Annotated in this window: 210 protein-coding genes, 4 tRNA genes and 1 pseudogene (1 of these 215 running past the window's edge); 126 read left to right on the top strand and 89 right to left on the bottom strand. The window is 67.9% G+C overall.

Going from position 1 to position 226,967, the window contains the following annotated elements; translation table 11 throughout:
- The 5 genes from AC1DF4_RS04935 to AC1DF4_RS04915 form a co-directional block, all read right to left on the bottom strand.
- Positions 1-1,451, bottom strand: the 5' portion of a protein-coding gene (locus AC1DF4_RS04935; RefSeq protein WP_476911826.1) for a heavy metal translocating P-type ATPase. It extends 700 nt beyond the left edge of the window; 1,451 of the gene's 2,151 nt are visible here — the first part of the coding sequence; the start codon lies at positions 1,449-1,451; its stop codon lies beyond the left edge, outside the window.
- A gap of 83 nt (positions 1,452-1,534) precedes the next feature.
- Positions 1,535-3,013, bottom strand: a complete 1,479-nt coding sequence (locus AC1DF4_RS04930; RefSeq protein ID WP_476911825.1) for a multicopper oxidase domain-containing protein — start codon at positions 3,011-3,013, stop codon at positions 1,535-1,537.
- Complete coding sequence (locus tag AC1DF4_RS04925) at positions 3,013-3,330, bottom strand: SHOCT domain-containing protein (protein ID WP_476911824.1); 318 nt, start codon at positions 3,328-3,330, stop codon at positions 3,013-3,015. The genes AC1DF4_RS04930 and AC1DF4_RS04925 overlap by 1 nt, the downstream gene beginning before the upstream one ends.
- A 240-nt stretch (positions 3,331-3,570) precedes the next feature.
- The gene (gene radA / locus AC1DF4_RS04920; RefSeq protein ID WP_476911823.1) at positions 3,571-4,944 is read right to left on the bottom strand and encodes a DNA repair protein RadA; all 1,374 of its coding nucleotides are present in this window, start codon (positions 4,942-4,944) and stop codon (positions 3,571-3,573) included.
- 73 nt (positions 4,945-5,017) lie between these two features.
- Positions 5,018-6,145, bottom strand: a complete 1,128-nt coding sequence (locus AC1DF4_RS04915) for an FUSC family protein (RefSeq protein ID WP_476911822.1) — start codon at positions 6,143-6,145, stop codon at positions 5,018-5,020.
- Between the two features lie 253 nt (positions 6,146-6,398).
- On the opposite strand from AC1DF4_RS04915, the gene pstS reads away from it, so the two are divergent.
- The 4 genes from pstS (at position 6,399) to pstB (ending at position 10,542) form a co-directional block, all read left to right on the top strand.
- A complete protein-coding gene (pstS, locus tag AC1DF4_RS04910; protein ID WP_476911821.1) occupies positions 6,399-7,517 on the top strand; it encodes a phosphate ABC transporter substrate-binding protein PstS in 1,119 nt (372 codons plus the stop codon).
- A gap of 147 nt (positions 7,518-7,664) precedes the next feature.
- Entirely contained in the window at positions 7,665-8,597 is a 933-nt protein-coding gene (gene pstC, locus AC1DF4_RS04905) for a phosphate ABC transporter permease subunit PstC (protein WP_476911820.1), read from the top strand.
- Complete coding sequence (gene pstA, locus AC1DF4_RS04900; RefSeq protein WP_476911819.1) at positions 8,598-9,707, top strand: phosphate ABC transporter permease PstA; 1,110 nt, start codon at positions 8,598-8,600, stop codon at positions 9,705-9,707. It abuts the gene before it with no gap.
- 55 nt (positions 9,708-9,762) lie between these two features.
- A complete protein-coding gene (gene pstB / locus AC1DF4_RS04895) occupies positions 9,763-10,542 on the top strand; it encodes a phosphate ABC transporter ATP-binding protein PstB (RefSeq protein ID WP_476911818.1) in 780 nt (259 codons plus the stop codon).
- A gap of 30 nt (positions 10,543-10,572) precedes the next feature.
- On the opposite strand, the gene AC1DF4_RS04890 is transcribed toward pstB, so the two are convergent.
- Complete coding sequence (locus tag AC1DF4_RS04890) at positions 10,573-11,589, bottom strand: inorganic phosphate transporter (protein ID WP_476911817.1); 1,017 nt, start codon at positions 11,587-11,589, stop codon at positions 10,573-10,575.
- A gap of 1 nt (position 11,590) precedes the next feature.
- Positions 11,591-12,208 (bottom strand): DUF47 domain-containing protein, encoded by a 618-nt coding sequence (locus tag AC1DF4_RS04885; protein WP_476911816.1) that lies wholly within the window; start codon positions 12,206-12,208, stop codon positions 11,591-11,593.
- A 188-nt stretch (positions 12,209-12,396) separates the two neighbouring features.
- Between AC1DF4_RS04885 and arsA the strand changes: the two genes are divergently transcribed.
- Entirely contained in the window at positions 12,397-14,160 is a 1,764-nt protein-coding gene (arsA, locus tag AC1DF4_RS04880) for an arsenical pump-driving ATPase (protein WP_476911815.1), read from the top strand.
- A 78-nt stretch (positions 14,161-14,238) separates the two neighbouring features.
- Here arsA and AC1DF4_RS04875 read toward each other — a convergent pair whose 3' ends face one another.
- The 3 genes from AC1DF4_RS04875 to AC1DF4_RS04865 form a co-directional block, all read right to left on the bottom strand.
- Positions 14,239-14,760 carry an N-acetyltransferase family protein gene (locus AC1DF4_RS04875; RefSeq protein ID WP_476911814.1) on the bottom strand — a complete coding sequence of 174 codons (522 nt, stop codon included), beginning with the start codon at positions 14,758-14,760 and terminating at the stop codon, positions 14,239-14,241.
- Complete coding sequence (locus AC1DF4_RS04870) at positions 14,757-15,107, bottom strand: ArsR/SmtB family transcription factor (RefSeq protein WP_476911813.1); 351 nt, start codon at positions 15,105-15,107, stop codon at positions 14,757-14,759. Before AC1DF4_RS04870 ends, AC1DF4_RS04875 begins: the two co-directional genes overlap by 4 nt.
- Positions 15,108-15,185: 78 nt before the next feature.
- Positions 15,186-15,926: an aquaporin gene (locus tag AC1DF4_RS04865; protein ID WP_476911812.1), complete on the bottom strand. Its 741-nt coding sequence runs from the start codon at positions 15,924-15,926 to the stop codon at positions 15,186-15,188.
- 45 nt (positions 15,927-15,971) lie between these two features.
- Between AC1DF4_RS04865 and AC1DF4_RS04860 the strand changes: the two genes are divergently transcribed.
- The 7 genes from AC1DF4_RS04860 (at position 15,972) to AC1DF4_RS04830 (ending at position 22,187) form a co-directional block, all read left to right on the top strand.
- Positions 15,972-16,646 (top strand): arsenate reductase/protein-tyrosine-phosphatase family protein, encoded by a 675-nt coding sequence (locus AC1DF4_RS04860; protein WP_476911811.1) that lies wholly within the window; start codon positions 15,972-15,974, stop codon positions 16,644-16,646.
- Between the two features lie 184 nt (positions 16,647-16,830).
- Entirely contained in the window at positions 16,831-17,253 is a 423-nt protein-coding gene (locus AC1DF4_RS04855; RefSeq protein ID WP_476911810.1) for an arsenate reductase ArsC, read from the top strand.
- A 10-nt stretch (positions 17,254-17,263) separates the two neighbouring features.
- Positions 17,264-18,238 (top strand): thioredoxin-disulfide reductase, encoded by a 975-nt coding sequence (gene trxB / locus AC1DF4_RS04850; RefSeq protein ID WP_476911809.1) that lies wholly within the window; start codon positions 17,264-17,266, stop codon positions 18,236-18,238.
- Positions 18,239-18,434: 196 nt separating this feature from the next.
- Positions 18,435-19,820: an NAD(P)-binding domain-containing protein gene (locus tag AC1DF4_RS04845; protein ID WP_476911808.1), complete on the top strand. Its 1,386-nt coding sequence runs from the start codon at positions 18,435-18,437 to the stop codon at positions 19,818-19,820.
- 46 nt (positions 19,821-19,866) lie between these two features.
- On the top strand, positions 19,867-20,544 hold the full coding sequence (locus AC1DF4_RS04840) for an arsenate reductase ArsC (protein ID WP_476911807.1): 678 nt from the start codon (positions 19,867-19,869) through the stop codon (positions 20,542-20,544).
- Complete coding sequence (locus tag AC1DF4_RS04835) at positions 20,541-20,963, top strand: arsenate-mycothiol transferase ArsC (RefSeq protein ID WP_476911806.1); 423 nt, start codon at positions 20,541-20,543, stop codon at positions 20,961-20,963. Before AC1DF4_RS04840 ends, AC1DF4_RS04835 begins: the two co-directional genes overlap by 4 nt.
- A gap of 3 nt (positions 20,964-20,966) precedes the next feature.
- Positions 20,967-22,187 (top strand): MFS transporter, encoded by a 1,221-nt coding sequence (locus AC1DF4_RS04830; RefSeq protein ID WP_476911805.1) that lies wholly within the window; start codon positions 20,967-20,969, stop codon positions 22,185-22,187.
- Between the two features lie 233 nt (positions 22,188-22,420).
- Here AC1DF4_RS04830 and AC1DF4_RS04825 read toward each other — a convergent pair whose 3' ends face one another.
- On the bottom strand, positions 22,421-23,077 hold the full coding sequence (locus AC1DF4_RS04825; protein ID WP_476911804.1) for a hypothetical protein: 657 nt from the start codon (positions 23,075-23,077) through the stop codon (positions 22,421-22,423).
- 236 nt (positions 23,078-23,313) lie between these two features.
- On the opposite strand from AC1DF4_RS04825, the gene AC1DF4_RS04820 reads away from it, so the two are divergent.
- From AC1DF4_RS04820 to AC1DF4_RS04805, 4 genes are all read left to right on the top strand, one after another.
- Positions 23,314-23,386, top strand: a tRNA-Lys gene (locus AC1DF4_RS04820).
- A gap of 388 nt (positions 23,387-23,774) precedes the next feature.
- The gene (locus AC1DF4_RS04815) at positions 23,775-24,284 is read left to right on the top strand and encodes a MarR family winged helix-turn-helix transcriptional regulator (protein WP_476911803.1); all 510 of its coding nucleotides are present in this window, start codon (positions 23,775-23,777) and stop codon (positions 24,282-24,284) included.
- A gap of 48 nt (positions 24,285-24,332) precedes the next feature.
- Positions 24,333-24,593 (top strand): hypothetical protein, encoded by a 261-nt coding sequence (locus tag AC1DF4_RS04810; RefSeq protein ID WP_476911802.1) that lies wholly within the window; start codon positions 24,333-24,335, stop codon positions 24,591-24,593.
- A 20-nt stretch (positions 24,594-24,613) separates the two neighbouring features.
- On the top strand, positions 24,614-25,489 hold the full coding sequence (locus AC1DF4_RS04805) for a serine/threonine-protein kinase (RefSeq protein ID WP_476911801.1): 876 nt from the start codon (positions 24,614-24,616) through the stop codon (positions 25,487-25,489).
- A gap of 42 nt (positions 25,490-25,531) precedes the next feature.
- Here AC1DF4_RS04805 and AC1DF4_RS04800 read toward each other — a convergent pair whose 3' ends face one another.
- Complete coding sequence (locus AC1DF4_RS04800) at positions 25,532-26,704, bottom strand: GGDEF domain-containing protein (protein WP_476911800.1); 1,173 nt, start codon at positions 26,702-26,704, stop codon at positions 25,532-25,534.
- 181 nt (positions 26,705-26,885) lie between these two features.
- Here AC1DF4_RS04800 and AC1DF4_RS04795 point away from each other — a divergent pair, with 181 nt between their 5' ends.
- Together AC1DF4_RS04795 and AC1DF4_RS04790 are read left to right on the top strand one after the other, a co-directional pair.
- Positions 26,886-27,905 carry a PHP domain-containing protein gene (locus AC1DF4_RS04795; protein WP_476911799.1) on the top strand — a complete coding sequence of 340 codons (1,020 nt, stop codon included), beginning with the start codon at positions 26,886-26,888 and terminating at the stop codon, positions 27,903-27,905.
- Between the two features lie 295 nt (positions 27,906-28,200).
- Positions 28,201-29,034, top strand: coding sequence for a putative protein N(5)-glutamine methyltransferase (locus AC1DF4_RS04790; protein ID WP_476911798.1), 834 nt, complete (start codon positions 28,201-28,203; stop codon positions 29,032-29,034).
- Between the two features lie 23 nt (positions 29,035-29,057).
- Here AC1DF4_RS04790 and AC1DF4_RS04785 read toward each other — a convergent pair whose 3' ends face one another.
- The 5 genes from AC1DF4_RS04785 to AC1DF4_RS04765 all read right to left on the bottom strand — a co-directional run bounded on the left by AC1DF4_RS04785 (position 29,058) and on the right by AC1DF4_RS04765 (position 32,214).
- Positions 29,058-29,537 carry a hypothetical protein gene (locus tag AC1DF4_RS04785; RefSeq protein ID WP_476911797.1) on the bottom strand — a complete coding sequence of 160 codons (480 nt, stop codon included), beginning with the start codon at positions 29,535-29,537 and terminating at the stop codon, positions 29,058-29,060.
- A 109-nt stretch (positions 29,538-29,646) separates the two neighbouring features.
- Positions 29,647-29,910 (bottom strand): GlsB/YeaQ/YmgE family stress response membrane protein, encoded by a 264-nt coding sequence (locus AC1DF4_RS04780; protein WP_476864283.1) that lies wholly within the window; start codon positions 29,908-29,910, stop codon positions 29,647-29,649.
- 223 nt (positions 29,911-30,133) lie between these two features.
- Positions 30,134-31,105 (bottom strand): aldo/keto reductase, encoded by a 972-nt coding sequence (locus AC1DF4_RS04775; RefSeq protein WP_476911796.1) that lies wholly within the window; start codon positions 31,103-31,105, stop codon positions 30,134-30,136.
- 44 nt (positions 31,106-31,149) lie between these two features.
- Positions 31,150-31,359 (bottom strand): dodecin, encoded by a 210-nt coding sequence (locus tag AC1DF4_RS04770; RefSeq protein WP_476911795.1) that lies wholly within the window; start codon positions 31,357-31,359, stop codon positions 31,150-31,152.
- A gap of 111 nt (positions 31,360-31,470) precedes the next feature.
- Positions 31,471-32,214 (bottom strand): SGNH/GDSL hydrolase family protein, encoded by a 744-nt coding sequence (locus tag AC1DF4_RS04765; RefSeq protein WP_476911794.1) that lies wholly within the window; start codon positions 32,212-32,214, stop codon positions 31,471-31,473.
- A 377-nt stretch (positions 32,215-32,591) separates the two neighbouring features.
- On the opposite strand from AC1DF4_RS04765, the gene AC1DF4_RS04760 reads away from it, so the two are divergent.
- Both AC1DF4_RS04760 and AC1DF4_RS04755 read left to right on the top strand, forming a co-directional pair.
- Complete coding sequence (locus tag AC1DF4_RS04760; protein ID WP_476911793.1) at positions 32,592-33,311, top strand: SDR family NAD(P)-dependent oxidoreductase; 720 nt, start codon at positions 32,592-32,594, stop codon at positions 33,309-33,311.
- Between the two features lie 153 nt (positions 33,312-33,464).
- A complete protein-coding gene (locus tag AC1DF4_RS04755) occupies positions 33,465-33,722 on the top strand; it encodes a metal-sensitive transcriptional regulator (protein ID WP_028270603.1) in 258 nt (85 codons plus the stop codon).
- A 94-nt stretch (positions 33,723-33,816) separates the two neighbouring features.
- Here AC1DF4_RS04755 and AC1DF4_RS04750 read toward each other — a convergent pair whose 3' ends face one another.
- Complete coding sequence (locus AC1DF4_RS04750; RefSeq protein ID WP_476911792.1) at positions 33,817-34,527, bottom strand: FadR/GntR family transcriptional regulator; 711 nt, start codon at positions 34,525-34,527, stop codon at positions 33,817-33,819.
- Between the two features lie 149 nt (positions 34,528-34,676).
- On the opposite strand from AC1DF4_RS04750, the gene AC1DF4_RS04745 reads away from it, so the two are divergent.
- The 9 genes from AC1DF4_RS04745 to AC1DF4_RS04705 all read left to right on the top strand — a co-directional run bounded on the left by AC1DF4_RS04745 (position 34,677) and on the right by AC1DF4_RS04705 (position 43,539).
- Positions 34,677-36,209 carry a four-carbon acid sugar kinase family protein gene (locus tag AC1DF4_RS04745; protein WP_476911791.1) on the top strand — a complete coding sequence of 511 codons (1,533 nt, stop codon included), beginning with the start codon at positions 34,677-34,679 and terminating at the stop codon, positions 36,207-36,209.
- A 37-nt stretch (positions 36,210-36,246) separates the two neighbouring features.
- Complete coding sequence (locus tag AC1DF4_RS04740) at positions 36,247-37,140, top strand: NAD(P)-dependent oxidoreductase (RefSeq protein WP_476911790.1); 894 nt, start codon at positions 36,247-36,249, stop codon at positions 37,138-37,140.
- A 113-nt stretch (positions 37,141-37,253) separates the two neighbouring features.
- Positions 37,254-38,720, top strand: a complete 1,467-nt coding sequence (locus AC1DF4_RS04735) for a GntP family transporter (RefSeq protein ID WP_476911789.1) — start codon at positions 37,254-37,256, stop codon at positions 38,718-38,720.
- Positions 38,720-39,595, top strand: a complete 876-nt coding sequence (locus tag AC1DF4_RS04730; protein ID WP_476911788.1) for a class II fructose-bisphosphate aldolase — start codon at positions 38,720-38,722, stop codon at positions 39,593-39,595. Before AC1DF4_RS04735 ends, AC1DF4_RS04730 begins: the two co-directional genes overlap by 1 nt.
- A 45-nt stretch (positions 39,596-39,640) precedes the next feature.
- A complete protein-coding gene (locus tag AC1DF4_RS04725) occupies positions 39,641-40,033 on the top strand; it encodes a DUF1304 domain-containing protein (RefSeq protein WP_476911787.1) in 393 nt (130 codons plus the stop codon).
- 127 nt (positions 40,034-40,160) lie between these two features.
- Positions 40,161-41,498: an acyltransferase family protein gene (locus AC1DF4_RS04720; RefSeq protein WP_476911786.1), complete on the top strand. Its 1,338-nt coding sequence runs from the start codon at positions 40,161-40,163 to the stop codon at positions 41,496-41,498.
- Positions 41,495-41,839, top strand: a complete 345-nt coding sequence (locus tag AC1DF4_RS04715) for a GNAT family N-acetyltransferase (RefSeq protein ID WP_476911785.1) — start codon at positions 41,495-41,497, stop codon at positions 41,837-41,839. Before AC1DF4_RS04720 ends, AC1DF4_RS04715 begins: the two co-directional genes overlap by 4 nt.
- Positions 41,840-41,966: 127 nt before the next feature.
- Positions 41,967-42,734, top strand: a complete 768-nt coding sequence (locus tag AC1DF4_RS04710; RefSeq protein ID WP_476911784.1) for a hypothetical protein — start codon at positions 41,967-41,969, stop codon at positions 42,732-42,734.
- 22 nt (positions 42,735-42,756) lie between these two features.
- The gene (locus tag AC1DF4_RS04705; RefSeq protein ID WP_476911783.1) at positions 42,757-43,539 is read left to right on the top strand and encodes an SDR family NAD(P)-dependent oxidoreductase; all 783 of its coding nucleotides are present in this window, start codon (positions 42,757-42,759) and stop codon (positions 43,537-43,539) included.
- A 56-nt stretch (positions 43,540-43,595) separates the two neighbouring features.
- Here AC1DF4_RS04705 and AC1DF4_RS04700 read toward each other — a convergent pair whose 3' ends face one another.
- Positions 43,596-45,083 (bottom strand): helix-turn-helix domain-containing protein, encoded by a 1,488-nt coding sequence (locus tag AC1DF4_RS04700; RefSeq protein ID WP_476911782.1) that lies wholly within the window; start codon positions 45,081-45,083, stop codon positions 43,596-43,598.
- A 120-nt stretch (positions 45,084-45,203) separates the two neighbouring features.
- Here AC1DF4_RS04700 and pxpA point away from each other — a divergent pair, with 120 nt between their 5' ends.
- The 6 genes from pxpA to AC1DF4_RS04670 all read left to right on the top strand — a co-directional run bounded on the left by pxpA (position 45,204) and on the right by AC1DF4_RS04670 (position 50,912).
- Positions 45,204-45,983 (top strand): 5-oxoprolinase subunit PxpA, encoded by a 780-nt coding sequence (gene pxpA / locus AC1DF4_RS04695; protein WP_476911781.1) that lies wholly within the window; start codon positions 45,204-45,206, stop codon positions 45,981-45,983.
- Between the two features lie 51 nt (positions 45,984-46,034).
- Positions 46,035-46,280 carry an acetyl-CoA carboxylase gene (locus AC1DF4_RS04690; protein WP_018774875.1) on the top strand — a complete coding sequence of 82 codons (246 nt, stop codon included), beginning with the start codon at positions 46,035-46,037 and terminating at the stop codon, positions 46,278-46,280.
- The gene (locus AC1DF4_RS04685) at positions 46,277-47,632 is read left to right on the top strand and encodes an acetyl-CoA carboxylase biotin carboxylase subunit (protein WP_476911780.1); all 1,356 of its coding nucleotides are present in this window, start codon (positions 46,277-46,279) and stop codon (positions 47,630-47,632) included. The genes AC1DF4_RS04690 and AC1DF4_RS04685 overlap by 4 nt, the downstream gene beginning before the upstream one ends.
- Complete coding sequence (locus AC1DF4_RS04680) at positions 47,629-48,540, top strand: 5-oxoprolinase subunit B family protein (RefSeq protein ID WP_476911779.1); 912 nt, start codon at positions 47,629-47,631, stop codon at positions 48,538-48,540. The genes AC1DF4_RS04685 and AC1DF4_RS04680 overlap by 4 nt, the downstream gene beginning before the upstream one ends.
- Complete coding sequence (locus AC1DF4_RS04675; RefSeq protein WP_476911778.1) at positions 48,530-49,489, top strand: 5-oxoprolinase subunit C family protein; 960 nt, start codon at positions 48,530-48,532, stop codon at positions 49,487-49,489. The genes AC1DF4_RS04680 and AC1DF4_RS04675 overlap by 11 nt, the downstream gene beginning before the upstream one ends.
- 91 nt (positions 49,490-49,580) lie before the next feature.
- Positions 49,581-50,912, top strand: a complete 1,332-nt coding sequence (locus tag AC1DF4_RS04670; RefSeq protein WP_476911777.1) for a purine-cytosine permease family protein — start codon at positions 49,581-49,583, stop codon at positions 50,910-50,912.
- An 87-nt stretch (positions 50,913-50,999) separates the two neighbouring features.
- Here the strand turns inward: AC1DF4_RS04670 and AC1DF4_RS04665 are convergent, their stop codons facing one another.
- Positions 51,000-52,043 carry an FUSC family protein gene (locus AC1DF4_RS04665; protein ID WP_476911776.1) on the bottom strand — a complete coding sequence of 348 codons (1,044 nt, stop codon included), beginning with the start codon at positions 52,041-52,043 and terminating at the stop codon, positions 51,000-51,002.
- 206 nt (positions 52,044-52,249) lie between these two features.
- Entirely contained in the window at positions 52,250-53,854 is a 1,605-nt protein-coding gene (locus AC1DF4_RS04660; protein ID WP_476911775.1) for an MFS transporter, read from the bottom strand.
- Between the two features lie 376 nt (positions 53,855-54,230).
- Between AC1DF4_RS04660 and AC1DF4_RS04655 the strand changes: the two genes are divergently transcribed.
- Both AC1DF4_RS04655 and AC1DF4_RS04650 read left to right on the top strand, forming a co-directional pair.
- Positions 54,231-54,464, top strand: coding sequence for a hypothetical protein (locus AC1DF4_RS04655; protein ID WP_476911774.1), 234 nt, complete (start codon positions 54,231-54,233; stop codon positions 54,462-54,464).
- 109 nt (positions 54,465-54,573) lie between these two features.
- The gene (locus AC1DF4_RS04650; RefSeq protein ID WP_476911773.1) at positions 54,574-54,831 is read left to right on the top strand and encodes a hypothetical protein; all 258 of its coding nucleotides are present in this window, start codon (positions 54,574-54,576) and stop codon (positions 54,829-54,831) included.
- Positions 54,832-54,920: 89 nt separating this feature from the next.
- Here AC1DF4_RS04650 and AC1DF4_RS04645 read toward each other — a convergent pair whose 3' ends face one another.
- Positions 54,921-57,449, bottom strand: a complete 2,529-nt coding sequence (locus AC1DF4_RS04645) for an ATP-dependent DNA ligase (protein ID WP_476911772.1) — start codon at positions 57,447-57,449, stop codon at positions 54,921-54,923.
- Between the two features lie 40 nt (positions 57,450-57,489).
- Between AC1DF4_RS04645 and ku the strand changes: the two genes are divergently transcribed.
- The gene (gene ku / locus AC1DF4_RS04640; RefSeq protein WP_476911771.1) at positions 57,490-58,482 is read left to right on the top strand and encodes a non-homologous end joining protein Ku; all 993 of its coding nucleotides are present in this window, start codon (positions 57,490-57,492) and stop codon (positions 58,480-58,482) included.
- A 32-nt stretch (positions 58,483-58,514) separates the two neighbouring features.
- Here ku and AC1DF4_RS04635 read toward each other — a convergent pair whose 3' ends face one another.
- Both AC1DF4_RS04635 and AC1DF4_RS04630 read right to left on the bottom strand, forming a co-directional pair.
- Complete coding sequence (locus tag AC1DF4_RS04635) at positions 58,515-58,802, bottom strand: DUF7218 family protein (RefSeq protein WP_476911770.1); 288 nt, start codon at positions 58,800-58,802, stop codon at positions 58,515-58,517.
- A 2-nt stretch (positions 58,803-58,804) separates the two neighbouring features.
- Positions 58,805-59,305, bottom strand: a complete 501-nt coding sequence (locus tag AC1DF4_RS04630; RefSeq protein WP_476911769.1) for an SRPBCC family protein — start codon at positions 59,303-59,305, stop codon at positions 58,805-58,807.
- A gap of 222 nt (positions 59,306-59,527) precedes the next feature.
- On the opposite strand from AC1DF4_RS04630, the gene AC1DF4_RS04625 reads away from it, so the two are divergent.
- Positions 59,528-59,959 carry an SRPBCC domain-containing protein gene (locus AC1DF4_RS04625; protein ID WP_476911768.1) on the top strand — a complete coding sequence of 144 codons (432 nt, stop codon included), beginning with the start codon at positions 59,528-59,530 and terminating at the stop codon, positions 59,957-59,959.
- 45 nt (positions 59,960-60,004) lie between these two features.
- Here AC1DF4_RS04625 and AC1DF4_RS04620 read toward each other — a convergent pair whose 3' ends face one another.
- The 5 genes from AC1DF4_RS04620 to AC1DF4_RS04600 form a co-directional block, all read right to left on the bottom strand.
- Positions 60,005-60,283: an HPr family phosphocarrier protein gene (locus tag AC1DF4_RS04620; RefSeq protein ID WP_441407307.1), complete on the bottom strand. Its 279-nt coding sequence runs from the start codon at positions 60,281-60,283 to the stop codon at positions 60,005-60,007.
- A gap of 86 nt (positions 60,284-60,369) precedes the next feature.
- Positions 60,370-62,451, bottom strand: coding sequence for a PTS fructose transporter subunit IIABC (locus AC1DF4_RS04615; RefSeq protein WP_476911767.1), 2,082 nt, complete (start codon positions 62,449-62,451; stop codon positions 60,370-60,372).
- A 2-nt stretch (positions 62,452-62,453) separates the two neighbouring features.
- Positions 62,454-63,440: a 1-phosphofructokinase family hexose kinase gene (locus AC1DF4_RS04610; RefSeq protein WP_476911766.1), complete on the bottom strand. Its 987-nt coding sequence runs from the start codon at positions 63,438-63,440 to the stop codon at positions 62,454-62,456.
- The gene (locus AC1DF4_RS04605; RefSeq protein ID WP_476911765.1) at positions 63,437-64,240 is read right to left on the bottom strand and encodes a DeoR/GlpR family DNA-binding transcription regulator; all 804 of its coding nucleotides are present in this window, start codon (positions 64,238-64,240) and stop codon (positions 63,437-63,439) included. Before AC1DF4_RS04605 ends, AC1DF4_RS04610 begins: the two co-directional genes overlap by 4 nt.
- Before the next feature lie 460 nt (positions 64,241-64,700).
- Complete coding sequence (locus AC1DF4_RS04600; protein ID WP_066433102.1) at positions 64,701-64,964, bottom strand: DUF6458 family protein; 264 nt, start codon at positions 64,962-64,964, stop codon at positions 64,701-64,703.
- 476 nt (positions 64,965-65,440) lie between these two features.
- Here AC1DF4_RS04600 and AC1DF4_RS04595 point away from each other — a divergent pair, with 476 nt between their 5' ends.
- From AC1DF4_RS04595 to AC1DF4_RS04575, 5 genes are all read left to right on the top strand, one after another.
- Complete coding sequence (locus AC1DF4_RS04595; protein WP_476911764.1) at positions 65,441-66,658, top strand: beta-ketoacyl-[acyl-carrier-protein] synthase family protein; 1,218 nt, start codon at positions 65,441-65,443, stop codon at positions 66,656-66,658.
- Between the two features lie 9 nt (positions 66,659-66,667).
- Positions 66,668-67,303 (top strand): alpha/beta hydrolase, encoded by a 636-nt coding sequence (locus AC1DF4_RS04590; RefSeq protein WP_476911763.1) that lies wholly within the window; start codon positions 66,668-66,670, stop codon positions 67,301-67,303.
- A gap of 138 nt (positions 67,304-67,441) precedes the next feature.
- On the top strand, positions 67,442-68,476 hold the full coding sequence (locus tag AC1DF4_RS04585; RefSeq protein WP_476911762.1) for a LacI family DNA-binding transcriptional regulator: 1,035 nt from the start codon (positions 67,442-67,444) through the stop codon (positions 68,474-68,476).
- Positions 68,477-68,650: 174 nt separating this feature from the next.
- Positions 68,651-69,388, top strand: coding sequence for an HAD family hydrolase (locus AC1DF4_RS04580; RefSeq protein WP_476911761.1), 738 nt, complete (start codon positions 68,651-68,653; stop codon positions 69,386-69,388).
- Between the two features lie 93 nt (positions 69,389-69,481).
- Positions 69,482-71,812, top strand: a complete 2,331-nt coding sequence (locus AC1DF4_RS04575; protein WP_476911760.1) for a glycoside hydrolase family 65 protein — start codon at positions 69,482-69,484, stop codon at positions 71,810-71,812.
- 121 nt (positions 71,813-71,933) lie between these two features.
- On the opposite strand, the gene AC1DF4_RS04570 is transcribed toward AC1DF4_RS04575, so the two are convergent.
- The gene (locus tag AC1DF4_RS04570) at positions 71,934-73,304 is read right to left on the bottom strand and encodes an MFS transporter (RefSeq protein ID WP_476911759.1); all 1,371 of its coding nucleotides are present in this window, start codon (positions 73,302-73,304) and stop codon (positions 71,934-71,936) included.
- Between the two features lie 83 nt (positions 73,305-73,387).
- Between AC1DF4_RS04570 and AC1DF4_RS04565 the strand changes: the two genes are divergently transcribed.
- The 8 genes from AC1DF4_RS04565 to AC1DF4_RS04530 all read left to right on the top strand — a co-directional run bounded on the left by AC1DF4_RS04565 (position 73,388) and on the right by AC1DF4_RS04530 (position 83,954).
- Complete coding sequence (locus AC1DF4_RS04565; protein ID WP_476911758.1) at positions 73,388-73,987, top strand: hypothetical protein; 600 nt, start codon at positions 73,388-73,390, stop codon at positions 73,985-73,987.
- Between the two features lie 111 nt (positions 73,988-74,098).
- Positions 74,099-74,968: a hypothetical protein gene (locus AC1DF4_RS04560; protein WP_476912184.1), complete on the top strand. Its 870-nt coding sequence runs from the start codon at positions 74,099-74,101 to the stop codon at positions 74,966-74,968.
- A complete protein-coding gene (locus AC1DF4_RS04555; protein WP_476911757.1) occupies positions 74,959-75,708 on the top strand; it encodes a LamB/YcsF family protein in 750 nt (249 codons plus the stop codon). Before AC1DF4_RS04560 ends, AC1DF4_RS04555 begins: the two co-directional genes overlap by 10 nt.
- 86 nt (positions 75,709-75,794) lie before the next feature.
- A complete protein-coding gene (locus tag AC1DF4_RS04550) occupies positions 75,795-79,505 on the top strand; it encodes a nitrate reductase subunit alpha (RefSeq protein WP_476911756.1) in 3,711 nt (1,236 codons plus the stop codon).
- On the top strand, positions 79,505-81,223 hold the full coding sequence (gene narH, locus AC1DF4_RS04545) for a nitrate reductase subunit beta (RefSeq protein ID WP_476911755.1): 1,719 nt from the start codon (positions 79,505-79,507) through the stop codon (positions 81,221-81,223). Before AC1DF4_RS04550 ends, narH begins: the two co-directional genes overlap by 1 nt.
- Complete coding sequence (gene narJ, locus AC1DF4_RS04540; protein ID WP_476911754.1) at positions 81,220-81,840, top strand: nitrate reductase molybdenum cofactor assembly chaperone; 621 nt, start codon at positions 81,220-81,222, stop codon at positions 81,838-81,840. Before narH ends, narJ begins: the two co-directional genes overlap by 4 nt.
- A 2-nt stretch (positions 81,841-81,842) precedes the next feature.
- A complete protein-coding gene (gene narI / locus AC1DF4_RS04535; RefSeq protein ID WP_476911753.1) occupies positions 81,843-82,673 on the top strand; it encodes a respiratory nitrate reductase subunit gamma in 831 nt (276 codons plus the stop codon).
- Between the two features lie 51 nt (positions 82,674-82,724).
- Positions 82,725-83,954, top strand: coding sequence for an MFS transporter (locus AC1DF4_RS04530; RefSeq protein WP_476911752.1), 1,230 nt, complete (start codon positions 82,725-82,727; stop codon positions 83,952-83,954).
- A gap of 16 nt (positions 83,955-83,970) precedes the next feature.
- On the opposite strand, the gene AC1DF4_RS04525 is transcribed toward AC1DF4_RS04530, so the two are convergent.
- A complete protein-coding gene (locus tag AC1DF4_RS04525; RefSeq protein ID WP_476911751.1) occupies positions 83,971-85,308 on the bottom strand; it encodes a DUF445 domain-containing protein in 1,338 nt (445 codons plus the stop codon).
- A 50-nt stretch (positions 85,309-85,358) separates the two neighbouring features.
- On the opposite strand from AC1DF4_RS04525, the gene AC1DF4_RS04520 reads away from it, so the two are divergent.
- The gene (locus tag AC1DF4_RS04520) at positions 85,359-86,255 is read left to right on the top strand and encodes a glycerophosphodiester phosphodiesterase (protein ID WP_476911750.1); all 897 of its coding nucleotides are present in this window, start codon (positions 85,359-85,361) and stop codon (positions 86,253-86,255) included.
- A 116-nt stretch (positions 86,256-86,371) separates the two neighbouring features.
- On the top strand, positions 86,372-86,824 hold the full coding sequence (locus AC1DF4_RS04515; protein WP_476911749.1) for a hypothetical protein: 453 nt from the start codon (positions 86,372-86,374) through the stop codon (positions 86,822-86,824).
- Between the two features lie 60 nt (positions 86,825-86,884).
- On the opposite strand, the gene AC1DF4_RS04510 is transcribed toward AC1DF4_RS04515, so the two are convergent.
- Together AC1DF4_RS04510 and AC1DF4_RS04505 are read right to left on the bottom strand one after the other, a co-directional pair.
- On the bottom strand, positions 86,885-88,477 hold the full coding sequence (locus AC1DF4_RS04510) for an ABC transporter permease (protein WP_476911748.1): 1,593 nt from the start codon (positions 88,475-88,477) through the stop codon (positions 86,885-86,887).
- Positions 88,470-89,417: an ABC transporter ATP-binding protein gene (locus AC1DF4_RS04505; protein ID WP_476911747.1), complete on the bottom strand. Its 948-nt coding sequence runs from the start codon at positions 89,415-89,417 to the stop codon at positions 88,470-88,472. Before AC1DF4_RS04505 ends, AC1DF4_RS04510 begins: the two co-directional genes overlap by 8 nt.
- A gap of 110 nt (positions 89,418-89,527) precedes the next feature.
- Here AC1DF4_RS04505 and AC1DF4_RS04500 point away from each other — a divergent pair, with 110 nt between their 5' ends.
- Genes AC1DF4_RS04500 through AC1DF4_RS04480 form a run of 5 tightly spaced genes read left to right on the top strand, consistent with a single transcriptional unit; the run spans position 89,528 to position 92,008 of the window.
- Positions 89,528-89,986, top strand: a complete 459-nt coding sequence (locus AC1DF4_RS04500) for a DoxX family protein (RefSeq protein ID WP_476911746.1) — start codon at positions 89,528-89,530, stop codon at positions 89,984-89,986.
- Entirely contained in the window at positions 89,983-90,723 is a 741-nt protein-coding gene (locus tag AC1DF4_RS04495) for an AzlC family ABC transporter permease (protein ID WP_476911745.1), read from the top strand. The genes AC1DF4_RS04500 and AC1DF4_RS04495 overlap by 4 nt, the downstream gene beginning before the upstream one ends.
- Positions 90,720-91,031, top strand: a complete 312-nt coding sequence (locus AC1DF4_RS04490) for an AzlD domain-containing protein (protein WP_476911744.1) — start codon at positions 90,720-90,722, stop codon at positions 91,029-91,031. Before AC1DF4_RS04495 ends, AC1DF4_RS04490 begins: the two co-directional genes overlap by 4 nt.
- 60 nt (positions 91,032-91,091) lie before the next feature.
- Positions 91,092-91,283 (top strand): hypothetical protein, encoded by a 192-nt coding sequence (locus tag AC1DF4_RS04485; protein ID WP_441405122.1) that lies wholly within the window; start codon positions 91,092-91,094, stop codon positions 91,281-91,283.
- Positions 91,283-92,008, top strand: a complete 726-nt coding sequence (locus AC1DF4_RS04480) for a GAF and ANTAR domain-containing protein (RefSeq protein ID WP_476911743.1) — start codon at positions 91,283-91,285, stop codon at positions 92,006-92,008. The genes AC1DF4_RS04485 and AC1DF4_RS04480 overlap by 1 nt, the downstream gene beginning before the upstream one ends.
- Positions 92,009-92,034: 26 nt before the next feature.
- Here AC1DF4_RS04480 and AC1DF4_RS04475 read toward each other — a convergent pair whose 3' ends face one another.
- Positions 92,035-92,667 carry a TetR/AcrR family transcriptional regulator gene (locus AC1DF4_RS04475; RefSeq protein WP_441405119.1) on the bottom strand — a complete coding sequence of 211 codons (633 nt, stop codon included), beginning with the start codon at positions 92,665-92,667 and terminating at the stop codon, positions 92,035-92,037.
- A 100-nt stretch (positions 92,668-92,767) separates the two neighbouring features.
- Between AC1DF4_RS04475 and AC1DF4_RS04470 the strand changes: the two genes are divergently transcribed.
- From AC1DF4_RS04470 to AC1DF4_RS04450, 5 genes are all read left to right on the top strand, one after another.
- Positions 92,768-93,115 (top strand): thiamine-binding protein, encoded by a 348-nt coding sequence (locus tag AC1DF4_RS04470; RefSeq protein WP_476911742.1) that lies wholly within the window; start codon positions 92,768-92,770, stop codon positions 93,113-93,115.
- An 88-nt stretch (positions 93,116-93,203) separates the two neighbouring features.
- Positions 93,204-93,881 carry an O-methyltransferase gene (locus AC1DF4_RS04465; RefSeq protein ID WP_476911741.1) on the top strand — a complete coding sequence of 226 codons (678 nt, stop codon included), beginning with the start codon at positions 93,204-93,206 and terminating at the stop codon, positions 93,879-93,881.
- A gap of 160 nt (positions 93,882-94,041) precedes the next feature.
- Complete coding sequence (locus AC1DF4_RS04460; protein WP_476911740.1) at positions 94,042-95,148, top strand: acyl-CoA dehydrogenase family protein; 1,107 nt, start codon at positions 94,042-94,044, stop codon at positions 95,146-95,148.
- Positions 95,142-96,569 carry a PIG-L family deacetylase gene (locus AC1DF4_RS04455; RefSeq protein ID WP_476911739.1) on the top strand — a complete coding sequence of 476 codons (1,428 nt, stop codon included), beginning with the start codon at positions 95,142-95,144 and terminating at the stop codon, positions 96,567-96,569. The genes AC1DF4_RS04460 and AC1DF4_RS04455 overlap by 7 nt, the downstream gene beginning before the upstream one ends.
- A complete protein-coding gene (locus tag AC1DF4_RS04450; protein WP_476911738.1) occupies positions 96,570-97,364 on the top strand; it encodes a glycosyltransferase family 2 protein in 795 nt (264 codons plus the stop codon).
- A 60-nt stretch (positions 97,365-97,424) separates the two neighbouring features.
- Here AC1DF4_RS04450 and AC1DF4_RS04445 read toward each other — a convergent pair whose 3' ends face one another.
- From AC1DF4_RS04445 to AC1DF4_RS04430, 4 genes are all read right to left on the bottom strand, one after another.
- Positions 97,425-97,826, bottom strand: coding sequence for a cupin domain-containing protein (locus AC1DF4_RS04445; RefSeq protein ID WP_476911737.1), 402 nt, complete (start codon positions 97,824-97,826; stop codon positions 97,425-97,427).
- A 9-nt stretch (positions 97,827-97,835) separates the two neighbouring features.
- Positions 97,836-98,168 (bottom strand): carboxymuconolactone decarboxylase family protein, encoded by a 333-nt coding sequence (locus tag AC1DF4_RS04440; protein ID WP_476911736.1) that lies wholly within the window; start codon positions 98,166-98,168, stop codon positions 97,836-97,838.
- Positions 98,169-98,223: 55 nt separating this feature from the next.
- Positions 98,224-98,682, bottom strand: a complete 459-nt coding sequence (locus tag AC1DF4_RS04435; protein ID WP_476911735.1) for a cyclophilin-like fold protein — start codon at positions 98,680-98,682, stop codon at positions 98,224-98,226.
- A 146-nt stretch (positions 98,683-98,828) separates the two neighbouring features.
- Positions 98,829-100,031: an MFS transporter gene (locus AC1DF4_RS04430; RefSeq protein WP_476911734.1), complete on the bottom strand. Its 1,203-nt coding sequence runs from the start codon at positions 100,029-100,031 to the stop codon at positions 98,829-98,831.
- A 150-nt stretch (positions 100,032-100,181) separates the two neighbouring features.
- Between AC1DF4_RS04430 and AC1DF4_RS04425 the strand changes: the two genes are divergently transcribed.
- Both AC1DF4_RS04425 and AC1DF4_RS04420 read left to right on the top strand, forming a co-directional pair.
- Positions 100,182-101,081, top strand: a complete 900-nt coding sequence (locus AC1DF4_RS04425) for a helix-turn-helix transcriptional regulator (RefSeq protein ID WP_476911733.1) — start codon at positions 100,182-100,184, stop codon at positions 101,079-101,081.
- Positions 101,082-101,147: 66 nt separating this feature from the next.
- Positions 101,148-101,717: a sugar O-acetyltransferase gene (locus AC1DF4_RS04420; protein WP_476911732.1), complete on the top strand. Its 570-nt coding sequence runs from the start codon at positions 101,148-101,150 to the stop codon at positions 101,715-101,717.
- On the opposite strand, the gene AC1DF4_RS04415 is transcribed toward AC1DF4_RS04420, so the two are convergent.
- Entirely contained in the window at positions 101,703-102,596 is an 894-nt protein-coding gene (locus AC1DF4_RS04415; RefSeq protein WP_476912183.1) for a methyltransferase family protein, read from the bottom strand. The two genes, AC1DF4_RS04420 and AC1DF4_RS04415, sit on opposite strands and share 15 nt — an antisense overlap.
- Before the next feature lie 242 nt (positions 102,597-102,838).
- Positions 102,839-103,423: a helix-turn-helix domain-containing protein gene (locus AC1DF4_RS04410; RefSeq protein ID WP_476911731.1), complete on the bottom strand. Its 585-nt coding sequence runs from the start codon at positions 103,421-103,423 to the stop codon at positions 102,839-102,841.
- A 120-nt stretch (positions 103,424-103,543) separates the two neighbouring features.
- On the opposite strand from AC1DF4_RS04410, the gene AC1DF4_RS04405 reads away from it, so the two are divergent.
- The 3 genes from AC1DF4_RS04405 (at position 103,544) to AC1DF4_RS04395 (ending at position 106,345) form a co-directional block, all read left to right on the top strand.
- The gene (locus AC1DF4_RS04405) at positions 103,544-104,605 is read left to right on the top strand and encodes an NAD(P)/FAD-dependent oxidoreductase (RefSeq protein ID WP_476911730.1); all 1,062 of its coding nucleotides are present in this window, start codon (positions 103,544-103,546) and stop codon (positions 104,603-104,605) included.
- 5 nt (positions 104,606-104,610) lie between these two features.
- Complete coding sequence (locus AC1DF4_RS04400; RefSeq protein ID WP_476911729.1) at positions 104,611-105,414, top strand: class I SAM-dependent methyltransferase; 804 nt, start codon at positions 104,611-104,613, stop codon at positions 105,412-105,414.
- Between the two features lie 448 nt (positions 105,415-105,862).
- Positions 105,863-106,345 (top strand): amidohydrolase family protein, encoded by a 483-nt coding sequence (locus AC1DF4_RS04395; protein ID WP_476911728.1) that lies wholly within the window; start codon positions 105,863-105,865, stop codon positions 106,343-106,345.
- On the opposite strand, the gene AC1DF4_RS04390 is transcribed toward AC1DF4_RS04395, so the two are convergent.
- Positions 106,323-106,979, bottom strand: coding sequence for a hypothetical protein (locus tag AC1DF4_RS04390; protein ID WP_476911727.1), 657 nt, complete (start codon positions 106,977-106,979; stop codon positions 106,323-106,325). The genes AC1DF4_RS04395 and AC1DF4_RS04390 overlap by 23 nt on opposite strands.
- A gap of 359 nt (positions 106,980-107,338) precedes the next feature.
- Here AC1DF4_RS04390 and AC1DF4_RS04385 point away from each other — a divergent pair, with 359 nt between their 5' ends.
- Both AC1DF4_RS04385 and ppsA read left to right on the top strand, forming a co-directional pair.
- Positions 107,339-109,966: a cation-translocating P-type ATPase gene (locus AC1DF4_RS04385; RefSeq protein WP_476911726.1), complete on the top strand. Its 2,628-nt coding sequence runs from the start codon at positions 107,339-107,341 to the stop codon at positions 109,964-109,966.
- Positions 109,967-109,998: 32 nt separating this feature from the next.
- A complete protein-coding gene (gene ppsA, locus AC1DF4_RS04380) occupies positions 109,999-112,395 on the top strand; it encodes a phosphoenolpyruvate synthase (protein WP_476911725.1) in 2,397 nt (798 codons plus the stop codon).
- Here ppsA and AC1DF4_RS04375 read toward each other — a convergent pair.
- On the bottom strand, positions 112,343-114,337 hold the full coding sequence (locus tag AC1DF4_RS04375; protein WP_476911724.1) for a heavy metal translocating P-type ATPase: 1,995 nt from the start codon (positions 114,335-114,337) through the stop codon (positions 112,343-112,345). The two genes, ppsA and AC1DF4_RS04375, sit on opposite strands and share 53 nt — an antisense overlap.
- 246 nt (positions 114,338-114,583) lie before the next feature.
- Between AC1DF4_RS04375 and AC1DF4_RS04370 the strand changes: the two genes are divergently transcribed.
- From AC1DF4_RS04370 to AC1DF4_RS04360, 3 genes are all read left to right on the top strand, one after another.
- Entirely contained in the window at positions 114,584-115,699 is a 1,116-nt protein-coding gene (locus tag AC1DF4_RS04370) for an SDR family oxidoreductase (RefSeq protein ID WP_476911723.1), read from the top strand.
- A gap of 32 nt (positions 115,700-115,731) precedes the next feature.
- A complete protein-coding gene (locus tag AC1DF4_RS04365) occupies positions 115,732-116,703 on the top strand; it encodes a polysaccharide deacetylase family protein (protein ID WP_476911722.1) in 972 nt (323 codons plus the stop codon).
- Between the two features lie 85 nt (positions 116,704-116,788).
- On the top strand, positions 116,789-119,962 hold the full coding sequence (locus tag AC1DF4_RS04360) for an HAD-IA family hydrolase (protein ID WP_476911721.1): 3,174 nt from the start codon (positions 116,789-116,791) through the stop codon (positions 119,960-119,962).
- A gap of 23 nt (positions 119,963-119,985) precedes the next feature.
- Here the strand turns inward: AC1DF4_RS04360 and AC1DF4_RS04355 are convergent, their stop codons facing one another.
- The 6 genes from AC1DF4_RS04355 to AC1DF4_RS04330 form a co-directional block, all read right to left on the bottom strand.
- Positions 119,986-120,993, bottom strand: a complete 1,008-nt coding sequence (locus AC1DF4_RS04355) for a zinc-dependent alcohol dehydrogenase family protein (protein ID WP_476911720.1) — start codon at positions 120,991-120,993, stop codon at positions 119,986-119,988.
- Between the two features lie 62 nt (positions 120,994-121,055).
- A complete protein-coding gene (locus tag AC1DF4_RS04350; protein WP_476911719.1) occupies positions 121,056-121,964 on the bottom strand; it encodes a universal stress protein in 909 nt (302 codons plus the stop codon).
- Positions 121,965-122,037: 73 nt separating this feature from the next.
- Entirely contained in the window at positions 122,038-123,204 is a 1,167-nt protein-coding gene (locus AC1DF4_RS04345) for a YihY/virulence factor BrkB family protein (protein WP_476911718.1), read from the bottom strand.
- Between the two features lie 84 nt (positions 123,205-123,288).
- Positions 123,289-123,885, bottom strand: a complete 597-nt coding sequence (locus AC1DF4_RS04340; RefSeq protein WP_476911717.1) for a DUF3618 domain-containing protein — start codon at positions 123,883-123,885, stop codon at positions 123,289-123,291.
- Between the two features lie 18 nt (positions 123,886-123,903).
- Positions 123,904-124,317, bottom strand: a complete 414-nt coding sequence (locus tag AC1DF4_RS04335; RefSeq protein WP_476911716.1) for a phage holin family protein — start codon at positions 124,315-124,317, stop codon at positions 123,904-123,906.
- Positions 124,314-125,171 (bottom strand): hypothetical protein, encoded by an 858-nt coding sequence (locus AC1DF4_RS04330; RefSeq protein ID WP_476911715.1) that lies wholly within the window; start codon positions 125,169-125,171, stop codon positions 124,314-124,316. The genes AC1DF4_RS04335 and AC1DF4_RS04330 overlap by 4 nt, the downstream gene beginning before the upstream one ends.
- A 220-nt stretch (positions 125,172-125,391) precedes the next feature.
- On the opposite strand from AC1DF4_RS04330, the gene AC1DF4_RS04325 reads away from it, so the two are divergent.
- Complete coding sequence (locus AC1DF4_RS04325; protein ID WP_476911714.1) at positions 125,392-126,327, top strand: spermidine synthase; 936 nt, start codon at positions 125,392-125,394, stop codon at positions 126,325-126,327.
- A gap of 28 nt (positions 126,328-126,355) precedes the next feature.
- Here AC1DF4_RS04325 and AC1DF4_RS04320 read toward each other — a convergent pair whose 3' ends face one another.
- Positions 126,356-127,273, bottom strand: a complete 918-nt coding sequence (locus AC1DF4_RS04320; protein WP_476911713.1) for a LysR family transcriptional regulator — start codon at positions 127,271-127,273, stop codon at positions 126,356-126,358.
- 140 nt (positions 127,274-127,413) lie between these two features.
- Between AC1DF4_RS04320 and AC1DF4_RS04315 the strand changes: the two genes are divergently transcribed.
- Complete coding sequence (locus AC1DF4_RS04315) at positions 127,414-128,163, top strand: 3-hydroxybutyrate dehydrogenase (protein WP_476911712.1); 750 nt, start codon at positions 127,414-127,416, stop codon at positions 128,161-128,163.
- Positions 128,164-128,184: 21 nt separating this feature from the next.
- Here the strand turns inward: AC1DF4_RS04315 and AC1DF4_RS04310 are convergent, their stop codons facing one another.
- From AC1DF4_RS04310 to AC1DF4_RS04290, 5 genes are all read right to left on the bottom strand, one after another.
- Positions 128,185-128,424 (bottom strand): helix-turn-helix domain-containing protein, encoded by a 240-nt coding sequence (locus AC1DF4_RS04310; RefSeq protein WP_476911711.1) that lies wholly within the window; start codon positions 128,422-128,424, stop codon positions 128,185-128,187.
- A gap of 17 nt (positions 128,425-128,441) precedes the next feature.
- Complete coding sequence (locus tag AC1DF4_RS04305; RefSeq protein ID WP_476911710.1) at positions 128,442-128,702, bottom strand: hypothetical protein; 261 nt, start codon at positions 128,700-128,702, stop codon at positions 128,442-128,444.
- Between the two features lie 189 nt (positions 128,703-128,891).
- The gene (locus tag AC1DF4_RS04300) at positions 128,892-129,545 is read right to left on the bottom strand and encodes a LysE family translocator (protein ID WP_476911709.1); all 654 of its coding nucleotides are present in this window, start codon (positions 129,543-129,545) and stop codon (positions 128,892-128,894) included.
- 61 nt (positions 129,546-129,606) lie between these two features.
- Positions 129,607-131,112 (bottom strand): amino acid permease, encoded by a 1,506-nt coding sequence (locus AC1DF4_RS04295; RefSeq protein WP_476911708.1) that lies wholly within the window; start codon positions 131,110-131,112, stop codon positions 129,607-129,609.
- A 146-nt stretch (positions 131,113-131,258) separates the two neighbouring features.
- A complete protein-coding gene (locus AC1DF4_RS04290; RefSeq protein WP_476911707.1) occupies positions 131,259-132,176 on the bottom strand; it encodes an SDR family oxidoreductase in 918 nt (305 codons plus the stop codon).
- A 219-nt stretch (positions 132,177-132,395) separates the two neighbouring features.
- On the opposite strand from AC1DF4_RS04290, the gene AC1DF4_RS04285 reads away from it, so the two are divergent.
- From AC1DF4_RS04285 to AC1DF4_RS04270, 4 genes are all read left to right on the top strand, one after another.
- A complete protein-coding gene (locus AC1DF4_RS04285) occupies positions 132,396-133,235 on the top strand; it encodes an IclR family transcriptional regulator (protein WP_476911706.1) in 840 nt (279 codons plus the stop codon).
- 220 nt (positions 133,236-133,455) lie between these two features.
- Positions 133,456-135,267, top strand: a complete 1,812-nt coding sequence (locus AC1DF4_RS04280; protein ID WP_476911705.1) for a urocanate hydratase — start codon at positions 133,456-133,458, stop codon at positions 135,265-135,267.
- A gap of 48 nt (positions 135,268-135,315) precedes the next feature.
- Positions 135,316-136,908 carry a histidine ammonia-lyase gene (gene hutH / locus AC1DF4_RS04275; protein WP_476911704.1) on the top strand — a complete coding sequence of 531 codons (1,593 nt, stop codon included), beginning with the start codon at positions 135,316-135,318 and terminating at the stop codon, positions 136,906-136,908.
- 150 nt (positions 136,909-137,058) lie between these two features.
- Entirely contained in the window at positions 137,059-137,295 is a 237-nt protein-coding gene (locus AC1DF4_RS04270; protein WP_476911703.1) for a hypothetical protein, read from the top strand.
- 202 nt (positions 137,296-137,497) lie between these two features.
- Here the strand turns inward: AC1DF4_RS04270 and hutG are convergent, their stop codons facing one another.
- Together hutG and AC1DF4_RS04260 are read right to left on the bottom strand one after the other, a co-directional pair.
- Positions 137,498-138,463, bottom strand: a complete 966-nt coding sequence (gene hutG / locus AC1DF4_RS04265; RefSeq protein WP_476911702.1) for a formimidoylglutamase — start codon at positions 138,461-138,463, stop codon at positions 137,498-137,500.
- Positions 138,464-138,626: 163 nt separating this feature from the next.
- Entirely contained in the window at positions 138,627-140,069 is a 1,443-nt protein-coding gene (locus AC1DF4_RS04260) for an NCS2 family permease (RefSeq protein ID WP_476912182.1), read from the bottom strand.
- A 122-nt stretch (positions 140,070-140,191) separates the two neighbouring features.
- Between AC1DF4_RS04260 and AC1DF4_RS04255 the strand changes: the two genes are divergently transcribed.
- The gene (locus AC1DF4_RS04255) at positions 140,192-140,815 is read left to right on the top strand and encodes a copper resistance CopC family protein (protein WP_476911701.1); all 624 of its coding nucleotides are present in this window, start codon (positions 140,192-140,194) and stop codon (positions 140,813-140,815) included.
- A gap of 107 nt (positions 140,816-140,922) precedes the next feature.
- Here AC1DF4_RS04255 and AC1DF4_RS04250 read toward each other — a convergent pair whose 3' ends face one another.
- Positions 140,923-141,549, bottom strand: coding sequence for an FAD-binding protein (locus AC1DF4_RS04250; RefSeq protein ID WP_476912181.1), 627 nt, complete (start codon positions 141,547-141,549; stop codon positions 140,923-140,925).
- 483 nt (positions 141,550-142,032) lie between these two features.
- Between AC1DF4_RS04250 and AC1DF4_RS04245 the strand changes: the two genes are divergently transcribed.
- The 6 genes from AC1DF4_RS04245 (at position 142,033) to AC1DF4_RS04220 (ending at position 149,950) form a co-directional block, all read left to right on the top strand.
- Complete coding sequence (locus AC1DF4_RS04245) at positions 142,033-143,070, top strand: universal stress protein (RefSeq protein ID WP_476911700.1); 1,038 nt, start codon at positions 142,033-142,035, stop codon at positions 143,068-143,070.
- A 43-nt stretch (positions 143,071-143,113) separates the two neighbouring features.
- Complete coding sequence (locus tag AC1DF4_RS04240; protein WP_476911699.1) at positions 143,114-145,927, top strand: PEP/pyruvate-binding domain-containing protein; 2,814 nt, start codon at positions 143,114-143,116, stop codon at positions 145,925-145,927.
- Complete coding sequence (locus tag AC1DF4_RS04235) at positions 145,920-146,696, top strand: hypothetical protein (protein WP_476911698.1); 777 nt, start codon at positions 145,920-145,922, stop codon at positions 146,694-146,696. Before AC1DF4_RS04240 ends, AC1DF4_RS04235 begins: the two co-directional genes overlap by 8 nt.
- 126 nt (positions 146,697-146,822) lie before the next feature.
- Entirely contained in the window at positions 146,823-147,986 is a 1,164-nt protein-coding gene (locus AC1DF4_RS04230; RefSeq protein WP_476911697.1) for a LolA family protein, read from the top strand.
- A 19-nt stretch (positions 147,987-148,005) separates the two neighbouring features.
- On the top strand, positions 148,006-149,064 hold the full coding sequence (locus AC1DF4_RS04225) for an ABC transporter ATP-binding protein (RefSeq protein ID WP_476911696.1): 1,059 nt from the start codon (positions 148,006-148,008) through the stop codon (positions 149,062-149,064).
- Between the two features lie 43 nt (positions 149,065-149,107).
- Positions 149,108-149,950, top strand: a complete 843-nt coding sequence (locus AC1DF4_RS04220) for an ABC transporter permease (protein WP_476911695.1) — start codon at positions 149,108-149,110, stop codon at positions 149,948-149,950.
- 38 nt (positions 149,951-149,988) lie between these two features.
- Here AC1DF4_RS04220 and AC1DF4_RS04215 read toward each other — a convergent pair whose 3' ends face one another.
- From AC1DF4_RS04215 to AC1DF4_RS04195, 5 genes are all read right to left on the bottom strand, one after another.
- Positions 149,989-151,389, bottom strand: coding sequence for a C40 family peptidase (locus AC1DF4_RS04215; RefSeq protein ID WP_476911694.1), 1,401 nt, complete (start codon positions 151,387-151,389; stop codon positions 149,989-149,991).
- 216 nt (positions 151,390-151,605) lie between these two features.
- Positions 151,606-152,526 carry a cation diffusion facilitator family transporter gene (locus tag AC1DF4_RS04210; protein ID WP_476911693.1) on the bottom strand — a complete coding sequence of 307 codons (921 nt, stop codon included), beginning with the start codon at positions 152,524-152,526 and terminating at the stop codon, positions 151,606-151,608.
- 10 nt (positions 152,527-152,536) lie between these two features.
- Positions 152,537-153,007, bottom strand: a complete 471-nt coding sequence (locus AC1DF4_RS04205) for a metallopeptidase family protein (protein WP_476911692.1) — start codon at positions 153,005-153,007, stop codon at positions 152,537-152,539.
- A 21-nt stretch (positions 153,008-153,028) separates the two neighbouring features.
- The gene (locus AC1DF4_RS04200) at positions 153,029-154,048 is read right to left on the bottom strand and encodes a DMT family transporter (protein WP_476911691.1); all 1,020 of its coding nucleotides are present in this window, start codon (positions 154,046-154,048) and stop codon (positions 153,029-153,031) included.
- A gap of 98 nt (positions 154,049-154,146) precedes the next feature.
- Positions 154,147-155,028 (bottom strand): ArgP/LysG family DNA-binding transcriptional regulator, encoded by an 882-nt coding sequence (locus AC1DF4_RS04195; protein WP_476911690.1) that lies wholly within the window; start codon positions 155,026-155,028, stop codon positions 154,147-154,149.
- A gap of 69 nt (positions 155,029-155,097) precedes the next feature.
- Between AC1DF4_RS04195 and AC1DF4_RS04190 the strand changes: the two genes are divergently transcribed.
- The 16 genes from AC1DF4_RS04190 (at position 155,098) to AC1DF4_RS04115 (ending at position 165,000) form a co-directional block, all read left to right on the top strand.
- Positions 155,098-155,706, top strand: coding sequence for a LysE/ArgO family amino acid transporter (locus AC1DF4_RS04190; RefSeq protein ID WP_476911689.1), 609 nt, complete (start codon positions 155,098-155,100; stop codon positions 155,704-155,706).
- A gap of 49 nt (positions 155,707-155,755) precedes the next feature.
- Positions 155,756-156,394, top strand: a complete 639-nt coding sequence (locus tag AC1DF4_RS04185) for an FMN-binding negative transcriptional regulator (protein ID WP_476911688.1) — start codon at positions 155,756-155,758, stop codon at positions 156,392-156,394.
- A 149-nt stretch (positions 156,395-156,543) separates the two neighbouring features.
- Positions 156,544-156,616 (top strand) — tRNA-Glu (locus AC1DF4_RS04180).
- A gap of 95 nt (positions 156,617-156,711) precedes the next feature.
- A tRNA-Asp gene (locus AC1DF4_RS04175) sits at positions 156,712-156,785 on the top strand.
- 48 nt (positions 156,786-156,833) lie between these two features.
- Positions 156,834-156,909, top strand: a tRNA-Phe gene (locus AC1DF4_RS04170).
- Positions 156,910-157,159: 250 nt separating this feature from the next.
- Positions 157,160-157,615, top strand: coding sequence for a hypothetical protein (locus tag AC1DF4_RS04165; protein WP_476911687.1), 456 nt, complete (start codon positions 157,160-157,162; stop codon positions 157,613-157,615).
- 152 nt (positions 157,616-157,767) lie between these two features.
- Positions 157,768-158,232 carry an Asp23/Gls24 family envelope stress response protein gene (locus AC1DF4_RS04160; RefSeq protein ID WP_476911686.1) on the top strand — a complete coding sequence of 155 codons (465 nt, stop codon included), beginning with the start codon at positions 157,768-157,770 and terminating at the stop codon, positions 158,230-158,232.
- Positions 158,229-158,420 (top strand): hypothetical protein, encoded by a 192-nt coding sequence (locus AC1DF4_RS04155; RefSeq protein ID WP_069950472.1) that lies wholly within the window; start codon positions 158,229-158,231, stop codon positions 158,418-158,420. The genes AC1DF4_RS04160 and AC1DF4_RS04155 overlap by 4 nt, the downstream gene beginning before the upstream one ends.
- Positions 158,417-158,797, top strand: coding sequence for a hypothetical protein (locus tag AC1DF4_RS04150; protein WP_476911685.1), 381 nt, complete (start codon positions 158,417-158,419; stop codon positions 158,795-158,797). Before AC1DF4_RS04155 ends, AC1DF4_RS04150 begins: the two co-directional genes overlap by 4 nt.
- Before the next feature lie 68 nt (positions 158,798-158,865).
- A complete protein-coding gene (locus tag AC1DF4_RS04145) occupies positions 158,866-159,468 on the top strand; it encodes a DUF6286 domain-containing protein (RefSeq protein ID WP_476912180.1) in 603 nt (200 codons plus the stop codon).
- Positions 159,465-160,076 carry a hypothetical protein gene (locus AC1DF4_RS04140; RefSeq protein ID WP_476911684.1) on the top strand — a complete coding sequence of 204 codons (612 nt, stop codon included), beginning with the start codon at positions 159,465-159,467 and terminating at the stop codon, positions 160,074-160,076. The genes AC1DF4_RS04145 and AC1DF4_RS04140 overlap by 4 nt, the downstream gene beginning before the upstream one ends.
- A gap of 238 nt (positions 160,077-160,314) precedes the next feature.
- Positions 160,315-161,592 (top strand): ABC transporter substrate-binding protein, encoded by a 1,278-nt coding sequence (locus tag AC1DF4_RS04135; protein ID WP_476911683.1) that lies wholly within the window; start codon positions 160,315-160,317, stop codon positions 161,590-161,592.
- 7 nt (positions 161,593-161,599) lie between these two features.
- Entirely contained in the window at positions 161,600-162,637 is a 1,038-nt protein-coding gene (locus tag AC1DF4_RS04130; RefSeq protein ID WP_476911682.1) for a carbohydrate ABC transporter permease, read from the top strand.
- The gene (locus tag AC1DF4_RS04125) at positions 162,634-163,521 is read left to right on the top strand and encodes a carbohydrate ABC transporter permease (protein ID WP_476911681.1); all 888 of its coding nucleotides are present in this window, start codon (positions 162,634-162,636) and stop codon (positions 163,519-163,521) included. Before AC1DF4_RS04130 ends, AC1DF4_RS04125 begins: the two co-directional genes overlap by 4 nt.
- Positions 163,522-163,531: 10 nt before the next feature.
- Entirely contained in the window at positions 163,532-163,786 is a 255-nt protein-coding gene (locus AC1DF4_RS04120) for a hypothetical protein (RefSeq protein ID WP_441405061.1), read from the top strand.
- 92 nt (positions 163,787-163,878) lie between these two features.
- Positions 163,879-165,000 (top strand): LacI family DNA-binding transcriptional regulator, encoded by a 1,122-nt coding sequence (locus AC1DF4_RS04115; RefSeq protein ID WP_476911680.1) that lies wholly within the window; start codon positions 163,879-163,881, stop codon positions 164,998-165,000.
- Between the two features lie 19 nt (positions 165,001-165,019).
- Here AC1DF4_RS04115 and AC1DF4_RS04110 read toward each other — a convergent pair whose 3' ends face one another.
- Both AC1DF4_RS04110 and AC1DF4_RS04105 read right to left on the bottom strand, forming a co-directional pair.
- Positions 165,020-165,943, bottom strand: coding sequence for a DUF8083 family protein (locus AC1DF4_RS04110; RefSeq protein WP_476911679.1), 924 nt, complete (start codon positions 165,941-165,943; stop codon positions 165,020-165,022).
- A 28-nt stretch (positions 165,944-165,971) separates the two neighbouring features.
- The gene (locus AC1DF4_RS04105; protein ID WP_476911678.1) at positions 165,972-166,778 is read right to left on the bottom strand and encodes an exodeoxyribonuclease III; all 807 of its coding nucleotides are present in this window, start codon (positions 166,776-166,778) and stop codon (positions 165,972-165,974) included.
- Between the two features lie 167 nt (positions 166,779-166,945).
- Between AC1DF4_RS04105 and AC1DF4_RS04100 the strand changes: the two genes are divergently transcribed.
- From AC1DF4_RS04100 to AC1DF4_RS04085, 4 genes are read left to right on the top strand one after another with little or no spacing between them, the layout of a single operon-like run.
- Positions 166,946-168,445 (top strand): CoA-acylating methylmalonate-semialdehyde dehydrogenase, encoded by a 1,500-nt coding sequence (locus AC1DF4_RS04100; RefSeq protein WP_441405057.1) that lies wholly within the window; start codon positions 166,946-166,948, stop codon positions 168,443-168,445.
- On the top strand, positions 168,445-169,530 hold the full coding sequence (locus AC1DF4_RS04095; protein WP_476911677.1) for an enoyl-CoA hydratase/isomerase family protein: 1,086 nt from the start codon (positions 168,445-168,447) through the stop codon (positions 169,528-169,530). The genes AC1DF4_RS04100 and AC1DF4_RS04095 overlap by 1 nt, the downstream gene beginning before the upstream one ends.
- Positions 169,523-170,494: a 3-hydroxyisobutyrate dehydrogenase gene (gene mmsB, locus AC1DF4_RS04090; protein WP_476911676.1), complete on the top strand. Its 972-nt coding sequence runs from the start codon at positions 169,523-169,525 to the stop codon at positions 170,492-170,494. The genes AC1DF4_RS04095 and mmsB overlap by 8 nt, the downstream gene beginning before the upstream one ends.
- A 38-nt stretch (positions 170,495-170,532) precedes the next feature.
- Positions 170,533-171,312: an enoyl-CoA hydratase gene (locus AC1DF4_RS04085; protein WP_476911675.1), complete on the top strand. Its 780-nt coding sequence runs from the start codon at positions 170,533-170,535 to the stop codon at positions 171,310-171,312.
- Between the two features lie 14 nt (positions 171,313-171,326).
- Here the strand turns inward: AC1DF4_RS04085 and AC1DF4_RS04080 are convergent, their stop codons facing one another.
- Together AC1DF4_RS04080 and AC1DF4_RS04075 are read right to left on the bottom strand one after the other, a co-directional pair.
- Positions 171,327-174,503 (bottom strand): bifunctional cytochrome P450/NADPH--P450 reductase, encoded by a 3,177-nt coding sequence (locus AC1DF4_RS04080; protein WP_476911674.1) that lies wholly within the window; start codon positions 174,501-174,503, stop codon positions 171,327-171,329.
- 161 nt (positions 174,504-174,664) lie between these two features.
- Complete coding sequence (locus AC1DF4_RS04075) at positions 174,665-175,093, bottom strand: DUF1761 domain-containing protein (RefSeq protein ID WP_476911673.1); 429 nt, start codon at positions 175,091-175,093, stop codon at positions 174,665-174,667.
- A 170-nt stretch (positions 175,094-175,263) separates the two neighbouring features.
- On the opposite strand from AC1DF4_RS04075, the gene AC1DF4_RS04070 reads away from it, so the two are divergent.
- The gene (locus AC1DF4_RS04070) at positions 175,264-176,661 is read left to right on the top strand and encodes an MFS transporter (protein ID WP_476911672.1); all 1,398 of its coding nucleotides are present in this window, start codon (positions 175,264-175,266) and stop codon (positions 176,659-176,661) included.
- A gap of 84 nt (positions 176,662-176,745) precedes the next feature.
- Here the strand turns inward: AC1DF4_RS04070 and AC1DF4_RS04065 are convergent, their stop codons facing one another.
- The 3 genes from AC1DF4_RS04065 to AC1DF4_RS04055 all read right to left on the bottom strand — a co-directional run bounded on the left by AC1DF4_RS04065 (position 176,746) and on the right by AC1DF4_RS04055 (position 179,964).
- The gene (locus AC1DF4_RS04065) at positions 176,746-177,600 is read right to left on the bottom strand and encodes a helix-turn-helix transcriptional regulator (RefSeq protein WP_476911671.1); all 855 of its coding nucleotides are present in this window, start codon (positions 177,598-177,600) and stop codon (positions 176,746-176,748) included.
- Between the two features lie 78 nt (positions 177,601-177,678).
- On the bottom strand, positions 177,679-178,185 hold the full coding sequence (locus AC1DF4_RS04060; protein WP_476911670.1) for a MarR family winged helix-turn-helix transcriptional regulator: 507 nt from the start codon (positions 178,183-178,185) through the stop codon (positions 177,679-177,681).
- Positions 178,186-178,221: 36 nt separating this feature from the next.
- On the bottom strand, positions 178,222-179,964 hold the full coding sequence (locus AC1DF4_RS04055) for an AMP-binding protein (protein ID WP_476911669.1): 1,743 nt from the start codon (positions 179,962-179,964) through the stop codon (positions 178,222-178,224).
- A gap of 285 nt (positions 179,965-180,249) precedes the next feature.
- On the opposite strand from AC1DF4_RS04055, the gene AC1DF4_RS04050 reads away from it, so the two are divergent.
- The gene (locus tag AC1DF4_RS04050) at positions 180,250-181,383 is read left to right on the top strand and encodes an acyl-CoA dehydrogenase family protein (protein ID WP_476912179.1); all 1,134 of its coding nucleotides are present in this window, start codon (positions 180,250-180,252) and stop codon (positions 181,381-181,383) included.
- 39 nt (positions 181,384-181,422) lie between these two features.
- Here the strand turns inward: AC1DF4_RS04050 and AC1DF4_RS04045 are convergent, their stop codons facing one another.
- The 8 genes from AC1DF4_RS04045 to AC1DF4_RS04010 form a co-directional block, all read right to left on the bottom strand.
- The gene (locus AC1DF4_RS04045; RefSeq protein ID WP_476911668.1) at positions 181,423-182,097 is read right to left on the bottom strand and encodes a response regulator; all 675 of its coding nucleotides are present in this window, start codon (positions 182,095-182,097) and stop codon (positions 181,423-181,425) included.
- Complete coding sequence (locus AC1DF4_RS04040) at positions 182,094-184,766, bottom strand: DUF4118 domain-containing protein (RefSeq protein WP_476911667.1); 2,673 nt, start codon at positions 184,764-184,766, stop codon at positions 182,094-182,096. The genes AC1DF4_RS04045 and AC1DF4_RS04040 overlap by 4 nt, the downstream gene beginning before the upstream one ends.
- 12 nt (positions 184,767-184,778) lie before the next feature.
- Positions 184,779-185,408 (bottom strand): K(+)-transporting ATPase subunit C, encoded by a 630-nt coding sequence (kdpC, locus tag AC1DF4_RS04035; RefSeq protein WP_476911666.1) that lies wholly within the window; start codon positions 185,406-185,408, stop codon positions 184,779-184,781.
- A 10-nt stretch (positions 185,409-185,418) separates the two neighbouring features.
- The gene (kdpB, locus tag AC1DF4_RS04030; protein WP_476911665.1) at positions 185,419-187,557 is read right to left on the bottom strand and encodes a potassium-transporting ATPase subunit KdpB; all 2,139 of its coding nucleotides are present in this window, start codon (positions 187,555-187,557) and stop codon (positions 185,419-185,421) included.
- Complete coding sequence (kdpA, locus tag AC1DF4_RS04025) at positions 187,554-189,221, bottom strand: potassium-transporting ATPase subunit KdpA (RefSeq protein ID WP_476911664.1); 1,668 nt, start codon at positions 189,219-189,221, stop codon at positions 187,554-187,556. The genes kdpB and kdpA overlap by 4 nt, the downstream gene beginning before the upstream one ends.
- 7 nt (positions 189,222-189,228) lie before the next feature.
- A complete protein-coding gene (locus AC1DF4_RS04020) occupies positions 189,229-189,327 on the bottom strand; it encodes a potassium-transporting ATPase subunit F (protein ID WP_353917568.1) in 99 nt (32 codons plus the stop codon).
- A gap of 272 nt (positions 189,328-189,599) precedes the next feature.
- Entirely contained in the window at positions 189,600-191,576 is a 1,977-nt protein-coding gene (locus tag AC1DF4_RS04015) for an APC family permease (RefSeq protein WP_476911663.1), read from the bottom strand.
- A gap of 98 nt (positions 191,577-191,674) precedes the next feature.
- A complete protein-coding gene (locus AC1DF4_RS04010) occupies positions 191,675-192,304 on the bottom strand; it encodes a hypothetical protein (protein WP_476911662.1) in 630 nt (209 codons plus the stop codon).
- Positions 192,305-192,666: 362 nt separating this feature from the next.
- Here AC1DF4_RS04010 and AC1DF4_RS04005 point away from each other — a divergent pair, with 362 nt between their 5' ends.
- Complete coding sequence (locus tag AC1DF4_RS04005; RefSeq protein ID WP_476911661.1) at positions 192,667-194,643, top strand: APC family permease; 1,977 nt, start codon at positions 192,667-192,669, stop codon at positions 194,641-194,643.
- Positions 194,644-194,754: 111 nt separating this feature from the next.
- Here the strand turns inward: AC1DF4_RS04005 and AC1DF4_RS04000 are convergent, their stop codons facing one another.
- The 7 genes from AC1DF4_RS04000 to AC1DF4_RS03970 form a co-directional block, all read right to left on the bottom strand.
- Positions 194,755-194,958, bottom strand: a complete 204-nt coding sequence (locus AC1DF4_RS04000; protein WP_013599688.1) for a cold-shock protein — start codon at positions 194,956-194,958, stop codon at positions 194,755-194,757.
- Positions 194,959-195,178: 220 nt separating this feature from the next.
- Positions 195,179-196,117 (bottom strand): alpha/beta fold hydrolase, encoded by a 939-nt coding sequence (locus AC1DF4_RS03995; RefSeq protein WP_476911660.1) that lies wholly within the window; start codon positions 196,115-196,117, stop codon positions 195,179-195,181.
- A gap of 50 nt (positions 196,118-196,167) precedes the next feature.
- Complete coding sequence (locus AC1DF4_RS03990; RefSeq protein ID WP_476911659.1) at positions 196,168-197,343, bottom strand: alpha/beta hydrolase; 1,176 nt, start codon at positions 197,341-197,343, stop codon at positions 196,168-196,170.
- A gap of 96 nt (positions 197,344-197,439) precedes the next feature.
- Positions 197,440-200,154, bottom strand: coding sequence for a PEP/pyruvate-binding domain-containing protein (locus AC1DF4_RS03985; protein WP_476911658.1), 2,715 nt, complete (start codon positions 200,152-200,154; stop codon positions 197,440-197,442).
- Between the two features lie 8 nt (positions 200,155-200,162).
- A complete protein-coding gene (locus tag AC1DF4_RS03980; RefSeq protein ID WP_476911657.1) occupies positions 200,163-200,519 on the bottom strand; it encodes a hypothetical protein in 357 nt (118 codons plus the stop codon).
- Between the two features lie 116 nt (positions 200,520-200,635).
- Positions 200,636-201,691: a zinc-dependent alcohol dehydrogenase family protein gene (locus AC1DF4_RS03975; protein ID WP_476911656.1), complete on the bottom strand. Its 1,056-nt coding sequence runs from the start codon at positions 201,689-201,691 to the stop codon at positions 200,636-200,638.
- A gap of 39 nt (positions 201,692-201,730) precedes the next feature.
- Complete coding sequence (locus AC1DF4_RS03970; RefSeq protein WP_476911655.1) at positions 201,731-202,072, bottom strand: iron chaperone; 342 nt, start codon at positions 202,070-202,072, stop codon at positions 201,731-201,733.
- A gap of 203 nt (positions 202,073-202,275) precedes the next feature.
- Between AC1DF4_RS03970 and AC1DF4_RS03965 the strand changes: the two genes are divergently transcribed.
- Positions 202,276-203,067, top strand: coding sequence for an ankyrin repeat domain-containing protein (locus tag AC1DF4_RS03965; RefSeq protein ID WP_476911654.1), 792 nt, complete (start codon positions 202,276-202,278; stop codon positions 203,065-203,067).
- A 103-nt stretch (positions 203,068-203,170) separates the two neighbouring features.
- On the opposite strand, the gene AC1DF4_RS03960 is transcribed toward AC1DF4_RS03965, so the two are convergent.
- From AC1DF4_RS03960 to AC1DF4_RS03950, 3 genes are read right to left on the bottom strand one after another with little or no spacing between them, the layout of a single operon-like run.
- Complete coding sequence (locus AC1DF4_RS03960; RefSeq protein WP_476911653.1) at positions 203,171-204,367, bottom strand: acetyl-CoA acetyltransferase; 1,197 nt, start codon at positions 204,365-204,367, stop codon at positions 203,171-203,173.
- Positions 204,364-205,050 (bottom strand): CoA transferase subunit B, encoded by a 687-nt coding sequence (locus tag AC1DF4_RS03955; RefSeq protein WP_441405039.1) that lies wholly within the window; start codon positions 205,048-205,050, stop codon positions 204,364-204,366. Before AC1DF4_RS03955 ends, AC1DF4_RS03960 begins: the two co-directional genes overlap by 4 nt.
- Positions 205,051-205,092: 42 nt before the next feature.
- Entirely contained in the window at positions 205,093-205,827 is a 735-nt protein-coding gene (locus AC1DF4_RS03950) for a CoA transferase subunit A (protein ID WP_441405038.1), read from the bottom strand.
- A gap of 200 nt (positions 205,828-206,027) precedes the next feature.
- Here AC1DF4_RS03950 and AC1DF4_RS03945 point away from each other — a divergent pair, with 200 nt between their 5' ends.
- Entirely contained in the window at positions 206,028-206,801 is a 774-nt protein-coding gene (locus tag AC1DF4_RS03945; protein ID WP_476911652.1) for an IclR family transcriptional regulator, read from the top strand.
- 171 nt (positions 206,802-206,972) lie between these two features.
- Here the strand turns inward: AC1DF4_RS03945 and nadE are convergent, their stop codons facing one another.
- On the bottom strand, positions 206,973-207,794 hold the full coding sequence (gene nadE / locus AC1DF4_RS03940) for an ammonia-dependent NAD(+) synthetase (protein ID WP_476911651.1): 822 nt from the start codon (positions 207,792-207,794) through the stop codon (positions 206,973-206,975).
- A gap of 240 nt (positions 207,795-208,034) precedes the next feature.
- Positions 208,035-209,093, bottom strand: coding sequence for a LacI family DNA-binding transcriptional regulator (locus AC1DF4_RS03935; protein ID WP_476911650.1), 1,059 nt, complete (start codon positions 209,091-209,093; stop codon positions 208,035-208,037).
- 208 nt (positions 209,094-209,301) lie between these two features.
- Here AC1DF4_RS03935 and AC1DF4_RS03930 point away from each other — a divergent pair, with 208 nt between their 5' ends.
- From AC1DF4_RS03930 to AC1DF4_RS03865, 14 genes and pseudogenes are all read left to right on the top strand, one after another.
- On the top strand, positions 209,302-210,150 hold the full coding sequence (locus AC1DF4_RS03930) for a sugar phosphate isomerase/epimerase family protein (protein WP_476911649.1): 849 nt from the start codon (positions 209,302-209,304) through the stop codon (positions 210,148-210,150).
- On the top strand, positions 210,147-211,160 hold the full coding sequence (locus tag AC1DF4_RS03925) for a Gfo/Idh/MocA family protein (protein WP_476911648.1): 1,014 nt from the start codon (positions 210,147-210,149) through the stop codon (positions 211,158-211,160). The genes AC1DF4_RS03930 and AC1DF4_RS03925 overlap by 4 nt, the downstream gene beginning before the upstream one ends.
- Before the next feature lie 305 nt (positions 211,161-211,465).
- Positions 211,466-213,004, top strand: a complete 1,539-nt coding sequence (locus AC1DF4_RS03920; protein WP_476911647.1) for an ABC transporter substrate-binding protein — start codon at positions 211,466-211,468, stop codon at positions 213,002-213,004.
- 107 nt (positions 213,005-213,111) lie between these two features.
- Positions 213,112-214,053 (top strand): ABC transporter permease, encoded by a 942-nt coding sequence (locus tag AC1DF4_RS03915; protein ID WP_476911646.1) that lies wholly within the window; start codon positions 213,112-213,114, stop codon positions 214,051-214,053.
- On the top strand, positions 214,050-215,906 hold the full coding sequence (locus tag AC1DF4_RS03910) for a dipeptide/oligopeptide/nickel ABC transporter permease/ATP-binding protein (RefSeq protein WP_476911645.1): 1,857 nt from the start codon (positions 214,050-214,052) through the stop codon (positions 215,904-215,906). Before AC1DF4_RS03915 ends, AC1DF4_RS03910 begins: the two co-directional genes overlap by 4 nt.
- Positions 215,903-216,778, top strand: coding sequence for an ATP-binding cassette domain-containing protein (locus AC1DF4_RS03905; protein WP_476911644.1), 876 nt, complete (start codon positions 215,903-215,905; stop codon positions 216,776-216,778). The genes AC1DF4_RS03910 and AC1DF4_RS03905 overlap by 4 nt, the downstream gene beginning before the upstream one ends.
- A gap of 84 nt (positions 216,779-216,862) precedes the next feature.
- Positions 216,863-217,723 (top strand): sugar phosphate isomerase/epimerase family protein, encoded by an 861-nt coding sequence (locus AC1DF4_RS03900; RefSeq protein WP_476911643.1) that lies wholly within the window; start codon positions 216,863-216,865, stop codon positions 217,721-217,723.
- A gap of 17 nt (positions 217,724-217,740) precedes the next feature.
- Positions 217,741-218,907 (top strand): Gfo/Idh/MocA family protein, encoded by a 1,167-nt coding sequence (locus AC1DF4_RS03895; protein ID WP_476911642.1) that lies wholly within the window; start codon positions 217,741-217,743, stop codon positions 218,905-218,907.
- Between the two features lie 100 nt (positions 218,908-219,007).
- Positions 219,008-220,087: a LacI family DNA-binding transcriptional regulator gene (locus AC1DF4_RS03890; RefSeq protein ID WP_476911641.1), complete on the top strand. Its 1,080-nt coding sequence runs from the start codon at positions 219,008-219,010 to the stop codon at positions 220,085-220,087.
- A 156-nt stretch (positions 220,088-220,243) separates the two neighbouring features.
- Positions 220,244-221,650 (top strand): glucuronate isomerase, encoded by a 1,407-nt coding sequence (gene uxaC, locus AC1DF4_RS03885; RefSeq protein WP_476911640.1) that lies wholly within the window; start codon positions 220,244-220,246, stop codon positions 221,648-221,650.
- The gene (locus AC1DF4_RS03880) at positions 221,647-223,077 is read left to right on the top strand and encodes a mannitol dehydrogenase family protein (RefSeq protein WP_476911639.1); all 1,431 of its coding nucleotides are present in this window, start codon (positions 221,647-221,649) and stop codon (positions 223,075-223,077) included. The genes uxaC and AC1DF4_RS03880 overlap by 4 nt, the downstream gene beginning before the upstream one ends.
- A gap of 211 nt (positions 223,078-223,288) precedes the next feature.
- On the top strand, positions 223,289-225,109 hold the full coding sequence (gene uidA / locus AC1DF4_RS03875) for a beta-glucuronidase (protein WP_476911638.1): 1,821 nt from the start codon (positions 223,289-223,291) through the stop codon (positions 225,107-225,109).
- A gap of 56 nt (positions 225,110-225,165) precedes the next feature.
- Positions 225,166-226,629, top strand: a complete 1,464-nt coding sequence (uidB, locus tag AC1DF4_RS03870) for a glucuronide transporter (RefSeq protein ID WP_476911637.1) — start codon at positions 225,166-225,168, stop codon at positions 226,627-226,629.
- A gap of 36 nt (positions 226,630-226,665) precedes the next feature.
- A pseudogene (locus AC1DF4_RS03865) lies at positions 226,666-226,967 on the top strand (bifunctional D-altronate/D-mannonate dehydratase); the annotation flags it as partial.

Genomic DNA, 226,967 nt, shown 5'->3' with positions numbered 1-226,967 from the left:
GCCGGACCGCCCACCCCGACCGTCCGGCCGCCGACCGTGGCACGGACGCCGCGGCCGGTCAGGGAGGTGAAACCGCTCGCTTCCGGGACCGACAGGCCGCGCTCGCGGGCGGCGGCCACGATAGCGCGGGCCACCGGGTGCTCGCTGTCCGACTCCGCCGCAGCGGCCAGCGCGAGCAGCCCGTCGCCGTCGGTCCCTTCGGCGACGGCAACGCCTTTAAGTTCCGGCTGGCCCTTGGTCAGGGTCCCCGTCTTGTCGAACAGCACGACGTCGACCGTCCGCATCCGCTCGAGCGCCATCCGGTCCTTGATCAGGACACCGGCCCGGGCCGCCCGCTCCGTGGAAATCGCGATGACCAGCGGGATGGCCAGGCCCAGGGCGTGCGGGCAGGCGATCACCAGAACCGTCACGGTGCGCTCCACGGCGTCGGGCACACTGCCCAGCAGCGTCCAGGCGATAAACGTGAGGACGCCGGCGCCGGCGGCGAAGTAGAACAGGAAGGCGGCGGCACGGTCGGCGAGGGCCTGGGCCCGCGAGGAGGAGGCCTGCGCTTCGGCCACGAGCCGCTGGATCCCGGCGAGGGCGGTGTCCTCGCCTGTGGCTGTTACTTGGACCCGCAGGCTGTTGTCCGTGGCGATGGTCCCCGCCACCACCGGATCGCCGGGGGTGCGCAGGACGGTCTTGGACTCGCCCGTGATCATGGATTCGTCGAATTCGGCCTGCCCCTCGGTCACGGTTCCGTCCGCCGGCATCCGGCCTCCGGAGCGGACCAGGATGGTGTCGCCGCTCCGGAGTTCGGACACGCGGACGGTCTCCGTTCCGGAACCGGTGATGCGCTCGGCCTCGTCCGGCAGCAGCGCCGCGAGGGCATCCAGGGCGCCCCGGGCCGAGCCAAGGGCGCGCATTTCGAGCCAGTGCCCCAGGAGCATGATGTCGACCAGCAGTGCCAGTTCCCACCAGAAGTCGAGATCGAAGCCGCCGATCCCCAGTGTGGTCGCCCATGAGGCGGTGAACGCCACCGTGATGGCCATGGCGATCAGCAGCATCATTCCCGGTTTCCGGGTCTTCAGCTCATTGAGGCCGCCCCTGAGGAACGGCTGGCCGCCGTAGAAGAAGATGACGGTTCCCAGCACGGGAGGAATCCAGGCTGAGCCGGGGAACGAGGGAGGTTCGTAGCCGAGCAGGTCCCCGAACATGGGGCTGAAGAAGACCACCGGGACGGCCAGTGCCAGGGTCAGCCAGAACCTGTGCTTGAACATTGCCACACTGTGCCCGGCATGCTGGCCGTGGCTGTGAACGACGTGCTCGTCGTCCATCTGGCGGCCCGGGCCGGCGTAGGGCATGCCGTGGGGCTGGTGCCCGCTGTGTTCCGCGTTCGGTCCGGTGTGTTCTGCGTTCGGGTGGTTCAGCTGCTGGCCGCCGACGGGGTGGCTGCTGTGCCGGTGTTCCATGACGCGCTCCCAGGGAGATTCATCGTTTGTTCGGATCAGCTCACCATACCCCTGGGGGGTATGTCTGGCAAGGGGTTTCGGTGTCAGCGGACCTCGATCACGCCCATCATTCCCTGGTCCTCGTGATCCAGGATGTGGCAGTGGTAGACCGAGCGGCCGCTGAAGTCGCGGAACGCGATCCTGACCGTGGCGCGGCCGTTCGCCCGCACGTTCACGACGTCACGCATCACCACGGCGCCGACGCCCTGACCGTTGTCCTCGATGAGCTGCATCGGCCACACGTGCAGATGGAAAGGGTGGTCCATCGGGCTGGTGTTGAGCAGCGTCCATTCCTCGACCGACCCGGCCGCTACCACCGTGTCCGTGCGGGCCTCGCTGTACTCGCGGCCGTTGATGCTGAACCGCATGCCGCCCATACCCCCGCCCATTCCTCCCGGTCCTGCGCCCATGGCCAGGATCAGCTGCCGGCGCGCGGCCACGGGTGCCGAGCGCAGGTCCTCCAGGGCTGGCCGGGCGGTGACGGCGCCGGGCGGGGCTCCGGATTCACCCTCGACCCGAAAGACCGCCAGGGCGGCATCCCCGCTGGCCGGGGTCCGCCGCTGCCCCATCATCCCCGGCATGCCGCCGCGGTTGTAGGGGAGGGCCTGCAGGACGGATTGGCCGGCCGCGGCGGTCACGAGCAGGTCTGCCCGGTTGCCCGGCGCGAGCAGGAGTTCGTCCACGGGTTCGGGCTCGGCGGACCGGCCCGAGTCCATGCCGATCAGCTCCAGCTGCTGGCCGTCCAGCCTGAGGCGGAGGTAGCGGGCCACGCAGGCGTTGATGATCCGCCACCGTTCCCGTTCGCCAGGGCGGGCGGTGAGGAGCGGGCGGCTCTGCCCGTTAAGCAGGAGCAGTTCACCCTCCCGGCCCGCCATACGTTCCATCGGTGACACAGCGGCGATGTTCCCGGCACTGTCCAATGTGGTGTCCGAGACGATCAGAATCCGTTCGCCATTTACCGGGATGGATTCGGGCTCTTCGACGATGATCGCCCCGAAGAGCCCCGCGAAGATCTGCCCTGCGACCAGGCCGTGGTGATGCGGGTGGTACCAGTACACGCCGGGCGGGTGGTCCGGAGGCAGCCGGTAGCTGTAATCGAAGCTTGCCCCGGGCATGACCTCTACGAAGACGTTGTCGCTGCTGGCCTGCGGGGACACATGCAGGCCGTGGACGTGCAGGTTGGTTGGTTCATCGAGGCCGTTCACCAGTCTGATGCCGAGCTCATCACCGGGCCGCAGGCGAAGGGCGGGGCCCGGGACGGTGCCGTTGTAACAGAGGGCGCCGGCGGACCGGCCCCCGAGTCGCACCTGCCCGGCGGCGGCGTCGAGGGTGAGCTGCAGCCTGCCGTTCTCGCTGCGAAGTTCCGGGGGGCCGAGCAGCCCGGAGCCTTCAGCGGGAAGCGTGCCGCCGATCGGCTGCTGCGTGGAAGCCAGCGACCACCACAGCCCCGCGCCGCCTGCCACAGTGGCCGCCGTTCCCAGGCCGCCCAGGAGCAGGGCGTCCCGGCGGCTGATCGGCCGCACTACGGCTCCTCGCCGAGGACTTTCAAATTCTCGCGGTATTGTTCCGCAGTGAGCTCGCCCCTCGCGAAGCGCTCGTCGAGGATCAGGCGCGCCTGGCTCTTGCCGCCCGGAACGCCAGGGCCGGCCGGGGGAGTCCCCGGCGCGCCATAGGGCGGGGCGCTGTAGGGCCCGGCCCCTCCTGATTGGGCGGGACCCCCGCGGCTGGTTCCGCTGGTGAAGAGCCGGACCGCAAGCAGCACCAGCACCGCGATCCCGACCAGCATGAGCAGACCCCAGAGCCACATCAGGCCGAAGCCGTCCCAATTGCGTCCCATCATGGCCAGTTCCCTTCGCCGTGACCGTTCCGACCCTCTACCTAATGGTCTTCCGGATACCCGGCGGGGGATAGGGTAATAAGTCGCCATTCGGGATGTCCGGCCCACGTTCCTTCCCGGCTACCCGGCGAGTTTCCGGGCTCTGCGCACCGAGGCGCGCGGAAAGCCGCGGTTTTCCGCCGTGGGCAGGGACCGGCCGGCGAAGTAACTGGGAAGGAACGGAACCGGGAAACACGAAACGCCTCAGCTGATCAGCAGTCCCAGCGCCTCGGCCAGGTGCCCAACCTCGCGCACAGAGAAGCCCGCAGGCACCGGGCCGGGGCCATTCGGGCTCGCGGGGACGACGGCGTGGGTGAACCCCAGCCGGTGGGCCTCCTGGATGCGCTGGTTGATGCCGGGCACCGGGCGGACTTCCCCGGCCAGACCCACTTCACCGAACGCGATGAGCCGCTGCGGCAGGGGCTTCTTGGACTTGGCAGATGCCACGGCCAGAGCGACGGCCAGGTCCGTCGCCGGCTCGCTGAGCTTTACGCCGCCCACGGTCGCCACGTAGGAATCGTCCTTGCTCAGGAGGCACCCGGCCCGCTGCTGGAGGACGGCCAGCAGCATGGCCACCCGGGAACTGTCCAGCCCGCTGGTTGCCCGGCGCGGCTGGGAGCTGGCGCTTTCGGCCAGCAGCGACTGCACCTCCGCGAGCAGGGGCCGGCGTCCCTCGAGGGTCACCGTGATGCAGGTGCCGGACACGGGCTCCTTGGTCCGGGAGACGAACAGCCCGCTCGGATCGGCCAGGCCCACGATGCCGTCCTCGTTCAGGTCGAAGCAGCCGACGTCGTCGGTGGGGCCGTACCGGTTCTTGACCGCCCGCAGCAGCCTCAGGCGGGAGTGGCGCTCGCCCTCGAACTGGCAGACCACGTCCACGAGGTGCTCGAGCAGCCGGGGTCCGGCGATCGAGCCGTCCTTGGTCACATGGCCCACCAGCAACGTGGTCATGTTGCGGCGTTTGGCCGCGGCAATCAGGGAGGCCGTCACCTCACGGACCTGCGAAACTCCGCCGGCGCTGCCTTCGACGTCGGCGCTGCTCAGCGTCTGCACGGAGTCCACGATCAGCAGGCGCGGCTCGAGATTCTCCACCTGGCCCAGGGCCTGGCCGAGGTCCGTTTCGGCGGAGAGGTACAGGGATTCGGCGACGGCGTCGATCCGCTCCGCGCGGAGCTTGACCTGAGCGGCGGATTCCTCGCCGGTGATATAGAGGACGTCCTGCGCGGTGCGGGCAAACTTGGCCGCGACGTCGAGCAGCAGGGTCGACTTGCCGACGCCGGGTTCGCCCGCCAGCAGGATCACGGCGCCGGGAACCAGCCCGCCGCCGAGGACGCGGTCCAGTTCGTCCACGCCGGTGGGCAGGAAAGCCGCGGTGGTGGCGTCGACCTCGGAGATCCGGCGGGCCGGCTCCAGCACGGTGGTGGCCGCCGTCGTGCGTGCCACGGCGCCGCCGGTTTCCTCAACGCTGCCCCAGGCCTGGCACTCGCCGCAGCGGCCCACCCACTTGGCCGTGGTCCAGCCGCACTCGGCGCATTTATAGCCCGGCGCCTTGGTTGCCCGGGAAGTCTTGGTAGCCATTGCTCCACCCTATCCGCGCCCAGCGACAACCTTGCGCCAGCCGGGCGCCGGCGCGGACGCGGCGCAGCGGAAGCTACAGCGGCGGCAGGATGTCGCGGGCCTCCGAGGAGTCCACCCCGGCTGCCTCCAGCAGGTCCACCATCAGCGGGCGGAACAGCATGACCACCGTTTCGCCCTCCAGCCGCTGCACGTCCAGGAGCCGCGGATGCAGCCGGCCGGCGATTTCCCGCAGCTCTGTCCGGGCCGTCCGCAGGTGCGCGCGGCGGACGCCGTCGTGCACTTCCGCCAGGCCCAGGGAGAGCTCGTCGACGGCGTCGGCCGTGTCCTGCAGGACGTCGGCGATGTTCTGGGTGGCATCGTCGGACAGCGCCGCATGGTTGATGGCGCTGGTCAGGCGCCGGGCAAAGACCCGGCTGTTGCGCAGGGCGAGGTCGATGTAGTCCAGCGACTGCTCCATCTGGTCCAGTTCCTCCCGGTGCCGCCGGTAGGCCGGTGCCAGCGTGGCCACCTCACCGGAGGCCCGCAGGGACTGCCGCATGGCATCGACCAGCGGCTGGCAGTTCCGCCCCCGGATGAGCGCGTGCCAGGCCTGCGTGGAATCGCTGTAGCTCAGCGCGGAGGCGCACTCGCGCAGCACTTCGGCGAGCTCGTGCAGGAGCTTCTTCACGTCGTTGCGGGGTTCACGCCGAGGGTCTTTCGGGACCAGGATCGTCACCAGCAGGGCGAACACGCCGCCCACGATCGCATCGATGCTGCGGGTGAACGGCCCCCCGGCCGGCGCCGGCAGGAGCACCACCAGCACCGACTGCAGCCCCAGCTGGGTGGTGAAGATCGTGCCGCTGTCCAGGAAGCGCGCCAGCAGGATGGAGAACAGGAGAACGACGGCGGCCTGCCAGATTCCGGAGCCCAGCCAGTGCAGCAGCAGGTCGCCGACCACGATGCCGATCGTGCAGCCCAGGCCAACCTCGATCACGCGGCGCAGCCGGGGGTCGCGGGAAAAGCCCAGGGCGATCAGGGAGGACGTGGCGGCGAACAGCGGGCCGCTGTGGCCCAGGACGTACTCGGCAAACGCGTAGGCGCCGACGGCGCAGGCGGTCATCTGGATGGCCGGCCCCAGGGAGTTCCGGCTACGGACCAAGCCGGTGCGGACCCGACCGCGCAGGAATCGGGCACTTGCTGAGAGTCCGGGGGCGGGGGCCATGCGCTCCAGTCTATTTGTTTGTTCATCGTGCGCAGGCCGCGCCACAATCCCTACGGACGTGACGCAGGTAACGCAAGAGGAACCCGGCGGATGTAAGCCAATGTCCCGTCGTCGTTAACCCTTCGTTTACCTTGGACCGGCATTCTCTTCATCTGGGGCACCTACCTTCAGTAAAGGTACAAACCGTACGCATCCCCTGCCCGGCCTTCTCCGGCCCGGCACGCATAGAAAATCCCTGGAAGGGGTACATCTAGTGAAGGCACTCCGCTTCGGCCGCCACGCGGCAATCGCTGTCATCGCAGCCGGCGCTCTCGCGCTGACCGCCTGTGGTTCTGACAACGCAACGGGCACCGCCCCGGCGACCCCCGCCGCATCGGGACCCAAGGTCACTGGCACGCTGACCGGCATCGGCTCCTCCGCACAGGGTGCGGCCATGGACGCGTGGAAGACCAACTTCGCCTCGGCGAACCAGGGCGCATCGGTTCAGTACTCCCCGGACGGCTCCGGCGCAGGGCGCAAGGCCCTCCTGGACGGCTCCGCCCAGTTCGGCGGCTCCGACGCCTACCTCAAGGACGAGGAGTACGCCAGCTCCACCACCCAGTGTGGCCCCGACGGCGCCCTCAACATTCCGGTTTACATCTCCCCGATCGCCGTGGCCTTCAACCTGCCCGACATCAAGGAACTGAACCTCGATGCCGCCACCGTCGCCAAGATCTTCCGCGGCGAAATCGCCACGTGGAACGATCCGGCCATCGCCGCCCTGAACCCGGACGCCAAACTGCCTGACCTCAAGGTCACCCCGGTGAACCGCTCGGACGACTCCGGCACCACCTCCAACTTCACGGACTACCTGGCCGCCGCAGCACCCGAGGTCTGGACTGACAAGCCCGCCGGCATCTGGCCTGCAACCCTCCAGGGCGAGAACGCCAAGGGCACCTCCGGTGTGGTCAAGACCGTTACCGACACCCCGGGCGCCGTGACCTACGCCGACGACTCCGCCGTCAGCGGCAAGCTCGGCGTTGCGCAGATCAAGGTGGGCGAGACCTTCACCAAGATCTCCGCCGAGGCGGCCGCCAAGGCAGTCGACGCCGGCAAGCCGGTTGAGGGCCGCAACGCCAACGACCTCTCCATCAAGCTCGACCGCACCACCACCATCGAGGGCGCGTACCCCATCGTGCTCGTGTCCTTCCACATCCTCTGCTCCAGCTACGACAAGCAGGAAACTGTCGACCTGGTCAAGGCATTCGATAGCTACGTAGTGTCCGACGCCGGCCAGCAGGCAGCCGCTGACGCCGCCAAGTCCGCCCCGCTGTCCAAGACCCTGCAGGACAAGGCTCTGAAGTCCATCGAGTCCATCAAGGTCAAGTCCTAGGGATACATTGCGCCGCAAGGCATAGTGGAAACACCAGCCTGACTCAGGTTCCCTGTTCCGATCCGACGGTCACCGACCGTCAGCCCGGGGCAGGGAACTTGGGCGTTGTCCGAAGTACCAAGAGATTCGAAGCTGAAGGATCGTGAAGTGACCACCACCTCCCTGACCTCGTCCCGGGGCGCAGGCCGCGCCGGAGACAAAGTCTTTTCCGGAGCCACCTTGGCCGCAGGGTGCCTCATCCTGGCTGTGCTCTTCGGAGTGGCGCTCTTCCTGGTTGTCCAGGCGTTCCCAGCCCTCACGGCCTCGCCGGACCTGATCAAGGGCGGCGAGGGTTTCTTCGCCTACATCTGGCCGATCGTGATCGGCACACTCATCGCGGCCACGATCGCCCTCGTGATCGCGACGCCGATTGCGATCGGCGTCGCGCTGTTCATCTCGCACTTCGCCCCCCGGCGGCTCGCCTCGGGCCTCGGCTACGTGGTGGACCTCCTCGCCGCCATCCCCTCCGTGGTCTATGGCGCCTGGGGTGCGGCGTTCCTCGCCAAGGAAATCTCCCCGGCCTACAACTGGCTGGCCAGCAACATGGGCTGGCTGCCGATTTTCCAGGGCCCGGCCTCCGCCACCGGCAAGACCATCCTCACCGCGGGAATTGTGCTGGCCGTCATGATCCTGCCCATCATCACCTCCCTGACCCGCGAAATTTTCCTGCAGACCCCCAAGCTGCACGAGGAAGCCTCCCTGGCGCTCGGCGCCACGCGGTGGGAAATGATCAAGATGGCTGTCCTGCCGTTCGGCCGCCCCGGAATCATCAGCGCCGTCATGCTGGGCCTGGGCCGCGCACTGGGAGAGACCATGGCTGTCGCGCTGGTGCTGTCCTCCGGCGCCCTCACCGCCAGCCTGATCCAGACCGGCAACCAGACCATCGCCGCCGAAATTGCGCTGAACTTCCCGGAGGCCAGCGGGCTCCAGGTCAGCACCCTGATCGCAGCAGGCCTGGTCCTGTTTGTCATCACCCTCGGCGTGAACATGATTGCCCGGTGGATCATCACCCGGCACAAAGAATTCTCGGGAGCCAACTAAATGACCGCCACCCTGACCCCCGTCAAGAAGCGCTCGGCCCTCACCAAGGGCCAGTTGCCCAAGTGGGCCCCCTACCTGGTCCTGGGCCTGGCCCTCGTCCTCGGGGCCGCCATCATGGCCCTGATCGGCTTCAACGCCTTCGGCTGGGGCATCGTCTCTGCCATTATTTTCACGGCCGGCCTTGTCGGCTGGAGCGCCGCCGCCGAAGGCAGCCGCAAGGCCAAGGACAAGCTGGCCACATGCCTCGTCGTCGGTTCATTCCTGGTTGCCCTGCTGCCGTTGATTTCCGTGATCTGGACGGTGCTGGTGAACGGCCTTCCCGGGCTCATGGACCCGGGCTTCCTGACCACGTCGATGAACGGCGTCACCGGAGCCTTCGACAACAAGACTGTTGAGGAAGGCGCGCCGGTGGTCGGCGGCATCTTCCACGCGCTGATCGGCACCCTGCTGATCACCGCGGTCGCGACGGTCATTTCGGTTCCCGTCGGCCTGCTGACCGCCATCTACCTGGTGGAGTACGGCAACGACCGCCCGCTGGCCCGCGCCATCACCTTCTTCGTGGACGTCATGACCGGCATCCCCTCGATCGTGGCCGGCCTGTTCGCGGCGGCCTTCTTCTTCGCCGTCGTGGGGCCGGGCACCAAAACCGGTGCCGTCGCCGCCGTCGCGCTGTCCGTGCTGATGATTCCGGTGGTGGTCCGCTCCAGCGAGGAAATGCTGAAGATCGTCCCCAACGAACTGCGCGAGGCCGCCTACGCCCTCGGTGTCCGCAAGTGGCGGACCGTCCTCAAGGTGGTCATCCCGACGGCGATCTCCGGCATCGCCTCGGGCGTCACCCTGGCGATCGCCCGCGTGATCGGTGAAACGGCGCCGATCCTCGTCACCGCCGGCTTCGCGACGTCGATCAACTACAACGTGTTCAGCGGCTGGATGGCCTCGCTGCCTACGTTCATCTACACGCAGATCCTCAACCCGACGTCGCCGTCCAACCCGGATCCGTCCTCCATGCGTGCCTGGGGCGCGGCCCTGGTCCTCATCATCCTGGTGATGCTGCTGAACCTGATTGCCCGCCTCATCGCCCGCGCGTTCGCCCCCAAGACCGGCCGCTAGCCCGGCGCCGGCACCCGACTCTTCAGCCCGTATCTCCAGCAAGTGAAGGAACAGCATGTCTAAGCGCATCGACGTCAAGGACCTGAACGTCTACTACGGCAAATTCCTGGCCGTCGAAGACGTCAACATCAACATCGACGCCAAGTCTGTCACCGCGTTCATCGGGCCGTCCGGCTGTGGCAAGTCCACGTTCCTGCGGACCCTGAACCGCATGCACGAGGTCATCCCCGGCGCCCGCGTCGAAGGCGAGGTGCTGCTCGACGGCGACAACCTGTACGGCCCCGGCGTGGACCCGGTGACCGTCCGCTCACAGATCGGCATGGTGTTCCAACGGCCCAACCCGTTCCCCACCATGTCCATCCGGGACAACGTGCTTGCCGGCGTGAAGCTCAACAACCAGAAGATGTCCAAGGGCGAAGCCGATGCCCTCGTGGAGCGCTCACTGCGGGGAGCCAACCTGTGGAATGAGGTCAAGGACCGTCTCGCGAAGCCGGGCTCCGGCCTGTCCGGTGGCCAGCAGCAGCGTCTCTGCATCGCCCGGGCCATTGCCGTGGAACCCCAGGTCATCCTGATGGACGAGCCCTGCTCGGCCCTGGACCCCATTTCCACACTCGCCATCGAGGACCTCATCAACGAGCTCAAGGATCAGTACACCGTAGTGATCGTGACCCACAATATGCAGCAGGCCGCCCGGGTTTCGGAGAAGACCGCGTTCTTCAACATCGCCGGCACCGGCAAGCCGGGCAAGTTGATCGAGTACGGCGACACCCACACCATGTTCAGCAACCCGACCGAAAAGGCCACCGAGGACTACGTCTCCGGCCGCTTCGGGTAGGCGCTCCTGCCCATCGGTTGGACGTGTCCTTTAGAGCTCCCCGAGCGTTGACAGGGCCAGTGCCAGCACGAACGCCGCCGCCGCGGTGACTATCGGCGTGAGGACCCAGAACAAAAGCACTCCGATCACCACTTTCCGGTTGGTGTCGGGGAAACGCTGGTTGGAGCCGGACCCCAGCACGGCCGAGGTGACCGTGTGTGTGGTGGAGATGGGCAGGTGCAGCCCGATCGCGCCCACCAGCAGCATGGCGGAGCTGAGCAGCTGGGCGAGGGAGCCGCGCAACGGATCCATCCGGATCAGGCGGTAGCCGATGGTGTACGAAATGCGCCAGCCTCCCGCCAGGGTCCCGGCGGTCAGCAGGACCGCGGTGAACACGGCCACCCAGACGGGCGTTTCGCCGCCGTCGGACAGCCCGGACGCCAGCAGGGCCAGGATCAGGACGGCGCTGGTCCGCTGGCCGTCCTGCAGGCCGTGGGCGAAGGCCACGGCTCCCGCCGCGATGCTTTGGCCACGCCGCGACCGGTTGTTGACGACATTCGGCGGCGTGTACCGCGCCGCCCAGGTTGCGGGCCAAACCAGCAGATAGGCGCCGGCGAAGGCAAGCGCCGGTGAGAGCAGCAGCGGAAGCACCACCTGGAAAAGCAGGGACGTGTCAACGCCGCCAACGGCATTTCCGCCGACGGCGACGCTGGCGACGCCCGCGCCGGCCAGCCCGCCGACCAGCGCGTGGGTCGACGACGACGGGATGCCCCGCCACCACGTGTAGATGCCCCAGAGCACGGCACTGACAAGGCCCGCTATCAGGATGGCCAGCCCGTTTTCGCCGGCGGGGAGCTGCACCCACGCCCGGCTCACGGCGAGGGCCAGGGCGGCGCTGAGCCCGGCGCCAACAAAGTTGAAGAACCCCGCAAGCAGCACCGCAACTGTGGGGGTGAGGGCACGGTTCCGCACCGCCAGCGCCACCGACGCCGAGGCATCCCTGAAACCGTTCAGGAAGGCGAATGCCCCGGCGAGGATGACCACCAGGGCAAACAGGAAGATGGTCACGTCAGGATTCCTTGACGATGATGCTGCCCACCTGGGTCGCGATCCGGCGCATGTCCCTGGTGACGCCCACCAGTTCGTCGGCGATGTCCCTGGTACGGGCGTACCGCGCCGCCTTCATTTCATTGAGCATGTCCGCCACCCAGACCCGGTGCGACCGTTCTGCCCGCTTGGCGAGGCGGAGGATCTCGATCCAGTAGTCCTCAAGATCGTCCAGGTTGTCCAGATTCCGCATGGCGTCCACGGTGAGCTCCGCCTGCCGGCTGATGATTTCCAGCTGGTCCGCGGCGCGTTTGGGCAGACGGTCCAGCTTGTAGAGCGACACCAGCTCGGCGGCGGCATCGAGTTTCTCCATTGCCTCGTTGAGGTACCGGGACAGGGCATACATGTCCTCGCGGGGGAGCGGGCTCACGAATGTGGTCCGCATATGCGTCAGCAGGGCAAAATGCAACTCCGCGCACTTCGCCTCGTGGTTGTGCATGTCCTCCACCAGCCGCTCGTTCTCACTGGCGGGCGCGCCAAGGATCTCCGACAGGGTGCCCGTGGCGAGCACAATCTGGCGTGCCAACTGGGCAAGGAGGTTCAGCCCGGCGGGCTCCTGGGGAAAGAGGCGCAGCTTCACGTGTGATTACCGGTCTTCGGGAGGGAGGTGCACGGGTGTTGTGTGCCGGGCGTGTGAGGTGATGATGACCCGCGCATGGGGCTTACTTTACCGTCCGGACTGAGAGCGCCGGGCAGGCGCCCGGGCGGCCTCCGGAATATGACAGGGGCACCCTGTTGGGTATCGACAAGGATCGATATACTGGCGGCGTGAAATTCCTCGAGAACACTCCACGGTTCGTTTTCTTCACAGGCAAGGGCGGCGTTGGCAAGACCTCTGTGGCCTGCGCGACCGCCCTGACCCTGGCAAAGGCCGGCAAGCAGGTGCTGCTGGTCAGCACCGACCCCGCGTCCAATGTCGGGCAGGTCTTCGGCGTGACCATCGGCAACACCGTGACTGCCATTCAGGACGTGCCGGGCCTCTCCGCCCTGGAAATTGACCCGGAGCAGGCAGTCGAAGCCTACCGTGAACGGATCATCGCGCCCGTCCGCGGACTCCTGCCCGAGAGTGAAGTGGCCGGCATCGCCGAGAGCCTCTCGGGTTCCTGCACCACGGAGATCGCTTCCTTCGACGAGTTCACCAATTTGCTCGCCGACGGCGGCTCTTACGGCGAATATGATCACATCGTTTTCGATACCGCCCCCACGGGCCACACGATCCGGCTGTTGCAGCTGCCGGGATCCTGGACCGATTTTCTCGAAGCCGGCAAGGGGGACCCATCCTGCCTGGGCCCCCTCTCGGGACTTGAGAAGCACAAGCAGGTGTATGCCCAGGCGGTCCGGGCCCTCGCGGACCCGGCGAGGACCCGCCTTGTGCTGGTCAGCCGGGCGCAGACTTCTTCACTGGGCGAAATCGAGCGTACCTACCTCGAACTCAACCAGATCGGGATCGGAGGAGGACACGTCGTCGTCAACGGCGTCCTGCCGGAAGCCGCCGGCGAGGAGGGCCTGGCGCAGGCCCTGCGGGCTCGGGAAGCTGCGGCCATGGCGGCCATGCCCGAGGTCATCGCTTCTTTGCCCCGTGATGTTCTGGATCTGAAGCCGGGCAATATGGTTGGCATTCCGGCGCTTGAATCACTGTTCGCGGCCACTTCCGGCACCGATATCACTGCTCATGCCGCGCCGGTCGCTGGGATTGAGGACGCCCCGCTGGCTGCCCTGGTGGACGAAATGGAGCTCGACGGCCATGGTCTGGTGATGTGCATGGGCAAGGGTGGCGTCGGGAAGACCACCGTCGCTGCCGCCATTGCGGTCGCCTTGGCCAGACGCGGGCATCCTGTCCACCTCACCACGACCGATCCCGCAGCCCACCTCACCGAAACACTCCATGGTTCCATCCCGGGCCTGACGGTATCGCGCATCGATCCGGCGGCAGCCATTCAGGAGTATCGAAGCCATGTGATGGAGACGAAGGGCCGGAGCCTGGACGATGACGGACGGGCCGCCCTCGCTGAGGACCTGATGTCCCCGTGCACCGACGAGGTGGCTGTATTCCGGCAGTTCTCCAAGGTGGTCCAGGAATCCCGGCGGCACTTCGTGGTGATCGACACCGCACCAACCGGCCACACCCTGCTGCTCCTTGACGCCACCGGTTCGTACCACCGCGAGATCGCCCGGCAGGTCGGCGACACCATGGGATTCGTGACGCCGCTCATGCGGCTACAGGATCCGGCGCAGACCAGGGTTGTTCTCGTCACGCTGGCCGAAACAACACCGGTGCTGGAAGCCCAAGAGTTGAAGAGTGACCTAGAAAGGGCCGGGATTCACCCGTGGGCTTGGGTGATCAACAACTCGATCGCCGCCGCGCACCCGCAGACGCCGTTCCTGCGGGCGCGCGCCGCGAACGAAATGGAACAGATTACGAAGGTACGCACGTTGACGGACCGGGTCGCTCTCATCCCGCTGCTGCCCGAGGAGCCCATCGGCGAAGAGAGGTTGTCGGCCCTGACTGCACTGAGTTCCCTGCCTGCCTGACGTGGATCCAGCTGCGGCCGACCCGTGGGGCAGGCAGCATTTGCCGATCGCTTGAGGTGCGGCCGGACGCGTGGCTGGTCAGATGGCGGGGGAGCGGCGCTCGATGAGTACTGTGTCGCGCCACTGCCCGGTGAGCGGGCCGTGCGTCATCCTGGCAATACGGTGCCTGCGCCCGACGACGGCGTAGCCGTTGGCAAGATGGAGCCTGAGGCTGGCTTCGTTTTCGGGAAAGACGCTGGCCTGGATGGTCCAGATCCCGTCACGCTCTGTGGATTCCGCCAAGGCCTGCAACAGTGCAGCACCCAAACCCTTCCCGCGCGCTTCGGTTGCGATGTAGACGGAGTGTTCGACCACGCCGGAGTAGACGGGGCGGGCAGAGACCGGGGAGACGGCAGCCCAACCAAGGATGCCATCTGAGGCTTCGGCGACGAGCCGGTGGCGGGCCAGTCTCGAGGTGTTGAACCGCTCCCAGTCGGGCGCCTCTGATTCGAAGGTGGCGTGGCCCGTGGCGATTCCTGCACAGTAGATCCGTCGGACGGCCGGCCAGTCGTCGTCGAGCATGGGACGGATCGTGACCGCGGACTGTGCTTGCGCGGTCACAGGCCCGCCAGGAGTCCGGCCGCTTGTTCCAGGGCGCCCGGAACCAGGGAGTAATAGGCCCACGTGCCACGCTTCTCGCGGTGCAGCAGGCCGGCATCGACCAGGATCTTCAGGTGGTGGGAGACTGTAGGCTGGCCCAGGTCCAGTGGTTCGGTCAGGTCGCACACGCAGGATTCGCCTGAAGCTTCGGCCTTGACGATGGAGAGCAACCGCAGCCGGTTGGGATCGGCCAACGCCTTGAAGACCAAGGCCTTCTGCTTCGCCTCCTCAGCGCCCAGGGCAGGCGCGCCTGCCGGGGCGCAGCAGGCTTCATCCGTGGCCGGCTCGAGTGTGGGCAGTGAGTTCATCTACCCATTATGCCCTGATATTGACAATCATCAATGTGTGAGCCATGGGGGACTGGGTAGGGAACCGCCCGGCGAAAGCTACGAGCGGGCCGTGGCGGGACTGTGCGGGAGAACGGCGTCGTCCGCGGTGCGGGCCGCGGAGGGGAACAGGATGAGGAGGAGGCCAAGGCCTACTGCCGCGCCGATCAGCTGGGCAACGACGAATCCCGGAACGGACGCCGGGGCGATGCCCGCGAAGGTGTCACTGAAGATGCGGCCCACCGTCACGGCCGGGTTCGCGAACGACGTCGAGGAGGTGAACCAGTACGCGGCTCCGATATAAGCGCCCACCGCCGGCGCAGCGAGGGCGCCGCGGGAGGTGGCGGCCAGGGCGAAGATGAGCAGGATGAGCCCCGCGGTAGCGATGACCTCGCCGAGCAGATGACCCGTGGTTGCACGCTCCTTCGTGGAAATAGAGGTGCCCACGTCGAACATGGCGTTCGCGACCACGCTGCCGCTGACCGCGCCCACGGTCTGGGCGACCACATACGTGCCCAGCTCCGGCAGCGTCAGTCCGGTGCCACTGCGTCGACCCAGGATCCAGTCGGCGAGGGAGACCGCGGGATTGAAGTGTGCGCCGCTGACTGGCCCGAGCATCAGAATCAGGACCGTCAGGCCTAACACCGTGGCGGTGCTGTTCTGGAGCAGTTGCAGGCCAACGTCGTTGGGGGAGAGTTGCTGTGCGGCGATCCCGGAACCGACGACAATCATCACGAGCAGGCTGGTGCCGAGCAGTTCAGCGACGGCGCGGCGCCACAGCGGCAGCTGGTTGGAAGTCATGGAAACAGCTTGACCGAAACAATTGACTCAGTCAAAATTGAATCAATGAATATTGAGACAGTGGACGCTTTTAGGGTGCGGGTGGCCAGGCACGCGGCCCTGGCCGATCCTGCGCGGCTGCGCATCGTTGATCTGCTGACGCTGGGGGACTTCTCTCCGACGGAGCTGCAGGCCGAGTTGGGGATGCCGTCGAATCTGCTGTCCCATCATCTGCGCGCGTTGGAAGAGTCCGGGCTGGCAACCCGTCACCGCTCCGAGGCCGACAGGCGCCGCAGCTATATCCGGCTTGCTCCCGGCGCCCTGGAGGGCCTGGTGCCCGGGGCGGAGCACGGGGCCCGCCGCGTATTGTTCGTCTGCACGCGAAACAGTGCCCGGTCCCAGCTGGCCGCGGCGCTCTGGCGGCAGGTCAGTGACATTCCATCGACGTCGGCGGGAACGCACCCCGCGGACCGCATTGCCCAGGGCGCCATCGACGTTGCCCGCCGCCACGGCGTGGACCTTGGCGACCTTCCTCCGCGCAAGCTGGACCAGGTGGCGGGGGATGCGGACCTCATGGTGACCGTGTGCGATAGCGCCCATGAGGAGTTGGTGGGACTGGGTGGCGTCCACTGGTCAGTGTCGGATCCGCTGCGCCTGGGCACCGAGGAAGCCTTCGAGGAGGCCTTCAGGGACATTGCTGGCCGAATCAATGACCTCGCGCCCCGCGTGCTCACTGCCTGACTCCCGACGATGCCCGGCAGGGCGGTGAAAGCGCCATCATCTAAATATTGACAATCATCAATCAATCGTCCAATACTTTGTACATCGAACTTCATCAATGTTCCGTTGAGTGCTGCACGTGGCGGAGCGCCGGACCCAGCCGATCCGCGTTGCACCCGTCATCTAACTGATTCCAGGAGACCCCATGACCGCCGAAACCGCCAAGAAGCCCTCCGTCCTGTTCGTCTGCGTCCACAACGCAGGCCGATCCCAGATGGCCGCTGCGTTCCTCACCACCCTGGGCGAGGGGCGGATTGAGGTCCGCTCCGCAGGCTCCGCACCTGCCGACAAGGTCAACCCGGCCGCCGTCGAGGCCATGGCCGAACTCGGGATTGACATGTCCGCCGAGATCCCCAAGATCCTCACCACAGAGGCAGTCAAGGAATCCGACGTCGTCATCACCATGGGCTGCGGCGACACCTGCCCGATCTTCCCGGGCAAGCGCTACGAGGACTGGGAACTCGAGGACCCGGCCGGCCAGGGCGTCGAGTCCGTCCGCCCCATCCGCGACGACATCAAGGCCCGCATCGAGGACCTGATCGCGTCCCTCACTCCCGCCGCCAAATAGGAGCACGGCCATGACTGAACAGCTGATCATCATCGGGTCCGGCCCCGCCGGCTACACCGCCGCGATCTACGCCGCGCGTGCCGGGCTCAAGCCGCTCGTCATCGCCGGAGCGGTCACAGCCGGGGGTGCCCTGATGAACACCACCGAGGTGGAAAACTTTCCCGGCTTCCCCGGCGGCATCCAGGGCCCCGAGCTCATGGACGGGCTCCAGCAGCAGGCCGAGAAGTTCGGCGCGCAGGTGGTGTTCGACGACGTCACCGAAGTGACCCTCGCCGGGCACCTCAAGCGTGTGGTCACCGGCGCCGGCGAGACGCACGAGGCGCCCGCCGTCATCCTCGCCACCGGCTCCGCCTACAAGGAACTCGGCCTCCCCGAGGAGAAGAAGTTCAGCGGCCACGGACTTTCCTGGTGCGCCACCTGCGACGGGTTCTTCTTCCGCGACCAGGACATCATCGTCGTCGGCGGCGGGGACTCGGCCATGGAGGAAGCAACCTTCCTGACCCGTTTCGGAAAGACCGTCACCGTGGTGGTCCGCAAGGGCGAGCTGCGGGCTTCGCGGATCATGGCCCAGCGCGCTAAGGACAATCCCAAGATCAGCTTCGCCTGGAACTCCGCGGTCACGGCAATCCACGGCGACGCCAAAGTCACCGGCGTCACCCTGACCGACACCCGCACCGGCGAAACCCGGGAACACGCCGCCACCGGCATCTTCGTCGCGATCGGCCACGTCCCGCGCACCGAACTGCTCACCGGCCAGGTGGACCTCGACGCCGAGGGCTACATCAAGGTGGACTCACCCACCACCGTCACCAACCTCTCCGGAGTCTTCGCCTGCGGGGACGCCGTGGACCACCGCTACCGCCAAGCCATCACCGCCGCCGGCACCGGCTGCGCCGCCGCCCTGGACGCCGAACGATACCTCGCCGCACTCGACGACGCCGACAGCATCGCCACCGCCCTCGTCGAGGAACCCACCCACGCCTGACCCACGCGGAAGAGAGGGGGTGAGCGGAATGAATGCCGACTGCTGCACCGATTCGACCTGCACCGACACCAGCCAGGACTGCTGCGACAACGACCTGGACTGCTGCTAAGTAAGACCTCCGCGGCCTGCCGGTCCCACGAGGACCGGCAGGCACCCCAACAACGAACCGCCACCACCGGATGAAACAGAGGAAACCATGGCTGTGCACACCAACCTTCCCGTAGCTGTCATCGGAGCCGGGCCCATCGGCCTCGCCGCGGCAGCACACCTGCTCGAACGCGGCCTGGCGCCGCTCATCTTCGAGGCCGGACCTGCCCCCGCCGCGGCCATCGAACAGTGGCGCCACATCCGGCTGTTCTCCCCGTGGCAGTACAACACCGACGCCGCCGCCGTCCGCCTGCTCGCCGCGGCCGGCTGGGAATCACCCGAGCCGACAGCGCTGCCCACCGGCGGCGAACTCATCGACCAGTACCTCACCCCGCTCGCCGTAATGCCGGCGATCGCGTCCCGCCTGCACACCGGCGCCCGCGTCGTCGCCGTGACCCGGCAGGGGATGGACAAGACCCACAGCCGGAACCGGGACACCACACCTTTTGTGGTCCGGGTCGAACACGCCGACGGCGAAGTCCGCGACTACCAGGCCGCCGCCGTCGTCGACGCCTCCGGCACCTGGTCCGCCCGCAATCCCCTCGGCACCTCCGGCCTGCCCGCCGTTGGCGAAACGGCCGCCGCTGCCCACATTTCTTCTCCGCTGCCGGACGTCCTGGGCCGTGACCGGAAAACGTTTGCGGGGCGCACCGCCGTCGTGATCGGCGCGGGCCATTCAGCCGCCAACACCCTGATCAACCTCTCCGAGCTCGCGGACCAGGTGCCCGGGACGAAGATCGTCTGGGCGATCCGCGGCGCTTCGGCGGCCAAGGTCTACGGCGGCGGCGACGCCGACGGCCTCGCCGCGCGCGGCCAACTCGGCAGCCGCCTCCGCGCACTGGTCGAATCCGGCACCGTGGAACTGCACACCGGCTTCGGGATCGCAGGCCTCACCGCGGCCGACGGCGCCGTCAAGCTGACCGCCGTCGACGGCCGGACCTTGGGGGCCGACGTCGTGGTCCCGGCCACCGGCTTCCGCCCGAACCTTGACATGCTCCGGGAACTCCGGCTGGAACTGGACCCCGGCGTCGAAGCGCCGCGGGAACTGGGTCCGCTGATCGACCCCGAATTCCATTCCTGCGGCACGGTGGAGCCGCATGGCGCCAGGATGCTGGCTCACCCGGAGCAGGACTTCTACATTGTCGGCATGAAGTCCTACGGCCGGGCCCCCACTTTCCTGCTGGCCACCGGCTACGAACAGGTCCGCTCCGTCGCGGCCGCGTTGGCCGGAGACCGCGAGGCGGCGGACACCGTTCAGCTCGAACTGCCGGAGACCGGCGTCTGCTCCTCGGACATCGGCACCAGCTGCGATGTCCCCGCCGCGGCACCGGCAGGGTTTGTCGCCGAAACCTCCGGCGGCTGCTGCGGAACGCCCGAGCCGGTGCTCGTCGGGTTCCCCACCGGGCTGGCCCACGGCCGCTCCACCGAAAACTGATCACCTTCCCCCGGTTTTCGTCCACCGAACACACTGGAGTGCTGACATGACTGACCACCCTGAACACGGCTTGGGCTTGGAGGACAACACCGAGCTCCTGCACCGGATCAGCGCGCGCCTGGCGGACCGGTTTGCCGGCGTGTTCGCTGCCGAGACGGTGGAACGCTACGTCTTTGAGTCCTACACGGCCCTGGCCCGGACCGCGAAGATCAAAACGTATCTGCCATCCACCACCGAGCACTTCGCCACCGACCGGCTCAACGCCCTCGCCAAATCCAAAGGCGCCGTCACCAGCGCCGTCCCGGAGGTGCTGTTCGTCTGCGTGCAGAACGCCGGCCGCTCCCAGATGGCGGCTGCCCTGCTCACCGTCGAGGCCAAGGGCCGGATCCGCGTCCGGTCCGCCGGCTCCCTGCCCGCCGCCGAACTGGACCCCGCCGTCGTCGCGGCGATGTCCGAAATGGGACTGGACCTCACCAAGGTTTATGCCAAACCCCTCACCGACGACGTGGTGCGCGCCTCCGACGTCGTGATCACGATGGGCTGCGGCGACTCCTGCCCGATCTACCCCGGCAAACGCTACGAGGACTGGGAGCTTGCAGACCCGGACGGCTTGCCCGTTGCGGCCGTTCGGATCATCCGCGACGAGATTCACGACAGGGTCAAGGCCCTGGCAGCCTCACTGCTCACCACCTCCGCTTCAGGCAAGGAAGAATCAAACGCATGACCCAGACCACGAAAAAGCCCAGCGTCCTGTTCGTCTGCAGCAAGAACGGCGGAAAGTCCCAGCTCGCCGCCGGACTCATGAACCAGCTCGCAAAAGGGACGGTCGCGGTGCACTCCGCCGGGACCAAACCCGGCACGTCGCTGAACCCCCAGTCCGTGGACTCGCTGGCAGAACTCGGCATCGATATCACCGGCGAACACCCCAAACCCATCACCGGCGCAGTCCTGGACGCGGTCGACGTCGTGATCGTCCTGGGCAATGAGGCAAAAGTGGAAGCTCCCGAGGGCAAGCGGCTCGAGGTCTGGGATACGGATGAGCCCTCTGAGCGGGGCATCGAAGGCATGGAACGCATGCGCCTGGTCCGGGACGACATCAAGGCCCGGGTCCAGAAGCTGTACGCGGAGCTCTCCGGGAACTGACCCGTGCCCGCGCCCGCTCCCACCCGGATCCTCGCCGCGGAGGGGGCACCGCGCGGTGGCCTCGCCGCGCTGTGCATCACCCAGACCACCGGGTGGGGAGCGCTCTACTACGCCTTGATCGCGGCGGTCCGGCCCATAAGCGAGGACACCGGCTGGGACCCGGCACTGGTGACGGGGGCGTTTTCCACCGGCCTGCTGGTCTCGGCGGTGGCAGGCATTTTCGTGGGCAGGATCCTGGACAGGACCGGGCCGCGCGCACTGATGATCGGCGGATCCCTTGTGGGGGTGCTGGCCCTGGCCGTGGTCGCATTGGCACCAAACCTGCCCGTATTCTTTGCGGCCTGGGTGCTGGCCGGCACCGCGCAGGCAGCGGTCCTCTACCAACCTGCATTCACCGTTGTCAGCCGCTGGTACGGACCCGCCCGCCTCCGGCCGCTGACCGTCCTGACCCTCGTCGCCGGATTCGCGTCCACCATCTTCGCCCCCGCCACTGCCGCCCTCAGCGGCTGGCTCGGCTGGCGGGTCACGTTCCTGGTCCTCGCCGGACTGTTGGGCCTGGTCACCGTGCCGTTGCACGCCCGCTACCTCAACAGGTCCTGGCTCCGGACCCCGCACAAGGAACCGGCCGCCCCGGCGCGGAGACGTGTCCGCGCCACCCGACGCAGCCCTGAATTCCTCGGCCTGCAGGCCCTTATGGTCCTGCTGTGCCTCGGTCTCTACACCGTGACGCTGAACATCATCCCCCTGCTGACCGAAAAAGGCGCCGATTACGCCACGGCCGCGCTGGGGCTGGGTCTGGTGGGCGCAGGCCAGGTCGGCGGCAGGCTGCTGTTCGGCTCCATCCCTGCCGGCGTCCGGCTGCAGGTTATCACCGGGGCCGGTGCCACCGCCGTCCTTTTGTTGGCTGCCCTGCCCGGCCCGGCGCCGGTACTGATCGCCGCGGGAATGCTGGCCGGCGCAGTCCGAGGATGCCAGACCCTGCTGCAGGCCACGGTCGTGGGGGATCGGTGGGGAAGCCAGGACCTCGGCGCCCTGCAGGGGGTCTTCGCGGCCCCACTCACGGCTGTTACTGCTATCGCCCCGGCCGCAGGTCCGCTGCTGGCTGGGTGGTTCGGCACGTACACCGCCATGGCGTATGCCATGGCCGCTGCCGCCGGGGCCGCGGCAGTCACCGCCGCTGCCACTTCACGACGCGACCGGAAGTTCCAGGCTGATGTTCGCTGAGGACGAGCATGACGGCCCGATCGTGCCAGTGGCAGCCGGGCAAAGAGGGCATGAAAATGGTGCCGAACCGGATACGCCTCTCGGCGGTAGGCCGCTCTAGGCGGCTAAATGTTGAAGCCCGGGGGTTTCGCGGTTCGGCACCGCTTTTAGTTTTCTACGTGGTTGGGGACAAGTCAACATTGACAGTCCGCAGGCGGCATGCGTACCGGGGGTCCGGCGGCATGCCACGGGGCTCAGTCCAGTTCGCCCAACCGCCACGCGTTGGCGGCGTGCTCGAGGTCCTCGGCGGTCTTCACGAGGAGATGCGAATTGCGCGTGAGCTTGCTCGCGTGATTCTCGTTGCCGTGTTCGGCGCCGTCGGCGAGGGTGGCCTGGCCCAACGCCACTACACGGCAGAACGCGGCGGAACGTTCCAGCGCGACGTCGAAATCGCCGTCGAACGCGCCCGAGAGGATGGCGTCCGCCATCGACTTCATCTCGTCCGCTCCGGGAGGTTCGGCGGCGCCGGCCACCACATGCGAGACCTGGGCGGTGTCCTTGCCGGCCCTGAAGTACACGGAGATCCGCTCGGGGTCCTGGATGGTGGCGGCCCGGAGGGCGTACAGGCGCCAGAGGGCTCCCGGGAGGGAGCGTGCGGGGCTTTCGGCCCACATTTCGGCGATGGCCTCCAGACCCTGTTCGTCGGCGAGCTTCACGAGCCGTTTGGTCACAACGGGGTCATCGCTGTCGCGTCCGCGGCGCACGAGTGCCTGCGCGGCGAGATGGGCGGCCTCGGAGATGCGGGCAGGGTCGGCTCCGCCCGCGAAGGGCTCAAAGTCGATGGGGGCGAAGGCCTTCGGCTTGTGGTGCCGGTGCGGTCCGGGGGCGCTGGATCCTGCTTGCTCGCTCATGCCACCACGCTACTCCAGTGCCGTCGGGGAATCGAGCATACGGCCCGCAGGACGGAGACGGCGCGGAGCCGACGGACGGGCCGGCGCCGGACACCCGCCCGGCGCGCACGACGGCGGCGTCCCCGCCCGTGCGAAAAACCAGCCGCGGTCTGGGGTACAGTATTAACGTCCAGAAATGGACTGGGCTGATCGGCCCTAAAACAGCGGATTCATCCGCGGTTTCAGGGCATCGGCTGGGGCCTTTAGCTCAGTTGGTAGAGCATCGGACTTTTAATCCGTGGGTCGTGGGTTCGATCCCCACAGGGCCCACTCTTTTAGCGAAGAGTGGATACCCCCGGTTCCTTGCAATTGCAGGGAACCGGGGGTCTTTTGCGTCCGGCTTCAGTTGATCGGCAGATCCACGGGCGGAGGCCTCTATATCCTGGTCGATGACGTTGATGACTTCTACCGGAAAGCCTTGTCGGGTGGGGGAGTGCCGTGATCACGCCGGAAGAGACTGAGTGGGGCACGCGCAGGGCAAGAGTGCTTGACCCCGAAGGTCAGGAGTGGAGCGCCGGGACTTACGAGCCCGGTGCCAGCTGGTAGAGGCCGGGGCTCAGCTCACCGCGGGCAACTCCGCTTTACCAGGACCTGGCGGTACCTCGCCGCCCTCGCGATAGCAAGATTAACTAGTAATCAGTTGGGCTAGGATTGCCGGATGAACGCGAACAGCCCCTCCGGTTCCGGGTATTGGTATGGGCCCGACGACGGCCTTGACCCGCCCGGCGCCGTCCTCCAGGCCCTGCGTGAGTACCGCATCGTGGAAGTCGCCCGGCGGCGCTCCACCAGGGACAACATGGGAATGGGCGAGACGGACCTTCTGGCGTTGAGGTACCTGCTGCGCGCCCAGGCCGCGGGCGAGCAGGCGGGACCCAAAGACCTTAGCCGCGTGCTGGGAATTACCACGGCCTCCACCACCTCGTTGATCGACCGGCTGGTGAGCAGTGGACATGTCCGCCGCGAGCCGCACCCCACGGACCGGCGCTCGCTGGTGATCGTCCCCACGGCGGCTGCGGATGCAGAGGTCCGCGCCACCCTGGGGGAGATGCACCGCAGAATGATGACTGTCGCGGAGAGTCTCAGCAACGAGGAAGCGAGGACCATAGTCAGGTTCCTGAGGCGTATGAGTGAAGCCATCGCGGAGCCGCCAGCCCATGGCGGAGATTAACCGGCGTCAACTAGCTAGCCTGACTAGTTATATGTATGCTTACCAACTATGTCTGATATTAGCTTTTCCGGCGGCGCCGTGGCTCAGATGGCACCCGCCGTTCTTCCGCCCGCGCAGGCCCAGGCCACACCGAGCCACTGCGGGGTGCCAATGGAGTGGAAAGCCCCGGCCGCGGCCACCATTTCCGTGTACTCCTTCGCGCCGGTCGATGCCGCGGCAGAGTTGCCGCCGGTCTGGCGCTGCGGTTGCGGCTTCCAGCTGGACGGCATAGTGCATACGTCCGGCATCCTGTCCGAGCTCAGCCGGTGACCCCGCCCTCAACTGTGGTCTTGGCGGAACGGCCCGCGGTCACCGCCCCTGCGGTCATTTCTGCCGGACTCGATGCCAGAGTGCTGGCGCTTCCGGACGCCCCCTCGGGGCGTTTCGTCGTCCATGAGCTCTTGGGGCGGGGTGCAACCGCGACGGTGTTCCGCGGGACGGACCTGCACGACGGAAGGCCCGTTGCGATTAAAGTCGCCGAAGGCCCTGACCCGCGGCAGGCGGAACGGATCCACGCCGAGGCGCGCATCCTGGCTTCGCTGGACCACCCCGCTGTCGTCACCTTCATCGCCGAGGGCATCGTCCCGGCAGATGACCAGTGGGCGGGCCGCCCGTTCCTCGTTGAGGAGTATGCCTACGGCGGAAGCCTCGCCGAGCGGATCCGCAACGGCGCTGCAGCCGCCGGCGACGTGGCCCGCTGGGCTGAGGCGGCGCTGTCCGGGTTGGCACACGTCCATGTGCGGGGCCTGGTCCACCGGGACATCAAACCCGCGAACATCCTGCTGAGTGAACTGCGGCGTTCCGCGGTCCGGATCGCCGATTTCGGCATCGCCACCCCGGCCGGCACCGAGCTGGAGCCGGGGGATTCCTCCGGCACCGTGCACTACATGAGCCCTGAGCAGGCCGCAGGCCGGCATCCCGGCGCGCCCGGCGACATCTACTCCCTGGGACTAGTGCTGCTGGAGTGCCTCACCGGGGCCAAGGCGTTCCCGGGAACCCCGGTGGAATCCCTGGTGGCGCGGACCCTTCGCGATCCCGCGATTCCGGCCGGCCTCGGTGCGGCCTGGGTATCGCTGCTGGCCGCCATGACCGCCATGGATCCCGCGGCTCGGCCTTCGGCTGCCGCGGCCGGCAGGCTCGCAGCAAAGCTTCCGCGCGCATCCTGAGCTGCCGGGCGGCTCAGGCTCAAGGCTGCTCAAGCTTCGGGCTCAGCCTGTCTGGGTGCCCGCCCCGGTGAATCCGATGACCGCCCGGTTGCGGCCTGCCGCCTTGGCCTCATACAGGGCCCGGTCCGCTTCCCGGAGGAGGCGCTGCAGCCCCGCGTTCCGGTCGCGCGAGTCAACCACGCCAAAGCTCGCCGTCGGCGCGTCCATGCCGTCGGGCAGGGAGCTGTTTTCGGCCAGCGAGGCGTTGATCCGGTCGGCGATCCGGACGCCCTCCTCGGCGTCGGCGCCGTCGAGCAGCAGTGCGAATTCTTCGCCACCGTAACGGCCCACCAGGTCAGCGTCCCGCACGGCCGAGCGGCAGGCATCGGCGAAAGCCCGGATGACGCCGTCGCCCGCGTCATGTCCGAAACGGTCGTTGACTGCCTTGAACCGGTCCAGGTCCGCCATCACAACCGCCGTGTCGACGCCGGCCGCGAGGTTGGCCCGGAGCCGGCGGTTGGCTTGGTGCATGAATTCCCCGCGGTTCAGCAGCCCGGTCAGCCCGTCGCGGTAGGCCAGCTCCTGCAGGTCCTCGGTGCGGCGGGCGTAGTTCAGCGATGTGATGCTGGAGGAGACCACCACCAACAGGATCATGGCCATCAGCAGGGTCACGCCGGTGCCGAAGAGCACTTGGAACAGCGGATCCGCCGGGCCAAGCACGGCCAGCCCGACTGTCCGGCTCAGGTAATACGCGGCACAGCCGGCCGTCGCGACGGCGAGGGACCGGACAAGGTGCCAGGACTCTTCCCGCTCGCGCCACAGTTCCATGGACGCCAGACCGATCGCGGTGCCCATCAGCGCCAGGAGCACAACGCTGCCGATCCGGGCGTTTTCTGAATAACGGACGACGGCGTCAACGGCGACAGCCGCCGTTGCCGGGAACCCGAAAAGCCCGGGCCGGACCCGCCGGCCGGCCAGCGACCGGGTGCCGGCCCAGACGCAGCCCGAGCCAAGCACCATCACACCGTTGCCAAGGCTCGTGGCCCAGCCGACTGCCTGTACCTCGCCCAGGAAGTACAGGACGGCGGCCACGAAAAAGGAAGCGACAGCCCAGCACCACCACCCGGCGAAGGGAGCCCGGCTCTTGCGGTAGGTGTCGAAGTAGAACAGGACCAGCATGGTCAGCGTCATCACGGCGAAGACCACCATGAGCGTAGACCGGTCGAGCAGCACCATAATTCTGAAGATTCCCAGCTGCCAGGCTAGCCCTCCCCGTGGACCGCCGGCGTAGTTCCCCACCGGATCAGGCCCCGGCCGGGACAAGTCTCTCAGAACGAAGGCACCGCTGCCCAAAACGCCGCGACATTCCGACGCCCCGGGGGTCCCCGGCACCCCGGCCGGGGTGCAAGATGGTGCCATGGATGCCGTCGACGCGCTCAATGAGATTGCCTTCTGGCTCGAACGCGAGCTCGCGCCGACGTTCAAGATCCAGGCGTTCCGGAAAGCCGCCGGGATCATCGCCGGCCTCGAGGCCGAAGAACTGGCCGCCCGGGCCCGCGATGGCCGGCTGAAGCGGACCAAAGGGATCGGCGACCGGACCTTCCAGGTCATCAGTCAGGCGCTCGACGGCGAAGTTCCGGAGTACCTGGGCGGACTGCGAAGCCGGGGAGCCCGGCCGCTGGTGCCGGGCGGGCACGAGCTGCTGGCCGCGCTTCGCGGTGACCTGCACAGCCACAGCGACTGGTCCGACGGCGGATCCCCGATTGAGGCGATGCTGGACGCCGCCAGGATCCTGGGCCGGGAGTACCTTGCCCTGACGGACCATTCGCCCAATCTCAAGATCGCCAACGGATTGAGTGCCGGGCGCCTCGCGGAGCAGCTCGCCATTGTCGAAGAGATCAACGCCGACGGCGGCGGCGTCCGCCTCCTGCGGGGCATCGAGGTCGACATCCTTGAGGACGGTACCCTGGACCAGACCCCGGAGATGCTGGACCGGCTGGATATCGTCGTCGCCAGCGTGCATTCGAAGCTTCGCTCAGACAAGCGCACCATGACCCGCCGGATGCTCGGCGCCATCACGGACCCGCACACCAACGTGCTCGGCCACTGCACCGGCCGCCTGGTTCAAGGCGGCAGGGGCACACGCCCGGCGTCGGAGTTCGACGCCGAAGCGGTCTTCGCTGCCTGTGCGGAGCACAACGTAGCCGTTGAAATTAATTCACGGCCCGAACGCCAGGACCCGCCCGGCGCCCTGATTGAGGTGGCCCTCGACGCCGGCTGCCTGTTCAGCGTCAACAGCGACGCTCACGCCCCGGGGCAGCTCGATTTCCTGCAGTACGGTGCCGAACGGGCCGAACGCAGCGGCGTGCCGGCGGAGCGGATCGTCAGCACGTGGCCTCTGGACCGCCTGCTGGACTGGGCCGGCTCGGGGCGCTGAGGGCCGTGGCGAATCCGCCGCCCGGGACATGCCCTCCTGCCGCTTCGAGGGTTGGACATAGTGGTGCTATGTCCAGTTCTGGGTGCGGCGGATGGGCATGTCCCGCGGTCAGTGGTTCGCGGCATGTCCATCGGCCGGCGCCCCCGAAGGACATGCCCTCCTGCCGCTTCGAGGGTTGGACATAGTGGTGCTATGTCCAGTTCTGGGTGCGGCGAATGGGCATGTCCTGAGGTGCCGTCCTGCCACTTCGGTAGCATGAGATTTCCGGCACCGCTAACGGAAGGGGATCCTCGGCATGACGGCCCCTCCCGCGCCCCGGCCCACCGTCATTAAGCGGCGCAATATCGTCAAGAGGCTCCGTGCGGCCGGCTGCGTCTTCGCCGAGGAGGAGGCCCGGCTGCTGGCCGAGGCCGCAGCCACGCCGGATCACCTCGACGCGCTCGTGGAGCAGCGGGTTACCGGCCTGCCCCTCGAGCACCTCCTCGGCTGGGCGGAGTTTTGCGGACTCCGGATCCAAGTGGACACTGGAGTCTTTGTGCCCCGCCGCCGCACCGAGTTCCTGGTCCGTGAGGCCGCGCGGCTCCTGGGCACATCCGGCGGCGCCGGACGGGCGCCGGTCGTCGTCGACCTCTGCTGCGGCTCCGGGGCGGTGGGGACCGCGCTCGCGGCGCTGGCCGGTCCCGTGCAGCTTCACGCCTCCGACGTCGACGAGGCCGCCGTGCAGTGCGCGGTCCGCAACATCGTGCCGCGCGGCGGTGAGGTCCACCAAGGGAATCTTTACGGGCCCCTCCCGGAGCGGCTGCGCGGACGGGTCGATGTCCTCGCCGTCAACGCCCCGTATGTTCCCTCCGCCGAAATCGGCACCATGCCGCAGGAAGCCCGCCTCCACGAGCCGAGGGTTTCCCTCGACGGCGGTGAAGACGGGCTTCAGGTGCAACGGCTGGTGGCGGCCGGGGCGCCGGAATGGCTGGCCCCCGGCGGCCACCTGCTGATCGAAACAAGCCGGCGGCAGGCGCCGCAGACCATGGATCTTTTCATCCGCAGCGGCCTGACGGCCCGGGTGGCCAGCTCCGAGGAGCTGGACGCCACGGTCGTCATCGGCACACCCGTGCCGGGTGTGCCCTCGTAGCCGGAACGGCTTGGGCAGTACAGCTAGGGCAGCTTGTCGGGGTCGACGTTGGTAGCGGCTCCGGCGCTGGTGGCTCCGCCTTCATCCGACCAGTCCTGGCCATGCTGGTCGTTCAGTGCCGGGTCCGACTCGACGTCGGACGCGGTGGAGGTCCCGAGGTTGACGGTCTCCGGATGGGTGCTGTGCGCGGGGATGCCGCCGCCGGGAGCCGTGGTGCCGCCGTCGTTCGCCTTGCCCGCCGGCCCTGTGGAGGACGTGTCATGGCGGACCGCGGAACCGATGACCGTCCCGGCCCGCCGGGCGGCTTCGCCCAGCTGTTCGGACACCTCGGGGGCCTTTTCCTTCACAGTCTGGGTGGCCGCGGCCACCTTGTCCTGGACCGGCTGGCTTTCCCAGAGGGCTGCCGCCCGTGCCTTGAGCTTCTCGTAGGCAGCCCGTCCGGACCGCGACCCGAGAACGTAGCCTGCCGCGATTCCTGCTCCGAAAAGAAGTTTGCCTTTCATGCCGTACTCCTGTTCCTCGATGGTGCTGGGTAATAAAAGTGGTGGGGGCCGTGTGCCAAAAAACCGGCCCCGGGATAAATCCCGGGACCGGTTTCCGGTCGCGTTGGCTTTAGCGGGCCGAACGCTTGGTGATCATGCCGTAAACGAGCAGGACGATGATCGCACCGCCGATGGCCAGGAGCCAGGTCGACAGCGAGAAGAACTCGTTGATGCCCGTGTTGAAGAGCAGTCCGCCAATCCAGCCGCCAAGAATGGCGCCGACGACGCCGAGCAGCAGCGTGATGAGAATGCCACCGCCCTGCTTGCCCGGGAGGATCGCCTTAGCGATTGCGCCGGCGATGAGGCCCAGAATCAGAAATGCGAAAAAACCCATTTTTATCGTTCCTTCTTCTTCATTGAGGAGGCACCCGGGTTGCCGGGTGCGCTACATCCTTCTTCCCCCAATACTAATCATGCTTAGTATCAAAGAGCCATTCGGGAGGAATGGAATTCTCCTCGCCGCGGCTGCCGCGGGGTCTTAAGCCCCTATTTGTGGCTGGTTGCAGCTCTCCTCCCTCCGTGGCTGGCCATCCGCCGATCTCGATATTTTCGGGGGGTCACCACGCGTAGTCCTCCGGTGCTGTCCGGTATCCAGGGAAAATGTCATCGAGCCGCTGCAACGCGCCGGGCTCGAGCGCCAGGTCAAGGGCGCGCAGGGCTGAGTCGAGCTGGTCCTGGGTTCGGGGGCCAACCACCGGGGCGGTCACGGCCGGCTGGTGCAGCAGCCACGCCAGGGCGACGTCCCCCGGTTCCCGTGCCACTTCCCGGGTGAAATCCTCGTATTGGCGGATCTGGTCCTGGTGCTTCTTGAGGGTTTCGAGGGACCGGCCCTCGGTGCGGCGCACGCCGTCGCGCCCTGGCTTCAGCACGCCGCCCAGCAGCCCGCCCTGCAACGGCGACCAGGGCATCAGCCCGAGCCCGTACTGCTGCGCGGCCGGGATGACCTCCAGCTCGACGTTGCGGGTCAGCAGGTTGTAGATGGACTGCTCGCTGACCAGGCCGTAGGTGTGGCGGCGCGAGGCAGCCTCCTGCGCCTGCGCGATCTGCCAGCCGGCAAAGTTGCTGCTGCCCGAATAAAGAATCTTTCCCTGCTGGACCGCGACGTCGATCGCCTGCCAGATTTCGTCCCACGGCGTGGCCCGGTCCACGTGGTGGAACTGGTAGAGGTCGATGTAGTCCGTCTGCAACCGCCTCAGGCTCGCGTCGAGGGCGCGCCGGATGTTCAATGCGGAAAGCCGCGACTCGTTGGGCCGGTCCGTCATGGTGCCGTAGAGCTTGGTCGCCAGCACGGTCCGTTCACGCCGCTGGCCGCCGGTGGCGAACCATCGTCCAAGGATTTCCTCCGTACGGCCCCGGTGGCCGCTACCGCCGTAGACGTTGGCGGTGTCGAAGAAGTTGATGCCCGCACTCAGTGCCGAGTCCATGATGGCATGGGCATCCGCCTCTTCGGTCTTTGGGCCGAAGTTCATGGTTCCGAGGCAAATCCTGGAGACTTTCAGGCCCGAGCGGCCGAGTTGCGTGTACTGCACGCGATGGTCCTGCGAAGGCTGGGCGTGCGGGGCGGCGTCGGAGGCTACCGTTCCAGCCGGAACCCGAGCTTGATGGTCACTTGCCAGTCGGCCACCTCGCCGTTTTCGAGGTGTCCGCGGATTTCCTTGACTTCAAACCAGTCCAGGTTCCGCAGGGTCTTGGCGGCCTCGGCGATGCCGTTGCGGACGGCGGCGTCAACGCCGTCGTTCGACGTTCCGACAATTTCAGAAATGCTGTAAGTGTGATTAGACAACTTCGCTCCTCGTGATCGCCATCGAGACCCGGCGGTGGGCCGTTCCTGCAGATTAGCCGACAGATCGCGACGGGACTAGGGGCCGGAGGCAGCGCCTCAGAATGCAGGGCTTCAGGATCCGTAGACCGGGCCCGGCTCGGGACGCTTAGCCGTCCGCGGCGGGGCGTCGGACCGTTTCCGGACGCGGCTGACCATCCAGGGAAGCAGGTAGTTGGTGAACCAGGCGAGGTCTCCGGCTTTGCTGTCCCGCCAGCTCGCTGCGGGCATGGGCTTGGGTTCCAGCGGCCTCAGGGTGTGGGGGACGTCCAGGGACTCCAGCACCATGGCAGCGATGGTGTGGTGCCCGATTGGCGAAAAGTGCAGGCGGTCGGGATCCCACATCCGCGGGTCCGAAAGCTGCCGCAAGGCCCAAAGATCGGCGATCACGCCGTGGTGGCGTGCGGCGATGGTCCGGATGTTCTCGTTGAACACGGCGACCCGGCCCCGGTTATGGCCCAGCAGCGGTGTGTCGCCCCAGTCCGGACCGGTGAACAGCACGATGGTGGCGCCGGTGGCGCTGAGCATGCCCACGGCTGCGTCGAGGGTGGCCGCCAGCCGGTCAGGGTCGCTCCGGTGGAAGACAAGGTCGTTTCCGCCGGCGGAGAGGGTGACCAGGTCCGGCTTCAGCGCGATCGCTGGCCCGAGCTGCTGGTCAAGGACCTGCCGCAGGACGAGGCCATTGACGGCGAGGTTGGCGTAGCGGAAGTCCGCCCTGCCTTCGCTGAGCTCCTCGGCGATGCGGTCGGCCCAACCCCTCATGCCGCCCGGACTGAGCGGTTCCGGGTCACCGAGGCCCGCCGTGAAGGAATCCCCCATGGCGACATATCGGCTCCACAGCCCCGCGGTTCTGTTCCATGGAGCGGCCTGCCTCCGGCCCTGCCCCGGCGCGGGGCCCCGTCCGCCGGCCCAGCCGGCGCCAGGATCCAGGAAACCGGCGGCGTTCACACTCCCAGCAATACGCCGAAAATTCTAGTTTCACTAGGTCCTAAGGTCCCTAGCGGGAGGCGTGGTATCCGACGCCGCCGCGGGGCCGGCGTGCGCGGCCAGCGCCCCGAGGGCGAAGCCTGTGAGTCGGCGCACATTGGTTGACTTTTCAAGTATTGGTGCCAAGCTATATGCATACGCATATAGATGCGCATCGCGGAACACCGAGAGGACGGTGACCGCAAATCGCTCATAGATAGGACTGACTCATGCAGCTCGAGAACAAGGTCGCATTCATCACCGGCGGCGGATCGGGTCTCGGTCTCGCTACCGCAAAGACCTTCATCGCCGAAGGTGCGAAGGTCATGATCTTCGACTTCAACCCCAAGACGCAGGAAGTGGCCGACGAGATCGGTGCGAAGTTCTTCCAGGGCGACGTCTCGAAGGCCGGGAGCGTTGAAGCCGCCGTCGCGAAGACGGTGGAGGAATTCGGCAGCGTGGATATTGCTGTCGCCTCGGCGGGTGTCGGCGGCGAGGGCGACGTCGTCACATCGACTGTCGAAAACTGGGAGCGCACCAATGGCATCGACTACTCGGGCGTGTTCTACACCAACAAGTACGTCATCGAGCAGTTCCTCAAACAGGGCAACGGCGGCGTCGTTGTCAACCTCGCTTCGATGTTCGGCCTCGTAGCCGTCTCGAACAACATCGCCTACTCGGCCTCGAAGGGCGGCGTCGTGAACATGACCCGCGCCGCCGGGACGATGTACGCCAAGGAGGGCATCCGTGTGAACGCGGTGGCCCCGGGCGTCATCCGGACCCCTCTCATCGACGAGCCGACCCTCGAGCAGTACGCAAATCTGCACCCGGCCGGTCGCGTAGGGGAGGCCCAGGAAGTGGCCGACCTCATCACCTTCCTCGCGAGCGACAAAGCGAAGTTCATCACCGGCGCGACCATCCCGATCGACGGCGGCTATACGGCTGTCTAGTCCGGAACCGCGGCATCCAATTGCGCCCCCTCCGCCCGAGGGGGCGCATGGCTATTGGAGCCTGGGGCGGAGGTGACATCATACCCCGCGGGGTATTGAAAATACGTCGGGGGGTATATCATGAATAGAACCCTGATGATCCCGGAGGAACAAATGGAACTCGATCCCGCCGACATGAAGCCTGTTATCAACCGGCTTCGCCGCGCCCAGGGGCAGCTCGCCGCCGTCACCCGCATGATCGAAGAGGGCCGCGACTGCAAGAGCGTCGTCACCCAGCTGGCTGCTGTTTCAAGCGCCCTGGACCGGGCCGGATTCTCGATCATCGCCACGGGCCTGCAGCAGTGCATGCAGCAGGAGGACCCCAGCCTGGACCGGGCCGAACTTGAGAAGCTCTTCCTCTCGCTCGCCTGAGCTCCGGCTGAGCCCTGACCTGGCGCGGCATCGGCGGAGCCGGCCGGGCGCTGTCCGGCGCCGGCCAGTCAGCCGGCCCAATCGGGCCGCCCAGTCAGGCCTGTCGGTCCGCCAGGACAAAGGTCTTGAGGTCGTCCAGCGTCTGTTGCATATGGGCGTCCATCGCATCCCGCGCCTGGCGCGGATCACGCGTCGCCAGCGCATCCACAATTTTCTGGTGATGGCCGATCGCGTGCGCCTGGATTTCGCGCACCTCTGACGTCTGGGTCCGCCGCTTCTCCAGCACCCGGTGCAGCGGGGCGAACAGGACGGCCACAAAAACATTTTCCGCGGCGCGCAGGATGAGGTCGTGGAACGCCAGGTCCGCGGCCACGAACGCGGCCACATCGTGCTTTTCATGTGCCGCGCGCATTGATTCCAGCTGCCCGGAAAGGGTCTTGAGGTCGGCATCACTGATCCGGCCGGCGGCCAGCTCGCAGGCGCCCGACTCCAGCATCCGGCGCAGCTCGATCAGTTGAACGGCGGCCGCCGCGTCATTCTTTCCCTCCGAGGCCGCCCTGAGTACCGCCTCCAGGGAGGCCCAGCGGCTCAGCGGGTTGACGAACGTCCCCCGGCCGCGCTCCACGCTGAGGATCTGCTGGGCTTCGAGGGTCTTCATCGCCTCGCGGACCGTCATGCGGCTCACCTCATGGCGGGCGCTCAGCTCCAGCTCGCCGGGGACGGACGCGCCGGGCGGGAATTCGCCGGCAATAATGCGGTCCAGCAGTTCGTCAGCGACGACGCCGACCAGCGATTTCCTAGCCAATTTTCCCCATTCGCCGTCACCGAGTTGCCTGATGGACAAGTCTACTTGCGCGTCTTTGTGCCGTATGCCACACTAGCATTCAAATGTTAGATGTCAGACATCTTACAAATAATCCCAAACGCAGCAGACTTTCCCACAATGGAGTGCAAGTGCCCTTTGAACCAGAGCTTTTCGAATCAGATGTGCTGGCCGCCTTCCCGGCAGAGGTCCAAATCCCCGCACGGACGGTGGCTGGTGCCCTCGAAGCCTCGTCCGAGTCGTCCCCCCGCATCCTGGTTGTGCTCGACGACGACCCGACCGGCACGCAGTCCGTCGCCGACCTGCCGGTCCTCACCCGCTGGGACGTAGCCGACTTCACGTGGGCCTTCAACCACCGCATCGACGGCCGCCGCCAGGACGCCGTCTACGTCTTGACCAACACCCGGAGCCTGGACCCCGCCGAAGCGGCCGCCCGGAACGAGGAAGTGGTCCGGAACGCCCTTGCGGCGGCCGCCCTCGAATCCGAAGGTGCCGGTTCCAATAGTTCCCGGCTTCGACTCGCGTTCGTCAGCCGCAGCGACTCCACCCTCCGCGGCCACTACCCGCTGGAACCGGACACCATCGCGGCGACCATCGCCGCCGTCAGCGGCGAAGCGACGGACGGCGTCGTGATCGTCCCCGCCTTCCCCGACGCCGGACGCGTGACGATCGGCGGCGTGCACTACATGCGCGGCACCGGCGAGGATGCCGGAAAACTCACCCCGGTGGCCGAGACCGAATTCGCCCGGGATGCGAGCTTCGGCTTCGCCAACTCCGAACTGGCGAAGTACGTGGAAGAGAAGTCCGGGGGCCGGTTCCCGGCGGATTCGGTGATCGTGCTTGACCTGAACATCATCCGCGCCGCCGGCCCGGACGGCGATCCCCAGATCTCTGCCAAGGCGATCGCCGACGCCATCGACTCCGCTGCCGACTCCACGCCGATCGTGGCCGACATCGTGACCGAAAACGATCTCCGCGCCCTCGCCCTGGGCCTCGAGGAAGCCGAACGCCGCGGCAAGAAGCTGCTCTACCGGGTGGGCCCGCCGTTCGTCCGTGGCCGTATCGGCCAGGAGATCCGACCCGCGCTCAGCGGCGAGGAGGCCTACGCGGGCAACACGCCCTCCGGCGCCGGCGGCCTGATCGTCGTCGGCTCGCACGTCGGTGTCACCACCCGCCAGCTCAAGGCCCTCGTCGAACAGCACAGCGCCGCCCGCATCGTGGAGATCGACGTCGAACAGCTGCTCGGCGGAGACTCCGAGGGCTACCTGGCCGGGATCGTCGGGGAGGTTGTGGAGTCCCTCCACAGCGCCGACGTCATCCTCCACACCAGCAGGCTGCTCATCAAAACGGACGACACCGCCGAAAGCCTGCGGATTGCCCGCACGGTGTCCGCCGCCGTCGTCGCAGTGGTGAACCGGACCCTGAAGACGTTCCCGCCGCGCTTTGTCATCGCCAAGGGAGGCATCACTTCCTCGGACGTGGCCGCCCACGGCCTGGAAATCCGCCACGCGATCGTTCGCGGCCCCATGCTGCCGGGCATCGTCAGCCTGTGGGAGCCGGTGGACGGACCCGCCAAGGGCATCCCGTACATCGTTTTCGCCGGCAACGTGGGCGACGACGAATCCCTGGCCCAGGTCACCCGCAAACTCAGCAACACTTTCTAGCCTGCCCCCCGAAATCCAGATTTCAACGGAGAAAACCATGAATTACAAAGTCACCGTCCTCGGCCTGGGCGCCATGGGTCTGCCCATGGCTGCCCGGCTGGCAACCCAGCTGACCGTCCACGGCTTCGACATCGCCGAGCCGCGCCTGAAACTCGCCGAAGAAGCCGGCATCAAGACCTTCTCCTCCGCCCGTGAGGCGGCCGAGGGCGCCGACGCGCTGCTGCTGGCCGTGCGCAACGGGGAACAGCTGGACGACGTCCTCTTCGGCGAAAACGGCGTCGCCTCCGTGCTCAAGCCGGGCGCCGTCGTGATCCTCGGCAGCACCGTGGGCACCGAAGCCATTCCGGCCACCGTCGCCCGTCTCGCGGAGTTCGGCGTCTCCCTGGTTGACGCCCCGCTCTCCGGCGGGCCGAAGCGTGCCGGCGAAGGGGACCTGCTGATCGTTGTCGGCGCCGAACCGCAGGCGCTGGAAACGGCCCGCCCGGTCCTGGAACTGCTCGCCTCCACCTTGACCGTCGTGGGCGACAAGCCCGGCGACGGCCAGGCCCTCAAAACCGTGAACCAGCTGCTCTGCGGCATCCACATCGCCGCCGCGGCCGAGGCAATGGCCCTCGCGGACGCCCTCGGCCTGGACCAGGCCAAGACCCTCGCGGCCCTGGAAGCCGGTGCCGCCGGTTCCTTTATGCTCTCCAACCGCGGCCCCCGCATCTTGGAGGCGTACACCGAAGACGGCGCCGAGGTCCTCAGCCGCCTGGATATCTTCGTCAAGGACATGGGCATCGTCGGCAAGGCCACCCGCGCCGCGGGCCTCGCCGCCCCGGTGGCCGCCGCCGCCGAGCAGCTCTACCTCCTGGGCCAGGCCCAGGGGCTCGCCGCCGCCGACGACTCCGCCGTCATCAAGGTCGTCGCCCCCACCAAGCGCACCGCCTGAGCCCGCACCACCCCAGATTCCCCAAACTCGACGACGGCGGATCCCCCCTTTCCGCCGTCGTCGGCGAAACACCCGGTCACTGGCTACAGTGACGTCAAAGGAGACACCCCCAGATGAACCCCCTGATCAACTCTTTGATGGTGCGGGCGGCCGACGTCGCGCCCATTAAACCGGCCGTGCAGCTCGGCACTCCGCTGCTGCTGACCATCGCCGCCGTCGGCATTGCGATTCTGCTGGTCATGATCATCCGCTTCAAGATCCAGGCGTTTGTGGCGCTGCTGACGGTCAGCATCCTGGTAGCCGTGGCGTCGACGATCCCGCTGAAAGACGTCTTCACGGTGGTCGCCACCGGTGTCGGCGGCACCATGGGCAAGGTCGCCCTGCTGATCGCGCTCGGCGCGATCCTCGGCCGCATGATCGAGGTTTCCGGCGGCGTGCAATCGCTCGCTGACCACTTCACCGCGAAGCTCGGCGCCAAGCGCGTCGCCGTCGCCCTCACCGGCGTCGGGTTCCTCGTCGCCATCCCCGTGTTCTTCGAGGTCGGCGTCATCGTGCTGGTGCCGATCGTCTACGCCTTCGCGAAGATCGCCAACGTGCACCCCATCAAGTTCGGCCTCCCGATGGCCGGCATCATGCTGGCCATCCACGTGGCCGTACCGCCGCACCCGGGCATCGTGGCCGGTGCCGGCGTCTTCGGCGCGGACATCGGCCTCATCACGCTCATCTCGCTGACCATCTGCATCCCGCTGGGTTTCCTGTCCTATTGGGTGGCGTCCATCATGAACCGCAAGGACTACGAGCTCCTGCCCGGAGTGAAGGCCCAGCTCGACGAGTTCGGCTCCAAGGACATCATCCACGAAGGCCACGAGGGCAAGGACCACCACGTCGTCGCGCCTCCCCGGCCCGGCCTGATCATCTTCCTCATTGCCGCCCCGATCTTCCAGATCCTTCTCGGCACCGTCGGCACCCTGACGATCGACAAAGAGAGCTACTGGTATGGCGTGGCAGCGTTCGTCGGCAACCCCTTCTTCGCGCTGCTGGTCGCCGTCTTCCTCTCCTTCTTCCTGCTGGCAGTCCGCCGCCAGTGGTCGCTGCGCGAGACCGGCGAGATCTTCGAAGGCGCACTCCCGCCCATCGCCTCCATCCTTATGGTGGTCGCAGCCGGCGGCGTGTTCGGCGAAGTGCTGCGCACCTCCGGCATCGGAGCGGCGCTGTCGGAGACCCTGGACCAGCTGGGCCTGCCCTTGATCGTCCTCGGCTTCATCATCTCGCTGGCCCTCCGTGCCGCGCAGGGTTCCGCGACCGTGGCCATCGTGACGACGGCGGGGCTGCTCACGTCCGCTGTCACTGCCGGCGGCTACACGCCGGCGCAAACCGCCGTGATCGTCATCGCGATCGGCTTCGGCGCCCTCGGGCTCTCCCATGTGACCGACGCCGGTTTCTGGACCGTGGTTCGGTACTACGGACTGACCGTCTCGGACGGCCTCAGGACCTGGACCGTGCTCACCACCATCCTTGGCCTTGCCGGCTTCGCCCTGACCTTTGTGGCCTGGATCCTGGTGGGAGGCCTGAGCGCCTGATGCGTGTCCGTCTCGATCACCTGGTCGCTTCAGCCCTCCAGCAGGGATCGGCCGTCCCGGCCTTCACCTGCTACGACTTCACCACAGCGCTCGCCGTAGTGGCGGCTGCTGAAGAATCCGGCCGCGGCGCCATCCTGCTGGTCTCACCCAGCACAGCGGCCACGCCGAACGGCCTCCGGCTGATCGCGGCGCTGCGGGGGCTCGCGGACTCGGCATCTGTCCCGGTCGCCGTACAGCTTGACCACGCCTCCGATCTCGGGGTGATCGTCGGCGCCGTCGCCGCCGGGGCCGACTCCGTCCTGGTGGACGGATCGTCGCTGGAGTACGAGGACAACATCGCCCTGGTCCAGGCGGCGCGCGCTGTGCTGGACGGTGCCGGCGGTGCAGGCTCTGAGGACGTAGTGATCGAGGCGGAACTCGGCGGCCTGGCCGGCGACGAGGACAAGGCCTTCGGGGCCGACGCCGCGGGCAGCGCCCCGGCGGCCGGACTCACCGACTCCGCGCAGGTGGAGGACTTCGTGGCCCGCACCGGGGCCCAACTGCTGGCCGTGGCCGTGGGCAACGTCCACGGCCGGTACCAGGGCGAACCGGAGCTGCGGTGGGACGTGCTGCAGGACATCGCGGTGCGGACCCGCGTTCCCCTGGTGCTGCATGGCGCCTCGGGCATCCCCGCCGCCGAGCTGGTCAAGGCCGCCGCCATGAACGTCGGCAAGGTCAACTTCAACACCGAGCTGCGCACCGGCGTCCTTGAAACCCTCGAAGCCCGCACGGGTGAGCGCCGGAGCGACGGCGAAAACCTGCAGGGACTGCTGGCCGATTGGGACGCCTCCGCCGGGACTTTCGCGGCCACGGCGCTGGCCACACTCGCGCGCTAACCCCACACAACCGCTCCGAAACCGGGGGAGGCTAGGATCAGAAACATGATCCTGGCCTCCCTCGTTTTTGCGCTGCTTGCGGCCCTGCTGCACGTCTATATCTTCACCATGGAGTCCATCACCTGGACGCGGCCGGCCACGTGGAAGCGCTTCGGTGTGGCCTCGCAGGCGGACGCCGACACCACGCGGCCGCTGGCCTACAACCAGGGCTTCTACAATCTGTTCCTCGCCGCCGGCGCATTGGCCGGCACCGGCGCGATCGCCCTCGGATACCCCGCGGTCGGGTGGACCCTGGTCTTCAGCAGTTGCGGGTCCATGCTCCTGGCCGCGATCGTTCTCGCCCTGAGCGGACGCAAGTACCTCCGTGCGGCCGCCACCCAGGGTGCGACGCCGCTGCTCGCCGTCGTACTCGGTGTGCTGGGGTTGCTGACCGCCTGAACCCGCCGCAAAAGCAGGCCCGCCGGCACTGGCCGCGTGCCCGGACAAGGCCGACAATGGAGGCAAACACAGCGGCGTTGGCGCCCAACGGCCCTGGCGGGGCGTTGGCAGGTTCCTTAGGGGCTCAATGGTTCCACGGCAGCGGGCAGGGAGCGGGCAGGCGGTACGGCCCGACCGCGACCTGGTGATCGATCTCGCCAGGTTCTTCTGCCTTGCACTCGTGGTGGTGTCGCACACCATGATGGTGAGCCCCGTGCTGCACCCCGACGGCACCGTGACCTCCGACAACACCCTCGGCAACCAGCGCTGGTTCGAACCCGTGGTCTGGGTCCTGCAGGTCATGCCGCTCTTCTTCGTTGTCGGGGGCATCACCGGCCTGCAGTCCTGGCGCCGCCTCCGGGGCCGGGGCGGCAGCACTTTTGACTTCATGCAGGCGCGGATGCTGCGGCTCATCCGTCCCGCCGCCGTCCTGCTGGCGATCATGTTCACCGGGCTCTGGGCGGCACGGCTGGCCGGGGTGGACCCGCAGGTCATCCAGCTCTCGGTTTCCGGAGCAGGCATGCCTCTGTGGTTCCTCGCAGCCTACCTCGCGGCGCAGCTGAATCTCCCGCTTCTGGCACGCCTGCACACCCGGGCGCCCTGGCTGACCCTGACGGGGCTCACCGCGTTGGTGGTGGCGGTGGACTGCCTGCGGGGGATGATGCCGATGCTGGCCTATCTCAACATGGTCTTCGTATGGTGCGCCGTGCAGCAGCTCGGATTCTTCCTCTCCGACGGGGGACCGCTGGTCCCCGGGCGCTTCGCGCTGGCGGGCATCATCCTGGGCAGCAACCTGGTCCTGGGGCTGCTCGTGTGGCTGGGGCTGTACTCCGGGAACATGCTGGTGAACCTCAACCCGCCTAACCTCACCCTGTTGCTCCTCGGGTGCTCGCAGGCCGCCGCCCTGCAGCTCTTCCGGCCCGTGCTGTCCAGGATCGCGTCCCTGGTGAGGGTGCAGCGGTTCATTGGGCTGGCCGGACGGAGGTCGATGACTGTCTACCTCTGGCACCTGCCCATGCTGGCGGCACTGTCCGGCGTGCTGCTGCTGACCGACTTTCCGCAGCCGCCAGGCGGAACCGCCGCCTGGTGGTGGGGGAGGCCGCTCGTGCTGCTGGCCGTGATCGGCCTGCTGCTGCCCGTGCTGGCACTGTTCGGCCGGCTCGAAGAACGTCCGACGTCGGCCGGTACTGCCCGGTCCCGCCCGGCGGCCGCTGTGGGGACGGCCGCCGTCGTCGTCTTTGTCCCGGTGGCCGACGCAGCGCTCAACGGACTGACCCTGGCACTTCTTGGCGGGGGAGCGGCGTGCTTCGCGCTCGCCGTCCTGCTGCTGGGGCGGATTCCGGCCCAGCTCGTGTCCGATGCAGGCGTCGGCGGATCTGACCCGCCATTGCCACACCCGCCATTAAGTGCCAGTGTCGAACCATGACGGAGAACTCTGCAGCCACGGAAGACACGTTCAGTCCGAACGTATCCACAACCCGTAATGATGAGCTGCACCACTATGAGCTCCACGTCGGCGGCCAGTTGGCCGTCCAGATCCGCTTCATCGACGAGCCGGGGCATGTGGACTTCATCCACACCGATACGGCGGAGAAATTCCAGGGCCAGGGACTCGCCAAGGTGCTGGCCCACTTCGCCTTGGACGACGTCGTGGCATCCGGCAAGCGGATCATTCCCAACTGCCCCTTTATGTACCGGTACCTGCGCAAGCACGACGCGTACAACCAATACATCGACTGGCCCGAGCGGCCCCCGGCCGGAGCCTGACACCGCACGCGCTCTCTCGGCAGGCCGCCTGGACGGCGTTTCTCTGCTTGTGACCGGACCAACAACGCCGTAAAGTTCTACAAGAGTTATGCAGTTGGCTCTTGGACGTGTCCCTTTGGAGAACCCCGTGAACCATAAACTGCGTGTGCTTGTCCGTGTGGATGTCGATCCCGGACACGTGACCCTCGAAGTCACCGGCTGCCTTACCCAATCAGACTTCCCCGCACTGCTGCACATCATGCGGCGCGCGGGCCGCCTCGGTGCAGGCACCGATGTCGTCATCGACCTTCACGGCGCGTCCCACCTGGACCCGGAGATCCTGCTGCAGCTGCGGTCCATTGCCGACGCCAGCGCGGCTGCCGGGGAGCCGGGCGCCGGGTCCCCGGACGGGACCGCCGCCGGAAAACAGCCGTTCCGCGTCACCTTGGCGGAACCGGCGGAGCTGCCGATCTGCCTGTTGCACGTCGGGTCCGGCGGCGAAGTCCTCGCCGGCCTCGAGGGAGAGCTCGCGGCGGTCCCGCTGCTTGTCCCCGCAGAGACCTTCGCTGAGTCTTTCGACGGCGGCCCCGAGGACGCCGCCGTCCCGGGGAAGCTGAATCCGGGACTGGACGGGGCCTGCAGCCCGATTCCTGACGAGCTCAGCACCGTCAACGGGCTGGAGCTCGCCGACTACTTCGAGGGGACCCTTGACCCGGCCTCCACGGTCCGGGCCTTGTCCGACGTCGCCTTGGGCCAACTGGCCGACGCCCTCTACCGGCACCTCGACACCAGCAGCCCGTCCTTCGGCGCGCACACCTGGTACGAGCTGGCCACCGAGGAGCTGCAGAACCGGCACCTGGGCGCTGCGGACGACCCGGCGGAGGACGAACTGGCCGCCGGGCAGGCTCTGGCTTAGCCCCGGGGGTTAGGCTTTCGCCATGACTTCACGTGCCGCGACACCTGCTGACACCACTGCGCTGATCACCGGAGCAACCGCCGGGATCGGGGCCGAATTCGCCCGCCAGCTCGCCGAAAAGGGGCACCACGTGGTGCTTGTGGCCCGCGACGCCACCCGGCTGCAGGCCACGGCGGAGGAGCTGGAGAAGCGGTACGGCATCCGTGCCGAAGTTCTCGCCGCGGATCTGGCGGACGACGGCGGCGTGGCAGCCGTCGTCGCCCGGCTCACTGATCCGGCGCGTCCGGTGGAAATCCTGGTCAACAACGCCGGGATGGGCCTGCTGCGTTCCTTCGCGGAGAACGACATCGCGGACGAGACCAAGCACCTCAAACTGCACGTCGAGACCGCCATGCAGCTGACCCATGCCGCGCTGCAGGGCATGCTCAGCCGGCACTCCGGAAGGATCATCAATGTCGCCAGTGTGGCGGCGTTCCTCCCCCGGGGAAGCTACTCGGCGGCCAAAGCGTGGCTTGTCAGCTTCAGCCGCTGGGCCAATCTGGCCTACTCCAAACAAGGTGTCACCGTGACAGCCGTCTGCCCGGGTTTCACCCACACCGAGTTCCACGACCGGATGGGCATGGACAAAACGGTAACGCCGCGCTGGATGTGGCTCGAGGCGCGGCAGGTGGTCAGCGAGGGCCTGGCAGACAATGCCAAGGGCAAGGCCGTCTCGATCCCCAGCAAGCGCTACAAGGTCCTGACATCGGTTTCGCGCGTACTGCCGTCGCGGCTCGTCGCCGGCCCGCCGCGGCGCGCCAAGTAGGCTTCCGGGCCCGCCCGCGGCAGCCGCTGTCGACGCTAGAAGAGGGCCGACGGTGGTCAGGGTGCGTCGTCGGTGATCCGGACGGCCAGCAGGCAGGTCGTCAGCCCGTCCAGGGTGTCCAGGCGGACATTCAAAAGCCGCGACATCAGCGCCAGCCGCTTGCTCAGGGTGTTCCGGTGGATGTACAGCGACTGGCAGACCTTGGACGGTTGGGCGTCGTGTTCGAGGTAGGCCCGGAGAGTGGGGAGCAGCCGGCCGTTGTTGGCCCGGTCGTAGTCCAGGAGCGGAGCGAGCAGATTCTCCGCAGCGGCGTGGGCGCCGCTGCCGGCGGTCGCCAGCACCAGGGACTCGATGCTCATCGGGGCAGCGATGGTGGGCATCCCGACCTGCCGCACCAGCCGTTGGGCATGGGCGAGGCCGAGCCGAAGCTCATCCACGCTGCGCAGCGGCCCCTTGATGACGAGGCGAAGCCCGGGAACTATGCGCCGGAGTGAGTCCAGCAGCCGGTCCGGGATCGCGTCCCAGTCCGCCCCGGTGTCTGTGCGCGCCTGGGCCAAAGCGTAGATCGCGCCGCGGTAGGTGAAGACGTGGACGTTGTTCAGATGCTCCTGGACGGCCAGCCGAATCCGCCAGGCATGCGGCAGCTGGGCCTTGTCCGGCTCGGCAACCACCAGGAATGTGGGTGCGTGCGGGTCCAGGCCCGTGGCCCGGTAGGTCCGGGTCAGCTCCTTCAGCGCCACCCCCTGCCAGTCCTCCAGCTGCTGCATCAGCCGCTCCAGCTTGGCCTGGTGCGGCGCGCTGGCCTTGAACGCACTGTTGAGCTGCATGGCAAGGATGGACGACGCCGGTCCGATCAGCGTGGCCAGCGGCTCCCCGGTTGTCCCGCCCCGGACCACCAGCTGGAAATGATCCGTGCCGCCCGTGGGGAGCGCGAAGCTGGACCGGGGGGTTCCCCGGTCGCGGCGGAGGTCCTCTGCGCTCCAGCGGGAACCGGCCGGCCAGCAGCTGATCAAGGCGCCGGTGGTATCAAAGATGGCACACTGGCCCCCGGCTGCGGCAGCCACTTCAGCCAGCACGGCCCGGAGGGATCCGCCGGACCGCGCCGCTTTTGCACACAGGTCGGCCAGCTCCCACGACTGCCGGGTCAGGGCGAACCGCTCGGCTTCGAGGACACTCGTGACGAAGCGCTGCAGCTGCAGGGCAGGGACGACGCTGGGAACCTCCAGCAGGGGAATCCCGTGGGCCTTGGCCGCCTCCACCAGCGGTTTGGGAATCAGCCGGTGCGCCACTCCCGTGACGAAGGCGATGGCACAGACAGGGACGCCGGCCAGCCGCTCGACGTAGGCATCCCACGTCCGTTGGTCGAAGAAGTTGAAGCCGATCCCGTGGGTGATGAGCAGGCAGTTGGCACCCAGGAAGGGAGTGGGATCCAGGAACTCCGCGGGAGCGCTGTAGCTGATGGACGTGGACAGGCTCTCCGCCGTGGAGGGTGTGTGCAGCCTGAGCTGGAGCGCGTCCTCCGCCAACAGGTCCGAGACCCTCATGATGCCTCCCCGGTCCGCCGCCGCCCCGAATTGGTGGTGTGCAAACTGCACACTTGCCATCAAAGTTAGTGGACATTTGCCCCCTATGTAAGGGGTGGGGCAGTCCCTAATGTTGAACGCATGAACAATGTTAATGTGGGCAATGTCACAGCTTCCGCCGGGAAGAACAGTGCCGGAAAAAACAGCATCGAGATCAATTCGGACATGGGCGAAGCGTTCGGACTGCACAGCTTCGGAAATGACCTGGCCCTGATGGAAATCATCGATGTGGCCAACGTGGCCTGCGGTTTCCACGCCGGAGACCCGGACACCATGGAAGAGACCGTGGCCGCGGCCAAGGCGCACGGCGTCCGGATCGGTGCGCACCCCGGCCTGCCGGACCTGACCGGGTTCGGGCGCAGGGAGATGAAACTGACTCCGGCCGAAGTCGAGTCCATCATCCTCTACCAGACGGGCGCGCTGGTGGGCTTCCTGAAAAAGGCCGGACTGGAACTCAACCACATCAAGCCCCACGGCTCCCTGTACGGGATGCTCTCCCGGGATCCCGAGCTCATGCGGTCCGCCGCGAAGGTCGCCGCGCTGTACGGAGTTCCGATGTTCGGGCTCGCGGGAACAGCGCACGAAAGCGTCTGCGCGGAAATGGGGGTGCCGTTCGTCGGCGAACTCTATGTGGACCTGAACTACAACCCCGCAGGCCAGCTGATCATCCAGCGCCGGCCCGAGGCCACAGACCCTGCCAGGGCTGCCGAGCGCGTGCGCCGGGTCCTCGACGACGGCCTCGTGGAAACCTCGGACGGCTCAACCGTCAGCATCGACTTCACCAGCATCTGCGTCCACTCTGATGCCGCCAATTCGCCGGCCGTGGCGCAAGCCGTGCGGTCGGCCCTGGCCGGACGGTAGCGAAACGATCTGCCATGCACTGCCCACCCCACCGCAACTGAAAGGCACACCATGTCACACCAAGTCACCTCGCCGCTTCCCGGAGTGTTCTACCGCAAGCCCGGCCCGGACAAGGATCCGTATGTGCAGGAAGGCGACGACGTAGAGGCGGGCCAGACGATCGGCGTCGTCGAAATCATGAAGCAGTTCAGCGAGGTCAAGACAGAAGTTGCCGGAAACCTGGTCAAGTTCGAGGTGTCGGATTCAGGCACCGTCAACCCGGGTGACGTGATTGCAGTGATAGAGGAAAAACCATGAAGAGACTCCTCATAGCCAACCGCGGGGAGATCGCAGTACGGATCATCCGCACCGCCCGCGAACTGGGGATCCACACGGTGGTGGTGGCCAGCGAACCTGACGCCGACGGGCTGGCCGCCCGCCTGGCGGATGAACACGCGGTCATTGGGCCGGCCCCCGCCAGCCAGAGCTACCTGGACCACGGCGCCGTCCTCAAAGCGGCAGCCGACTTCGGTTGCGACGCGGTGCACCCCGGCTACGGGTTCCTGTCCGAAAACGCCGCTTTTGCCCGGGCCGTCGTGGAGGCGGGGCTCATCTGGGTGGGCCCGTCCCCGGAAGCCATCGAACTGATGGGCGACAAGGCACGGGCCCGGCAGGCTGCGGAGGCGGCGGGCGTTCCCACGCTGCGCGGAACACACGGCGAGGCCCCCACCGGCGATGCCTTGCTGGAAATCGCGGCCGAGATCGGTTACCCCCTGGTGGTCAAGGCGGCCGCGGGCGGCGGCGGGCGCGGAATCCGGCTCGTGACGCGTGCCGAAGACCTGGCCTCGACCGTCGAAGTAGCCCAAGCCGAAGCGGCCGCCGCGTTTGGCAGCGCCGCCGTCTACCTGGAGAAGTTCGTGGAACGCGCCCGGCACGTTGAGGTCCAGGTTCTCGGCGACGGCACCAACGTCGTCCATCTCGGGGACAGGGACTGCTCCATGCAGCGCCGGCAGCAGAAAATCCTCGAGGAAGCGCCCGCGCCTGACCTGCCGGACGACGTCCGCCGGCACATGCTGGAATCCTCGGTGGAGCTCGCCCGGCAGTGCCATTACAAGGGTCTGGGAACGGTCGAGTTCCTGTACGACGCCGTCAACCACGAAGTTTCCTTCATCGAGATGAACACCCGTCTCCAGGTGGAACACCCCGTCACGGAAATGGTCACCGGCCTTGACCTGGTCCGGGAACAGCTGCTGATTGCTGCCGGGGAGCCGCTTCGGATGCGCCAGGAAGACGTCGTCTTCCGCGGGCATGCCTTCGAATTCCGGCTCAACGCCGAGGACCCGTCCAAGGGATTCATGCCCAGCCCGGGGCTGCTGGAACGCCTCGACTGGCCGGGCGGTCCCGGTGTCCGCATCGACTCCGGTTTCGTCGCGGGCTCCACTGTGATGCCCTTCTACGACTCGCTGCTGGCGAAGATCATCGTCTGGGACGAAACCCGGGACGAGGCAATCGGCCGGTCCATCCGCGCCCTCGACGAGATCACGATCGAAGGCGTATCAACCACCATTCCGCTGCTCAGTGCCGTGTTGCACCGGCCGGAACTGAAGACCGTGGAGCACCACACCAAGTTCATCGAAACCAGCCCGGAGATCCTGGGGGAGCTGTCATGAGCGACACCTTGAGCGCCGGCTCACTCAAAGGCGCGGCGCGGTACACCTGGGGCGGCGACGAGTTCCTTTTCGTCGAAATCTCGGAGGCGATGAGCCTGGCCGCGAACTTCAAGTCCAATTCGATGGCCACCAGGCTCGGCGCCCGCGCGCTCGCCGGCGTGACCGAAATCTGCCCGGCCAACGCGTCGCTGCTGGTCCGTTTCGACCCCGACGTACTCGACGCGGCGGAACTGGAAGCGGCCATGCGGGAGATCGAAGTCGAAGTGGACAACACCTCCCATCCGGTGCTGAACACCCGGCTGATCGAAGTGCCGGTCTGGTACGACGACCCGTATACGCGGGAAACCGGGGCCCGTTTCCGCAGCGGCCATCAGCGGCCCGAGGGGACCGACCTGGATTTCGCGGCCGAGGCCAACAACCTCTCGGGTGCCGGCGAGTTCATCCGGCGCCATCACAGCAGTCCCTGGCTGGTGTCCATGGTCGGGTTTGTCGCCGGCCTGCCGTTTATGTTCCAGATGGTGCCCCGCGAGCAGCAGCTGGAGGTGCCCAAGTACCTCAGCCCGCGCACGGACACGCCGCCCCTCACCGTCGGCCACGGCGGCTGCTTCGCGTGCATCTATTCCGTCCGGGGTGCCGGCGGCTACCAGATGTTCGGCATCGCGGCGGCTCCGATCTTCGACCCGGCTCAGTCCCTGGCCGACTTCAAGGACTTCATGGTCTTCTTCAAACCCGGCGACATCGTCAAGTTCCGGCCGGTGGACGAGGACGAGTACAAGAGGATCAAAGATCAGGTGGAAGCGGGCACCTTCGTCTACAAGCAGGTGCCGGTCACGTTCGACCTGGCCGATGCCCTCGGCGACCCGGAGAGCTACAACACCAAGCTATTGGAGAACCTCAATGACTCTTGAGATCTTGGAGCCCGGCCTGTCAACGACGGTCCAGGACCGGGGACGATTCGGCCACTACAACGTGGGGATCCCGCAAGGTGGCTCCATGGACCAGCTCTCCGCCGAGATCGTGAACGCCCTGGTGGGCAACAGCGCGGAGGAAGCGGTGCTGGAATGCACCTATCTGGGCCCGAAATTCCGCACCTCCGCCCCCGCGGTGATCGCCGTCGGAGGCGCCCCGGTGGAAGTGAAAGTCAACGGAGCCACGGCCCCGCAGTGGGAAGCGATCGAACTGGCCGCCGGCGACGAGGTCTCCTTCGGCTTCCTCCAGGGCGGCACGCGCTATTACGTGGCCGTCCGCGGCGGCATCGACGTGCCCCTGGTGCTCGGCAGCCGCTCCACGTACGCCCTTGGCGCCCTGGGCGGCTATCAAGGGCGCAAGCTCGCCGCGGGGGACGAGGTCCCGGTCGGCGACACGGCGTCCGGGGAAGTCCTCGCCGGAATCGCCCCGGAACTTCGGCCGGAGTTTCCGGCCGAAACGGAGATCAGGGTCCTTCTTGGCCTCTATGACCACCGGCTGACCAAGTCCGGTCTCGCGACCCTGCTGGACTCGACCTGGACCCTCACACCGGTGGCGGACCGGACCGGCCTGCGCTACAGCGGGCCGGCGGTCGAATGGGAGGCACGGGAGCAGCCCTTCGGCGCCGGTTCCGATCCGTCCAACATTGTCGACGCCGGATATGCGGTGGGCTCCATCCAGATCCCGGGAGGCAACGAACCGATCGTCCTGCACCGCGACGCCGTGTCCGGGGGAGGCTACGCCATGGTCGCAACCGTAATCAGCGCTGACATGGACCAGCTTGCCCGCAGCGCCCCCGGCACCAAGACGCGGTTTGTCGCGGTGACCATGGAGGAAGCCGTCGCGGCCCGTGCGGAAGGCAAGGCCGTCCGCCGCTCGATCTGGGGATAACCAACAAATAGCCCCGTGGCTCCCGCCACTGGCTCCATAAATGCAGTCCTACAACACCAGAGGTGTCGCTTTGTCGTACTCAAATCTAGTAATGCCCGCGGATCAGCGGGTCGGCAAATGGTCGCTGACCATGGCCTGGTGGGCCCTGTTCTCGGCCATGTTCTGGATCTACGTGGCCGTCGCCTCGGCCGGTGCCGTGGGGGTACCGAACACGATCATCGGCATGGTCCTCACCATCGCCACCTACGGGCTCATCAACCTGGTGCTCTCGCGCTACGCGGCCCGGACCGGACTGACGGTCAGTGTCTTCTCCCGCACCCTGTTCGGGCTGCTGGGGTCGGCGCTCGCGTCACTGATCTTCGCGGCCACGGCGATCTACTACGCCGTCTTCGAAGGCTCCATCATCGCCGTTGCGTTCCACGAGTACTTTGGCGGTGACATCCTGATCTGGTACGCCGCCGTGGTGATCTACGCCGTTCCGCTGGCGGTCGGCGGCGTTCAGCACTGGCTGGACCGGCTCAACGGGTTCCTGCTCCCGTTCTATTTCGCGGGCCTCATCGCCGTGGTCGTCGCCGCGACGGTCATCCGCGGGGTGCCCACCAACTGGATCGGCGAGGCCGCGGCCAGCTCGGCATTGCCCGGCTGGCTGACGTCCTACCTGATCTACATGGGTGTGTACATCATGATGATGTACACGTTTGACTACGCCCGGATGGGCAAACGCGAGGACCGGAGATTCCTGGGCAGCGTCACCTTCGGCTGGGTGTTCTACGCCTTCACGTTCGGCCTGAACGGACTGGTCGGCATCTACATCATGAGCGCCTGGGGCCTGGAGGCCTCCGAGACGGGGGTGGTCACGGCGTTCATTTCGTCGCTGGGAGTCTGGGGTTTGCTGGTCATCTTCATCTCGCAGACCCGCATCAACACGGCCAACTACTTCCTCGCCTCGACGAACCTCTCGGCCTTTGCCCACCGCGCGTTCGGCCTGAACCTTCCCCGGTACGTCTGGGTGATCGTCTCCGGCGTGCTGGCGTACCTGCTGATGCTCACGGATGTGCTGAGCTACCTGCTCAAGGCGCTCGCCTGGCAGGGAGTCTTCGTCACGGCGTGGGTTGCGATCGCGCTGACGTACATCGCCATCAACTGGAAAGAGGAGCGGTACCTGCCGGAAGTCCGGCCGGGACGGCTGAAGCCGGTCACCGCCGGGGCCATCGCGTGGTTGGTTGCCTCCGCCACCGGCATCCTGTTGACCGAGCAGACGGCGCTGCCCGTGGTCTCGCAGCTCACCCCGCTGATCACCATGGCGCTGGCCGGAGGCCTGTACTACGCCGCGTACAAGCTCTCCCCGCCGCCGGTCATGGACGGGCAGAAGGACCTGACGCCGGCGGAGCACGCCGAACTCCTTGCCGCCGAGCCGCAGTAGCCGGACTGCATCCGTGCGGCTGCCCGCCTCTTGTTCCGCGGAGGAGGGGAGCAGTCGCGCGGCCTGTCGCCCAGGCGGCCGGGACCGTCACCGCCGTCGGCGTATCAGCACGACGACGAGGATGCCCGTCAGGGCGCCCAGCAGGGTTTCGACGGCGCGCTCGGTCACCAACACGTGGGGGTCGGAAGGTGCGGCCAGCTGTGTCATCAGCAGGACCACGGGGGTGAAGGACACCATGGCCAGGCCGTAGTGCCTGGTCATGAACAGTTCCGTGGTGAACTGCAGGACAATCACCAGGACAGCCAGGACGGCGGCCTCGTGGCCGGGGAATGCCCGGAGCGGCGAGAAGTCCCAAGGGAACAGCACCACAGCAACCACCACGAGACCCGCCAGGGTGCCAACAATCCGGTGCAGGCCGCGGTACACGCTGCTCGGCATATCTGCCCCGGCCAGGGGGACGGCGGCGGCTGCCATGGCCCAGTGCGGGTGCCCGCTTCCGCTGAGGACCCCGACGGAGCCGGCCGCGCCGACGGCGGCAAGGTACCGGGCGGCATGGATCCAGGCTGCCCGGCGCCTGGCCCCGCGCATGGCCGGGACACTCCGTTCCGCGCCGCGTTCCCAGGCCCTGCGCCGCACCCAGCCGCCAAACCCCACGACGATGGACCAGGCGGCCGACAGGGCGCCGATCAGGACCGCACTGTGCCAGTGCACCGTTGTGGGAACGGAGGCGCAGGCGCCCAGTGCCAAAATCCCGAAGAACGGGCCGGCGGGCTTCAGTGCGACCTTGTCCGCGAAGAGGGAGCCCGCTGCTGCCAGCAAGGTTTCGGTGAGGACCAGCACCCAGGAATGGAGTTGGCTTATCGAAAGGAAGACGCCGACGGCCAGCCCGCCCACGAGCAGGAAGGCAGCCTGGCCCTGGTGCTTGAGGCGCAGTTGATGCGGCTCGTCCCGGCCGTACATGCCGGTCAAGGCACCGAACACCGCATAGATCATCAGCTCCGGGCGGCCGGCGGCGAGAAGGGCGAGGGACGGGACGGCGACCCCGACGGCAACGCGCACTGCCGAGACGTGGTCCCTATTGGCCGGTGCCAGGCTGTGAAGCGTGCGGAAATGCGCGCCGAGGGATTGCACGGGTGCCTCCAATTTTTCAGGCTGGGACCGGACGGGACAGGTGCAGGGCCTGCAACCGGACACGCCTAAGGCCTGCCTTGTGTGATTCCCCAACGGGTAATCACACAAGGCAGGCCTCAACGGGCGGGACTTTTGCTACAGAGCCTGGGTTAGCCGGCCGGGCTCAGCATGAACCTGACCGGGCTGCCAGAAGGGCAAGCTCAGGCTTAGACAGACACCTTTTCGGTGTCCCGCGGCGCCGTCGGATCAGCGCCCGGACCTGCAGTCGTGGTGAAGGGCATGTCCATCTCCACGAGGTCGATCAGCGGGTTCTCGTCCTGGTTCGCAACGATTTCCTTGGCCTCGGCCTGCGTGTCCACGCTGGGCATGGAACCCGGCAGGGGGCGCTGGGCCGATTCCTTGAGGAAGTAGATCGCGATGGCACCGATCGCCGAGGTGGCCATCAGGTAGTAGGCAGGCATCATGTCATCGCCGGTGGCGCCGATGAGGGCGGCGACGATGAACGGCGTGGTTCCGCCGAAGATGGCCACGGAGAAGTTGTACGCGATGCCCATGGCGCCGTAACGGCTCGCCGTCGGGAACTGCGCCGGCAGGGCCGAGGCAAGGTTCGCCACGTAGAACGTCACCGGGAAAGCGATCAGGCCCAGTCCGAGGAGGGTCGACCAGATTTCTCCGACGCCGATCAGCATGAACGCCGGGGCGGCCAGGACCACGGTGCTGAGCGCACCGATCCACAGCACGGGGCGGCGGCCGATCCGGTCAGACAGTTTTCCAGTCAGCGGAATGCAGAGGCTCATGATGACCAGCACGGGGATGGTCAGCAGGGTGCCGTGCACGGGATCGTAGCCCTTGGACTCGGTGAGGTACGTCGGCATGTAGGACGTCAGGGCGTAGCCTGCGGTGTTGGCGGCTGCCACCAGGATCATGGCAACGATGAGCGAGCGCCAGTAGGCCTTCACAATGCCCACCGGGCCCTTGGAAGCGGCAGCGTCGGAGGCAGCGGCGTCCTTGGCGACGTTTTCCTGGGCGTCCAGAGTGGCCTGGAACTGCGGGGATTCCTCGATCTTGTTTCGGAAGTAGATCGCGATCAGGCCCAGCGGGCCGGCAATGAGGAACGGGATCCGCCAGCCCCACTCCTCCATGACGCCCTGGCCCAGGGTCAGCTGCAGGCCGGAGACGAGGGCGGCGCCGAGGGCGAAGCCGAGGTAGCTTCCCATGTCCAGGAAGCTGGCGAAGAAGCCGCGGCGCTTGTCCGGGGAGTATTCGCTCACGAAGGTGGTGGCACCGGCGTACTCGCCGCCGGTGGAGAAGCCCTGGACGAGCTTGAGCAGAACCAGCAGGGCAGCTGCCCACATGCCGATCTGCGCGTAGCCGGGCAGCAGGCCGACGGCGAAGGTGCTCGCAGCCATCAGCATCAGAGTCCAGGCGAGGACCTTCTGGCGGCCCACCTTGTCACCGAGCCAGCCGAAGATGACTCCGCCGAGGGGGCGGGCAATGAAGGTGGCGGCGAAGGTGCCCAGCAGGAACAGCGTCTGAACGCTCTTGTCCGCCTCGGGCAGGAACACCGGTCCCATGGTGGTGATCAGGTAGCCGAACACGCCGACGTCGTACCACTCCATGGTGTTACCCACGATGGTGCCGCCGAGTGCTTTCTTGAGCATCGGCTTGTTGACGACGTTGACGTCGGACTCTTTGAGTCGACGCCGCGTCCGCAGCCTTGGTTTCTTCACACCCGTGGGTGCAGCTTGGTAGGTTCCGCTGGCGTTCATCACGCCTGCTGAAGAGTCGGTCGTGCTTCGGTCTTTGGGCATTTGGGCCGCTCCTAAGGAGGTCATTTGCTTGCGACTTGTAGCTGCCCCGCTCTGGGCAGGCTTTCAATTTTACGTGATTTCTATGGTGTTTCCGAGTTTGGTGCCGTATGATCCGGTGATTCGGCCCCGGGAAGGGGCTCATTGGCGGATTTCTTTTCCGCTGTTTCGCCGCGCCAATGCTGGGAAACCCCGGCCTGCACCGGGGCAGGCGCAAAGTTTTTCCCCAGAGGGCGGCCTGGAGCCGGTTTTTCGGCCCGAAACAGGCCTCGGGGATGCCCGCTGCACCGCGAAAAAGGGGTACCCGCGGGAGCCGGAATGCGCTTAGGGTTGGAGTCAGCGCAGCACTGATCAAAAAGCCGCACAAGGAGAACAGTCCATGACTGGCAAAGACACCAAGAAGAACAGCAACAGCGGAGCCGAAGGGGAGGGCAAGTCCCAGGCCAAGGAGGATCAGGGGAAGGGCATCAAGTCGCGCCTCACCGACGCCCAGAAGGAGATGCTCGCCAGCAAGTCCCGGGGCGGCGCCGGCTCACAAAGCGTCGGCCACAGCCACAAGCCCACGCACGTCAGCGGCAAGCAGGGTCCGACGGAAAAGAAAGTCCGCTGGTAGCCCTACAGACATCTCAGGCGGGCCGACCTAGGATAGTTGGACACTTCATTTCACAGCTTATTTCGACGGCGTAATTCGACAGCCTGATTCGACAGCGGAAGGAAGAGCAATGGCGGAACACCAGTTCGGAGACGACATCAATCCCGAGGTAGCCAGTCATCTGGCGGAGTCCATGGATGAGGCGCCCGGCCCGGAAACGAAACGCCCCGCCCCACCTTCCGCAGCCGAAGGGAAACAGTGGCCGGACGGCAACGGCAAGCACCGCCACCCCAAGGAGCACGACGTCAAGCACGGCCGCCTGGCGCAGGGTGCCGGGGTGAACGCCGTGCACCGGATCACCCCGCCGGACACCCCGCACTCCTCCTGATCCCCGCCGGCGCTCAAGCGCTGGCGGCAGCAGCCGGCTTCAACGGCCCGGGACGGCCCGCAAGGCTAGCCCCGGGCTTTTCGCTGCCCTCAGCCGTCCTCCACCACCACATCGCCCGGCGTCTTATCCAGCCGCCAACCGCGCCAGACCGGGTGCCGGAGCTTGCCGCTGCCGGTCCATTCCCCGTAGGTGACCTCCCCGACCAGCCGGGGGCTCACCCAGTGCGCGTCGGAGGCGTCGGCCGCAGGGACGTCCTCGAACGGGGAGGTTTTCCGCGGGAGGGCGTCGAGCTGCTGGCGGAGTTCCACCAGTTCGCGGGTGCTGAAACCGCTGCCAACGCGACCGACGTAGCGAAGGCTGGAACCGTCCGGGATCCCCAGCAGCAGTGAGCCCACCGACTGCCCGCGCTCGCCCTTGCCCGGCCGCCAGCCCCCGACCACCACCTCCTGGGTGCGTTCGAACTTGAGCTTGAGCCAGGACCTGCTGCGCTGCCCGACATAGCGGCCGTCCGTGCGCTTGGCCATCACCCCCTCGAGCCCCAGTTCCTCCGCGCTTTCGAGGATGTGCCGGACATCGCCGTCGATCACCCCGGAGAGCTCCACCGGACAGCCGGACGGAGTGAAGAACGCTTCCAGCCTGGCCCGGCGATCGCCGAGCGGAAGACGGCGGAGGTCCTTGCCGTGCTCCGACAGGAGGTCGAACAGCATCAGCCGCACCGGCGTCGACGCCCGCGCCTTCGCGACGTCGGACGCCCGCGTGAGCTTCATCCGCCCCTGCAACAGCCCGAAGTCCGGCCGCCCCGAGGCGCCGACGGCGATGATCTCGCCGTCGGCGATAAAGTCCTGCTCCGGCCAGCAGGAGCGGTCCGTCAGCTCCGGATATGACACGGTCATGTCGTTGCCGTTGCGGCTGACCAGGCGGATCGTTGTCGCGTCCCCGAGGACCAGGGCCCGCACGCCGTCCCACTTCAGTTCAAACTGCCACTCCTTGTCCGGCAGGTCGGCGATGGTTCCGGAGCTAGCCAGCATTGGACTGAACTCCTCCGGAGCCGGAGCCGGGGCCGGAGCCGGGGCCGGCTCGCCGGGCGCCGTCGCCGTCGCTGTCCTCGGCTCCTCCGGCGGCGGCGGGGCGGCGTGCCCCTTCTTCGCACCGGGCGGGTCCATCAGGTGGATGAGCCACTGGTCATCGCCCCGGCCGGTGTGGATCAGCGCGTACCTGCGGGCGCCGCCCAGGCCGCCGTCCTCCTGGCCGGTGAGGGTGGCAATGACTTCCTTGCCCGCAATCCACTTCTCGACCTCGTAGTACCCGCTGTCCCAGATGCTCATGGTCCCGGCCCCGTACTGGCCCTTGGGGATGGTGCCTTCGAAGTCCAAGTAGTCCAGCGGATGGTCCTCGGTCTGGACCGCGAGGTGGTTCTTGGTCTTGTCGGTGGGGACGCCTTTGGGCAGCGCCCAGGACACCAGGACGCCGTCGCGCTCCAGCCGGAGGTCGAAGTGCAGCCGGCTGGCGTGGTGTTCCTGGATGACGAACTTCTCCCGGACGGTGCCGCCGTCGGTGTCGATTTTGGACCGTTCCGCCGTAAACGGCTCCGGGGTCGAAGCCGCGTCCCGCTTGGCACGGTACGTCTCCAGCCTCGGGTCCGTGTCGTCGCCGTCGCCGGCCGCTTCCCCGGACGCGTCGCCCGGATGGCCGTCCGGCGTAGCCGCCGGCCGCCCCCGGCCGGAGATGGCAGCGAACGGATCCTTGCCGGACTTCACCCGCTTCATCACCTCCTGGTAGTCGAGCTGGTGCAGGGTCGGCGAGCTGAGTTCACGCCAGGTCCGGGGCGCCGCGACTGTCGGCCGGAGCCTCCCGCGCAGGGAATAGGGGACGATGGTGGTCTTCGCCGCGCTGTTCTGGCTCCAGTCCACCAGGACCTTGCCGGCGCGAAGGGTCTTCTTCATGTCGCTGACGGCCAGTTCCGGGTGGTCCGCTTCCAGGGCGCGGGCCAGTTCGTGGGCGAACCCGGAGATCTGCTCGGAGCTCTGCGTGCCGTCCAGGGCGGCGTACAGGTGGATGCCCTTGCTGCCGCTGGTCACGGGCACAGGATCCAGGCCCACATCCTGCAGGATGGCGCGGGCGAGCTTCGCGACCTCGACACATTCGGCCAGCCCGGCACCCTCGCCCGGATCCAGGTCCAGCACCAGCCGGTCCGGCGGCATCTGGTTCCCGTGGGAATCCACGCGCCATTGCGGCACATGGATCTCGAGGGCCGCGATCTGGGCGAGCCAGGCCAGCGTGGCGGGGTCGTTGACCAGCGGGTACTGGATGGTCCGTTCCTTGTGGGAGATGGAGGCCCGCGGCACCCACCCCGGCGTCGAATGGTCCAGGTTCTTCTGGAAGAACATCTCGCCCGGTGCATCGGCCGTCCCCACTCCGTGCACCCAGCGTTTCCGGGTCGCGGGGCGGTTCGCGGCGGCCGGGATCAGCACGGGCGCCACCGCGGCGTAGTAGGCCAGCACATCGGCCTTGGTGGTTCCGGTCTCCGGATAGAGGACCTTATCCAGGTTGGTGATCACCAGTTCGCGGCCGCCGACCCGGACACGCTCCCTGCTGCTGGCCGGCGTGGTTTCAGCCAAAGGGCTTCACCTCCCCGCAACTGTGATGTTCACTTGATCCATGAGAGCCATCTGGAAAGGTGCCATAGCGTTCGGGCTGGTCAACGTGCCCGTCAAGGTCTACAGCGCGACCGAGGACCACGACATCAGCCTCCACCAGGTCCACAACGCCGACGGCGGACGGATCCGCTACCAGCGCCGCTGCGAGGTCTGCAGCAAGGTCGTGGACTACGAAGACATCGACAAGGCCTACGAGGACGACGGCCGCACGGTGGTCCTCAGCCGCGAGGAGCTCAAGTCCATCCCGGCCGAGAACAGCCACGAGATCGACGTCGTGCAGTTTGTGCCGGCCGAGCAGCTCGACCCGATGTCGTTCGAGAAGAGCTACTACCTTGAGCCGGACTCCAAGTCGCCCAAGGCCTATGTCCTGCTGCGCCGGGCGCTGGAGGACACCGACCGGGTGGCGATCGTCCAGTTCGCCCTGCGGGACAAGACCCGGCTGGGGGCCCTGCGGATCCGTGGCGACGTGCTGGTGCTGCAGGCGCTGCTCTGGGCCGACGAGGTGCGGGAGGCCAGCTTCCCCTCCCTCGAGTCCACCATCCGCATCTCCGCGCAGGAACGTGAAATGTCCGCGGCGCTGGTCGACTCGATGGCAGCGGACTTCGAACCGGACCAGTTCACCGACGACTACCAGCTCCAGCTGCGCCAGCTCATCGAGGCGAAGCTGGAGAAGGGGGAATCGCTGGACACCGAGGAGACCTTCGGCGTCCCGGCTGCCGAGGCCGGCAGCGGCGAGGTGATCGACCTGATGGAGGCACTCAAGCGGAGCCTGGAGAAGAAACGCGGGGGAGGGGCAGCGCCCGGGGACGACTCCGGCAAGCCCGCCGCCAAGTCCTCCGCCCGGTCTTCCACAACCGCCGCGAAGCCGGCGGCGGCCAAGGCTGAGCCGAAGACAGGCTCCCGGGCGGCGGCGAAGACCGCCGGCACCAAAGCTGCGGCCCCGAAGACGTCGGCCCCGAAGGCAGCCGCGAGGAGCGCGCGGAAAGAGGCCTGAGCCGTTGGGGGTCAGGCCGGCGGCCACCGGAATCAGGAGTTCCTGAGCGCGGAAATGAGCTCGCTTTTCTTCTTCGCCGAGTAGCCTTTGAGACCGATCTCCTTGGCGCGTTCCTTCAGCTGTGCGACGGTCCAGTCGTCGTAGTCCCCGGCCTTCCCGCCCTTGCGGCCGACGGCAGACCGGCCCTTCGCGGCCGCGGCGTTGGAGATGCGGGCGGCCTTCTGCTTCGACGCCCCGTCCTCCAGCAGCGCTTCGTAGACCTCCGGGTCCTTGATGCTGGGATTCTCGCTGCCCCGCGGGGCATTCTTCTTCGTGGGCATGGCTACCTCGGCAGCCGGGTGTCGGGCCCGCCGGCGGACTCGTCCACTTCGCCCCGGGCAACCGAGGACCGCCATTCGCCGGTTTCGATCCCGCGGGATTCGATGAATTCCTTGAAGCGGCCCAGGTCCGCAGTAACCTGGCGGCTATCCGCGCCGACGGCCGAGCCGGCCTTTTCCACGAGCCCCTCGGGCTCCCACTCGAGTTCGACATTGACGCGGGCGCGCTCGGCGCCGAGGGATTCGAAGGTCACGGTTCCGGCGTTGCGGGGCTTGTCGGTGCTGACCCACGCGATTTTCCGGTCGGGGGTCTGCTCGGTGATCTGGGCGAGGTACTCGCGCCGGACACCGGCAATGTCGGTGCGGAACTGGAGGGAAGTCTCGTCGATCTGTTCGACGGCCTCCACGCCCTTCATGAACTCGGGGAAAGTCTCGAACTGCGTCCATTGGTTGTACGCGGTGGATACGGGAACGTCGACTTCAATGCTGTGCTGCACGGTTGCCACGGGTGTCTCCTTCGGCCGGGAACAGGTCCTGCGGCGGGCCACGGTAGTGGTGCCGCGGTTTCCAAACTATCGGCGCCGCAGGGCTTGTGACAAGCATGTACTAAGCCTGCTTAGCGCTGCGTAGGTGGGAGCCGGCTGCCAGCTCCCCTGTCCGTGTGCCGGCACCCGGAGTAGTCTCGGTGCCGGGCGGGCTGCCCGCTCGACCAACGAGGAAGGGAAGCCATGGCAGACGACTATGTGGCGACGTCGACCGTCACCATCGATGCTCCGCCGGCGCGGGTCTGGCAAGTGATCACCGATCCGGCGGCTGTGAAGGAGTTCATGTTCGGGACGGAGCTTGTCACGGACTGGACGGTGGGCGGACCGATCGTGTGGCGCGGCGAGTGGGATGGCAAAAAGTACGAGGACAAGGGCGAAATCCTCGAGATGGCACCCGGGCGGCGCCTGGTTCACACCCATTTCAGCCCTCTCGGCGGCCGCGAGGAAGTTGCCGAGAACTACCACACGGTGACTTGGACCCTCGAGGACCTGGGCGGGACGACGCGGCTTACCCTCTCGCAGGGCAATAACGCCAGCGCCGAGGCCGCGCAGCACTCCCAGGGCATGTGGGACCGACTCGTGGTTGACGTCAAGCAGATCGCGGAACGGGCTTAGGGACGTCCCCAAAACAGATGCGGCCGSCGGCCGATGGCGGTGACGCTATTCGGCGTCGTGGTCCGTTTCGAGGATCTGGACCAGGCGCTCCAGGGCGGCGTCGGCGCCGTCGCCCTCGGCGCGCAGCACCACAACCTCGCCGTGGGACGCGCCCAGGCTCATGAGGGACAGGATGCTGGCGGCGTCCATGGCCTCGTCGATGGGTTCGCCCAGCCGGGCGATAGTGATTTCGAGATCGAACTCGCCTGCAGCCTCGGCAAAGATGGCGGCCGGTCGGGCGTGCAGCCCTACGCGGCTGGCAATGGTGGCGTTACGTTCGGTCATTTCTGCTCCTTGATGTCAGCTTGGGTGTTTATCAGCTGTGAAAATCTGCTGGGAAAAATCGTCTGGAACTGTCGGCGGCGGCTGGCTTAGGCGGCTACGGGAACCGATTCCACCGTACCAACCGGCTTCTTGACTGCCCAGCGCTTGAGCCCGATCACCGCGAAGGCACTCACGACGGTACCGGCCGCGATGGCGACGACGAACATCAGGAAGTTGTCGATCGCGAAGAAGACGAAGATTCCGCCGTGCGGGGCCTTCGACCCCACGCCTGCCGCCATCGAGATGGCACCGGTCACCGCGCCGCCGATCATGCTGGCGGGGATGACGCGCAGCGGGTCGGCCGCGGCGAAGGGAATGGCGCCTTCGGAGATGAAGGAGGCTCCCAGCAGCCAGGCGGCCTTGCCGTTTTCCTGTTCGGCGAGGCTGAAGAGCTTCTTGTTCAGCACGGTAGCGGCCAGTGCCATGGCGAGCGGCGGAACCATGCCGGAAGCCATGACGGCTGCCATGATCTGCCACGGGGCCTGGTTTTCGATGGATGCTGCGCCGAGGCCGGCGACGGCGAAGGCGTAGGCAACCTTGTTGACCGGTCCGCCGAGGTCGAAGCACATCATCAGGCCGAGGATGACGCCGAGGGCGATGGCGCTGGCACCGGTCAGGCCGGACAGGAACTCGTTGAGGCCGACGGTGACCGCCGCGACGTACCTGCCCAGGAACGCGAAGAGAAGGCCTGAGGCGGCGATGGACGCCACGAGCGGGATAATGACCACCGGCATCAGGCCGCGCAGCCAGCGGGGAACGGTGAGCTTGCCGATCGAATATGCCACGTAGCCGGCGATCAGGCCGCCCACGATGCCGCCGAGGAACCCTGCTCCCATAAAGACGGCCACGGCGCCGGAGACGAAGCCCGGGGCGATGCCCGGCCGGTCGGCGATGGCGTAGGCGATGTAGCCGGCCAGCGCGGGCACGAGGAAGCCGAGGGACAGGGCGCCGATCTTGAAGAACACGGCACCCAGGAAGGCGCCCAGCGGGCCCCAGGCGAGTTCCGGGTACACGGTGGGCAGGTTGAAGAGGCTGTTGTCCGCCAGGATCTTGTCCGCGAAAGCCGTGATGTCGTAGCCGCCCAGCAGGAAGCCGAGGGCGATCAGCAGACCGCCGCCCGCGACGAACGGGATCATGTAGCTGACACCCGTAAGGAGCGCCTTCTTCAGCTTGGTGCCGATGTGCTCGCCCTTTTCCTCGGCCTCGTGTTCGGCCTGTTCTTCTGCGCCGAAGTGGGGCACGCGGCGGGCGTGCGGGTTGTCCGCGGCGGCGAGTGCTTCCGCGACCATCTTGTCCGGCTCGTCGATGCCGCGCTTGACCGGGGCGTTGATGACCGGCATGCCGGCGAAACGCTCCTTGCCGCGCACATCCACGTCCACGGCGAAGATCACTGCGTCGGCGGCGGCGATCACGGCGGGGTCAAGGGCTTTGGCGCCGGAGGACCCCTGGGTTTCCACCTGCAGGTCGACGCCGGCTTCCTTGGCTGCGGCGACGAGCGAGTCGGCGGCCATGTAGGTGTGGGCGATGCCGGTGGGGCAGGCGGTGACCGCGACGAGGCGCTTGGGGCGGGGTGCCCCGGCCGCTTCGGGCTCGGCGGATGCGCTGGCTGCGGTTGCGCCGGCGGCGGTGGCACCGGCCGCGGTTGCTGCGGCCGCTGCCGGGGCCTCCGCGGCGGGCTTGTCGGCGAGGGCGCCTTCGACGAGCTCGACGACCTCGGCCTCTGAGCCGGCGGCGCGGAGGGCTGCGGTGAAGTCCTTTTTGATCAGCGAGCGGGCGAGCTTGGAGAGCAGCTTGAGGTGCTCCTGGTCAGCGCCTTCGGGGGCCGCGATGAAGAAGATCAGGTCCGCGGGGCCGTCCTTGGCGCCGAAGTCCACCGGCTGGGAGAGCCGTGCCATCGCCAGCGTGGGCTCGGTGACCGCCGTCGAGCGGCAGTGCGGGATCGCGATCCCGCCCGGGACGCCGGTGGCAGTCTTGGACTCCCGCGCGAAGGCGTCGGTGAAGAGGCCCTCGACTTCGGTGGCGCGTCCGTTGGCTGCAACTCTGCCTGCCAGGTGCCGGATCACGTCCTCGGGCGAGCTGCCCAGGTTCTGGTCGAGCTCGACCAGTTCGGTAGTAATGAGCTGAGTCACTGTCAATCCTTCCGGAGGGCCGTGATGGTTACGGCATCGGGGGTGGTTTGGTGGACTGCCGGGACTGTGGAGCCCGGCAGGGAGGCGGCGGCGGCACCGTGGGCCACCGCCTGACGGAGGCAATCGGCCGGGGCGGCGCCCTGGCTGGAGGCGAGCAGGTAGCCGGCCAGCGAGGAATCGCCGGCCCCTACCGTGCTCACCGCAGTGACCGGCGGGTGCGTGGCCAGCCACGCGCCGTCGGCCGTCACAAGTACCGCACCCTTGGAGCCGAGCGTTGCCAGCACGGCACCCACCCCGGAACGCACGACGGCGGCGGCGGCTACCGCGGCAGCCTCCGGATCCGCTTCGAGTTCCTCGGCGGACTTGTGCGTGGCGAATCCGGCTGCGGCAGCCAGTTCCACCAGTTCCTCGGCGTTGGGTTTGAGGAGATCCGGTTTCCCCAGCGCGTCGCCGGAGATCGCGGCGGCGAGCGGTTCGCCGGAGGAGTCGACGGCGATGAGGGGAACCTCGTTGCCGTGATCCAGGGAACGCAGCCGCCGGGTGACGGTGGCGTAGAAGTCGGCCGGGACCCCGGGTGGGAGCGATCCGGCCAGCACAACCCAGCTGGCGCCGCGGGAGCGGTCCAGCAGCAGCCCGATCAGGGCCTCCTGCTGGTCCGCGCTCAGCACCGGGCCGGGTTCATTGATTTTGGTGGTGACGCCGCCGGGCTCGGTGAGTGCCACATTGCTGCGCAGCGGCTCGCCGATCGGGAGGGCGGAGAACGGGACGTCACCTGCCCGGAGCCCGGCGAGGACGGGGTCCGCCTCGGCCCCGGGCAGCACGGCGACCGTTTTGAGCCCCGAGGCGACTAGGGCGCGGGAGACGTTGACTCCCTTGCCGCCGGATTCCTGCCGGACGGAGACGGCCCGCTGGACTTCGCCGCGGAGCAGTGGGCCCGGCAGCGCCACGGTGCGGTCCAGGCTCGGGTTGGCGGTCAGGGTGACAATCATGCGACCACCACCTCCACTCCGGCGTCCGCCAGAGCATCGGCCAGGTCCTGGCCGGGTTTCGTGTCAGTGATCAAGGTGTCCAGATCTTTCAACGAGGCGAACTGGACCAGGGTTTCGGCGTCCAGCTTGGAGGCATCAGCCAGCACCACAATGCGGCGCGCTGATTGGACGAAGGCAGCCTTGACAGCGGCTTCTTCAGGATCGGGAGTGCTCAGCCCGAAGGCTGCGTGGATGCCGTTGGTGCCGATGAAGGCGATGTCCGGGCGGATCCGGCGGGCGGCTTCGACGGTGGACTGGCCAACGGCGGCCTGGGTCAGCCCGCGGACCTTCCCGCCCAGCAGATGCAGGGCGATGCCGGGTTCGGCGGACAGCCTGACCGCGATGGGCAAGGAGTGGGTGATGACCACGAGTTCCGTGGCCGGGCCTGAAATGGACGTGGCGGCTGCCGTCCGGGAGGCCAGGAGTTCCGCGAGGGACTCGGTGGTGGATCCGGCGTCGATCAGGATGCTGCCGGTGCCGTCCTGCGGGATGAGAGCCAGGGCGGCTTCGGCGATCCGGGTCTTCTCCGGCTGCCGCTGGTCGGTCCGCACGAGGATGCTTTCCTCATTGGTGCTGAAGCGGTCCGGGGACACCGCGCCGCCGTGGACCCGGCGCACACTGCCGGCGGCTTCGAGGGCGGCGAGGTCCCTGCGGACGGTCTCGGTGGTGATGCTGAAACGCTCGGCGAGGTCCGTGACACTGGCACGGCCGCTGGCAGTAATGAGCCCAACAATCAACTGTTGGCGTTCCTCGGCGAACACTGGCTCTCCCTTGCGTCAGTACTGCGGGCCTTCCTGCCACTTTCAGTGATAGCCATCACAGCGAGTGGAGTTGATTGACTTTATCTTTGAATCTGTGGCTTTGTCAATGGAAAACAACATGAACGCAGAAAGCTCACCTCGCCTCCCGTGGGACATGTCCAGTTTTTGCGGCGGGGAGTGGGCAAATTGGCACTATGTCCATCCGTGGCCATGCACGCTGGGCATGTGCCGGGCGCGGGCCTGGGGTGGTCGGGCCTGGGGTTGGTGAACCACGGGACATGTCCAGTCTTCGCGCCGGGGAATGAGCATATGGATGCCATGTCCATCGGCGGAGCCGCAGGCGGGGCATGTCCCCGGGCAGGGCGGGGAGCGCGGAAACCCCGCACGCCGGGCCAGACGTGAAGTCCGGCCCGGCGTGCGGGTCGTTCGGGCGGCGCGTGGTGCGTGGTGCGCCATGGGGCTAGATGCCGGCGTCGCGGCTCTCGTTGCGGGTGATGGTCTCGCCGGTGTTCGGGTCCACGACGGAGCGGGTTTCGCTGACCCGGCGGGTGCGGCTGCGGCCCGGGGAGGCCAGGACCAGGGAGGCGATCAGGCCGATCACGCCCACCACCATCAGGATGTAGCCGACCATGGTCTGGTCCACGTTCGGAATCAGTCCGGGGGCGATGGCCCAGGCAAGGATGGCGCCGAGGGCAATAAGGAAGATGGAGGAACCGATTCTCATGACTTGCTCCTTGTGTCCGGTGGGACGGATAGGTATTGCTAAGCATGCTGTCCAGCGTCACGCTACATCCCGATGCGGGTTGTTTCAACGATCTGGGCGGCGCCACTCCGGCCAGTTTTCGCACGTCAAAGTGTTTTCCGCGGCGGTTTCGGACAGTCGCGGCGCGGATCCGGCGTGCGCTTGTCTGATTCCGCAGCGGGACTCCGCCGGCGAACGCGGGCGGCTCAGTGCGGGGGATCGCACGTACTCTTAAAGGGTGCATAGGGGCGGACGCCATGCTCGCCGGCTGCACGCACGCCCGACGCCGCTCGCACCACCGCACGCCCGACCCAGCCACCGCCCGACCGCACCACCGCACGCACGCCCGACCCAGCCACCGCCCGACCCGCCACTGCACTCACCCCGACCCCGCCCCGCACGTCCGGCCCCGCCATCCAGCGGGTTACCCGAGGGGCCTCACAGAGATACCGGTACCCATGCCTGAAGCCCCCAGAGTCGTTGTCACCGGACTAGGTGCGGTGACCCCTGTCGGCGGGACCGCCCCCGAGACCTGGGCCTCGCTGCTGGCCGGTCGCTCTGGAATCGTGGCGCTCGAGGAGGACTGGGCGCAGGGCCTCCCCGTCCGCATGGCAGGCCGGGCGGACATCGACGTCGCGTCCCGGCTCACCACCCCAGAATTCAAGAGGATGGACCGGTGCGGACACCTGGCGCTGATTGCAGCCCGGGAGGCGTGGGCGCAGGCAGGCCGTCCGGAAGCTGACCCGGAGCGCCTGGCCGTCGTGATCGGCTCCGGCTACGGCGGCCTGGACACCACCCTGGAACAGACCCGGACGCTGGATGCCAGCGGCCCGCGCAGGGTATCCCCGCACACCCTCACCCGCATCATGACCAACGCCCCCGCGGCCTGGGTATCCATCGACGTCGGCGCCAAGGGCGGCGCGAGGACCCCGGTGAGCGCCTGCGCCTCCGGGGCCGAGGCCATCTCCCAGGCGGCCGACATGATCCGCGCCGGCGCGGCGGACGTGGTGATCGCCGGCGGCGTGGATTCCTGCATCAACGGACTGATCCTCAGCGGGTTCGCGCAAATCCGCGCCCTCTCCACCCGCAACGGGGACCCGCAGGCCGCATCGCGGCCCTTCGACAAGGACCGGGACGGCTTTGTTCTCGCCGAGGGCGCCGCGATCGTGGTCCTGGAACGGGAAGACCACGCCCGCGCCCGCGGGGCGGACATCCTCGGCGTCGTGGCCGGAACCGCGGTGACGTCCGACGCCGTCGACATCGTCGCCGCTGATCCAGCCATGCAGCGCCGGGTCATGGAAAGGGCGGTCACGGCCGCGGGGCTGGGTCCGCAGGACATCGGCCTGGTCCACGCCCACGCAACGTCCACTCCCGTCGGCGACCGCCTGGAGGCGGAAGCCATCAAGGACGTGCTCGGAGCCCAGGTCCCCGTCACCTCCACGAAATCCCTCACTGGGCACCTTCTCGGCGGCGCCGGTGCGCTCGGCGCCATCGTTATGATCCAGGCCCTGAAGACCGGGGCGTTCCCCGGCACCAGCAACCTTGACGAGCCCGACGGCGGGATCGACCTCAACCTCATCCGGGGAACGCTCGAGGGCCAGCGGGCCAAGGCGGGCATCGCCAACGCTTTCGGATTCGGCGGGCACAGCACCGCGCTGGTGATCACCGAAAGCTAGGCTGTCCCGATGGAGACAGTCGTCTGGTCAAAGCCGGAACACGAAAGAGCCGGCACGCCCCTGCTGGTGATGATGCACGGCTACGGCCGGGATGAATCGCGGATGACGCAGCTGTTCGAATCTCTGCCGCCCGCTTTCACCTGCGCCGCACTGCGCGGACCCAAAGTGATCGGGGACGGCTACGGCTGGTTCCTGCTGGACTACTTCCTGACCCATGACTTCGCCGACGTCATCTCCTCCACCAACGCAGTTTTCGGCTGGATCGAGTCGGTCAAGGCCCAGCACAGCAGCGTCAGCCTGTTCGGCTACTCGCAGGGAATGGCCATGGCCAGCACCCTGCTGCGGCTGCGGCCGGAACAGTTCCGGGCCGTCGTCGGGCTGTCAGGTTTTGTCCTGGAAAACGAACTCCTGGCGATGAGCGAATCGTTCGAGACCCGACCGCCCTTCTTCTGGGGCCGGGACCGCGACGACGTGGTGATCAACGACGCCGCCACGGAACACACCGAAGAGTGGCTCCACGAGCACACGCAGCTCACGGCGCGGACCTACCCCGGAATGGGGCACTCCATCTCGGCCGCCGAACTGGTGGACGCCAGCGCGTTCCTCCGCCACTACGTGCTGCGGCCGGACACCGGACCGGCCTAGCCCCCGCTGGGCCGGTGCGGCAGGGCCAAAAGTCCCCTAACTTTGTTTTTCCACTTGCGCGCCAATTTTGTAAGCGTTTACACTCGATGTGGCCATGTTTCCGGCCCACTACTTCAGGGGGAAGAAAGGGCTGAGCCCGTGCTGCAGGCCAAAGCGCCGCGCGCCACCATCCAGGACGTCGCCGCACTCTCCGGACTCTCCATCTGCACCGTCTCCCGGGCACTCCGGAACCTCCCGAACATCTCCGCCGGCGCCCAGGCCAAAGTCAGCGACGCCGCAGCCAAACTCGGGTACAAAGCCTCCCCGGCCGCTGCCCGGCTGGCCGGCGGCACCACCGGTTCAGTGGCCATCATCGCCCCCACAGCCACCGCATGGTTCTTCGCGCAGGCCGTGGAAGCGGCGGAGGAAGTGTTTGCCGGCGCCGGCTACGACACCGTCCTGATCAGCCTCCGGAACCGGCCCAGCGTGCACAGCAAGCTCTTCGGCGACCTCGCCGGGCTGTCCCAACGCGTGGATGGCATCCTGCTCCTCAATATCGCCCTCAGCGAAGCCGAACTGGCCGCCGTCGCCGCTTCCGGGCTGGCCGTGGCCAGCGTGGGCATGCACGACGTGCCCTGGGACAACGTCGGGATCGACAACGCCGAAGCGGCCCGCGCCGCCACCGAACACCTGCTGGACCTGGGCCACTGGGACGTGGCCATGCTCTCCGGCCGCGAGACCGGCGAGCCCTCACTGATCACCGCCAGCGAGCGGCTGCGCGGCTTCGAACAGGCGTTGAGTGCGCACCATGTGACGGTCGATCCGGACCTGGTGCTGGAAGCCGGGTCCAGCATTGAAGGCGGCCGGCTGGCCATGATCGAGCTGATCGAAAACCGCCGAATGCCCTCCGCAATCGTCGCTGGCTGCGATGAAACAGCCTTCGGCGCCCTCATGGCCCTGAGGGATCACGGTTTGTCTGCGCCCAAAAACATGTCCATCATAGGAATAGACGATCATCAGATGAGCTGGTTCCTGGGGTTGAGCACCATCTCCCAGCCGGTAGCCGACCAGGGCGCGTTCGCGGCCAACCTGCTGATTGACAGACTCCACCGCTCGGGACTTCCCAATCCCCCGTCCAGCCACGTGCTGGAGACCAAGCTGATAGAGCGCAAGAGCACCCGCCGCCGTCGTTGACCAGCGCCAGGCCAGCGCCCGCCCACCGCCCGGCCAGCGACACGCCCGGCACCCGCCCCGGCCGGCGCGGACTGCCGCGGGGCCCGAGGTTCCCCACGCCCCGCTGCTGGCAATCCGGCCGCCCACCGATTTAGAAACCGACTCAGATACCGCCGCCTGAAAGGACAATCGACCATGACTGAGATTTCCAACAGCACCCCGTCGAGCTGGACCAGCGCCTCCGCCATCCTCTTTGACCTCGACGGCGTCCTGACGCCCACCGCGATCGTGCACGAGCGTGCCTGGCAGGAACTCTTCGACGGCTTCCTCGCGACCGTTCCCGAGGCGCCCGGCTACCGCGAAAGCGACTACTTCGACCATATTGACGGCAAGCCGCGCTTCGACGGCGTCCGCGACTTCCTGGCCTCCCGCAACATCGTGCTGCCGGAGGGCCCGCTGGATGACGACCCGGCGCACGACACCGTCCACGGCCTGGGCAACCGCAAGAACAAGGTCTTCAACGACATCGTCGACGCAGGCGGCGTCAAGCCCTACGAAGGCTCCGTGCGGTTCATCGACGCCGCGCTGGCCCGCGGTCTCAAGGTGGCCGTCGTCTCCTCCTCACGGAACGCCCCGGCCGTGCTCAAGGCCGCCGGACTCTCGGACTACTTCCCGGTGGTGGTCGACGGCGTCGTCGCCGTGGCCGAAGGGCTTCCCGGCAAGCCCAGCCCGGCAACCTACGAGTACGCCGCCCGGCTGCTGGGCCTGCCCAGCGAGGACTGCGTCGTCGTCGAGGACGCCGTCTCCGGGGTCCAGGCCGGAAAGGCCGGAAGCTTCCACTCGGTGGTCGGCGTGGACCGCGGCGCCGGCCGGCAGACCCTGCTGGCCGCGGGAGCCACCCTCGTGGTCAACGACCTCGACGAGCTCCTCTAGCACTCCGCTTCCGCCCGGCAGGGCACGCAGACACTTTCACCGCAGCAACGTTCACCGCGCAGTACCTTTCACCGCCCTAAGGAAATCCCCACCATGGCACTCATCACCTCGGACCGCGCACGGTTCCCCAACGACCCCTGGCAGCTCGTTGAAACCGTCCACCTCCCCGGCAACGCCGGCACACTGGAGACGCTCTTCAGCCTGGGCAACGGCCACCTCGGCATCCGCGGCGCCCACTGGGCAGCCGCCGACGCCGAGCTGCCGGGCAGCTTCATCAACGGTTTCCACGAAACCTGGGACATCAAGCACGCGGAGAACGCCTACGGCTTCGCCCGCACCGGCCAGCGGATCCTCTACATCCCGGACGCCAACAACTTCACGGTGATCATCGACGGCGAAACCCTGAACCTGGACGAATCCACCGTGCTGGACTACCGGCGGAGTGTCGACTTCGCCACCGGCGTCTACGAATGCCGGATCACCTGGCAGTGCCGCTCCGGTGCCACCGTGACCACCACCGAACGCCGCGCGGTCGGCTACGAGTCCCGCGGTGCGCTCGGCATCTCGCTGGAACTCGCCGCGGACCGGGACGTCTCCGCTGACGTGACCTCCTCGGTGATCAACCGCCAGGACCAGCCGGTCGAGGACCACTCGGCCCACGACCCGCGCCGCGCCGGCCGCCACGCCGGGCGCGTGCTGCTGCCGGTGCGGCTCGACGGCGGCGACGGCTCGCTTCGCCTGTCCTGGGAGACCGCCGAATCCAAGCAGCGCATCGGTTTGGCCGTGGACCACTGGACGAACGCCGGCGTACAGCCCTTCGACACCCAGGTGCACGAGGACGACAGCAGCGTCCGCTACGTCCTGGCTGTCGGAGCCGACGAGCCGTTCGTCCTGGAGAAGAGCGTCAGCTACGCCGTCGGGCAGGCCTCCGCGGACCTGGCCGACGACGCCGAAGCCGGACTCAAGCCGCTCGCGGACATCTTCGCCGAAAGCGCCGCGCACTACCGCGGCTACTGGGCCACGAGCGACATCGTCCTCGCCGGCCAGACCGAACTCCAGCAGGCCGTCCGCTGGAACCTCTTCCAGCTGGCCCAGGCCACGGCCTGCGCCGACGTCGCCGGCATCCCGGCCAAGGGCGTGTCCGGCTCGGGCTACGACGGGCACTACTTCTGGGACCAGGAGGTGTACCTGATGCCGTACCTGACGTACACGAGCCCGGGCAGCGCCCGCCAGGTCCTCGAGTTCCGCCACGAGATGCTGCCCGACGCCAAGATCCGCGCCAAGGAGCTGAGCGTGGACGGCGCCCTGTTCCCCTGGCGGACCATCAACGGGCTGGAGGCCAGCGCCTACTACGCCGCCGGCACCGCCCAGTTCCACATCGCCGCCGCGATCGCCTTCGCAACCAACCGCTACATCTGGGCCAGCGGCGACCAGGCGTTCCAGGAAACCCTCGGCTCCGAACTGCTGATCGAGACCGCCCGGATGTGGGCCTCGCTGGGCTTCTTCGGCAAGGACGGGCTTTTCCACATCCACGGCGTCACCGGCCCGGACGAGTACACCGCCGTCGTCAACGACAACCTGTACACCAACGTGATGGCCAGGTTTAACCTGCGCGCCGCCGCCGAGCTGGACCACCCGGAGATCGACGACGCCGAACGCGAGTTCTGGGTGCAGGCCGCCAACCGGATGCAGTTGCCCTACGACGAGGACCTCCAGGTGCACTCGCAGGACAACGACTTCATGACCCTGGAGCCGTGGGACTGGAGCACGCCGCGGTCCAAGTACCCGCTGCTGCTGCACTTCCACCCGCTGGTGATCTACCGGCACCAGGTCCTTAAGCAGGCGGACAGTGTGCTGGCCATGTTCCTGCAGTGGCAGGACTTCACCGCCGAGGAGAAGCGCCGCGCCTTCGACTTCTACGACCCCATCACCACCGGCGACTCCACCCTGTCCGCCTGCGTGCAGGGCATCATGGCGGCCGAGGTCGGCTACGGCCGGGCCGCGCTGGACCACTTCACCCACGCCTTGTTCATCGACCTTGACGACACGCACGGCAACACGATCGACGGCGTCCACATCGCCTCCACCGGCGGGGTCTGGAGCTCGCTGGTCAGCGGCTTCGCGGGCCTGCGGGACCAGGGCGCGGTGCCGTACTTCGACCCGCGGCTGCCCGCCGAATGGGACGGGCTGTCCTTCCACCTCAAGATCCAGGGCCGGCTGCTGCAGCTCGAGCTGGAACAGGGTGCCATCACCCTGACCGTCCGCGAGGGCGCACCGCTGGAGGTCGATGTGCGCGGCGAACTGCTGACGGTCGACGGCGACCCGGTCCGGGTTCCGCTGGCCCCGGTCGCGGCGCCCGAGCCCACGATCTTCCCGAGTGGACTTCCGACGTCGTCCATCCCGATAGTGCGCGCGGCGGTCTGACTCACCTCCAAAGCAACGCGGGGTCAGCTACGGCCCGTCACCCCGCCGACATCGGCGCCGGGTGACCCCGCGACGCTTCGGAGCGGGCAGATCAGGGCGGCCGGGCGGCGTCGGTCCGCCCTCAACTGCCCGCGCGGCGGTTGCCCGACCGTTCCGCGGCGCCGGTTCCGGTGCCGAAGCCGGAGCCTTCGGCGCTCCCGCCCGCATCGAGGCTCTCGCGGCCGTCCTCCAGGGGGTGGGCGTGTTCATCGGCCCGCATCCGCGCGGCGGTCATGGCGACGATGGCCATGACCGGGCACACGGTCCCGGCGACCAGGAAGATCAGGCCGACCGGCACGACCTCGGCGGCGGGGCCGGCGAGGGCCATGGAGACCGGCATGAGCGCCAGCGACACGAAGAAGTCCAGGCTTGAAACACGGCCCAGCAGGTGCGGGGGCACGCGGCGCTGCAGCAGGGTGCCCCAGATGACCATGCCCATGCCGCCGGTGGCGCCGAAGATGAACAGCGCGACCGCCAGCGCCCAGAAGCTGTCCATGATGCCGACGGCGGCGAGCGGCAGGGTGCCGGCGCCCCAGCTCACCATCATCACGGTGAGGTAGCGGCGTGGAAGCGGGAACGAGGCCGTGGCCAGTGACGCCGCGGCGCCGCCGACGCCCATGACCGCGAGCAGGAAGCCGAACATGCGGGAGTCGCCGCCGAGCTGGTCGCGGACCACGAACGGCAGGAGCACCTCGATGGGGCCGATCAGGAACAGCACCGAGATGCAGGCCCACAGCAGGGTCCACAGCAGCCAGGGCGTGCGGACTGTATAGCTGACACCCTCGCGGAGGTCGTGCAGCACGGACGTCCTGGCGCGGGGGCCCGCATCGGCGCCGGCCTGCGCGCCATCCGCGTGCGGCAGGGGCTGGCGCCGGAGCAGGTTGAGGATGCAGAACGCCAGCAAGTGGCAGGCCGCCACCCCCGTCACAGCGTGCGCGGGGGACAGGGCGGCCACCAGGATGCCGGCGACGGCGGGTCCGGCGGCCTGCTGCAGGATGGGCCGCATGGTCCCTTCCATGCCGTTGGCGGCGAGCAGGTCCTCCGGCGGCAGGATCCGGGGGAGGATGGCGGAGTAGGCCGGGAAGAAGAACGCGGCCCCGACGCCCAGCACAAACGCGCCGAGCGCCAGGTGCCAGAGCTGCAGCCAGCCCAGCATGGCCAGCCCGCTGATGCTGGCGATGACGGCGAGGTTGACGCCCTCCACCGCGATGATCAGGGGCCGCTGGGCGAACCGGTCCGCTGCGATGCCGCCCGCCAGCAGGAACGCGACGAGGCCCACGCTGCCCGCCGCCGCCACGAGGGAGAGCTCCAGCGGGCCCCCGCCCAGATGGATCACCTCGTAAACCATCGCCACGGCCCACATCCCGGAGCCGAAAATGGAGATGGCCAAAGCCGCAATCAGCACACGGTATTCCCGGTGCGCGAACGGCCGGAAGGCCCGCAGTGAACGCATGGATTCAGTCTAAACGCGGCACCTCGCCCGAGGACCGGCGGGGCGCTTCCGCCGGGGCGGCCGCCCCCGGATAGGCTCCTGTCATGAATACATCGGCCGCATCCGTCACCGCGACTTCGCGGCGAAGCCTGGCCTTCATCGGCACGAACGCGGGACTCGCCCTGCACCCCGTGAATTCCCGCGGAATGCTGTTGCCGGGCGAACCGGCGAGCTGCTTCGCGTCCTTCTGGACGGCCGACTGGTCACGCTGGGGCGTCGGCCATGCCCTGCTGGTCGCCACCCTCCAGGGGTGGCGGAGCTACGGGTCCAACGAGTCCCTTGCCGCCTCCCTGGCCGCCGAACTGACGCGCCACTTCCCGGAAGCCGCCCGGTTCCCGCTGGGCGGCATCAGCCACACCCACGACGAGTTCGACGTCGAGCTCGACGCCGGGCACGGCCTCCGCGCGACCGGACGGAAGGCCGAGCTGGAGATCGGCGGTGTCCTGGACCGCCGGCAGTTCGCCGCTCCCAACTTCCAGCTCGGCGACTCCAGCGCCGCGCTCAGCAACGTGTACCTGCCGTGCAGTACCGGCCGGCTCGTGGAATTCGGGGTCGAATGGCCCGGCGCCGCCACCGTGTACCCGGGGCCGATCGGCCCGGCGTCGTCCGCCTTTGTGGCGGTGGCTGAATCGTGGGCTCTCTAGCTGGCCTGCCCGGCGGCCGCTGAGGCGCTGAGGCGCGGACGGAGGGGCCGGTGGCCTAGTGTTAACACCGGACGAAAACTCAGCACCCTTACGGTTCACGGAGAGGCGATGATGGCCAAGCGCAGCAACCCGGCAGTAAAGATTGCCCAGAAGTCAGCACACAACGCGATGTTCGACGCCGACGGCAAGCCCAAGCCGGGCATCCACAACGTGCTCCTGCGGGCCGTTGAAGTCCAGCGCCCCCTGGTGCTGGCGAACCTCCGCCGGCTCCAGCGCAGGCACCCGCACTCCACCGCGGCTCAGCTCGCCGCGACGCTGGAACGCGACTACCTCCTGGCCGTCACCGGCGGCGGCGCGCTGGTGGGCGGCGCCGCCGTCATTCCCGGCGTCGGGACCGCCGCGGCACTGGGCCTCTCGGCCGCCGCGACCGTCGGCTTCCTCGAAGCCACCGCTCTCTTCTCCACCTCCCTCGCCGAACTCCACGGTGTGCGGCTGGTGGACCCCGAGAAAGCCAGCACCCTGGTCATGGCGATCATGCTGGGCGAAGAGGGCACCGCGCTGCTGAGCTCCCTGAGCGGGCAGGCCGCGGGGCAGGGCAAGGGCCCCACCCAGGCCTGGGGCTCCCTGTTCGCCCGACGGGTACCGCTGGCCGGCTTCGGCACGGTGCGGGAACGCATCCAGACGATGTTCCTCCGTACTCTCCTGAAACAGCAGGGCACAGCCTGGCTGGGCCGCGCACTGCCGTTCGGCATCGGCGCCGTCGTGGGCGGTGTGGGCAACCGGGTGATGGGCCGCGCCGTCGTCGCGAACGCCAAGGAAGCGTTCGGCCCGATGCCGCTCGTCATTCCCGGCGAGCTGGGCGGCCCGCCGCAGGCCGCCGGCCCGGCACCACGGCAGGGCAGGGACACGCTGGACCAGGAATCCAAGGACAAGGACACAAAGAACAACCCGGCCCAGGAAGGCGGCACGTTTTGGATCTGAACGCTGATCTGGGGGAGTCCTTCGGGACCTGGAACATGGGCGACGACGCCGCGATGCTCCCGCTGGTCACCAGCGCCAGCGTGGCCTGCGGGCTGCACGCCGGGGACCCCGTGACCATGCTGGACACCTGCCGGGCAGCCTACGAGCTGGATGTCCGGGTGGGCGCCCACCTCGGCTACCCGGACTTGGCCGGCTTCGGCCTCCGGACCATGGACATCACCTTCGATGACCTCTTCGGTGCGGTGCTGTACCAGCTCGGCGCCTTGGACGGGGTGGCGCACGCCGTCGGCGCCTCGGTGGACTACGTCAAGCTGCACGGCGCGCTCTACGACCGGACCGTGCGCGACGCCGAGCAGGCCTCCGCCGTCGTCGCCGCCATCCAGGCCTACGATCCGGGACTTCCCATCCTGGGCCTGGAGGGTTCAGCCCTGCTTGGGATCGCCCGGGAAGCCGGCAACCCGGTGTTCCACGAAGCCTTCGCCGACCGCGCCTACCTGCCTGACGGCACGCTGGTGCCGCGCCTGGAGCAGGAATCCGTGATTGAAGACCCTGAGGAGATCGTCGAACGGGCGCTTCGCCTGGCCCTCAAGGGCGAAGTCCTGGCGGTCGATGGCACGGTCATCACGCTCACGCCGCATTCCCTGTGCCTGCACGGCGACACCCCGGGCTCGGTGGCAGTGGCCGCCGCAGTCCGCGCCTCGCTGGAGAAGGCAGGCATCGAACTGGAGTCCTTCGCCTAGAGGCGGCCCATCCCCTCCCGCCGTCCAGCCCTGCCCAGTGTCGTAAGGCCCTATCCGGGGCAGAATCCGGCCCATAGCTTGAGGGCATGACTGCCGGAGGCGCCGCGGGGCTGGACGGACCCGCCTCGGATGCAATGTTGAAGCTGGGCCGATTCTTCACGAAATGGGACCAGACCGAGGACGGCAGGGCGGTGTTCCGGGAGGGCGGCCGCAAGGGCGACATCTTCTACCGGGACCGCTGGAGCCACGACAAGGTGGTCCGCTCCACGCACGGGGTAAACTGCACCGGCTCCTGCTCCTGGAAGGTGTACGTCAAGGACGGCATCATCACCTGGGAATCCCAGCAGACCGACTACCCCTCGGTGGGCCCGGACAGCCCGGAATACGAACCGCGGGGCTGCCCGCGCGGGGCAGCCTTCTCCTGGTACACCTACTCGCCCACCCGGGTCCGGTTCCCCTACGCCCGCGGCGTCCTGGTCGAGATGTACCGCGAAGCCAAGGCCCGGCTGGGCGACCCGGTGCTGGCCTTCGCCGACGTCGTCGGGGACCCGGAGCGGCGCCGCCGCTACCAGCAGGCCCGCGGCAAGGGCGGCCTGGTCCGCGTCTCCTGGAAGGAAGCGATCGAAATCGCCGCCGCCGCCCACGTGAACACGATCAAGAGCTACGGCCCGGACCGCTGCGCCGGGTTCTCGCCCATCCCCGCGATGTCCATGGTCTCGCATGCCGTCGGGACCCGCTTCATCCAGCTGATCGGCGGGGTGATGACGTCCTTCTACGACTGGTACGCCGACCTCCCCGTGGCCAGCCCGCAGGTCTTCGGCGACCAGACCGACGTCCCCGAATCCGGCGACTGGTGGGACGCCCGCTACCTCATGATGTGGGGCTCCAACGTCCCCGTCACCCGCACCCCGGACGCGCACTGGATGGCCGAGGTGCGGTACCGCGGCACCAAAGTGGTCACCGTCAGCCCGGACTATGCGGACAACACCAAGTTCGCCGACGAATGGCTCCCCGCGCAGGCCGGAACCGACGCCGCGCTGGCCATGGCGATGGGCCACGTCATGCTCAAGGAATTCTTCGTCGACCGCGAGGTGCCGTTCTTCGCCGACTACGTCCGCCAGTACACCGACCTGCCGTTCCTGGTCCGGCTCGAACGGCGCGACGACGGCTCGCTCACTCCGGCCAAGTTCCTCACCGCCAAGGACCTCCCCGCCGAAGCCGGGGCCGAGGACGCGGCGTTCCGCACCGTCCTGTTCGACAAGGCCACCGGACGCCCGATGGTCCCCAACGGCTCCCTGGGGTTCCGCTACTCCGGCAGCGGCGAGGGCAAATGGAACCTTGACCTTGAGGGAATCGATCCCGCACTGTCGCTGCGCGAGGTCTCCGGGGAAAGCGCCGAGATCCTGCTGCCGTGTTTCGAGGACGCCGGAGGGGAGGGCAGCGTGCTCCGGCGCGGCGTGCCGGTCCTGGAAGTGGAGGGCCAGCTGGTCACCACCGTGTTCGACCTCATGCTGGCCCAGTACGGCGTGGGCCGCGACGGGCTCCCGGGGGACTGGGCCGCCGGCTATGACGACGCGGCGACGCCCTACACCCCGGCCTGGCAGGAGGAGATCACCTCCGTCCCGGCGCAGGCCTGCATCCGGGTGGCCCGCGAATTCGCCCGCAACGCCGAGCAGTCCAAGGGCCGGTCCATGATCATCATGGGCGCCGGGATCTGCCAGTGGTTCCACGGCGACACCACGTACCGGGCGGTGCTGGCGCTGGTGATGCTGACCGGCTGCATGGGCCGCAACGGCGGCGGCTGGGCGCACTACGTGGGCCAGGAAAAGACGCGGCCGGTCACCGGCTGGCTGTCCCTGGCCAACGCCCTGGACTGGTCCAGGCCGCCGCGGACCATGATCGGCACCGGCTACTGGTACATGCACACGGACCAGTGGCGGCAGGACGGCTACTCCGCGGATGCGCTGAAATCCCCGCTTTCCACCGGGGCCCTGGACGGCATGCACACCGCCGACGCGCTGGCCCAGTCCGCCCGGCTCGGCTGGATGCCCTTCTACCCGCAGTTCGACCGCAACCCGCTGGACCTCGCGGACGAGGCGGAGGCCGCCGTCGCTGCCGGCACCGCGCAGGACACGCCCGGCTACATCGCGGATGCGCTGAAGAACCGCACGCTGAATCCGGCGATCGAGGACGTGGACGCCCCGGAAAACTGGCCGCGGACCCTCGTGCTGTGGCGCTCCAACCTGTTCGGCTCCTCGGCCAAGGGCAACGAGTACTTCCTGCGGAACCTCCTGGGCACCCACAACAACGTCCTGGGCCCGGACCATGCCGAGGGGCTCAAACCCAAGGACGTGAAATGGCATGAGCAGGCGCCGGAAGGAAAACTGGACCTGCTGGTCTCCGCGGACTTCCGGATGACCTCCACCACCCTGCTGTCCGACGTCGTGTTCCCGGCCGCCACCTGGTACGAGAAGCACGACCTGTCCTCCACCGACATGCACCCCTTCGTGCACGCCTTCACCCCGGCGATCGACCCGCCGTGGGAAACCAAAACGGATTTCGACATGTTCCACCTGCTGGCCCAGGAGTTCTCCCGGATGGCCAGGACCCACCTGGGCGTGCGCCGGGACCTGGTCAGCGTGCCGCTGCAGCACGACACCCCCGGCCAGCTCGCCCAGCCCGGCGGGATCGTGCGGGACTGGCGGGACACGTCCATCCCCGCGGTCCCGGGGCAGAACATGCCCGTCTTTTCCGTGGTGGAGCGGGACTACACCGCCATCGCGGACAAGCTGGCCGCCGTCGGGCCGCTGGCCGACAAGCTCGGCTTCACGGTCAAGAACGTCACGTACAAACTCGCCGGACCGCTGGACCGGCTCAGCCGCTCCAACGGGGTGATGCTCGGCGGCGCCGCGGACGGCCGGCCCGCGATCGACACCGACGCGAAAATGGCGGAGGCCATCCTTGCCTTCTCCGGCACCACCAACGGCGCCCTGTCCCTCCAAGGCTTCAAGGACCTCGAGATCCGGACCGGGAGGAAACTGGCCGACCTGTCCGAGGGCTCCGAGGAAAAATTCATCACCTTCGCCCAGACCCAGGCCGCCCCGGTCCCGGTGATCACCTCGCCGGAATGGTCCGGTTCGGAGACCGGCGGCCGGCGCTACGCACCGTTCACCATCAACATCGAGCGGCTCAAGCCCTTCCACACCCTGACCGGGCGGATGCACTTCTTCCTCGATCACGACTGGATCCGGGACATCGGCGAGGGGCTGCCGATCTACCGGCCGCCGCTGGACATGCACCGGCTTTTCGGCGAACCCAGACTCGGCCAGGACGGGTCCATGGAGGTGGTGGTCCGCTACCTGACTCCGCACTCCAAATGGTCCATCCACTCCGAATACCAGGACAACCTGCTGATGCTCTCGCTGTCCCGCGGCGGACCCACGGTCTGGATGAGCCCCGCCGACGCGGAGTCCATTCAGGTCAAGGACAACGACTGGGTGGAATGCCTCAACATCAACGGCGTCCTGGTGGCCCGGGCGATCGTCAGCCACCGCATGCCGGCCGGCGTGGTCTACGTCCACCACGCGCAGGAACGCACCATCGACGTGCCGAAGTCCGAGGCCACAGGCCGGCGCGGCGGCATCCACAACTCGGTGACCCGGCTGCTGGTCAAGCCCTCGCACCTGATCGGCGGCTACGCCCAGCTGGCGTACGCGTTCAACTACCTCGGCCCCACCGGAAACCAGCGCGACATGGTGGCCACTGTCCGGCGCCGTTCCCAGGAGGTGCAGTACTGATGCGTGTGATGGCTCAAATGGGCATGGTCATGAACCTGGACAAATGCATCGGCTGCCACACCTGTTCCGTGACCTGCAAGCAGGCATGGACCAACCGTGCGGGCACCGAATACGTCTGGTTCAACAACGTCGAAACCCGCCCCGGCCAGGGCTACCCGCGCCGGTACGAGGACCAGGAGAAATGGCGGGGCGGCTGGGTGCTGAACAAGCGCGGCAAGCTGGTGCTCAAGGCCGGCGGCCGGGTCAAGAAGATGTTCGGGATCTTCGCCAGCCCGGTGCAGCCCGAGCTCAAGGACTACTACGAGCCGTGGACCTACGACTACAAGACCCTCGTGGACGCGCCGCTGGGGGACGACTTCCCGGTGGCCCGGCCCAAGTCCCTGATCACTGGGGAGGACACCAAGGTCACCTGGTCCGCGAACTGGGACGACGACCTGGGCGGCTCCGCGGAAAACGGCCACCTGGACCCGATCGTGGAAAAGGTCCGGCGCGAATCCGAAGACAAGATCAAGTTCGCCTACGAGCAGACCTTCATGTTCTACCTCCCGCGGATCTGCGAGCACTGCCTGAACCCCTCCTGCATGGCCTCCTGCCCCTCCGGCGCCATCTACAAACGCGTGGAGGACGGGATCGTCCTGGTGGACCAGGACAAATGCCGCGGCTGGCGCCAGTGCGTCACCGGCTGCCCGTACAAGAAGATCTACTTCAACCACAAGACCGGCAAGGCCGAGAAGTGCACCTTCTGCTACCCGCGGGTGGAGGTGGGCCTGCCGACGGTCTGCTCGGAAACCTGCGTGGGGCGGCTGCGGTACCTGGGGCTGTTCCTGTACGACGCCGACGCCGTCACCGCGGCGGCCGCCGTCACCGATCCTCAGGAACTCTACGACGCCCAGATGGACGTCCTGCTGGACCCGAACGATCCCGCGGTGCAGGCCGACGCCCGCGCCCAGGGCATCCCGGAGGACTGGCTCGACGCGGCCCGGCGCTCGCCGGTCTACGCCCTGGCCAAGGTCTACAAGGTGGCGCTGCCGCTGCACCCCGAATACCGGACCATGCCGATGGTCTGGTACGTGCCGCCGCTGTCCCCGGTGGTGGACCTGCTGCGCGACCAGGGGCACGACGGCGAGGATCACGGCAACCTCTTCGGCGCCATCGACGCGCTGCGCATCCCGGTGGAATACCTCGCCGAACTCTTCACCGCCGGCGACGCCGACAGGGTCACCGCGGTGCTGAGGAAGCTCGCGGCCATGCGCTCCTTCATGCGCGGCATCAGCCTGGGCAACGACCCCGACGACTCCATCCCGGAAGCCGTGGGCATGGACAGCCAGAGCATGTACGAGATGTACCGGCTGATGGCGATCGCGAAGTACGAGGAGCGCTACGTCATCCCGAAGGCCCACGTGGAACAGGCCCACGACCTCGAGGAGATGGGCTGCTCGCTGGATTTCGACGGCGGACCCGGAATGCAGGATTCCGCGCCGTTCGGCGAAGCGAGCGGCCGGCCGGTCCCGGTGGCCGTGGAGACCTTCAACGCCCTCCGCGACCGGCAGACTTCCGGCTCCGCGCCCGGCGACACCACCCTGCGCGGGCGGGTGAACCTGCTGAACTGGGACGGCACGGGCGCACCCTCGGGGCTTTTTCCGGAGAAGCCGCTCTCTCCGAAGAAACCGTCCGGAGATCCCGGGGGCTCCGATACCCAACCGGGGGAGCGGCCGTGACCCGGCGCGAGCAGGTCGTCTACCTCGCGGCGGCCTGGTGCCTGTCCTACCCGGACGAGGACCTCATCGGCCGGGTGCCGCTCATGCGCGCCGCGCTGGGCGAGTTTCCCGGCGCCGTCGCGGATTTCCAGGAGGTCTTGGATTCGCTGGAGTCCACGCCGCCCATGGAAATCCAGGCCCGGTACGTGCGCGAGTTCGACCTTGGAAAACGCCACGCCCTGCACCTGTCCTACTGGACGGACGGGGACACCCGGCGCCGCGGCGACGTCCTGGGGAACTTCAAGAAAACGTACCGGCAGAGCGACATCCTGGTGGACACCCACGGCGAACTGCCCGACTACCTCCCGATGGTCCTCGAGTACGCCGCGCTGGTGGACCTCGCGGCCGGCCGCGGGTTGCTGACCCGCTTCCGGGCGAGCCTGGAGATGCTCCGCTTCGGGCTGCTCCGGGACGAACTTCCGCACGCCCGGATCCTACAGGCCATTTGCGCCACGCTGCCGGGGAAGTCGCCGGCCGACGAGCAGGCCGTCATGCGGATGGCCGGCTACGGACCGCCCACCGAAGCGGTGGGCCTGGACCCCTACGATCCGCGCCTGCTGCCCGTGAAGGGGGCCTGACCATGCTGGCATCCGAAGCCGAGTCCGGAGCCGCCGGGCTCACCGCACTGGACATCGTGCTCTGGGGCGTCCTGCCCTACGTCATGGTCGTTGTGCTGGTGGGCGGTCTGGTCTGGCGCTACAAGTACGACCAGTTCGGCTGGACCACACGGTCCTCCCAGCTCTACGAATCCCGGCTGCTGCGGATCGCCTCCCCGCTGTTCCATTTCGGCCTGCTCGCCGTGATCGCCGGCCACTTCTTCGGTCTGGTCATTCCCATGGCGTGGACCCGGGCCGTGGGCATGAGCCAGGACTTCTACCACTTCAACGCCCTCTTCGTCGGCGGGATCGCGGGGGTGGGGACCCTGGGCGGGATCCTCCTCCTGATTTACCGCCGCCGCACCACCGGTCCGGTCTTCATGGCCACCACCAACAACGACAAGGCCATGTATGTGGTGCTCACCGCGGCCATTGTGTTCGGCCTGTGGACCACCCTGGCCAGCGTCTTCGAGGGCGAGCACGGGCACAACTACCGTGAAACCGTGGCCCCCTGGTTCCGCTCCCTGTTCATCCTCCAGCCGGACCTTGCGGCCATGGCCGCCGCGCCGTTCTCCTTCCACCTGCACACCCTGGTGGGCATGGCCCTCTTCGTGATCTGGCCCTTCACCCGCCTGGTCCACGCCTTCACCGCCCCGTTCCACTATCTGTTCCGTCCCTACATCGTCTACCGCTCGCGTGACCGGGATCGGGATGGCGGCAAAGCAGGCGCCGCTGGTGCGCGGAGTTCGACGGTCGCCGCCCGCCGCGGCTGGTCCGCCGTCGGAACCCGCGACCGCGACACCCGGAACCGCTGAGCCGGGCTGAAGCCGCCTTGTTGAACTGACGTCGAACTGAGAGGAAGTCCAGTGGCCGGATCCGTGCCCGTTCCTTCGACCGCCCCAGCCGGGCGGACACGCAACCTGGTGCTCGCCACCTCGGCGTCGGTGGCCGGGTTCTGGGCCTGGAACTCGGTGGCCACCCTCGGCGCCTTCTATACGGTGAATCTTCAGCTGACCCCGGCCGCCACCGGCGTGCTCGTGGCGATGCCGGTGTTCGTCGGCTCGCTGGGCCGGATCGTCGTCGGCGCCCTGACGGACAAGCACGGCGGCCGGGCGATGTTCACCTTCGTGCTGCTGGCCTCGATCCTGCCGATCCTGCTCGTGGCGGTCGGCGGGCTGCTGAGTTCCTTTGCCCTGGTGCTGGGGGCCGCACTGCTGCTGGGCGTCGCCGGAACGGTCTTCGCCGTCGGGATCCCCTTCGTCAGCGCCTGGTACGAGCCTTCCCGGCGCGGCTTCGCCACCGGCGTCTTCGGCGCGGGCATGGGCGGCACGGCGCTGGCGGCGTTCCTGAACCCCCGGCTGGTCGCCGGGATCGGCTACCTCCCCACGCACCTGCTGATCGCGGCGGTCCTCGCGGTCATGGCCGCCCTGGTCTGGTTCATGATGAAGGAAGCTCCGGGCTGGACCGGCAACAACCTCCCCGTCCTGCCCAAGCTGATCGATGCCGTGAAGACCCCGGTCACGTGGAAGATGTGCTTCCTCTACGCCGTGGTCTTCGGCGGCTTCGTTTCCTTCGCCACGTACCTGCCCACCTACCTCCGCGACGTGTATAGCTTCGACCCGAGCGGTGCCGGGGCGCGCACGGCCGGTTTCGCGCTGGCGGCCGTGCTGGCACGGCCGCTGGGCGGCGTGCTCGCGGACAAGTTCGGGCCCAAGCCGGTCGTGATCACCTCGCTGACGGGCGTTGCGGTCCTGGCGTGGGTGGTGAACCTGCAGCCCGACGGCGAAGTCCCCGCCGGCCTGACGTTCGTCGCCATGGCGGCGGCGCTGGGACTCGGGACGGGCGGGGTGTTCGCCTGGGTGGGGGTGCTCGCCCCGCCGGGCAAAGTCGGCAGCATCAGCGGTGTGGTCAGCGCGGCCGGGGGCCTGGGCGGCTACTTTCCGCCGCTGATCATGGGAGCGACGTACGACGCCGCGACCCACAGCTACTCGATCGGGCTGACACTCCTGGTGGTCACGGCGCTGGCGGCGCTGGCCTTCACGATCTTTGCCGTGCCCGGCCGGGCGAAGACCGTGCAGGCCAGCGCGGCCGCCTAGCCAGGGCGCCGGATTGTCAGCCGAAGGCCAGATGCGCCACCGTGAAGATCGCGAGCCCGGCGAGGGCTCCCACCACGGTGCCGTTGATCCGGATGAACTGCAGGTCCTTGCCGATCTGGAGTTCGATCTTCTGCGAGGTCTCCTCGGCATCCCAGCGGGCCACGGTATCGGTGATCACGCCGGCGATGTCCGAGCGGTACGTCCTCACGAGGTACCCGGCGGCGTCGCCGATCCACTTGTTCACCTTGCCGGCCAGTTCGGGGTCAACCACCAGACGGGTGCCGAAGTCATGCACGGCGGCCTTGAACCGGACGGTGAGTTCGCTGTCCGGGTCGTCGACGGCGGAGAGCAGGGCGGCCTTGATGGTGCCCCAGGTGCGGGACGCGAGTTCCCGGATCTCGGGATCGCCCAGGACCTGGGCCTTGATGCCCTCGGCCCGTGCGATCATCACCGGATCATGCTGCAGGTCCTGTGCGAGGTCCTTGAGGTACTTGTCGATCGACAGGCGGACCTGGTGCTGCGGGTCGGACTGCACGGCGCGGGTGAACTTCAGGATCTCCACGTAGACCTTGTCGCCCACGAGCCCGTCCACGAACGACGGCACCCAGGTCGGGGAACGATCGGTGACCAGCCGGTTGACCGTCTCCTGGTTGTCCCGCACCCAGTCCACCGTCCGGTCCACGAGCACGTCCACCAGCGCGTGATGGTGCCCGTCCTCGAAGATCCGCTGGGCGACCCGGCCCACCGGGGGACCCCACGGCGGGGTGAGCAGGTGCTTGCGGACCATGCCCTCGATCACGGCCTGGACGTCGTCGTCGTTGAGGACGGTGAAGGCGCCGCGGATGACGGCGGCACCTTCCTTGGCGACCCGCTCGGCGCCGCCGGGGCCGGAGAGCCAGGTCCCGGCCTTGCGTGCGATATTAACGGAGGCCAGCTTTTCGTGCACCACCTCCTCGGAGAGGAAATTGGTTTCCACGAATTCGCCCAGCGAGGCGCCGATCTGGTCCTTGCGCTGCGGAATGATGGCGGTGTGCGGGATCTTGATGCCCATGGGGTACTTGAACAGAGCCGTCACGGCGAACCAGTCGGCGAGGGCGCCCACCATGCCGCCTTCGGCCGCGGCCCGGACGTATTCGAGCCAGGGGTACTGCTTCTGCAAGGCGAAGGCGACCACAAAGATGATGGCCATCAGGATCAGCAGCGAGAGCGCCAGCAGCTTCATTTTCCGCAGCGCGGACGCCTTCTCGGCGTCCATGGCGGCCAGCGTCTGGCGGCGGGCGGAGCCGCCCGCCACGGCATCTCCGGTGCCGGCGGGGCCCTCCGGACGGGTACTTGGCTCAGTATTCACCTGCATGTGCCCAGCCTAGCCCCGCTTTGGCAGGGGCTGTCGGCTAACGTGTCAGCATGACGACTGACGAGTCCACCGCAGCCCGTCCGCTGGTCTACGCCCACCGCGGTGCGAGCGAAGCCTTCGCCGAGCACACCCGGGCCGCGTATCTGCAGGCAATCGCAGACGGCGCCGACGGCGTGGAGTGCGACATCCACCTCACCCGCGACCAGCATGCGGTGCTGCTGCACGATGCCAACCTGGACCGCACCTCGGACGGTACCGGCCCCGTGGCGGACCGGACCCTCCACGAGCTCCGGCAGCTGGACTTCTCCTCCTGGAAGGGCGCCCGGATTCCGGACGACTACGGCGGCAGGTCCGCCCAGTTCCTGACCCTCCCGGAGCTGCTGGTGCTGCTGCGGAACGCAGGCCGGGAGATCGGCCTGGCGATTGAGTTCAAACACCCCAGCCCCTTCCAGCTCAAGCTCGAAGACCGGGTTCTGGAGGTCCTCTTGTCAGCAGGCTGGGACCCGGCGACGTCCCGGCTGGGGAACATCAAGGTGTCCTTCATGAGCTTCAGCCCGGATTCGGTGAAGCACCTGCTGCGGTCAGTGCCGGCCTCCGCCGTGTGCCAGCTCGTGGACGACATCAACGTCGAGGAAATCCGGGAGGAGCTGGGCCTGGGGGCGATCACCGGCGGGGCGCTGGCGAACGTGATGAAGGCCGCGCAAACCGAGGCCGAGCGGATCCTGGACGACTGCGAGACGGGGCTCGCCGGGCCGGGCATCAACTACGTCAGGGAGCATTCGCGGACCATCCGGCGCTGGCTCGGCTCCGGCCGCCGCTTCAGGGTGTGGACCGTGGACTCGGAAAACGACGTCGCACTCTGCCAGGGGCTCGGGATCCACGAGATCACCACGAACCGGCCCGCGCAGGTCCTCGCCCAGCTGTCGGCCGGGGCCCGGAGTCTCTAAGCGGACGGCGTCACGGCCGGCCGGAACCGTTCTTTCCAGTTTTTCCAAGGGATTCTCCGGGAGTATGCGACGTACTCGGACGGCGTCCGGAGCGGCGACAAACTTGTGGGGGAGCTATGCATCGAACCGGTATTACCCTGATCTGCGCGCTGTTGGCGGGCCCGCTCCTGGTCTCGTGCAACCAGCCGCTGGATCCTCCCGCGGCCGCGGGTTCGTCCGGATCGCCGGAGACTGCGCTGCTTCTTGAAGCGCCGGTACCGTCCGCGGCTGACGTCGATCCCGCGGTGCAACAACGCGTGAAGAATATTTGCGTTGAACAACTTCAGGCGCAGGCCTCCGGCACGGTCCCCGGGCCCAAACAGTTGCGCCCTCAGAAAATCAGACTGGTCAAAGTCGCCTTTCTGGGAGAGATCAAAGAGATCTCACTTCCGGGAAGCGCAACCGGTTACGAGCTGGGCATCGAATTCGCGTTCAAGATGGGCAACGACGATGCAAGGTCTCTGCGGAAATACTGCAGGACCAACTTGAATGACTCAACCGTGGAGTGGCAGGGGATGACGAGCCCCTAGCTGTACTGCCCAGGGACACCTAGCCCCGCGCCCAGCCCCCGGCTCGGGGCCCGACTGCACCTAAGCCGCGAGATCGCGGCGCCGCCAGCCGGCATAGCCCAGTGCTGCGAGAGCCGCAGCCGCCAGGACGAGCGCCACAAGCGCCGGCACACCCCCGGAGTCCACCGGGAGCAACGGGGAATGCCGGAACGGGGACAGGTCCATGAGCCATTCGGGAGCGTTCCAGAGCACGCCGAATTCGCCCAGGGCGACCAGCCCCAGCAGCACGCCCCAGACTGCCCCGGCCAGCCGGGGTGCCCAGCCAAACACCGCCAGGGCCACACTGGTCACCACCCACGCCGCAGGGACCTGGGCCAGTGCGGCCACGGTGCTGCGGCCCACCAGCGCGGCATCGTCGACGGCGGCAGCAGCGCCGACACCGATCGACACCCCCGCCAGCAGGAGCAACACAGTGACCCCGGCCAGGGCAAAGCCGAAGTGGCTGCTCGCCCAGCGGATGCGGGTGGTGGCCGTGCCCAGCAGGGCTTCGGTGTGCCCCGCGGCCTCCTCGCTGCGCAGATGGTTCGCCGCGGACACCCCGAAGGCGGCCGCCAGCACCCCCATGATGCTGATCTCCGCGGCCAGGAAGGCGTCCGTCAGGGCCTCGCGGCCGCCCAGCAGTTTGATCAGATCCTGGGCGTTCGGTGAATTCAGCAGTTCCCCCACGTTGCTGACCAGGGAACCGATCACCACACCGAACAGGAGGAACGCCACGGCCCAGGCCAGCAGCACGCGGTACTGCAGCCGCACCGCCAGGTCCCAGACGCCGGAGAGCGACCCGGCGGACGGCCCGGGACGCTCCGCGCGGAGGCCTGCGCCGAGGTCGCGCCTGGCGCGGAGCGCAAAAGCGGCCGGGACAAGCACCAGGGACAGGGCAACCGGGAGCGCCAGCACCCACCAGCGGTCCCCGGCGAAGGCCCGGATCTGCTGGTTCCACCCGATGGGCGACAGCCAGGAGAACACCGAGGGCCCCGGCTCGGCCAGGTCTCCGACGGCGCGCAGCGCGTAGGTGACGGCGACGAATCCGATGCTGAGCCCGGTGGCGGCCCGGGCGCTGGCGGTCAGCTGGGCAGCCAGCCCCGCCACGGCGCTGAACGCCATCCCCGTCGCGGCCCAGCCCAGACCGAACGCGAGGGAGCCTGCCGCCGGTAACCCGCCGGCAGCCAGCGCGGCCGCCGAAAGCATCCCAAGTGCCACGTTGGCGCCGAGGCTGATGGTGAGCGCGGACGCCAGCGGGGCGTCGCGGCCCAGCCTTCCGCCGCCGAGCAGCTCCAGGCGTCCGCTCTCCTCGTCACCGCGGGTGTGCCGGATGGCGAGGATCACCATGAGGACGGCGAGGATGGCGGTCATGAATGCGGTGTATTTGATCAGCGAGAGGGCGCCGATGGACGTGGGATCGTAGATCCGTCCGAACAGGGCCACCATCGAGGCAGTCGCGTTCAAGGCGGTGGCGGCCTCCACCCGGCTCGCCATGTCCGGGTACAGCTCGGCCCCGGCCAGCGCCGTCGAGTAGGCGATCAGGGCAAAGCCGATGATCCATAACGGCAGCAGCCAGCGGTCCCGGCGTAGTCCGAGCCGGATCAGGACGCCCGTTCCGGCCAGGGTCTCAGGCATCGCCGGACCGCCGCGGGACTGAGGCGACGCCGGCCCCCGTGCCGGAGTCGACGCTGTTCCCGGAGCCGTAGTGGCGCAGGAACAGGTCTTCCAGCGTCGGCGGCTGGCTGGTCAGGGCGTGCAGGCCGGCGGAGGTCAACGCGTGCAGGAACGGTCCCAGACCGGCGGGATCAACCTGGGCGCTGACGCGGTGGTTCGTCACCAGGACGTCATGGACGCCGGGCAGGAGCTCCAATCCGGGCGGCACCGCGGCGACGTCGGCCGTGACCGCGGTGCGGGTCAGGTGCCGCAGCTGCTCCAGCGGGCCGGTCTCCACGACCTTCCCGGCGCGGATGATGCTGACCCGGTCGGAGAGCGCCTCGGCCTCGCTGAGGATATGGCTGCTCAGCACCACGGTGCGTCCCTCTGCGCGCAGTTCGCGGACACAGCCGCGGAACGCGTCCTCCATCAGCGGGTCCAGCCCGCTGGTCGGTTCGTCCAGCAGGAACAGCTCGGCATCGGTGGCCAGGGCGGCGACGAGGGCCACCTTCTGCCGGTTTCCCTTGGAGTACGTGCGGGCCTTCTTGCTGGGGTCCAGCTCAAAAAGTTCCAGGAACCGTTCCCGCCGGGCGCGGTCCTGGCCACCCTGCAGCCGGCCCAGCAGGTCGATCACCTCGCCGCCTGTCAGGTTGGGCCACAGGGCCACATCGCCGGGCACGTAGGCCAGCCTGCGGTGCAGCGTCGCCACATCGCGCCACGGGTCCAGCCCCAGCACCCGGATCGAACCGGCGTTGGAACGCAAAAGGCCCAGCAGGAGCCGCAAGGTGGTGGACTTGCCGGCTCCGTTGGGGCCCAGGAAGCCGTGCACCTCGCCGGCAGCCACTTCGAAATCCAGTCCGTCCAGGGCCGTCACGGCCCCGAAACGCTTCACGACACCGGCCATTTCCACGACACTGCTCATAGTCAACAAGCTACGCCGGATTAATGGGCAGGGACCCCTGCGGAAAGTCCCGTTTTTGGCGCGGGCGGACGCGGTTCGCGGGGGGTCCCTGGCTGTGATTGAGTTGTTCCATGCCATCTCGCTGGTCCGGCCGGGACACCCAGACGCTTTCCGCCGTGGCGATGAGTGCCCTGCTGCTGGCCAGCGCCGGGAAGCACTTCGAGGACCCCGGTTTCTTCGGCCCCGTGGTGCCGGACTTCCTCTGCCGTGACGACTCCGCCGGGCAGTCCAACAGCCCGGCTGCCGTGTTGTCCCGGGAGGAATGGGTGGCGGTCAGCGGCCTGCTCGAGGCGGCCGCCGCCGTCGGGCTCCTGCTCCCGGTGACCCGGCGCGCCGCCGCCGGCTGCGTCACGGCGATGTTCACCCTCTTCCTGGGCGGACATATTGACGCGTTGCGCAAGGCCTACGGCCCGGACGGGACACCCCGCCAGCGCCGGATACACTCCTTGCGGCTGCCGCTGCAGGCTCCGCTCATTGCCTGGGCCTGGAGTCTGACGAAGCCTGTGCTGCGGAATCCGGTCCGGCCGTGAAACTCCTGCAGTCCCCGGCGGTGCGGGTCGGGCTGTCCATCAGCATCGCCACCGGGCTCTATGGGGTGTCCTTCGGTGCCCTGTCCGTCACCTCCGGGCTCGACTTCTGGCAGACCATGGCCCTGAGCCTGCTGCTGTTCAGCGGCGGTTCGCAGTTCGCCTTCATCGGGGTGGTGGCCGGGGGCGGCTCCGGCGTCGCGGCGATGGGGGCGGCCACTCTGCTGGGCATGCGCAACGGAATCTACGGCATGCAGATCAACGCCCTGCTGCAGCCGCGCGGCTGGCTGCGGTTCGCCGCCGCACACGTCACCATAGACGAATCCACCGCCACAAGCACCGGACAGACGGACCCGCTCGAGCAGAAGCGCGGCTTCTGGACTGCCGGTCTGGGCATCTTCGTCCTCTGGAACCTGTTCACCGCCGTGGGCGCGCTGGCCGGAGCGGCCCTCGGGGACCCCAAACAGTGGGGCCTCGACGGCGCCGCCGTGGCCGCGTTCCTGGGCCTGCTTTGGCCCCGGCTCAAGGGCCGCGAGCCGGTGGCGATCGCCGTCGTCTGCGCGCTGGCCACCGTCCTGGCCGTACCGTTCGTGCCCGCGGGGGTGCCCATCCTGGTCGCGGCCGTGGTCGCGGCGGCAATCGGCTGGTTCAGCCATGGCCGCAGTGACGAGGGCCTGGAACCGGACGTCGACCCCTACGCCGAACACCCGCACCCGCGCCCATCGGGGGAAGCGGCATGAACTTGTGGATGTGGCTGCTGCTGTCCTGCGTGCTGGCGTATGCCTGGAAACTCCTGGGCTATCTGGTCCCGGCAAGTGTGCTCCGCGACCCCCGGATGTCGAGGATCGCCGGGACCATGACCATTGGCCTGCTGGCGTCGCTGACGATCGTGAACACGGTGGCCTCGGGCCAGACCCTGGCACTGGATGCGCGTCTGGGGGCGCTGGCCGCTGCCGGCATCGCCCTCTTGTTCCGGGCGCCGTTCCTCGTGGTCGTGATCGCCGGAGCGGGCGCGGCCGCCGGACTCCGGCTGCTGGGCTGGAGCTAGCCGGTCCACAACGGTCTTTAGTCCCTACTTGCCGCCGGGGCCCCGTGAAAGCATTCGAACATGAGCGACAATGACGATCCGGAGGCTGCTGAGCCCGGCAAAGACCAGCATCCCAAGCCGCACGAGCCGTTCGTTCCGCCCGGAGCCGAGTCCACCAGGGAACTGCGCGATGTGTCACGCCGGCGCCGGGAAGCCGAGGAAAAGCTGCAGCACCACCTGCAGGAAGCCAAAGAGAAGCCGGCGGAGGATTAATGCCTAAAACGCGGCTCACGGAGCGTTTGCAGGATCTTGTGCTCGAAAATGACGTGCTGGAGGATTTTCTCCGCCAACTCGCCGTGCTCGCCGCCGGGTTCGCTGCGGCCGAAACCGGGCGGCCGGTGCTGTGCTCGGTGCGGGTGGTCCGGCGGCACCGGCCGCTGGTCCTGGCCGCCAACAACCCCGAGGCCATGATGCTGGACGGATTGCAGGACGGCATCGCGGAGGGCCCGGGGCTGGAGACCCGGAAGACCCGGCAGGCCGTGCTGGTGCCGGACACAACGATGGATCCGAGATGGAGGCGCTACCAGCGGGCAGCCGCCCAGCGCGGGTACCGCAGCGTTCTCGCCATGCCCCTCTTGGAGGACCGGGACGCCGCGGCCACTCTGACCTTCATTTCGACGTCGCCCGAGGCGTTCGACGACGGCGCTGTGGCAGCTTGCGAGACGCTCGCCGTCCGCGCCTCCAAGGTGGTCCGGCTGGCTGTCCGGTTCGAGTCCGCCCAGGGCGTGAACCGCGACCTGCTGCAGGCCATGCGGTCGCGGACGGTGATCAACGTGGCTACCGGCATCCTGATGGCCCAGAGCCGTTGCTCGCAGTCGGAAGCCTTCGAGCTGCTGGCCAAGGTCTCCAACACCCGGAACGTCAAGCTCCGGATCGTGGCCGAGGAAATCCTCCGGAGGTTCGACGGCGCTCCGGCCGGGACAGCCTTCAGCGCCTGAGGCCGCCGTACCGATGGTTCCGGGTGTCAGCCGAGGACAAAGTCGAACGCGGTGCCCGGCAGCGGCGCCTGCGGCGGAAGCGGCCGGTCCGGGCGTTCCGTGCGGATGGCGTCCTCGACGAGGGCGACGGGGCGGCGCCAGGCGTCCGAACCCGCCTCCATGGTGTCCACGACGCCGATCAGCATGGCCAGCAGACGGATCAGGTCCGTCATCGAAATGTCGCTGCGCAGGGTGCCCTGGCCCTGTCCGCGGCCCAGGAGGACGGCCACCGATTCGATCAGGTCGCCCGTGATGCCGGTGAGCAGCCCGCGCCGGCCCGCGACGGCTCCCAGCAGGTTGGCTTCCTCGCTGGCCACGCCCATCAGCGCGTCGATGACCCGGAAGAGACCGTCAGCGGCATCCGGCCCTGCGAGGGCCTCCTCGATGACGGGGTCGACCAGCAGTCCGAGCTGCCGGTGGAGTGCCGCGAGGACCAGATCTTCCTTGTCGGCGAAGTTCCTGAACAGCGTGGCAGGGCCGACTCCGGCGGTCGCGGCGATGGTCTGCAGCGGGACCTCCGGGCCGTGCTCGCGGAAGCACTGGCGGGCGGCGGTGATGATCTTGTCCACGTTCCGCGCGGCATCGGCGCGAAGCGGCCTGCGGTCTGCTACCCGGTTCATTTGCTTAGGTTAGCAACGCGGGGCCGGGCCTGGGAGATTACTCCCGGGTAGTGACTAATGTGACGGTTTCCGCGGCCGGGGCACATGACAGACTGGTGCCATGTTGCTTGCATTTTCTGTCGCACCCTCCGGCCGTCCGGCGCATCCGGGCGTTGACTCACCCGCCGGCTCCGCTGCCGTTCCGGCGGACGAGGCTTCGGTCCATGATGCCGTCGCCGAAGCGGTGAGGATCGTCCGGGAATCCGGCCTGCCGAACCGCACCGACTCGATGTTCACCACAATCGAGGGGGAGTGGGATGAAGTGTTCGACGTCGTCAAGCGCGCCACCGAGGCCGTGGGCCGCTACGGCAGCAGGGTCTCGCTCGTCATCAAGGCGGACATCCGGCCCGGCTACACGGGCGAACTCACCGGCAAGCTGGACCGGCTGGAACAGGCCCTCGGGGACTAGCCGCGCAGTCCCCGGCCGGCCGCCGCCCAGGATTCCGGGCGGTCCGGCGCCCTATCGCGGGGACCGGTCAGCTGGAAGACTGAGGGGCATGTTCGAGCATCAGCCCACTGCCCGCTGGATCGCCGTCGAGGACTTCCTCTCCGAGGCTGTGGTCCGCCCTGACGACTCCCTGAAGCGTGCTGTAACCACCGCCCTCGAGGCGGGCATGCCTCCCATCGAAGTCGCCCCGAATGCGGGCAAGTTGCTGAAGCTTCTTGTGCAGCTCTCCGGCGCCCGCCGCGTGCTGGAGATCGGGACGCTCGCCGGATTCAGCACCATTTGGATGGCGCAGGGACTGCCCGACGGCGGCCGGCTGCTCACGTGCGAATACCTCCCCAAGCATGCCGACGTGGCCCGCGCCAACGTGGACTCCGCCGGGCTGGGCCACCTCGTGGAGATCCGGGTCGGGGCCGCACTGGACACGCTGCAGGCGCTCGCCGACGAGGGGGCCGAGCCGTTCGATTTCGTGTTCATCGATGCGGACAAGGAAAACAACCCGCACTACCTCGACTGGGCCGTCCGTCTGGGCCGGCCCGGTACAGCCATCGTGATGGACAACGTGGTCTGGGAGGGGGGCGTGCTGGAGCCCTCCCTGGACGCGGTCAATGCCCCGGGCATCATCAGTGCCCTGGAAATGCTGGGCAAGGACCCGCGGCTGGACGGCACCGTCATCCAGACCGTGGGCTCCAAAGGCTGGGACGGCTTCGCCCTGGCGAGGGTGCTGTAGCCGCGGGAGCGTCCCGCCGGCCCGGCGTCTGGCATCGAAATTGCCCAAGTGCTAAGTGTGCTTAGATTTAAGGTGCGGGCTGTAGTTACTGAGCGGTAGCCCGGCTGGCCGGCGTGGACGCCGCCGGCACCCGACGCACTTCAAAGGAGAACAGGCCCGAATGAACCGGACCCCCGATTCCTGGCGGCCCCGCGCTGTGAGGATCAGTTCCGCGCCGGAGGACCTGGCCGGGCTCAGCCCCTTGCTGGACGACGCCCGGTCGGCCGTCGGCGACGTCCCGGCGCTGCTGGAGCTGGCCAAAGCCGCGGCAGAAGCCGCCCCGAACCCCGGCGAAGGCCGGACGGCCTTCCTGTGGGAGATCCTGGCCTCCGTCACGGCCGTCGACGTCGCAGCCGGCAGGGCCATCGAACCGCACCTGGACGCCTCGGCGATCCTCGCCCAGGCCGCCGGCCACGCGGCGGTGGAAGGCTGGGAATGCCCGGACTTCGACGGCGTCCACTTCGACGGCGCCTGGGGTGTCTTCGCCGCCGAAGCTGCGGGCCTGCGGCTCGAGGCCAAACCGGCGGAAGGCTGTTTCCTGCTGCAGGGCTCCAAACCCTGGTGCTCCCTCGCCGCCCAGCTGGACCACGCCGTCGTGACCGCCCACCTGGACGACGGCGGCCGGGCAGCCTTCGCGGTCGACCTCCATGCCCCTGGCGTGAGCTTCGCGGACCCGGAATGGACCAGCCGGGGACTCCGGGAGATCCCCAGCGGCACCGTACACTTCGACGCCGTCCCGGCTGTGCCGCTGGGCGACGCAGGCTGGTACTACCGCCGGCCCGGCTTCGCTTGGGGCGGCATGGGCGTGGCCGCCTGCTGGCTGGGCGGCGCCGTCGCGGTGGCCCGCGGCTTCAAGGAATCCCTGATCACAGCGGCCGACGGCGGCCGCGAACCGGACCAGCTCGCGCTGGCCCATCTCGGCGAGATCGACCGTACGCTCACCGCCCTGGCCGGGTACCTCGCCAGGACCGCCGCAGAAATCGACGCCGGGGGACTCTCGGGCGCCGGCGCGTGGAGCGAGGCCCTGCGCGTCCGCGGCAACGTCGCTACCGCCGTCGAACGCATCCAGACGCTGGTCAGCCAGAACCTCGGCCCCGGCCCGCTCGCCTTCGACCCGGTCTACGGAAAGCGCATGGCCGACCTCGCCCTGTACATCCGCCAGCACCACGGCATGCGCGACGACGCCCAGCTCGGTGCCCTCACCCTCAAGGGCGACCACCCATGGTGAGCTTCACGCACCAGGACGCCGGAACCAGCGAGGACGCCTGGGCAGCCAGCGGACTGGCCGCACTTCCGGAGCTGCCGCTCGACGCCGGGGAGCTCGCCGGCCAGGCGTTCATCGTTTTGGCTGCGCACCCGGACGACGAATCCCTCGGCGCTGGCGGGCTGATGGCCCGGTTGCGGGGGCTTGGCGGCCGGGTGACGGTGCTGCTGTGCACGGCGGGGGAGGCCTCCCATCCGGACTCACCCACCACGACGCCGGAACAGCTCGCCACCGTCCGGCTCCGGGAATTCGGCGGCGCGCTCACACACTTGCTGCCGGACCCGGACTGGCGCTTCCTGGCACTGCCGGACGGCCGGCTCGCCGGACACCGGGCGGAGCTGCGGGAAGCCCTGCAGCAGGCCATCGCCGACGTGGCGGCCGGGTCGGGACTGCCGGCGGAGCAGATCACCCTGGTGGCCCCCTACCGGCACGACGGCCACACGGACCACGACACGCTCGGCTCCGCCGCCGCGGAAGCCGCCGGCGCGGGCGGCCACGGACTGCTGGAATACCCCATCTGGTACTGGCTCTGGGCGGATGCCGCGGACCAGGCCTGGCAGTCCTGGCTGCGCCTGCCGCTGGATCCCGCCGAGCAGCAGGCCAAGGCGGCGGCCATGGCCGCCCACACTTCACAGGTCCGCGCCCTGTCCGGGCGGCCGGGGGACGAGGTGCTGCTCCCGCCGTCGTTCCTGGAGCATTTCGAGCGGCCGTTCGAGACGTTCGCATGGCAGCGTCCGGCCGCCGGCGGCGCCGGCAGCTTCGCCGCCGCGGACGCGGAAGGCGTTTTTGACGCCGTCCATACCGGCAACGACGACCCCTGGCAGTACACCACCAGCTGGTACGAACACCGCAAACGTTCCCTCACCCTCGCGGCACTGCCCGGCCTGAACTACACGGCAGGGCTCGAGATCGGCTGCTCGATCGGGACGCTCAGCGTGGAACTCGCGCAACGCTGCACCAGCTTCCTGGCCGTCGACGCGAGCAGCGCGGCGCTGGCCCACGCCGCCCGGCGCCTCGAACACCTGCCCGCCGCCCGGACCCGCCACCTCACGGTCCCGCAGGACTGGCCGGATGGCCGTTTCGACCTGATCGTGGTCTCCGAGGTGGGCTACTACCTCGCGCCCGGCGAGCTGGCTGAGCTGTTCGAGCGGGTCGAGGGCGCGCTCCTGCCCGGCGGTACCCTGGCCCTGTGCCACTGGCGCCACCCCATCTCCGGCTGGGAGCTCGACGGCGACTCCGTCCACGCCGCCGCGCGCCGCCAGCTCGGCTGGGCCGACGCAGGACTCTACCGGGAACGCGACTTCATCCTGGAGGTCCTGATCGCGCCCGTGCCCGGCGAGGATCAGGGTGCGGCCGCCGCCGTCGTGCCGGACACGGGCCGCTAGATGGCCGCCCTTGCCCTGCCGCTGCCCCGCGGACACAGTATCGACCGGATCGCGGTGGTGCTGCCCGCCCACAACGAGGAGGAGTACCTTGGCCGCGCCCTGCTGGCCGTGCAGCGTGCCGCCGACGCCCTGCACCGGCTCCGGCCCGACGTGGACGTCCGGGTGAGCGTGGTGTTGGACAGCTGCACCGACGGCTCTGCCGGCATTGCTGCCGGGTTCGTCGCGGCGGACCGGCGCTTCAGTGCCCTCGAGGTTGGCTTCCGCAGCGCCGGGGCAAGCCGTGCGGCCGGCATCCGGGCCGCCGGCATCGGCGCAGCCCGGCGGAGGCCGCCCGGCAAGCGTTGGACACCCCCGCCGTGGGCGGGACGGACGTGGCTGGCCAACACGGATGCTGACTCGCAGGTTCCGGAAAACTGGCTCGTCCGCCAGCTGGAATTCGCCGAGGCCGGAGCCGACGCCGTGCTGGGCTCGGTGGAACCGGACCCCGCCGGGATGGACCCGGAGCTGCGCCGGCGCTGGCTGGAGCGCCATCCCTTCGAGGAAGACCACCCGCATATTTACGGAGCCAACTTCGGGGTCCGCGCCTCTGCCTACCTGGCCGCCGGAGGCTTCCCGAAGCTGGCCTCGCACGAGGACCGGACCCTGGTGCAAAGCCTCCGGAACCGGGCCTTCACCGTGACGGCCACCGACAGCATGCGTGTCCTGACCTCGGGCCGGATCCACGCCCGGGCCCCTCACGGCTTCGGCGCCTATCTTCGGACCCTGGGACGGCACCGGGCACCCTCGGCCGACTGACGGGACCGGCCGACGGCCGGCGGGTCCGGGGGCCGGAAGGCGCGAACCGGGGCGGTCTACCTAGTTGCCGTTGTACTCGTCATCGGTGATGTGCTCGCCCCAGGTTGTCGTGGTGGTGGGGTCTTCACCGTTCTGAAGCATGGCGATGTGTTCCATGAAGCAACCGGGGGCGGCGGCGTGCCAGTGCTCCTCGCCGGGCGGGGTGTAGAGCGTCTGGCCCGGGTGGACTTCGATGATCCTGCCGTCACGGCCGCTGAAGCGAGCGACGCCCTGGGTGACCCGAAGGTACTGGCCATGCTTGTGGGAGTGCCAGGCGGTTCGTGCTCCGGGGGCGAAGCGGACGGTCGCGACGACCATCGTCTGATCGCTCTCGTGGGGCAGCGCGATCGGGTCGAGCCAGACGTCGCCGGCGAACTGCGCGGCCGGGTTTTTCGCAGTGGGCACGGGGGGTTCGATGTTCATGAGTTTTCCTTACTTGTTGTCGGTGAAGAGTTGCTTGGCTACGCCCATTGCAGCCATGCCCTTGGGCCAGCCGGCGTAGAGCGTGACGTGGGTGATGGCTTCGGTGAGCTCTTTCTGGGTTACCCCGTTCTCGACGGCGCGGCCGAGGTGGAAGCCCAGTTGCTCGGTGTTCCCGCCGGCGGTGAGCACGGCCACGGTGATGAGGCTGCGGTCCCGGGCGGAGAGTTCGGAACGGTTCCAGACGTCCTTGAAGAGCACGTCGTCGGTGAGCTCGGCAAGCTTCGGGGCGAAGTCTCCGAACATTTTTCGGCCGCCTCCGAGCTGCTTGGGCTGATCAGGCATGATGGTCCTTCTTTCGGTGGGTGCACTGCGGCAACTGACATGTAGGTTCCGCCCGTCAGTCGGCTTTACGGATGGTGACGGTGAATCCGTCGGGCTGGTTTTCGATGGCGTCGGCGTTTTCGTAGGTGCCGATGGGCATGATCCCGGTGAAGTAGCCGACGTGCCGGTAGTAAAGGACGAGGCTCTGATCGGGGTCGTAGTACCCGATCGTGAGCGGCGCGGCGTCGCTTCCCTCTGGTGCGCCCTTGAGGTCCAGCGGGGCCGGTAGTTGCGATAGCTTTTCCTGGCCGCCGTGGTCCCGGAACGCCAAGGTCAGGGGAAGCTGGGCCAGGAGCGACGCTGACGTGGCGCTGCCGTCGAGTTCTCCTGCAATTCTCTGGCCCTGGAGCTCGATGACAATCGGTGTGGTGGTTGACGTTGCGGTCGGGGCGGCAGTCGGATCGCTCGCCGGTGAGCCCGGGAAGGGCAGCCGTGTGTCAGCGCTCCCGCCCGGGCTGCCGGTGCAGCCAGTCATAGCAATAGCGGTAGCGATCAGAACCAGTGCAGGCGCCAGGAAGCCTGACCGCGAGGCTTTTCCCGGTGAAAAACGGTGGCGAGTGCTCATAGGTGGATCCTTTCCGGAGATGCGGGGGAGGGCGAGTCTGCGGCCAGTCGATGTTGTTAGAAGCGGGCGGGGAATGCGGTGCGGCGTCCGTAAATGGTCAGGATGAGTGCGGCCAGGCCGGCGACGATCATCACGACCGCAAGGACCAGGCCGCTGAAATTCGTCAGCAGGGCGGCGCCGAGGATGCCGGCGGTGAAGATGGCAAGGTTGAACGCTACCGGCAGGAACGAGTTGGCTACATCCGAGTCCGCGCCTCCGGTTGTGGTGAGGGCGGCCTGAAGCTGGGCGGAGGCCCCGCCGAATGTGGTCCCCCACAGCAGGGTCGCGGCGATGATCGCCGGGGCCGATGTGTGGCCGACCAGCAGCACCACCGCGGCTGCGATGAACAAGGTGATGCTGCCGTGCAGCAGCGGGCGGGGATGGCGGTCCAGGAGGGCGCCGGTGATGATGATGCCGGCGATCGAGGCGACCCCGAAGATGAAGAGTTCGACGTCGGCCGTCAGGCTGCCGCCGGCGGTCCGCAAATACGGGGCGATGTACGTGTAGATGGTGTTGTGGGCCAGCATCCAGGTGAAGATGACGGCCAGGATCACGGCGATGCCGGGGATCCGGAACACCCGCAGCAGCGGAAGCCTGGAGGTGCCGGGTTGCCCCTCGGCGTCGGGCGCGGCCGCGGCGATGAAGACCCCGGCGAGGAGGGCCACAGCGGTGAGTCCGGCGAAGGCCCACCGCCAGTCGAACGTCGTTCCGAGCCAGGACCCCAGGGGTGTGCCAAGGGCGAATCCGACCGGTGCCCCGACCGAGACGATCGCCAGTGAGAGCCCTGCCCGGGAGGACGGGCTGATCTTGCGGCCATAGGCGGCCAGCATCCCCCAGATGATTCCCGAGAAGGCGCCGGCGACGAAACGCGACACCAGCGACAGGGTCACGTCGCTCGAGAGGGCGGTTACGCTGTTGGCCAGGATGAGGCCGAGGATCGCGCCGAGGAGCAACGGCTTCCGGCGCATGCCCCGGGTCAGGGTGATGGCGGGGATCGTGATGATCACCGTGCCCATGGCGTAGGCGCTGACGAACAGTCCGACGGTGCCTTCGCTGGTTCTCATTCCGGCGGCGATAGCGGGCAGGAGCCCGGCCGGCATGGTCTCCATCGCGACGAGGACGAAGCCGATGACCGCGAGGGCGGCCAGAGTGGCGAGCGGCAGTTGTTTCGCCTGCTCAACAGCTGCCGGGGCCGGCGCCGGGAGGGTGGTGGTGTCCATATGCTCTCCTTGCCCGCAGCGGAAGCGGACGGGTTGTGTGCTGGGAATCTTTATCCAGTCAACAGGCGATGCTGTCCGGGCGGGAGTCACTGTCAAGGGGTGTACCAGCAGGGGACCCCACCGAAGTTCGCAGGGACGTATTCTCATGGCATGGACAACAAAGCCGAGGTACGCGAGTTCCTGATGTCGCGCCGCGCAAAGGTCACCCCCGAACAGGCCGGACTTCCCGCCGGGCCGAACAGACGCGTTGCCGGGCTTCGCCGCACAGAAGTTGCGGCACTCGCCGACGTCAGCGTCGAGTACTACGCCAAGCTGGAACGTGGTGCTATCGGCGGAGCCTCCTCGTCCGTGCTTGACGCCATCGCCCGCGCCCTTCTCCTCGATGACACGGAACGAACCCACCTCTTCGACCTCGCCCGCGCAGCTGACGGCATTCCGCTATCCGGGCGTCCCCGCCGGCGATCCACGAATAACGCCATCAGTCGACCCAGTCTGCACTGGGTGCTCAACACAATTACCGACGGCGTTGCCTTCGTTCGCGACCAGCACCAGGACCTCCTAGCTACGAACGAGCTCGGCAGGGCCTTCTATGCGCCCCTCATCGGCGCCGGCGGTCGTACCCCGAACCTGGCCCGGTTCCAGTTCCTCGACCCTGCATCCCGCGATTTTTATCCTGACTGGGAGCTCTTCGCTGAGATGTGCGTGGCGATCATGCGGGCCGAAGCCGGCCGTGACCCCCACGACAAGGGGCTCCAGGACCTCGTTGGTGAGCTGTCCACGCGCAGCGATGTATTCCGGCAGCTGTGGGGCGCGCATGACGTTCGGACCCACGGGACCGGCACAAAACGATTCAACCACCCGGTCGTCGGCGAACTCACTCTCGCCTACGAAGAACTCATTATCACTGCCGACCCAGGCTGCGTCCTTATGATCTACACCGCCGAGCCCGGCTCGCCCAGCGCTGAGCGCCTGCGGCTACTCGCCAGCTGGGCAGCTACCGGATCCATAGCGGCTGCGCCCCGTCAGGAAACCTCCAATAGGGGCTGGTAACTTCTCTGTGTTGGTACGGTCGGCCACCAACCGGCCGCCCTGTTGCCGTCGGACTGAAAGGGCACCATGGAACTCGACGATCTCCTTGAAATGCTTAATGCCGGCCGGACCATCACGGGGGACTCGCCCTGGCATGATCTCATGCACCGGGCAAGCCAGGATGCCCTGCGCATTACCGGAGAGCTTAACGGCGGATATCAGGAACCGGAGCGGGTGCGGGAGCTGTTGGCCCAGCTGACCGGCAAGCCAGTTGACGAATCCGTAACGGTCTTCCCGCCTTTCTACTCCGACTTTGGGAAGAACATCACCCTCGGAAAACGGATCTTCATCAATTCGGGGTGCAAGTTTCAGGACCAGGGCGGTGTCGTCATCGGGGACGACTGCCTGATCGGGCACAACACGGTGATGGCCACACTCAACCACGACCTGATGCCGAGCCGCCGCACGGACATGCACCCGGCCCCTATCGTCGTTGGCCGCAATGTGTGGATCGGATCCAACGCCACCATTCTGCCGGGCGTGACGATTGGTGATAATGCCGTCGTGGGGGCTGCGTCCGTAGTGACAAAGGACGTACCGGAAAACTCCGTTGTTGTGGGCTCGCCTGCCCGGGTGGTGCGCTCACTTCCCAACTGAACCACCGCGCTGAGTCTTCGACAGGTGGGGTATCCAGCAGCGCACCGTGTCGCGGTATTGCTGGAATTCGTCGCCGAACCGTTTCTTGAGGTCGGATTCCTCGAGCGGCCGGACGGCGTAGTTCCATACCAGCGAGCCCACGACGGCGTACGCGACGACGAGCCAGGCCTGGAGGATGATGCCCACCGCGGCGCCCTGAACGATGCCCGCGACGGCCATGGGATTACGAATCCAGCGGTACGGACCGGCGATGACCAGGCGGTTGGGCATCGCCGATGGCAACGGCGTGCCATCCCCAAGTGCCGACATCACTACTGCCGACCAGATGCCAAGAGCGCTGGCGAGTACAAGAACCGCGGCACCGACAGGACCCGCAAACAATGGAAACGGGAGGGCCACGCCCCAGCGCTGTTCGAAAAACACTATGGCCCAAGGAACCACCGCTAGGAAGAACCCCCAGAAGAGGACGATCTGACCGAATGTTGAAGCCACATGGGCTGCAGCTTTCGGGCGGCTGCTCGCGGGACGGAACCCGAACGGACCGCCGATAATCCACGCGGTCGGCACGCGCCCCAACAAGACAAGGCAAAGAGCGATCAGCGAACCTGCGGTGGCGGCACCCATGACCAGGACGCCCCAGCCCGCCTCGGTAGTGACTGTGGCATAAAACGCCAGCGCGACGGCGACGACGCCCGTCCAGCCGGTGCTCACCACCGCGGCAGCCCTGACGCCAAATGCCGCCACGGCCGAGGCCACGACGAACAGTGGAATGTCGAAGACCGCCACTGCGATCGGGTCGAGATTACCGAGGGTCGCCTCGCGCACCACGGGCGACACGAAAACGGCGATCCACCAGGCGAAACCGGCAATCGCCTGCATGGCGAAATAGGCGCGCCCCCACCTGACGGAGCGCGTCACCGACTCAACCCAAACATCAGCAGTCCCTGTCGGCATCTCGATGGAAGTCATCGACACAAACCCAGCCACTTCCGGCTCCAGGCCCGGCCGCGTTTGCATCGAAGACAATGTTGGCCTCAGCCTACCGAATGCCGCTACATCGGACACCGAGCCGGAGATACTCCACAGTTAAGTCCTGGTCGGCAGACAACCGGACCTTTCGGCTACGTGGTCTTGGGCCGCGCGCGTACGTGCATCCTCTCGCCCTGCTGCCCGAACAGGCTGATGAATTCGACGGGTCTGCCGTCAGCGCTGGCGAACCAGTGCGGTGTGCGGGTATCGAATTCAGCGGCTTCGCCGGGGCGAAGTTCGAAGTCCTTGTTGCCCAGCACCAGGCGGAGCCGTCCGTTGAGGATGTAAAGCCATTCGTAGCCTTCGTGCACGCGAGGGTCGGGCTCTGCCCCGCGGGCATCGCCGTCGAGCACCATCTTGAAGGCCTGCAATCCGCCGGGGCGGCGCGTGAGAGGAACGGCGGTCATGCCGGCGTGGGTGATCGGCTGCAGGTGGATTCTCGGATCCCCGGTGGGCGGGGCGCCGACCAGATCGTCGAGGGGAACACCGTACAACCTCGCGAGGGGCAGCAGGAGTTCGAGGTTTGGCCGGCGTTGGCCGGATTCGAGGCGGGACAGGGTGCTCACCGATACTCCGGATGCGGCGGACACATCTCCGAGGGTGAGGTTCCGTTCCGTACGGAGTGCCCGAAGCCGGGGGCCGACCGCCCCGAGAACATCGTCAAGCTCATTTTCCATACCCCGATCTTGCCATAACGGCAATCATGTTTGTCAAAACGTCATAGTGCGATGCAAGCTGGATTAACCGCCAAAGGGCGCCGGCGGCGAACTTTCAGGACGCGACAAAGGACAAACCATATGGACCCCACACGGTATGACGTTGTGATCGTCGGCGGCGGCGCGGCGGGACTCAGCGCCGCCACGACGCTGGGCCGGGCGCTGCGCTCGGTGCTGGTCATCGATTCCGGAACCCCACGTAACGCACCCGCGGCGGGTGTGCACGGTTACCTTTCGAGGGACGGAATGAACCCCGGGGAACTCCTGGCCATCGGACGCAGCGAGGTGCACTCCTACGGAGGAACGGTCATCGACGGCGACGCCGTTTCGGCACGTCGGACCCCCGAGGGATTCGAGGTGATTCTCGGAGATGCCCGCCGGTTCACCGGCAGACGCCTCCTCGTCACCACCGGCCTGACAGACGGGCTGCCTCCCATTGACGGGCTGCGGGAGCAATGGGGAAAGGGCGTTGTGCATTGCCCTTACTGCCATGGCTGGGAAATCCGCGGGCAACGGATCGGAGTGCTGGGCACCGGTCCGCTGTCCGTCCATCAGGCGCTGTTGTTCAGGCAGTGGTCCCCGGATGTCACCCTTTTCCTCAACGACACTGTGGAACCCGCTGACGAGGAGTGGGACAAGCTCGCTGCCCGGTCCATAGCGGTCGTCGACGGGGCTGTGGCGTCCGTCGACGCTGTCGACGGCGTCCTCACGGGGCTCACGCTCCGCCAGGGCGCCTCGTTCGGCCTGCAGGCCCTGGCTGTCGGAACACGGATGGAGGCCAGGTCCGCGCTTCTCGCGTCCCTTGGGCTACGCCCCCAGGTGCACCCGTCCGGGGCCGGACACTTCATCGAGGCCGACGCCATGGGTGCGACCGCCGTCCCCGGAGTGTATGCCGGGGGCAATGTCTCCAACCTGATGGCCCAAGTGATCACCGCGGCGGCCGAGGGGGTCATGGCCGGCGCAAGGATCAATGCCGACCTCATCGACGAGGAAACCCGCTGGGCCGTTGAGGGGCGTTTCGGCGCCTTCTCGGCCGCCTCGGAGGCAGCCGTCTCCAAGACCGTGCTGGATCACCGACGCCATGGCCTTGATGATGGGCAAGAGACAGCCGGCATAGACGCTGCGGCCACAGCAGCAAGGTAACGAGCATGGATCACCTTCACCAGACGCGGGACCACCACCAGTCCCACCAGCAGTCCGGCAGTCATGACCAGCACCGCGTCCTCGACCTCGATGCCGAGGTGTTCGGCGACCACCTCGCAGCCGTCCTGGACCTGGCCGGGGTGCCGGCTGCACGCAGCGTCGTTGACCTCGGCGCCGGCACGGGCGCAGGCAGCCGGCTGCTGCGCGGGCGGTACCCGGACGCTGCTGTGACGTGCGTCGACAACGACCCGCAGATGCTCGAGCTGCTGCGCGGGCAGGGCTTCGCCGTGGTCGAGGCCGACCTCGACGACGGCTTCCCTGCGCTGGCCGAGGCGCCGGTTGACCTGGTGTGGGCATCGTCCTCGCTGCACCACGTCGCCCACACCGCCCGGCTCCTGTCGGGGGTCCGCCGGGCACTGAAGCCGGGCGGGATCCTTGCCGTCGTCGAGCTCGCCGCCCTGCCGCGTTTTATGAGCCATCCGCGGGCAGCCCTGCTGGAGCAGCGCTGCCACGCCGCTGCGGCGGCCGAGGGGTGGAACCATCACCCGAACTGGACGCCGGTCATCGAGGCCGCCGGGTTCGGCGTCACCCGGTCCGAGGTGACGGCCATCGCCCCCGTGACCCCGGCGGCACGGGAGTATGCCCGGCAGTGGTTCGCCCGCTTCGCGCACCTGGCGGCCCTCACTGCGGACGACCGCGACGCCGTCGAAGACCTGCTGGAACGGCTCTCCGACGACGTCGTGCTGGAACCCCGCGCCACCCGGACCGTCTGGGTGGCCACCCCAGACCAGATCCAGAAGCGGCCCTGAGTACATCCCGACGCAGAACGGAACACCCAGGAGCTGGCACAACGCAGATTCAGGGACCGGCCAGCGGTGCGCGGCCCGTGCCCGGGGTGCGTCCAGCGAGTAGATTGTTCACATCCGCTGATCTTTTGGGTCCGGCGGATCAAGGCGACGGGCACGTGGACAAGGATCCGGATGAGCCGGCCGTACCGCATCGACACACACCAGCACATCGTTCCGCCGGGCTACGCACGCTGGATGCACGACAAGGGCATCCGGTCCGGCGGCTTAAGTCTGCCGTCGTGGTCCGAACGTTCAGCAATGAAGTTCATGGACAGGCACGACGTGCAGACCGGCATCCTGTCGCTGTCCACGCCCGGGGTGTACTTCGGGGACGCTGTGGAGACGCGGCAGTGGGCGCGGGAGGTCAACGAGTACAGCGCCGAGGTGGTGGCCGGGCGGCCAGAGCGGTTTGGCTTTTTTCCTGCTCGATACCACCCGCACTGCTCTCAGCCTGATCCTGTCCGGTGCGATGGAGAAGTATTCGGGAATCAAGTTCATCCTCGCCCACGCGGGCGGCTTCGTGCCTTACATCGCCTACAGGATCCTGCTGACGATGCTTAGCAATAGGGACCTGGCCCTCAGCGCGCTGGCGGCGCTGACAGATAAGGAGCAGTCCGTCCTGCGGCGGTTTTATTACGACGTCGCGCTGTCCGCCAGCCCGGCGGCGTTGCCCAGCCTGCTCGAGGTCGCCGATCCTGGTCGCATCACATACGGCACTGACTTCCCGTTTGCCCCGTCGCCGGGGATCGATTTCCTGAACATGCAGTACGAGCATTACCCGATGGCCCCCTCATTGCGCGCGTCGATAGACCGCGGCAATGCCGAGGCGCTCTTTCCCCGCCTCAAGGCTGCACAAGACCAGGACCAAGCTAGGTGGACGGAACGAGCCTGAAGGCGTAGCGGGCGGCTGGGCCACTGCCGGGGTCCATCTTGAGATCTGCTCCCTCGGTGCCCAGCTGCACGGTCGCCCTAAAGATGTCCCCGTTGCAGTCAACCTGAACTGGGGCGAGAACTTCGGCGCCCGCCCAGGTGGATACGGACAACCCGGCCTTGGGTGGTCCCTCGCAAAGGAAGTGCAGTTCGTAGGTGCCAGGTTCGGCAGACGTCCCGAAGCCGGTGGGAGAACCCGAAGCAGTGAAGCCACCCAGCTCTCCCGGCAGCTCGGGCTTCAGCTTCTGCGAGGCCCACTCGGTCAAATCTTCCAGCGCTGAAGCCTGCGGGTCAGTGTTGGGCCCCAGGGTAAGACCGGCTGCGGCTGGCCTCCCCGATGCCGGGACCGCGCTGATGGTGATGGGGCCGCCGGTATGCCTGAGGAATCGCTCCAGCGTGGCGTCGCACTTGAATTCCGTAGCCTTCGGAAGCCCCTCGTCGCCTCTGACAAGCGTCAGCTTGGCGCCGTACACGCCTGCGCAGGCGCCGGTGACCGTATAGTCCCCGGGGGCAAGAACCAAGGACAGTTTTCCAGCGGGCTCCGCTTCCGACGGCATGCCGGGGTCCGTTGAGGACGCAGCCAGCAAGCGGGCCACTTCACCGATGTTTTCTGCGAGTGTGCGAGCTGGCTCCGTAGCTTGCTGGGAAGATTGAGCTGGCCCCTCAGCCGGGCCGTCATACTCGCACCCGGCCAGCGGGATCAGGAGTGCGGTCAAAACAAACAGGACTCGTCCGCGCTGAGTCCGGATCCCCCCATGATCTGACATGCCCTGAGTCTAATGTCCTGAATTTCCAGCCAACCACGGGGACACAACGGAACGCCGACGATTTACGGGCTGTTGCCGCGTGACCTTTGGCCCTAACCGGCGGCAGCGACCCGGGAGCACGCTCGATCCATGAGCTACCTGACCGGGGGCCCGTTTACGGTGCTTCGCCTTAGCGGCCCCAGGCAGCAGTGACTCCGGTGCCTGCCGCCGGCGGGCCAACCTCCGGGGCAGTCAGCGCCGCGTCAGGCCTGAGCTCGGCGGAGGCGGCGCGGAGGCTCACTCAATTCGGGGCGAACAAGCTGCCGGAGACCGGAACCATCCCCGGCTGGCGGCGGCTGCTGGCCGAACTGACTCACTTCTTCGCCATCCTGCTGTGGTGCGCCTCCGTGCTGGCCTACCTGGCCGGTATGCCGCAACTGGCCATCGCGATCGTCGTCGTGATCCTGGTCAACGGGATTTTCGCCTACATCCAGCAGGAGCGCGCCCAGCATGCGGCCTCCAAGCTCCGCGAGCTGCTCCCGGCCATGGTCTCGGTACGCAGGGACAACCGCGTCATCAAGGTCCACACCACCGAGCTCGTCCCGGACGACGCGGTCTTGCTGGTTGCCGGGGACCGGGTCCCGGCGGACCTCCGGCTGGCCGTGACGGCGGGCTGTTCCGTGGACGAATCGATGCTCACGGGTGAAAGCGAGGCGCTCACCAAGACCCCCGGCGACACAGTTTTTGGCGGGACTTTCCTGGTCAACGGCCAGGCTGAAGGCGTGGTCGTGGGCACCGGCGGGAACACCCGGCTCGCCGAAATCGCAGCCCTGACGGGAAAGGTCGAAGCTCCGCAGAGCCCGCTGGCACTGGAACTGCAACGAATCGTCCGCATCACCGCCGCGATGGCTATGGGCATTGGCGTCCTGTTCTTCGTGCTCTCCCTCTTGGTCGGCATCTCCTGGCGGGACGCCTTTTTGTTTGCCATCGGCGTGATGGTGGCACTGGTGCCCGAAGGCCTGCTGCCCACGGTCACGCTGTCCCTGGCCGTCGGCGCGCAGCGGATGGCACAGCGCAACGCACTGGTCCGGAACCTGGAAGCTGTGGAAACCCTCGGCTCCACCACCTTCATCTGCACCGACAAGACCGGCACGCTGACCCAGAACCGGATGAACGCCGTCGAGGTTTGGACCCCGGCCGGGCTGCTCAGCGTCATCGGCGCGGGCTACGGACCCGAGGCTGAAGTCACCGGGCGGGGACCCGCCGAGGCGCGTCACCTCAGCACCGCCGCGCTGGCCGCCTCCGTGGGCCGCGCGGTGCTCCACGAGGGGCAGTGGATCGCCGAAGGCGACCCGATGGAGGCGGCCATAGCCGCGTTGGCTGCCCGGCTGGCAGATCCGGGGGAGCAACCCGATGATCCCGAGGTGTCGCACCGATTCGCCTTCGATCCCCGCAGGCTGCGGGAATCCGCGATCGTTGGCACCACACTCTTCGTCAAGGGTGCCCCGGAGTCCGTGATTCCGCTATGCGGCGGGGATGGCGCCGGCCACGCCCTGCAGATGGTCGACCAGATGGCCTCGCACGGACTGCGGGTACTTGCGGTGGCCGAGCGGAGCCTGCCCGGCCGGCCGGGCGCCAGCTTCAGGCTCGAGGAGGTTGAGAGGGGCCTGACGCTGCTGGGGCTGATCGGCCTGCACGACCCGCCCCGGGCCGAGGTCCGCGTGGCCCTCGAGGTGGCCCGCGAGGCCGGCATCAAGGTGGCCATGGTCACCGGCGACCACGCCTTCACCGCGGCCGCCATCGCCCGGGAGACCGGGCTGATCGGCTCACCCGAGCTGGTGCTGGAGGGACACAGCCTGCCCGAGGACGACGCCGTCCTGGCCGCGCTGCTGGACCGCGACGGCGTCGTGGTCAGCCGCGTCACCCCGGAACAGAAACTCCGGGTGGCCCGCCTGCTCCAGCACCGCGGCCACGTCGTGGCGATGACCGGCGACGGCGTCAACGACGGCCCGGCCCTCCAGCAGGCCGACATCGGCGTGGCTATGGGGCTCAGCGGCACGGACGTGGCCCGCGAGGCGGCGGACCTCGTGCTGTTGGACGACGACTTCGCCACCATCATCGCCGCGGTGGAGCAGGGCCGCGCCACGTACGCGAACATCCGGCGCTTCCTGACCTACCACCTGACGGACAACGTCGCCGAGCTCACCCCTTTCGTGATCTGGGCACTCTCCGGCGGGCGCTTCCCGCTGGCGCTGAGCGTGCTGCAGATCCTCGCCCTCGACATCGGCACGGACCTGCTCCCGGCGCTGGCACTGGGCAGCGAGGCCCCGAGCAAGGGCACCCTGAAACGGCCGCCGGAGCGGAGGCACCTGATGGACAAGGCGCTGATGTTCCGGGTGTTCGGGCTGCTGGGCCCGGTGGAGGCACTCTTCGAAATGACGGCGTACACGGCTGTGCTGCTCGGCGCCGGCTGGACGCCCGGGGCCGAGTTGCCGCCGTCGGACGTGCTGATGGCAGCCTCCGGCGCCGCGTTCACCACTGTGGTCCTGGCCCAGCTTGCCAATGCGTTCGCATGTCGCAGCGCCTCCGTGCCGCCGTGGCGGCTCGGCTGGTTCAGCAACCGGCTGCTGGTCTGGGCGGTGCTGGCCGAACTGGGGCTGCTGGCGGTGTTCCTGTTCCTCGGACCGCTGGCCGCCCTGCTGGGCCACGCCCCGCCGTCGCCCGGCGGCCTGGCCGTGGCGCTCGCCGCCATTCCGGGGGTGCTGCTCGCGGACTGGCTGTACAAGATCGCAAGGCACCGCCGGGCCACACCGGCCACCAAGGTCCAAAGACTCTGACCCCGAAAGCCATGCCGCCACAGGATGGGTGCATGGCTGACTCCCCGGTGCTGTGGTTCGAAGAGATCGGCATGGGTGATGTCCCGCAGGTGGGCGGCAAGAACGCTTCCCTCGGCGAACTCATCCAGTCCCTCAAGGCCAAGGGCGTGCGGGTGCCGGACGGCTTCGCCACCACCGCGGACGCCTACCGCCGGTTCCTCACGGCCAACGGGATCGAGGCCGCGATGCGTGCGCGGATCCTGTCCTACCGCGTAGGCGAAACGTCGCTGCGCGCCACCGGGGAGGCCATCCGGGAGTTGTTCCTGGACAGTGAGTTCCCCGAGGACATCGCCGGGTCCATCCGCTCCCACTACCGGGAACTGGGGGAGCGCGCAGGCCAGGACCGCCTCTCGGTCGCGGTCCGCAGCAGCGCCACCGCCGAGGACCTGCCCGACGCGAGCTTTGCCGGCCAGCAGGAAACGTTCCTGAACATCGCCGGGGAGCGGGAACTCCTGGACGCCTGCCGCCGCTGCTACGCCTCGCTGTTCACCGACCGGGCCATCAGCTACCGCGAGGTCAAGGGCTTTGACCACCTCGACGTCGCACTCTCGATCGGGGTGCAGCGCATGGTGCGCTCCGACGTCGGCGCCTCCGGGGTGATGTTCTCCATCGACACCGACTCCGGCTTTCCCCGCGTGGCCGTGGTCAGCGCCGCCTGGGGCCTGGGCGAAACCGTGGTCCAGGGCACCATCAACCCGGACAAATACCTCGTGTTCAAGCCGCTCCTGGCGGAGGCCGGGGACGAAATCAGTCCGATCATCGAGAAGACCCTCGGCTCCAAGGACCGGAAGATGGTCTACAGCCGGGGCGGCCACGCGCGGACCAAGATGGTGGACACCTCGGAAGCGGAACGCCGCGCGTTCGTGCTGGACGACGCCGAGATCCTCGCGCTGGCGCGGTGGGCGGTGAGCGTCGAGGAGCACTACGCCCGCCCGATGGACATGGAGTGGGCCCGGGACGGCGTGACCGGAGAGCTGTTTATGGTCCAGGCCCGGCCGGAGACGGTCCAGTCGCAGAAAACCGGCTCCCGGTTCACCCTCCACCACCTGCTGGAACACGGCACCGTGCTGGCGCGCGGCGCCGCGATCGGCGACTCCATCGCGCAGGGCACGGCCTGTGTGATCAGGAGCGCGGCGGACATCGAAAACTTCCGCGACGGCGCCATCCTGGTCACCGAAATGACCGACCCGGACTGGGTGCCGATCATGAAACGGGCGGCCGGCATCGTGACCGACCGCGGCGGCCCCACGAGCCACGCGGCGATCGTGAGCCGCGAACTCGGGGTCCCCGCCGTCGTCGGCACCGGCAACGCCACCGCCGTCCTGGCCGAGGACCGGGCCGTGACCATCTCGTGCGCGGAGGGGGATGAGGGCCGCGTGTACCGGGGCCTGCTCGCCTATGAGACCGAGGAGGTGGACCTCGGCGAGCTGCCGGAGACGCGCACCAAAGTCATGGTCAACATCGCCAGCCCCGCGGCCGCCTTCCAGTGGTGGCGGCTGCCCGCCGACGGCGTCGGGCTCGCCCGGATGGAATTCATCATCAGCGGCCTGATCCGGGTCCACCCGATGGCTCTGGTCCACCCCGAACGGGTCACCGACCCGGAGGACGCCGAACAGCTCCGTGCCCTCACCAGCGGCTACGCGGACCCGAAGGAATACTTCGTGGACGCCCTGGCCCTCGGCATCGCCAAGATCGCCGCGCCGTACTATCCGCGGCCCGTGATCGTCCGGCTCAGCGACTTCAAGACCAACGAGTACGCGCACCTGATCGGCGGCTCCGCCTTCGAGGAACCGGAGGAGAACCCGATGCTCGGCTTCCGCGGCGCCTCGCGCTACTACGACGAGCGGTACCGCGAGGGCTTCGCCCTCGAATGCCTGGCGCTCAAGCGGGTCCGGGAGAAGCTCGGCTTCGGCAACATCATCGTGATGATCCCGTTCTGCCGGACCCCGCAGGAAGCGGACAAGGTGCTCGCCGTCATGGCGGAGAACGGCCTGGTCCGGGGCAGGAACGGCCTGCAGGTCTACATGATGTGCGAGATCCCGTCCAACGTGGTCCTTGCCGGGAAGTTCGCCACCCGCTTCGACGGCTTCTCGATCGGCTCCAATGACCTCACCCAGCTGGTCCTGGGCGTGGACCGGGATTCGGCGCGGCTGGCCGCACTCTTCGATGAGCGGGATGAGGCCGTGATGGCGATGATCAGCCAGGCCATCCGCGAGGCCCACGCCGCCGGAATCAAGATCGGCATTTGCGGCCAGGGGCCCAGCAACCACCCGGAGTTCGCGGCGTTCCTGGTCAGCGAGGGCATCGACTCGATCTCGCTGAACCCGGACAGCTACCTCAGGACTGTTCCGCGGATCGCGGAAGCCGAGAAGCAGCCACCGCCCCGGTAGCGCCGCCGGCAGCCCTCTGCCCCTTGTTCCTGGTATCCGGCCCCTTGGTTCCGGCACCCTTCCTGCCGGCGCTGAGGGCGCGGAGCGCATTGAGGATCGTGGCCAGGTCCACCAGTTCCTGGGACAGTGCGCCGGCGATGGCCGGGACGTATCCGGCGGCCGCGGCGACCATCAGGGCCACGCTCAGGGCGATGCCGATCCAGATGCTCTGCAGCGCCACCCTCACGGTGCGCTGGCCGATCCGCACGGCGGAGGCCACCTTGGACAGGTCATCGAGGATGATCACGACGTCGGCTGACTCGCCGGCCGCCGTCGAACCGCGCGCGCCCATCGCGATTCCGACGTCGGCGACAGCCAGGACGGGGGCGTCGTTGACGCCGTCGCCGACCATCATCACCGGGCGGAGGGGCAGGGACCGGACGGCTTCGACCTTGTCCGGCGGCAGGCACTCGGCCCGGACATCGGTGAGTCCGGCCTCGTCGGCGATGTGCTCGGCGGTGGCGAGCGCGTCGCCGGTCAGCATGACCGTCCGGGTGACGCCCATCGATTCCAGTTCGGTCAGGGTCCGGCGGGCTTCCCGCCGGATCGGGTCGCTCATCACCAGGGCACCGGCGAATTCCCCGGCCACGCCCACGTAGATGGCGAGTTCGCCGCTGGCCAGTTCCGTCTCCACGACGCCGGCGGCCGATTCCGCGACGAACTTGGGCTTGCCGACCACCACGTCGCGGCCGTCGAAGCGCGCACGGACGCCGTGCGTGGCGAATTCCGTGGCTTCCGTTGCCGTTTCGAAGACCAGGCCCCGGTTCCGTGCCGCGTCCATCACCGAGGCGGCGAGGACATGGGAGGAATACTGTTCGGCGGAGGCCGCCAGACCCAGGACCTGGTCCTCGGTCAGGGACCCGGACGTCCGCACACCGACCAGGGCGGGCCGGCCGTAGGTCAGGGTGCCCGTCTTGTCGAAGGCGGCCGTCTTGATGCGGCTCAGTTGCTCCAGGACACCGGCGTACTTGACGATGATGCCGCCTCTCGCCGCCCGGCTCATGCCGCCGAGGAACGCTACGGGGGCGGCGATCAGCAACGGGCAGGGAGTGGCCACCACCAGCACTTCGGCGAACCGGGCGGGGTCTCCGCTGATGATCCAGCCGACAGCGCCGAGGGCGTAGGCGAGGGCCGTGAACGGTACGGCATACCGGTCGGCCAGCCGCACCATGGGTGCCTTGCTCTCCGATGCTTCCTTGACCAGGGCCACGATGCGGCTGTACTGGGAATCCTCCATCAGGGCCGTGACCTGCATCCGGACCGCGGCCTCGCCGTTGAGGGAACCGCTCATCAGCGCGTCGCCGGCGACCCGCTCCACCGGAAGGCTTTCCCCGGTGAGGGAGGACTCGTCGAAGGTGCCGGATTCAGAGAGCAGGATTCCGTCCAGCGGCACCACTTCACCCGGCCTGACCAGCAGGATGTCGCCGACTTGGACGTCGGTGGCGGCAACATCCTCGTGCTGGCCGCCGGCGTGGGTGCCGTTGGCGGCGGTTCCGGCGTTGGTGCCGTTTGTGTGGGTTCCGGCGGAGTTGCCGTTGCGTTCCCGGTGGGCGGTCTGCGGGACTCGCTCCAGCAAGGACGTCAGTTCCTTCTTGGCCCGGCCGGCGGCGTAATCCTCGAGGGCTGTGCCGCCGGCCATCATCAGGACAATGATCATGGAGGCGACGAACTCGCCCACCAGGACCGTGCTGACGATCGCGGTGACCGCCAGGATGTCGATGCCCCACTGGCCGCCCATCAGCCGGCGCACCATGCCGACGGCAAGGTAGGCCGCCACGGCCAGGGCATAGACGCTGGCCGTGATCTGCGCGATCAGCGGCTGCCCGGACAGGAGCAGTATGAGCACCGCGAGCAGGGCAGCGATCGTGCCCGCAACCAGCGGATACCGGAGCAAGAGTTTCACGGATATCCTGCCTTAGCATTCGCGTTATCTTCACGCTTCTTCCACTATTTGCATCCTACTGCGGACCCCTCCCGGGAAGGCCCGTGCGGGTGCAGGTTACGTGGCGCCGGCGGGCCGTCCCCGCACCGGCATGAGACGCTGGAGCGGGGCGGGGAAGACCCGTCCAGGCCAGGCCGGCCCGCATGAAGGGGCCGGTCACCGCGCAGCCAGAGAACCAGGCAGCGGGACAGTACCGGGAGGAATGGCGTGCGAAGCAGTTCAGACACCGTTGAGACCAAGACTGCCCTGGTGGTTGGGGCCACCGGGATTGCGGGCTCGGCCCTGGTCGACAGGCTCGCCGATGAGGGCTGGGACGTTGTGGCGCTGTCCCGCAGCCGGATCCGGCGCGGCGATGTCCGCCAGGTGAGTGCGGATCTGCATTCGGTGGAGAGCTTGCGTGAAGCCCTGGCCGGCGAACGGCCGACCCATGTGTTCTACACCGCGTGGTCACGGATGAACACGGAACAGGAAAACATCGAGACGAACGCGGCCATGCTGCGGAACCTGCTCGCCAGCCTCAGCGGCCATCCGGTGAAGCATGTGGCCCTCATGACCGGGCTGAAGCACTATCTGGGCCCGTTTGAAGCGTACGCGGCGGGGGAGATGCCGGACACGCCCTTCCGCGAAAGCGAGCCGAGGCTGCCGACACCCAACTTCTATTACGCCCAGGAGGACGAGTTGTGGGCTGCCGCCGGGAAGCAGGGCTTCGGCTGGTCCGTGCACCGCGCACATACGGTGATCGGGCATGCGGTCGGCAATGCCATGAACATGGGTCTCACGCTCGCCGTCCAGGCGTCCATCTGCCGGGAACTCGGGCAACCGTTCATCTTCCCCGGCTCCGAAACGCAGTGGAACAGCCTCACGGACATGACGGACAGCGGGCTGCTGGCAGAACACATGATCTGGGCGGCCACCGCCGACGGGGTAGGCGACCAGGCCTACAACATCGTCAACGGCGACATCTTCCGCTGGCGGCGCATGTGGCCCGCGCTGGCCGCCTATTTCGGCGTCGAGCCCGTTGGGTACTCCGGGCAACCCCGCCCGCTGGAACAACAGATGCTCGGCAAGGAGCGGGTCTGGGCAGACATTGCCGCCCGCCATGGGCTGGCCGAACCCGACCTCGCACGGCTCGCCTCCTGGTGGCACACCGACGGTGATCTGGGCCGGAACCTCGAAGTCGTCACCGACATGAGCAAGAGCCGTCTGGCGGGTTTCACCGGGTACCGCCGCACGGAAGACTCCTTCCTCCGCCTGTTCGACCGGTGCCGCGCCGACCGCCTGATTCCCGCCGCGCCGCAGGCCGCGCGGGCCTTTCAGCCCTAGCCCGGCTGTGGCCGGTGGCGCCACAGTGAAGCATGTGGGCGATCTTCCGGGGCGAGCGGCGCCGCTGGATCGCGGCCGCGGCTGCTGTGCTTCTGATGGCCGCCACGGTGGTCCTGGCGGTGGTCTTCTCATCCGGGCCACCTTCAGCTGCCCCGTCGTCGTCGTCGGCCACTGACAGTCCGCCCGTGAGCCCGACGCGGCCAGCGGACGGGACGGCGAGTCCGGCAGCCAGTTCACCGCCAGCGAGCCCACCGGTGCCCACCTCCGGCGAAAAAGTTCCGGCCGGGCCCGCGCAGCCTGCGCCCGCTCCCGAACTGCCCGCGCCACCAGCGCCTGAACCCCCGCCTGCGCCTGCGCCCGCGCCGTTCCCCGCCGCGCTCGCCGGCCGCGACCTCGACGTGATCCCGGGAGCCGGGGCGGTGGTTGCGCTGACGTTCGACGCCGGCGCCAACTCGGCCGGGCTGCCAGGCATCCTGCAGACCCTCGCCGCCACCGGCGTGCGCAGCACGTTCTTCCTCACCGGCAACTGGGCCGCCGCCCACCCGGCGGGAGTCGCCGCGATTGTGGCGGGCGGCCACCGGCTGGGCAACCATTCCATGACCCATCCGGGCTTCACCGGGCTCACCGACGCCGCCATCGGGCAGCAACTGTCGGCAGCCGAGCGCGCCATCCGGGCCGGCGGTGGAGACCCCCGGCCGCTGTTCCGCTTCCCCCTCGGCGACCGCGACGCCCGGACCATCGCCACGGTCAACGCATACGGCTACCTGCCCGTCCGCTGGACCGTGGACACCCTGGGCTGGAAGGGCAGCAGCGGAGGGGTCACGGCACAGATCGTGGCGGACCGCGTCCTCGACCGGCTGCAGCCCGGAGAGATCGTGCTTATGCACATCGGCTCCAACCCCGACGACGGGACCACCCTCGACGCCGACGCCCTGCCCGGGATGATCGGGCGGATCCGGCAGGCCGGCTACGCATTCACCACGCTCGACGCGCTGCTGGGCTGATGGCCGTGTGGGAGACCCTGGTCAGACAGGGCGGCTCGGCGGGCCACCCCTGCCGCGGCGGCCCGATGACTGATAGGACTGCGGCATGACGGAGTCGCCCACGCTTGCCGCCGCACTGGCCCCCGTTGATGCCGTGATCTTCGACCTCGACGGAGTGGTCACGGACACTGCGGAGCTCCGCGCTGCGGCCTGGAAGCAGCTCTTCGACGACGTCCTCCAGGACCCCCGGTTTCCTGACAGGACCCGCAGGGACCCGTTCAGCGCCGACGACTACGGTGACCTGGTGGCGGGCCGGACCTGGGAAGACGCGGTGAGCACCTTCCTCGGCTCCCGTGCCGGCACCATCCCCGGAGGCTCACCCCTGGATGGCTCCGGGCAGTGGACAGCCTTCGGCCTCGCGGCACGCCAGAACGAACTGTTCGAAAAACTGCTCGGCAACAACCCCGTCCGGGCCTTCCCCGGAACCGTGGACCTGCTTGGGAGGCTGAAAGCGGGCCGGGTCCCCGTGGTGCTGGCCACCTCCTCCCGGGATGCGGGCCCGCTGCTGGCTGCCGCAGGGCTCGAGGGCGTCTTCGACCACATCATCGACGGGCAGACGGCCCTGGACCGCGGCGTCGCGGGCAAGCCCGCCCCCGCGCTGCAGCTGGAAGCGGTGCGACGGCTCCAGATCCCGCCCGCCCGGGCCATGGTCATCGAGGATTCAGTCTCCGGAGTGGAGGCCGGCCGGCGCGGCGGCTTCGGGCTGGTCGTCGGCATCGACCGGGACGGGCGCCGGGAGTTGCTGGAAGACGCGGGCGCCGACGTCGTCGTCGAGGACGTCAGCCAACTGGACATTGGCCTCGTCATCACCCACCCGTGGCTGCTGGTCTACGAGGGCTTCGACCCGGCGCACGAAGGCCACCGCGAAGCGCTCACCACCCTGGGCAACGGCTATCTGGCCACCCGCGGCGCCGCCCCCGAACACCGTGCCGGGGCCGTGCACTATCCCGGCACCTACCTTGCAGGCGTCTACAACAGTCTGCCCAGCGTTGTCATGGGCCAGGAAACGGTCGACGAGCACATGGTCAACATCCCCGACTGGTTGCCGCTGGACCTCCGGATCGGCGACGGCGCGTGGTGGTCCGAGGGCGGACTCTCGGTCCGCAGCGAGCGGCGCACCCTGGACCTGAAGCACGCGTTGCTGACCCGGGAGGCGCTCCTGGAGGACGACGCCGGCCGGCAGCTCCGGCTGCTGCAGCGCCGCCTCGTGTCCATGGCCACACCGAACCTCGCAGCGCCGGAAACGGTCATCACGGCGGTCGGCTGGAGCGGGGCCGTCAGCGTCCGCAGCGGCTGCGACACGGACGTCACCAACTCCAATGTGCCCGAGGATGTGGAGCTGTCCAACCGGCATCTGGGTTCCGTCACGGTCGCTGCCGCCGGGACCGGCCCGGGCAGCACCGGCCTCACCGTGGAAGCCCGGACAGTCACGAGCGGCGTCGGGATCGCGCTCGCGCTCCGGACGGAGATTTCCGGGGCCGCCGGACCGGCCGGGGCCGGGATTCCGGAACAGCTGGGCGGGCTGCACACCCACCGCTTCGATGTTGACCTCGCCGAGGGGGAGCCGCTGACGGTGCTGAAAACCGTGGCCGTCGCCTCGTCGCGCGACCACGCCATCGCCTCACCGCTGACAGCCGCCCGGGCCGCCCTGGCCCGTTCCCTGGGAAGTTTCGCTGCCCTGCAGGCAGAGCACGAGGCCGCGTGGGCGGTCCTGCTCCAGCCCTTCGTTATCGAGTTCGACGCGAGCTCGCAGGCGCAGCTTATCCTCAACCTGCACGTCTTCCACCTGCTGCAGACGCTCACCACCCACACCGCAGAACTCGACGCCGGCGTTCCGGCCCGCGGGCTGCACGGCGAGGGCTACCGGGGACACGTCTTCTGGGACGAACTCTTCGTCCTCCCGCTGCTGAACTCCCGGCTGCCGTCCCTGGCACGGGAGCTGATCGACTACCGGTGGCGGCGGCTCGGCGCAGCGCGCGACGCCGCGCGGGCGGCCGGGCTGAAGGGTGCACTGTTCCCGTGGCAAAGCGGCGGCGACGGCACCGAACAGACGCCGAAGCTGCTGTTCAACCGGCTGTCCGGGCACTGGATGCAGGACTATTCCCCGCTTCAGCGCCATGTTGGCCTCGCCGTCGCCTACGACGCCTGGCAGTACTTCGAGGCCACCCAGGACCGCGCCTGGCTGACCGGGCACGGCGCGGAGATCATCGTCGACGTCGCACGTCTGTTCGCGTCAATGGCGGAGTTCGACCCCGCTGAAGACCGCTTCCACCTCCGGGGCGTCATGGGCCCGGACGAATACCACACCGGACATCCGGGCAGCCCGGGCGGCGGCCTGGACGACAACGCTTACACAAACATCATGGCGGCCTGGGTGTTCGACCAGGCCGTCTGGATCATGCATTCCGTCCAGGGCTTTGACATGGAGGAACTGCGTGTCCGGCTGCTGATCACCGCCGCAGAGATCGAGGCCTGGGAACATCTCAGCCGCCGCATGTTCGTCCCGTTCCACGACGACGGCGTCATCAGCCAGTTCGACGGCTATGTCCGGCTCCGGGAGCTCGACTGGAAGCACTACCGCCGCACGTACGGGCTCATCGAGCGGCTGGACCTGATCCTGGAAGCGGAAGGGGACAGCACCAACCACTACCGGCTGGCCAAGCAGGCCGACGTCCTGATGCTGCTGTACGTCCTGGGCGAGGACCAGCTCATCGCGTTCCTCGCCAGGATGGGCTACACCGTCACGCCGGCGCAGATGGCCGCCACGGTGGACTTCTACCTGGCGAGGACGGCTCACGGATCCACGCTCAGCCGGGTGGCCCATGCCTCGGTGTTGGCGCAGCGGGACCCCGAGAAGGCGTGGGCGACCTTCCGGGAAGCCCTGGACGCGGACCTGGACGACACCCAGGGCGGAACCACCAGATCCGGCATCCATCTGGGTGCCATGGCCGGGACGATCGACGTCGTCCAGCGCAGTTTCGCCGGCCTGCGGATCACGCGTGACGCCCTCGACTTCGCGCCCCGGCTGCCCGCGGAACTCAGCCGCGTGGGCTTCCACGTCCGCTACCGGGACCAGATGCTCGCCATCCAACTGGAGCGCGACCGACTAAGGGTGTCGGCGGCCCCCGGCGACGCCGCCCCGGTGCTGGTGCGGGTGGGTACCCGGCGGGTGCTGCTCCGGGCCGGCCAGGAACACGAATTCCTGCTCAAGGAGGGCTGACCCGGAAGCCGCGCACGTATCGGCTACGGGGAGTCCATCCGCAGCACGGCCGCACCCGTGATCCGGTCCTCCGAGAGGTCCAGCAGAGCCTGGTCCGCGGCCGAGAACGGATAGGACACCGTGGTGGGGCGCAGCGGGATCTCTGCGGCGATGCGGAAAAATTCCTCGCCGTCGGCCCGGGTGTTAGCCGTGACGCTGCGCAGCTGGCGTTCCTGGAACAGTTCGGTGGCGTAATGCAGCGGCGGGATGTCACTCACGTGGATACCGGCCACGGCGAGGGTGCCGCCCCGGTCCAGGGCACGCAGGGCCACCGGGACCAGGTTGCCGGCCGGAGCGAAGAGGATGGCGGAATCCAGCGGATCCGGCGGCGGCTCCTCTGCGCCCCCGGCGAAGGTCGCGCCCAGCTCAAGGGCCAGGCTGCGCGCTTCCGCCGACCGCGTCATCACGTACACGCGGGCGCCGCGGTAGAGCGCGATCTGCGCGGCCAGATGCGCGGATCCGCCGAAGCCGTAGATCCCCAGCCGGCCGCCGATGGGCAGCTCGGCGCGGCAGAGCGCCCGGAAGCCGATGATCCCCGCGCACAGCAGGGGCGCCGTCTCCTCGTCCGAGAAGCCCGACGGGAGCCGGTAGGCGAAGTTCTCGGCCACGGTGATGAGTTCCGCGTAGCCGCCGTCGCGGTCCCAGCCCGTGAACACGGGGGAGAGGCAGAGGTTTTCTTCTCCGCGCAGGCAGAAGCGGCAGGATCCGCAGGTCCTGCCGAGCCAAGCCACCCCCACCCGGTCGCCGGGGGAGAATCTCGTGGCGCGGGGCCCGCACGCCACTACCTCGCCGACGACCTCGTGGCCCGGAATGACGCCGGGGCGCCGCGGGGCGAGGTCACCCTCGGCCAGATGCAGGTCCGTGCGGCACACTCCGCAGGCCCGGACCTGCACCAGGACCTCCCCGGGGCCCGCCCGGGGATCGGGGCACTCATCCGCCACGAGTGGGCCGCTACTCATCGGCCCGGGCTGTCCTACCCGCCAGGCTCGCACGGGCGTCCTCCTCTGTTAGAACCTCCAGCTCCCCTCTGAAGGCGGTGGTCCGGTGGAGCGGGTCAGCGCGTGATCAGGACGTTGCACCGCGCCTTGTTCAGGACGGCCGTGACCGTGTTGCCGGGGCCGCCCTCGCGATTGTGGGTTCCGATCACCAGGACTTCGGCGTCAACGGCGGCCGCGAGCAGCTCCTTGGAGGCCGCGTGGCCTTCCCGCAGGACGCCGGAGATCGAGAGGTCCGGGGCAAGATTCCGGGCCTCTTCAAGGGCATGGTCCAGCAGTTCCTGGCCGTGCCTGGCATGCCTGCCGTGACCTTCGCGGGCCCGGCCGCGGGTCTGGTCGATGTGGACGACCTGCAGGGTTGCCCCGAGGATGCCCGCCAGCCGGGCGGCGCCGGCCAGCGCCGCTGAGCTTCGGGACGTCCCGTCGACGCCGACGACGACGGGGGCCGCGGCCTGGCCGGGGCTGCGCGTGCGGCGGATGACCATCAAAGGACAGGGGGAGGACCCGGCCAGGTCGAGGCAGACCGATCCCGCAACATGCCCCAGCACTCCGCCGAGTCCGCGGCTGCTGACCACCAGCAGGCGGGCGTCATGGGCCGCATCGCGCAGCACCGTCGCCGGGAGCCCTGTCTCCATGACACCTTCGACGTCGGAACCGGTTTCGGTCTCTTTTCCCGCAACCCGAGCCGGCGCGGCGGTTCGGGCCGCGGCAAGGGCAGTGCGTGCCACGTCAACACCCTCCGCAAGGATCGCCTCGGCCGAGTGCCGTAGCCCGCTGCCCTCCACGCCCCGGACCGGGCCGAGCTTCTTGGTGAACATGGGCCAGACCCAGGCATGGACGACCCTGATCCTGTAATTTCCGGCGGCGGCATATTCCGCGGCCCAGCGGACGGCGTCCTGCGCGGCCTCCGACCCGTCGTAGCCCACTGCCACAGTGGTGCGGTGGTGCCCTGCGGCGGGTGCCGTCATGCGTCCTCCCGGTCAGCAGTGTCCGCCCCCGGGCGGCACTTTGCCCCAGTAGAACCCGTGGGGCCGGAAAGGGCTAGGGGCTTTGGTCCCGCGGGTTGCGCGGCTCCGTGCCGGGGGTGTGCCCGGTATCCGGGCCGGACTCCGCCTCGGTGTGTTGTTCGCGCAGTTCGCGGCCGTGTTGGATGTCTTCCTCTTCACGCGCCTGCAGCTTGTCGCTCTGCTTCGTATCGCGGGGTGGCAGCTGGATGGTTTCCTCGGCTTCGATGCCGGCCTGGAGCTGGCGGCCCCGCTCCATCTCCGCGTCGAACTCCGCACCGAAGAGCAGTGACATGTTGAGGATCCAGAGCCACAGCAGCGAGACGATGACGCCGCCGATCGCGCCGTAGGTCTTGTCGTAGCTGTTGAAGTTGGCCACGTAGAACCCGAACGCCAGGGAGGCCAGCAGGAAGATCACCAGTGCGATCGCGGAGCCCAGGCTCATCCAGCGGAACTTGGGCTGTTTCACGTTCGGCGTGGCGTAGTAGAGGATGGCGATCGCGAGGATCACGAGCAGCAGGATGACCGGCCACTTGAGGATGTTCCACGCCGTCAGGAAGGCCCCGCCCAGGCCGATCGCGTTGCCGACGGACTCGGCCACAGGACCGCTCAGGACGAGCATGGCCGAGAGCACCAGCACGATCAGTACGGTGGCAATGGTGACGGCGAGCATAGTGCCCCGAAGTTTGATGAACGGCCGGCCCTCGTCGATCTCGTAGACCCGGTTCATGGCCCGGCCAAACGCCCCGACATAGCCGGAGGCGGACCAGAGGGCGGTGAGGATTCCGAAGACCAGGGTAAATCCGGCGGCGGACGAGTTGCTGAGCTGCTCGACGGGCCCTTTGATGGCTTCGACCGTTTCAGCGGGCGCGAACCCGGCAACGATCTCCAGGAGCGCGGAGGTGGTCTTCTCGGCCTGCCTAAAGATCCCCAGCAGGGACACCAGGGCAAGCAGCGCCGGGAAGATGGAGAGGACCGAGTAGTAGGTCAGGGCCGCTGCGAGGTCCGGGCACTGGTCCTTGGTGAATTCGCGCAGCGTCTTCCTGGCAATGTACTTCCACGAGGGTTTGGTGACGTCGGTGGGGCTGTCCGGTTTGCGCGAATCGTCCGGAGCGGGCGCCGTGCGGGCCTTGGCGGTGCTGCTCTCCTGGGTTTCGGCGTCGGTCATGGAGTCGTTGTCTGCCTTGGCAGGATTCTGGGCCATGGGAGTCTTCTTTCATCGGGTTAAGCACATCGGCCGGCCGCCCGGGCGCGTGTGCGCTGGGCGGCCGGCCGGGTTCAAACGGGACTAGTGCTGCTGGACGTTGTCCCTGGCCTCTGCAGTCCGGTCCTTGACGTCTGCCACGGCGCCCTGGCCCTCGGCCTTGACGTGCTCAGTGGCGTCGGCTGCCGTTGCCTTGACGTTCTCCATGGCTTCCTGCGCCGGTTCCTTGAGCCCCTCCGCGACGTGCTTCGCGGCCTCGGTCAGTTCCGTCGTGAGCGGTTCAGCAGCGGTCTTCAGCGCATCCGCCGCCTCGCGTTCCTTGGTGCTGGCCGGGATCAGGGAGGACACCAGCAGGCCGGCGCCGAACGCGATCAGGCCGGCGGCGAGCGGGTTGCCCTGGGTTTTGGCCTTGACCTGGGCGGGGGCGTCCCCGATCGCTGCGCCGGCGTCGCCCAGATGCGCCCCGGCGGTCCCGGTGGCGGAGTGGACGTTGCCGGCAGTGTGGTCGGCGGCTCCCATAACTTTCTCCTTCGCTCCAAAGACGGCGTCCCGTACTTTGTCCGTCTGCCGCTGGACGATGTGGGACGGGGTGACCTTGTCCGCGACGGCATCGACGTTCGTGCCCAGCCGCGCGCGGGTTGCTTCAATATCTGCTCGGATGACATCCGGGTTTTCACTCATCGTGTTTCCTCGCTGAACTTAGGTAGTGGGCTTGAGCGTGGGCGGGATTTCCTGAAGCGTCGCGGCGGTCTGGGGCATGCCCTTGATCGCGTTGAGTTCCTTGCGGCCCCTGGCTGCCAGGACTGCGGCGACAATTCCCCAGATGACGGCGACGACGACGGCGGACCACCCCAGCCCCATGACGTTCCCGAGCGCCCACCAGAGCGCCAGGGACAGGAACAGGAGGACGAAGTGGCCAGCGACGCCGGCCCCGGCCAGCATCCCGCTGCCCTTGCCGGCGCGGGTCGCTGACTGCTTGAGTTCGACCTTGGCCAGCTCGACTTCCTGCCGCATCAGAGTGGACATGTCCCGTGTGACCTCGCCCAGGAGATCGCCCAAGGACGACGTCTCGGCTTTCGCGTGCGCGGCGGTGGGGGGCATTTCGCTGGTCATCGACGGCCACCATCGAAGGGGTCATCGCGGAAGGGGTCATCACGGAGCGGATCCTGCTGGAGCGGGTCCGTCGCCACGGGCTCGGAGGCCCAGCGGTCCTGCCGGACGCCGTCGCCGAGCGGATCGCCGTCGAGCGGACTGGGCGGGTAGGTGTCCGCGAAGCCCGTCGTCGCGGTTTCCGGTGCCGGCATCTGCACGGGCGGCGGCGGAACGGCTGTCCCGGTGTCGGGGATCCGGGTGGCGGTGGCAGTCGTTTCCGGCGCTCCGGCGCTGAGGCTGCGGCTGAGCCGTCCGGCCAGGACACCGGCGCCGGCCGCGAGCAGCAGGAATGTGCCGGGGCGCTGGCGGGCAAAGGACTTCACCTCGGTCAGCAGCGAACCCGGGTCGCGGCCATCTAGCCAGGACGCCACGGTGGAGGACCGCTCGGCGGCCTGGCGCACAAGGTCGGTGGCCACGCCGGGCTGGTCGGAAGCGGCGGCCATGCTGTGCAGTTCGGTGGAAACGGAGCGAAGTCCTTCGGCGACCTTCTGCTGCTGCGCGCCAGCCTGGTCAGTCAGGTCCGACTTGGCCTGGTGCAGGAGGTCCCGGGCGTTTGTCTTCACTTCGGCGGCGACATTGGACGCTTCGGTTTTGGCCGTCTCTGCCACGGTCTGGGCGGAATCAGCGGCCGTGCGCTTCAGCTCCGCGGCCTCGTCCTTAGCCGCGTCGGTTTTGGATGCGCCGGTGTCGGCGGACGTGCCGGAAACGCTGCCGTTTGAAACGGGCGGAAACGTTGTTTCCGGCCGGAGGGGAGTCTGCTGGGTGGCCGTGGGGGTGCGGTAGCTACCGTCCTGGGGCCATTGGTTCTCTGTCATCTTCGCTCTCTTTCAAGATCGGCTGCTGATCACGAACCAGCAATATCTGGGGGTTAAATAGTAAGCATGATTACTAATAAATAGTAAGTACCCTTGGTTTAATTCTTTTGGGATGGCGGACGGACGAAGGGTTCGGCGCCCGCCGGGCGGCCCGACCCGCGGGGAAACCGCCGCGGCCGGTGAACTAGGCTTGAAACATGAGGAAAACGGTGGACGGCTGATGGCGAAGCGGGGCAGGGCGGCCAGTCGGAACAGCACCGAAAAGACGGCCGGAGTGGTGGACGTCCCCAAGGGCAGCCGCCCCGAGGGTCCGCTGGAGGGCGTCTACTACATCGATACCGGCGACTGCGAGCTGATCGCCGACCAGGACAACTCCACCGGGTGGCTGCTGCGGATCAACGGCGTGATGAGTTCGCATATCGACCTGGCGGATCCGTTGTTCCTCGACTTCGAGTACATGCGCTGGATCTCGGCCCTGGTCGAATCGCGCTGGCCGCGGGAATCACGGCCGAAGCTGCGCGCCCTGCACCTTGGCGGCGGGGCATGCTCGCTGGCACGCTACTTCCACGCCGCCTACCCTGATGCCCGCCAGGTGGTGGTGGAACTCGACGGCAAGCTGGCGGAATACGTCCGCGGCTGGTTCGACCTGCCGAAGGCACCGCTCATGCGCCTGCGCGTGGGGGAGGCCCGCGAGGTCACCGAAAGCCTCACGCCGCAGACCCGGGACCTGATCATCCGCGATGTTTTTGCCGGCTCGCTGACACCGCGGCCGCTCACCACCAGGGAGTTCAACGAGCACGCACGGCGCGTCCTGGCCCCCGGCGGGATCTATGTGGTGAACTCCGGCGACGCGCCGGACCTAAGGAACGCCCGCGAGGACGCCGCGACCATCGCGGGGACCTTCAAGCACACGGTGATCATTGCGGACCCTGCCATGCTCAAGGGCAGGCGCTTCGGGAACATGATCATGGCCGGCAGCGATGTCCCGTTCGACGACGACCCTGGGCTCGCGCGGCGGCTGCTGGGCGGTGCGGTGCCCGCTCACATCTGGGACGACGCCAAGGTCCGGGCCTTTGCCGCCGGCGCCCCGGTCCGCCATGACCCGAAAACCGTGGACCTGAAATCGGTGGACCCGGCGCCGTCGACTGCTCCGTAACGGCCCTTTTGAGGCCCCAAAACGGCGCTTATGGAGCAGTCGCTGCAGTTCCGCCCCGGCCCATGAGCGCCTCACGGTGTGCCTTGGTCTGTTCGCGCAGCGCCTGCACCACCGCCGCGACGGCCGGGCGGCGCATGGAGTCGGGCCGCAGCACCATCCAGTACGGCAACAGCTCGGCGAACTCGTCCGGCAGCAGGCGGACGAGGTCCGGATGCAGGTCCGCCGCGAAGCAGGGCAGGAACCCGATTCCGGCTCCGGCGCGCGTCGCCTCCACATGGACGAAGACGTTGGTGGAGCTCAGGCCGTCCCGCATGGTGGGCACCAGCCGCCGCGGGGCGTCCAGATCGTCCACCTGCAGCATGGAATCGACGAAGTAGACCAGCGAATGGGTGGTCAGTTCCTCGATGGTCTTGGGGGTGCCGTACTCAGCCAAATAATCGCGTGAGGCGTACATGCCCAGCATGTATTCGCCGAGCCGGGCGGCCGCGGCCCGGTGCACCTGCGGTTCGCCCACCACCACCTCGATGTCCAGCCCGGAACGCTGCTGGAGCGCGCGCCGGGTCACGGTGATGATCTCGACACTGAGCCCGGGGTGGTCGCGGCGCAGCCTGGCCACCGCGGGGGCCGCGATGTAGGCGCTGAAGCCGTCCGTGGCGGTCATCCGGACGACGCCGGTGATCGGGTCCGGGGTTCGGCCGGGCTGCTCGAGGCTCCGGATCGCCGCCTCCACCCGCTCGGCCACCTGGACCGCCTCGGCGCCCAGGTCCGTGAGCTCCCAGCCGCCGGACGCGCGGGACAGCACCCGCCCGCCCAGCGCCTTTTCCAGCGCGGCAATCCGGCGGGACACGGTGGTGTGGTTCAGCCCAAGGGACTGCGCCGCCGTCGTGAACTTCGCGGAGCGGGAGACCGCCAGGAGCACGAGCAGGTCATCGGGGTTTGCATTCATATCTGCAATTCTGCACATAAGGGGTGCTGGTTTGACCATTGAAACACCCACTTTGTGCGGCAATACTCAGTGAAGCTGCTCAGCGCTGTGCATCGCACCTCCTCTGGGCCGTCAAAGACCGCGAACTGAGGAGTGCAGACATGGAGAGCAGCTTGAACGGGCGCAAGGCCCTGGTGACCGGCGGAGCCGGCGGAATCGGTGCTGCCAGCGTCCGCGCCCTCGCGGCACGGGGTGCCAAAGTGGTGATTGCCGACGTCGACGAGGCCGCGGCCGCAGCCCTCGCCGACGAGGTCGGCGGCACCTCCTGGGCGGTCGACCTGCTCGACGTCGAGGCCCTCCAGGCCGTCAGCCTGGACTGCGACATCCTCGTCAACAACGCCGGCATCCAGCGGATCAGCCCCATCGAGGACTTTGACCCGGCCGACTTCCGCCGGATAATCACGCTAATGCTCGAAGCGCCGTTCCTGCTCATCCGCGCCGCTCTGCCGCACATGTACGCGAACAACTTCGGCCGGATCATCAACCTGTCATCCGTGCACGGGCTCCGCGCCTCACCGTTCAAGAGCGCCTATGTCTCGGCCAAGCACGGGCTGGAGGGCCTGAGCAAGGTCACTGCGCTGGAAGGCGGCGCCCACGGCGTGACCTCCAACTGCATCAACCCCGGCTACGTCCGGACCCCGCTGGTCGAGTCCCAGATCGCGGACCAGGCCAAGGTGCACGGGATCCCGGAAGCCGAGGTCCTCGCCAAGATCATGCTGACCGAGGCCGCCGTGAAGCGCCTCGTCGAACCGGAGGAGGTCGCCTCCCTTGTGGCCTGGCTGGCCTCTGACGACGCCGGGATGGTCACCGGCGCAAGCTACACGATGGACGGCGGCTGGTCCGCGCGCTGACAGGCGGCGATCGGCGGCCGGTCAGTCCGCTGTGTCCTCGCCCTTGTCCTCGACCTTGTTCTTGTCTTGCGTGGCCGGTTCGGTGGAGCGGCGGATGTAGTCGTTGACGGCTTCCTCGGGCACCCTGAACGAGCGTCCCACCCGCACCGCGGCGATGGCGTGTGATTTCACCAGCCGGTAGACAGTCATTTTGGATACCCGCATGGCCGCAGCGACTTCCGCGATGGTCAGGAAGTGTGAGGAGAAGTTCGCTGAGCTCATTTCTTCTGGCCCGTCCACTAGTCGGGGTACCGGAGTTGCCGGTAGTCGTAGAAGACGATGTCCTGGGGTGCGAGGCCGGGCGTCCGGAGGCCTACGTAGGGGGCCTCGATCACCGCCACGGTGCCCAGGCGGCGGCCGTTGAACGGGTCATCGCCCACCAGGACCTGCCCCACCTGGAACGGAATCCGCGATGCCCTGGCGCGGCTCACCCTTTCCGACAGCAGGGTGGCCACACGGCGTCGTTGGCGCTGGGCCTGCGAAGATGCTGGAAACCCCATCGAAACCACTCCCTCGGGACGAGCGCCATTCGGAATATCGGCGGGTCCGGACCAGTTGAGGCAGGCTCCCCAGCGTTTGTCCCGGCCGGTCCGGTACCGCCGTGAAGCAACTGTAGCCCCGCGCCCCTCTCGTCACACGAGTAACTTCTACCCCGGTCAGGCCGGGCACCACTTGGGCCACAGCACGGACTACTTGCCGGGCTGGGGCTCCGCCCCGTTGCCGACGAGGACAAGGGTTCCGCCCAGCCCTATCATCATCGCCCCGCCGGTGGTGCCCAGGGCGGCGATCCGCCGGGGCGAGCTGGCAAACCAGCGCCGCGCCGTGCCCGCGATCAGCGCCCAGCCGCTGTCCGAGACCAGCGCGATCACGAGGAACAGCGCCCCCAGGGTCACGAGCTGCAACGGAATGGCGCCCGCCGAATAGTCCACAAACTGGGGCAGCACTGCCACGAAGAAGACAATCGACTTGGGGTTGGTGGCGCCCACGATGAATCCCTCCCGGAGGATCCGGAAAGTCGACGCCGGACGTGACGGTTCCGCCGCCGTCGGGCTTCCGCCGCGGTGCCGGATGGCCTGGATCCCGAGGTAAATGAGGTAGGCCGCGCCGGCGAACTTGACCGCGCTGAAGAGCAGGACGGACTGGGCCAGCACCACTCCCACGCCCAGGGCCACCGCGGCGATCTGCAGCAGCTCCCCGGCGGCGTTGCCCAGCACGCTCAGGAGCCCGCCCCTGCGGCCCAGCGCCAGCGTGCGACCGATGACGAACAGCACGCTGGGCCCCGGCACGGCGATCAGGAGGAGGGCCGCGAGGGCAAACGTCAGCAGGTTGGTGGCGGGGACCATGACTGATTTTAGCCCCGCGGGGAGGCCGGCGCAGGGCGCGCCGGCCTCCCCGCCGTCGTCCTTAGCTTTGCGTCGGAACCTGCGGGAGCTGCGCGGTTTCGTCCGCGAGCTCGGCCCGGACCCGGCCGTGTCCGCGGACCCAGAGCCGGTATCCAATCACGAGCAGTCCAAGCCAGGCGGCGCCCACATACAGTGCCACGCGGGTGTCCTCGAAGGCGCCCAGTATTCCGATGACGAGGGCCATAAAAACGATCGTCGCCACCGAGGCGGCCGGCCACCACGGCGACGGGAATTCCGACGCCGGCAGCCCCTTGCGGGCGATCTCGCGCTTCATTGCCACGTGGGAGGCGAGGATCATCACCCAGACCCAGACGGTGGCGAAGGTCGCGATCGAGGCGATCAGCAGGAAGACGTCCTCCGGGATGACGGCGTTCAGGACCACGCCCACCAGCAGGATGCCCGCCATCATCACCACGGTCATCCAGGGCACGCCGTGGCGGGAGACCTTGCCGAAGCTCGCGGGGGCATGCCCCTGCCGGGAGAGACCGAAGAGGATCCGGCCGGCGCCGAAGATGTCGCTGTTGATCGCGGACAGCGCCGCGGTGATGACTACGGCGTTGAGGATGTGGGGCGCCGCCGGGATGCCCAGCCCGCTGAAGATCTGGACGAACGGGCTGCCGTTGGTGCCGATCTCGTCCCAGGGGAAAAGGCTCATCAGGACACCGAGGGTCAGCACGTAGAAGAGCAGAACGCGCACGGGGACGGTATTGACGGCCTTCGGGATGACTTTCTTTGGATCCGCGGCCTCGCCGGCGGTGATGCCCAGGGTTTCGATGCCGCCAAACGCGAACATCACGACGGCGAACGAGGCCAGGAGGCCTTCGAAGCCGTTGGGGAACAGCCCGCCATGCTCCACGAGGTTGCCCAGGCCGGGCGCAACCGTCGCCCCGCCCGCCTGGAAGCCGAACACGATGATGGCGGCGCCGCCCGCGATCATGGCGATGATGGCCACCACTTTGATGAGTGAGAACCAGAACTCGAGTTCGCCGAAGACCTTGACGCTAAGCAGGTTCAGCGCCGCGAGGAAGAAGATGATCGCCAGGACCCAGATCCAGCGCTCGACCTCGGGGAACCAGAAGCCCATGTAGATACTGAAGGCGGTGACGTCGGCGATCGCCACGATCGCCATCTCGAACACGTAGGTCCACCCCGTCACGAAGCCTGCCAGCGGGCCGAGGTAGCGGCTGGCGTACTGGCCGAAGGAACCGGACACGGGGTGGCGCACGGCCATTTCACCCAGGGCGCGCATCACCATAAAAACGGCAGCGCCGCCGATCATGTACGCCAGCAGCACGGCAGGGCCGGCCTTCTGGATGGCCGAGGCGGAACCGTAGAAGAGTCCGGTGCCGATTGCCGAACCCAGTGCCATGAAGCGGATATGGCGGACGTTGAGTCCGCGGTTCAAGACGGTTTCGACGGCGGCGCCGACTACTCGTCCGGCGGTGCCCGGCGTACCGGCCGGTCCCGGGGGAGGCGTTGGCTTGATGTCCGTGGTGGCTTGTTGCATGCGAATACCTTCTCGTCATTGGGAGGGGGATCGCTAACCAGCAGACCATGTTGAGGCAGGCTGTGATGAGCCTCACGGGCAGGCGGTGTCTTCGATTTCAGACATCCCGGGCGCCGTGGCCATCTTCCGGCGGTGTGAGCGGCGGGTCAGCGGTACCCGGCGGCAGCCGCCGGCAGGCCGGCGTCCTGCACTTCGACCAGATACCGCCAGCAGTCGGGCTGGGAGCCGTCGACGTCAGTGAAGCCGTACTCGCGTGCCAGGCCGCCGGAGGAAAAGGAACCGCCACCACGGCCCAGCGCGCCGGGGTCGGCCGCGAGGGCCGCCACTGCACGGCCGACGAAGCGCGGGCTTTCCGAAATCGCGGCGAAGTGCGGCTGGACAGCGGCGGCATCACGCCAGTTCTCCTCCGTGACGCCAAACGCTTCGAGCATCATTTCGGACCGCATCCAGCCCGGCGTGAGGGCCACCGCCGTGCATCCGTACTGCTTCAGCTCCTCCGCCTGGCTGTAGGCCAGCCGGAGCACTGCGGCCTTGACGAGGTCGTAGAACACCGAGACCCGGTAATGCCCGGCGTTGTATTCGCGTGTCCCGTCGGTCATCTCCACAACGAGGCCGCCGGGCCGGCGGATCAACAGCGGCAGGGCGTAATGGCTAGTGATCAGATGCGTGTCGACGCCCGTGTGGAGCATCCGAAGCCCGGCGTCCAGATCGTGAGCCCAGACCGGCGTGTTCCATTCAATCCGCCGTTCACCGCCCCAGACGTCGTTGACCAGGATGTCCAACCGGCCCTGCTCGGCGTCGATCCGCCGCACCAGCGCTTCCACTTCCGAAGGCTGGAGGTGGTCGACGGCGGCGACGATCCCCGCACCTCCGGCCGCGCTTACCAGGGCCGCCGTTTCCTCGACGGTCTCGGGCCGGTCGTAGTCCGAGCGGCGGCCCAGTGCCGACCGGCCGGTGCAGTAAACCGTCGCGCCCGCCTCACCGAGAGCGACGGCGGTACCGCGGCCCGCGCCGCGAGTGGCGCCGGCCACCAGGGCAACGTGGCCCGAGAGGTCCGGTTTCATGTCTCTCCGTCCCGCAGGAACTGCCGTGTCCCTGCCCGCACACAGCCTGGCGTCCAGCAAAACACCCCTGGAGCCGGACTGGTAGGGGCCGAAGGCCCGCCGGCACCCCGGAAAGTCTGGAATTCCAGACATGCCGGCGGAGCGGTTCCTGTTCGGGACCCCTGGAAGGGCGCATGCTTAAGTACGGGATACCGGACACTGCGCTATTGAAGAGGATCCATGCCAGCCACGAGCACCACCCCGCCAGTCACCGCTGCGGCACCAAAGGCCGCCCCGGCAAAGATGGCCTCCAAGGTGCCGGCGGCGGAAAATACCCTGCGCATCCTCAAACTGCTGGCCTCCAAACGCGGGCCGATGGCGGCGTCGAACATTGCCACGGCGCTGGGGCTGCCGCGCTCCAGCGTCTACCACCTCCTCGGCGTGATGGAGGCCAACGGATTCGTGCTGCACCTCCACGAGGAGCAGCGCTACGGGCTCGGGATCAGTGCCTTCGAGCTCAGTTCGGCCTACTCGCGGCAGGAGCCCCTCTCCCGCCTGGGCCGGCCGCTGCTCGCCTCGCTCGTGGACGTGATCGGCGAAAGCGCCCACCTCGCGGTGCTGCACGGCCGCGATGTGCTCTACATCGTGGAGGAGCGGGCGAAGAACCGGCCCTCCCTCGTGACCGACGTCGGGGTCCGGCTGCCGAGCCACCTCACGGCCAGCGGGCGGGCGATCCTCGCGGCGCTGCCGAAGTCGCAGGTCCGGGCGCTGTACCCCAACGCGGCCGCCTTCACCGCCCGTCACGAGACGGAGTCGCCCATCATGAAGTACTCGGCGCTGTCCTCGCATCTGGACCAGGTCCGGCAGCGCGGTTATGCGACCGAACACGGGGAGGTGACGCCGGGCTTCGGCTCGATCGCCGCCGCCGTCACGGACCACGTCGGCTGGCCGACGGCCGCCGTCGCCGTGACCTTCCTCGAGGACAAGCTGCCGCCCGAGGAGTGGCCCGCCCTGGCCGCCCGGGTGCGGAAAGTAGCGGACGATCTCTCCACCCGGATCCACGGCCGCCCTTCCGCCTGACCCCAGCCCGCACTCCCGTTGCGCTGTCACCTACGGTGCTTATGCCCGCGGTTTAGGCACCAAAAGTGATAGCGCAACGCCGGGGCGGGGAAGCAAGTGCGAGCGTCTGGAATCCCGGACAGCGCCGGCCTGCAGGCCCTGTTTCCGCGGCCGCGGACAGGCTTTAGTTGATATAGAACCTCGTATCCCCGAACCACCCGAGACAACAAAGGAGCCCCTCATGGCACCCGCCGATTTCACCACCGGTGCCCGCCCGGTCAAAGCAGCCCGCGGCACCGAGCTCACCGCCAAGAGCTGGCAGACCGAAGCCCCGCTGCGCATGCTCATGAACAACCTGGACCCCGAGGTCGCCGAGCGCCCCGATGACCTGGTGGTCTACGGCGGCACCGGCCGCGCCGTCCGGTCCTGGGCCGCGTTCGACGCCATCACCCGCACCCTGGAAACCATGGAAAAGGACGAGACCCTCCTGGTCCAGTCCGGCAAGCCGGTCGGCGTCTTCCGCACCAACGAATGGGCGCCGCGCGTGCTGCTGGCCAACTCCAACCTCGTCGGCGACTGGGCCACCTGGCCCGAGTTCCGCCGGCTCGAGGCCGAGGGCCTGATGATGTACGGCCAGATGACCGCCGGGTCCTGGATCTACATCGGCACCCAGGGCATCCTCCAGGGCACGTTCGAGACCTTCGCGGCGATCGCCCGCAAGCTCACCGGGGACGAGAACGGCACCCTCGCCGGCACCTTGACCCTCACCGGCGGCTGCGGCGGCATGGGCGGCGCCCAGCCGCTCGCCGTCACCCTGAACGACGGCGCCTGCCTGATTGTCGACGTCGACGAGACCCGCCTCCGCCGCCGGGCCGGCAAGCGCTACCTCGACGAGGTCGAAACCGACCTCGACGCCGCCATCGCCAAGGTCCTCAAAGCCAAGGAAGAGCGCCGCGGCTGGTCCGTGGGCTACGTCGGCAACGCCGCCGAGGTCTTCCCGGAGATCCTGCGCCGCCATAACGCCGGCGAGCTCACCGTGGACATCGTCACGGACCAGACCTCCGCGCACGACCCGCTGAGCTACCTGCCCGAGGGCATCACGGTCGAGGAATGGCACCGCGAGGCCGCGGCCGACCCGGAAGGCTTCACCAAGAAGGCCCAGGCATCGATGGCCAAGCACGTCCAGGCCATGGTCGAGTTCCAGGACGCCGGCGCCGAGGTCTTCGACTACGGCAACTCCATCCGAGACGAGGCCCGCAAGGGCGGCTACAACCGCGCCTTCGAATTCCCCGGCTTCGTCCCGGCCTACATCCGCCCGTTGTTCTGCGAGGGCCTCGGCCCGTTCCGCTGGGTGGCACTCTCCGGCGACCCCGAGGACATCGCCGTGACTGATGCGGCGATCAAGGAGCTGTTCCCCGAGAACAAGCACCTGCACCGCTGGATCGACGCCGCGCAGGAACGGGTCGAGTTCGAAGGGCTGCCGGCCCGCATCTGCTGGTTGGGCTACGGCGACCGCGCCAAGGCCGGCCTGCTGTTCAACCAGCTCGTCAAGGAGGGCAAGGTCAAGGCCCCCATCGTGATCGGCCGTGACCACCTCGACTCCGGCTCCGTCGCCTCGCCGTACCGCGAGACCGAGGCCATGGCCGACGGCTCCGACGCCGTCGCCGACTGGCCGCTGCTCAACGCCCTGCTCAACACCGCCTCCGGCGCCACCTGGGTCTCCATCCACCACGGCGGCGGCGTCGGCATCGGCCGCTCCATCCACGCAGGTCAGGTCTCCGTCGCGGACGGAACGGAACTCGCAGCGCAGAAGCTCGAACGCCTGCTCACCAACGACCCAGGCATGGGTGTCATCCGGCACGTCGACGCCGGCTACGACCGCGCCGTCGAGGTCGCCAACGAACGCGGCGTCCGCATCCCCATGCTCCCCACGAGCCCTCTAACCTCGCAAGTCCCCGCCGGCTCCCAGCCTTCGCAAGCTCAGGCCGGGTCCCTCGCCGGTGGGGCCCCACGGCCAGGGAACCCTGCTCGCGTGGCCCCAGAGACCCGCTAACCACGCCCGCGAAAACCCGGCTCGACCATCAGATTTAGGTAGATCTCAATGACTCTTACGACCCACTCACCGCTCACCGTCACCCTCGGCTCCAGCGGCGTCACCCCCGAGGACGTCGTCGCCGTCGCCCGCCACGACGCGCAGGTGACCATCGCCCAGGACGCGCTCGACGCCGTCGCCAAGGTCCGCGCGCACATCGACGACCTCGCCCACAGCGAGACCCCCGCCTACGGCATCTCCACCGGCTTCGGGGCGCTGGCCAACCGGCACATCCCCAACGAGCTGCGCACCCAGCTGCAGAAATCCCTGATCCGCAGCCACGCCGCCGGCATGGGCCCGGCCGTGGAACGCGAAGTAGTCCGCGGCATCATGTTCCTGCGCGCCAAGACCCTCGCCTCCGGCCGCACCGGCGTCCGCCCCGTGGTCCTGCAGACCATGGTGGATGTGCTCAACGCCGGCATCACTCCGGTGGTCCGCGAATTCGGCTCGCTCGGCTGCTCCGGCGACCTCGCGCCGCTCTCGCACTGCGCCCTGGTCCTGATGGGCGAAGGCGAAGCCACCGGTCCCGACGGCGAACTGTACGGGAGCAAGGGCGGCCCCACCGTCGCCGAGCTCCTCGCCGCACACGGGATCGAACCCGTCACGCTGGCGGAAAAGGAGGGCCTGGCCCTCGTCAACGGCACCGAGGGCATGCTCGGCATGCTCCTGATGGCCATCGCGGACATCCGCCAGCTGCTCACGACGGCGGACATCACCGCCGCACTCAGCGTCGAGGCTCTGCTCGGCACGGACCAGGTGTTCCTGCCCGAACTGCACGCAGCGCTGCGCCCGCACCCGGGCCAGGCAGCCTCCGCGGACAACATGCTGCGGGTGCTGTCCAACTCGCCGATCGTGGCCTCACACCGGATCAACGACACCAAGGTCCAGGACGCCTACTCGCTGCGCTGCGCACCCCAGGTGGCCGGCGCCGTCCGCGACACCGTCGACCACGCCGCACTGGTGGCCTCCCGCGAACTGGCCGCCGCGATCGACAACCCGGTGGTCCTGCCCGATGGCCGGGTCAGCTCCAACGGCAACTTCCACGGCGCCCCGGTGGCGTACGTGCTGGACTTTCTGGCCATCGCCGTCGCGGACCTGAGCTCCATCTCCGAGCGCCGGAGCGACCGGATGCTGGACCCGGCCCGCTCACATGGGCTGCCGGCTTTCCTTGCCTCGGACCCCGGCGTCGACTCCGGCCTCATGATCGCCCAGTACACGCAGGCCGGGCTGGTCTCGGACAACAAACGCCTGGCCGTCCCGGCGTCGGTGGACTCGATCCCGAGCTCCGCGATGCAGGAGGACCACGTCTCCATGGGCTGGCACGCGGCCCGCAAGCTCCGCCGCGCGGTGGAGAACCTGCGCCGCGTCCTGGCGATCGAGCTGGTGACCTCGGCCCGGGCGCTGGACATCCGCACCCAGCTCTCCGGCGGCGAACTCACCCCGGGTCCTGCGGGCACGGCCGTGATCGCCGCGCTGCGCGACGTCGTCGACGGTCCGGGCACGGACAGGTTCCTGTCGCCGGAGCTTGAAGCCGCGGATGCCTTGGTGGCGTCGGGCAAGGTCCGGGCGGCCGCCGAATCCGCCGTGGGAAATCTCGCCTGAAGAAAAACAAAATGCAGTTTGGATGAACAATTTCCGGTGCCCCCGAAATAGTCGGCAACACGGCCAGCGGGGGCCCGGGAACTGTAGTACAAATGGAAAGTCACACCAACGACGTTGTGACGAAGAACATATACAAAGGGGTAGAAGTTCATGAAAGCACGCGGGACGGTTATGTCCAGGCGCCAGGCCACGGCCACGGCGGTTTCCGACTGGCGGGGCCTGAAGGCCGGCGAGCGGGTCGAGATCCTCAAGCATGCGCAGGTTTTGGCGGCCGGTGAGGTCGAAGAAGTCTCGCTGAGCGGCAATGTGCTGTGGCTCGTCCCGGCGGTACCGTCTGAAACCCAGCTCTTCTTGAAATCCGATGGCGTGGAGGTGCGGCGCAGCTAACTGCAGCCCGTCCGGCAGTCCCCGCCCTTTGGGCCCCGCTTCCCGCGGGACCCAAGGGGCGGGGACTTTCTGTTTTCCGGGTCCCTGCCGCCGGTCGCTGCGGGCAAACTGGACTGGCCCGTGTATAGCGGGGCGCGTTGGCAGCTGCGGAAATTGGATCCGGAAACCGGGTCAGTCCGGCAGGCCACTCCGGCGGCGCCGCCTACCCCAGCAGCGTATTGACCAGCCGAGCGGCCACCTTGGCGGTCCGGCCGTCGATATCGAAGTCCGGGTTCAGTTCGGCCACGTCAAGGTGCAGGAGCTTCCCGCTCTTGGCCACCTGGCGGCACACGGCGCTGATCACCGGCAGCGGCACACCGTAGGCGGCCGGGGCGCTCACCCCCGGGGCGACCGCTGCCGGCAGCACATCCAGGTCGATGGTCAGGTACAGGGCGTCCACCTGCGCCAGGAAGGCTGCCACAAAAACGTGCGCGGCCTCCGCTGAGCAGTCCTCGTCCAGCAGGTAGTCGACCCCAAGTTCCTCCGCGGTCCGGAAGAGTGCCCGGGTGTTGTTCGGCTCGGAGATCCCGACGACGGCGTACTTCAGTTCGCGGCCAGCGGCGGCTTCCGCGCGGGCCATCTGCAGGAACGGGGTGCCGGAACTGGGCACGGCCTCGTCGCGGAGGTCGAAGTGGGCGTCCAAATTCAGCACGCCCACGCGCAGCCCCTCGCGGACCGCCGCCGAACCGGCCACGCCCAGGTAGCTCGCGAACGCGGTCTCATGCCCGCCGCCAAGCACCACGGGAAGCTGCCCGGCGTCGAGCAGGCCGGTGATGGCGAGCCCGGCTCGTGCCTGCCCTGCCTCCAGGGCATCCCCTGCCACGGTAACGTCGCCGGCGTCGTGCACCTCCCTGCCCAGGTGGAACGCGAGCGGACCAAGCGCGGCGCGGATCGCGGCGGGGGCCGCCGCGGCACCGATGCGGCCCTTGTTGCGCCGCACCCCGGCGTCGCTGCCGAAGCCGAGAATCACGGCGGGCCGGTGGGAGGAACCGGAAGGCCCGGACGGGACACGGCGCGGGGTGTACGGGGTGACGGCCTGCCACCAGCGGCGGTGGTCGGGGCCGTCGCCGTCGAACCGCCCGGTCCAGGGCTGCGACGGGACATCAACGGAGGGGGCAGGAGAAACCATGCCCCTAGCTCACCCCAGCCCGGGCCGGAAAACCAGCAGCGCCGCCGTCGTGCTGTCCGAAATCCCGGAACCTGCCCTTTAAACGCCACCGAGTTCGCACTTCGCGGCAATGTTTTCCGGAAACACTGCCGCGAAATGCGAACTCGGCGGGGGAGGGGAGTGCCTAGTGCATCCCGAGCGCGGCCTCGATCGGGCCGATCGCGAAGAACAGCAGGAAGGCGCCGGCCACAGCCCACATCAGCGGGTGCACCTCGCGGGCGCGGCCCTGGAACGTGCGGATCAGGACGAACATGATGAAGCCTGCACCAAGGCCGTTGGCGATCGAGTACGTGAACGGCATCAGCGTGAAGGTCAGGAAGGCCGGGATCGCGATGCCCAGGTCCTGCCAGTCGATCTTGCCGACCTGGGAGACCATCATGAAGCCGACGACGACGAGCGCCGGAGCCACTGCCTCGAACGGCACGAGGTTGATCAGCGGGGTGAAGAACATGGCCACGAGGAACAGCAGGCCGGTGACGATGGAGGCCAGGCCGGTCCGGGCGCCTTCACCGATGCCGGCGCCGGATTCGACGTAGATCTGGTTTGAGGACACCGAGGCGCCGCCGCCGACGATCGCGCCGAGCGCGTCCACCTGCAGCACGCGGTCGACGTTGGGGATGTTGCCGTCCTTGTCGATGCTGCCGGCCTCGGTGGCCAGGCCCACCATGGTTCCCATGGCGTCGAAGAAGATGCTCAGCAGGATCACGAAGGCCAGCAGGGTCGCGGCCACAAAGCCGAGGTGCTCAAAGGCGCCGAAGGGGTTGGCCTTGCCGATCAGCGACAGGTCCGGGGCCGCCCATTCGGAGAACGTCGGGGCCACGAGGGACCAGCCCTGCGGGTTGTGGGTCTTGCCGTCGAAGCTGGGGCCGATGTGCAGCGTGAATTCCAGGATCACCGACAGGATGGTCGAGGCGACGATGCCGATCAGGATGGCGCCCTTGACCTTGCGGACCACGAGGGCGATGGTGAGGATCAGGCCGAAGACGAAGACCAGTGTGGGCCAGCCGAGCAGCTTGCCGTCGAAGCCCAGGCCGACCGGAACGGTGGTCCCGGCGACATCGGGGATACGGCGGACAAAGCCGGCGTTGACGAGGCCGATCAGGGCGATGAACAGGCCGATGCCCACCACGATCGCGGTTTTCAGACCCTCCGGGACCGCCTTGAAGACCGCGGTCCGGAAGCCGGTGAGGACCAGGATCAGCATGGTGATGCCGGAGAGCATCACCAGGCCCATCATGTCCGGCCAGGTCAGGCCGGGGTTGGTGGCCACCGTAACGGCGACGAAGGCGTTGACGCCGAGGCCCGTTGCCAGCGCGAACGGGTGCTTGGCCCACGCGCCCATCAGGATCGTCAGGATGCCGGCCACGAACGCGGTGACGGCGGCGACGGCCGGGAAGCCGAGGGTGGCGCCCGTGGAATCGGGAACCGAGAGGATCAGCGGGTTCAGCACCACGATGTAGCTCATGGCGAAGAACGTGGCGAAGCCTCCCCGGATTTCCCGCGAGATGTTCGACCCCCGCTCGGAAATCTTGAAATACCGGTCGAGTGCAGAGCCCTGCTTGAGCATTAGGTCAGGCATTAGTCCTCCGGGAGACGTGGGTGGTTACTTGAATCCTATTGGGCGCACAGCGGGCGTCCGGCCGAATTCGCCTAGTCTGTAAGGAAGACAACACTAGGAGTAGCCCGACCATGCGCCTCATCCGACAGCTTCAGAGTGCCCTCCTGGGCGCCGCGATCCTCACCGCAGCCCTGCTGGGTGCTGTTGCTCCGGCCTCGGCGCACGACGCCGCAGAGTCCACCAGCCCGGCTTCCGGCGCCACCGTGGCGGCGCCGCCGGAGAAGGTGTCGGTCACGTTCAACAAGAACCCTCTGGCGCTCGGTTCGCAGATGCTGGTGAACGACGCCGCCGGCGGCAACTGGGCCGACGGCGCGGTGGAGATCGTGGACAACGTCGCCTCCCAGAAGCTCAAGCCGGGGGCCCCGGCCGGCGCCTACACAGTGGTGTGGCGGGTGGTCAGTTCGGACTCGCACCCGATCGAAGGCAACTTCACCTTCACGGCCACCGCCGGAGCAGCAGGCTCGACGGCGGCTGCCGCGGTTCCCACGATGGGAACCGCCCAGCCGGGCACCACGCCGGAGCCGTCCCAGCCGGCCAACTCCTCGGAGCCCTTCCCGTGGAGCATCGTGATCTTCGTTGGCACGGCCATCGGCATCGTGGTTGTCCTGGGCCTGATGGCCAAGCGCCGGCTCGCGGGCCGCGACGAGCAGGCCGACGACGGTCAGGACGCCGAGCACCAGGGCGCCGGGAACTGAATTGAAGCAACGCGGGGTCACTCCGCGCCCATTCGACCCGCTCTGAGGGGCCGTGTTGACCCCGCGTTGCTGCAGGAACCCACCCGGCCCGAGGACGGATCGTACCGTTAGGCCGGCGCGGCGAGGGCATAACCCCCGGGCAGCACGGCGGGGAAACCATCGGGGTAGACCTTGGCGGAGATTGCCTGGCCGACGACCTTGGCCTGGCGCAGCACTTCCTTCGGCGTCGGCGTGATGAGCTCGCCCACCCCCACGAGGTACATCCCGAGCGCGTGCATGGCCGCCATCAGGTTCTGGCCCGCCGCCATGCCGAGCTCGGAGAGCATCCGGCGCAGCTGGCTGTGGGCGCAGCGGGTCAGGACGAGGTGGTCCGCCAGGAGTACGCCGCCGGGCGTGCGGACCGCCCACTGCTGGGTGGGCCCGGTGATGCCGGCGTCGAGGTGGTCCAGCTGGAGGGCCCGGATATTGTTCCGCACATCCAGTTTGTGGCTGGTGGCGTAGTTCCGCAGGTGCCGGAGGATCTCGTTGCGTTCCCGCAGGCTGGCGGCGTCGGCAGCATCGCAGCGTTGCAGTGAGGACGTGTTGGCCGGATGCCCGGCGCCCAGCAGGTCGAGCCCGTCCACGATGATGGAGTCCACGCCGCGCCGCTGCAGCTCGCTGGCAACCGCCAGCCCGGACAGCCCCGTGCCGATTACGACGGCGGCGGTCCGCTCGATCCCCCCGGACATAGGCATGCTCGACACTGCAGGGTCCTTCCTCGAATGGTGCCAGTTGCGGGGCCGATGCCCCGCAAGCTTTTCCATTGCGCGTTCCGAACGCCTGTCCTGACCGCGGCACCAGCAGGAGCCGCGTTCTGAAAGACGAGTCTCGGTTCAGCAACGCCTCGAAGAATACCTAACATTTCCTGCCTTGGATAGAGCAGGTGAAACATTGGCGGATCCCGGGATTTCCCGGCTATTTGGGCGGCTCGCCAGTCCCGATCCGCCGTCATCCCGGGCCACAGGAAGTTGTGTAAACACTGCGTAAAACATGGGTGACGACCGCCGTCCGGGCCGCCGTGCAACCCGCTTGATTGTTCCCACGAAACCGAGAATAGTTGGGAAAACCAGGGGTTCCGGCCGCAGATTCTTCGGCCGCGTCGCCAATGGACGCTGCGCGCGCGCACGTCTGGCAGAATAGCCGCAACATCAGGCAAGAATCGCGAGGAGGCGGACCCCATGGGCCGAGAACAGGTGCATCCGGATCCGGCAGGGGATGTCCCGGCCGGCTCCGCAGCTCCCCGGGGGATCGTGGTCGGCGTCGATGGTTCAGACCACAGCAAGTGCGCCCTGGTGTGGGCCGCCCGCGAAGCCGAGCGCCGCCGTCGTCCGCTGCACGTTGTCACCGCCTATTCCGTTCCGATCTTCGCTGCATCAGGGCTCGACGGCGGGTACGCCACCGTCGACGACTCGGTGATCCGCGAAGGCGCGGAAGCAATCCTGAAGCAGGCCGTAAACAAGGTCGCAGGGTACCTGATCGACGTCGACGCATCCGTCGAGAACGGCGACGCCTCCGGCGTCCTGCTGGAAATGTCCGAAACCGCCGAACTGCTGGTCTTCGGCACCCGCGGCCGGGGCGGCTTCGTCGGCCGGCTGCTCGGCTCCGTCAGCAGCGCCCTCCCCGCGCACGCCAAATGCCCCACAGTCACCGTCCCCCTGATCTGCTCGGACCGGCTGGGCGAAACCACCGACGACAAGCACGTTCTGGCGGAGCGGGCGAAGTCCGGGCACGTCCCGGTCGAAAACGTTGTGGTGGTAGGGGTCGACGGCTCCGAACAGGCCCGAGTGGCGGTATTGGAGGCGGCGGCCCAGGCCGAGCGTCTCTCGGCGCCGCTGCGGGTGGTCTGCGCCGTCCCGCAGTACAACGGCTCGCTGGCATGGGTTCCCGCGCCGATGGACCGTGAGGCGCTCTTCGCAGACATCAGGACCCAGCTCGACGCCGGCTCGGCCTGGATCAGGAGCCACTTCCCCCGCCTCACGGTGGAGACCCAGCTCGTGGACGGCTCGCCCGTGGACATCCTCGTCGCGGCCAGCCGGCACGTGGAACTGGTGGTCGTCGGCACCCGCGGCCGCGGCGGCTTCGCCGGGATGCTGCTCGGTTCCACCTCGGACGGCATCCTGCACCACGCCAAGGGACCCGTCATGGTGGTCCCGGACCGGGACGATCCCCGGCTGGCGGACCGGGTGAACTTCGGGCCCATTCTCGGCGATTCGTAGCCCCGAACGGACCCCGGGCGGGCGTTGAAGGGAGGGCCGGCGGGTGGAGCAGCTCCCCAACATAGGTGCGCCAGCGCAGGACCAACAGGAACCGCAGCAAGGGCTGGTGCTCGCGCTTGAGCTGGTCAGCGCCGGGCTGCTTCCCGACGTCGGCGGCAAGGCGGCCAACCTCGGTGAACTGATGCGGTCCGGGCTGCCGGTTCCTGCCGGGTTCTGCCTGACCACGGAGGCCTACCGGCGGGCCACGTCGCCCGCCGGGCTCGACGACATCCACGCCGCTCTCGCCGCGACCGCCCCGGACGACCTGCCGGGACTCGCCCGTCTGGCCGCCGCCGCCCGCAGGCTGGTCCTGGCCGTGGACGTCCCTGCCGACATTGCCGACGCCGTCCGGGCCGCCTATGCGGCGCTGGGCACGGTCGCGCCCGTGGCGGTCAGGTCCTCCGCCACCGCGGAGGACCTGCCGTTCGCCAGCTTCGCCGGCCAGCAGGACACTTTCCTGAACGTCGTCGGCGTCGATGCGGTCCTGGCTGCGGTCCGGCAGTGCTGGGCCTCACTCTGGACCGACCGGGCCGTGAGTTACCGCGCCACGCACGGGATCAGCCCCTCGACGGTGTCGCTCGCCGTCGTGGTCCAGCGGATGGTGGACGCGGCCGTGGCCGGGGTCCTGTTCACCGCGAACCCGGTGACCGGAAGGCGGCACGAGGCGGTCATCGACGCCAGCCCGGGCCTCGGCGAGGCGGTGGTTTCCGGGGCGATCAACCCGGACCATTTCGTCGTCGACAGCGGCACGCAGAAGATTCTGGAGCGCCGGATCGGGAGCAAAAGTGTGGCCATCCGGCCGCTGCCGGGCGGCGGAACCGAACGGGTAGAACAGTCCGACGCCGGCTCGCAGCCCTGCCTCGACGACGCCCAGCTGCTGGCCCTGGAGCGCCTTGGCCGCCGCGCGGAGCTGCACTTCGGCGCGCCGCAGGACCTCGAATGGGCCATCGACGGCGGCGGCGTGCTGTGGCTGACGCAGTCGCGGCCCATCACTACCCTCTACCCCTTGCCGGAGCGGCGGCGGGTCCGGGAGGGGACACGGGTCTACCTGTGCTTCAGCCTGGCCCAGGGCCTGACCCGCCCGCTGACCCCGATGGGACTGGCAGGCTTCCGGCTGATTGCCTCGTCCGTGGCGCGCGCGGCGCATTTCGACGTCCCGGAGCCCCACGACGGGCCCCCGCCCTACGTCCAGGCCGGCCAGCGCCTCTTCTTCGACCTGACCCCGGTGGTGCGCAGCGCCGTTGGACGGGCCATCGTGCCGCGGGTGTTCGACGTCATGGAGTCCCGTTCGGCGGCCGTGCTGCGGCGGCTGTTCACGGACCCCCGCTTTTCGGTCACCAACAGGTCCCCCTGGCGGGTGCTGCGCCACGTCGGCCCTGTGGCGGCCCGCGCTAGGGTTCCGGAGACGCTGCTGCGCGCACTGTTCCGGCCCGAGGCCGCGCTGCGCCGGGCGGAGCGGTTCGGTGAACGGTTCCGGGCCGCCTTGGTGGTGCCGGCCGGGTCCACGCCCGTGCAGCGGCTGGACCACGTGGAGCGAATCCTGGGGCACGAGCTCTTCCCGGTGGTGCCGAACATCCTGCCGCTGCCGGCCCTGGGCTTTGCCTCGCTGGCGGCCGCCGGGAGGCTGCTGGGACGCGACGCCGGGCCGGGGGCCCTGCAGCCGGTGCTGCGGGGACTCCCCAACAACGTCACCACCGAGATGGACCTGGCCCTCTGGCAGCTCGCCGCGGCTATCCGGGCCGACGCCGCAGCGGCAGCGGTGTTCGACAATGCAGTGATCGATGACGCAGTGTCGGACGGCGCTGGGTTCGACGGTGCGGGAGTGCTTGAGCTGGTCCGCCGCTACCGTGCCCGCGAGCTGCCCGCCGTCGTGCAGTCCGGCCTCGCCGGCTTCCTGGGCCGCTACGGGCACCGGGCAGTAGCGGAAATCGACCTTGGCATGCCCCGCTGGGCCGACGACCCGTCCCATATCCTCGGGGTCCTGGCCAACTACCTGCGGCTGGAGGACCCCGGCCAGGCGCCGGACCGGCAGTTCAGCAAAGCGGCACGGGAGGCCGAAGCGCAGGTGGAACGGCTTGCCGCCGCCGCGGCGGAGCGGAGCAGGCTGCTCGCGGCGCTGGTGCGGGCGGCGCTGAAACGCACCCGGATGTTTGCCGGCCTGCGCGAACTGCCGAAGTACCACATCGTCGAAGCCCTGGCCGCGGTGCGGGGGCAGCTCCAGGCCATCGGGACGGAACTGGCCGGCGCCGGCCGCATCGGCGAGGCGGACGACGTCTTCTTCCTGGACCTGGCCGAGGTCCGCGAAGGTCTCGCAGGGAGGCCGCTGCAGCACCTCGTGGCGCAGCGCCGCGAGGACTACGCGCAGGAACTGGGCCGGCGGCACATCCCGCGGGTGCTGCTCTCGGACGGGACGGAACCCGAAGCGCTGCAGACCGGCGATGCCGGGGCGAAGGCCGGAACCCCGGGACTCCTGACGGGAACGCCCGCGTCGGCAGGCACCGTCACCGGCACGGCCCGCGTCATCCTGGAGCCGCAGGGTGCGCGGCTGGAACCCGGCGAGATCCTGGTGGCGCCCTCCACGGATCCGGGCTGGACGCCGCTGTTCCTCACCGCCGGCGGGCTGGTGATGGAAATGGGAGGACCCAACTCGCACGGCGCCGTCGTCGCCCGGGAGTACGGGATTCCCGCGGTGGTCGGAGTCCCCGACGCCACCTCGCTGATCACCACCGGGCACAGCATCACGGTCGACGGCGCCGCCGGCACCGTGGTGCGGGACGCCGGGTCTTCGAGCGCCCGGCAGGAGCGGGCCCATGAGTGACGTGCCGGGTTCGCCGCCGGTGACGGGCGACGGGCCGGCGGCCGAACACCCGGCGGACCCCCAGCCGGCGGAGCCAGAAGTGGCGGAGCCACAAGCGGCGGAGCCCCAGCCTGCAGCGGCCGGCGTCGACGATCCCTGGCTCCCCACCTGGCTGGTCAGCCATCCGCTCACCGCCGGCTGGACCTGGACGGGGTTCTGGGCCGCCCTGATCGTCGCAGACGATTTCTTCGACTTCGCGGGATGGTCCTGGTACGTGATGGTCGGGATGGCCGCCCTGCCCACCCTGCTGGCGACCATCGCACTGCTGCAGGCCACCCCCCGCCGGCACCTCAAACCGCGGAAGGACTCCGTGCTGGGCCACTTTTTCGTCCGCTTCCTCGCCCTCACGGCCGCGTTCCTCGTGTGGGGCGTCTCGGTGGTCATGAGCGCCTCGATCTCCACCACCATCCAGTCCCTCGTCGGCGCTTCGGAGCGGGAAGTCACTGCCCTGGGATTCAACCTCCTGCTGGCCGCGGTTCCCCTCGTCGTGTCCGTGCTCTGGCTGGCCTTCATCATCCGCTGCGCGTGGTTCCTGCGCCGGCTCCGCGGCTGGAAACAGGACCCCGCGCCGGCCCGCTTGCCGAAGAAATTCCTGCGCGCCAGGCCGCGGCTCCGTCGGGTCGTCATCGGGCTCGCCCACCCGGGGCTGCTGCTCGTGGCCGGACTGGGCACGTCGGTACTCGCGCTCCTTCTCGGGGCGGTCGAAATGACGCTGAATGTTTTCGCCTAGCCCTCCGCCGGGCCGCGTCCCCGGCGGCCCGGACGCCCCTGCCGGCAACGTCCGCCGGAGAGGTGAAGACGGCCACTTCCAGGCGTACTGTTGAATCATGAGCTGCAAGGTTGGAGCGCGGTCACAATGACACGCAAATGGCTGCGTTGGATGCCCGCCGTGGCGGTGCCTGCCGTGATCGCCGCCGGCGTCCTGTCCGGATCCCTTCCCGCGAGCGCCGGAGACCCCCTGCCGGAGAAAACGCCGCAGCAGGTGCTGCTCATGATCGCCCAGCATGACGAGAAATCCCTGTCCGGGACGCTGGAACAAAGCTCCGCGATCGGCCTGCCGGAACTTCCGAAATCCGGTCCCGGCGCGGGCTCCCCGGAGACCGCCTGGCTGGAGCTCCTGACCGGACCCCACACCGCCCGGGTCTACCTCGACGGGCCGCAGAACGCCCGGGTGCAGATCATGGACCGGATGGCGGAGCGCGACGCGATCAAGAACGGCAAGGAAGTCTGGTTCTACAACTCCAAGGACAACACAGCCGCCCACGCCCAGCTCCCTGCCGATGCGGCCGGCCGCCACCAGGCCCAGCCCGGAACCGTGCCGACCCCGGCGGAACTGGCTGACAAGCTGCTCGCCAAAGTCGACGCAGGCACCGACGTGACCGTAGGCCCGGATACCCAAGTTGCCGGACGGGCAGCCTACAACCTCGTGCTCACGCCGAAGTCGGAGGCCACCCTGGTGGAGTCCATCGCCATTGCGGTCGACGGCGCAACCGGACTCCCGCTCGGCGTCGACCTGAGGGCGCGGGGACAGTCGGAGCCGGCGTTCAGCGTCGCCTTCACGAGCCTCAACCTTGACACTCCGGATTCCTCCATCTTCACGTTCACCCCGCCGCCAGGGGCCACCGTCAAAGAGATCCCGCTGCCGGACCACAACGCCAGCGCCGCCACACCGCCGTCGGACGCCGCCCAGGCGAAGGCTGCGAAGCGGCCTGCCGTCACCGGAACCGGCTGGGAATCTGTGCTCGAATTCCCCGCCGGAGCCATCGCTCTTCCGGGCGGAACCCCGCCCCAGACCGGCGCGCCGGACCCCGCGCCCGCCAACCCGCTCCGGCCTGACCCCTCCGCCCCGGAGGGAAACCGGTCCGGCGCCGCCGCGCTGCTGGAACAGGCTGCGGTAGCCGTTCCGGGCGGCCGGCTGGTGTCCACATCGCTGGTGAATGTGCTGATCCTCGACGACGGGCGTATCCTCGCCGGTTCCGTGCCGTTGGAGCGGCTGCAGGCCGCCGCCACTCAGCGGTGACCGCCCCGGTGACCGCCGAGTGACCGCCGTCGGGCCGGCGACGGAACCCTACGTGACGGACCTGTGCATCGAGACCACCGGTCTCAGCAAGCGCTTCGGCCACCAGTTGGCCGTCGACGGCGTCGATCTGGCCGTCCCGAAAGGCTCGGTATTCGGCTTCCTGGGGCCCAACGGCTCCGGCAAGACCACCACGATCAGGCTTATGCTCGGCCTCGCCGCGGCCAGCAGCGGCTCCGTCCGGCTCCTCGGCCAGGAGATGCCGGGGCAGCTGCGTGAGGTGTTGCCCCGAGTGGGTGCCCTGGTCGAGGGGCCCGCCTTCTACCCCTTCCTCTCCGGCGCGGCCAACCTGCACCGGTTCGACGCCGCGGACCCGCATGTTCCCGCCGCTACCCGGAAAGCCCGGGTCCAGTCGGCGCTGGAGCGGGTGGGGCTGACGCATGCCGCGGACAAGAAAGTCCGGGCCTATTCGCTGGGCATGAAGCAGAGGCTGGGGATCGCCAACGCCCTGCTGGCACCCCGGGAACTCCTGGTCCTGGACGAACCCACGAACGGGCTCGATCCGCAGGGCACCAGGGAGGTTCGCAGCCTGGTGCGCTCGCTCGCCGCGGACGGCGCCACCGTGTTCGTCTCCAGCCATCTGCTCGCCGAGGTGGAACAGATCTGCACGCACGCGGCCATCATGAGCGCGGGCCGGCTGGTGGCACAGGGGACCCTCGCTGAGCTGCGCCAGGGCGGGCAGGCCCGGTTCCGCGTACTCACGCCGGATACGGGGGCCGCAGCCGACGCGCTGGCCCGGCTGGGCCTGAGCGCGGCCGTGGGCGGGGCGGGCGCCGGTGAGACACCGGATAGGGCCAGCGTCAACAGTGCCGGCCCAAGCAGGACCGAATCCAACAGCGCCGACGGCGTGCTCTACGCCCCGCTCCCCGGTGCGGCGGGCGATGGCTCAGTGGCACCCGAGGCCGTGGTGGCCGCCCTGGTGGCGGCCGGAGTCCGGGTCCGGGGCTTCGCGACCGAACAGGTCAGCCTTGAAGATCGCTTTGTCGCGCTGACGGGGGAGGGCTTCGACGTTGTCCAGTGACGAACGTAGTTCCAGTGAAAGATCCCGACCCGGCCCGGCCGCGGTGACCACCCGGCGGGGAAAACAGGGCAACTGGGGCAGCGGCCTGCTCGCCTCCGAACTCGGGGTCCTCTTCCGCCGCCGCCGTACCTGGGCCATGCTCTGTGCGCTGGCGGCCATTCCGATCCTGATCGCCGTGGCGGTCCGCGTGTCCTCTGCGGTGCCGGCCGGCCGGGGTCCGGCGTTCCTGGACCGGATTTCCCAGAACGGTCTGTTTGTTGGCGTGACCGCGATGCTCGTGTCCGTTCCGCTGTTCCTGCCGCTGACCGTGGGCGTGGTGGCGGGGGACACCGTGGCCGGAGAGGCCGGGCTGGGGACACTGCGGTATCTGCTGGTGGCGCCCGCGGGCCGCGTCCGGCTGCTGCTGGTGAAATACGCCGGGGCAGTGGTCTTCGCCGTCGCGGCGCCGCTCGTGGTGGCGCTGGTCGGTGCCGGAATCGGAGCGGCTCTTTTCCCGGTGGGGCCGGTCACGCTGCTGTCCGGGGATGCCATCGGAGCCGCCGAGGCAATGCGGCGGCTGCTGCTGATCGCCGCCTACCTCGCCGTCTCGCTGATGGGCCTCTCGGCGATCGGCCTTTTCATGTCCACGCTCACGGACGTGCCCGTGGGTGCGATGGCGTCCACCGTCGTGCTGTCGGTCGTCTCACAGGTCCTCGACGCGCTGCCGCAACTGGAATGGCTGCACCCGTGGCTCTTCAGCCACTACTGGCTGGACTTCGCGGACCTGCTCCGCCAGCCCGTCGCCTGGGATTCCTTCCTCACGAACGTGTTGCTGCAGGGCGGCTACGTCGCCGTTTTCGGTGCACTCGCCTACGGCAGGTTCATCACAAAGGACGTGCTCTCCTAACGTCCGGATCCGCAGGATCCCGACGGCGGCGGGAAAGCTCAGTACCGGGCGGCGACGGGGTGGAGCTGCATCCCGGACATGGAGGCCAGGTCCGTCACGGTAATGCCGGCGTCCTCGTTCAGCGCCTGGACCACCCGCCCGCCGCCGAGGTAGATCGCCACATGGTAGAAACCCGGTGCCGAACCCCAGACCAGCAGGTCGCCCGGCTGGGCCTGGGACAGCGGAACATGCAAGGGGGCCTGGGCGAACTGCTGGGACGCCGTGCGGGGAAGGTACTTTCCGGCCGCGGCGAAGGCGTTCTGCACGAGGCCGGAGCAGTCGAACCCGTGGGCGCCGGTTCCGCCGTACTGGTAAAAATAGGGCGCGCCGACCTTGCCGAGAGCCACCGAGATCGCCGTCTGGTTGGAACCGCCCGGCGCCGGGGCCGGGGGCGGCGCGGGTGCAGGCGCGGGTGGCAGAACCGGTGCGGGTGCAGGCAACGCCGGAGCCGGCGGGGCCGGAACGGGTATGGCCGGCGTGGCCGGGGCCGGTGGAACCGGGGCGGGTGCGGCCGGTGCCTGCGGACGCGGAATCACCGGAGCCGGGTTGCCGGAATCGGTACCGGTCCCCTGTCCCTGCCCGGCGGTACCGGTCACTGCGGCCAGCCGGTCCTGCTGGCGCTGCCGTTCCAGGGCATCCACGCGCTCTGATTCCAGGGCAACGGTGGTGTTCTTGAGGTTCGCGAGCTGGTCCACCAGGACGGTCCGCTGTGCGCTGGCCTCGGACACGGCCTGGCGCTGGGCGTCGCTGGCACGTTCGGCGTCGAGCTTGCGGGCCTCCGCCGTCCGGGCGGCCTCGTCGGCGGCACGGTTGGCATCGGCGGCGGCAGCCGTCAGCGATTCGGCGGCGACGGCCGCGGTTTCCGCCGATTGGAAGGCCCGGGTGCGGCCGGCTGTCACGGCCTCAAGGGTGGCGGCCTGCTGCAGGGCGTTGCCGGTCCCGGTGACAAAGCTGCTCAGGGCCGGATTCAGCCCGCCGCTGCGGTAGAGATCGCCGGCGAGCTGGCCGATCTGCTTGCGCGTCTTCGCCTGCTCCTCGCCGGCTGCCGAGGCCCTGGCGGCGGCAACCGCGGCGGCGTCGCGCCGGAGCTGCAGTTCCACGAGCGCTTCACCATAGGCGTTATTGGCCTGCAGGGAGGCTTCGAGGCTGGCATCCTGCGCCGCGGAGGCGTCCGCCAGGAGCCGGTCGATCGTGGCGACCTGTGCCGCCGTCGCACTTTCACTGGCCTTGGCCGCGGCAATCTCATCCGGCGATGGAATCTCCGGCGCAGCCGGGACCTGAACTGCCGTGGCCTGCACGGATGCGGGCGGTGCGGCGTGTGCGGGAATCGCCGGCGTTCCCAGGAGTGCGACGGCGGCGCACAACGCGGCCGTCTTTCGGCCGGAACCGGTCCAAGTCATGGGCAAACCTCGCTGCAGTGTCGGGCTGGAGCGGGCGAGCGCGGATTCCGGCGCGAGAAACGCCCGGCTGATCCCCAGCACGGTCGAGGCTACGTGCCAATGGCCACTTTGGCAACACGGGTCACATCAATAACATAAACAACAAATATGTCATTTGGTCACATTTGGGCAGGGCGTGTCGGAGGGTGCCGCCGCCCGGGGCTGTGATTTCGGGACTTAGGCGTGCTGGTGGGATTCGTGCTCTGCGTGGGAGGCCGGTTCCAGTTGGAAGGTGCAGTGCTCGGTGTCGAAGTGCGAGCCCAGGCAGCTGACCAGCTTGTCCAGGACCTGGTCCGCGCCGCGGGCTCCCAGTGCCGCGTCCTCCACCACCACGTGGGCAGAAAACACCGGAACGCCGGAGGTGATGGTCCAGATGTGGATGTCGTGCACAGACACCACACCGTCCACGGAGAGGATGTGCTCGCGGATCAGCTGCACGTCCACGCCCTTGGGGGTTGCCTCGAGTAGTACATCCACCACATCGCGGAGCAGATGCCAGGCCCGCGGCAGGATCATCAGCGCAATGACGATCGAGGCGATGGTGTCCGCCGTCTGGAATCCCGTGACCATGATGACCACGGCGGCGGCGATGACGGCGAAGGAGCCCAGCAGGTCGCCCAGGACCTCAAGGTAGGCGCCCCGGACGTTGAGGCTCTCCTTCTGGGCGCCGCGGAGGATCAGCAGGGACACCAGGTTGGCAACGGCGCCCAGGACAGCCGCGTAAAGCATGACGTCGGTCTGCACCTCGGGCGTGGAGCCGAAGCGGCGGATGGCCTCCGTGAAAATGACCACCGAGATGACGATCAGCACCAGCGCGTTGGCCAGGGCGGCCAGCACCTCGGCGCGCTGGTAGCCGTAGGTCCGCTGGTCGCTGGCCGGCCGGGCCGCGATCCAGGCGGCCAGGAGGGCGATGAAGACGCCGGCCGCGTCGGAAAGCATGTGGCCGGCGTCGGCCAGCAGGGCGAGCGACCCGGAAATCAGCGCCCCGGCGATCTGGATCAGGACGACGGCGAGCGTGATGGCCAGGACTGCGACCAGGCGCTTCCGGTGCTTGCCGGTCGCGGTAACCCCGTGTGAATGGCTGTGGTCGTGTCCCATGCCTACAAGGCTAGTCCCAGCCGAGCTCATGCAGGCGATCGTCGCTGATGCCGAAGTGGTGCGCGATCTCATGGACCACGGTGACCGTCACTTCCTCGATCACGTCCTCACGCGACTCGCAGATCTCCAGGATCGGCTGCCGGTAGATGGTGATGCGGTCCGGCAGGGAACCGGCGTCCCACCAGGAGTCCCGTTCGGTCAGCGGCACACCCTCGTATAGGCCCAGCAGCACGGTGTCAGGATCGTCGCCCGGCTGCGGGGTGTAGTCGTCCTCGATGAAGATGGCCACGTTATTCATGGTCTTCGCCAGGTCCGGCGGGATCTGGTCCAGGGCGTCGCTCACGGCGGCTTCGAAGTCCGCTTCGGACATCGGGAACGGGGCGTGATTGTGGCCGCCGCCGTTCCCGCCGTCGTCCGGGTTTTCCGGGTTCTCCGGGCCGTCCGGAACGATGGGCAGGCCAGGCGGCAGGGAAGCGGGCATAGCTGAAACTCTAGCGCCGAATCAGCGGGACCGGCGCCGGGTCAGCCCCACCCCCACGAGGCAGATGACGCCTCCCACCAGGCCCCAGACCGTAGGGATCTCGCCGAGCACCAGCCAGGAGATCAGGATCGTGGTGCCGGGCACGAGGTAGGTGGTGGCCGCGAGCCGACCGGCGTCGATCAGGGACAACGCATAGGCCCAGGTGGTGAACGCGATTGCCGTCGGGAAGATGCCGAGATAGACCAGCCCCAGCGTCGCCGGCAGCGGGGCCGCCTGTAGTTCGGTGATCAGCTGGCCGCTGAAGGGCAGGCAGCAGACCGCGCCGACCAGGATCCCGAACCAGGTGGCCTGGGCCGCGGGGAACTTTCGCAGGACCGGCTTTTGCACGATCACACTGACCGCGGCGAGGGCCGCCGCCAGCAGGCACAACAGCACCCCGGCGACGTCGGCCGTGGACCGCTGCCCGGACCCCAGTGCTATCACCGCGACGCCGCCGAACGCGACGAGGCTGCCGATGATCAGCCAGCGGGGGAAGCCCTCCTTGAGGATGACCCCGGCCATGATGGCCACCAGGATCGGGTTGACGTTGATCAGCAGCGCGGCCGTGCCGGCGTCGAGGAGGTGTTCGGCGGCGTTCAGGGCGACGTTGTAGCCGCCGAACCACATCACGCCGTAAGCCAGGATGGGCCACCACTCGCGGCCCCGGGGGAGGTTGGGATTCTTCAGCAGTTGCGGCAGCACCACCAGGCCCAGGGCGACGGCGGCGATCGCCAGCCGGCCTAGGGTCAGGGAGCCGGGGGAGAAGCTGGGTCCCACGGCCCGGATGCCCACGAAGGCGGAGGCCCACAACACCACGGTGACCACGACGGCGGCGATGCCGAGCCTGCTGATCTGGCCCGGCGGGAGGAGCTGCTTCGCAGGGTTTGCGGGGTTTACGGGGTGGGCGGGCTGGGAGGCGGGCGCGTGCGGCGGCAATTCGTGGGTGCCGTCCGGGCGCGCGCTGTCCGGCTGGGGGGAGCCCGTCTGGGCGGTTGTTGCCATGCTGCCAATCTAGCCGGTGCAGGGGCCCGGGGACTGGCGGAAATCGGTCACGTCTAGGCGAGTTCCTGCCAACTGCGGTGCTCCCGTCCCCGGAGAGTTCACCGCAGCGGGCGGGCGGCCGCCTGGATGGCCGCCGCAACCTCGTCGAGGGCCGCCGATCCGTGCCGCCACTGCTGCCAGTGGAGCGGCACGTCCACGTGCGCGCCGGGGTCCAGAGACAGCAGGGTTTGGCGCTTCAGCTCCTCCGAGACCTCGATTTCAGGGAGCAGTCCCCACCCCATGCCCCAGCGGATGGCTTCCCCGAACTCATGGGCGGCCGGGACGTAGTGCCGCGGCGGCTGGAGGGTCTTGCGGCTCACGCCGCGCAGATAGCGGTCCTGCAGGTCGTCCTTGCGGTCGAAGACGATGACCGGCGCGACGGCGAGCGCGTCCGCCGTCGCGCCGCCGGGAAACCACCGCGCGGCGAAGTCCGGCGTGCAGACCGGCAGGTAGCGCATGACGCCCAAGCGCCGGGACGAGCAGCCCGGCGCCGCCTTGGCCGTGGTGGTGATGGCAGCGGCTGCGGCGCCGCTGCGGAGGAGTTCCAGCGAATAGTCCTGGTCCTCGCGCAGGATCTCCAGCTGGACCTTGTCCGCCACCGCGGCCAGGCCGGGGAGGGCCCAGGTGTGCAGGGAATCGCTGTTGATCACGAGGGTCAGCCGGATGCTGGCGGGCTGCGTGCCGGGCTGCAGCTCTTCGGCCAGATCGGCGGAGAGCATGTCCAGTTGCCGGGCGAAGCGCACCACCGCCTGCCCGGACGGCGTGAGTCCGACGGGCCGGGTCCGGGTCAGCACCGGCCGGCCGACGGCCACCTCGAGGGCGCGGACACGCTGGCTCACCGCCGACGCCGTGACCCGGAGTTGGCTGGCGGCGGCCTCGAAGCTTCCGTGCGCCACGATGGCGGCCAGGGTCCGGGCCTGGTCAGGCTGGATGTCAATCATTAGCTCATCTTATGTTGGCCAACATTTGTTAACTGGTTTCATGTTCCTGCCGCCCTTACCGTGGATCCCGTGATCCTTTCCCTCGTTTCCGGCCTGGCCAGCGGGCTGTCCCTCATCGTCGCCATCGGAGCGCAGAACGCCTTTGTGCTCCGCCAGGGCGTCCAGCGCTCGCACGTCCTTCTGGTTGTTGCCGTATGCGCCGTCTCGGACCTTGTCCTGATTGTGCTGGGGGTGGCCGGCGTGGGCGTTCTCATCGAGCGGGCGCCAGAGGTCCTCGAGGTGGTCCGCTGGGCGGGTGCTGCCTTCCTCCTGGCGTACGGGGCAATGGCTGCGGTGCGGGCCATCCGCGGCACGCAGGCGGCGCACCTGGCGGCCGGTCACAAGGGAACGTGGGCGACCGCCCTGGGAACCTGCCTGGCGCTGACCTGGCTGAACCCGCACGTCTACCTCGACACTGTGCTGCTGCTGGGGTCCCTCGCCGGCACCCACGGTGCGGACGGGCGCTGGTGGTTTGCCGCCGGAGCCGGGCTGGGCAGCGTGGCGTGGTTCGCCGCGCTGGGTGCCGGCGCCCGGTTCCTTGCCCCGTTGTTCGCCCGGCCGGGCAGTTGGCGCGTGCTCGACGCCGGCATCGCCTTGGTCATGGTCACCCTCGCTGTCATGCTCGTAGCCTTGAGATAGTCAGCCGTCCCGTTCATCGCGCGATACCCACCCGACAAAGGAACCGTCCATGTACATCCCCTCGCATTTCGCCGCTGACCCGGACGCCGTCAGGGATTTGCTCGAGAACCCCGGGGCAGCCAACCTGGTGACGTCGACGGAGCAAGGGCTGCTCGCCACCCTGCTGCCGTTCGTCTATGACCCGGAGGTGGGCGAGCACGGGGCGCTGCTGGGCCATGTTGCCCGCAACAACGATCAGTGGCGGCTGCCGGCACTGGGTGAATCCCTGGCCATCATCCAGCGCTCCGATGCCTACATCTCCCCGAACTGGTACCCCACCAAGGCGGAACACGGCCGGGTGGTGCCGACGTGGAACTACACCACGGCCCACGCCTACGGCAGGCTGGTCATCCACGACGATCCTGTCTGGGTTGAAGACCTAGTCCGGCGGCTGACCGCACAGCACGAAGCGGCCTCGGAACGGCCCTGGGCCGTGGACGACGCACCTGCGCGTTTCATCGCCGGCCAGCTCCGGGCGATTGTCGGCGTCGAGCTTGTCATCACGAGGGTCGAAGCGAAACGCAAGCTCAGCCAGAACCGGTCGGCTGCCGACATTGACGGCGTCGTCGCGGGTTTGCGGGCCAGGGGAGACCTGGAGTCGGCGGTCGATGTGGAGCGGGCCCGGCAGGACCCTGCCCGGCGGGGTTAGGCGCCGCCAAATGGGCGGCAGCCGCTGATTTTGGATAATCCGGAGTCTGCCCTTATAGTTTTATAGTCCAGTTCGGAGGAACCCGAAAGGACAAAAACGGAAGGCTTCGGCCCTTAATTTTTGCCTTTGTTCAACCGGATGGCGTCCTGGCCCCCATCGTCTAGCGGCCTAGGACACCGCCCTTTCACGGCGGCGGCACGGGTTCGAATCCCGTTGGGGGTACGCAAGGAACTGGTCAAACCGGGTGTGAAAGTCTGGTAGGCTAAAGGCCTTGAAAAATTGCGGTAGCGATACTGCAGACAAGAAATAAATAGCAAGGCCCTGTAGCGCAGTTGGTTAGCGCGCCGCCCTGTCACGGCGGAGGTCGCGGGTTCAAGTCCCGTCAGGGTCGCTCTGATTGCCAGAAGAAATTCCGGCTCTCATGGTGACACGTCACCTAGGCTCTGTAGCTCAGTTGGTAGAGCGTTCGACTGAAAATCGAAAGGTCACCGGATCGACGCCGGTCGGAGCCACCACTGGGAAGCATCAGTTCTTCGGAACTGGTGCTTTTCTTCTTTTAACCCCATCGACTGCTCCGTAAGTGCCCTTCAGGGCGGCCAAAAGGGCGGTTACGGAGCAGTCGATGGAAAGTTCGACGGCGGCGGCCGGTTTGGGGGCTGGCCAACCGGCCGGGCTAGACTCACACGCTGGGGAAAGAACGCCAAGACCGCCGGCAGCGTGATCGGGCCGGCGGTGCAATCTCAACCGAAAAGTGATTCCACGAACGTGATCTTGAAGAATGTTGCCCGCCCGCTGACCGTAAGCGCCCTTCTGGCGGCCCTCGCACTCACCGCCTGCTCTGCACCGCAAGCCGGCAGCGCGCCGTCGTCCGCGGCGGCCGGCCCCGCGCCGTCGTCCGCGACCGCAAGTCCCAGCAAGTCCTCCGGCCCGTGGGGTGACTTCGCCACGGCTGCCGAGGCCTGCACCACGATTTCCGAACAGGCCACCGGCTCCACTCTGCTTCCGCTCTCGGCTGCGAAGGGATCGGCGGCCGAATTGGAGCAGACCAAGGCCGAGCTGACCCGCACAGCGGAACGCGCCCCGGACAGCATCAAGGCAGACTTCACCACTCTCAGCCAGGTGGCCATCGCCGGCATCAAGGACCAGACGGTCTTCTCCAGCGGAAAACTCCAGGACGCCATGGCTCCGGTGCAGACCTGGCTCGCCACCAACTGCGGATAGCGGGCCTGTTCAGTCCGCTTCCCCGGGCGTTAGCCTAGGCGGGCCGGGTGCCGGTGCGATTTCCTTGACGGGGCACGGCCTTCCCGGGGCCTAGCGGCCACCTTGCCGGGCACAGGTACTAGGGTGGTCACAAAGAGAAGGGGGAGTGCCTCATGGAATACCAGGATCCTCAGCCCGGAGCGGCCCAGGTGCCCGAGCCCGCCACAGCTTTGCCGGTGCCCGGCGGTGGCCGCACCGTCATTTCCGAAAACGCCGTCGCGAAGGTTGCGGGTATCGCTGCCCGTTCGGTCCCCGGCGTCTACTCCCTGGGATCGGGCCCGTCGCGCGCTCTCGGCGCGTTCCGTGACGCGGTGGGCAGCTCGGACCACGCCGCCGGCGTCCGGGCCGAGGTCGGTGAAACGCAGGTCGCGGTCGATATTGACCTGGTGGCGCTCTACGGCACACCCCTTCACGCCTTGGCAGACCAGATCCGCGCCGCTGTGTATGCGGCAGTGGAGGAGCTCGTCGGACTCCAGGTCATCGAAGTCAACATTGAGATCAACGATGTCTATGTGCCCGGCCCGGCGAAAACCGGTACCGCGGCCGAGACCCGGCCCGCTAGGGAGGCAATCCAGTGAACCTGACCGTGGTGGGGATCGCAGTGGGCGCCTTCGTGGCGTTTATGTCGTTCCAGTTCGGCGTCTGGGGATTCCTGGGCGCCCTGCTGTTCATGGGGATCGGAGCCCTGCTGGGCCGCGCCGCGGAAGGGAAACTGGACCTGCGCAGCGTGCTTGACGCCCTCACGGGCCGGCGTTCCTCCTCATGAGCGGCCCGGCAGGTGGCGCCCACGCCGCCGCGATGGCCGGACACACCCGGATCAGCACCCAGGCGCTGACCAGCGTGGCGCAGGCCGCCGCTGCAGAAGCCCTCGGCGTTCCGCCGCAGGAGGTCCGGGCAGAATGGTCCGACGACGACGGACTGCTGGCCTTGTCCCTTGTCGCACCCATCACCGTGCCCCCGCTGACCACGGTCGTGCGGGACGCCGGACGGGTCGCGGGCCTCGGCGGCTCCATCTGGGACCGGGCCGTGGCCGCCAAGGCGGTCATCCTGCGCCGCGTGACCGAGCTGAGCGGTACCCGGCTGAGCAGGGTGGACATCCGGATCGGCGGCGCCAGCATGAGTGAAGGAGGGCGCGTCCATTGAGGCACAACACCGAGCACGATCCCAGCCACGAAAGCTACGCCGCGCCAGCTCCCAGTGCCGCGCCTTCGGTGGGCAATGAAGCCCCTACCGTGGGCGGCGTCGCCCGCATAGAGAAGATCCTCCATCGCGAGACCCACTCCTCAAGGGCCGTCGCCTCCATCATCGCCGCCGTACTCGTGGTGGGGCTGTGCGGCTATGCGCTCCTGGAAACCGCGGTCCGGGCCGTCGGACAGCCGCCCTGGCTCGTGGATCCGCAGACCGCGGCGGAGCAGGCGGTGGCGCTCCCGGCCGGGGTGCCGCCGCTCCTGCTCGGCGTCATCGGCGCGGTAGTCGTGATGGCAGGGCTGTTCTTCTTCCTGAACGCGGTGCTGCCCGGACGCCGCGCCCGCCACATTTTGCGGGACCCCCGCGCCGCCGTCGTCGTGGACGACGAAGTGATCGCCTCCGCCCTGGCACGCCGGGCGCGGGTGGCCGCCAACGTAAGCCAGGAACAGGTGATGGTGACGGTGTCCCGGCAGCAGGTGCAGGTCAACGTCCGGCCGACCTCCGGCGTGCCGCTGCGCCCGGATGCCGTCCTCGCCGCCGTGCAGGAGGAGCTCCGGGACATGGCGCTGTCCCCGTCGCCGGATGTGCGGATCAATGTGGCACCGACCGGGGTGGTCGGAGCATGAACGGCACCCCCAGGATCCTCAACCGGGTACTGATCGGTGTCCTCGGCATCAAGCTCCTCGGCATCGGAGCCCTGCTGGTCCTGCTTGCCACTGTGCCGGCGGTCGGGGTGTGGTGGCAGGACTGGTCCGCCGGCGTCTGGAGCATCTGGCGCGATCTCTTCGAACGCACGCGCTTCCCGGGGCGGGCGGAGAGCTGGCTCTGGATCGTGGTGGTCCTGGTACTGCTCCTGGTGATTGGCGCCATGGTGGCGTGGGTCGCCCAGCAGGGCAAGGGCCGGGCCAACCTGCTGGTGTCCGAGGATGATCCGGGCGACGTCCCGGGAAACGTCAGGATCGGAAGCGGCGTGGCCGAGCAGGCGCTCCGGGCCGCCTTGGCGGACCGTCCGGACCTGGCCGGCGCAACGGTGGCAACGTACGAATTCCGCGGCGAACCGGGCCTGAGAATTCGGATCCAGCCCCGCCAGGGCGTAGCCCCGCACAGGCTCACGGCCGACGTGTCTGCCCTCGTGGAGGCGCTCGATGTTGTGCTCGGCAAGCGCACCCCGGTGCTCATCCACATCGCGTCCGGTGCGCGGTCGAGGTTCGGGCGGGCTGAACGGGTCCGCTGACCCCGGCTGTGAGTTTTCGGCAACAACTTTGGCGCGCCCGTTGCGAGCGGGCTGATGGGCCGCCATCCCTTGAAATGGCGCGGAATGTCCCATCGAACAACGGATCGGAATAGGGTCTCCTTTCCGTAAAGGTTCGATGTAAACGCTTGCATTCCTCACCGGATGTTGATTATTGTGATGGGCACCACAGCAACGCACCGCCGTTTCATGTCCGGTACTCAGCGAGGAGCCCTCCAGTATGAAAACCCCGAAGTTTCTACTTCCCGTAGCCACAGCAGGCGTTCTAGCCCTCACCCTCTCCGCTTGTGGCGGCGGGGGCGGCACAACTGCCGGCGCCGACGCCGAGCAGGGCCTCGACAGCCGCGGCCCCATTACCTACGTCCAGGGCAAGGACAACAGCAACGTCGTCCGCCCGCTGATCGAGAAGTGGAACGCTGCCCACCCGAACGAGAAGGTCACGTTCAAGGAGCAGACCGACCAGGCCGACCAGCAGCACGATGACCTGGTCCAGAACTTCCAGGCCAAGAACGCCAACTACGACGTCGTCAGCGTCGACGTGGTGTGGACCGCCGAGTTCGCCGCCAAGGGCTGGCTCCAGCCGCTCAAGGACAAGATGGCGCTGGACACCTCCAAGATGCTGAAGCCGACGGTCGAGAGCGCCTCCTACAAGGGCACGCTCTACGCGGCCCCGCAGAACTCCGACGGCGGCATCCTGTACTACCGCAAGGACCTCGTCCCCACGGCGCCCAAGACCTGGGACGAGATGATGAGCATGTGCTCCATCGCCAAGGAGAACAACATCGGTTGTTTCGCGGGCCAGTACGCCAAGTACGAGGGCCTTACGGTGAACACTTCTGAGGCCATCAACTCCGCGGGCGGTTCCGTACTGAATTCGGAGGGCAAGCCGAGCCTGAACACTCCTGAGGCCAAGGCCGGCCTCGAATCCCTGACCAAGGCATATGCCGATGGAAACATCCCGAAGGAAGCCATCACCTTCCAGGAGGAGCAGGGCCGGCAGGCCTTCCAGGACGGCAAACTGCTCTTCCACCGCAACTGGCCCTACGTCTACAACCTGGCGACGACGGAAGGTTCCTCCAAGGTGAAAGACGTCCTCGGCATGACCGCGCTGGTCGGCGCGGACGGCCCCGGTGCATCCTCCCTGGGCGGGCACAGTGCAGGCATGAGCGTCTACTCGAAGAACAAGGCCACCGCCCTGGACTTCCTCAAGTTCCTCACCTCTGAGGAGACCCAGAAGTTCTACGCCACGCAGGGTTCACTTGCCCCGGTCCTCGGCGCCCTGTATGACGACCAGGAGCTCGTCACGAAGCTGCCGTACCTCCCGGTGCTGAAGACCTCGATCGAGAACGCCGTGCCGCGTCCGGTTACCCCGTTCTACCCGGCCGTCACCAAGGCCATCCAGGAAAATGCCTACGCTGCCATCAAGGGCGAAAAGACCGTAGATGCGGCCTTGTCCGACATGCAGAAGTCCATCGAGTCCGCTAGCGCGGGACAGTAGTCCAGCCATGGCAACCGAATTAGGCCCGACGCCGGTCAAAGAACCGGCGTCGGGCGGTGCTCCGGTCCACCACGGCCCCAAGGGCGTGGGGGAGGACAACGCGATAGCGAGCCAGGGCAGGTGGGCGTCGTGGCTGCTGGCGCCGACCATCGTCGCGCTGGCAATCGTCATTGTCTACCCGATCATCACTGCCATCGTGATGTCGTTCCAGAAGGATGCCGGCCTTGACCCCGCCACGGGTCTATTCACCGAGGGCGGACCTGCCGGCTTCTCGAATTACACCAACTGGCTCTTCCAGCAGTGTGCCGCCCCGGGCGGCGGAACCGTGGCCTGCCCGCCCGGAACATTGGGCGCGCAGTTCTGGTCCGCCACCGGGACGACCTTCTACTTCACCATCGTCACGGTGACCTTGGAGACCATCCTTGGTTTCTGGATGGCCATCATCATGGCGCGGACCTTCCGGGGCCGCAGCCTGGTCCGCGCGGCCGTACTGGTGCCGTGGGCCATCCCCACCGCCGTCACCGCCCAGCTGTGGCTGTTCATCTTCGCCTTCGAAGGCATCGGCAACAAACTGTTCAACACCACCATCCTGTGGACGGGCAGCGAAATCCCGGCTCGTTGGGCGGTCATCATCGCCGACACCTGGAAGACGACGCCGTTCATGGCGCTGCTCATCCTGGCCGGCCTGCAGATGATTCCGGCCGAAGTCTACGAAGCGGCCAAGGTCGACGGCGCCTCCGCCTGGCAGAGGTTCCGGATGATCACCCTCCCGCTGGTCAAGCCGGCGCTGATGGTCGCCATCCTCTTCCGGACGCTGGATGCCCTGCGGATGTTCGACCTCCCGTTCATCCTGACGGAGGGCTCCAACAACACCACCACCCTGTCCATTTTGGTGGTCAACCAGATCAGGCAGGGCTTCAACTCCGCCGCCGCCTTGTCCACCATCACGTTCATCATCATCTTCATTGTGGCCTTCATCTTCGTCCGCTTCCTCGGAGCGAACGTCGTGGAGCAGCAAACCGGCGCAGGTAAGGGGAAGAAATGACCGCCGCGACCGAACTCCGGGCCGAGCAGGATCGTGGCCGCAAGGCGGCCCAGAACCGCGAGAAATGGGCGAGCGTCCGCACGTACGTCAGCGCCGCCGTCATCCTGTTCTGGTGCCTGGCGCCGGCGTACTGGATGGTGGTGACGGCGTTCCGCGATGTGGGCTACACCTACGACACTTCGCTCCTGCCCACCCACGTGACACTCGACAACTTCCGCACGGCCTTCGATACGTCGTTCGGCAACCACTTCGCCCAGGCCCTGCTGAACAGTGTGTTCATCGGTGTGACGGTGACCCTGATCTCCCTGGTGCTGGGTGTATTCGCGGCCTATGCCCTGGCCCGGTTGAACTTCCGGTTCAAGTACCTGGTGCTGGGCTTCATTCTGGGGGCGTCCATGTTCCCCGGCGTCGCCCTCGTCACCCCGCTGTTCCAGCTGTTCACGAATATCGGCTGGATCGGCACCTACCAGGCGCTGATCATTCCCAACATCTCCTTCGTCCTCCCGCTGACGGTCTACACCATGACGTCGTTCTTCCGGGAAATGCCGTGGGAGCTTGAGGAAGCGGCCCGCGTGGACGGGTGCACCCAGGGGCAGGCGTTCCGGCGGGTGATCATGCCGCTCGCCGCACCGGCCATCTTCACGACGGCGATCCTGGCGTTCATCTCCTCATGGAATGAGTTCCTGATTGCCAGCCAGCTCTCGAACGACCAAACCCAGCCGGTAACGGTGGCCATTGCCAACTTCGCCGGTGCCCAGCCGCAGCAGATTCCGTACACCGCGATCATGGCCGCCGGAACGATCGTCACAATTCCGCTGGTCATCCTGGTGCTGATCTTCCAGCGTAAGATCGTCGCTGGCCTCACCGCCGGCGCCGTGAAGTGACGGCCCGGCAATGAACGCCAAGCCGAGCCGTGGTCTGGTCCGGAGCGAACACCGTCGTGTCCGCTCCGGCGAGGACTTCGACATCATCATCGGGCTCCTCGGTTTCTGGGCGCTGGTGCTGTTCGTGGTCACCGTCTGGATGGAGGTGACCGGCCAGCCGGCGCTGGGCTGGGCCCTGGGCCTGCTGGCCATGGTGCTGGCCGTGTACGGACTGATCCGGCTGCGCCGTCGCCTGCCGGAAAGGACGGCAACCAGGCGCAACTGAGGACCGGAGCTGCGGCACTGAGTCGCGGGGGCGGGCAAGGATCTCCTGCGTCCGGGCATCAAAGGGCAGCAGACAGTCGACAAGGGGACACGGTGGCAAAGACAACAGACAGGGCACAACGCGGAGGACACTCGGGCGTCAGCATCGAGGACGTGGCCCTGGCTGCAGGAGTCTCCACCGCCACCGTGTCCCGCGCCGTCCGCGGCCTGCCCAGGGTTTCGCCGGCCACCCGGGAGAAGATCCTGGGCATCGCCGAGGCCCTGGGCTACGTCGCATCCTCATCGGCCTCCGGGCTGGCAACCGGGCGCACCAAGACCATCGGCGTGCTGGCCCCGTTCGTCAGCCGCTGGTTTTTCTCCAAGGCGATCGAAGGCGCGGACCGGGAACTGCACGCCCGGCAGTACAACCTCTCACTGTTCAATTTGGGCGGCCACGGCAGCCACCGTGAGCGGCTCTTCAGCAAAACAATGGTCTACAAGCAGATCGACGCGCTGCTGGTCTTGTGTATGGCACTGACGCATGAAGAAATCGAACACCTCCAGAAGATCGACATCCCCCTGGTCGTCGTCGGCGGCCACGTCGAAGAATGCCCCTACATCGGCATTGACGACTACGCCGCCGCCGCCACGGCGGTGCGCCACCTGATCGGACTCGGGCACACCGAAATCGCCCTACTGCACGGCGACGACGAAACCGACCTCAACTTTGATGTCCCCAGGGTCCGGATCAAAGCTTTCCAGGAGGTGATGGCGGAAGCCGGCCTGAACGTCCGGGAGGAATGGGACGAATGGGGCGATTTCACCGTCCCCAGCGGCCAGAACGCCTTCCGCCGGCTCTGGGATAGGCCCGGACCGAAGCCCACGGCCATCTTCTGCGCCTCCGATGAGATGGCCATGGGGATCATCTTCGAGGCCACCCGGGCCGGAGTCCGCATCCCCGAGGAACTCTCCGTGATCGGGATCGACGACCACGACTTTTCCGAGGCCATGGGCCTCACCACCGTCAGGCAGCGCCCCGACGAGCAAGCCGAACTGGGCACCAAGATGCTCCTGGACGAACTCGATGGAAATGAAGGGGCAGTGCGCTCCACGGTTGCCCCGCACCAGCTGATCGTCCGAAGCACAACGGCGCCGCCCCGCAACGCCGGCGCCGAAGCCCGCAAGGCCGGGCTGGGTGCAGGGACCCGGGAACAGGGCGGCCGGCAGCCCGCCTAGCCAGCGCGGAACCAGTTCCTCAGGAAGCGCGGGCGAGTTGCCGGATCGGGATCCAGCGGGACGCCAGCCGGCGGTAGGCAGCGGCCGCCCCGGTCATGTCCCCTTCGGCCAGGCACTCGATGCCCAGCCTGACATCCATGGGTGACTCATCCGGGTAGACCTTGTCCGCCACGGCGCCGTAGTCCAGTTCCACCATCGACTCCGCGTGGAAGAGCTCCAGCCATTCGGTGAGCTGGGTCAGGTCCTCGAGCATGTCCAGGTCCGGCGCAGCGAGGGCCAGGTGGGCCACCGCATAGCGGACCCGCTCGAGGGCTTCGCCGATGGTCGCGCGGATCCGCACGGTGACAATGTGCCCCTCGGATTCCACCACGTCCGTCGGGTCCGATTCCTGGAAGAGGCAGAACCAGCTGAACGGGATGCCCCATGTGGATGCCCGGGTGTGCACTCGGCCCAGCCCGGCGTGCGCCCGCACATCATCGATGCGCTCCTGGTGCTTGTCGCGCTGCTCCTCCGGAATCAGCAACTGCGCCAAAGGCCCATGGATGCCCTCCATCAAGGCGTTGGCGGCCAGCCCGGCCCGGAGCACCAGCTGGCTCGGGCAGTACAGCAGGCCGTCCGGATGCCCCGTGCCGGGGGTGCCGGCGTCGGGAGTGCCGCCGCCTGCCGTTGGCGCTGCTCCGTGAGCGATGTCCGGGCGGGGTGCCGCAAGGATGCGGACCAGGTCCGTCGCCCCGGTGGGGAACGGGTCTCCGCCCGGGCGCGTGATGCGGCCCAGGGAAGCGAGCAACTCGGCGTTTTCGACGGCCGCGCGGGAAACGCTCCGGGATCCCGCCTCCCGGAGGGTCTGCTGCTGGCCCTCCGGGAACGCCTCCAGGGGTTCGTAGATCCGCAGCGCCGAGGAGAACGGCAGCCCCGCCTGCCCGTGGTAGAGGTTTCCCGTCATTGGATTCCGTCGCTTCCCTGTGGCCCCATCAGTCGCTCAGGTCCACGATTACGGGGGCGTGGTCCGAGGCGCCTTTGCCTTTGCGTTCCTCCCGGTCGATCGCGGCGCCGGTGACGCGGGCGGCCAGCGCGGGGGAGGCGAGGACAAAGTCGATCCGCATCCCTTCCTTTTTCGGGAAGCGCAGCTGTGTGTAGTCCCAATACGTGTAGACGCCGGGTCCGGGGGTGTGCGGGCGGACGACGTCCTGGAAGCCTGCGTTCTCGAAGGCGTGGAAGGCTGCCCGCTCCGGCTCGCTGACGTGGGTGAGGGCATTGGCCCGGAAGTAGTCGATGTCCCAGACGTCATCGTCCTGCGGGGCAATGTTCCAGTCGCCCATCAGGGCGATCTGCGCCTCGGGGTCCTCCCGGACCCAGCCTTCGGCATGGGTCCGCAGCGAGTCCAGCCAGCTGAGCTTGTACGGCATATGCTCATCGTCGAGGGCCCGGCCGTTCGGGACATAGAGGCTCCAGACCCTGACGCCGCCGCAGGTTGCGCCGATCGCACGGGCCTCCTGCACGGCGTCCTTGCCGTTCTTGCCGAAGACCGGCTGGTCAAGGAAGGTGCGTTCGACGTCGTCGAGCCCTACCCGGGAGGCGATCGCCACGCCGTTCCACTGGCTCAGGCCGAAGTGCGCCACCTCGTAGCCCATGCTCTCGAACAGCTCCCAGGGGAAGTTGTCGTCCTTGCACTTGGTTTCCTGGATGGCCAGGACATCACAGTCGGTGCGCTGAAGCCAGGCTTCAACGCGGTCGGCACGGGCACGGAGCGAGTTCACATTCCAGGTAGCTATCTTCACAGTCCCTAACTTACCGAACTTGGCTGCCGGGCGAAGCTGCAGGCCGGCCACAGCCCCTCTGGAATTTAGTAGGAAGTCCGAGTATATTCAGGAGCAGCAGATGACGTGGGTCACAGGCGGCCCGGCCGTCACTACGTCAACCACACGGTGCAAAGGAGCATTCCATCATGGTTCGCGAGCTATCCCACTACATTGACGGACAGCATGTTGAAGGCACCTCGGGGCGCTTCAGCGATGTCTACGATCCGTGCACCGGCGAGGTCCAGGCCCGCGTGCCGCTGGCGAGCACCGAAGAGGTCCGCAACGTGGTCTCCAACGCGGAAAAGGGCCAGCTCGAGTGGGCGGCCATGAACCCGCAGCGCCGCGGCCGGATCCTGCTCAAGTTCGTTGACCTGGTCAACCAGAACATGGACGAGCTCGCCACCCTGCTGTCCTCGGAACACGGCAAGACCTTCCTCGACGCGAAAGGCGACATCCAGCGCGGCATCGAGGTCGTCGAATTCGCCGCCGGCGCACCGCACCTGCTCAAGGGCGAATTCTCGGACAGCGCCGGAACCGGAATCGATGTACACTCGCTGCGCCAGCCCCTCGGCGTCGTCGCCGGCATCACCCCCTTCAACTTCCCGGCCATGATCCCGCTCTGGAAGTCCGGCCCGGCCCTCGCCGCGGGCAACTCCTTCATCCTCAAGCCCTCCGAGCGCGACCCCTCCGTCCCGCTGCGCCTCGCCGAGCTCTTCACCGAGGCGGGCCTGCCTGCCGGTGTCTTCAACGTCGTCAACGGCGACAAGGAAGCCGTGGACGCGCTGCTGGAGGACCCCCGCGTCCAGGCCATCGGCTTCGTCGGCTCCACGCCGATCGCTCAGTACATCTACGCCACGGCCGCCGCCAACGGCAAGCGCGCCCAGTGCTTCGGCGGCGCCAAGAACCACATGGTGATCATGCCGGACGCGGACCTGGACATGGCCGCGGACGCCCTGATGGGGGCAGGCTTCGGCTCCGCCGGCGAACGCTGCATGGCCATCTCCGTGGCCGTGCCGGTCGGCAAGGCCACCGGGGACGCGCTCGTCGCCAAACTCGAGGAGCGGATCGCGGACCTCAAGGTCGGCCACAGCCTGGCGAAGGATTCCGACTTCGGCCCGGTCGTCGCGGCGTCCGCCAAGGAACGGATTGAAGGCTACATCCAGGCCGGCGTCGACGAGGGCGCCACCCTGCTGGCCGACGGCCGCGGGCTCAAGGTCGAAGGCTACGACGGCGGCTTCTGGGTGGGCCCCACGCTCTTCGACAACGTCACCAAGGACATGACGATCTACAAGGAAGAGATCTTCGGCCCGGTCCTGAGCGTCCTCCGCGCCGAGGACTACGACGAGGCCCTGCGCCTGTGCAGCGAGCACGAGTTCGGCAACGGCGTGGCCATCTTCACCCGCGACGGCGACTCCGCCCGTGACTTCGCCAGCCGGGTCCAGGTGGGCATGGTGGGCATCAACGTGCCCATCCCCGTGCCGATCGCCTACTACACCTTCGGCGGCTGGAAGGCCTCCGGCTTCGGTGACCTCAACCAGCATGGCGCGGACGCCTTCCGCTTCTACACCAAGACCAAGACGGTCACCACACGCTGGCCCTCCGGCATCCGCACCGGTGCCAGCTTCGTGATGCCGGAAGGCAGCTGATGGCGGGCAAGCACGCCGAGGACGCCGCGGCGGCGGAAGTGCTGTTCGAGCGGCGCGGCCGGCTTGGTGTGGTCACGTTGAACCGACCCCGGGCGGTCAACGCGCTCACCGCGGGCATGGCCTCGGCCATGCTGGAGCAGCTCACCCTCTGGGCGGACGACGACGCCGTCGCGGCCGTCCTGGTCCGCGGCGCCGGTGACCGCGGGCTGTGCGCCGGCGGCGACATCGTGGCCATCTACCGGGACATGCTCGACGGCGGCGACGCGACAGCCAACTTCTGGGCCGAGGAGTACCGGCTGAACTCCCTCATCTCGGGCTACCCCAAGCCGTATGTGGCGTTCATGGACGGGCTGGTCCTCGGCGGCGGGGTGGGGATTTCCGCGCATGGCTCGGTCCGGATCGTCACCGAACGCACCCGGATGGGCATGCCCGAGACCACGATCGGTTTTGTGCCCGACGTCGGCGGAACCCTGCTGCTCTCCCGCTCACCGGGGGAGTCCGGCACCCATGCCGCCCTCACGGGAGCCCACCTGAGCGGCGCCGATGCGCTGTTCCTGGGGCTCGCGGACCATTTCGTGCCGTCCGCAAGCCTGGCGGAACTCGAGGTGGCGCTGGAGGGCGAGCCGGCGGACGCCGCCGTCGCGCGCTTCGCCGGGGAGGCCCCGAACTCTGTCCTCGCAGCGCAGCGGGAATGGATTGACGCCTGCTACTCGGCCGACGACGCCGAAGAGATCCTGCGGAGGCTGCGGGCTTTCCGTGGAGAGAACGCAGCGGAAGCGGCCGAAGCCGCGGACACGATCGAGAGCAAGTCGCCGACCGCCGTGAAGGTGGCACTGGCGTCCCTGCGCCGGGTCCGGGGCCTGAGCCTCGAGGAGGCACTGGAGCAGGAATACCGGGTGGGGCTGCGGTTCCTGGCCGGCCCCGACTTCCGCGAGGGCATCCGCGCGCAGGTGGTGGACAAGGACCGCGAACCGCACTGGCAGCCGGCCCGCCTGGCGGAGGTCAGCCGAGACGACGTCGAATCCTATTTTGCGCCGCTGGGCGACCGTGAACTGCAGCTGTCGAAGGAGCGGGACAATGTCTGAAACATCGCAGACCGGATCAGGTCAGCCCGGACCCGCCCAGTCCGGCACCATCGCCTTCCTGGGCCTTGGCCACATGGGCGGGCCGATGGCCATCAACCTGGTCAAGGCCGGCTACACGGTGACCGGCTTCGACGTGGTGCCGGCCGCACTGGAAACAGCCCGGGCACACGGCATCGCCACCGCGGAGACTGCGGTCGATGCGGTGGTGGGCGCCGCCGTCGTGCTGACCATGCTGCCCAGCGGCAGGCACCTCCTGGACGCCTACCGCGGCAGCCCCGGCGGGCCGGGACAGCAGAGCCAGCCGGGCCTGCTGGACGTGGCCCGGCCGGGAACCCTCTTCCTGGACTGCTCCACGATCAACGTGGACGAGGCCCGCGAGGCCGCCGAGCTGGCCCTCGCAGCCGGCCACCGGGCGGTTGACGCCCCGGTCTCCGGCGGCGTCGTCGGGGCAGAGGCCGGCACCCTGACGTTTATGGTGGGGGCACTTCCCGAGGACTTCGAGGCAGTCACGCCGATGCTCGAAGTCATGGGCAAGCGGGTGGTGCACTGCGGGGAACACGGTGCAGGGCAAGCGGCGAAAATCTGCAACAACATGATCCTTGGCGTCTCGATGATCGCGGTCAGTGAGGCCTTTGTGCTCGGCGAGAAGCTGGGCCTGACCCACCAGGCGCTGTTCGACGTCGCCTCCGCGGCCTCGGGCCAGTGCTGGGCGCTGACCACCAACTGCCCCGTTCCGGGGCCGGTCCCCACGAGTCCTGCCAACCGCGACTACCAGCCCGGTTTCGCGGGAGCCCTCATGGCCAAGGACCTCAAGCTGGCGCTCAATGCGCTGGAAAGCACCGGCGTCGCCGCCCGGCTGGGACCGCTCGCATCGGAAATCTACGATACGTTTGCCGCGGAAGGCGGGGCGGGCCGGGACTTCTCCGGGATCATCACCGACATCCGGGACAAGTCCGACCACTGACCGGCCGATAGACATTCTGAACAGCTGAGGGGACAGGCATGACAGAGCAGTACACAAACATTCTGGTGGAGCGGCGCGGCCGGGTGGGGCTCGTGACGCTCAACCGGCCTGAGGCGCTGAACGCCCTCAACAAGGCCACCATGGACGAACTCGTCGCCGCGGTGTCCGCCATGGACGCCGACCCTGCGGTGGGCGCGGTGGTGGTCACCGGCTCCGCCAAGGCCTTCGCTGCGGGCGCCGACATCAAAGAAATGCAGTCCAAGGGCTACATGGACATGTACGCGGCGGACTGGTTCCGGGGCTGGGAGGACTTCACCCGGCTGCGCATCCCCGTGGTCGCGGCCGTGTCCGGCTTCGCCCTCGGCGGAGGCTGTGAGCTCGCGATGATGTGCGATTTCATCATCGCCGGGGACAACGCCAAGTTCGGCCAGCCGGAAATCAACCTGGGCGTGCTGCCCGGGATGGGCGGCTCGCAGCGCCTCACCCGCGCCGTCGGCAAGGCCAAGGCGATGGACATGATCCTGACCGGACGGTTCATGAACGCCGAGGAAGCCGAACGCGCCGGCCTCGTGTCCCGCGTGGTGCCGGCCGCGGACGTGGTGGAGGAGGCGCTGAAGGCCGCCGAGGTGATTGCCTCCAAGTCCAAGCCGGTGGCGATGGTGGCCAAGGAAGCAGTCAACGCCGCCTTCGAGACCGGGCTGGCCCAGGGTGTGCTGTTTGAACGCCGGGTGTTCCACTCGCTGTTCGCCACCGAGGACCAGAAGGAAGGCATGGCGGCGTTCACCGAGAAGCGCCAGCCGGACTTCACGCACCGCTGACGGGCGCTGCGTCGTCAGGTGAAGATGTCGGCCACGTACCTGCCATGGGTGCGTTCCACCTCATCCATCCAGGCCTCGGCCTCCGCCTTGGAGGCGCCGGTCGCCTCCTGGTAGATCAGCGCGCACGTCTCGCGGACCTGCGGTGCCATGTGTTTGCCGTCGCCGCAGACGTAAACGGTGGCGCCCTGTCTGACCAGCTCGACCACGTCGGCCCGGTCCGCCCACAGCCGGTCCTGGACGTACTTCAGGCCGTCTTCGGGTGCGGCGGAAAAGGCCGGCCGGAGGTCCAGGTTGGCTTGGTCTGCCCATGATGCAAGTTCCGCGCGGTAGAGGAAATCCGTGTCCGGCGCCCGGCAGCCGAAGAACAGCAGGGCGGGGGCCGGCGTCGTGTCCTCCGCCTCGGCCCGCAGCGCCCGGTCCTGGACGAATCCGCGGAAGGGCGCCAGCCCGGTTCCGGCGCAGACCATGATGAGCGGGACGTCCAAGGACGACGGCGGGTGGAAGGCCGCGTTCGAGGCGCGGACCGTAACCGCGACCCTTGACCCGGGCCTGGCCAGGGCGAGGAAGGTGGACGAGGCGCCCTCGAAGACGCCGCGTCCCGACCATGCCGGAGCCTGGATGACGGAGAAGGTCAGCGTCGCGTGGTCGGGGCTCCAGAGCGGGGACGAGGAAATGGAGTACCGCCGAGGGGTCAGCTGGGTCAGCAGCTGCAGGAACGAAGTGAACGACAGCTGGCTTGACGGGTACATTTCCAGCAGATCCAGGACAGAGACGCGTTTGTCGAGGATCTCGGCCCCATGGCGCTCGCGGTTCTCCGCCAGGGCCTCAAGTTCCCCGCGCTGTGCCGGATCCGTCGCGACATCAGCCAGGCCCTCCAGCTGCGTGCGTGTGGCGGGGACCGCGAGCTCGACGTAGCTGCTCAGCAGTTCGCCCACAGCCACGGGAGCGCCGGTGGGCAGGAACGTGTCTCCCTGCTCCATGCTCAACTGGACGTGCGAGTCGTAGTCGAGGTTGAAGTGGGCCAGGGCGCGCTGGACGAGGCTGCTGGGGTTCAGCGGCAGGACGGCCAGGTAGTCCCCGGTCCGGTAGCTCATCCCTTCGGGCAGGGCGATCTCGACGTGCCTCTTGGACCGGGCGCCGGGTTTGGCCAGATCGACCAGTTCCCGGTTCGCGACGACGGTACCGAGGGCCAGTCCGTTCTGGCGCAACAGCGGATCCCGGACGTTGCCGACGAATTGGAGTTCAAGCTGGGGCTGTGCGGCCGGTGTGCTGGTCTTCTGCCCGAGTGCGGCGTCCACGGCGGGCCAGAATCCCGCGTACCACTCTTCAAAATCGCCGAAAAAGTCCCCCCGGGCGTTGGCTTCGCCCCGGTGATAGATCCGTGTGGCACCGGCAGCCTCGAGCCGCGCGTCGATGGCCTTGGGCACCTCCTGGTAGGTTCGCGCCCAGTCCTTGTTGCCGTTGCCGAAAACCGTGTACCGCACTCCGGCGAGGTCGCCCGGCTGGAGGCCCCCGGTCCAGGCCACGAATCTTCGTGCGTTGTCCGGCGGCCGCCCCTCGTAGGAAGAAGCCACGATGGCGACGAGCCCGGCAGTGGGCAGTCCGCCGGCTGCGTCGTCGAGCGGTCCGATGGTGGGGCTGTAGCCGCGCCGTCCGGCGTCGTTGGCGATGCGCTGCGCGAGGTCCTGGGACGTGCCGGCATTGGAACCGTAGAGCACCCGGACCGGGACGCCGTTGGGCTCTGCTGTTGCCGGGGCCTCCGCCTGCCGGGCACGTTCGACGGCGGCCTGGGGACCGGCCGCGATCGTGACGTCCCGCCGTCGCACCTGGATGAAGAGACCTTCGGGCTTCATGGTCAGGGTGTGGTGGATCTGCAGTTCATAGCCTGGGTCCGCCGGCGTGACCTCAAAGCGCTGCAGGAGCTTGGCGAGGAAAAGCATGGCCTCCTGCAGGGCAAATCCCCGGCCGATGCAGGAGCGCTGGCCGTTGCCGAAGGGCTTCCAGGCGTTGGCAGGGATTTCCGCGGCCCGTTCCGGGGAGAACCGGTCCGGATCGAAGATCCCGGCGTCCTCGCCCCAAGCCGCCTTGTCGCGGTGAAGCAGCGGGAGCAGGACCAGGATTGGCTGGCCCGCCGGGACCTCGTAGCGGCCGCCCAGCGTCGTGTCCTCGAACGGGGCGACGTTGAACCCCGGTGCGGTGGGCCACAGCCGGAGCGTCTCCTTGAGGATTTGGTCCAGGTACCCCAGCCGGGGCAGGTGCTCGAACCGGACGCTCTCGGCGCCGAGGACCTCGTCCACCTGGGCGCGCGCCTTGGCCAGGACACCGGGATGGCGCAGCAGCTCGTAGAGCGCAAAGGACAGCAGGCCGCTGGTGGTCTCATGCCCGGCCACCAGGAAGGTGACCATCTGATAGCGGATGTTGTCCTCGGACAGCCGCTCGCCGGTCACCGGGTCCGACGCGTTGAGCATGGTGTCCAGGATGTCTTCGCTGCCTGCCGGGCTGGGATTGCGCCGGCGGTCGCTGATCATCTGGTCGGCGACCTCGAACATCAGGGCGTTGTCGTCCTCGAGCTGGTGGCGCCGGCGCAGCATGATCTTGTTCTGGACGGGGAGCCTTCGCGCCCGCTGCCCGGATTCGACCAGGGCGCGGACCATCGCCCCCACGAAAGGATGCAGCTCTTCCCGGTAGAGGCTGTTGAAACGGTAGCTGAAGGAGCACAGGGCGATCGTGTCCAGGGTCAGCCGGGTGGTGTTGTCCGGAACGTCGATCCGGGCGGCGGGGCCGAGCCTCTCCCATTTGAGGAGCAGCTGCTCAGCGATGTCGTCCATACCGCTGAACATCCGCTTCAGCGCCGCTGGCCCGAAGGCCGGCATGAGGATCCGGTGCGCCTTTTGCCAGTTGGGTTCCTGCGTTTCCGCGGTGAACAAGCCGTCGCCGATGAAGTCGCGAACTTGTCGGAGCGATACGCCCAGTACTTTGCCGAAACGGGACTCATCGCACACTTCGTTGACGAGCTGCTGGGAGGAGATGGCGATGACGCTGCGGTTGAAGAACTGGATTCGCACAATGGGGCCATACCGCTCGGCCACCTCGGCTACTCCCAGGAGGCCCTTGCTGGAGTCGATGTCGGGCAGGTTGCCGACCACCGGCTTCGGGGGAGGCTGCGGTATTGGGACGCTGGGCGAAGTCATTGCCCCTCCTAGGCGCTTGCCGCTCGACGCTCTGTGCGCACGAATTGCTGCCTGTCCGGACGGCACCGTCCGACTTCGAACCACGATACTCCGCTCAGGTTCAGGGCAAAATAGGTTCGCGTCGCGGGGCAATATCCGCCGCGGGGACCGGTCCGGTCCTGTCAGACCGCGCTGATGCCGAACAGCCCGATGATGAGGGCCATTACCGTCAGTGTCACCAGTTCGTGGGCGCAGTTCAGAGCGGTCAGCCCGGCAGGCCGGCCCTCGAACGCGTCATGGGTGATGAACCGGGCCGCCGTGAACCCGGCCCACAGAATCACCGCGGTGACCACGGTGTTGACCAGGAAGTTTCCGCCGTAGAAGTGCTGCGAGATGGCGGCGGAGCCGGCCAGGACCAGAGCGCTGACGAAGCTGACCACCAGGGTGATCAGGATGGGCTTGACGGCGTCCTTGGCGTCACCGCTGGGGGTGACCTTGGCGACGCGCATCCAGTAGTTGCCGAACACCTTCGGTGTGTACCAGACGGACCCGACCACCATGCTGGACAACGTGGCCAGCAGCACCGCCCAGATGTTGATCTCCGGAATCATTACGCTCCTCAGTTTCAGGTTGTTTTCTTGACGAAGTCTAGGGGACCGCCCGGGCGCTCCTGCGCTTTTGCCAACTACCTCTTTTGGGAGGTAGTTGGATGTCCATGCTTTGGCTACGGTGAGCCAAGTCACAAAGCCGTGCATCGAGGCTGACATCAAAGGAGATTGCCATGACCTCAGTTTCACCGACTTCACCGGCCGGAGTGCAAGCGCCACCGAGCCGCAAAACCCTGCGCAAGGTAGCGTTCGCCAGTTTCGCCGGGACCACCATCGAGTTCTACGACTTCTTCATCTACGGAACCGCCGCCGCCCTGGTCTTCCCGGTCGTGTTCTTCCCGGCCCTCGGCGCCGCGGCCGGCACCATCGCCTCGTTCGGCACCTTCGCTGTCGCTTTCTTCGCCCGCCCGGTCGGCGCTATCATCTTCGGCCACTTCGGCGACCGGATCGGCCGGAAAAAAACCCTCATCACCACACTGCTTATGATGGGCATCGCCACTGTGCTGATCGGCTTCATCCCCGACGCGAACACCATCGGCGTCGCCGCCCCGATTCTGCTCGTGGTGCTGCGCTTTGTGCAGGGCCTCGCCGTCGGCGGCGAATGGGCCGGCGCCACCTTGCTGGTCGCCGAATACGCGCCCAAGGGCAAGAGGGGGCTCTTCGGCTCCTTCCCACAGATTGGCCCATCCGTAGCCTTTGCCCTGGCCAGTGGCACCTTCCTGGTCACCAACCTCACCCTGGGCGACAAGTCCGAGGCCTTCATCTCCATCGGCTGGCGCGTGCCGTTCATCCTCAGCGCCGTGCTGGTGCTCGTGGGCCTGTGGGTCCGGCTGAGCATCGAGGAAACCCCGGTGTTCAAAAACGCCGCCAAGGCCACCGAAACCACCACCAAGCTGCCCGTCCTCGAATCGATCAAGCGCCAGCCGCGCGAAATCCTGCTCGCGGGCGGCTCCCTGACTCTGCTCTTTGCCTTCTTCTACATGGGCACGGCCTACCTCACCAGCTACGCCACCAGCCCAACCGGGATGCAATTGAGCCGGGTGGAAGTACTCAGCACCGGCATGGTCGCTTCGATTTTCGTGGCCGCCGCCACCTTGGCTTCCGGGATTCTCTCGGACCGCTTCGGCCGGAAGAAGGTCATCGCCACCTCTTGCATCCTCGCCGTGCCGTGGTCCCTGGTGCTGTTCCCGATCCTGAGTGCGAACACCGTCCCTGCCTTCGCCGTCGGCCTCACGGTCACCCTCGTGATCTTCGCCATCGCCTACGGTCCCGCCGGGGCGCTGCTGCCGGAACTGTTCGAGACGCGCTACCGCTACACCGGTGCGGGCATGGGCTACAACCTCGCCGGTGTGGTCGGCGGCGGCATCGTGCCGCTCGTGGCCGCCCAGCTGGCCGGAACAAACGGGGCCGCCGCCGTCGGATTCCTGCTCGCCGGGATCGGCGTGTTCAGCGTGCTTTGCACCCTCGCCCTGCCGAACCGCGAAAAGCGGGGGCTGGAAGACGGCAAGCGGACGCCGGCCGCGCAGCACGCCGACGGCGCAGGAGTCACCGAGTCCGTCTCCGGGCACTGACGGTTCGGTCCCCGACTGCGGATTCTGGCATTGGGGGATCCGCGGACAGGGAGCGGGGTTGCCGGCGAAACCGGCAACCCCGCCCTACGGGATGAGTCCCAGCCGCCGGGCCGCGGACACGGCCTCAAGCCGGTTGTGCGCCGACAGTTTGGCCATGGCGTTCTGCAGATAGCTCTTGACGGTCACGGCTTTCAGCCCCAAGCGCTCCGCGGTTTCCTGGTACGAACAGCCGAGTGCCACCTGCGCCAGCACGTCGAGTTCACGGCGGGCCAGCCGGGCTGTCGGGTGGACGCCGTCGGCGGGCGGCGGCGCCAGATGGCTGCCGATGATATCCAGCTGCCGTGCCAGGTGCGGATCGGAAACCGTGCCGGCCAGGGACCGCAGCTCGGCGTGGGCCTCCCGCACGTGCTCCAGCCAGCGCCGGTCCTGGGTCGCGGCAGGCTCTGCCCGTGCCGTATCCATGATGGACACCCTGCGGTCCACCTCGTCCCGGACGCGCAGTTCGTCGGCGATCTCGGCGGCCGCCGCCATCGCCTCGCACACGGCGCTTTCCCCCAGCCGGGCACTGTCCCGGCTCGCGATGTACAGCACCGCCCGCGACTTGCCCCGGACCACCACGGGGACGGCCGCCATCGAGGTCAGCCGTTCACGCCTGACGGCGAGGTCGTATTCATGGGTGATTCCGTCCGAGGCGACATAGTCGTCCACCAGGAACGGCCGCCCCTGCGTGAAGACGCGGCCGCCGAGGCCGGCCCCGGGGACAACCACCACCTGGTGCAGGCTGGACGTCGCGGTGCCGAGGAAATCCGTGAGTTGCAGCCGCTCCCCGCTGGCCAGCCCGGCGAAAAGGACGGCGGGCCGGAACCTGCCGGAGAGCAGGCGCAGGGAGGCGCGGAGCAACTCCCGGTCATCGGGGCGGGAATAGGCGTTCGGCTGCATGAGTCGTCTCCTGGTGCCGCGGAGCCCATCACTGCATTGTGACGGGCGGTCATTGGTGGGGCATTCCAGCCCTGTGGATCACTCGCTGAAGTCGCCGGCGTTGCGGCGGAAGGTGCCCAGGATCCGGATCAGCTGGTCGACGTCCTGCTCCGCGAAGCCGGACTGGGCGAACACCTCGGAGTTGAGTGCCGCCGTCGCCCGTTTGGCCAGCGTGCGCCCCTCCTGGGTGAGTTCAATCAGGGTGGTGCGGCCGTCCGTGGGATGCGGCGACCGGAGCACCAGCCCCGCGCCCTGCAGCCGGTCGACGGCGTTCGTCACCGACGTGGGATGGACCTGCAGCAGCGCGCTCGCCTTGTTCATGGGCAGGGCGCCGCTGCGGGCGAAGCTCAGCAGGGCGAGCAGCTCGTAGCGGGCAAACGTCAGTCCGAACGGCTTCAGGACCCCCTCGATCCGGGCCAGCAGGATCTGCTGGGTCCGCATGATGGCGGTAATGGCAGCCATCGGCGCGGCGACGTCGGACCAGCCGTGCCGTTCCCAGTTCAGCCGGGCGTCGGCGATCGGATCACGCGGCAGCGGCGTTGCCACGGCACCCCCAGCTTCTCGTCCTCAGTCTCATGGGGTTCAGCCTAGCTTTTCCGCCGGGCTTTTCAGTCCGGGGAAGTCGGCTTCGGAGTACTCCGTGCCGAGACCCGCCGGGACCGTGCCGCCGCCGTGGCGCAGTTCTTCGCTGTGCCGCAGCTCCACGCGCCGGATCTTGCCCGAGATGGTTTTGGGCAGCTCGGCGAACTCCAGCCGGCGGATCCGCTTGAACGGCGCTAGGTGGTCGCGGCAGTAGCGCAGGATGTCCTCGGCCAGCTCCGGGCTGGCCTCGTGCCCGGCCGCCAGGACCACAAACGCCTTGGGCACGGAGAGCTTCAGCGCGTCCGGGGAAGGGACGACGGCGGCCTCGGCCACCGCCGGGTGCTCGATCAGCACGCTTTCCAGCTCGAACGGGGACAGTCGGTAGTCGGAGGATTTGAAGACATCGTCGCCGCGTCCCACGTACGTGATGATGCCGCGCTCGTCCCGGCTGGCCATGTCACCTGTGTGGTAGTAGCCGTCGCGGAACGCCTCCGCCGTCTTCGCGGGGTCGCCGTAATACGCCTTCATCAGACCGACGGGCCGGGGGTCGAGGCGCAGGCAGAGCTCGCCATCGTCGCCCTCCGCTCCCGTGGCGGGGTCCACGAGGACGACGTCGTAACCCGGCAGGGGTTTGCCCATGGCGCCGATCTTGATCGGCTGGCCGGGAGTGTTAGCGATCTGCACGGTGGATTCGGTCTGGCCGAAGCCGTCGCGGATGGTCTGTCCCCAGGCGCGCTGGACCTGGTCGATGACCTCGGCGTTGAGCGGTTCGCCGGCGGACACCACCTTGGTGGGCGGGTTCTTGAGCAGGGTCAGGTCGGCCTGGATGAGCATGCGCCAGACCGTGGGAGGGGCGCAGAAGCTGGTGACGGATTCGCGGTCCATCTGCTCCATCAGCGCCTTGGCGTCGAAGCGTTCGTAGTTGTAGATGAAGACGCAGGCCTCGGCAATCCACGGTGTGAAGACGTTGGACCAGGCGTGCTTGGCCCAGCCGGGCGAGGCCACGTTCAGGTGCACGTCGCCCGGCTCCATCCCGATCCAGAACATGGTGGAGAGGTGGCCCACGGGGTAGGAGGTGTGCGTATGTTCCACGAGCTTGGCCTTGGACGTGGTGCCGGAGGTGAAGTAGAGCAGCAGGGTCTCGTCGGCCAGCGTCGGCGCATCCGGCGTGAAGTCCTCGCCCGCGCCGGCGGACTCCGAATATTGCAGGGCGGCCCTGCCGTTATCGGCGCTGCCGGCGCCGATCTCGATCAGCGTGTAGTCGCCCGGGACCTCGTCGAACTTCCCGATATTGGCGTTCCCGACGGCGGCCCAGTTCGCGCCGCCGCGCTCTACGCGGTCCTTCAGGTCCGCCGGCCCCATCAGTGTGGTGGTGGGGATCATGACGATGCCCAGTTTGATCCCGGCGAGCATCAGTTCCCAGAGTTCCACCTGGTTGCCGAGCATGATGATCATGCGGTCACCGCGCCGCACACCCTGGCTGCGCAGCCAGTTGGCCACCTGGCCGGAGCGCCGGGACAGGTCCGCGAAGCTGCGCCGGGTGGCGGAGCCGTCCTGCTCGACGATGACCAGGGCCGGGTTGTCCGCCTTGGCCGGGTCCGCCGCGATCTGGTCGAACCAGTCCAGGGCGAAGTTGAAGTGCTCAAAGCGGGGCCACTGGAATTCGCTGCGCGCCGCGTCATAGTCCATGCGGAGGTCAAGCATGCGGTCGCGTGCTGCGCGGAAATCCTCAGTGACTGTCATGGTGCACCTTTCGAAGTCTGGTGGCGCAGCCGTTTCAAGCCCGGCGCCGTTGCCCGGAGATCACCCGTTGCCTAGTGATCCCCATCACTGTGCAATATACTAGGACATCCAAGGGTTTGGAAGAGCCGGCCGGTTCATGACCGGATCACTACGAAGGGAAACATGCCCGTGCAGCCACAAGGACGTGCCAGCGGACAGGGCCCCGAAGAGGTAAAGACTCAGGGCAACACGGCAGTGGAGGGTGCAGCCGGCGTGGCGGCGCCGCCGTTCCCGGAGGCAGATCTGATGTACATCGTCGACCTGCTGCCCCCGGCGGAACGGTCCCGCTACCAGGAGATTCGCGATTTCCTCCAGTCCCGGATCCGGGCGGCCTCGATCGACTACTGGAACCGTGAGGAATTCCCCTTCGGACTGCTCGCTGAACTCGGCAAATACGGCCTCGGCGGCCTGCAGACCGACGGCACCTCCAAACTGTTCAAAGGCCTCATGTATGTCGAGGTGGCCCGCGCCGACGTGTCCCTCTCGGCCCTCGTCGGGATCCATAACGAGCTGATCGTCGGCATGATCGACCAGCTCGGCTCCGAGGCGCAGAAGGCCCGCTGGCTGCCGGGGCTCACCGCTTTAACCCAGATCGGCGCCTTCGCCCTGACCGAGCCGGACCACGGTTCGGACATCGCCGGAGGGCTGGCCACGACGGCCCGGCTCCAGGGCGGCGAGTGGGTGATCAGCGGTGCCAAGCGCTGGATCGGCGCCGGCACGATTGCGGACTTCGCCCTGGTCTGGGCGCGGGACGTCGCGGACCAGCAGATCAAGGGCTTCATCGTAGAGACGGACCGCCCCGGCTACACGGCCACGAAGATCGCGAACAAAATCGGGCTGCGGATCATGCAGAACGCGGATATCGTTCTCGACGAGGTCCGCATCCCGGAGTCCAACCTCCTGCCCGGGGCCACAGACTTCTCCAAAGCCAACGAGCTGCTCCGCGATTCGCGCGCCTGGGTGGGCTGGCAGGCCGCCGGCATCCAACTGGCCGCGTTCGACGTCGCGCGTTCCTACTCGCTGGAGCGGAAGCAGTTCGGCAAGGAGCTGGCCCGATTCCAGCTGATCCAGCAGCAGCTGGCCGAAATCCTGGGCAACGCGTCCGCGTCGCTCTCGCTGATGGCGCAGCTGGCCAGGCTCCAGGAGGACGGCAAGCTCGAAATGGTCCAGGCCGCGATGGCCAAGTCCACCACCACGCGGCTGGCCCGGACCTCGGTGGCCATGGGGCGCTCGCTGATGGGCGGCAACGGGATCAGCAGCGACTACGAGATGGGCAAGCTCTTCGGCGACGCTGAAATCCTGTACACCTACGAGGGCAGCTACGAGATCAACTCGCTGATTGTGGCCCGGGCCGTGACCGGGAAGTCCGCGTTCGTCTAGGGACTTGCGGGGCTGGGCTGCCGTGACAACTGGGACCCCTCAGGGCAGGAAACGGTAGCCGATGCCCGCCTCGGTGACCAGGTGCCGCGGGGTGGCGGCCTCCGGTTCCAGCTTGCGGCGGAGCTGTGCCATATACACGCGCAGGTAGTTGGTCTCCTTCGCGTAGGCCGGACCCCAGACCTCGGACAGGAGCTGCTGCTGGGTGACGAGTTTCTCCGGATTCCGGACCAGCACCTCGAGCATTTTCCATTCGGTCGGAGTGAGCCGGATGTCCTGGCCGTCGCGCGTGACGCGGTGTTTTTCCAGGTCCACGGTGAACGCATCTGTAGTGACTACCGGCTCCTGATCCGGGTCGGCACTGCGGCGCAGCAGCGCGCGCAGCCGAGCCAGGAGTTCCTCCAGACCGAAGGGCTTGGTGATGTAGTCGTCGGCTCCGGCATCGAGAGCCTCAACTTTGTCTTCGGAACCGTGCCTGGCGGACAGCACCAGGACCGGCGTGCTGCTGAAGCCGCGCAGCTCCTTGAGCACGCTGGTCCCGTCCATGTCAGGCAGGCCGAGGTCCAGGATGATGAGCGAGAGCGGATTCTGGGTGGCCGCCAGCAGCGCAGAAGTCCCGTCTACTGCGGTCGTGACGGCGTAGCCGTGGGCCTGGAGCGTGATTCGGAGGGCCCGCAGCAGATGCGGGTCGTCGTCGACGACGAGGACCGCCGTCATGCGGCGTCCGGTCCGGACGTAACGGGAAGCGCACGACCGCGGCGCGCCACCAGTGACTGGGGCTCGAACGGGGCCTGGGCGCGGTGCCCGTCATAAGGGATCCCCGTGGACAACGGAAGCCGGATAACCATCGTCAGCCCTCCGCCCGGTGTAGCTTCGGCGGTCAGGCTCCCACCCATGGCATCCGTGAACCCTTTCGCCACGGCAAGCCCGAGTCCGATCCCTGTGGTCTGCGGGGCGTCGTCGAGTCGTTGGAAGGGGCGGAACATTTCCAGGACCCTCTCTGCCGGGACTCCACGGCCGTGATCGATGATCCGCAACTCGCCGGCAGGGCGCCCACCGAGAGTCGCCGGGCTCAGCCCGCCGGCCGCCCCGACCAAGACGATGTCCGAATCGGGGGCGTATTTCACGGCATTCTCGACGATGTTCGCAATCACCCGCTCCAGCATTCCTGGGTCTGCTTCAATCTCCGGCATGTTGGGAGGCAGGTCCACCCGCACTCTCCCCGCGGGGACGGCGCTGAGGGAGCCCGGGATGACCTCGTACCACCGCACGGGTTTGAGCAGGGGATTGACAGCATCAGAGGTGATCCGGGACATGTCCAGCAGGTTGCCCACCAGGGCGTCCAGCCTGTCCGAACACTCCTCTATCGTAGCCAGCAGCTCCTCCTCCTCTTCCTTGGTGTAGTGGACATCGTCGTGCCGTAGTCCGCCGACTGCAAGCTTGATCCCGGCCAAGGGCGTGCGAAGGTCGTGGGACACCGCCCGGAGGATGGACGTGCGCATGGTGTTGCTCTCGGCGAGGCGCAGCATCTGCCGGCGGCTGGCCACGAGCTGCTGGCGCTCCAGCTGGGCGTTCAGATGGACGCCAAAGGCCCCCAGCAGGCGCCGGTCGCTCGCCGGCAGGACCCGGCCGAACAGCACGAGGCGCGTCGAGGAATCGATCTCTTCAATGTTCTCGCCGTCGGCGCCGCCCCGTTCGGTTTCGCCTGCGGCAAGGTCCCCGGCCGCGGCAAGCAGCCTCCACTTCCGGCCCCTGGTGCCAGAAGCCGCTCCGTCGCCCGGGGAATCAGCGAGGCTGAAGATGGCGGCCCCCCGGACCTGGAAGACACCCAGTGCCTGCTCCAGGAGGGCCAGGACCATATCGTCGGCGCCGGATGCACTCCTGGCCAGGTCACTGAGGGTCGTGGCTTCCGCGCGGGCGCGGGCGGCTTCCTTGGACCGGCGGGCTGACATGTCGACCACGACCGCCACTGCTGCCGAAACACCCACAAACACCAGCAGGGCGAGGAGGTTCTGCGGATCACTGATGGTAAGGGTCCCGACAGGTGGTGTGGAGAAGTAATTCACTAGCAGGCTGCTCCAGAGCGCGGCGAGGATCGCGGGCCAGAGGCCACCGACAAGTGCCACCCCGATGGAACCGCTGAGCTGGACCAGCATCACCGTGGCCACGTTGCGTTCAGGGTTCAGGACCATCAGCAGGAGCTGCAGCACGGCTGGGAGGAGCACGGCCAGAATGAGTCCCACCGTCATCCGGACGCGGCCAAGGTCGCGCTTCCGGCGCGGGCCGGCGCCGCGGCCGCCGAGCGGGTGGGAGACCATATGGACATCGATGTCCCCGGAATCGCGGACCACCCGGGTGCCGACCCCGCCGCCGAGGAGATTTCCAATCAGGCTGGCGAGCTTCTTGTGCCGGGAAATGCCGACGACGATCTGGGTCGCGTTGACGCTGCGTGCGAAATCCAGGAGCGCGGCGGCCGGATCCTCGCCGGTCACGATGTGGTAGCTGCCGCCCAGGTCCAGGATCAGGCGCCGCTGGGCCTCCAGCGCCTGTGGCGACTCTTCGGCGAGACCATCGGCGGACCGGACGTGGACCGCCAGCAGGTCCCCGCCGCTGACGCGGTTGAGGATCCTGGCCCCGCGGCGGATGAGGACTTCCCCTTCGGGGCTGCCGGTCAGCCCGACCACGATGCGTTCCCGGGCCGGCCAGCTGGCCTCGATTCCCTGTTCGGCCCGGTATCTGGCCAGGCCCTCATCCACCCGATCGGCCAGCCACAGCAATGCCAGTTCGCGCAGTGCCGTGAGGTTGCCCAGACGGAAATAGTTCGAGAGGGCAGCATCGATCTTTTCGGCAGCGTAGATCTTGCCGTCGCTCAGGCGCTGGCGGAGCAGCTCGGGGGAGATGTCCACGAGGTGGATCTGGTCCGCCTTCCGGACGACGTCGTCCGGCACCGTCTCCGCCTGGTGGACGTCGGTGATGGCGCTGACGACGTCGCCCAGGGACGCCAGATGCTGTACGTTCACGGTGGATAGAACGTTGATGCCGGCATCCAGGAGCGCGTCGATGTCCTGCCAGCGTTTCTCGTTGCGGCTGCCCGGGACGTTGGAGTGGGCATATTCGTCCACGATCGCGGTCCCCGGGGCCCGGGCCAGGACGGCGTCGAGGTCCATTTCCTCGAACTCCGTGCCCCGGTAGGGCAGGCGCCGGGGCGGGACGACCTCAAGTCCGGCCAGAAGCGCACGGGTCTCGCTGCGTCCGTGGTCCATGGCGAACGCGACCACGACGTCCTCGCCGCGTTCGCCCAGCCGGTGGGCTTCTTCGAGCATCTCGTAGGTCTTGCCCACCCCCGGCGCGGCCCCCAGGAAGATCCGCAACGTTCCACGTGCCATGCCGTCATTCTCTCACTTGGATTGAGCCGGCTGCGACGGCGGTGCGGCCGCCGCCACGGCGAGGTTGAGTGCAGTTACGTTGACCGACGGCTGGCCGAGAAACGCGACGACCCCACTGCTGGTGTGCTGCTCCACCAGGGAAGCGACATCGTCGGTGCTGAGGCCGTTCGCTGCTGCCACCCGCGCTAGTTGCAGCCGGGCGTACGCCGGTGAGATATCCGGGTCCAGCCCGGAACCGCTGGCCGTCACGGCGTCGGCCGGAACCGCTGCCGCATCCACGCCTTCGGCCGCGGCGACGGCGGTACGGTTGGCGGCGACCGCGTCGAGCAGTTTCGGGTCGTTGGGACCCAGGTTGCTGGGCGAGGACGACGCCGGGTCCCACTTCACGGCCGAGGGCCGGGCATGGAACCAACGCGGGTCCTGGGCGCCGGAATCGTCGGCCGCGGACTGGGCGATCAGGGCGGACGCGGCCGGGGCCCCGGAGCTGCCTTTAAGGATGGAGCCGTTGGCCTGGTACGGGGCGATCAGTTGCCCGGTGCCAAAGACTGCCAGGGGGTAGGCCACGCCGAGAACCAGCGTGGCGAAAAGGAGGAACCGCAGGGCGGTGCCCAGCTGACGGAGGTAGCCGGTGAGGATGTTCATGGGGATGTTCCTAGCCGATTCCGGGGATGAGCGAAATCATGAGGTCGATGATTTTGATGCCGATGAATGGTGCGATGAGGCCGCCGAGCCCGTAGATCAGCAGGTTCCGCGCCAGCGCCTGGTTGGCGGAGACGGCACGGTATTTGACCCCCCGAAGCGCGAGCGGCACCAGGGCGATGATAATCAGGGCATTGAAGATCACCGCGGACAGAATGGCTGAAGACGGGGTAGCCAGGCCCATGATATTCAGCAATCCAAGCCCCGGGAAAGCAGCGGTAAAGAGCGCCGGGACGATCGCGAAGTACTTGGCGACGTCGTTGGCGACCGAGAAGGTGGTCAGTGCGCCGCGGGTGATGAGCAGCTGCTTGCCGATGCCGACGATGTTGATCAGTTTGGTGGGGTCGGAGTCAAGGTCCACCATGTTGGCAGCGTCCTTGGCGGCCGGGGTTCCGGAGTTCATGGCCACGCCGACGTCCGCCGCGGCCAGGGCCGGGGCGTCGTTGGTGCCGTCACCGGTCATCGCCACCAGCCGGCCAGCGGCCTGCTCCTTCTTGATGACCGCGAGCTTGTCCTCCGGGGTTGCTTCGGCCAGAAAGTCATCGACGCCGGCCTCGGCGGCGATCGCCTTGGCGGTGATGGGGTTGTCTCCGGTGATCATGACGGTCCGGATACCCATTTGCCGCAGCTCAGCGAAGCGGGCGTGCATACCGGGCTTGACGACGTCGGCGAGGTGGATGGTTCCAAGGACCTCCGCACGGCCGTCCTTGTCCACCTGGGCGACCAGCAGGGGCGTGCCGCCCTGGGCCGAGATTTCCTGGACCCGGCCCTCGACCTCCGCCGGGGAGTGCCCGCCGAAGTCGGCAACGAATGCCGCCACCGTGGAGGCAGCACCCTTTCGGATCTGGAGCCCGTCAAGGTCCAGCCCGCTCATGCGGGTGCTGGCGCTGAAGGGGACCACGGCAAAATTTCCGGAAGAGCGTTCAAGTGTGGCCAGATCGGACCCGGTCACGCCCTTGTCCGCAGCGAGGTCCACGATAGAGCGCCCCTCGGGGGTTTCATCGGCCAGGCTGCAGACCCGGGCCGCTTCGATCATCCGGGTCCTCTCCACATGGTTGGCGGGGAAGAAATGGACGGCGCGGCGATTGCCGTAGGTGATCGTTCCGGTCTTGTCCAGCAGCAGGGTGGTGATGTCCCCGGCGGTCTCCACTGCGCGGCCGGAGGTGGCCAGCACATTGTGCTGGACCAGGCGGTCCATGCCGGCGATGCCGATTGCCGGGACCAGGGCGCCGATGGTGGTGGGGATCAGGCACACCAGCAGGGCGACCAGCACGATCGGGGAAGGAGTAGCGCCGGCGAGGGACGCAAACGGGGCCAGTGACATGGTGACGGCCAGGAACACGATGGTCAGGGACACCAGCAGCACATGGAGGGCGATTTCGTTGGGGGTCTTCTGCCGCACGGCACCCTCGACCAGCTTGATCATCCGGTCGATGAACGTCTGGCCCGGCTCGGCGGTGATACGGACAACAATCCGGTCCGAGAGGACCCTCGTGCCGCCGGTGACGGACGAGCGGTCACCGCCGGATTCGCGGATCACCGGGGCTGATTCGCCGGTGATGGTCGATTCGTCGACGCTCGCCAGGCCTTCGATGATTTCGCCGTCCGAGGGGATGACGTCCCCGGCCTCGCAGATCACCACGTCATTGAGGCGCAACTCCGTGCCGGGCACGTCCCGGGTGGTGCCGTCGGGCTGGCGGAGCCGGGCCTGGACGCCTTTGCGGCTGGCGCGCAGGCTGTCGGCCTGGGCTTTGCCACGGCCCTCGGCGATGGATTCGGACAACGTGCCAAAGAGGGCGGTGAGCCACAGCCAGGCCGTGACCGCGATGCCGAACACCGACGGCCGGTACACCGAGATCGCGGTGCACAGGGCGGCCCCCACCAGCACGGTGAACATGACCGGGGAATGGACCATCTGCCGCGGCGCAAGTTTCCGGACCGCGAGCGGCAGCGCGGCGACGACGGACGCGAACGTCAGTTTTGCCGGGGCCTTGGTGTGGTGCTTGTGTTCGCCGGGGGTGCCGAGGGGGTTGCCGTCGGCGTAGGTCTGGGCGTCGGTGTCCGTGGCTAGTGCCGTGTGAGACCGGGTCATTTGAGGAGTCCTTCTGCGAGGGGGCCGAGGGCAAGGGCCGGGAAGTAGCTCAGGGCGGTCATGATCACTGTCACGCCGAGCAGCAGCGAGCCGAACAGCGGGCCGTGGGTGGGGACGGTGCCGGCGGAGGCGGGAATCTTGCCCTGACGGGCGAGGGATCCGGCCAGGGCGAGCACCAGGGCAATCGGGAGGAGCCTGCCCAGCAGCATCGCCAGGCCCATCATGACCGACAGGAAGGGGCCGGACGTGGTGATGCCGCCAAACGCCGAGCCGTTGTTGTTGGCCCCGGAGGTGAAGGCGTAGAGCACTTCGCTGAACTGGTGGGGGCCGGTTGCCGGCGCGTTGGCCATGATGTCCGGCAGCAGGACGGTTATGCCGGACAGGGCAAGCACCAGGGTCGGGGTGACCAGGATGTACATCGCGGCGAGCTTCATTTCCGTGGGACCGATTTTCTTGCCCAGGTACTCCGGAGTGCGCCCGACCATCAGCCCGGCGATGAAGACGGAAATGATGGAAAGGATGAGCAGTCCGTAGAGCCCCGAGCCGGTTCCGCCCGGGGCGACCTCGCCGAGCATCATGTTCACCATGGCGAGGCCGCCCGCCAGCGGCGGCAGTGAATCGTGGGCGACGTTGACGGCGCCGGTGGAGGTCAGTGTGGTGGAGGTGGCGAAGATCGCGCTTGGCACGGGGCCGAAGCGCTGTTCAAAGCCTTCGCCCAGGCCGCCGGCGGCCGCCGTCGCCGTGCCTTGGCCGGCAGCTACGGCCCACCCCATCAGGGTGATGGAAGACAGCCACAGGGTGCCCATCACGGCGGCGACCGTGTAGCCCTGCTTCTGGTCACCGACCATCCGGCCGTAGGCGTAAGGCAACGCCGAGGGGATGAGCAGGATCAGGAACACCTCGAAGAGGCTGATGAAGGCATTGGGGTTCTCGAACGGGTGGGCGGAGTTGGCATTGAAGTAGCCGCCGCCGTTGGTCCCGAGGATCTTGATGGCTTCCTGGGACGCGACCGGGCCGCCGGGAATGGTCTGGCTGATCCCGGACGCCTGGTTCACGACATCGGTGGGCCAGAAGTTCTGCACGACACCGCCCAGGACCATGACTACGGCCGCGACGAACGCGATCGGCAGCAGGACCCGAAACGACGTCCGGGCCAGGTCCACCCAGAAGTTGCCCAGGCGCTGCGTCCTCGTGCGGGCGATGCCGCGGATGAGGGCGACGACGACGACGATACCGACGGCGGCGGAGAGGAAGTTCTGCACCGCCAGCAGGGTCATCTGCACGAAGATGCCTACCGTGGTCTCAGGGACGTACGTTTGCCAGTTGGTGTTGGTCACAAAGGAAATGGCCGTGTTCATGGCCACCCAAGGATCCACGCCGGGCAGGGAACCGCTGCCCGGCAGGACGCCCTGCAATCGTTGGAGACCAAACACGGCCAGGATGGAGACAGCCGAGAACGCCAGGACGCTGCGCAGGTAGACGGGCCAGGTCTGCTCGGTGTAGGCGTCGATCCCGGCCAGCCGGTAGAACACACGTTCGGGCCGGCTTGCCGTCGTGCCCTCGAAAACCCGGGCCAGGTAGACGCCCAGGGGCTTGTGCAGCGCCGCCAGGACCACGACAAGCGCGGTGACTTGGATGAGGAATGATGCGGTATTGAACGTCATGTGCCGCTCACCACTTTTCCGGGTGAATCAGGACGGCCAGCAGGTAGCCGAAGAGGCTCAGTCCCGCAACGAGCAGAACCAGCCACATGATCGCGTCGGCGCTCATTGCCCGCCCTCCGGCCGGTCATCGGCGCCGCCGACCATTCCGGCCAGGACGTGGCCAATCCACATAACGAACCCCATGGACACCATGAGGATTCCGATAACAGCCAGGTCGGCCATTGCAGGTTCCTTTCATCCGCGCCCCGTTTGCGGGGCTACTCACAGTCAACTCCGCGCCAGGGGGGAAATCCCCGCTCCTTATGGTTTCCTAACGCTCGCAGGGCGGATCTTGACGCCGTCTTAACGTGACCTCGGCGCAACGTCCGCCGGAGGCACCTAGCCGACGTGGACCCAGGGCCGTTTGGTCACATCGGGTTCGGCTTCGCGGAGGACTTCGCGGGTGACGGGGGCGATTTCGCCCTCACCGAAGGCCAGGAAGCGCAACAGGTTGGTGACCGGGTTGCCTTCGGTCCAGCGGAAATAGATGTGCGGCATCAATCCGGTCACGTCCCGGATGTGGAGCAGCACCGAGGCGATCGTGTTCGGGACCACGGGTCCGTGGACTTCCAGGATCTGGTAGCCATGCCGGACCACGCCGCGGATCTCCAGCTCGGTCTCGAAATCGGACGAGTCGTCCACCACCACTTCCAGGAACAGGGCCTCATAGTCCACCGGCAGGTGGCTGACCTCGATCGCGGAGGTCAGTTTGTCCCGGTACGCCTCGGGGCTCAGGCGCAGCGGCTCGTGGGCGATGATCGCGATCGGCCCTTCCACGTTGGAGGACATGAACTCCAGCGCCTTCCGGTCCATGTGGACATGGGTGGCGTGCAGTTCAAAGGAACGCCGGAGGCGTGAAAGCAGGGAAATCACGATGATTCCCGCGATGAAGAACGCTGCGATCCGGATTCCTTCGGGGCGTTCGAAGATGTTGGTCACCGTGGTGTAGACGAACACGACAGCGATGATGCCAAACCCGATGGTGCGTCTGCGCTGCTTCCCGCGCCGGGCCGAAAGGGTCACGGCCACCGCGGCGGAGGTCATCAGGACGAGGACGCCGGTGGCGTACGCACCGCCCTGGGCGTCGACGTCGGCGTCGAAGAGCCAGGTGATCAGGAACCCCACGAACGTGAACACCAGGACCAGCGGGCGCACGGCGCGGGCCCACCCTGGGGCCATGCCGTAGCGGGGCAGGTAACGGGGAACAAGGTTCAGGAGCCCGGCCATGGCCGAGGCCCCGGCGAACCAGAGGATGGCGATGGTGCTGATGTCATAGACGGTCCCGAACCCGGCCCCCAGATATTCGTGGGCCAGGTATGCCAGGGCGCGCCCGTTTGCCTGGCCGCCCGGCTGGAATTCCTGTTCCGGGATGAGCACCACGGTGGTGAAGCTGGTCGTGATGAGGAAGGCACTCATGATGACGGCGGCCGTGGTCAGCAGCCGGCGGGCACCCTCGATGCGGCCCGCCGGTTTGTCTTCGGTGTCGCCCGCGCGCCCCCGGATTTGCGGCATGACGGCGACGCCGGTCTCGAATCCGGAGAGGCCCAGGGCCAGCTTGGGGAAGACCAGCAGCGCGATCCCGACCACCATCAACGGATTCCCGTGCGAAGTCGTCAGGGCAAGCCACCAGTCGCCCACGGCAACCGGGTGGGTGAACACTTCGAAGATGGTCGTGATCACCACGACCACATTCAGGCCCAGGTAGAGGGCGACCAGGAACACCGCGACACCGATGGCTTCCTTGAACCCGCGCAGGAACACGGCGCCCAGTAAGGCAAGGAAGAACAGCGTGACCGGCACGTTCTGGCCCTGCATCCAGCCGGGAACGAGCGGGTTCTGGATCGCGTGGGCGGTGGCGTCGGCGGCGGAGAGTGTCATGGTGATCATGAAGTCCGTCGCGGCGAAGCCCAGCAGGACCAGGACGAGGAGTTTCCCGCCCCAGCGCGGCGTCAGCCGCTCGAGCATCGCGATGGAGCCCTCGCCCCGGTGGCTTTCGCCGGCAACCCGGCGGTAGACCGGCAGGGCGCCCAGCAGGGTCACGGCAACCAGGACCAGGGTGGCCAGCGGCGAGATCACGCCCGCGGCCAAGGCCGCGATGGCCGGCTGGTAGCCCAGGGTTGAGAAGTAATCGACGCCGGTCAGGCACATCACCTGCCACCACGGGTGCTTCTTCAGGTGCGAGTCGCTCACCGCGCCTGGCCCCTGGTGGACGCCCTTGGCGTCCTGCAGGCCGAACAGCAGCCATTTTCTGAAGTTTTCCCCGGCTCCCGGCCGTGCCGCTGAGGGATCCGCCGGCGGCCTGCTCATCGTGGTCATCTATGCCTCTCCGCGCGATGCCCACCATCGTGTTTCATGCCGACGATAGCACCGGCGCCAGGAGCCGCTCCCGCCCCGGGGGAGATTTTGACGGATCCTTAACACGCTTCCGCTGCTGCCGCGGGGGCGGGGATTTCGATGTAGAGGATGAGTCCGGCCGCTGCCGGCAGATACCAGTGCCTGCGGTGCCGCGCCGGCCGGTAGAGGTGTCCGAACGGATCTGTCACGTGGGCACGCGCCAGCAGGTCGTGGTGCGCGAGCCGGCGGTCGATGTCCTCCATGCTGGACGGGTGCGATGCAATGCCGTCGATGGCGAGAGACCAGGCGCCCTCGGCCGGTGCCGTCCCGCGTTCCAGTGCGAGGGTCTCGAACAGGTCCGAGACCACTTCGTCCCGGCTAGCGGGGTAGAAGCGGCGGAGCCGGTGCCCCTCCGGGTGCGCGTTTTGTGCCTCTATCCAGGCATGGCGGAGCCAATGGAATTCCACCGGGCCGTGAGAGGGCCCGAGGATCAGCTGACGGTTCGGATCCAGGGCCAGGCGGTAGGCGCTGCCGCTGCGGTCGATGATGCACGCGGCTTCTGCGACGTATTCAAAGGCCGTCAGCAGATCCTGTTCCGACCGGTGGTACGAGAACTCCCCGCTGTCATCGACGGCGACGAACTCCCGGGCTGGGCCGGCTCCGGCGGGAAAACCGGACGTGTCCTGTATCCGCCGGGACATGGTGTTCATACTGGGTGACTCCTGCTGGGGATCGGATTGCGGCCACGGTGGCTGCGGCGTCCTCTTGTTTCATGACACCACCGGCGGAGCGTCAGCGGAACAGGCCCTAACGCTTTCCTTATGCCGGGAAGCCACAAATTTGCGCTATCTTAATGCGCCAAGCATTGGAGTGGGCGGCCAGGCGGGCCGCCCACTCCAATGCTTGCCCCTCAATCCGGTGCGCGTCGCACCTGGGCCGCGGAGCGCGGGCGGACACCCGAAGAGCCGCGTTAAGGAACCATCAGGATTGTCCGCAGGATGGTTGCCGTGTCTCCGGAGACTGGTACTGTCGCGGACTGAAGCGGCGCGGTGCGTCGCGTGGAAAGGACAATATGACCACCCTGAGCCGCCCGCCGGCAGACCCCTCAGCTCCCCGCCCGCCGCGAATTCTCGGGGTGAAGAACTGGCTGCTGTTCGGGCTGCAGGACAGCAAGGGCACCCATCAGGGCCCGGGCGGAGTGCCCACAGCCCATGAGAAAAAGCACTCGTGGTGGCAGGTGATGTGCCTGACCGGCGTCGACTATTTCTCCACCCTGGGATACCAGCCGGCGATCGCCGCGCTCGCCGCGGGTGTGATTTCGCCGCTCGCGACCCTCGTGCTCGTCGCCATCACGTTGCTGGGCGCTTTGCCCGTCTACCGGCGCGTGGCGGGCGAGAGCCACCGGGGCGAGGGCTCCATCGCGATGCTTGAGCGGCTGATGCCGCGCTGGGGCGGAAAGCTGTTGGTCCTGGTCCTGCTGGGGTTTGCCGCAACGGACTTTATGATCACCATGACGCTGTCGGCGGCGGACGCCACGGCGCACCTGATCCAGAACCCGGTTGTCCCAGGCTGGCTGCAGGGACAGAACGTGCCGGTCACGCTGTTCCTGCTGGCGATGCTGGGTGCAGTCTTCCTGCGTGGTTTCAAGGAGGCCATCGGCGTCGCTGTCCTGATCGTCGCCGTGTACCTGAGCCTGAACGTCGTCGTGCTGGCCGTTTCGGTCGTTGAGGTGTTCACGCACCCCGTTGCGGTGGACAACTGGTGGCAGGCGATCTCCACGTCGCACGGAAACCCGCTGCTGGCTGTCGGCTTCGCCCTGCTCGTCTTCCCCAAACTTGCGCTGGGCCTCTCCGGGTTCGAGACGGGCGTCGCCGTCATGCCGCAAATCCGGGGACGCGCGGGCGATACCGAGGATAACCCGGCCGGCCGCATCGTAGGCACCCGCAATCTGCTGACGACGGCGGCGGTCATCATGAGCAGCTTCCTGATCGTCAGCAGTTTCACCACCGTGGTGCTCATACCGGAGCAGGAATTCCAGCCCGGCGGGCAGGCGAACGGGCGCGCGCTGGCGTTCCTGGCCCACGAATATCTGGGGGTTGGATTCGGTACGGTCTATGACATCAGCACCATCGCGATTCTGTGGTTCGCCGGGGCCTCCGCGATGGCCGGACTGCTGAACCTGGTACCCCGGTACCTGCCCCGCTACGGGATGGCCCCTGGGTGGGCCCGTGCCGTCCGGCCGCTGGTGCTCGTGTTTACCCTGGTCGGGTTCCTGGTCACCTGGTTGTTCGACGCCGACGTCGACGCCCAAGGCGGCGCCTACGCCACCGGAGTGCTGGTACTGATGACCTCGGCGGCGGTGGCCGTGACCCTGTCGGCCCGCCGAAAGCGACAGCGCAAACGCACGGCCGGGTTCGGTGCCATCGCCGTTGTGTTCGTGTACACCACCGTTGCCAACATCATCGAACGGCCGGAAGGCATCCGGATCGCCTCGGTCTTCATCCTGGGGATCATCGTCATCTCGCTGCTGTCGCGGGTCCGGCGCTCGTTCGAGCTGCACGCCACCCACGTCCATCTGGACCGGGAAGCCCTCGAATTCATGTCCGATGAGCTGGAGGGGCCGCTGCGGATCATCGCCCATGAACCGCTCCGCATGACCGCGGAGGCCTACCGGCAGAAACTGGAGTCCGCTATGGAGGTCAGCCATCTGCCGCTGGATTACGAGGCCCTTTTCCTCGAAGTGGTGGTGGATGACTCCTCCGACTTCGAGACGGAGCTCGTCGTCCGCGGGATCACCCGGCACGGCTACCGGGTCCTGGAAGTCCACGGGCCCGTGGTCCCGAACACGATCGCCTCCGTCCTGCTCCACATCCGCGATGTGACGGGCCTGATGCCGCACGTCTACTTCCGCTGGACCGAAGGCAACCCGGTCACCAACCTGCTCCGCTTCCTGGCGTTCGGCGAAGGGGAAATCGCGCCCGTGACCCGTGAAGTGCTGCGGGAAGCGGAACCGGACGTGACCAGGCGCCCGTGGGTCCACGTCGGCTGACCGGACAAACCTCTCACGACAAACGCCCCTCCCGAGGATTCCTCGAGCGGGGCGTTTGTGGTGTTGGGGAAAGCATGGCGGCCGGCTGGCCGGTGCTGCGATCCGGAGTACTTAGAGCGGGCGGATGTTCTCAGCCTGCGGGCCCTTCGGGCCCTGGGTGACGTCGAACTCGACCTTCTGGTTCTCGTCCAGGGAGCGGTAGCCGCTGCTGGCGATTGCCGAGTAGTGGGCGAAAACGTCGGCTGACCCGTCATCCGGGGCAATGAAGCCAAAACCCTTTTCGGCGTTGAACCATTTAACTGTGCCTGTAGCCATGCCATATCCTTCTGAAATGCTGCTGATCTCCGGCGGCCCGGAGGCCAACGGCTGCGGAGACATTCGTCCGCTGTTGCCCAACCTACGGGTCCGGGGGCCTTGGTGCAAGAGGCCAACGGGCGCATTTCGTCTTGTCCCGGGGCCATAGTCGGGGCACCATGGCAACAATCTCGGTGGTTATCGCGACCCGGAACGACGCCGACATGCTCGCGCACCCCCGCTAGGCGGATCCGTAGAGCGCGATCAGATCGCGGCTCATTTGGTGCGGCGAGGTCTCGCTCGGACTGTGTCCGCCCCGGTAGACCGCGATGCGCGCGCCCACGGATTGCGCGAAGCGGCGGTGCAGCGCCAGCGGCCAGAGGTCGTGTTCACCGACGGCGACGAACTTCGGCAGCGACGCCGCGGCCAGTTCATCCCTCAGATCCGGCGCGTGCTGCATCAGCCCGATGATGTCGCGCACGGAGCTCCGGCGGGTGAACCGAAACCGGTAATTCACGAACCGTATCCGGTTGGGCGGGACATGCACGACGTTAACGCGGATGCCCAGGATCATCAGCGCGGCGCCGGCCCGGGGCCTGATCCAGCCGCTGATGCGCCCGACGCGCTGGACACCACGGAAGCTCTGGCCCGGTTCGGGCGGGCAGCTAAGCAGGGTGAGGCTGCGGAATTTTTCCGGCCGCCGGGAGAAGGCCAGCTGGGCGAAGATCGCGGCGAAGGAATACCCGACGACGTGCGCGGGGCCGTCCTCGGCGTCGAGCATGGCGATCAGGTCATTGGTGAACAGCTCGTAGTCGTAGTGGGCGCGGGGAGGTGTGAGGTTCTCGGGGCCCGCCGCGGCCGATTCGTATTGGCCGGCAATGTCGCACGTCAGGACGAAGTACCCGGCGGCGGCCAGCGCCGGCAGCATCAGCACAAAGTCTTCCTTGGATCCGGTGGCCCCCGGGATCAGGAGCACCCGCGTGTTTCCCGGGGTGCCCATGGAAAGGGTGGCAAGTGTTCCGCTGGGGGCTTCGAAGGTGCCGCGCACGGCGCCGTCGGGCAGGACGGTCCAGTCAACATCGCCCAGGGCGGCGTCCCGCCGGGCCGCTTCATCGACCAGCGCGGATCCGAACCCCTCGGGCTCCGGATCGTTCAGTGCGTTGCTGTCGGCAGACACCATGGACTAAACATAGCCCGGTGAGGCTGCGGCCGGGACGGCAAGGACGCCGCTCAGGCGACTTTGCGCACGAACGCGAGGAGCCGGCGGTACACTTCCTGCGATTCCGGGTAGCGGAAGTCCTGCTGCCAGGTGTGTTCGGTGTTGGTGCTGTCCCAGCCGTAGATGAGGCTGTCCACGGGGACGGAATGTTCGCGCAACCGGGCAATGAAGTTCATGTTGGCGGCGAAGAAGAAGTCCCGCTCCGAGGTGGTCACCAGGACCGGCGGGAAGCGCGAATCCAGCCATTCAATCGGTGAGAGGAAATCCGCGCCCTCGCGGAGGGCCTCGAGGTGCCCGGTCCCGGAGCCCGTGCCGGAGCCGGTGCCGCCAAACCCGCCAAAGGCACGGCGCAGGCCTCCGCGGATGCCGCCTTTGCGGCCGCCGGGATGGAGGTCGGGCAACAGCATGCGGATGAAGTTCAGGCTCAGCACGAAGCCTTTTTCGAAGAAGACGGAGAAGTCCACCACGCTGCAGTGCTGGACCAGGCCCTTGAAATCCGCAGCGGGGACGACCGGTGTCAGGCCATGGTGCCGCGCCAGTTCCGGCTGGAAGCTGGCTGCGGTCAGAAGTGCCGCAATCTGCCCGCCTGCGGAGTCGCCGCCCAGCACGATCCGCGATGCGTCGCCGCCGTAGCCAGCGATGTTCTGCCGGACCCAGGTCAGCGCTGCATTGGCGTCCGCCAGGACGTGGGACATCTGGAATCGCGGAGCCTTCCGGTAATTCACGTTGACCACCACCATGCCGCCCTCGGCCTGGCTCGCGCAGTACTTGGTCAGCGAGGCTTTGTCTCCGGAAGTCCAGCCTCCGCCGTGGAAATACACGTAGACGGGCAGCACTCCTGGTGGACTGTCGGAACTGGCACCGGCAGTCCCGGCACCGGCAGTCCCGGCGCCGCCGTCGGGGGAGGGGATGATGACGTCGAGGCGGTGGGCACGGATGCGGTCGCCGACGAAATCGATGTCATGGAAGTATTCGACGCCGGTAATCGGGTCGACGTTGAAGCGGGAGTTCTCGCTGGCCTTGACCGAATGCATCAGCACCCGCCAAGTCCACACGGGAACCCGTTGCAGGAGGTTCCTCGCCTTGCGGGCCGGCGCGAAAGTGCCGCCGGGTTGTTGCGCTGACCGGTGCGGCCGGCGGGGAATCGACCGGTCGTGGTGCGTTGGCCGGTGGGCCGGTGGGGTCATGATTCGATTCTATCTGGCACGGTTGTGCTACACCTGTGGGCCCGACCTCGGCCCACCGCAGGGATCGCGGCGGGATCGGTTCCCGCTTCTCCCGGATCAAGGCTCCTCATTGATGGTGCCGGCGGCCCCGTCAACGGTAACCGTCTGGCCGGTGTGCAGCCGCGTGGTGGCGTCCGGGACGCCTACGACCGCCGGGATGCCGTACTCGCGGGCCACCACGGCCCCGTGGGAAATGATCCCGCCCATCTCCATGACAAGTGCACCGGCCGTCATGAACAGCGGTGTCCAGCCCGGGTCCGTGGAGGGGGCCACCAGGATTTCGCCGGGTTCCAGATGGGCGCCCACCGGGTCCAGGATCACCCTGACCCGGCCGGTGGCGGTGCCGGCAGAGGCCGGTGTTCCGGTCACTGCACCGGATGCGGGTGACTGCGCCATCAAGGCGGCCTCGACGTCGGTGCCGTCGGAGAGCAGCAGCCGGGGGATGCGCCGGCGTCGTAGTTCGGTGTCGTACAGCCGCCGGCGGTCCGTGACGATGCCGTGCAGGTCCGCGCCGCGCAGGCCGACGCGGATCTCGTCGAAGTCCAGAAAGAAGACGTCATCCGCGGCCGCGACAGTGCCGGCGGAGGCCAGATCGGCGCCGACGTGGAGGAGCTGCCGGTGCATCTCGCCTAGTATCAGCACGATGTAGAACTTGGGCAGTTCGCGCAATCCTGCCAGCTGCCGCACGCGGCGCAGGCTCAGCTCCAGGGCCCGTGCGCGCCACGGACTCCGGGCCCGCGCCTGTTCCACGAGGCCGCGGATCCGGTCCTCCGCATGCTCGGCGGCCCGGGCGAACTGCCGGTCCGGGGCCTGCTCCGGGTCCTCGACGCGGAGGTAGTTGGAGATCATGCCGAGGATGTGGTCGGGCTTCGCGGACCAGCGCGGCATGCCGAGGTCTATTTCCGCCACAGCGCGGTGGCCGTAGCGGGCGAGGAAGCCGCGCACTCCTGACTGGGCCCGGGGCGGCAGCCGGCCGGCGAGATAGTCGGCGGCCAACTCCTCGGGCCGTTTCGCCAGGAACTCCCCGCGCGACACCGGGTCGTCGCCGATCGAGACGGCGAGCTGCCAGAGTTCCAGGTCCATTTCGGTGGTGATGTTGTGGGGGAGCCCGCGCAGCACGGCTTCCAGCTCACGGGGTGCCGCGATGCCGCGCAGCAGCCGGCGGGCCACGGCCAGCATGATGTAGCCAACGGACGGGCCCGGCAGCGTGGCCTGAATCAGCCCATTAATCGTCCGGCCAAGGATCTGCTCGGTGTAGTCCAGCCGTTGGGCGGAACTGGCGGGTTCGGCGAGTACCAGCTCGGATTCGATCTTCTTCCCGTAGTTCATCGCCCGGCGAAGCTCAGCTGCGGGTCGGAAGGCGGGCCGGATCATGGCCGGAACGAGGCTTGCCATGAGGGCGAGGCTGGCTGTCTGCTCGGTGCTGCCTGAGCGTTGGGGCGGTTGCGTGCGGTTGCGCCTTCGCCCGGCCCTGCGGATGGATTGCCCGAACGAGTGCTCGATGACGCCGAACCGTGGATCCTCGAGCAGCGCGGGAAGCACGGCCCCGGACCGGCCGTCCGCCAGCGGGAGGATCCGGAGCAGATAGGCCCGCCCGGATTTGCTGCGGGCCACGGCCGTGAGGTCCACGTACATCCTCAGCCCGGGGTTGGCATACCGCCAGGGTCCCTTGCTGTTGCGCATCATCTCGAGGGCGGAGAGCCCCAGCGGGGTGATCGGCCGGGTCAGCCCCTGGAACAGGGTGCCGCACAGGTACACCCGGATGGGGGCGGTGGCCCCGGCTGCTGCGTCTTCGGGTGCGGGTTCGGGCAGCGGATACAGCGTGGTGATCGGGCGTGACTGGGTGAGCCAGATCTTGCCGCCTCTTTCTATGGCCCACTCGATGTCCTGCGGCGCCCCAAAGAGGCGCTGGACTCCGTCGCCCAGCGCGGTGAGCTCCTGGAGCCGGGGGCCGCTCAGGCTCGGACCCCGCCCGGATTCCGGTCCTCCCGGGGTGCTCCGTATCACGGAGGCGGACGCCGTCTCCAGCACGAACTGGTCAGGGTTGACCGACCCCGAGACCACGGCCTGGCCTGAGCCCGGGCTCGCGTTGATCACCGTTTCCGTCCGGGTCCCGGTGACCGGATTCGCGGTGAACAGGACCCCCGCCGTCGCGGCGTCGACCATGACCTGAACGACGACGGCGAGCCCGACGTCGCGGTTGCTGATCCCGTTGGCGGAGCGGTACGCCACGGCCCGCTCGCTCCAGAGCGACGCCCAGCAGCGGCGGACTGCCTCGACCACCGCGTCGGCGCCGGTGACATCGAGGAAGGAGTCCTGTTGCCCTGCGAAACTGGCGAAGGGCAAGTCCTCTGCCGTGGCCGAGGACCGGACCGCCACCGGCACGCTGCCGCCCATTCCCTCGTAGGTTTTCCGGACCGCGGCATCCACCTCGGGCGGGATCGGGGACTCTTCGATCAGCCTCCTGGCCCGCGCGGCAACCGGGCTGAGTTTACTCGGGACGAGGTTTGCCGGGCCCGACGCCCGGGCCGCTCCGGACCCGATCTCGTCGAGTTCGGCGGCGAGGGCGCCGAGCCCGGGCGGTGCCGCCAGATCGTAGGCAAGCGTTGTCAGGCAAAACCCGCGCGGCACGGGCAGCCCGGCCGCCACAAGCTTGCCGAGGTTCAGGGCTTTGCCGCCCACCAGCCGCAGGGGCGCAGCGCCGGCCCCGCGGAGGTCCAGCACAAGGGGCTCTGCGGCACTGGCTTCTGCGGCACTGCGTGCAGTGTCCATGCTTGCACCTACGCGTTATCCGCGGTGGAGCCGTTGTCTTCCCACATCACGTCCAGGTTGCGGAACACCGGCGGCCCGTCGCAAAGAGCGGCCATCCTGGCGGCGAAGTCGGAGGTCTCCGGCCGGCCGGAGTTCTCCATGGCCGATTCGTAGGAGTCGAATTCGACAATGGTGAGATACGTTCCGGGGTTGTCGCGGTCCGCGGTGGCCAGGATCCGGCGGAAGGTGGGAGCGGTGCTTCCGTCGGTCCTGGACGGCCGGCCCAAGGCTTCAATTTCCTCAATGCGGGCGGTCTGGAATTCGATGATCTGCACGAACCTGGCCATGACGGCTCCTCGACGGCGGCGGATGCTGATGCGCTTCACGGTAGCCCTCCCGCTATTGCAGAACAAGAGCCAGCACAAGGGCCCGAGCACGAGGTAGCGCACGGGACCGAACCGGAGCCCGCGCAACAAAGCTGCGCCGCCGCCGTCGGGCGTGGTCAGGGGGTCAGCAGGACCTTGATGGCGCGGCGTTCGTCCATGGCGCGGTAAGCCTCCGGCGCTTCCTCCAGCGGCATCACGACGTCGAAGACGCGGCCCGGGTTGATGGTGCCGTCGAGGACGTCCGCCAGCAGTTCCGGAATGTAGGTCCGGGCCGGGGCCATGCCGCCGCCGATGGAGATATTCGTGTCGAAGAGGTAGCGCAGCGGGACCTCGCTGCCGCCGGTGGGGACGCCAACAAAGCCCAGCGCACCGCCCGGGCGGGTGCTGTGCAGCGCCTGCTCCATGGCTTCCTTGGTCCCGACACACTCAAGGACGGAATCGGCCAGCACTCCGCCGAGGAGTTCGCGGACCTTGGCGACGCCCTCGTCTCCGCGCTCCTCCACGATGTCGGTGGCACCGAACTCGCGGGCGATCGCCTGCCGGTCGGCGTGGCGGGACATCGCGATGATCCGTTCCGCCCCGAGCCGCTTGGCGGCCAGCACCCCGCAGAGCCCGACGGCGCCATCGCCCACCACCACGACGGTCCGGCCCGGTCCTGCCTTCGCGGCGAGGGCTGCGTGGTGGCCGGTCGCCATCACATCGGAGAGCGTGAGCAGGCTCTTCCGGAGGGCGTCATCCGGCTCCGTGATGCCGGGAACCTTGACCAGGGTGGAATCGGCCAGCGGGACGCGGACCGCCTGGCCCTGGCCGCCGTCGATCGCGTGCCCGGAGTCGTCCTTGCCGCCCCAGCCGGCCAGGTGGTCGCAGGCCACGGTGACACCGTTGAGGCACTGGGGGCAGGCCCCGCAGCTGACCACAAACGGTGCGATCACCAGGTCGCCGACGGCCAAGGTGGTGATCCCGGAGCCGATGCTCTCCACCGTGCCGATGAATTCGTGGCCGATCGCTGTGGGCCGGCGGGTGGGCTTCACGCCCCGGTAGGGCCAGAGGTCCGAGCCGCAGACGCAGGACGCGGTGACTTTCACGACGGCGTCGGTGGGCAACTGGACGGTGGGGTAGTCGCGGTCTTCGACCCGGATGTCACCGGGGGCGTGGATGATCGTGGCGCGCATGGAGGCTCCTCAGATTGCGGGCGGGGGATTCACTCGAGTCTAGGTGATCTCCGCGAGCCGGAGCCGGACGATTTCCCTGAGGACCTCGTCAGGGATGGGGCGGTCCGGTCCGAAGCGGATGGTTCCCTTGGACACGGAGAAGTCATCAAGCCGGGACGCGACGGCCGCCACGACCTCGGAGGAGAACGGGAAGACGGACAGGTGCTTGGCGCTTGCCGTCACGCCAATGAGGGGCTTGCCGTGGACCTTCAGCGCGGGCATGCCGTAGCTGACACCATCGACGGCGTCGGGGGCTTCTGCGCGCGCGATGTCGATGACCCGCTGCAGGGCATCGCGGGCCGGCGCAGGCATGGCGGCCAGTGCGTCATCGACGGATCCCATGCCCGGAGTCTACCCCCGGGCAGAACCGTCGGTCCGGCTGTGGTCCGTGCGGGACGGGCCCGGTTTTGGCCGGTGCAGCCTCCTGCGGGCGCGACCGCGCCGGTGGCCCGGGCGGAAAACCGGGCTGTTTCAGCGCAACCCCTCCGGCGCCAAAGCTATTGCCGGCAACGCAGGGTAGGGCGCGGCAAAGTAGGCTCTGGTCTATGGGGAGGCTCAGGACGCAACACGGGCTTGGGGCACCGGGCGGTCCGCGGCGGAGGCTGGCCAAGGCCGCCGGCGTGTGCCTGGCCGGTGTGCTGGCAGTTGCGCTCGCCGGCTGCGTCGTGTCGGCTAAAGAATCGCGGCGGGAGACGCCTCCACCGCCGGTCCAGGCATCGGATTCGGCTGCATCGCCCCCGGCTGCAACAGGAACAGCCGCTGCCCCGCCAGCTGTAACCCCGCCGCCTGTGACCCCGCCGCCTGTGACCCCGTCGGCGCTGGCTCCGGCAGCGCAGGCCGAGCTTGGCCAGCAACTGGTCCGGGCGGCCAAGGCGAACGATGTTGCCGCGGTGACGCGGCTGATCCAGGCCGGCGGCAACGTCAACGCCAAGGATGCCATCCAGGATTCGGCCTTCCTCTACGCGGGGGCCGAGGGATTCAACGAGGTCCTGCAGCTGACCCTCGCGAACGGGGCCGACGTCGCCAGCACGAACCGCTTCGGCGGCACGGCCCTGATTCCCGCGAGTGAACACGGGCATGTGGACACCGTGCGGATCCTCCTGGCCGCCGGCGTTCCCGTCAACCACGTCAACAATCTGGGCTGGACAGCCCTGCAGGAAGCCATCCTGCTCAATGACGGGGGTCCCAGGCAGCAGGAGGTGGTCCGGCAGCTGCTGGCGGCCGGTGCCGACCCCGATATTCGGGACCCGCAGGGGAGAACCGCCCTGGAAAACGCGGAACGGCTGGGCTTCGGCGCCATCGCGAAGCTGATCCGCGAGCGCGACCAGCCGCGGTGACGGTGCAGAACCTCCCCACCTTTGCGGCCCTGGGGCCGGTCTGCAGGCCGGAACACGCCGGTGGAGTGCGCCAAAGGTGGGGAGGAACCGCGGCTCTTTGCCCTTAGACGGCTTCGAGTACGCTGACGTAATTGGCGATGCCGACGCCGCCCATGTTCTGTACCGCGGCGCGCCGGGCGGCGGGCAGCTGCATGTCGCCGGCGGTGCCGGTGAGCTGCATCGCGGCGATGACGTGCTGCGAGACGCCGGTCGCGCCAACGGGGTGGCCCTTGGCCTTGAGCCCGCCCGAGACGTTGATAGGAAGCTTGCCGTCTTTGAAGACCCAACCTTCCTCGATTGCGCGCGATCCCTGGCCCGGTTCGGTCAGGCCCATCGCCTCGTACATCAGCAGCTCGGCGATGGTGAAGCAGTCGTGCACCTCTGCGAAGTCCAACTCCTCCAGGCCGACGCCGGCCATCCCCAGCGCGCGCTGCCAGGAGGCCCGGGTGGCGTTGAACGCAGTGGGATCCCGGCGGTCGGTCGGGAAGAAGTCGTTCGCCTGGCCGAAGCCGGCGAGCCGCACCGGGGCGGTGGCCCCGCCGGTGGGGGCGAGGGACAGCACGACGGCGGCGGCGCCGTCGGACACTGGCGAGCAGTCGGTGCGGCGCAACGGGTCGGCGACCATCGGGTTCTTGTCCGAAACGGTCCGGCAGAACTCCTCGCCGAGGTCCTTGCGGAGCTGGGCGTAGGGGTTGTCGACGCCGTTGCGGTGGTTCTTGGCCGCGATGGTGCCCAGGACGTCCGAGAGGTCCCCTGCGCCAGCGCCGTAGCGCTTTTCGTAGTGCTTGGCCACCTCGGCAAAGAGGCCGGTGAACCCGGTGCTGGAGGCCTTGCCGGCCATGTCGTAGTCCGCGCCGAGCAGGGCCGCGCCCACGACGTCGGCGCCGGCGTGCGTCATCTTTTCGGCGCCGATCACGAGGACGGTCTTCGCCGTGCCGGCCAGCAGGGACTTGGTGCCCTGCTGGAAAGCGGCCGAGCCGGAAGCGCAGGCATTCTCGACCCGGGTGGCCGGAACGTTGGCCAACTGCTCGGAGACCTGCAGTGCCAGCGAGGACGGGAACGCCAGCGGCATCATGCCGGAGTTGAACTGGCCGAGGTAGATTTCGTCGATCTGGCCCGGCTCGATCCCGGCGTTGCCGATCGCCTCGGTGGCGACCTGGACGATGAGGGATTCGAGGGTCTCGTCGGTGAGCTTGCCGAAGCGGCTGTGGCCCCAGCCGGTCAGCAGGACATCCTTGCCGAACTGGTCTTTAAGGCTCATGCCGTGGCTCCTTCGAAGGTGGCGCTTTCGTCGAGGGAGGGGGCGACGTCGAACGCGGCCTCGGTCTTTTCGCGGATCTCCTCCACCGTGACGCCCGGGGCGAGCCTGGTCAGCGTGAGGCGCCGGACGCCGTCGACCTTGTCCAGGTCGAAGACCGCCAGGTCGCTGATGATCCGGTCGACGCAGCTCAGGCCGGTGAGCGGCAGGGTGCATTCCTTGACGATCTTGGCGGTGCCGTCCTTGGCGTTGTGCTCCGTCAGGACCACGACGCGCGGAGTGCCGGCGACGAGGTCCATGGCGCCGCCCATGCCCTTGACCATCTTGCCGGGGATAGTCCAGTTGGCGAGGTCGCCGGCGCCGGAGACCTGCATGGCGCCGAGGATCGCGACCTTGACGTGGCCGCCGCGGATCATGCCGAAGGATGTCGCGGAGTCGAAGATGCTGCCGCCTGGCAGGACCGTGACGGTCTGCTTGCCCGCGTTGATCAGGTCCGCGTCCTCGTCGCCCTCGTAGGGGAACGGGCCCATGCCGAGCAGGCCGTTCTCGCTCTGCAGGACGACGCGGACGCCGTCGCGCAGGTTGTTGGCGACCAGCGTGGGGATGCCGATGCCGAGATTGACGTAGTCGCCGTCGTTGAGTTCTTCGGCCGCGATGGCAGCCATTTCATTCCGGGTCCAGGCCATGATGATTCTCCTAAAGAAAGTAGGGGCGGCGCTTAGGCCTGATTAGACGCCGACGGCGGCCGCGGCGTCGGCGGCTTCGCTGCGGGGACGGACCGTCCGCTGTTCGATGTCCTTGACCCGGCCGCTGGCCTGGACGAGGCGCTGGACGAAGACGCCGGGGGTGACGATGTGGTTGGGGTCGAGCTGGCCCGGTTCCACGATCACCTCGGCCTCCGCGACGGTGACGGCGCCCGCCGTGGCGACCACCGGGTTGAAGTTCTGCGCGGTGTAGCGGTAAATCAGGTTGCCGTCGGTGTCGGCGGTGTGGGCGTGCACCAGGGCGACATCGGCCTTGATGGCGCGTTCCTGGACATAGGTCTCGCCGTCGAACTCCGCGAGCGGCTTGCCTTCGGCGACGAGGGTGCCGACGCCCGTCTTGGTGTAGAACGCCGGGATGCCGGCGCCGCCGGCGCGGAGGCGCTCGGCCAGGGTGCCCTGCGGCGTGAACTCGACCTCCAGATTGCCGGCGAGGTACTGCTCGGCGAAGAGCTTGTTCTCGCCCACGTAGGAGGCGATGACCTTGCGGACCTGGCCGGCCTCAATCAGCACGCCGAGGCCCTTTCCGTCCACGCCCATGTTGTTGGACACCACGGTGAGGTCCTTGACGCCGGAATCCCGCACAGCCTCGATCAGGTCGGCGGGGATGCCGCTGAGGCCAAAACCTCCGACGGCGAGCGTCATGCCGTCCCGCAGTACGTCCTGCAGCGCGGCGGCCGCGCCGGATTTCACCTTTGACATCGCATCTCCTCATTGAGCTCTTGGCGCAATCCACTTAGTGGACTGTTGTTCTGCTGTTGGAGCCTACGGGGCCGAAAAGCAGGCTGTCAACGGCTGGTTTTAGCTTTTGGAGTGCGGTTTTTACAGTGTGGACGGTAGACTTCCGACTGTCCACAATATGGATGATTAAGGCAGTTCAACGCAAACTTCCGAGGAAAAAGATGAATCCTTCACCGGTCCAGGGCGCTCAGGTCGTCAGCCGCGTCGCGTCCTTGCTGCGCATTGTCGGACGGAAACCGGAAGGCTCCCCGCTTGTGGAACTCGTCCGGGAATCCGGGCTCACACGCCCCACCGTGCACCGGCTGCTCACCTCGTTGGCCGCCGAGGGGCTGCTGGACCAGGAGCCGCAGAGCGGCAACTGGGTGCTGGGGCCGGAGATCCTCCTGATGGGTTCCGTGGCCTCGGCGCGTTTCCCGCTGGAGGATATCGCCCGGCCGAGCCTCCGCCGGCTCGCCGAGGAGACCGGCGAAAGCGCGTTCTTCTCCATCCGGCGCGGCGCCGAGACCGTGTGCCTGCTCCGAGAGGAGGGGAGCTTTCCGGTGCGGTCCTTCGTGCTGCACGAGGGAGTCCGCTTCCCGCTCGGGGTGGCGTCCGCCGGCACCGCCATCATGGCGTTCCTGCCCGACGCGGAGCAGGAGGAGCTGCTGGCCGGCTGGGCCGCGCACGCCGGCGATTTCGCGGCGGCGCACACGGAGGACCTGGTCCGCGCGAACCTGGAAGCGACACGGCGGGCCGGCTATTCGGTGAATCCCGGGCTCGTGCTGGAAGGCAGCTGGGGGATGGGCGCCGCAGTCTTCGACCAGCGCGGCCGCCCCGCCTGGGCGCTGTCCCTGACCGGGATCGAGCCGCGCTTCAAGGGTGAACGGCAGGAGATGCTGGGCCGCCTGCTCATGGATGAGGCACACCGGATCTCCACGCTGCTGCAGGGTCGGTAGGCGGCCCCCGGGCGGGTACCCGGGCCGGGGCGGGAGCTACCGGCGAGGTGAGTCCCGGCGTCGTGGTTCACCGTCGGCCGTACCGGGGGCACATCGACACGGACGCGCCGGGCAATGGCCGCTAAACAGTCCGTTGGGGGCTCGAAGTGCCCCCAGAGCGTAGGTTGCTGCCTACTTCCACCAGGTATCAAAGATGGTGACCGGGACCGTGCGCTTGTGGCGGGTCCGGAGATACTTTTGCTCGATAGATTCGGCCACGGCGTCCGGGACCTCGCGGCCCTCGAGGTAGTCGTCGATCTGGTCGTACGTCAGCCCCAGTTCGTCCTCGTCCGTGCGGCCGGGCTGGCCGTCGAGGAGGTCCGCCGTCGGAACCTTCTCCCAGACGCGGGCCGGGGCGCCGAGCTCCGCGAGCAGGGCCCGGTTCTGACGCTTGTTGAGCCCGAACAGCGGCAGAATGTCCGCGCCGCCGTCGCCGTACTTGGTGAAGAAGCCCGTGACCGATTCCGCCCCGTGGTCCGTTCCGATAACCAGGTAGTTGTGCTCGCCGGCGAGGGCGTACTGCGCGATCATGCGGGTGCGGGCCTTGGTATTGCCCTTGTGGAAGTCGGAGATCCCGTTGCCCACGGTCTTCTCGAATTCGTCCTCGAACCCGTCCACTGCTGCGGAGATGTTGAAAGTCCACTCGGTCTTGGCCTGGATGAAGTCCAGGGCGGCCTGGGCGTCGTCCTCGTCGCGCTGTACGCCGTAGGGCAAGCGGACGGCGACGAAGTTTGCGTCCACACCTTCGGCCGCAAGCTCCTCGACGGCCAGCTGGGCAAGCCGGCCCGCGAGCGAGGAATCCAGTCCGCCGGAGATGCCCAGGACGAAGCCCCTGGTGTGCGTGGCCTTGAGGTATTCCTTCAGGAACGTGACGCGCTTGCGCACCTCCCCGGCGGGGTCGATCCGGGGCTGGACGCCCATTTCTTCAATGATCCTGGCCTGGAGTTCGCGCATGTGATCCAGCCTAGTCAGCGCTGTCAACAACGCTCAACCTGTTGCTGCCAGGCCGGCTGGCGGACGTGCGGCCTGGGCGCGGGAATGGCGCTACGGGAGAGGACCGTCGCTACGCTTTCGGACCCTCGCTACGCGGATATCCGTCGCGCAGGGCCGGATGCGCAGCGCGCGCCGGGAAACGCCGCGAAAACCGGACCAGCTGGGGACGCCCGGCCCATCCGCGCCGGGTGGGCGTGCGGCCTAGCGCTCCTGCCGCGCCGGGCCGGTGGAGCCCCGGACGGTGAGATGGGTAGGCATTACGGACCGGCTGCGGGCGCCGCCGCCGGCGAGGGGGTTCAGCCGGGCCAGCAGCATAGAGACCGCCACGCGGCCTGCCTGCTCGATCGGGGAGGCCATGGTGGACAGCGGCGGATTGCAGAAGTCGGCGCCGAAAATGTCGTCGCAGCCCACAATGCTCATGTCCTCGGGAACCCGGATGCCTCGTTCCCGCAGGCGCTGGAGCATGCCGATGGCGATGAGGTCGTTGAACGCGATGCAGGCTGTCACCCCACTGTGCACGGCGGCGTCCGCGGCTGCGGCGCCGGACTGGGTTTTTGGCGCGAACGGCCCCAGCCGGCGCACTTCCACACCGCGCTCCTCGGCTGCAGCGGACAATGCAGTCCACCGCCGTTCGCTGGACTGGGACGTCAGGGGCCCGGCGATGTAGGCGATCCGGGTATGGCCCAGCGAGACGAGGTGGTCCAGCGCCTGGCTGGTGGCAGACGGGGTGTCGATGATGACGGCGGGGACACCGGGAACGTCTCGGTTGATGGTGACCAGGGGCATCTTTGCCGCCGCGGCCAGCAGGGCCTCGTCGCTGAGCCGGGACGCCGCCACGATGATGCCGTCCGCACTCTTTCGCAGCTGGTCCAGGGTGCTGGCTTCCACCTCGTCGGATTCCTCGGTGTCCACCAGCAGCTGCGTGTAGCCGGCTGCCTTGAGCTGGAGCTGGGTTCCCCGGATGAGGTCGAAGTAGAACGGGTTGGTAATGTCCGGCACCAGGACCCCCACTGCGCCTGTGCGGCCGGAACTCAGCGCCTTGGCCTGACTGTTGGGGATGTAGTGCAGCTGGGCGGCGGCCGCCTCGATCCGCTGGCGCGTGCGGATGTTGACGCGGTCCGGCGTCGAGAGCGCCCGGGAAACAGTGGAGGCCGCCACGCCGCACAGTGCTGCGATGTCATGGATGGTGGCCGGTCGATCAACTGCTGGTGGTTGCGTCGTAGCCACGGCGCTCCTCTCTGAACGTGGTGGCGGGGCCATGGCGGCCGGGTCGGATGGGCCGGTCTGTGACTGTCGCCACAGGCCCGCTCCGCCAAGAATGCCACACCTTGTCAAAGTTTGGCAATCGGTTGTCATGGTGGTGCGACTGTCGCTAAACTGGCGACGACACTGTTTGTGAACTGCGTCACCGCGCTGGAGCCAAAACCGGGCTGCCCGGCCCGGCGGCCGCGAAACCCAGGAGATCCGCGTGAGCAAAACACCAACCGCAGTCTGGACACTCTCAGGCTTCGGCGACGAGATAGACCCGGATCCCGCGGTGCAGGCCGCGGTCCTGCTGGCCCTGGGCGCCAGCCACATCGAGGTCCGCAGCGCCTGGGGCACGAATGTCTCCGAACTCGAACCGGCCCAAGTTGCCCGGCTCAAGGAAATCCTCGATGAGAAGGGCCTCAAAGTCTCGGCCGTGGCCAGCCCCATCGGCAAGGTGGACGTGAGCCTGCCGGTGGAACACGAGCTGGAACGCCTCCGCCAGATCATCTCCGTGGCGAAGGGACTGGAGACAAAATACATCCGCATCTTCTCGTTCTACCGGGCGAACAACCAGGGCGCTGACGACATCCGCGGGGACGTCATGGCCCGCATGGGCGCGCTGGTGGCGCTCGCCGCCGAAGCCGGCGTCGTGCTCCTGCACGAAAACGAAAAAGGCATCTTCGGCGACACCCCCGAGCGCGTCCTGGACATCATGGAGACCGTGGATTCCCCGGCCCTGCGCATCGCCTGGGACAACGCCAACTTCGTCCAGGTGGGCGTCAAGCCCTACACCGACGGCTACGCCATGCTGCGCCCCTACCTTGAGTACTTCCAGGTCAAGGACGCCGTGGCCGCCACGGGCGAAGTGGTTCCCGCCGGCGAGGGCGACGGCGAACTCGACGCCACCATCGCCGCCCTCACGGCAGACGGCTTCACCGGCTTCGCCTCCCTGGAGCCGCACCTGGCCAGCGCCCACGAACTCGGCGGGTTCTCGGGCCCCGTCGCCTTCGGCAGCGCGGCCCGCGCCTTCGCCGCGCTCGCCGCGAAAAACGGGGTTGAACTCTCGTGAGCACGACGACGGCGGCGGTCATCGGCTGCGGCGACGTTTCCGCCGTGCACTTCGAGGCGGTGGCAAAGCTCGACGGCGCCACCCTGGTGGCGGTCTGCGATTCGGATCCGCAGCGGCTGGCTGCCGCGGTAGCCGCCCGCTGCGTCCCCGGCTTTGCCGACCACCTGAGCCTCATTGAGGCGGTCCGGCCGGACGTGGTGCATATCTGCACCCCGCACGACCAGCACGCCTCCGTGGCCGCCGACTGCCTGGCGCGGGGCATTAACGTCATCGTGGAGAAGCCGCTCGCCCACACCCTGGCGGAGGGCCGCCGGCTCGTTGAAGCCGCATCGGCGGGCACGGCGAAAATCGCCGTGTGCTTCCAGAACCGGTACAACGCGACCTCCCAGGCCCTGGCCGCACTGCTGTCCTCCGGCGAGCTGGGGGAGGTGGCGGGGGCGTCGGCAACGGTCATGTGGCAGCGCTCCGCCGAGTACTATCAGGACCGGCCGTGGCGGGGGACCTGGGCCGGCGGCGGGGGCGGGCTGATGATGAACCAGGCCATCCACACCGTGGACCTGCTCCAATGGCTGGTGGGCGACGTCGTCGCGGTCAACGGCAACGCCTCCACGCGTTTCCTGGGCGGCGCCATCGAGGTGGAAGACACCACCGAATTCGTCGCCGAACATGCCAACGGCGCCCGGAGCGCGTTCTATGCCACCCTGGCCAACGCCACCAACGCGCCGGTAACACTCGAGGTTGTCACCGAAAAGGCCGTGCTGAGCCTGCGCGGCGACCTGACCATCGCCCATGCGGACGGGCGCGTGGATGTCATTCCGGAGCGCAGGAGCGGCTCCGGCGGCCGGTCCTACTGGGGTGTCTCGCATGAACTGCTGATCGCTGACTTCTATGGCCGGCTGCACGATGCGGAGCCGTTCTGGATCAGCCCGGCGGAGGCCGAAAAGTCGCTGCGCATCGTCAAGGAAATCTACCGGCAGAGCTATCCGGAATCTCTCGACGCCGTCAGCTGAGGCCTGCCGGGGCGGGCCCGCGGGGCGTCTTCCGGCGTGCCAGTCCGGCGTGCCCTGCGGCGTGCACTTCGGGCAGGCCCAATTGCGTGCGTTCAAACAATCGATTGCCGCAATCTGGGGCCGAAACTCTCCCTGTTTTCCAGCCGTACTTTCCGGGTCAAAAGACATTTTCGAGGATTTATGACAATCGGTTGCCAAGTAAGGCAACTCTGCGTACTGTGATTCTCACGAGAGCGGTGTGGCCCACGCCACACCGCTTGAACGGGGAAACCCGCCCACAGTTTCACGACTCATAGGAGCCAACAATGAAGTTAGGTCCCAAAGCAGCAGCAGCTGCCCTCATCCTCAGCGCGTCCCTGGCGCTGACGGCCTGCGGCGGTGGCGCGTCAGGCGCCGCCACCGGGAACAACCCTGCCGGTCCGAAGACAACCACGCTGACCCTGGGTGCTGTTCAGGAAATCCGCTCGTGGGACCCTGCCCAGGCGCACGTCGGCCACTTCCTGCAGCCGTACCAGGCGGCCTACGATTCCCTGCTCCTGCGGGAACCGGACGGCAAGCTCAGCCCCATGCTGGCCACCGCGTGGAATTACAACGAGACGAACACCGTGCTCACCGTTGACCTCCGCAAGGGCGTGACCTTCAGTGACGGCGCCACGTTCGACGCCGAAGCGGCCAAAGCGAACCTGGATCACTTCAAGAAGGCCAACGGCCCGCAGATGGCCCAGCTCACCGCCGTCTCAGACGTCAAGGTAGTCGATGCCGACACCATTGAGCTCAACCTGACAGCGCCTGATCCCTCACTGGAGTTCTACCTCAGCCAGGCCGCCGGCCTCATGGGCAGCCCGAAGGCCCTGGGCACCGAAGGCATCAAGACCGAGCCCGTGGGCAGCGGCCCGTACGTCATGGACAAAGCCGCCACGGTCAAGGACTCACAGTCTGTGTTCACGGCCCGCAAGGACTACTGGAACAAAGACAACCAGAAGTTCGAGAAAGTCACCTTCAAGATCCTCGTTGACGCGACCGCCAGGACCAATGCCCTGGTCTCGGGACAGGTGGACGCCACGCTGCTGGACCCGAAGACCGGCAAGCAGGCCGAGGGTGCCAAGATGAAGCTCGTCACCAACGAGGTGGACTGGCAGGGCCTGACCCTGTTCGACCGGGACGGCACAAAGAACCCGGGTCTGAAGGACGTCCGCGTCCGCCAGGCCATCAACTACGCCTTTGACCGCAAGACCATCCTGGACCAGGTCCTGCTGGGTCAGGGCACCCCCACCTCCCAGCCATTCGGCAAGGCCAGTGGCGCCTGGGTTGAAGGGCTCGAGAACAAGTACCCGTACGATCCGGCCAAGGCCAAGGCCCTGTTGAAAGAAGCAGGCTACGAGACCGGACTGGTTCTCCAAGTCCCGAGCGTCCCCGGCTTTGAAACGCAGCTGGCAGTAATCAAGCAGCAGCTGGCCGACGTCGGAGTCACCCTCGAAGTGGGCGCGGCGATCACCAACACGTACACCACCGACATCGCGGCGCAGAAGTTCACCACCATGTACTTCTCGCTCTTCCAGGGAGAACCGTGGGTGGCCATCAACCAGATCGTCTCGACGAAGGCGCTGTACAACCCCTTCAAGAACACCGCCCCTGAACTGCAGGCCAAGATCGATGCCGTCCAGAACGGCGGCAAGGACGCGGCCAAACTGGCCCAGGAAGTCAACAAGTACGTGGTGGACCAGGCGTGGTTCGCACCCCTGTTCCGTGTGAACCAGATGTACTACCACAACGCCAAGATCAACGTCACCCCGCAGATCCAGCAGGCCGTCCCGTCGATCTACAACTACTCGCCGGCGTCGTAGCTGCGGGTTAGCAGCCACAAAACCGGCGCAGGTCCGGCAGCCCGCCACCACAAGCGACGGGCTGCCGGACCCGGCAGTCAGACCATGACAGTGCAATGGAGCCAGCAATGATCACCTTCATCCTCAAACGCCTCGGCAGCGGACTTATCGTCCTGTTCGCCGTCTCGATCCTCGTCTTTTCCCTGCTTTACGTATCGAGCGGCAGCATTGCACGGAACATCCTGGGCGACCAGGCCACGCCGGAGCAGCTGGCCGTGAAGGAAGCCGAGTTGGGCCTCGACCAGCCCATCTTCACGCGCTACGTCAGCTGGCTCACGGGCGCCCTGCAGGGGGACCTTGGAGCATCGTGGTTCACCTCCGAACCCGTGGCCGACGCGCTCGCAACGCGCATTCCGGTCACCATGACCATGGTGGCCGCGGCCATGATCCTGATCGCCATTATCGCGACACTCCTGGGCGTCGCCGCGGCAGTGAAGCGTGGCTGGGTGGACAGGGTGGTCCAGATCGGCGCCATCATCGGCGACTCCGTTCCCGGATTCGTGATCGGCATCATCCTGGTCACCGTGCTGGCCATCCAGATGGGCCTCTTCCCCGCCACCAGCACCATTTCCCCGGGCGAACCGGCCTCTGCCTGGGTGCTGTCCCTGACACTTCCGGTGGTCGCCCTGCTGATCAACGGAGTCACCGGCGGCGCGCAGCAGATCCGCAGTGCCGTCATCAAGCAGCTCGAACGCGACTACGTCCGCACCCTTCGCAGCCGCGGCATCAATGAGCGCGAGGTCCTGTTCAGGCATGTCCTGCGCAGCGCCGCCCCGGCGGGGCTCACCGTGCTCAGCCTGCAGCTCATCGGCATGCTCGGCGGCGTGGTCATCATCGAGCAGATCTTTGCCCTCCCCGGCATGGGGCCGCTGGCTGTCGCCGCCACCAGCCAGAGCGACCAGCCGGTTGTCATGGGCGTTGTTATGTACACCGTCGCCGTTGTCATTTTGGTCAACCTGATTGTTGACCTGCTCAACGGCTGGCTCAACCCGAAGGTGCGTGCCTCGTGACCGAGTCCGTCGAAACCTCAGCCCTGACGCCACTGCCCGCAACGACGGGCCAGACCGGAACCGTGGTCCGCTCCACGGCCCTGTTGCGTCTTTTCAAAAACCCGCTCGGGATCGTTGCCATGGGGATCCTGCTGGTGCTGGCACTCATGGCCGTGTTCGCCGATGTGCTGGCCCCGTTCGACGAGAACTTCGCCAACATCTCCAAGACCCTCGCCGGGCCCGACTCCGTGAACATCCTGGGCACGGACAGCTCCGGGCGCGACGTCTGGAGCCGGCTGCTGTACGGGGCGCAACTGACGCTCCTCTCCGCACTGCTGTGCGCCGCCGTCGCGATCGCGATCGGCCTGCCGGCGGGCCTGGTGGCCGGCTACTACGCCGGCAAGTTCGAGGCGGTGTCCAACTGGATTGTCAGCATCCTGATGAGCCTCCCCGGCCTGATCGTGCTGCTGACCATCCGGGCGGCCTTCGGCCCGTCGGTGTGGATCGCCATGATCGCCTTCGGCGTCCTGATCAGCCCCTCCTACTTCCGCCTGACGCGCTCGGCGGTGCAATCGGTCCGCAACGAGCTCTACGTGGATGCCGCCCGCGTGTCCGGCCTCTCCGACCTGAGGATCATCACGCGGCACATCTTCTCCGTGGTCCGCGCCCCCATCATCATCCAGACTGCCGCGATCGCCGGTGTGGCCATCGCCATCCAGTCCGGGCTCGAATTCCTTGGCCTGGGCGACCCCGCGAAGGCAACCTGGGGGGTGATGCTCAGCGAAGGATTCAAGAACGTCTACCTCACGCCAACGCTGCTCTTCTGGCCCGCATTTGCGATGGCCCTCACCATCGGCGCCCTCGTCCTGCTGGGCAACGCCATCCGCGATGCCCTGGAAGACGGCGAAAAGATCAAGCACCGCAAGAAGCGCGCGGCCGCTTCGACGGAAGGCACGACGCCGGCCCCCGCCGCCGCACGCCCGGCGCGCAAGACCGTGGCCGCCGTCGACGCCGGCACCGAACACCACCTGGTGAAGGTGACCAATCTCGGCGTCGGCTACCCCCAGGCTGACGGCTCCGTCAAGAAGGTGGTGGACGACGTGTCCTTCCACGTGGACCGCGGCGAGATCCTGGGCATCGTGGGTGAATCCGGCTCGGGCAAGTCCCAGACCGCGTTCTCCATCCTGGGCCTGCTCCCGGACAACGCCCGCATTGTGGCCGGCTCCATCCAGTTCGACGGCGGCTACACGGTGGCCCCGGGCGAGAAACGCGTCAGCCAGGAGCGCCTGACCAAATTGCGCGGCAAGCGGATTTCCTACATTCCGCAGGAGCCCATGAGCAACCTGGATCCCGCCTTCACCATCGGCTACCAGCTGGTGACGCCCATGGTGCGCGTCCTTCGAATCTCCAAGGCCGAGGCCCGGAAGCGGGCGCTGAAGCTGCTCACCGACGTCGGAATCGTCAACCCGGAGCGGACCTTCAACGCCTACCCGCACGAAGTCTCCGGCGGCATGGCCCAGCGGGTGCTGATCGCCGGCGCCATCAGCTGCGAGCCGGACCTGGTGATCGCCGACGAACCCACCACCGCCCTGGACGTCACGGTGCAGGCGGACGTGCTGGACCTGCTCCGCGAGCTCCAGCAGCGCCTGAACATCGGCATCATCCTGGTGACGCACAACTTCGGCGTGGTGGCGGACCTCTGCGACCGGGTGGCCGTCATGCAGAACGGCCGGCTCGTGGAGGAAGGGCCCGTCCGCGAGATCCTCCGCAACCCGCAGGAACCCTACACACGGACCCTCCTGGCGTCGATGCTTGAAGGCAAGGAACCCATGTCCATGCTCGTTTCCACCCCGCAGAAGGAGCCCGTCGCATGAGCGCCACCGAAAACACGCCGCTGCTCACCGTGGACCAGCTGGTGGTCGAATACCCCGGCAAAGGCTTCCGGGCCAAACCGTTCCGTGCCCTGACGGACATCAGCATCACCATCGGCCGCGGCGAAACCCTCGGCCTGGTGGGGGAGTCCGGGTCCGGCAAAACCACCCTGGGCCGTGCCGTGCTGGGGCTCGCGCCGGTCACCGCGGGCCGGATCATGTTCGACGGCAAGGACATCAGCCACGCCAGCCGCAAGGACCGCCGGACCCTGAGCCGGGACCTGCAGGTGGTCTTCCAGGACCCGTACACGTCGCTGAACCCGGCACTGGAAATCGGCGACATCCTCGCCGAGCCCCTCGGCGTGCAGGGCCTGGATCCCGCGGCGGCCAGGAAGCGGGTGAAGGAACTGCTGGACCAAGTGGGCCTTCCCTCCGACGCGATCCACCGGCTGCCGCGCGAATTCAGCGGCGGTCAGCGCCAGCGGGTGGCGATCGCCCGTGCGCTGGCGCTGTCACCGAAACTGATCGTCTGCGACGAACCCGTGAGCGCCCTGGACCTGTCCACCCAGGCCCGGGTGCTGGACCTTTTCCTGCAGATCCAGAAGGACACCGGTGTGTCCTACCTCTTTGTCTCCCACGACCTCGACGTCGTCCGGCACATCAGCCACCGCGTGGCCGTGATGTACCACGGTGAGATCGTCGAACAGGGCACGGCCGGCGTCGTCACCCGGGACCCCGAACACCCCTACACGCAGCGGCTGCTGCTGGCCTCGCCGGTCCCGGACCCGGACCGCCAGGAACAGCGCCGGGCCGACAGGCACCGGCTGCTGGAACTCCAGCGGCAGCAGCACGAGCAGGCGGGAGCCCTCGTCTGAGGATCCCCGCCAGCAACCCAACCAGCGACTGACAGCTATGACGTGCCGGCTCCCTTGCGGACCCGGCCGAACGGAGGAACCGGAATGGCCAAAATTGGTGTGCAAGCCATGATGCTGCGGGACAGCTTCAAGGACCTCGGGGCGTTTGAGACGCTCCGGAAGGTCAACGCGATCGGCTACAACGCCGTCGAGGTCTCCCAGATCCCCATGACGACGGCGAATGTGGCGGAACTGGACCGTTCCCGCAGTGAGCTGGGCATGGACATCGCGGCGTTGTCCGTCGCGATGGAGACCCCTAAGGGCATGCCCGGCGACTCGCTCAAGGACCATTTCGACAAGATCGTCGACGACGCGAAGCGCCTGGACGCCAAGCTCCTGCGGATCGGCATGCTGCCCTTCCCGGCCATGAAGTCGATCAACGCGGTTGTCGATTTCGCCAAGCAGGCCAACGAATATGCCGAGCGCCTGCAGGAGCACGGCCTCGGCCTGTACTACCACAACCACCACATTGAGTTCGCGAAGTTCGACGGCACCTACATGCTGGACATCATCGCGGGGAACTCCCCGGCCATGGGCATGGAAATCGACGTCCACTGGGTCCAGCGCGGCGGCCTGGACCCGGTCCGCACCCTGGAAAAGTACGCCGGCCGCACCGCCATGGTCCACCTGAAGGACTACCGGATCGGCGAATTGCCGGAGTCCGCCCTGGGCCTCCTGGAAGCCGGGGACTTCGTGGGCTTCATGGCCGAGTTCAAGAACGTGGTCCAGTTCGCCGAAGTGGGCGAGGGCAACCTGGACTTTCCCACCATCATCCCGACCGCCGTGGCCGCCGGCGCCCAGTACCTGCTGGTGGAGCAGGACGAGCTCTACGGCCGGACCGTCTGGGACGCCTTGCAGACCTCGTACGACAACCTCGTGGCCATGGGCCACTCGAACCTTTTCTAGACAGGGAGCATCACCGCATGAGCAAGAAAGTACGCCTGGGCATCATCGGCCTGGGCCAGCAGGGCGGCGCCTACGCCAAGTTCATCCAGGACGGAATGGTCCCCAACATGGAAATCGGGGCCATCTGCGACGTCGATCCCGCCAAGAAGGAACTGGCGGCGTCCCAGTACCCCGACGCACCCTTCTACGACGACTACATCACGATGCTCGAAAGCGGCGACGTCGACGCGGTCGTCACATGCGTGCCGCACTTCCTGCACCCGCAAATGGGTATCGAAGCCCTCAAGCGCAACATCCACGCCCTCGTCGAGAAGCCGGCCGGCGTGTACACCAAGCAGGTCAAGGAGCTCAACGAGTTTGCCGCCTCCAAGCCGGAGCTCTCCTTCGCCATTATGTTCAACCAGCGCAACAACCCGCTGTACCAGCGGCTGAAGGAGATCGTGGACGCGGGGGAGATCGGCAGCATCCGCCGCACCAACTGGATCATCACCACCTGGTGGCGGCCGCAGGGGTACTACAACTCCAGCGAATGGCGCGCGACGTGGGGCGGTGAAGGCGGCGGGGTCCTGGTCAACCAGGCCCCGCACCAGCTGGACCTGTGGCAGTGGATCTGCGGTGTTCCCAAGTCGGTGTACGCGAAGGTGGCCTACGGCTTCCGCCGGGACATCGCCGTCGAAGACGAGGTCACGGCGGTGGTGGACTACGGCGACGGCGCCACGGGCGTGTTCGTCACGGCCACCCACGACCTCACGGGCACGGACCGCTTCGAGATCCTGGGCGACCAGGGCAAGATCGTCGTCGAAAATTCCAAGACCGCCACCGTGACGCGCCTGCAAAAGCCCGAACGGGAACTCAGCGACGGCATGGGCATGGACGACGTCCGGAAGCTCTTTATGGGTGAACTGAACCCGGAGGAGTACTACAGCACCGAGGTCATCGAGTTCGAGTCCGTCTGGGGCGGCCAGCACGCCGGCGTCCTGGACAACTTCGCCGCCAACATCCTGGACGGCACCCCGCTGCTCGCCCCGGGCTCGGACGGCATCAACGGTGTCCGCCTTGCCAACGCCATCCACCTCTCCAGCTGGACCGGCAAGGAAGTGGGCCTGGACTTCGACGAGGACGTGTTCCTGGCCGAGCTCAACAATCGGATCGCCGACGAGGGCAAGTTCCCCGAACGCTCCTGACACCCTCCAGCCCGCCTGACTGGCAGCGGGGGCCGTATTGGGCCCTCATAACGGCCCCTGCTGCGAGCTGGTTGGGTTGTTTCATCGTTAGGATGGGGCGGTGACTGAACCCAAGACGCCGGACGCCGACGCCACCAAGGCTCCGGCCAAGAAACACGCCCGCGACGGTAAGTCCAACGCCACCATCTACGACATCGCCAAGGTCGCCGGCGTCAATCCGTCCACGGTCTCCCGTGCGCTCAGCAAGCCGGGCCGGGTCAGCGCCAAGACGCAGAAACTCATCGAGGATGCCGCGGCCGAGCTGAACTACCAGGTCAACCCGTTCGCCCGGGCACTGCCCACCGGCCGGACCAACACCTTCGGCCTGATCGTCGCGGACATCACCAACCCCACGTTCTTTGACATCATCCGCGGGGCGGAAACCACCGCCACGGCCCGGGACTACACCCTGGTGCTCGCCGAATCGGCGGAATCCGCGGCCACCGAACTGACCGCAGCCCGGCGGATGATGGCCACCGTGGACGGCCTCATCCTGGCCAGCCCGCGCATGGACGACGACAACATCCGGGCCCTCGCCCGCGACAAACCCGTGGTGGTCATCAACCGCGAGGTCGACGGCGTGCCGTGCGTCGTCCCCGACGTGCACAAGGGCATCAGCGAGGCGGTCCGCAGCCTTGCCGCCAACGGGCACCAGAAGGTTGCCTTCGTGGCCGGGCCACCGCAGTCCTGGATGTCCGCCCGCCGCTGGGAGGGCGTGCAGGCCGCGTGCGAATGGTCCCGGCTGGACGCCGTGCGGCTGGAATCCAGCAAACCCACGGTCGACGGCGGCCGTCAGGTGGCGCGCGACGTCCGGGCCAGCGGCGCCACGGCCGTGCTGACCTATAACGACCTTCTGGCCATCGGGCTTATGCAGGAACTCCAGGCCGCCGGCATGGTGGTTCCGGACCAGATCAGCATTGTGGGCTTCGACGACATCTTCGGGGCCGACTTCACCACACCCCCGCTGACCACCGTGCGCTCCCCGCTCGGGGAGTGCGGCTCGGGCGCCACCACGCTGCTGCTCGATCTCCTGCACGGCGACCTCCTGTACGGCGCGGGGGAGCCCGCCGCCACCCTGCGCGTCGAAACGGAACTGGTGCTGCGGGGCTCGAGCGGACGGCTCCTGCCCGCCGGCAAGTAAGCGCTGCCGATTCCGATTTTCGCTGCATTTCCGGACATCCGCACGCGGGATCCCGGGTGCGGATGTCCTTTTCCGGCGCGGGAACCGCAAATAGGCCTGTTGGCAATTTATGGCAACCGGTTGACAAGGTGCTGTTGCAGGCCGGACCATTGAGCTATGTCACAGTCGATTGCCGCCAACCCAGACCGGCTCCTGCCCGCGGATCCCGGAACGCGCAGCATTGCGCGCGAGCTCCTGGGCCGAATCGAGGACCTCCCCATCATTTCCCCGCACGGGCACGTTGACGCCGCCGTCATCGAGCACAACACCCCCTTCCCTGACCCGGCAGCGCTCCTGGTCAGCCCGGACCACTACGTCACCCGGCTGATCCACGCCAGCGGCGTTCCGCTGGACCGGCTGCGTGGTTCCAAGGCAACCGAACCGGACTCCCGCACCGTCTGGCAGGAGTTCTGCAAGGCCTGGCCGTTGCTGGACGGCACCGCCTCCGGATACTGGCTCCGCACCCAGTTTGAGAGCGTCTTCGGCCTTCGGGAGGAGATCAGCGCCGAGACGGCCGATGCCAGCTACGACGCGATTTCGGCGCGCCTGCTCGAGCCCGGGTTCCGTCCCCGCCAGCTCTTCAAGGACTTCAACATCGAAGTCCTCGCCACCACGGACGACCCCCTGGACGGCCTGGCCAGCCACAAGGCGATCGCCCAGGACCCCACGTTCCATGGCCGCGTCCTGCCGACCTTCCGCCCGGACGCTTACCTGAACATCGCGCACCCCGACTGGTCCGCGAATGTCGACCGGCTCATCGCGGCAGCGGCCGACGGCGCCACCGGCTATGCCGGCTACCTCACCGCGCTGGAGAACCGGCGTCGTTACTTCGTGGACCACGGCGCGGTCTCCGCCGACCACGGCGTCCGCACACCGGCAACCCTCAAGCTCGACACCGGAGACGCGGCGAAACTGTTTGACCGCGCCCGCGCGGGCCGGGCCACCGCGCAGGACCGCGACGACTTCGAAGCCCACATGATGTACCAGATGGCCCGGATGTCCGTGGAAGACGGCCTCGTCATGACCATCCACCCGGGGTCCTACCGCAACCACCATGAACCCACGTTCGCCCAGTTCGGCGCGGACACCGGCCACGACATCCCGTTCGCGATCAACTACACCGAGGCGATCCGCCCGGTGCTGCAGGACTTCGGCACCGCGAAGGACTTCCACCTGGTGCTGTTCACCCTGGACGAGACCGTGTTCTCCCGCGAACTCGCACCGCTCGCCGGGTTCTACCCGTCCGTCTACCTCGGTGCGCCGTGGTGGTTCCTGGACGCCCCGGACGCCATGCTGCGCTTCCGCTCCGCCGTCACCGAGACCGCCGGTTTCTCTCGGTCGTCGGGCTTCATCGATGACACCCGGGCGTTCTGTTCCATTCCGGCCCGGCACGATGCGTCCCGCCGGATCGAGGCCTCCTTCCTGGCCCGCCTCGTCGCCGAACACCGGGTCAGCGAGGACCGCGCCCACGAAATCATCGTCGACCTCGTCGACGGCTCCCCCCGAAGGGTCTTCAAACTGTGAGCATCGAACTGACATCCGCACTGAAACCCGAGCGGGAATCCGCCGCGGATCTTCCCCGGCTCAACCGCGCCCTCCGCCCCTCCGCGAAGGCCCCGGTGCGGATCGTCCACCTGGGCCTGGGCGCCTTCCACCGCTCGCACCAGGCCTGGTACACCCACCAGGCGGGCGACGCCGCGGACTGGGGCATCGCTGCCTTCACCGGACGCCGCCCGGACGCCGCCCTGGCCCTCGCCGAGCAGGACGGCCTGTACACCGTGGTGGAGCGGGGCGACGCGGGAGACTCGTTCGCGACCGTCAGCAGCATCGTGGAAGCCGTGGACGGAGCCGACGTCGGACGGCTCGCCGCGCTGGTCGCCGCCCCGGCTACCGCCGTGATCACGCTGACCATCACCGAGGCCGCCTACCGCCTCCGCGCCGACGGCAGCCTGGACACGGGTGCCGCCGACGTCGCCGCCGACCTTGCGCTGCTGGCGTCCGGCAGCGGATACCCGACGACGCCGCTGGGCCGGCTGGTGCTGGCCCTCGCCGCACGCCGGGACGCCGGGGCGGGGCCACTCGCCGTCGTCTGTTGCGACAACCTGTCCAACAACGGCACCGTGGCCCACAATGCCGTCGTGGGCATGGCCGGGGCCTGGGACGCCGGGCTTGCGTCCTGGATCGAGGCGAACACCAGCTTCGTCAGCACTTCGGTGGACCGGATCACCCCGCGCACCACCGGGGCGGACGTCGAAGCCGTCCAGGCAGCCTGCGGCTACCGCGACAGCTCCCCGGTCGTGGCAGAACCGTTTTCCAACTGGGTCCTCAGCGGAGACTTCCCCGCCGGGCGGCCCCGGTGGGAAGACGCCGGGGCCGTCTTCGTCGCGGACATCGAACCGTACGAGAACCGCAAGCTCTGGCTCCTCAACGGCGCCCACTCCCTGCTGGCCTACGCCGGACAGCTCCGCGGGAACACGACCGTGGCAGAGGCCCTGGCGGATCCGCTGTGCCGGGACGCCGTGGAACGCTTCTGGGACGAGGCTGAAGCCAACCTCCCGGCCGGCGAACTCGGAATCCCCGCCTACCGCGCCGCCCTCCTGGACCGCTTCTCCAACGCCCGGATCGCCCACCACCTGGCCCAGATCGCCATGAATGGCAGCACGAAACTCCGCATGCGCGCCGTGCCTGTGCTGCGGGCCGAACGCGCCGCGGGCAGGACCGGCGCCGCCGCAGCCCTCATGATCGCCGCCTGGATGGACCACACCACCACCGCGGACGAGCTCCACGATCCGCTGGCCGGCGAGGTGGCCGCAGCCAGCCGGCTCACCGGCGCCGAGCGGATCCGGGCCTTGCTGGCCCTGGTGGATCCGGCCCTTGCCGCGGACGGACCGGTCCTGGAACTGATTGAAAGCCTGTGCGGAACGTTCGGGGAGCGGGCTGTCTCCCCGTAACGCCCTCCGTGCATGCGCTGCTGCCCGGCTGCCCGGTCTCGGGGAGCCGGGCAGCAGCGTTTCGCGAAACTTTCAACAAAATTATGGCAACCGCTTGCCATGTGATTGCCAAGTGATTAGGATTACAACAGGAGCAAAACCAACCCGGCCACACCGCCGGCCCCCAAAACCTCCCCGGCACTGCCCGCAAAGACGCGATAGGACCTCCCAAATGCTCAAGCCACAGGCCAACGAAACCCGTGAAATTATCAACCTCGATGGCCTGTACCGGTTCAAGGTGGACTTCGAACGGGCCGGCCACCGGGATGAATGGTTCACGGCGCCGCTCGAATCAACACTGGAAATGGGAGTTCCCGCCAGCTACAACGACGTCTTCCCGGACAAGGCCATCCGCGACCACGTCGGCTACGTCTGGTACCAGCGCGACGTGCGCGTGCCCCGTGGCTGGGCAGGGGAGCGGATCCACGTCCGCCTCGACTCCGCCACGCATGAGGGAATGGTGTGGGTGGACGATGTCCTCGTCGCCCAGCACACCGGCGGCTACATGCCGTTCAGCGCCGACATCACCGACCACGTCGCTCCCGGCCAGGCGTTCCGCCTCACTGTCGCCGTCAACAACGAACTCACCCAGGCCACCATCCCCCCGGGCAGCATCACCGTCACCGAGGATGGCCGCCGCCAGCAGAGCTACCTGCACGATTTCTACAACTACGCCGGGCTGCACCGCAGCCTCTGGCTCTTCAGCACCCCCGCGGTGACCGTGGATGACATCACCGTCGTCACCGGCTTCGACGGGACCACCGGCAGCGTCGACTACACGATCGTCACCGCGGGCGGCACGGGCAGCGAAACGGTGACCGTCTCGCTCAACGACGCCGACGGCGCCGAAGTCGCCCGCGCGGACGGCGCCAGCGGCGCGCTGGTGATCGACGACGTCGTGCTCTGGAAGCCCGGCGCCGCCTACCTGTACAGCCTGACCGCCGAAATCCACGACGGCGGCGCGCTGCTGGACACGTACACCCTGCCCGTCGGCGTCCGTACCGTAGAAATCAGCGGCAAGGAATTCCTCATCAACGGGGAGCCGTTCTATTTCACCGGCTTCGGTATGCACGAGGACCACGTCACGGTCGGCAAGGGCCACAGCAACGCCCAGATGGTCAACGATTTCCAGCTCCTGGACTGGGTGGGCGCAAACTCCTTCCGCACCTCGCATTACCCGTACGCCGAGGAGGTCATGGAGTTCGCGGACCGCCACGGGATCGTGGTGATCGACGAAACCGCCGCCGTGGGGCTGCACCTGGGCTTCGGCGCCGTCTTCGGCGGCATCGCCAAGAAGACCTACGTCGACGGCGGCGTGGACGCGAACACCGCCGCCAACCACCGGCAGGCCATCTCCGAACTCGTGGCCCGGGACAAGAACCACCCGTCCGTGGTGATCTGGTCCATCGCCAACGAACCCAACGGTTCCGAGGAAGGTGCCCGCGAGTACTTCCAGCCGCTGGTGGAACTCACCCGCGAGCTGGACCCCACCCGCCCCGTGGGCTACGTCAACGTCATGTTCGACACCCCGGACAAGGAACTGCTGGGCGACCTCTTCGACGTCATCATGCTCAACCGCTACTACGGCTGGTACCTGAACAACGGGGACCTCGAAACGGCGGAGGCCGTCCTGGAGAAGGAACTCCGGGAATGGGAAGCCAAGTACGGCAAGCCCATGATCATGACCGAGTACGGTCCGGACACCATGCCCGGGTTCCACTCCATCTATGAACAGCCCTGGAGCGAGGAATACCAGGCCGCCTTCCTGGCCATGTACCACCGCGTCTTTGACCGCGTGGACGCCATGGTGGGCGAGCAGGTCTGGAACTTCGCCGACTTCCAGACCTCCAACGGCATCATGCGCGTGGACGGCAACAAGAAGGGCGTCTTCACCCGCGACCGCCGGCCCAAGCCCGCCGCGTTCGCCCTGCGCCAGCGCTGGACCGCGCTCGCCGGCACCAAGAACGGCAGCACGAAGAGCGTCACCCCCTAAGCGTTTTCACCATTTTTGCCGGCCCCAGGGGCGGCCCCGGGTAAAGGAGCCCACACATGAAGAAGCCCGAAAAACTCAGTAAGTTAAGCATCGTCGGCTACGGCGCCGGCGACGCCGCCAACAACCTCGCCTTCACCACCGCCACCATGTTCCTGCTCGTCTACTACACGGACGTGGCCGGGATCTCCGCCGCCGCCGCCGGCACCCTGCTGCTCACGGTCAGGATCTTCGACGCCTTCGCCGACGTCTTCGCCGGCCGGGTGGTGGACCGGACGTTCAGCAAGCGCTTTGGCAAGTTCCGACCGTTCATCATGTTCGGGTCCATCCCGCTGCTCCTGCTCAGCGTGGCAACCTTCTCCATCCCGGAGCTCGGCGAGTCCGGCACCCTCCTCTACGCCTACGTCACGTACGCCGCCCTCGGCCTGGCCTACAGCCTCGTCAACATCCCCTACGGATCCCTGGCCGGCGCCATGACGCAGGATCCGGGCGAGCGGGCAAAGCTGGGCTCCGCCCGCATGATCGGCGCGCTGCTGGTGGGTTCCGCCCTCGGCATCTTCGTGGCACCGCTCATCAAGCCCGGCGCCGACCTCCAGGCAACCTTCACCACCATCACCCTGGCCTTCGTGGTGATCGGCGCTGCCCTCTACTTCTTCACCGTCCTGACTGCCAAGGAACGGGTCCACCGGGCCGTCCCGAACGTCACGTTCAAACAAAGCATGGACACGCTCAAAGGCAACAAACCCCTTTTGATGCTCTGCCTGAGCTCCTTCTTCTTCCTCTCGGGTTACCTCGCCCTGACCTCGGTCCAGCTGTTCTACCTGCGCGACGTCCTGGGCCGCCTGGACCTGTACCCGGTCCTGTCCATCACGCAGCTGGTCCTCACCTTCGTGCTGGCCGGGTTCATGCCCCGGCTGGTCCGGAACCTCGGCAAGAAGCGTGTGTACATCTACTCCTCCCTGGTGACGGTGGTCGGCGGAATCATCGTTTTCCTCGCCCCGGCCAGCCAGGTCTGGATCGGATTCACCGGCCTCGTCGTGAGCCTCGTCGGTGTCCTGGCCGTGAACATCGTGGTGTGGGCACTGGAAGCCGACACCGTCGAATACGGCGAATGGAAAACCGGCGTGCGCACCGAAGGCATCACGTACGCGCTCTTCTCCTTCACCCGCAAAACCGGACAGGCCGTGGGCGGAGCACTCGCCGCCTACGCACTGGCCCTGGGCGGCTACAAGTCCGGCGCCGTGCAGACCGCAGAAGCCGTGTTCGGAATCCAGGTCGCCGCCGGCGCCATTCCGGCCGTGCTGACCATCGTGGCCGTAGCCGTGATGTCCAAGTACAAGCTCACGGACGCCAGGCACGCGGAGATCCTCACGGACATCCGGTCCCGCCGCGAAAGCGGCACCGACGCTGCCGGCGACAACGGTGGCCGCACCGAAACCGCCGACGGCACGTCAGACGGCGCCGCCGGCGGAACTTCCGACGTCGAACCGGCCGTCAAACCGCTGACGACCACCACCAACTAACCCCCACCAGCTACGACTGAAAGAGCCATTCAGACCATGAAAATCATTGCTGCTGAAGTCTTTGTGACCAGCCCTTCCCGGAATTTCGTGACCTTGCGGATCACCACGGAGGATGGGGTGACCGGGATCGGGGATGCGACGCTGAACGGGCGCGAGCTCGCGGTCGCTGCGTACCTGAAGGAACATGTGGCGCAGTTGCTGATCGGGAAGGATCCGCACCGGATCGAGGACACGTGGCAGTTCCTGTACCGGTCCTCGTACTGGCGCCGGGGTCCGGTGACGATGGCCGCGATCGCCGCGGTGGACATGGCGTTGTGGGACATCAAGGGCAAGGTCGC

The organism is Arthrobacter sp. 05N429 (assembly GCF_056397045.1).
The sequence above is the reverse complement of the archived record's forward strand: the minus strand, read 5'-3'. Positions and strand labels throughout refer to the sequence as shown.

Bases quoted from the DNA above. Each gene is read 5' to 3' on its own strand.
- AC1DF4_RS03945 (WP_476911652.1), top strand. From the start codon at position 206,028: ATGAATCCTTCACCGGTCCAGGGCGCTCAGGTCGTCAGCCGCGTCGCG.
- AC1DF4_RS04730 (WP_476911788.1), top strand. From the start codon at position 38,720: ATGCGTGTCCGTCTCGATCACCTGGTCGCTTCAGCCCTCCAGCAGGGA.
- AC1DF4_RS04345 (WP_476911718.1), bottom strand. From the start codon at position 123,204: ATGGCCCAGAATCCTGCCAAGGCAGACAACGACTCCATGACCGACGCC.
- trxB (WP_476911809.1), top strand. From the start codon at position 17,264: ATGACTGAACAGCTGATCATCATCGGGTCCGGCCCCGCCGGCTACACC.
- AC1DF4_RS04580 (WP_476911761.1), top strand. From the start codon at position 68,651: ATGACTGAGATTTCCAACAGCACCCCGTCGAGCTGGACCAGCGCCTCC.
- AC1DF4_RS04660 (WP_476911775.1), bottom strand. From the start codon at position 53,854: ATGCCCAAAGACCGAAGCACGACCGACTCTTCAGCAGGCGTGATGAAC.
- AC1DF4_RS04185 (WP_476911688.1), top strand. From the start codon at position 155,756: ATGTACATCCCCTCGCATTTCGCCGCTGACCCGGACGCCGTCAGGGAT.
- kdpC (WP_476911666.1), bottom strand. From the start codon at position 185,408: ATGAACATCCTCACCGGCTACCTCCGTCAGCTGGGCACCGCCCTGCGG.
- AC1DF4_RS04285 (WP_476911706.1), top strand. From the start codon at position 132,396: ATGCCAGCCACGAGCACCACCCCGCCAGTCACCGCTGCGGCACCAAAG.
- AC1DF4_RS04780 (WP_476864283.1), bottom strand. From the start codon at position 29,910: ATGGGTTTTTTCGCATTTCTGATTCTGGGCCTCATCGCCGGCGCAATC.
- AC1DF4_RS04725 (WP_476911787.1), top strand. From the start codon at position 39,641: ATGATCCTGGCCTCCCTCGTTTTTGCGCTGCTTGCGGCCCTGCTGCAC.
- AC1DF4_RS04470 (WP_476911742.1), top strand. From the start codon at position 92,768: ATGTTGCTTGCATTTTCTGTCGCACCCTCCGGCCGTCCGGCGCATCCG.
- AC1DF4_RS04440 (WP_476911736.1), bottom strand. From the start codon at position 98,168: ATGCCTGATCAGCCCAAGCAGCTCGGAGGCGGCCGAAAAATGTTCGGA.
- AC1DF4_RS04865 (WP_476911812.1), bottom strand. From the start codon at position 15,926: ATGACTTCCAACCAGCTGCCGCTGTGGCGCCGCGCCGTCGCTGAACTG.
- AC1DF4_RS04120 (WP_441405061.1), top strand. From the start codon at position 163,532: ATGAACGCCAAGCCGAGCCGTGGTCTGGTCCGGAGCGAACACCGTCGT.
- AC1DF4_RS04760 (WP_476911793.1), top strand. From the start codon at position 32,592: ATGCAGCTCGAGAACAAGGTCGCATTCATCACCGGCGGCGGATCGGGT.
- AC1DF4_RS04210 (WP_476911693.1), bottom strand. From the start codon at position 152,526: ATGGGACACGACCACAGCCATTCACACGGGGTTACCGCGACCGGCAAG.
- AC1DF4_RS04755 (WP_028270603.1), top strand. From the start codon at position 33,465: ATGGAACTCGATCCCGCCGACATGAAGCCTGTTATCAACCGGCTTCGC.
- AC1DF4_RS04300 (WP_476911709.1), bottom strand. From the start codon at position 129,545: ATGGTCCCCGCCACCAACCTGCTGACGTTTGCCCTCGCGGCCCTCCTC.
- AC1DF4_RS04740 (WP_476911790.1), top strand. From the start codon at position 36,247: ATGAATTACAAAGTCACCGTCCTCGGCCTGGGCGCCATGGGTCTGCCC.
- AC1DF4_RS04055 (WP_476911669.1), bottom strand. From the start codon at position 179,964: ATGACAGTCACTGAGGATTTCCGCGCAGCACGCGACCGCATGCTTGAC.
- AC1DF4_RS04425 (WP_476911733.1), top strand. From the start codon at position 100,182: ATGGACAACAAAGCCGAGGTACGCGAGTTCCTGATGTCGCGCCGCGCA.
- AC1DF4_RS04195 (WP_476911690.1), bottom strand. From the start codon at position 155,028: ATGATTGACATCCAGCCTGACCAGGCCCGGACCCTGGCCGCCATCGTG.
- AC1DF4_RS04130 (WP_476911682.1), top strand. From the start codon at position 161,600: ATGGCAACCGAATTAGGCCCGACGCCGGTCAAAGAACCGGCGTCGGGC.
- AC1DF4_RS04230 (WP_476911697.1), top strand. From the start codon at position 146,823: ATGACACGCAAATGGCTGCGTTGGATGCCCGCCGTGGCGGTGCCTGCC.
- AC1DF4_RS04330 (WP_476911715.1), bottom strand. From the start codon at position 125,171: ATGACAGAGAACCAATGGCCCCAGGACGGTAGCTACCGCACCCCCACG.
- AC1DF4_RS04510 (WP_476911748.1), bottom strand. From the start codon at position 88,477: ATGCCTGAGACCCTGGCCGGAACGGGCGTCCTGATCCGGCTCGGACTA.
- AC1DF4_RS04350 (WP_476911719.1), bottom strand. From the start codon at position 121,964: ATGACGGCACCCGCCGCAGGGCACCACCGCACCACTGTGGCAGTGGGC.
- uxaC (WP_476911640.1), top strand. From the start codon at position 220,244: ATGTCACAGTCGATTGCCGCCAACCCAGACCGGCTCCTGCCCGCGGAT.
- AC1DF4_RS04505 (WP_476911747.1), bottom strand. From the start codon at position 89,417: ATGAGCAGTGTCGTGGAAATGGCCGGTGTCGTGAAGCGTTTCGGGGCC.
- AC1DF4_RS04700 (WP_476911782.1), bottom strand. From the start codon at position 45,083: ATGAGGGTCTCGGACCTGTTGGCGGAGGACGCGCTCCAGCTCAGGCTG.
- AC1DF4_RS04475 (WP_441405119.1), bottom strand. From the start codon at position 92,667: ATGAACCGGGTAGCAGACCGCAGGCCGCTTCGCGCCGATGCCGCGCGG.
- AC1DF4_RS04620 (WP_441407307.1), bottom strand. From the start codon at position 60,283: ATGACCGAACGTAACGCCACCATTGCCAGCCGCGTAGGGCTGCACGCC.
- AC1DF4_RS04490 (WP_476911744.1), top strand. From the start codon at position 90,720: ATGAACTTGTGGATGTGGCTGCTGCTGTCCTGCGTGCTGGCGTATGCC.
- AC1DF4_RS04825 (WP_476911804.1), bottom strand. From the start codon at position 23,077: ATGAGCGAGCAAGCAGGATCCAGCGCCCCCGGACCGCACCGGCACCAC.
- AC1DF4_RS04305 (WP_476911710.1), bottom strand. From the start codon at position 128,702: ATGGGGTTTCCAGCATCTTCGCAGGCCCAGCGCCAACGACGCCGTGTG.
- hutH (WP_476911704.1), top strand. From the start codon at position 135,316: ATGACTCTTACGACCCACTCACCGCTCACCGTCACCCTCGGCTCCAGC.
- AC1DF4_RS04270 (WP_476911703.1), top strand. From the start codon at position 137,059: ATGAAAGCACGCGGGACGGTTATGTCCAGGCGCCAGGCCACGGCCACG.
- narH (WP_476911755.1), top strand. From the start codon at position 79,505: ATGCGTGTGATGGCTCAAATGGGCATGGTCATGAACCTGGACAAATGC.
- AC1DF4_RS04335 (WP_476911716.1), bottom strand. From the start codon at position 124,317: ATGACCAGCGAAATGCCCCCCACCGCCGCGCACGCGAAAGCCGAGACG.
- AC1DF4_RS04020 (WP_353917568.1), bottom strand. From the start codon at position 189,327: ATGAGCGCCGACGCGATCATGTGGCTGGTTCTGCTCGTTGCGGGACTG.
- AC1DF4_RS04280 (WP_476911705.1), top strand. From the start codon at position 133,456: ATGGCACCCGCCGATTTCACCACCGGTGCCCGCCCGGTCAAAGCAGCC.
- AC1DF4_RS03900 (WP_476911643.1), top strand. From the start codon at position 216,863: ATGGCCAAAATTGGTGTGCAAGCCATGATGCTGCGGGACAGCTTCAAG.
- AC1DF4_RS04520 (WP_476911750.1), top strand. From the start codon at position 85,359: ATGACGACTGACGAGTCCACCGCAGCCCGTCCGCTGGTCTACGCCCAC.
- AC1DF4_RS04235 (WP_476911698.1), top strand. From the start codon at position 145,920: ATGAGTGACGTGCCGGGTTCGCCGCCGGTGACGGGCGACGGGCCGGCG.
- AC1DF4_RS04650 (WP_476911773.1), top strand. From the start codon at position 54,574: ATGGCGGAACACCAGTTCGGAGACGACATCAATCCCGAGGTAGCCAGT.
- AC1DF4_RS04590 (WP_476911763.1), top strand. From the start codon at position 66,668: ATGGAGACAGTCGTCTGGTCAAAGCCGGAACACGAAAGAGCCGGCACG.
- AC1DF4_RS04065 (WP_476911671.1), bottom strand. From the start codon at position 177,600: ATGCAGCCGAACGCCTATTCCCGCCCCGATGACCGGGAGTTGCTCCGC.
- AC1DF4_RS04855 (WP_476911810.1), top strand. From the start codon at position 16,831: ATGACCGCCGAAACCGCCAAGAAGCCCTCCGTCCTGTTCGTCTGCGTC.
- AC1DF4_RS04310 (WP_476911711.1), bottom strand. From the start codon at position 128,424: ATGAGCTCAGCGAACTTCTCCTCACACTTCCTGACCATCGCGGAAGTC.
- AC1DF4_RS04415 (WP_476912183.1), bottom strand. From the start codon at position 102,596: ATGCAGGCGATTGCCGGTTTCGCCTGGTGGATCGCCGTTTTCGTGTCG.
- AC1DF4_RS04460 (WP_476911740.1), top strand. From the start codon at position 94,042: ATGAACCGGACCCCCGATTCCTGGCGGCCCCGCGCTGTGAGGATCAGT.
- AC1DF4_RS04000 (WP_013599688.1), bottom strand. From the start codon at position 194,958: ATGGCTACAGGCACAGTTAAATGGTTCAACGCCGAAAAGGGTTTTGGC.
- AC1DF4_RS04915 (WP_476911822.1), bottom strand. From the start codon at position 6,145: ATGGCCCCCGCCCCCGGACTCTCAGCAAGTGCCCGATTCCTGCGCGGT.
- AC1DF4_RS04790 (WP_476911798.1), top strand. From the start codon at position 28,201: ATGACGGCCCCTCCCGCGCCCCGGCCCACCGTCATTAAGCGGCGCAAT.
- AC1DF4_RS03950 (WP_441405038.1), bottom strand. From the start codon at position 205,827: ATGTCAAAGGTGAAATCCGGCGCGGCCGCCGCGCTGCAGGACGTACTG.
- AC1DF4_RS03915 (WP_476911646.1), top strand. From the start codon at position 213,112: ATGATCACCTTCATCCTCAAACGCCTCGGCAGCGGACTTATCGTCCTG.
- AC1DF4_RS04340 (WP_476911717.1), bottom strand. From the start codon at position 123,885: ATGAGTGAAAACCCGGATGTCATCCGAGCAGATATTGAAGCAACCCGC.
- uidA (WP_476911638.1), top strand. From the start codon at position 223,289: ATGCTCAAGCCACAGGCCAACGAAACCCGTGAAATTATCAACCTCGAT.
- AC1DF4_RS04860 (WP_476911811.1), top strand. From the start codon at position 15,972: ATGAATATTGAGACAGTGGACGCTTTTAGGGTGCGGGTGGCCAGGCAC.
- AC1DF4_RS03970 (WP_476911655.1), bottom strand. From the start codon at position 202,072: ATGGGATCCGTCGATGACGCACTGGCCGCCATGCCTGCGCCGGCCCGC.
- AC1DF4_RS04040 (WP_476911667.1), bottom strand. From the start codon at position 184,766: ATGGCACGTGGAACGTTGCGGATCTTCCTGGGGGCCGCGCCGGGGGTG.
- AC1DF4_RS03920 (WP_476911647.1), top strand. From the start codon at position 211,466: ATGAAGTTAGGTCCCAAAGCAGCAGCAGCTGCCCTCATCCTCAGCGCG.
- AC1DF4_RS04465 (WP_476911741.1), top strand. From the start codon at position 93,204: ATGTTCGAGCATCAGCCCACTGCCCGCTGGATCGCCGTCGAGGACTTC.
- AC1DF4_RS04290 (WP_476911707.1), bottom strand. From the start codon at position 132,176: ATGAAACCGGACCTCTCGGGCCACGTTGCCCTGGTGGCCGGCGCCACT.
- AC1DF4_RS04565 (WP_476911758.1), top strand. From the start codon at position 73,388: ATGAATACATCGGCCGCATCCGTCACCGCGACTTCGCGGCGAAGCCTG.
- pstB (WP_476911818.1), top strand. From the start codon at position 9,763: ATGTCTAAGCGCATCGACGTCAAGGACCTGAACGTCTACTACGGCAAA.
- AC1DF4_RS03975 (WP_476911656.1), bottom strand. From the start codon at position 201,691: ATGCGCGCCACGATCATCCACGCCCCCGGTGACATCCGGGTCGAAGAC.
- AC1DF4_RS04430 (WP_476911734.1), bottom strand. From the start codon at position 100,031: ATGGACACCACCACCCTCCCGGCGCCGGCCCCGGCAGCTGTTGAGCAG.
- AC1DF4_RS04080 (WP_476911674.1), bottom strand. From the start codon at position 174,503: ATGACTTCGCCCAGCGTCCCAATACCGCAGCCTCCCCCGAAGCCGGTG.
- AC1DF4_RS04135 (WP_476911683.1), top strand. From the start codon at position 160,315: ATGAAAACCCCGAAGTTTCTACTTCCCGTAGCCACAGCAGGCGTTCTA.
- kdpA (WP_476911664.1), bottom strand. From the start codon at position 189,221: ATGACGTTCAATACCGCATCATTCCTCATCCAAGTCACCGCGCTTGTC.
- ku (WP_476911771.1), top strand. From the start codon at position 57,490: ATGAGAGCCATCTGGAAAGGTGCCATAGCGTTCGGGCTGGTCAACGTG.
- AC1DF4_RS04295 (WP_476911708.1), bottom strand. From the start codon at position 131,112: ATGCAACAAGCCACCACGGACATCAAGCCAACGCCTCCCCCGGGACCG.
- AC1DF4_RS04150 (WP_476911685.1), top strand. From the start codon at position 158,417: ATGAGCGGCCCGGCAGGTGGCGCCCACGCCGCCGCGATGGCCGGACAC.
- AC1DF4_RS04575 (WP_476911760.1), top strand. From the start codon at position 69,482: ATGGCACTCATCACCTCGGACCGCGCACGGTTCCCCAACGACCCCTGG.
- AC1DF4_RS04015 (WP_476911663.1), bottom strand. From the start codon at position 191,576: ATGACCACGATGAGCAGGCCGCCGGCGGATCCCTCAGCGGCACGGCCG.
- AC1DF4_RS04560 (WP_476912184.1), top strand. From the start codon at position 74,099: ATGGCCAAGCGCAGCAACCCGGCAGTAAAGATTGCCCAGAAGTCAGCA.
- AC1DF4_RS04320 (WP_476911713.1), bottom strand. From the start codon at position 127,273: ATGAATGCAAACCCCGATGACCTGCTCGTGCTCCTGGCGGTCTCCCGC.
- AC1DF4_RS04315 (WP_476911712.1), top strand. From the start codon at position 127,414: ATGGAGAGCAGCTTGAACGGGCGCAAGGCCCTGGTGACCGGCGGAGCC.
- AC1DF4_RS04050 (WP_476912179.1), top strand. From the start codon at position 180,250: ATGTACATCGTCGACCTGCTGCCCCCGGCGGAACGGTCCCGCTACCAG.
- AC1DF4_RS04570 (WP_476911759.1), bottom strand. From the start codon at position 73,304: ATGCGTTCACTGCGGGCCTTCCGGCCGTTCGCGCACCGGGAATACCGT.
- AC1DF4_RS04525 (WP_476911751.1), bottom strand. From the start codon at position 85,308: ATGCAGGTGAATACTGAGCCAAGTACCCGTCCGGAGGGCCCCGCCGGC.
- AC1DF4_RS04110 (WP_476911679.1), bottom strand. From the start codon at position 165,943: ATGACGGGAAACCTCTACCACGGGCAGGCGGGGCTGCCGTTCTCCTCG.
- AC1DF4_RS04595 (WP_476911764.1), top strand. From the start codon at position 65,441: ATGCCTGAAGCCCCCAGAGTCGTTGTCACCGGACTAGGTGCGGTGACC.
- AC1DF4_RS04140 (WP_476911684.1), top strand. From the start codon at position 159,465: ATGAACGGCACCCCCAGGATCCTCAACCGGGTACTGATCGGTGTCCTC.
- AC1DF4_RS03960 (WP_476911653.1), bottom strand. From the start codon at position 204,367: ATGAGCCTTAAAGACCAGTTCGGCAAGGATGTCCTGCTGACCGGCTGG.
- AC1DF4_RS04800 (WP_476911800.1), bottom strand. From the start codon at position 26,704: ATGGTGCTGCTCGACCGGTCTACGCTCATGGTGGTCTTCGCCGTGATG.
- AC1DF4_RS04785 (WP_476911797.1), bottom strand. From the start codon at position 29,537: ATGAAAGGCAAACTTCTTTTCGGAGCAGGAATCGCGGCAGGCTACGTT.
- kdpB (WP_476911665.1), bottom strand. From the start codon at position 187,557: ATGACCCGGTCTCACACGGCACTAGCCACGGACACCGACGCCCAGACC.
- AC1DF4_RS04705 (WP_476911783.1), top strand. From the start codon at position 42,757: ATGACTTCACGTGCCGCGACACCTGCTGACACCACTGCGCTGATCACC.
- AC1DF4_RS03905 (WP_476911644.1), top strand. From the start codon at position 215,903: ATGAGCGCCACCGAAAACACGCCGCTGCTCACCGTGGACCAGCTGGTG.
- AC1DF4_RS03990 (WP_476911659.1), bottom strand. From the start codon at position 197,343: ATGACCCCACCGGCCCACCGGCCAACGCACCACGACCGGTCGATTCCC.
- AC1DF4_RS04255 (WP_476911701.1), top strand. From the start codon at position 140,192: ATGCGCCTCATCCGACAGCTTCAGAGTGCCCTCCTGGGCGCCGCGATC.
- AC1DF4_RS04655 (WP_476911774.1), top strand. From the start codon at position 54,231: ATGACTGGCAAAGACACCAAGAAGAACAGCAACAGCGGAGCCGAAGGG.
- AC1DF4_RS04365 (WP_476911722.1), top strand. From the start codon at position 115,732: ATGTGGGCGATCTTCCGGGGCGAGCGGCGCCGCTGGATCGCGGCCGCG.
- AC1DF4_RS04480 (WP_476911743.1), top strand. From the start codon at position 91,283: ATGCCTAAAACGCGGCTCACGGAGCGTTTGCAGGATCTTGTGCTCGAA.
- AC1DF4_RS04200 (WP_476911691.1), bottom strand. From the start codon at position 154,048: ATGGCAACAACCGCCCAGACGGGCTCCCCCCAGCCGGACAGCGCGCGC.
- AC1DF4_RS04160 (WP_476911686.1), top strand. From the start codon at position 157,768: ATGGAATACCAGGATCCTCAGCCCGGAGCGGCCCAGGTGCCCGAGCCC.
- AC1DF4_RS04715 (WP_476911785.1), top strand. From the start codon at position 41,495: ATGACGGAGAACTCTGCAGCCACGGAAGACACGTTCAGTCCGAACGTA.
- AC1DF4_RS04600 (WP_066433102.1), bottom strand. From the start codon at position 64,964: ATGAGAATCGGTTCCTCCATCTTCCTTATTGCCCTCGGCGCCATCCTT.
- AC1DF4_RS04485 (WP_441405122.1), top strand. From the start codon at position 91,092: ATGAGCGACAATGACGATCCGGAGGCTGCTGAGCCCGGCAAAGACCAG.
- AC1DF4_RS04100 (WP_441405057.1), top strand. From the start codon at position 166,946: ATGGTTCGCGAGCTATCCCACTACATTGACGGACAGCATGTTGAAGGC.
- AC1DF4_RS04670 (WP_476911777.1), top strand. From the start codon at position 49,581: ATGCCCGCGGATCAGCGGGTCGGCAAATGGTCGCTGACCATGGCCTGG.
- AC1DF4_RS04720 (WP_476911786.1), top strand. From the start codon at position 40,161: ATGGTTCCACGGCAGCGGGCAGGGAGCGGGCAGGCGGTACGGCCCGAC.
- AC1DF4_RS04845 (WP_476911808.1), top strand. From the start codon at position 18,435: ATGGCTGTGCACACCAACCTTCCCGTAGCTGTCATCGGAGCCGGGCCC.
- narI (WP_476911753.1), top strand. From the start codon at position 81,843: ATGCTGGCATCCGAAGCCGAGTCCGGAGCCGCCGGGCTCACCGCACTG.
- uidB (WP_476911637.1), top strand. From the start codon at position 225,166: ATGAAGAAGCCCGAAAAACTCAGTAAGTTAAGCATCGTCGGCTACGGC.
- mmsB (WP_476911676.1), top strand. From the start codon at position 169,523: ATGTCTGAAACATCGCAGACCGGATCAGGTCAGCCCGGACCCGCCCAG.
- AC1DF4_RS04070 (WP_476911672.1), top strand. From the start codon at position 175,264: ATGACCTCAGTTTCACCGACTTCACCGGCCGGAGTGCAAGCGCCACCG.
- AC1DF4_RS04085 (WP_476911675.1), top strand. From the start codon at position 170,533: ATGACAGAGCAGTACACAAACATTCTGGTGGAGCGGCGCGGCCGGGTG.
- AC1DF4_RS03935 (WP_476911650.1), bottom strand. From the start codon at position 209,093: ATGGCCCCGCCACCACGTTCAGAGAGGAGCGCCGTGGCTACGACGCAA.
- AC1DF4_RS04435 (WP_476911735.1), bottom strand. From the start codon at position 98,682: ATGACTGGCTGCACCGGCAGCCCGGGCGGGAGCGCTGACACACGGCTG.
- AC1DF4_RS03985 (WP_476911658.1), bottom strand. From the start codon at position 200,154: ATGGACACTGCACGCAGTGCCGCAGAAGCCAGTGCCGCAGAGCCCCTT.
- AC1DF4_RS04005 (WP_476911661.1), top strand. From the start codon at position 192,667: ATGACCACCCTGAGCCGCCCGCCGGCAGACCCCTCAGCTCCCCGCCCG.
- AC1DF4_RS04455 (WP_476911739.1), top strand. From the start codon at position 95,142: ATGGTGAGCTTCACGCACCAGGACGCCGGAACCAGCGAGGACGCCTGG.
- AC1DF4_RS04515 (WP_476911749.1), top strand. From the start codon at position 86,372: ATGCATCGAACCGGTATTACCCTGATCTGCGCGCTGTTGGCGGGCCCG.
- AC1DF4_RS03895 (WP_476911642.1), top strand. From the start codon at position 217,741: ATGAGCAAGAAAGTACGCCTGGGCATCATCGGCCTGGGCCAGCAGGGC.
- AC1DF4_RS04445 (WP_476911737.1), bottom strand. From the start codon at position 97,826: ATGAACATCGAACCCCCCGTGCCCACTGCGAAAAACCCGGCCGCGCAG.
- AC1DF4_RS04500 (WP_476911746.1), top strand. From the start codon at position 89,528: ATGCCATCTCGCTGGTCCGGCCGGGACACCCAGACGCTTTCCGCCGTG.
- nadE (WP_476911651.1), bottom strand. From the start codon at position 207,794: ATGCGCGAACTCCAGGCCAGGATCATTGAAGAAATGGGCGTCCAGCCC.
- AC1DF4_RS04245 (WP_476911700.1), top strand. From the start codon at position 142,033: ATGGGCCGAGAACAGGTGCATCCGGATCCGGCAGGGGATGTCCCGGCC.
- AC1DF4_RS03965 (WP_476911654.1), top strand. From the start codon at position 202,276: ATGGGGAGGCTCAGGACGCAACACGGGCTTGGGGCACCGGGCGGTCCG.
- AC1DF4_RS04450 (WP_476911738.1), top strand. From the start codon at position 96,570: ATGGCCGCCCTTGCCCTGCCGCTGCCCCGCGGACACAGTATCGACCGG.
- AC1DF4_RS04685 (WP_476911780.1), top strand. From the start codon at position 46,277: ATGAAGAGACTCCTCATAGCCAACCGCGGGGAGATCGCAGTACGGATC.
- AC1DF4_RS03955 (WP_441405039.1), bottom strand. From the start codon at position 205,050: ATGGCCTGGACCCGGAATGAAATGGCTGCCATCGCGGCCGAAGAACTC.
- AC1DF4_RS04095 (WP_476911677.1), top strand. From the start codon at position 168,445: ATGGCGGGCAAGCACGCCGAGGACGCCGCGGCGGCGGAAGTGCTGTTC.
- AC1DF4_RS04075 (WP_476911673.1), bottom strand. From the start codon at position 175,093: ATGATTCCGGAGATCAACATCTGGGCGGTGCTGCTGGCCACGTTGTCC.
- AC1DF4_RS04680 (WP_476911779.1), top strand. From the start codon at position 47,629: ATGAGCGACACCTTGAGCGCCGGCTCACTCAAAGGCGCGGCGCGGTAC.
- AC1DF4_RS04610 (WP_476911766.1), bottom strand. From the start codon at position 63,440: ATGATTGTCACCCTGACCGCCAACCCGAGCCTGGACCGCACCGTGGCG.
- AC1DF4_RS04250 (WP_476912181.1), bottom strand. From the start codon at position 141,549: ATGCCTATGTCCGGGGGGATCGAGCGGACCGCCGCCGTCGTAATCGGC.
- AC1DF4_RS04405 (WP_476911730.1), top strand. From the start codon at position 103,544: ATGGACCCCACACGGTATGACGTTGTGATCGTCGGCGGCGGCGCGGCG.
- pxpA (WP_476911781.1), top strand. From the start codon at position 45,204: ATGAACAATGTTAATGTGGGCAATGTCACAGCTTCCGCCGGGAAGAAC.
- AC1DF4_RS04325 (WP_476911714.1), top strand. From the start codon at position 125,392: ATGGCGAAGCGGGGCAGGGCGGCCAGTCGGAACAGCACCGAAAAGACG.
- AC1DF4_RS04205 (WP_476911692.1), bottom strand. From the start codon at position 153,007: ATGCCCGCTTCCCTGCCGCCTGGCCTGCCCATCGTTCCGGACGGCCCG.
- AC1DF4_RS04625 (WP_476911768.1), top strand. From the start codon at position 59,528: ATGGCAGACGACTATGTGGCGACGTCGACCGTCACCATCGATGCTCCG.
- AC1DF4_RS04925 (WP_476911824.1), bottom strand. From the start codon at position 3,330: ATGATGGGACGCAATTGGGACGGCTTCGGCCTGATGTGGCTCTGGGGT.
- AC1DF4_RS04735 (WP_476911789.1), top strand. From the start codon at position 37,254: ATGAACCCCCTGATCAACTCTTTGATGGTGCGGGCGGCCGACGTCGCG.
- AC1DF4_RS04045 (WP_476911668.1), bottom strand. From the start codon at position 182,097: ATGACGGCGGTCCTCGTCGTCGACGACGACCCGCATCTGCTGCGGGCC.
- AC1DF4_RS04675 (WP_476911778.1), top strand. From the start codon at position 48,530: ATGACTCTTGAGATCTTGGAGCCCGGCCTGTCAACGACGGTCCAGGAC.
- AC1DF4_RS04215 (WP_476911694.1), bottom strand. From the start codon at position 151,389: ATGACTTGGACCGGTTCCGGCCGAAAGACGGCCGCGTTGTGCGCCGCC.
- AC1DF4_RS04690 (WP_018774875.1), top strand. From the start codon at position 46,035: ATGTCACACCAAGTCACCTCGCCGCTTCCCGGAGTGTTCTACCGCAAG.
- AC1DF4_RS04260 (WP_476912182.1), bottom strand. From the start codon at position 140,069: ATGCTCAAGCAGGGCTCTGCACTCGACCGGTATTTCAAGATTTCCGAG.
- AC1DF4_RS04815 (WP_476911803.1), top strand. From the start codon at position 23,775: ATGAACGCGAACAGCCCCTCCGGTTCCGGGTATTGGTATGGGCCCGAC.
- pstA (WP_476911819.1), top strand. From the start codon at position 8,598: ATGACCGCCACCCTGACCCCCGTCAAGAAGCGCTCGGCCCTCACCAAG.
- AC1DF4_RS04125 (WP_476911681.1), top strand. From the start codon at position 162,634: ATGACCGCCGCGACCGAACTCCGGGCCGAGCAGGATCGTGGCCGCAAG.
- AC1DF4_RS04765 (WP_476911794.1), bottom strand. From the start codon at position 32,214: ATGGGGGATTCCTTCACGGCGGGCCTCGGTGACCCGGAACCGCTCAGT.
- AC1DF4_RS04835 (WP_476911806.1), top strand. From the start codon at position 20,541: ATGACCCAGACCACGAAAAAGCCCAGCGTCCTGTTCGTCTGCAGCAAG.
- AC1DF4_RS04870 (WP_476911813.1), bottom strand. From the start codon at position 15,107: ATGAACTCACTGCCCACACTCGAGCCGGCCACGGATGAAGCCTGCTGC.
- AC1DF4_RS04420 (WP_476911732.1), top strand. From the start codon at position 101,148: ATGGAACTCGACGATCTCCTTGAAATGCTTAATGCCGGCCGGACCATC.
- AC1DF4_RS04840 (WP_476911807.1), top strand. From the start codon at position 19,867: ATGACTGACCACCCTGAACACGGCTTGGGCTTGGAGGACAACACCGAG.
- AC1DF4_RS03995 (WP_476911660.1), bottom strand. From the start codon at position 196,117: ATGGTGTCTGCCGACAGCAACGCACTGAACGATCCGGAGCCCGAGGGG.
- hutG (WP_476911702.1), bottom strand. From the start codon at position 138,463: ATGGTTTCTCCTGCCCCCTCCGTTGATGTCCCGTCGCAGCCCTGGACC.
- AC1DF4_RS04010 (WP_476911662.1), bottom strand. From the start codon at position 192,304: ATGAACACCATGTCCCGGCGGATACAGGACACGTCCGGTTTTCCCGCC.
- AC1DF4_RS04410 (WP_476911731.1), bottom strand. From the start codon at position 103,423: ATGGAAAATGAGCTTGACGATGTTCTCGGGGCGGTCGGCCCCCGGCTT.
- AC1DF4_RS04550 (WP_476911756.1), top strand. From the start codon at position 75,795: ATGACTGCCGGAGGCGCCGCGGGGCTGGACGGACCCGCCTCGGATGCA.
- radA (WP_476911823.1), bottom strand. From the start codon at position 4,944: ATGGCTACCAAGACTTCCCGGGCAACCAAGGCGCCGGGCTATAAATGC.
- AC1DF4_RS04635 (WP_476911770.1), bottom strand. From the start codon at position 58,802: ATGCCCACGAAGAAGAATGCCCCGCGGGGCAGCGAGAATCCCAGCATC.
- AC1DF4_RS04400 (WP_476911729.1), top strand. From the start codon at position 104,611: ATGGATCACCTTCACCAGACGCGGGACCACCACCAGTCCCACCAGCAG.
- AC1DF4_RS04810 (WP_476911802.1), top strand. From the start codon at position 24,333: ATGTCTGATATTAGCTTTTCCGGCGGCGCCGTGGCTCAGATGGCACCC.
- ppsA (WP_476911725.1), top strand. From the start codon at position 109,999: ATGGCTGACTCCCCGGTGCTGTGGTTCGAAGAGATCGGCATGGGTGAT.
- AC1DF4_RS04795 (WP_476911799.1), top strand. From the start codon at position 26,886: ATGGATGCCGTCGACGCGCTCAATGAGATTGCCTTCTGGCTCGAACGC.
- AC1DF4_RS04360 (WP_476911721.1), top strand. From the start codon at position 116,789: ATGACGGAGTCGCCCACGCTTGCCGCCGCACTGGCCCCCGTTGATGCC.